At 44.1% G+C, this 230,686-nt stretch carries 210 protein-coding genes, 4 tRNA genes, 12 pseudogenes and 1 riboswitch (1 of these 227 cut by a window edge); of the genes and pseudogenes, 124 read left to right on the forward strand and 102 right to left on the reverse strand.

What is annotated here, in order from left to right:
• Positions 1-602: 602 nt before the first annotated feature.
• Entirely contained in the window at positions 603-1,118 is a 516-nt protein-coding gene (locus ACESQI_RS01295; RefSeq protein WP_002561137.1) for an outer membrane protein, read from the reverse strand.
• Positions 1,119-2,008: 890 nt separating this feature from the next.
• Between ACESQI_RS01295 and ACESQI_RS01300 the strand changes: the two genes are divergently transcribed.
• From ACESQI_RS01300 to ACESQI_RS01350, 11 genes are all read left to right on the forward strand, one after another.
• Entirely contained in the window at positions 2,009-2,986 is a 978-nt protein-coding gene (locus ACESQI_RS01300) for a T9SS type A sorting domain-containing protein (protein ID WP_002561138.1), read from the forward strand.
• 20 nt (positions 2,987-3,006) lie between these two features.
• A complete protein-coding gene (locus tag ACESQI_RS01305) occupies positions 3,007-5,619 on the forward strand; it encodes a LamG-like jellyroll fold domain-containing protein (protein WP_231373124.1) in 2,613 nt (870 codons plus the stop codon).
• A 24-nt stretch (positions 5,620-5,643) separates the two neighbouring features.
• Positions 5,644-8,844, forward strand: a complete 3,201-nt coding sequence (locus ACESQI_RS01310; protein WP_002561140.1) for a TonB-dependent receptor — start codon at positions 5,644-5,646, stop codon at positions 8,842-8,844.
• A gap of 9 nt (positions 8,845-8,853) precedes the next feature.
• Positions 8,854-10,560: a RagB/SusD family nutrient uptake outer membrane protein gene (locus ACESQI_RS01315; RefSeq protein ID WP_002561141.1), complete on the forward strand. Its 1,707-nt coding sequence runs from the start codon at positions 8,854-8,856 to the stop codon at positions 10,558-10,560.
• A 304-nt stretch (positions 10,561-10,864) separates the two neighbouring features.
• Complete coding sequence (locus ACESQI_RS01320; protein ID WP_002561142.1) at positions 10,865-12,445, forward strand: sulfatase; 1,581 nt, start codon at positions 10,865-10,867, stop codon at positions 12,443-12,445.
• Positions 12,446-12,464: 19 nt separating this feature from the next.
• Positions 12,465-14,789 (forward strand): family 20 glycosylhydrolase, encoded by a 2,325-nt coding sequence (locus ACESQI_RS01325; RefSeq protein ID WP_373125380.1) that lies wholly within the window; start codon positions 12,465-12,467, stop codon positions 14,787-14,789.
• A 133-nt stretch (positions 14,790-14,922) separates the two neighbouring features.
• On the forward strand, positions 14,923-17,985 hold the full coding sequence (locus tag ACESQI_RS01330; protein ID WP_373125381.1) for a glycoside hydrolase family 2 TIM barrel-domain containing protein: 3,063 nt from the start codon (positions 14,923-14,925) through the stop codon (positions 17,983-17,985).
• A 97-nt stretch (positions 17,986-18,082) separates the two neighbouring features.
• On the forward strand, positions 18,083-19,213 hold the full coding sequence (locus ACESQI_RS01335; protein ID WP_373125382.1) for an acyltransferase family protein: 1,131 nt from the start codon (positions 18,083-18,085) through the stop codon (positions 19,211-19,213).
• Positions 19,214-19,247: 34 nt separating this feature from the next.
• Positions 19,248-21,914: a glycoside hydrolase family 2 TIM barrel-domain containing protein gene (locus ACESQI_RS01340; RefSeq protein WP_373125383.1), complete on the forward strand. Its 2,667-nt coding sequence runs from the start codon at positions 19,248-19,250 to the stop codon at positions 21,912-21,914.
• Positions 21,915-22,029: 115 nt separating this feature from the next.
• On the forward strand, positions 22,030-23,844 hold the full coding sequence (locus ACESQI_RS01345) for an alpha-L-fucosidase (protein ID WP_373125384.1): 1,815 nt from the start codon (positions 22,030-22,032) through the stop codon (positions 23,842-23,844).
• Positions 23,845-23,898: 54 nt separating this feature from the next.
• Positions 23,899-25,428 (forward strand): sulfatase, encoded by a 1,530-nt coding sequence (locus ACESQI_RS01350; RefSeq protein ID WP_373125385.1) that lies wholly within the window; start codon positions 23,899-23,901, stop codon positions 25,426-25,428.
• A 7-nt stretch (positions 25,429-25,435) separates the two neighbouring features.
• Here the strand turns inward: ACESQI_RS01350 and ACESQI_RS01355 are convergent, their stop codons facing one another.
• From ACESQI_RS01355 to ACESQI_RS01365, 3 genes are all read right to left on the reverse strand, one after another.
• The gene (locus tag ACESQI_RS01355) at positions 25,436-26,488 is read right to left on the reverse strand and encodes an endonuclease/exonuclease/phosphatase family protein (protein WP_373125386.1); all 1,053 of its coding nucleotides are present in this window, start codon (positions 26,486-26,488) and stop codon (positions 25,436-25,438) included.
• On the reverse strand, positions 26,481-27,914 hold the full coding sequence (locus tag ACESQI_RS01360; protein ID WP_278511395.1) for a hypothetical protein: 1,434 nt from the start codon (positions 27,912-27,914) through the stop codon (positions 26,481-26,483). The genes ACESQI_RS01355 and ACESQI_RS01360 overlap by 8 nt, the downstream gene beginning before the upstream one ends.
• Positions 27,915-27,989: 75 nt before the next feature.
• Entirely contained in the window at positions 27,990-29,450 is a 1,461-nt protein-coding gene (locus ACESQI_RS01365) for an aminoacyl-histidine dipeptidase (RefSeq protein WP_195661372.1), read from the reverse strand.
• 161 nt (positions 29,451-29,611) lie between these two features.
• Between ACESQI_RS01365 and ACESQI_RS01370 the strand changes: the two genes are divergently transcribed.
• A complete protein-coding gene (locus ACESQI_RS01370; protein WP_195661373.1) occupies positions 29,612-29,842 on the forward strand; it encodes a hypothetical protein in 231 nt (76 codons plus the stop codon).
• Between the two features lie 27 nt (positions 29,843-29,869).
• The gene (locus tag ACESQI_RS01375) at positions 29,870-30,481 is read left to right on the forward strand and encodes an OmpH family outer membrane protein (protein ID WP_002561154.1); all 612 of its coding nucleotides are present in this window, start codon (positions 29,870-29,872) and stop codon (positions 30,479-30,481) included.
• A 355-nt stretch (positions 30,482-30,836) separates the two neighbouring features.
• Here ACESQI_RS01375 and ACESQI_RS01380 read toward each other — a convergent pair whose 3' ends face one another.
• Both ACESQI_RS01380 and ACESQI_RS01385 read right to left on the reverse strand, forming a co-directional pair.
• Complete coding sequence (locus ACESQI_RS01380; protein WP_195349302.1) at positions 30,837-31,178, reverse strand: hypothetical protein; 342 nt, start codon at positions 31,176-31,178, stop codon at positions 30,837-30,839.
• The gene (locus tag ACESQI_RS01385) at positions 31,178-31,477 is read right to left on the reverse strand and encodes a septum formation initiator family protein (protein ID WP_373125387.1); all 300 of its coding nucleotides are present in this window, start codon (positions 31,475-31,477) and stop codon (positions 31,178-31,180) included. The genes ACESQI_RS01380 and ACESQI_RS01385 overlap by 1 nt, the downstream gene beginning before the upstream one ends.
• 223 nt (positions 31,478-31,700) lie before the next feature.
• On the opposite strand from ACESQI_RS01385, the gene ACESQI_RS01390 reads away from it, so the two are divergent.
• A complete protein-coding gene (locus ACESQI_RS01390) occupies positions 31,701-33,542 on the forward strand; it encodes a DNA polymerase III subunit gamma/tau (protein WP_234130433.1) in 1,842 nt (613 codons plus the stop codon).
• Between the two features lie 150 nt (positions 33,543-33,692).
• Here the strand turns inward: ACESQI_RS01390 and ACESQI_RS01395 are convergent, their stop codons facing one another.
• Positions 33,693-35,927: an ankyrin repeat domain-containing protein gene (locus ACESQI_RS01395; protein WP_373125388.1), complete on the reverse strand. Its 2,235-nt coding sequence runs from the start codon at positions 35,925-35,927 to the stop codon at positions 33,693-33,695.
• Between the two features lie 77 nt (positions 35,928-36,004).
• Positions 36,005-36,075 (reverse strand) — tRNA-His (locus ACESQI_RS01400).
• A gap of 590 nt (positions 36,076-36,665) precedes the next feature.
• Between ACESQI_RS01400 and ACESQI_RS01405 the strand changes: the two are divergent.
• Both ACESQI_RS01405 and ACESQI_RS01410 read left to right on the forward strand, forming a co-directional pair.
• A pseudogene (locus ACESQI_RS01405) lies at positions 36,666-37,417 on the forward strand (tyrosine-type recombinase/integrase); the annotation flags it as partial.
• A 368-nt stretch (positions 37,418-37,785) separates the two neighbouring features.
• A pseudogene (locus ACESQI_RS01410) lies at positions 37,786-38,008 on the forward strand (Abi family protein).
• Between the two features lie 837 nt (positions 38,009-38,845).
• Here ACESQI_RS01410 and ACESQI_RS01415 read toward each other — a convergent pair.
• Positions 38,846-39,178, reverse strand: coding sequence for a TetR/AcrR family transcriptional regulator (locus tag ACESQI_RS01415; RefSeq protein ID WP_253280392.1), 333 nt, complete (start codon positions 39,176-39,178; stop codon positions 38,846-38,848).
• Positions 39,179-39,277: 99 nt separating this feature from the next.
• Between ACESQI_RS01415 and ACESQI_RS01420 the strand changes: the two genes are divergently transcribed.
• The 20 genes and pseudogenes from ACESQI_RS01420 (at position 39,278) to ACESQI_RS01515 (ending at position 61,417) form a co-directional block, all read left to right on the forward strand.
• Positions 39,278-39,649 (forward strand): hypothetical protein, encoded by a 372-nt coding sequence (locus ACESQI_RS01420; protein WP_373125389.1) that lies wholly within the window; start codon positions 39,278-39,280, stop codon positions 39,647-39,649.
• 115 nt (positions 39,650-39,764) lie between these two features.
• The gene (locus ACESQI_RS01425) at positions 39,765-41,135 is read left to right on the forward strand and encodes a hypothetical protein (protein WP_055171750.1); all 1,371 of its coding nucleotides are present in this window, start codon (positions 39,765-39,767) and stop codon (positions 41,133-41,135) included.
• A gap of 40 nt (positions 41,136-41,175) precedes the next feature.
• Positions 41,176-42,294, forward strand: coding sequence for an imelysin family protein (locus tag ACESQI_RS01430; protein ID WP_055171752.1), 1,119 nt, complete (start codon positions 41,176-41,178; stop codon positions 42,292-42,294).
• A 128-nt stretch (positions 42,295-42,422) separates the two neighbouring features.
• Positions 42,423-43,856, forward strand: a complete 1,434-nt coding sequence (locus ACESQI_RS01435; protein ID WP_055171753.1) for a di-heme oxidoredictase family protein — start codon at positions 42,423-42,425, stop codon at positions 43,854-43,856.
• Between the two features lie 45 nt (positions 43,857-43,901).
• Positions 43,902-45,113, forward strand: a complete 1,212-nt coding sequence (locus ACESQI_RS01440) for a porin (RefSeq protein WP_055171755.1) — start codon at positions 43,902-43,904, stop codon at positions 45,111-45,113.
• 19 nt (positions 45,114-45,132) lie between these two features.
• The gene (locus ACESQI_RS01445) at positions 45,133-45,867 is read left to right on the forward strand and encodes a hypothetical protein (protein ID WP_005680413.1); all 735 of its coding nucleotides are present in this window, start codon (positions 45,133-45,135) and stop codon (positions 45,865-45,867) included.
• 12 nt (positions 45,868-45,879) lie between these two features.
• The gene (locus ACESQI_RS01450; protein ID WP_055171758.1) at positions 45,880-47,034 is read left to right on the forward strand and encodes a Rid family hydrolase; all 1,155 of its coding nucleotides are present in this window, start codon (positions 45,880-45,882) and stop codon (positions 47,032-47,034) included.
• Positions 47,021-49,081, forward strand: a complete 2,061-nt coding sequence (ccsA, locus tag ACESQI_RS01455; protein ID WP_005680415.1) for a cytochrome c biogenesis protein CcsA — start codon at positions 47,021-47,023, stop codon at positions 49,079-49,081. Before ACESQI_RS01450 ends, ccsA begins: the two co-directional genes overlap by 14 nt.
• A gap of 44 nt (positions 49,082-49,125) precedes the next feature.
• Positions 49,126-50,560 (forward strand): annotated as a pseudogene (locus ACESQI_RS01460) (fimbrillin family protein); the annotation flags it as partial.
• A 427-nt stretch (positions 50,561-50,987) separates the two neighbouring features.
• A complete protein-coding gene (locus tag ACESQI_RS01465) occupies positions 50,988-53,315 on the forward strand; it encodes a hypothetical protein (RefSeq protein ID WP_055171761.1) in 2,328 nt (775 codons plus the stop codon).
• A 95-nt stretch (positions 53,316-53,410) separates the two neighbouring features.
• Positions 53,411-54,505 carry an OmpA family protein gene (locus ACESQI_RS01470; protein ID WP_055171763.1) on the forward strand — a complete coding sequence of 365 codons (1,095 nt, stop codon included), beginning with the start codon at positions 53,411-53,413 and terminating at the stop codon, positions 54,503-54,505.
• Positions 54,506-54,598: 93 nt separating this feature from the next.
• Positions 54,599-54,838, forward strand: a complete 240-nt coding sequence (locus ACESQI_RS01475) for a hypothetical protein (protein WP_157463334.1) — start codon at positions 54,599-54,601, stop codon at positions 54,836-54,838.
• A gap of 525 nt (positions 54,839-55,363) precedes the next feature.
• The gene (locus ACESQI_RS01480) at positions 55,364-55,516 is read left to right on the forward strand and encodes a hypothetical protein (protein WP_215714984.1); all 153 of its coding nucleotides are present in this window, start codon (positions 55,364-55,366) and stop codon (positions 55,514-55,516) included.
• Positions 55,517-55,695: 179 nt separating this feature from the next.
• The gene (locus ACESQI_RS01485) at positions 55,696-56,727 is read left to right on the forward strand and encodes a DUF3871 family protein (RefSeq protein ID WP_055171764.1); all 1,032 of its coding nucleotides are present in this window, start codon (positions 55,696-55,698) and stop codon (positions 56,725-56,727) included.
• 358 nt (positions 56,728-57,085) lie between these two features.
• Positions 57,086-57,307, forward strand: a complete 222-nt coding sequence (locus ACESQI_RS01490; protein WP_048694667.1) for a hypothetical protein — start codon at positions 57,086-57,088, stop codon at positions 57,305-57,307.
• A 23-nt stretch (positions 57,308-57,330) separates the two neighbouring features.
• Positions 57,331-57,606, forward strand: coding sequence for a hypothetical protein (locus ACESQI_RS01495; RefSeq protein ID WP_055172021.1), 276 nt, complete (start codon positions 57,331-57,333; stop codon positions 57,604-57,606).
• A gap of 100 nt (positions 57,607-57,706) precedes the next feature.
• Positions 57,707-59,263, forward strand: coding sequence for a hypothetical protein (locus ACESQI_RS01500; protein WP_055172024.1), 1,557 nt, complete (start codon positions 57,707-57,709; stop codon positions 59,261-59,263).
• A complete protein-coding gene (locus ACESQI_RS01505) occupies positions 59,256-60,236 on the forward strand; it encodes a hypothetical protein (protein WP_082431384.1) in 981 nt (326 codons plus the stop codon). Before ACESQI_RS01500 ends, ACESQI_RS01505 begins: the two co-directional genes overlap by 8 nt.
• A complete protein-coding gene (locus tag ACESQI_RS01510) occupies positions 60,217-60,567 on the forward strand; it encodes a hypothetical protein (RefSeq protein ID WP_055171769.1) in 351 nt (116 codons plus the stop codon). Before ACESQI_RS01505 ends, ACESQI_RS01510 begins: the two co-directional genes overlap by 20 nt.
• A gap of 175 nt (positions 60,568-60,742) precedes the next feature.
• A complete protein-coding gene (locus ACESQI_RS01515; protein WP_055171771.1) occupies positions 60,743-61,417 on the forward strand; it encodes a recombinase family protein in 675 nt (224 codons plus the stop codon).
• A gap of 429 nt (positions 61,418-61,846) precedes the next feature.
• On the opposite strand, the pseudogene ACESQI_RS01520 reads toward ACESQI_RS01515, so the two are convergent.
• A pseudogene (locus ACESQI_RS01520) lies at positions 61,847-61,954 on the reverse strand (helix-turn-helix domain-containing protein); the annotation flags it as partial.
• Between the two features lie 175 nt (positions 61,955-62,129).
• Between ACESQI_RS01520 and ACESQI_RS01525 the strand changes: the two are divergent.
• From ACESQI_RS01525 to ACESQI_RS01535, 3 genes and pseudogenes are all read left to right on the forward strand, one after another.
• Positions 62,130-62,294, forward strand: a pseudogene (locus ACESQI_RS01525) (hypothetical protein); the annotation flags it as partial.
• Positions 62,295-62,450: 156 nt separating this feature from the next.
• Complete coding sequence (locus ACESQI_RS01530) at positions 62,451-63,164, forward strand: hypothetical protein (RefSeq protein ID WP_055171774.1); 714 nt, start codon at positions 62,451-62,453, stop codon at positions 63,162-63,164.
• Positions 63,165-63,666: 502 nt separating this feature from the next.
• Positions 63,667-64,791, forward strand: coding sequence for an AAA family ATPase (locus tag ACESQI_RS01535; protein WP_157463335.1), 1,125 nt, complete (start codon positions 63,667-63,669; stop codon positions 64,789-64,791).
• Positions 64,792-65,494: 703 nt separating this feature from the next.
• On the opposite strand, the pseudogene ACESQI_RS01540 reads toward ACESQI_RS01535, so the two are convergent.
• Positions 65,495-65,656 (reverse strand): annotated as a pseudogene (locus ACESQI_RS01540) (transposase domain-containing protein); the annotation flags it as partial.
• A 208-nt stretch (positions 65,657-65,864) separates the two neighbouring features.
• Here ACESQI_RS01540 and ACESQI_RS01545 point away from each other — a divergent pair.
• Both ACESQI_RS01545 and ACESQI_RS01550 read left to right on the forward strand, forming a co-directional pair.
• Positions 65,865-67,130, forward strand: coding sequence for a hypothetical protein (locus tag ACESQI_RS01545; protein ID WP_055171778.1), 1,266 nt, complete (start codon positions 65,865-65,867; stop codon positions 67,128-67,130).
• 331 nt (positions 67,131-67,461) lie between these two features.
• Positions 67,462-68,862, forward strand: a complete 1,401-nt coding sequence (locus ACESQI_RS01550) for an AAA family ATPase (protein ID WP_055172030.1) — start codon at positions 67,462-67,464, stop codon at positions 68,860-68,862.
• A 1,079-nt stretch (positions 68,863-69,941) separates the two neighbouring features.
• On the opposite strand, the gene ACESQI_RS01555 is transcribed toward ACESQI_RS01550, so the two are convergent.
• The 3 genes and pseudogenes from ACESQI_RS01555 to ACESQI_RS01565 form a co-directional block, all read right to left on the reverse strand.
• A complete protein-coding gene (locus ACESQI_RS01555; RefSeq protein ID WP_055171781.1) occupies positions 69,942-70,460 on the reverse strand; it encodes a phospholipase D family protein in 519 nt (172 codons plus the stop codon).
• A complete protein-coding gene (locus ACESQI_RS01560; protein ID WP_055171783.1) occupies positions 70,457-71,869 on the reverse strand; it encodes a tetratricopeptide/SEL1-like repeat protein in 1,413 nt (470 codons plus the stop codon). Before ACESQI_RS01560 ends, ACESQI_RS01555 begins: the two co-directional genes overlap by 4 nt.
• Before the next feature lie 162 nt (positions 71,870-72,031).
• Positions 72,032-72,370: pseudogene (locus tag ACESQI_RS01565) on the reverse strand (DUF3332 domain-containing protein); the annotation flags it as partial.
• Between the two features lie 307 nt (positions 72,371-72,677).
• Here ACESQI_RS01565 and ACESQI_RS01570 point away from each other — a divergent pair.
• The 7 genes and pseudogenes from ACESQI_RS01570 to ACESQI_RS01600 all read left to right on the forward strand — a co-directional run bounded on the left by ACESQI_RS01570 (position 72,678) and on the right by ACESQI_RS01600 (position 80,172).
• Positions 72,678-73,835, forward strand: coding sequence for a phage/plasmid primase, P4 family (locus ACESQI_RS01570; protein ID WP_226812697.1), 1,158 nt, complete (start codon positions 72,678-72,680; stop codon positions 73,833-73,835).
• Positions 73,836-74,228: 393 nt separating this feature from the next.
• Positions 74,229-76,033, forward strand: a pseudogene (locus ACESQI_RS01575) (ATP-binding protein).
• Between the two features lie 371 nt (positions 76,034-76,404).
• Positions 76,405-76,761 (forward strand): hypothetical protein, encoded by a 357-nt coding sequence (locus ACESQI_RS01580; protein WP_373125390.1) that lies wholly within the window; start codon positions 76,405-76,407, stop codon positions 76,759-76,761.
• A 31-nt stretch (positions 76,762-76,792) separates the two neighbouring features.
• Positions 76,793-76,984 (forward strand): type II toxin-antitoxin system HicA family toxin, encoded by a 192-nt coding sequence (locus ACESQI_RS01585; protein WP_082431394.1) that lies wholly within the window; start codon positions 76,793-76,795, stop codon positions 76,982-76,984.
• Between the two features lie 12 nt (positions 76,985-76,996).
• The gene (locus tag ACESQI_RS01590; protein WP_055172033.1) at positions 76,997-77,335 is read left to right on the forward strand and encodes a type II toxin-antitoxin system HicB family antitoxin; all 339 of its coding nucleotides are present in this window, start codon (positions 76,997-76,999) and stop codon (positions 77,333-77,335) included.
• A 255-nt stretch (positions 77,336-77,590) separates the two neighbouring features.
• Complete coding sequence (locus ACESQI_RS01595; RefSeq protein ID WP_055171792.1) at positions 77,591-77,905, forward strand: hypothetical protein; 315 nt, start codon at positions 77,591-77,593, stop codon at positions 77,903-77,905.
• Between the two features lie 101 nt (positions 77,906-78,006).
• A complete protein-coding gene (locus ACESQI_RS01600; RefSeq protein WP_147400327.1) occupies positions 78,007-80,172 on the forward strand; it encodes a hypothetical protein in 2,166 nt (721 codons plus the stop codon).
• 636 nt (positions 80,173-80,808) lie between these two features.
• On the opposite strand, the gene ACESQI_RS01605 is transcribed toward ACESQI_RS01600, so the two are convergent.
• The 12 genes from ACESQI_RS01605 to ACESQI_RS01660 form a co-directional block, all read right to left on the reverse strand.
• Entirely contained in the window at positions 80,809-81,501 is a 693-nt protein-coding gene (locus tag ACESQI_RS01605) for a hypothetical protein (RefSeq protein ID WP_055171797.1), read from the reverse strand.
• 17 nt (positions 81,502-81,518) lie between these two features.
• The gene (locus tag ACESQI_RS01610; RefSeq protein ID WP_055172036.1) at positions 81,519-82,508 is read right to left on the reverse strand and encodes an HNH endonuclease signature motif containing protein; all 990 of its coding nucleotides are present in this window, start codon (positions 82,506-82,508) and stop codon (positions 81,519-81,521) included.
• A 13-nt stretch (positions 82,509-82,521) separates the two neighbouring features.
• Positions 82,522-83,148, reverse strand: coding sequence for a hypothetical protein (locus ACESQI_RS01615; protein WP_195350195.1), 627 nt, complete (start codon positions 83,146-83,148; stop codon positions 82,522-82,524).
• 410 nt (positions 83,149-83,558) lie between these two features.
• Entirely contained in the window at positions 83,559-83,999 is a 441-nt protein-coding gene (locus tag ACESQI_RS01620) for a hypothetical protein (RefSeq protein WP_055171801.1), read from the reverse strand.
• 1 nt (position 84,000) lies between these two features.
• Positions 84,001-84,585 (reverse strand): hypothetical protein, encoded by a 585-nt coding sequence (locus tag ACESQI_RS01625; protein ID WP_055171803.1) that lies wholly within the window; start codon positions 84,583-84,585, stop codon positions 84,001-84,003.
• Positions 84,566-84,916: a hypothetical protein gene (locus ACESQI_RS01630; protein WP_055171805.1), complete on the reverse strand. Its 351-nt coding sequence runs from the start codon at positions 84,914-84,916 to the stop codon at positions 84,566-84,568. Before ACESQI_RS01630 ends, ACESQI_RS01625 begins: the two co-directional genes overlap by 20 nt.
• 494 nt (positions 84,917-85,410) lie before the next feature.
• Entirely contained in the window at positions 85,411-85,650 is a 240-nt protein-coding gene (locus ACESQI_RS01635; protein WP_055171807.1) for a hypothetical protein, read from the reverse strand.
• A gap of 23 nt (positions 85,651-85,673) precedes the next feature.
• Entirely contained in the window at positions 85,674-85,964 is a 291-nt protein-coding gene (locus ACESQI_RS01640; RefSeq protein ID WP_055171810.1) for a hypothetical protein, read from the reverse strand.
• Entirely contained in the window at positions 85,961-86,770 is an 810-nt protein-coding gene (locus tag ACESQI_RS01645) for a hypothetical protein (protein WP_055171812.1), read from the reverse strand. Before ACESQI_RS01645 ends, ACESQI_RS01640 begins: the two co-directional genes overlap by 4 nt.
• A gap of 4 nt (positions 86,771-86,774) precedes the next feature.
• Positions 86,775-89,546 carry an ATP-binding protein gene (locus ACESQI_RS01650; protein ID WP_226812690.1) on the reverse strand — a complete coding sequence of 924 codons (2,772 nt, stop codon included), beginning with the start codon at positions 89,544-89,546 and terminating at the stop codon, positions 86,775-86,777.
• 16 nt (positions 89,547-89,562) lie between these two features.
• Positions 89,563-91,476 carry an Hsp70 family protein gene (locus ACESQI_RS01655; RefSeq protein ID WP_373125391.1) on the reverse strand — a complete coding sequence of 638 codons (1,914 nt, stop codon included), beginning with the start codon at positions 91,474-91,476 and terminating at the stop codon, positions 89,563-89,565.
• Between the two features lie 489 nt (positions 91,477-91,965).
• Positions 91,966-92,895 carry a hypothetical protein gene (locus ACESQI_RS01660; RefSeq protein ID WP_055171818.1) on the reverse strand — a complete coding sequence of 310 codons (930 nt, stop codon included), beginning with the start codon at positions 92,893-92,895 and terminating at the stop codon, positions 91,966-91,968.
• Positions 92,896-93,376: 481 nt separating this feature from the next.
• On the opposite strand from ACESQI_RS01660, the gene ACESQI_RS01665 reads away from it, so the two are divergent.
• Positions 93,377-94,792, forward strand: coding sequence for a hypothetical protein (locus ACESQI_RS01665; protein WP_055171820.1), 1,416 nt, complete (start codon positions 93,377-93,379; stop codon positions 94,790-94,792).
• A 124-nt stretch (positions 94,793-94,916) separates the two neighbouring features.
• Here ACESQI_RS01665 and ACESQI_RS01670 read toward each other — a convergent pair whose 3' ends face one another.
• From ACESQI_RS01670 to rho, 13 genes are all read right to left on the reverse strand, one after another.
• Positions 94,917-95,933, reverse strand: a complete 1,017-nt coding sequence (locus tag ACESQI_RS01670; protein ID WP_226812686.1) for a BT4734/BF3469 family protein — start codon at positions 95,931-95,933, stop codon at positions 94,917-94,919.
• A 671-nt stretch (positions 95,934-96,604) separates the two neighbouring features.
• Positions 96,605-98,314 (reverse strand): hypothetical protein, encoded by a 1,710-nt coding sequence (locus tag ACESQI_RS01675; protein WP_055171823.1) that lies wholly within the window; start codon positions 98,312-98,314, stop codon positions 96,605-96,607.
• The gene (locus tag ACESQI_RS01680) at positions 98,311-98,511 is read right to left on the reverse strand and encodes a hypothetical protein (protein WP_055171824.1); all 201 of its coding nucleotides are present in this window, start codon (positions 98,509-98,511) and stop codon (positions 98,311-98,313) included. The genes ACESQI_RS01675 and ACESQI_RS01680 overlap by 4 nt, the downstream gene beginning before the upstream one ends.
• 51 nt (positions 98,512-98,562) lie before the next feature.
• Positions 98,563-98,868, reverse strand: a complete 306-nt coding sequence (locus ACESQI_RS01685; protein WP_253280394.1) for a hypothetical protein — start codon at positions 98,866-98,868, stop codon at positions 98,563-98,565.
• A gap of 246 nt (positions 98,869-99,114) precedes the next feature.
• Positions 99,115-100,386: a phage integrase SAM-like domain-containing protein gene (locus ACESQI_RS01690; RefSeq protein ID WP_055171827.1), complete on the reverse strand. Its 1,272-nt coding sequence runs from the start codon at positions 100,384-100,386 to the stop codon at positions 99,115-99,117.
• Positions 100,387-100,526: 140 nt separating this feature from the next.
• A tRNA-His gene (locus tag ACESQI_RS01695) sits at positions 100,527-100,602 on the reverse strand.
• 73 nt (positions 100,603-100,675) lie between these two features.
• Positions 100,676-101,818, reverse strand: coding sequence for a CapA family protein (locus ACESQI_RS01700; RefSeq protein WP_025867931.1), 1,143 nt, complete (start codon positions 101,816-101,818; stop codon positions 100,676-100,678).
• Positions 101,815-102,696: a bifunctional methylenetetrahydrofolate dehydrogenase/methenyltetrahydrofolate cyclohydrolase FolD gene (gene folD / locus ACESQI_RS01705; RefSeq protein ID WP_007486456.1), complete on the reverse strand. Its 882-nt coding sequence runs from the start codon at positions 102,694-102,696 to the stop codon at positions 101,815-101,817. Before folD ends, ACESQI_RS01700 begins: the two co-directional genes overlap by 4 nt.
• A gap of 341 nt (positions 102,697-103,037) precedes the next feature.
• Positions 103,038-104,360, reverse strand: a complete 1,323-nt coding sequence (gene ffh / locus ACESQI_RS01710) for a signal recognition particle protein (RefSeq protein ID WP_007486457.1) — start codon at positions 104,358-104,360, stop codon at positions 103,038-103,040.
• Between the two features lie 219 nt (positions 104,361-104,579).
• Positions 104,580-105,902, reverse strand: a complete 1,323-nt coding sequence (locus ACESQI_RS01715) for an MATE family efflux transporter (protein ID WP_002561164.1) — start codon at positions 105,900-105,902, stop codon at positions 104,580-104,582.
• 40 nt (positions 105,903-105,942) lie between these two features.
• Positions 105,943-107,901 carry a histidine kinase dimerization/phospho-acceptor domain-containing protein gene (locus tag ACESQI_RS01720; protein WP_320907907.1) on the reverse strand — a complete coding sequence of 653 codons (1,959 nt, stop codon included), beginning with the start codon at positions 107,899-107,901 and terminating at the stop codon, positions 105,943-105,945.
• Positions 107,898-109,727, reverse strand: a complete 1,830-nt coding sequence (locus ACESQI_RS01725) for a HAMP domain-containing sensor histidine kinase (protein ID WP_234130460.1) — start codon at positions 109,725-109,727, stop codon at positions 107,898-107,900. The genes ACESQI_RS01720 and ACESQI_RS01725 overlap by 4 nt, the downstream gene beginning before the upstream one ends.
• Positions 109,728-110,015: 288 nt before the next feature.
• On the reverse strand, positions 110,016-112,052 hold the full coding sequence (rho, locus tag ACESQI_RS01730) for a transcription termination factor Rho (RefSeq protein ID WP_234130438.1): 2,037 nt from the start codon (positions 112,050-112,052) through the stop codon (positions 110,016-110,018).
• 270 nt (positions 112,053-112,322) lie between these two features.
• Here rho and ACESQI_RS01735 point away from each other — a divergent pair, with 270 nt between their 5' ends.
• Entirely contained in the window at positions 112,323-113,159 is an 837-nt protein-coding gene (locus ACESQI_RS01735) for a 4Fe-4S binding protein (protein WP_195349310.1), read from the forward strand.
• Between the two features lie 121 nt (positions 113,160-113,280).
• On the opposite strand, the gene tilS is transcribed toward ACESQI_RS01735, so the two are convergent.
• Positions 113,281-114,594: a tRNA lysidine(34) synthetase TilS gene (gene tilS / locus ACESQI_RS01740; RefSeq protein ID WP_373125392.1), complete on the reverse strand. Its 1,314-nt coding sequence runs from the start codon at positions 114,592-114,594 to the stop codon at positions 113,281-113,283.
• 166 nt (positions 114,595-114,760) lie between these two features.
• Between tilS and feoB the strand changes: the two genes are divergently transcribed.
• The 3 genes from feoB to ACESQI_RS01755 all read left to right on the forward strand — a co-directional run bounded on the left by feoB (position 114,761) and on the right by ACESQI_RS01755 (position 117,586).
• Positions 114,761-117,247 carry a ferrous iron transport protein B gene (feoB, locus tag ACESQI_RS01745; protein WP_002561170.1) on the forward strand — a complete coding sequence of 829 codons (2,487 nt, stop codon included), beginning with the start codon at positions 114,761-114,763 and terminating at the stop codon, positions 117,245-117,247.
• A complete protein-coding gene (locus tag ACESQI_RS01750; RefSeq protein ID WP_002561171.1) occupies positions 117,244-117,462 on the forward strand; it encodes a hypothetical protein in 219 nt (72 codons plus the stop codon). The genes feoB and ACESQI_RS01750 overlap by 4 nt, the downstream gene beginning before the upstream one ends.
• Before the next feature lie 52 nt (positions 117,463-117,514).
• A tRNA-Cys gene (locus ACESQI_RS01755) sits at positions 117,515-117,586 on the forward strand.
• Positions 117,587-118,009: 423 nt separating this feature from the next.
• Here the strand turns inward: ACESQI_RS01755 and ACESQI_RS01760 are convergent.
• From ACESQI_RS01760 to ACESQI_RS01770, 3 genes are all read right to left on the reverse strand, one after another.
• Complete coding sequence (locus ACESQI_RS01760) at positions 118,010-119,386, reverse strand: sulfatase (protein WP_234130440.1); 1,377 nt, start codon at positions 119,384-119,386, stop codon at positions 118,010-118,012.
• 320 nt (positions 119,387-119,706) lie between these two features.
• Positions 119,707-119,931 (reverse strand): winged helix-turn-helix domain-containing protein, encoded by a 225-nt coding sequence (locus ACESQI_RS01765; protein WP_002561336.1) that lies wholly within the window; start codon positions 119,929-119,931, stop codon positions 119,707-119,709.
• A 204-nt stretch (positions 119,932-120,135) separates the two neighbouring features.
• A tRNA-Thr gene (locus ACESQI_RS01770) sits at positions 120,136-120,209 on the reverse strand.
• A 143-nt stretch (positions 120,210-120,352) separates the two neighbouring features.
• Here ACESQI_RS01770 and ACESQI_RS01775 point away from each other — a divergent pair.
• Complete coding sequence (locus ACESQI_RS01775) at positions 120,353-120,958, forward strand: TlpA disulfide reductase family protein (RefSeq protein WP_320969455.1); 606 nt, start codon at positions 120,353-120,355, stop codon at positions 120,956-120,958.
• Between the two features lie 90 nt (positions 120,959-121,048).
• The gene (locus tag ACESQI_RS01780) at positions 121,049-122,908 is read left to right on the forward strand and encodes an SLC13 family permease (RefSeq protein ID WP_195348634.1); all 1,860 of its coding nucleotides are present in this window, start codon (positions 121,049-121,051) and stop codon (positions 122,906-122,908) included.
• Between the two features lie 90 nt (positions 122,909-122,998).
• On the opposite strand, the gene ACESQI_RS01785 is transcribed toward ACESQI_RS01780, so the two are convergent.
• Together ACESQI_RS01785 and ACESQI_RS01790 are read right to left on the reverse strand one after the other, a co-directional pair.
• Positions 122,999-123,730, reverse strand: coding sequence for a bifunctional 2-polyprenyl-6-hydroxyphenol methylase/3-demethylubiquinol 3-O-methyltransferase UbiG (locus ACESQI_RS01785; protein ID WP_025867176.1), 732 nt, complete (start codon positions 123,728-123,730; stop codon positions 122,999-123,001).
• 456 nt (positions 123,731-124,186) lie between these two features.
• On the reverse strand, positions 124,187-124,348 hold the full coding sequence (locus ACESQI_RS01790; protein ID WP_180949186.1) for a hypothetical protein: 162 nt from the start codon (positions 124,346-124,348) through the stop codon (positions 124,187-124,189).
• Positions 124,349-124,798: 450 nt separating this feature from the next.
• Here ACESQI_RS01790 and ACESQI_RS01795 point away from each other — a divergent pair, with 450 nt between their 5' ends.
• Genes ACESQI_RS01795 through ACESQI_RS01830 form a run of 8 tightly spaced genes read left to right on the forward strand, consistent with a single transcriptional unit; the run spans position 124,799 to position 128,223 of the window.
• Positions 124,799-125,134: a hypothetical protein gene (locus ACESQI_RS01795; RefSeq protein ID WP_005809162.1), complete on the forward strand. Its 336-nt coding sequence runs from the start codon at positions 124,799-124,801 to the stop codon at positions 125,132-125,134.
• 7 nt (positions 125,135-125,141) lie between these two features.
• On the forward strand, positions 125,142-125,357 hold the full coding sequence (locus ACESQI_RS01800) for a hypothetical protein (RefSeq protein WP_005809164.1): 216 nt from the start codon (positions 125,142-125,144) through the stop codon (positions 125,355-125,357).
• Between the two features lie 16 nt (positions 125,358-125,373).
• Complete coding sequence (locus ACESQI_RS01805; RefSeq protein WP_005809166.1) at positions 125,374-125,802, forward strand: PcfK-like family protein; 429 nt, start codon at positions 125,374-125,376, stop codon at positions 125,800-125,802.
• On the forward strand, positions 125,799-127,082 hold the full coding sequence (locus ACESQI_RS01810) for a PcfJ domain-containing protein (protein WP_005809169.1): 1,284 nt from the start codon (positions 125,799-125,801) through the stop codon (positions 127,080-127,082). The genes ACESQI_RS01805 and ACESQI_RS01810 overlap by 4 nt, the downstream gene beginning before the upstream one ends.
• 24 nt (positions 127,083-127,106) lie before the next feature.
• On the forward strand, positions 127,107-127,364 hold the full coding sequence (locus tag ACESQI_RS01815; protein ID WP_005809172.1) for a hypothetical protein: 258 nt from the start codon (positions 127,107-127,109) through the stop codon (positions 127,362-127,364).
• Between the two features lie 21 nt (positions 127,365-127,385).
• Complete coding sequence (locus tag ACESQI_RS01820) at positions 127,386-127,616, forward strand: DUF3873 domain-containing protein (protein WP_005809176.1); 231 nt, start codon at positions 127,386-127,388, stop codon at positions 127,614-127,616.
• A complete protein-coding gene (locus ACESQI_RS01825) occupies positions 127,556-127,861 on the forward strand; it encodes a hypothetical protein (protein WP_080594362.1) in 306 nt (101 codons plus the stop codon). Before ACESQI_RS01820 ends, ACESQI_RS01825 begins: the two co-directional genes overlap by 61 nt.
• A 53-nt stretch (positions 127,862-127,914) precedes the next feature.
• On the forward strand, positions 127,915-128,223 hold the full coding sequence (locus ACESQI_RS01830; protein WP_008645427.1) for a hypothetical protein: 309 nt from the start codon (positions 127,915-127,917) through the stop codon (positions 128,221-128,223).
• A gap of 102 nt (positions 128,224-128,325) precedes the next feature.
• Here the strand turns inward: ACESQI_RS01830 and metK are convergent, their stop codons facing one another.
• The 19 genes from metK to ACESQI_RS01925 form a co-directional block, all read right to left on the reverse strand.
• Positions 128,326-129,384: a methionine adenosyltransferase gene (gene metK / locus ACESQI_RS01835; RefSeq protein ID WP_005809183.1), complete on the reverse strand. Its 1,059-nt coding sequence runs from the start codon at positions 129,382-129,384 to the stop codon at positions 128,326-128,328.
• Complete coding sequence (locus ACESQI_RS01840; protein ID WP_005809185.1) at positions 129,371-130,162, reverse strand: hypothetical protein; 792 nt, start codon at positions 130,160-130,162, stop codon at positions 129,371-129,373. Before ACESQI_RS01840 ends, metK begins: the two co-directional genes overlap by 14 nt.
• Positions 130,163-130,322: 160 nt before the next feature.
• Positions 130,323-130,850: a glycoside hydrolase family protein gene (locus ACESQI_RS01845; protein ID WP_005809187.1), complete on the reverse strand. Its 528-nt coding sequence runs from the start codon at positions 130,848-130,850 to the stop codon at positions 130,323-130,325.
• On the reverse strand, positions 130,847-131,353 hold the full coding sequence (locus tag ACESQI_RS01850; RefSeq protein WP_005809189.1) for a DUF3872 domain-containing protein: 507 nt from the start codon (positions 131,351-131,353) through the stop codon (positions 130,847-130,849). The genes ACESQI_RS01845 and ACESQI_RS01850 overlap by 4 nt, the downstream gene beginning before the upstream one ends.
• 11 nt (positions 131,354-131,364) lie before the next feature.
• Positions 131,365-132,255 carry a toprim domain-containing protein gene (locus tag ACESQI_RS01855; RefSeq protein WP_005809191.1) on the reverse strand — a complete coding sequence of 297 codons (891 nt, stop codon included), beginning with the start codon at positions 132,253-132,255 and terminating at the stop codon, positions 131,365-131,367.
• Positions 132,256-132,263: 8 nt separating this feature from the next.
• Positions 132,264-132,839 carry a conjugal transfer protein TraO gene (locus ACESQI_RS01860; protein WP_005809192.1) on the reverse strand — a complete coding sequence of 192 codons (576 nt, stop codon included), beginning with the start codon at positions 132,837-132,839 and terminating at the stop codon, positions 132,264-132,266.
• A 2-nt stretch (positions 132,840-132,841) separates the two neighbouring features.
• A complete protein-coding gene (gene traN / locus ACESQI_RS01865) occupies positions 132,842-133,900 on the reverse strand; it encodes a conjugative transposon protein TraN (RefSeq protein WP_005809194.1) in 1,059 nt (352 codons plus the stop codon).
• 54 nt (positions 133,901-133,954) lie between these two features.
• The gene (traM, locus tag ACESQI_RS01870) at positions 133,955-135,373 is read right to left on the reverse strand and encodes a conjugative transposon protein TraM (RefSeq protein WP_005809196.1); all 1,419 of its coding nucleotides are present in this window, start codon (positions 135,371-135,373) and stop codon (positions 133,955-133,957) included.
• Entirely contained in the window at positions 135,354-135,662 is a 309-nt protein-coding gene (locus ACESQI_RS01875; protein ID WP_005809197.1) for a TraL conjugative transposon family protein, read from the reverse strand. The genes traM (ACESQI_RS01870) and ACESQI_RS01875 overlap by 20 nt, the downstream gene beginning before the upstream one ends.
• 6 nt (positions 135,663-135,668) lie before the next feature.
• The gene (gene traK / locus ACESQI_RS01880; protein ID WP_004308925.1) at positions 135,669-136,292 is read right to left on the reverse strand and encodes a conjugative transposon protein TraK; all 624 of its coding nucleotides are present in this window, start codon (positions 136,290-136,292) and stop codon (positions 135,669-135,671) included.
• A 31-nt stretch (positions 136,293-136,323) separates the two neighbouring features.
• Positions 136,324-137,328, reverse strand: a complete 1,005-nt coding sequence (gene traJ / locus ACESQI_RS01885; protein WP_005809199.1) for a conjugative transposon protein TraJ — start codon at positions 137,326-137,328, stop codon at positions 136,324-136,326.
• Positions 137,329-137,331: 3 nt separating this feature from the next.
• Positions 137,332-137,961 carry a DUF4141 domain-containing protein gene (locus tag ACESQI_RS01890; protein WP_005809201.1) on the reverse strand — a complete coding sequence of 210 codons (630 nt, stop codon included), beginning with the start codon at positions 137,959-137,961 and terminating at the stop codon, positions 137,332-137,334.
• 26 nt (positions 137,962-137,987) lie between these two features.
• A complete protein-coding gene (locus tag ACESQI_RS01895) occupies positions 137,988-138,371 on the reverse strand; it encodes a DUF3876 domain-containing protein (RefSeq protein ID WP_005809203.1) in 384 nt (127 codons plus the stop codon).
• 33 nt (positions 138,372-138,404) lie between these two features.
• Positions 138,405-140,906: a TraG family conjugative transposon ATPase gene (locus ACESQI_RS01900; protein ID WP_005809205.1), complete on the reverse strand. Its 2,502-nt coding sequence runs from the start codon at positions 140,904-140,906 to the stop codon at positions 138,405-138,407.
• Positions 140,903-141,235: a DUF4133 domain-containing protein gene (locus tag ACESQI_RS01905; RefSeq protein ID WP_005809208.1), complete on the reverse strand. Its 333-nt coding sequence runs from the start codon at positions 141,233-141,235 to the stop codon at positions 140,903-140,905. Before ACESQI_RS01905 ends, ACESQI_RS01900 begins: the two co-directional genes overlap by 4 nt.
• Before the next feature lie 10 nt (positions 141,236-141,245).
• Positions 141,246-141,557, reverse strand: coding sequence for a DUF4134 domain-containing protein (locus ACESQI_RS01910; RefSeq protein ID WP_005809211.1), 312 nt, complete (start codon positions 141,555-141,557; stop codon positions 141,246-141,248).
• A 200-nt stretch (positions 141,558-141,757) separates the two neighbouring features.
• Entirely contained in the window at positions 141,758-142,474 is a 717-nt protein-coding gene (locus ACESQI_RS01915) for a hypothetical protein (RefSeq protein WP_005809212.1), read from the reverse strand.
• Positions 142,471-142,752, reverse strand: coding sequence for a DUF3408 domain-containing protein (locus ACESQI_RS01920; protein ID WP_255419346.1), 282 nt, complete (start codon positions 142,750-142,752; stop codon positions 142,471-142,473). The genes ACESQI_RS01915 and ACESQI_RS01920 overlap by 4 nt, the downstream gene beginning before the upstream one ends.
• Positions 142,733-143,086 (reverse strand): DUF3408 domain-containing protein, encoded by a 354-nt coding sequence (locus ACESQI_RS01925; protein ID WP_005809216.1) that lies wholly within the window; start codon positions 143,084-143,086, stop codon positions 142,733-142,735. The genes ACESQI_RS01920 and ACESQI_RS01925 overlap by 20 nt, the downstream gene beginning before the upstream one ends.
• A gap of 216 nt (positions 143,087-143,302) precedes the next feature.
• On the opposite strand from ACESQI_RS01925, the pseudogene ACESQI_RS01930 reads away from it, so the two are divergent.
• Positions 143,303-143,410 (forward strand): annotated as a pseudogene (locus tag ACESQI_RS01930) (IS110 family transposase); the annotation flags it as partial.
• Positions 143,411-143,412: 2 nt separating this feature from the next.
• Here the strand turns inward: ACESQI_RS01930 and ACESQI_RS01935 are convergent.
• From ACESQI_RS01935 to ACESQI_RS01945, 3 genes are all read right to left on the reverse strand, one after another.
• Positions 143,413-143,853, reverse strand: a complete 441-nt coding sequence (locus ACESQI_RS01935; RefSeq protein WP_032538179.1) for a DUF3408 domain-containing protein — start codon at positions 143,851-143,853, stop codon at positions 143,413-143,415.
• A gap of 2 nt (positions 143,854-143,855) precedes the next feature.
• Positions 143,856-144,617: a ParA family protein gene (locus ACESQI_RS01940; protein ID WP_005809222.1), complete on the reverse strand. Its 762-nt coding sequence runs from the start codon at positions 144,615-144,617 to the stop codon at positions 143,856-143,858.
• 84 nt (positions 144,618-144,701) lie between these two features.
• The gene (locus ACESQI_RS01945) at positions 144,702-144,905 is read right to left on the reverse strand and encodes a hypothetical protein (protein ID WP_032538122.1); all 204 of its coding nucleotides are present in this window, start codon (positions 144,903-144,905) and stop codon (positions 144,702-144,704) included.
• Between the two features lie 421 nt (positions 144,906-145,326).
• Between ACESQI_RS01945 and mobA the strand changes: the two genes are divergently transcribed.
• The 3 genes from mobA to mobC are packed head-to-tail and all read left to right on the forward strand — an operon-like array spanning position 145,327 to position 149,026.
• Positions 145,327-145,755, forward strand: coding sequence for a conjugal transfer protein MobA (gene mobA / locus ACESQI_RS01950; protein WP_005809224.1), 429 nt, complete (start codon positions 145,327-145,329; stop codon positions 145,753-145,755).
• Entirely contained in the window at positions 145,734-146,984 is a 1,251-nt protein-coding gene (mobB, locus tag ACESQI_RS01955) for a conjugal transfer protein MobB (protein WP_005809226.1), read from the forward strand. The genes mobA and mobB overlap by 22 nt, the downstream gene beginning before the upstream one ends.
• A 32-nt stretch (positions 146,985-147,016) precedes the next feature.
• Positions 147,017-149,026 (forward strand): conjugal transfer protein MobC, encoded by a 2,010-nt coding sequence (mobC, locus tag ACESQI_RS01960; protein ID WP_005809229.1) that lies wholly within the window; start codon positions 147,017-147,019, stop codon positions 149,024-149,026.
• A gap of 81 nt (positions 149,027-149,107) precedes the next feature.
• On the opposite strand, the gene ACESQI_RS01965 is transcribed toward mobC, so the two are convergent.
• Positions 149,108-149,713 carry an RteC domain-containing protein gene (locus ACESQI_RS01965; protein WP_005809231.1) on the reverse strand — a complete coding sequence of 202 codons (606 nt, stop codon included), beginning with the start codon at positions 149,711-149,713 and terminating at the stop codon, positions 149,108-149,110.
• Between the two features lie 238 nt (positions 149,714-149,951).
• Positions 149,952-150,374, reverse strand: a complete 423-nt coding sequence (locus ACESQI_RS01970; protein ID WP_004291474.1) for a dihydrofolate reductase family protein — start codon at positions 150,372-150,374, stop codon at positions 149,952-149,954.
• Between the two features lie 379 nt (positions 150,375-150,753).
• Here ACESQI_RS01970 and ACESQI_RS01975 point away from each other — a divergent pair, with 379 nt between their 5' ends.
• The 24 genes from ACESQI_RS01975 (at position 150,754) to ACESQI_RS02090 (ending at position 173,429) form a co-directional block, all read left to right on the forward strand.
• On the forward strand, positions 150,754-151,899 hold the full coding sequence (locus tag ACESQI_RS01975; protein ID WP_004320429.1) for a site-specific integrase: 1,146 nt from the start codon (positions 150,754-150,756) through the stop codon (positions 151,897-151,899).
• Positions 151,900-152,098: 199 nt separating this feature from the next.
• Positions 152,099-152,803 carry a hypothetical protein gene (locus ACESQI_RS01980; RefSeq protein WP_005679961.1) on the forward strand — a complete coding sequence of 235 codons (705 nt, stop codon included), beginning with the start codon at positions 152,099-152,101 and terminating at the stop codon, positions 152,801-152,803.
• Positions 152,804-152,982: 179 nt separating this feature from the next.
• Positions 152,983-153,378 (forward strand): helix-turn-helix domain-containing protein, encoded by a 396-nt coding sequence (locus tag ACESQI_RS01985; RefSeq protein ID WP_004320431.1) that lies wholly within the window; start codon positions 152,983-152,985, stop codon positions 153,376-153,378.
• Positions 153,356-154,456 (forward strand): AAA family ATPase, encoded by a 1,101-nt coding sequence (locus tag ACESQI_RS01990; protein WP_007487638.1) that lies wholly within the window; start codon positions 153,356-153,358, stop codon positions 154,454-154,456. The genes ACESQI_RS01985 and ACESQI_RS01990 overlap by 23 nt, the downstream gene beginning before the upstream one ends.
• 102 nt (positions 154,457-154,558) lie before the next feature.
• Positions 154,559-155,446 carry a toprim domain-containing protein gene (locus ACESQI_RS01995; protein ID WP_004320436.1) on the forward strand — a complete coding sequence of 296 codons (888 nt, stop codon included), beginning with the start codon at positions 154,559-154,561 and terminating at the stop codon, positions 155,444-155,446.
• Positions 155,447-155,689: 243 nt separating this feature from the next.
• Positions 155,690-156,133: a hypothetical protein gene (locus ACESQI_RS02000; RefSeq protein ID WP_004320438.1), complete on the forward strand. Its 444-nt coding sequence runs from the start codon at positions 155,690-155,692 to the stop codon at positions 156,131-156,133.
• A gap of 1 nt (position 156,134) precedes the next feature.
• Positions 156,135-156,461: a DUF4134 domain-containing protein gene (locus tag ACESQI_RS02005; RefSeq protein WP_005679963.1), complete on the forward strand. Its 327-nt coding sequence runs from the start codon at positions 156,135-156,137 to the stop codon at positions 156,459-156,461.
• Between the two features lie 54 nt (positions 156,462-156,515).
• Entirely contained in the window at positions 156,516-156,893 is a 378-nt protein-coding gene (locus ACESQI_RS02010) for a DUF4134 domain-containing protein (protein ID WP_004320444.1), read from the forward strand.
• A 15-nt stretch (positions 156,894-156,908) separates the two neighbouring features.
• Positions 156,909-157,205, forward strand: a complete 297-nt coding sequence (locus tag ACESQI_RS02015; protein ID WP_004320446.1) for a DUF4133 domain-containing protein — start codon at positions 156,909-156,911, stop codon at positions 157,203-157,205.
• A 111-nt stretch (positions 157,206-157,316) separates the two neighbouring features.
• Positions 157,317-160,025, forward strand: coding sequence for a hypothetical protein (locus ACESQI_RS02020; protein WP_004320448.1), 2,709 nt, complete (start codon positions 157,317-157,319; stop codon positions 160,023-160,025).
• 11 nt (positions 160,026-160,036) lie between these two features.
• The gene (locus tag ACESQI_RS02025; RefSeq protein WP_004320450.1) at positions 160,037-162,583 is read left to right on the forward strand and encodes a hypothetical protein; all 2,547 of its coding nucleotides are present in this window, start codon (positions 160,037-160,039) and stop codon (positions 162,581-162,583) included.
• Positions 162,580-163,305, forward strand: coding sequence for a hypothetical protein (locus tag ACESQI_RS02030; RefSeq protein ID WP_065538531.1), 726 nt, complete (start codon positions 162,580-162,582; stop codon positions 163,303-163,305). The genes ACESQI_RS02025 and ACESQI_RS02030 overlap by 4 nt, the downstream gene beginning before the upstream one ends.
• Positions 163,306-163,323: 18 nt before the next feature.
• Complete coding sequence (locus tag ACESQI_RS02035; protein WP_004320453.1) at positions 163,324-164,091, forward strand: DUF5045 domain-containing protein; 768 nt, start codon at positions 163,324-163,326, stop codon at positions 164,089-164,091.
• A 12-nt stretch (positions 164,092-164,103) separates the two neighbouring features.
• Entirely contained in the window at positions 164,104-165,237 is a 1,134-nt protein-coding gene (locus ACESQI_RS02040) for a membrane protein (protein ID WP_008645383.1), read from the forward strand.
• A gap of 41 nt (positions 165,238-165,278) precedes the next feature.
• Complete coding sequence (locus tag ACESQI_RS02045) at positions 165,279-165,674, forward strand: hypothetical protein (protein WP_004320474.1); 396 nt, start codon at positions 165,279-165,281, stop codon at positions 165,672-165,674.
• A 3-nt stretch (positions 165,675-165,677) separates the two neighbouring features.
• Positions 165,678-166,292 carry a conjugative transposon protein TraK gene (gene traK / locus ACESQI_RS02050; RefSeq protein WP_004320476.1) on the forward strand — a complete coding sequence of 205 codons (615 nt, stop codon included), beginning with the start codon at positions 165,678-165,680 and terminating at the stop codon, positions 166,290-166,292.
• Positions 166,293-166,304: 12 nt separating this feature from the next.
• Positions 166,305-166,685 (forward strand): hypothetical protein, encoded by a 381-nt coding sequence (locus ACESQI_RS02055; RefSeq protein ID WP_004301338.1) that lies wholly within the window; start codon positions 166,305-166,307, stop codon positions 166,683-166,685.
• Positions 166,686-166,695: 10 nt separating this feature from the next.
• The gene (locus tag ACESQI_RS02060) at positions 166,696-167,178 is read left to right on the forward strand and encodes a DNA N-6-adenine-methyltransferase (RefSeq protein WP_004320479.1); all 483 of its coding nucleotides are present in this window, start codon (positions 166,696-166,698) and stop codon (positions 167,176-167,178) included.
• A 7-nt stretch (positions 167,179-167,185) separates the two neighbouring features.
• On the forward strand, positions 167,186-168,337 hold the full coding sequence (gene traM, locus ACESQI_RS02065) for a conjugative transposon protein TraM (RefSeq protein ID WP_005680011.1): 1,152 nt from the start codon (positions 167,186-167,188) through the stop codon (positions 168,335-168,337).
• An 11-nt stretch (positions 168,338-168,348) separates the two neighbouring features.
• On the forward strand, positions 168,349-169,134 hold the full coding sequence (locus ACESQI_RS02070) for a site-specific DNA-methyltransferase (RefSeq protein WP_004320483.1): 786 nt from the start codon (positions 168,349-168,351) through the stop codon (positions 169,132-169,134).
• A 37-nt stretch (positions 169,135-169,171) separates the two neighbouring features.
• A complete protein-coding gene (gene traN, locus ACESQI_RS02075) occupies positions 169,172-170,023 on the forward strand; it encodes a conjugative transposon protein TraN (protein WP_004320485.1) in 852 nt (283 codons plus the stop codon).
• Positions 170,020-170,532 (forward strand): hypothetical protein, encoded by a 513-nt coding sequence (locus ACESQI_RS02080; protein ID WP_004320486.1) that lies wholly within the window; start codon positions 170,020-170,022, stop codon positions 170,530-170,532. Before traN (ACESQI_RS02075) ends, ACESQI_RS02080 begins: the two co-directional genes overlap by 4 nt.
• Before the next feature lie 25 nt (positions 170,533-170,557).
• Positions 170,558-171,214, forward strand: coding sequence for a hypothetical protein (locus tag ACESQI_RS02085; RefSeq protein ID WP_004320488.1), 657 nt, complete (start codon positions 170,558-170,560; stop codon positions 171,212-171,214).
• Positions 171,215-171,242: 28 nt separating this feature from the next.
• Positions 171,243-173,429 carry a type IV secretory system conjugative DNA transfer family protein gene (locus tag ACESQI_RS02090; protein WP_007482742.1) on the forward strand — a complete coding sequence of 729 codons (2,187 nt, stop codon included), beginning with the start codon at positions 171,243-171,245 and terminating at the stop codon, positions 173,427-173,429.
• Positions 173,430-173,516: 87 nt separating this feature from the next.
• On the opposite strand, the gene ACESQI_RS02095 is transcribed toward ACESQI_RS02090, so the two are convergent.
• Positions 173,517-174,731, reverse strand: a complete 1,215-nt coding sequence (locus ACESQI_RS02095; protein WP_004320495.1) for a PDDEXK nuclease domain-containing protein — start codon at positions 174,729-174,731, stop codon at positions 173,517-173,519.
• A gap of 148 nt (positions 174,732-174,879) precedes the next feature.
• On the opposite strand from ACESQI_RS02095, the gene ACESQI_RS02100 reads away from it, so the two are divergent.
• Positions 174,880-175,062 (forward strand): hypothetical protein, encoded by a 183-nt coding sequence (locus ACESQI_RS02100; RefSeq protein WP_008782490.1) that lies wholly within the window; start codon positions 174,880-174,882, stop codon positions 175,060-175,062.
• Positions 175,063-175,151: 89 nt separating this feature from the next.
• The gene (locus ACESQI_RS02105) at positions 175,152-175,274 is read left to right on the forward strand and encodes a Fic family protein (RefSeq protein WP_004320497.1); all 123 of its coding nucleotides are present in this window, start codon (positions 175,152-175,154) and stop codon (positions 175,272-175,274) included.
• A gap of 102 nt (positions 175,275-175,376) precedes the next feature.
• Here ACESQI_RS02105 and ACESQI_RS02110 read toward each other — a convergent pair whose 3' ends face one another.
• The 8 genes from ACESQI_RS02110 to ACESQI_RS02145 form a co-directional block, all read right to left on the reverse strand.
• Positions 175,377-175,757 (reverse strand): hypothetical protein, encoded by a 381-nt coding sequence (locus ACESQI_RS02110; RefSeq protein WP_004320499.1) that lies wholly within the window; start codon positions 175,755-175,757, stop codon positions 175,377-175,379.
• Positions 175,758-175,790: 33 nt separating this feature from the next.
• Positions 175,791-176,063 carry a hypothetical protein gene (locus ACESQI_RS02115; RefSeq protein ID WP_004320500.1) on the reverse strand — a complete coding sequence of 91 codons (273 nt, stop codon included), beginning with the start codon at positions 176,061-176,063 and terminating at the stop codon, positions 175,791-175,793.
• Between the two features lie 7 nt (positions 176,064-176,070).
• Positions 176,071-176,346 (reverse strand): hypothetical protein, encoded by a 276-nt coding sequence (locus tag ACESQI_RS02120; RefSeq protein WP_004320502.1) that lies wholly within the window; start codon positions 176,344-176,346, stop codon positions 176,071-176,073.
• Positions 176,347-176,787: 441 nt separating this feature from the next.
• The gene (locus ACESQI_RS02125) at positions 176,788-178,515 is read right to left on the reverse strand and encodes a ParB/RepB/Spo0J family partition protein (protein ID WP_004320504.1); all 1,728 of its coding nucleotides are present in this window, start codon (positions 178,513-178,515) and stop codon (positions 176,788-176,790) included.
• 437 nt (positions 178,516-178,952) lie between these two features.
• A complete protein-coding gene (locus ACESQI_RS02130; protein ID WP_004320506.1) occupies positions 178,953-179,207 on the reverse strand; it encodes a hypothetical protein in 255 nt (84 codons plus the stop codon).
• Positions 179,208-179,214: 7 nt separating this feature from the next.
• A complete protein-coding gene (locus ACESQI_RS02135) occupies positions 179,215-179,970 on the reverse strand; it encodes a ParA family protein (protein WP_004320508.1) in 756 nt (251 codons plus the stop codon).
• Between the two features lie 280 nt (positions 179,971-180,250).
• Positions 180,251-180,613: a hypothetical protein gene (locus tag ACESQI_RS02140; protein WP_004320510.1), complete on the reverse strand. Its 363-nt coding sequence runs from the start codon at positions 180,611-180,613 to the stop codon at positions 180,251-180,253.
• Positions 180,614-180,623: 10 nt separating this feature from the next.
• The gene (locus ACESQI_RS02145; RefSeq protein ID WP_227201947.1) at positions 180,624-180,992 is read right to left on the reverse strand and encodes a hypothetical protein; all 369 of its coding nucleotides are present in this window, start codon (positions 180,990-180,992) and stop codon (positions 180,624-180,626) included.
• On the opposite strand from ACESQI_RS02145, the gene ACESQI_RS02150 reads away from it, so the two are divergent.
• The gene (locus tag ACESQI_RS02150) at positions 180,991-181,209 is read left to right on the forward strand and encodes a hypothetical protein (RefSeq protein WP_004320514.1); all 219 of its coding nucleotides are present in this window, start codon (positions 180,991-180,993) and stop codon (positions 181,207-181,209) included. The two genes, ACESQI_RS02145 and ACESQI_RS02150, sit on opposite strands and share 2 nt — an antisense overlap.
• Positions 181,210-181,565: 356 nt before the next feature.
• On the opposite strand, the gene ACESQI_RS02155 is transcribed toward ACESQI_RS02150, so the two are convergent.
• Positions 181,566-182,198, reverse strand: a complete 633-nt coding sequence (locus tag ACESQI_RS02155) for a hypothetical protein (protein ID WP_004320516.1) — start codon at positions 182,196-182,198, stop codon at positions 181,566-181,568.
• 47 nt (positions 182,199-182,245) lie between these two features.
• Positions 182,246-182,470: a hypothetical protein gene (locus ACESQI_RS02160; RefSeq protein ID WP_004320520.1), complete on the reverse strand. Its 225-nt coding sequence runs from the start codon at positions 182,468-182,470 to the stop codon at positions 182,246-182,248.
• Between the two features lie 284 nt (positions 182,471-182,754).
• On the opposite strand from ACESQI_RS02160, the gene ACESQI_RS02165 reads away from it, so the two are divergent.
• Complete coding sequence (locus ACESQI_RS02165; protein ID WP_004320523.1) at positions 182,755-184,029, forward strand: ATP-binding protein; 1,275 nt, start codon at positions 182,755-182,757, stop codon at positions 184,027-184,029.
• A 5-nt stretch (positions 184,030-184,034) separates the two neighbouring features.
• Here the strand turns inward: ACESQI_RS02165 and ACESQI_RS02170 are convergent, their stop codons facing one another.
• Entirely contained in the window at positions 184,035-184,688 is a 654-nt protein-coding gene (locus ACESQI_RS02170) for a M23 family metallopeptidase (protein ID WP_004320525.1), read from the reverse strand.
• Positions 184,689-184,907: 219 nt separating this feature from the next.
• On the opposite strand from ACESQI_RS02170, the gene ACESQI_RS02175 reads away from it, so the two are divergent.
• The 15 genes from ACESQI_RS02175 (at position 184,908) to ACESQI_RS02245 (ending at position 200,837) form a co-directional block, all read left to right on the forward strand.
• Positions 184,908-185,666, forward strand: coding sequence for a DUF4099 domain-containing protein (locus ACESQI_RS02175; RefSeq protein WP_004320528.1), 759 nt, complete (start codon positions 184,908-184,910; stop codon positions 185,664-185,666).
• A gap of 18 nt (positions 185,667-185,684) precedes the next feature.
• Complete coding sequence (locus tag ACESQI_RS02180) at positions 185,685-185,909, forward strand: hypothetical protein (protein WP_004320530.1); 225 nt, start codon at positions 185,685-185,687, stop codon at positions 185,907-185,909.
• Between the two features lie 16 nt (positions 185,910-185,925).
• On the forward strand, positions 185,926-187,503 hold the full coding sequence (locus tag ACESQI_RS02185; RefSeq protein ID WP_007482754.1) for a hypothetical protein: 1,578 nt from the start codon (positions 185,926-185,928) through the stop codon (positions 187,501-187,503).
• A gap of 3 nt (positions 187,504-187,506) precedes the next feature.
• Positions 187,507-188,895, forward strand: coding sequence for a toprim domain-containing protein (locus tag ACESQI_RS02190; protein ID WP_004320533.1), 1,389 nt, complete (start codon positions 187,507-187,509; stop codon positions 188,893-188,895).
• On the forward strand, positions 188,892-189,389 hold the full coding sequence (locus tag ACESQI_RS02195; protein WP_004320535.1) for a PH domain-containing protein: 498 nt from the start codon (positions 188,892-188,894) through the stop codon (positions 189,387-189,389). The genes ACESQI_RS02190 and ACESQI_RS02195 overlap by 4 nt, the downstream gene beginning before the upstream one ends.
• Complete coding sequence (locus ACESQI_RS02200; RefSeq protein WP_004320537.1) at positions 189,370-190,059, forward strand: hypothetical protein; 690 nt, start codon at positions 189,370-189,372, stop codon at positions 190,057-190,059. The genes ACESQI_RS02195 and ACESQI_RS02200 overlap by 20 nt, the downstream gene beginning before the upstream one ends.
• A gap of 13 nt (positions 190,060-190,072) precedes the next feature.
• A complete protein-coding gene (locus ACESQI_RS02205) occupies positions 190,073-190,756 on the forward strand; it encodes a hypothetical protein (protein WP_004320540.1) in 684 nt (227 codons plus the stop codon).
• 13 nt (positions 190,757-190,769) lie between these two features.
• Positions 190,770-191,435: a hypothetical protein gene (locus tag ACESQI_RS02210; RefSeq protein ID WP_004320541.1), complete on the forward strand. Its 666-nt coding sequence runs from the start codon at positions 190,770-190,772 to the stop codon at positions 191,433-191,435.
• 25 nt (positions 191,436-191,460) lie between these two features.
• On the forward strand, positions 191,461-192,291 hold the full coding sequence (locus ACESQI_RS02215) for a M23 family metallopeptidase (RefSeq protein WP_004320543.1): 831 nt from the start codon (positions 191,461-191,463) through the stop codon (positions 192,289-192,291).
• Between the two features lie 23 nt (positions 192,292-192,314).
• Positions 192,315-192,596, forward strand: a complete 282-nt coding sequence (locus ACESQI_RS02220) for a hypothetical protein (protein ID WP_004301295.1) — start codon at positions 192,315-192,317, stop codon at positions 192,594-192,596.
• An 8-nt stretch (positions 192,597-192,604) separates the two neighbouring features.
• Positions 192,605-194,404 (forward strand): hypothetical protein, encoded by a 1,800-nt coding sequence (locus ACESQI_RS02225; RefSeq protein ID WP_004320545.1) that lies wholly within the window; start codon positions 192,605-192,607, stop codon positions 194,402-194,404.
• A gap of 27 nt (positions 194,405-194,431) precedes the next feature.
• On the forward strand, positions 194,432-196,693 hold the full coding sequence (locus tag ACESQI_RS02230; RefSeq protein WP_004320548.1) for a zincin-like metallopeptidase domain-containing protein: 2,262 nt from the start codon (positions 194,432-194,434) through the stop codon (positions 196,691-196,693).
• Positions 196,694-196,705: 12 nt separating this feature from the next.
• On the forward strand, positions 196,706-198,262 hold the full coding sequence (locus ACESQI_RS02235; RefSeq protein ID WP_004320549.1) for a glucosaminidase domain-containing protein: 1,557 nt from the start codon (positions 196,706-196,708) through the stop codon (positions 198,260-198,262).
• A 272-nt stretch (positions 198,263-198,534) separates the two neighbouring features.
• Positions 198,535-199,143 (forward strand): hypothetical protein, encoded by a 609-nt coding sequence (locus tag ACESQI_RS02240; RefSeq protein WP_004320554.1) that lies wholly within the window; start codon positions 198,535-198,537, stop codon positions 199,141-199,143.
• Positions 199,144-199,148: 5 nt separating this feature from the next.
• A complete protein-coding gene (locus tag ACESQI_RS02245; RefSeq protein ID WP_005680013.1) occupies positions 199,149-200,837 on the forward strand; it encodes a zincin-like metallopeptidase domain-containing protein in 1,689 nt (562 codons plus the stop codon).
• 52 nt (positions 200,838-200,889) lie between these two features.
• Here the strand turns inward: ACESQI_RS02245 and ACESQI_RS02250 are convergent, their stop codons facing one another.
• The 4 genes and pseudogenes from ACESQI_RS02250 to ACESQI_RS02265 all read right to left on the reverse strand — a co-directional run bounded on the left by ACESQI_RS02250 (position 200,890) and on the right by ACESQI_RS02265 (position 202,905).
• The gene (locus ACESQI_RS02250) at positions 200,890-201,264 is read right to left on the reverse strand and encodes a hypothetical protein (RefSeq protein ID WP_004320558.1); all 375 of its coding nucleotides are present in this window, start codon (positions 201,262-201,264) and stop codon (positions 200,890-200,892) included.
• 14 nt (positions 201,265-201,278) lie between these two features.
• Positions 201,279-201,533 carry a hypothetical protein gene (locus tag ACESQI_RS02255; protein ID WP_004320560.1) on the reverse strand — a complete coding sequence of 85 codons (255 nt, stop codon included), beginning with the start codon at positions 201,531-201,533 and terminating at the stop codon, positions 201,279-201,281.
• Positions 201,530-201,997: a hypothetical protein gene (locus ACESQI_RS02260; protein ID WP_004320562.1), complete on the reverse strand. Its 468-nt coding sequence runs from the start codon at positions 201,995-201,997 to the stop codon at positions 201,530-201,532. The genes ACESQI_RS02255 and ACESQI_RS02260 overlap by 4 nt, the downstream gene beginning before the upstream one ends.
• Before the next feature lie 426 nt (positions 201,998-202,423).
• Positions 202,424-202,905, reverse strand: a pseudogene (locus ACESQI_RS02265) (hypothetical protein).
• A gap of 515 nt (positions 202,906-203,420) precedes the next feature.
• A riboswitch (cobalamin riboswitch) is annotated at positions 203,421-203,613 on the forward strand.
• Positions 203,614-203,769: 156 nt separating this feature from the next.
• On the opposite strand from ACESQI_RS02265, the gene ACESQI_RS02270 reads away from it, so the two are divergent.
• From ACESQI_RS02270 to ACESQI_RS02315, 10 genes are all read left to right on the forward strand, one after another.
• Positions 203,770-204,738 carry a DUF4465 domain-containing protein gene (locus tag ACESQI_RS02270; protein WP_004320565.1) on the forward strand — a complete coding sequence of 323 codons (969 nt, stop codon included), beginning with the start codon at positions 203,770-203,772 and terminating at the stop codon, positions 204,736-204,738.
• A 1-nt stretch (position 204,739) separates the two neighbouring features.
• A complete protein-coding gene (locus ACESQI_RS02275) occupies positions 204,740-206,641 on the forward strand; it encodes a PKD-like domain-containing protein (RefSeq protein ID WP_007482764.1) in 1,902 nt (633 codons plus the stop codon).
• 8 nt (positions 206,642-206,649) lie between these two features.
• A complete protein-coding gene (locus tag ACESQI_RS02280; protein WP_007482766.1) occupies positions 206,650-208,704 on the forward strand; it encodes a DUF4971 domain-containing protein in 2,055 nt (684 codons plus the stop codon).
• An 84-nt stretch (positions 208,705-208,788) separates the two neighbouring features.
• Positions 208,789-209,868, forward strand: a complete 1,080-nt coding sequence (locus tag ACESQI_RS02285) for a glutaminyl-peptide cyclotransferase (protein WP_004320571.1) — start codon at positions 208,789-208,791, stop codon at positions 209,866-209,868.
• Positions 209,865-210,365: a transposase gene (locus ACESQI_RS02290; RefSeq protein WP_004320573.1), complete on the forward strand. Its 501-nt coding sequence runs from the start codon at positions 209,865-209,867 to the stop codon at positions 210,363-210,365. The genes ACESQI_RS02285 and ACESQI_RS02290 overlap by 4 nt, the downstream gene beginning before the upstream one ends.
• On the forward strand, positions 210,362-212,440 hold the full coding sequence (locus ACESQI_RS02295; RefSeq protein ID WP_004320575.1) for a TonB-dependent receptor: 2,079 nt from the start codon (positions 210,362-210,364) through the stop codon (positions 212,438-212,440). The genes ACESQI_RS02290 and ACESQI_RS02295 overlap by 4 nt, the downstream gene beginning before the upstream one ends.
• Positions 212,441-212,444: 4 nt before the next feature.
• Positions 212,445-213,584, forward strand: a complete 1,140-nt coding sequence (locus ACESQI_RS02300) for an ABC transporter substrate-binding protein (RefSeq protein WP_004320576.1) — start codon at positions 212,445-212,447, stop codon at positions 213,582-213,584.
• On the forward strand, positions 213,585-214,565 hold the full coding sequence (locus ACESQI_RS02305) for an iron ABC transporter permease (RefSeq protein WP_004320577.1): 981 nt from the start codon (positions 213,585-213,587) through the stop codon (positions 214,563-214,565). It abuts the gene before it with no gap.
• Positions 214,562-215,320: an ABC transporter ATP-binding protein gene (locus tag ACESQI_RS02310; RefSeq protein WP_004320578.1), complete on the forward strand. Its 759-nt coding sequence runs from the start codon at positions 214,562-214,564 to the stop codon at positions 215,318-215,320. Before ACESQI_RS02305 ends, ACESQI_RS02310 begins: the two co-directional genes overlap by 4 nt.
• On the forward strand, positions 215,317-215,913 hold the full coding sequence (locus ACESQI_RS02315; protein ID WP_004320579.1) for a DUF2284 domain-containing protein: 597 nt from the start codon (positions 215,317-215,319) through the stop codon (positions 215,911-215,913). Before ACESQI_RS02310 ends, ACESQI_RS02315 begins: the two co-directional genes overlap by 4 nt.
• 80 nt (positions 215,914-215,993) lie before the next feature.
• Here ACESQI_RS02315 and ACESQI_RS02320 read toward each other — a convergent pair.
• The 7 genes and pseudogenes from ACESQI_RS02320 to ACESQI_RS02350 all read right to left on the reverse strand — a co-directional run bounded on the left by ACESQI_RS02320 (position 215,994) and on the right by ACESQI_RS02350 (position 222,461).
• Positions 215,994-217,394, reverse strand: a pseudogene (locus ACESQI_RS02320) (OmpA family protein).
• Between the two features lie 54 nt (positions 217,395-217,448).
• Positions 217,449-218,906: a MobV family relaxase gene (gene mobV / locus ACESQI_RS02325; RefSeq protein WP_007482776.1), complete on the reverse strand. Its 1,458-nt coding sequence runs from the start codon at positions 218,904-218,906 to the stop codon at positions 217,449-217,451.
• Between the two features lie 217 nt (positions 218,907-219,123).
• Entirely contained in the window at positions 219,124-219,969 is an 846-nt protein-coding gene (locus tag ACESQI_RS02330; protein WP_005680022.1) for a hypothetical protein, read from the reverse strand.
• Positions 219,959-220,549 (reverse strand): hypothetical protein, encoded by a 591-nt coding sequence (locus ACESQI_RS02335; RefSeq protein WP_005680023.1) that lies wholly within the window; start codon positions 220,547-220,549, stop codon positions 219,959-219,961. Before ACESQI_RS02335 ends, ACESQI_RS02330 begins: the two co-directional genes overlap by 11 nt.
• A complete protein-coding gene (locus tag ACESQI_RS02340) occupies positions 220,540-220,941 on the reverse strand; it encodes a hypothetical protein (RefSeq protein ID WP_005680024.1) in 402 nt (133 codons plus the stop codon). The genes ACESQI_RS02335 and ACESQI_RS02340 overlap by 10 nt, the downstream gene beginning before the upstream one ends.
• Positions 220,938-221,384, reverse strand: coding sequence for a hypothetical protein (locus ACESQI_RS02345; RefSeq protein ID WP_005680025.1), 447 nt, complete (start codon positions 221,382-221,384; stop codon positions 220,938-220,940). Before ACESQI_RS02345 ends, ACESQI_RS02340 begins: the two co-directional genes overlap by 4 nt.
• 27 nt (positions 221,385-221,411) lie before the next feature.
• Positions 221,412-222,461, reverse strand: a complete 1,050-nt coding sequence (locus ACESQI_RS02350) for a hypothetical protein (protein ID WP_005680026.1) — start codon at positions 222,459-222,461, stop codon at positions 221,412-221,414.
• A gap of 238 nt (positions 222,462-222,699) precedes the next feature.
• Here ACESQI_RS02350 and ACESQI_RS02355 point away from each other — a divergent pair, with 238 nt between their 5' ends.
• Positions 222,700-223,311: a recombinase family protein gene (locus ACESQI_RS02355; RefSeq protein WP_005680028.1), complete on the forward strand. Its 612-nt coding sequence runs from the start codon at positions 222,700-222,702 to the stop codon at positions 223,309-223,311.
• 263 nt (positions 223,312-223,574) lie between these two features.
• Positions 223,575-223,868: an HU family DNA-binding protein gene (locus ACESQI_RS02360; RefSeq protein ID WP_255204174.1), complete on the forward strand. Its 294-nt coding sequence runs from the start codon at positions 223,575-223,577 to the stop codon at positions 223,866-223,868.
• An 87-nt stretch (positions 223,869-223,955) separates the two neighbouring features.
• Here ACESQI_RS02360 and ACESQI_RS02365 read toward each other — a convergent pair whose 3' ends face one another.
• Entirely contained in the window at positions 223,956-224,336 is a 381-nt protein-coding gene (locus ACESQI_RS02365; protein WP_005680031.1) for a single-stranded DNA-binding protein, read from the reverse strand.
• 442 nt (positions 224,337-224,778) lie between these two features.
• Between ACESQI_RS02365 and ACESQI_RS02370 the strand changes: the two genes are divergently transcribed.
• On the forward strand, positions 224,779-225,036 hold the full coding sequence (locus ACESQI_RS02370; protein ID WP_008782444.1) for a hypothetical protein: 258 nt from the start codon (positions 224,779-224,781) through the stop codon (positions 225,034-225,036).
• Here ACESQI_RS02370 and ACESQI_RS02375 read toward each other — a convergent pair.
• The 4 genes from ACESQI_RS02375 to ACESQI_RS02390 are packed head-to-tail and all read right to left on the reverse strand — an operon-like array spanning position 225,020 to position 226,121.
• On the reverse strand, positions 225,020-225,277 hold the full coding sequence (locus tag ACESQI_RS02375; RefSeq protein ID WP_005680032.1) for a hypothetical protein: 258 nt from the start codon (positions 225,275-225,277) through the stop codon (positions 225,020-225,022). The genes ACESQI_RS02370 and ACESQI_RS02375 overlap by 17 nt on opposite strands.
• Positions 225,261-225,620 (reverse strand): hypothetical protein, encoded by a 360-nt coding sequence (locus ACESQI_RS02380; protein ID WP_005680034.1) that lies wholly within the window; start codon positions 225,618-225,620, stop codon positions 225,261-225,263. The genes ACESQI_RS02375 and ACESQI_RS02380 overlap by 17 nt, the downstream gene beginning before the upstream one ends.
• An 11-nt stretch (positions 225,621-225,631) precedes the next feature.
• Entirely contained in the window at positions 225,632-225,808 is a 177-nt protein-coding gene (locus ACESQI_RS02385) for a hypothetical protein (protein ID WP_005680036.1), read from the reverse strand.
• A 19-nt stretch (positions 225,809-225,827) separates the two neighbouring features.
• Entirely contained in the window at positions 225,828-226,121 is a 294-nt protein-coding gene (locus ACESQI_RS02390; RefSeq protein ID WP_005680037.1) for a hypothetical protein, read from the reverse strand.
• Positions 226,122-226,192: 71 nt separating this feature from the next.
• Between ACESQI_RS02390 and ACESQI_RS02395 the strand changes: the two genes are divergently transcribed.
• On the forward strand, positions 226,193-226,321 hold the full coding sequence (locus ACESQI_RS02395) for a hypothetical protein (RefSeq protein ID WP_004301204.1): 129 nt from the start codon (positions 226,193-226,195) through the stop codon (positions 226,319-226,321).
• Between the two features lie 748 nt (positions 226,322-227,069).
• On the opposite strand, the gene ACESQI_RS02400 is transcribed toward ACESQI_RS02395, so the two are convergent.
• The 5 genes and pseudogenes from ACESQI_RS02400 to ACESQI_RS02420 all read right to left on the reverse strand — a co-directional run.
• A complete protein-coding gene (locus ACESQI_RS02400; protein ID WP_005809234.1) occupies positions 227,070-227,321 on the reverse strand; it encodes an efflux RND transporter periplasmic adaptor subunit in 252 nt (83 codons plus the stop codon).
• Positions 227,321-228,364, reverse strand: a complete 1,044-nt coding sequence (locus tag ACESQI_RS02405) for an ABC transporter permease (protein WP_005809236.1) — start codon at positions 228,362-228,364, stop codon at positions 227,321-227,323. The genes ACESQI_RS02400 and ACESQI_RS02405 overlap by 1 nt, the downstream gene beginning before the upstream one ends.
• A gap of 2 nt (positions 228,365-228,366) precedes the next feature.
• Positions 228,367-228,594, reverse strand: a pseudogene (locus ACESQI_RS02410) (hypothetical protein); the annotation flags it as partial.
• Between the two features lie 121 nt (positions 228,595-228,715).
• Positions 228,716-230,074: an efflux transporter outer membrane subunit gene (locus ACESQI_RS02415; protein ID WP_005809240.1), complete on the reverse strand. Its 1,359-nt coding sequence runs from the start codon at positions 230,072-230,074 to the stop codon at positions 228,716-228,718.
• Positions 230,075-230,686 carry the 3' portion of an efflux RND transporter permease subunit gene (locus ACESQI_RS02420; protein ID WP_005809243.1) on the reverse strand. Its footprint extends 2,502 nt past the window's final position, so the window shows 612 of its 3,114 coding nt (coding positions 2,503-3,114); the start codon falls outside the window, past its right edge; it ends in the stop codon at positions 230,075-230,077.

The raw sequence follows: 230,686 nt of genomic DNA on the forward strand, positions 1-230,686 counted from the left end.
AAAGTAGAGTCAGTCATTAATTGTAATGAAAAAGAAAACATAGTGAAGAAAGGACATATCTTTCGTAGTTAACATTTATTAAAGCAATATTCTGCGGAAACATTTGGTTTTAATAGAGTATACGAGGAACGACCCGAAGCTCTACGAGGAACGACTCGAAACTCTACGGAGATCACCCCGATGCTCTACGGGAAAAGTTTATTTGTCCTCAAAAGAGGCTCTTTTTCGCTGGTTGCCCTCAGTATGTGTATAAGTAGAAAATAGCAAGATGGTTGATATGTAAATTGTTTGCAAATAAAATGTAATATAAATAGACGATATACATAGTATATTAACACGAAGTGAAATATGATACAAACTATCTGAATTATCTAACCGGGAAAATACGGGTATTTTTTACAGTACCCCATACTATGCCTTAAATATCTTATTTTACAGGATTAAGAATATCATTTTGACAGAATGCTAAAAGGATGTCCCCCTTTTCCCTTATGCGTTTCTCCATAGAAGCTTTACCACAGAAAAGAGGCTGTCTCCCGTAAGGAAATAGCCTCATAGTTATAAGTACAGAAAGCGATTGGTGTAGCTTTAGTTATCAGTATTTAGAATTTATATCCGTATCCCAACATGATAACGACATTGTCATCGTGGGCAAACATGAACTTCGCTTCCGCATTTAAGTAACTGTGTTCAGACAATGGCAGCGTTATACCACCACCAAGATTGAAGGCAAATTTACTTGTATTGTCTCTGCCTACTTTTACATGTTGCCCATCAATTTCAGTATCTTGTTTTCCATAAAAATTGTTTTGCATACCAAACCCGGCAAGGGGATAAACAGAAAATCCCTGCCCGTCTTTACTGAAATTAAAGACATAATGAAAATTGATATTTACATCTAATCCCGTAACTTTATCTTTAGGAAAGAAAAATGTAAGATCCGGGGCTATCCGAAGATTTTTTGCTATTACATAACGTCCTTGTACTCCCAATCCAAACCTTTCATAATTGGTCTGATAACCTACATTCCCAAGAAGAGAACCTTCACCTTTTAATGTTTGGGCATTTAATCCAGTAGCTGCTATCGCTATCATAAATGCTAAAAATAATTTTTTCATAATTGAAGCGTTTAGTTAATACTATTTTTTGATTGAAAACTTTTGCTTTCTCTGTCCAACCAACAATCCCTGATCGATTATTGTTTTCGGACAAAGGAGTAAATCTTGGTCATATTTATTTTATTAACAGAGTATGATAATGATTTATGTTTTGCCTATAAAATAATGATTAATTTATAATTTTAGAATATGAGTAGTTTGTAGTATGTAATGTTTTTGTGAAAAATGAAATAGAAAATCTGTTAACATTGTTAATGGGAAATTTTAATATACAACCTAAGCAATGTAAAACTACTATCTTTTAGGATACAAAGTAACGTTACTTTGTATCCTAAAAGATAGTAGTTAATACACTATTAAATACGTACTTTTTCATTCTAAATTATGTATTGTTTATAGTGTTGATTATAAGATGTAAAGCTACTTCTCTTAAAGGATTTCCAGATAAAATAGCTTTCATTGGGAAAAATAGAATAAGGTATAGTTGTTGAAAAAACAACTATTAGAGGGTTATTCGGTAAATTAATCCTTTCGCCCAGGATTGTTCATTACTTTCTGTTGTATTCGATTGTCTCATTATACTGTTTGCTATCATGATATAATCATTCCAGAAGGCTTTGATTACTCAACATAGTACATAAGGGGCAGGAGATTTTAGGATACATATTTGTGGAATCTCCACTATTTCTTATTTTCACTTCCAGGAATATCTAAAACTTGCTATTAATGGGTGATTTAGATGTTTTTGGAAGTATAAAAAGTTGTTTTTGAACATCGATTTGTGAATCAAGTCATATGTTTGCAAAGACAAAAGTCGTTATATATTTGATTAGTGAAAATCAGTAAAGAACGATTGGAGTCAAATTATTAACTTTTAATTTTCTATTATTATGAGAAGAAATGTACTCCTTTCAGCAGTCGCACTGATGATGGCTGCTAATGTTTTCGCACAAGAAGATGTAACTCCTGCATCATTTAAGTTTAAAGATCTTCCGGTAGGACCCGTCCAGATGTATTGGGGAACCGGGGCTAATCCCAGTGTTGCAGAATTGAATGTAGCAGGTTCTATTGTGGCAGGTGTTGCTCCTGCGAACATTACAACTGAAGAAGCCATATCCTCTGGCCTCTCTATTGTTGATAGTGAGTTTGGACATCTTTTATTATTAAAAGGTAAGGATGCTCCTACATCTGTAGCAGGTCCGGCTTCTACGGGAAATTTATCTATGGGTTGGTTTAACTTGGCATTTGTTGGACCGGCAAGTGCTGAGGGAGGAAACAATTATCGTGTCACTTTCCAGATGAAATTAGCTTCCAGTCTGGCTGTAGGTGCTAAAAAAATAAATTTAGAGTTAGTTTCCGGTGGTGGTAATAATAAACTGCTTGGATCAAAAAATGAAGTATTGTATACTGGAGATACCGGTTGGTGGCAATGTCAAGTTGGTGCAGTTACTGGCACTACAGATCCTTTCCGTGCTCGTGTTGGTTTTGAGGGGCAAATGATGGGACAGTCCGCTTTATATCTTTATGAAATTACTTTTGTGAAAAATCCGGAAGGAGATTTTGTAAATACAGAAGGTACTTCGAATGCAGATGGTTCTATGCATGGTATGGACAAACCGAATGGGGCAGAAGGTGGTGGTTCTGTAGGTATTGGCTCAATGGAAGATGCAAATGCTCCGTTTGTTGCTTGGGATCGTCATTCAATCTATGTAAATAATGCAAATAACGGCGAAGAGGTTTATATATATAATTTGGTTGGACAGTTAGTTTACAGTGCTGAAGCAACACCCGGATTTATGGAAATTCCAATGACTTCAGGAGCTTATATTGTAAAAGTAGGTACTAAATCAACTAAAGTAGTATTGTAATCAATTGAATATTATTTCAGGTGACAAAGAAAAAGAGTGCCGGTATAGTTCCGGCCTCTTTTAATTTCTATTTCTTTAAATTTAATATAACTATGGGACAGGTAGGGAAGATATTTTCATTGGTTGTGGGCTGTTGTTTCTGTTTCTCTTGGGTACAGGCACAAGTTGTTAATTATGCTTTAAGACTTTCAGGAAGTGATTATGTTACTTGTGGACAAGTATCTGAAGTGGATGGAAAAAATGAATATGCCGTTCAGTTTCTGATGTCTCCACAGGAGTGGAGTACGGGTGCTTATATTTTTAAGCGGGGTTCTGGGACCAGTGAATTTTCAGTTAGATTATCCTCTGTTCAGGGAAATATCATTTTCAAAGTAGCAGATCAGGAAATTACGGTAACAGGAATTTCTGTCAATGGATGGACACAGGTTTCGTTAGGAGTATTTGCAAATGGAGCAGATACATGGGTGAATGGAGTGAAGACGTGGAATGCTAATAATAAACTACAAATGCCTTCATCTAATGAAAATCTGGTGTTAGGTCAAGGTTTTAAAGGGCGTTTAGATGAATTTCGTTTGTGGAATACTGCAATGCCGAGTGATAGTAAGGAGCTTTTGATGTTTCAGAATACGGTTAATAAATTTCATCCGCAGTGGGAACATCTTGTTTTGTATTACAAGTTTGACCAGGAACAGTGCCCGGACATTGTGGACTACAAATTTACACATCATGGTACTTTAAGTAATGGTATTGCTCAACGTGAAAAAGTGACAGATAACGATTATTTCCGTTATCGTGTTGTGAGTGGATATTCTGATTTTAATCGTCATTCTGACCGTTTGCAGATAGATAAAGATATGCATTTACTGACAAATGATCTGATTTTTTTGAATGCTTCGGTAAATGGGAAAACCGGTGAAGTGACGATGACAGCTTTAGATGATGCTACTGTGACAGGAGGAGCTGCCTATCTGGCCATGGATGGAGAACGTTCGGGTATTTTAGTTTTAGATGGCACCGGTGAAGTGAATTTAGGTAAAGCGCTTCGTGAAGGGGCACCAGCAAGTGCAGCGGCAACTATTGAAGGCTGGTTTAATGTGAAAGAATGGGCAGAGAATGCTGTTTTATTTGAGCAAAAAGAGAGTGATACTAATTTATTTGGTATATATCTGGGAAAAGATGAAAATAAACAGTTGGTTATTAAAGCGGATGGATGGCAGATGGAGTGTAATGACGTTTTCAATGTAGGCCAATGGCAACATATTGCTGTGACAATGGATCCCAATTCATCCCGTAATCCGATTCGCCTTTATGTGAATAATAAAGTTACAAGTGGAACGATAACAAGACCTTCTAACGGAGTAATGTATACCCTCAAAGATATTAATGCCGATGCTATGGCAGGCTCCGGTTTTATAGGAAAGATGGATGATTTGATGGTTTGGAGAAATGCGCGTACTTCTTTTGCTTCAGATATGGATGGAACATTATCTGCTGCAAAATTTCCGGGTGGTGGAAGCGATGCCATATTCTTTGATGGTTATTGGAGATTCGACCGGGAAAATAATATTGGATATAATTCCAGAGGTTGGAAAGCAATGATCGAGCAGACCCGGAATTTATATGAGGGTTACAGAGGATTTAAAATAAGAATAGGCCTGATCAGTTCGGATAGTGACGCGAATGGAAATAAAAACTGGCCTAACTATATAGGTAATGAATCTTGGCGCACTAATATAGCTAAAGGAATTGAGGCGTTACTTCCTTATTGTGATGGTGTGGATATTGATTTGGAGTGGTTGGATAATAATCCGAATAATTCTAAATGGGCATCTTATGGAGCAATGGTAAAAGCTATACGTGCAGTAATGCCGGATAATAAAATTTTTAGTGTAAGTTTGCATCCGGTTTCATACACAATGCCTTTGGATGCTATTGAAGCAGTTGACTTTGTTACTTTCCAGAATTATGGACCACGAAAGAGTAGTTTGGTATGGGATGCTTATGCTTCATTTTATACTACTGCTGTGAATTATGGTTATCCTGCAGAAAAGATTCGCCTTTCTATGGCAACAACGGCTGTTATGAGTGATAACTCTGCAAAAAATGTAAAAGGATATAAGGACTTGGACTTTTCTACAGTGACACCAGAATCGAATACAGGTACTATTGGTGGTGTGAGTTATACATTCAATGGTGTGAAGGAGGTACAAAAGAAAATGCAGTTATTGGTTGATAACAATACTGGTGGATGTATGTATTTTGATATGGGAAATGATTTGAGTGTACAGAATGAGTTGAGTCTGGTTCGTGCTTTGAGTCTGACTATTCATTCCAATGTAGATACATTAGTAACAAAGGTGGATAAAGACCCTGTAGGCATAATAAAAGAAAAGTATCCGCATTCAGCTCAGATCAATGTATATCCCAATCCTTCTGATGGTAATTTTCAGGTAGACGTACCTTTTGAAGGCAAGGTTGTGTGTGATCTGTTTTCCATATCCGGTAATAAAGTATATAGTACAATAGGTGAAAAACAAATTCGATTTTCATTAGACTCCCTTTTGGAGGGATTATACGTGCTGAAGGTAAGTTCTTCTACGGGTGGAGCTACAGCGAAAGTACAGATAAAATAACAGTGAAACTTAATATAATAACGTATGAAAAACAAATGGCAATTTAGTTTATTGGCTTTTGCTCTGTTTATGATTATTCCTTTTCTATCGTTACATGCTGCTGTTGACGATGTGCAGCAGTCTAAGGTAGTGAAAGGACAGATCACAGACGAGTCAAATGAAGGAGTTATTGGTGCAAATGTTTTGGTAAAAGGGACTACAAATGGAGTTATTACAGATATTGACGGTAACTATTCAATTTCTGTATCTGGTAATAATGCTGTTTTGGTAATTTCATTTATCGGATATAAAACTCAGGAAATAAAAGTTGGTAATCAAACAACTATTAATGTCAAATTGGCTGAGGATTCAGAAGTGTTAGATGAGGTAGTAGTTGTAGGATATGGAACAGTTCGTAAGGGCGATGTTACCGGTGCTATTTCTTCTTTGAAACCTGATCAGAACGAAGCGGCAAAGGTTGTTTCCATTGATAATCTGTTGCAAGGTAAAATAGCCGGTGTAAATGTTGGAGCCACTGTAGCTACTCCAGGTGCAGCTTCTTCGGTGACAATTCGTGGTGCCAACTCTCTGCGTGGCGATAATCAGCCTTTGTATGTAATTGACAACATACCGCAGGCTTCAACCGGTGAGTTTGCCGCCAGTGCATTTGGTGATGGTGATTTTCAGACAGCTCAAAATCCATTGACCAGTTTGAATCCACAGGATATTGAAGATATCCAGATTCTGAAAGATGCATCGGCTACGGCTATTTATGGTTCGCGCGGTGCTAATGGAGTTATCCTTATCACGACGAAGAAAGGAAAGAGCGGGAAACCCAAAGTAAGTTTAAGTGCCAACTTTACAATAGCGAATGCTACGAAACTGAAAGATATGTTGAATCTGGAAGAGTATGGACGTTTTCGTAACGAGCAACTGGGAGAAAAGGCTGCACAATTCTTTTTTGAAAACAATGAAGTGCGTTATATTTATTCCGGTGGAGAGTATGATCCTGAAAATCCGGAATCTTACAATGTATTAACTTATCATAATTGGCAAAAAGAGATCTATCAGAGTGCTTTTTCCCAGAATTATTCAGCCACTATTAATGGTGGTAACGATAAAACTACTTATTATGTTTCTGCTTCTTTTAAAGATATCAATGGTATTGTTTATAATACAGGTTTAAAACAGGGTGACCTGCGTACAAATCTTTCGATGGATTTGTCTAAGAGCGTGAAACTTAATTTGGCACTGAATGGCTCTATCAAACAGAATGATATGATGTCGGGAGGAGATACCAGAGGGGGAGCAACCGGATCTGTTACTCGTACAGCTCTTGACTCGGCACCATATGTGGCTCCATCTGGTGAGCAAAATCTGTCGGCAGAACAAAAAACAACTGTATGGAGCTGGATTAATGATTATGATGATATTACGACAGAAAAAACATTCAGAGCTTCGGCAGATCTGACATGGAATATCGGTGCAGGTTTTTCATATAATGCACGTGTAGGAGGTGATATCTTTACACAAAATCGTGGACGCTGGTTTGGACTCCAATTATTTAAAGGAGAAAATGATAATGGTTCTCTTGGTCTGACAAATTTGGAAAAGAACCATTATACGGTTGAGAATATTGTAAATTACAATACGAAGATTAAAAACATTGTTGATATTGCAGCCACTGTAGGTGTCACTTATGATGACTATGGATATTTGAACAAAGTTACTTCGGCTCGTAATTTTGAAAATCATTCGTTCCGTACCAAAGGGTTACATATGGCAGGTACCATTAATGAAGAGCAACCCATTCAGAAAGACTATCAGTTACTCTCTTATCTGGGACGTTTAAATTTATCTTTTATTGAAGGACGTTATTTGTTAACGGCTACATTCCGTGCTGATGGTACAAGTAAGTTTGTGAAATCCAACCGCTGGGCATACTTTCCTTCTGCAGCTTTGGCATGGCGTATGGAACAAGAGGACTTTATCAGAGAAAATACTCCTTGGATTGATCAGTTGAAATTTCGTTTAGGATATGGACAGACAGGAAATCAGTCTATAGATCCATACAATAGTTTTTATAATTATAAAAAGACAATTGATTATGCAGATGCTAACGGTAATAAAGAGTTGGCTTTGGCTGTAAGTAATTTGCAAAATCCTGAATTGAAATGGGAGTCGACCACTTCCTATAATATTGGTCTTGATTTTGCTATATTCAATAATCGCCTGTCTGGTACATTAGACTGGTATTACAAACGTACAGATGACTTACTTATCGATCGTTCTGTTTCTTTCACTACAGGTTTTGCGAATATCCTGATGAATCAAGGTTCTTTGTCAAATAGAGGTTTTGAAATATCTTTGGATGCAGATGTTATCCGTTCTAAAGATTTCACCTGGAATGTATCGGGTAATATTGGCTTTAATAGTTCTAAGATCAGAAAATTAGGATTACCTCTTGCTTTTTATGGCAATAATCAATATTCTGCTTATTTAGGAAACTCAATAGGTGACCATTTTGGTGTTGCAAATATTTTTATAGAAGGAAAAGCTCCGGGGTTGTTTTGGGGATATAAAACAGATGGTATAATTCAGAAGGGAGATGATGTTCCTCAGAAAAGTGAAAACAAGAATACGATTGCAGGGAGTACGGATCCGGGTAATATTAAATTTGTCGATAGTAACGGTGATGGTATGATTACTGAAGATGATAAAGTGATTTTGGGAGATCCGAATCCAGATTTTACATATGGTTTCCAAACCAGATTGACTTATAAAGACATTTCTTTATCAGCTTCCTTTAATGGAGTTTACGGAAATGATTTATTAAATAGTAATCTGCGCTATGAAGCTATGCCTGCCAAGAATTCATCTAATAATATTCGTAAAGAGGTTTATGCTAATATATGGAGGGCTGATAATCCTACAAACCTTTATCCGGGAGTAAATAGTACAAATCCGTCTTCAGCTGTACTTGACAGATATATTGAAGATGGTAGCTTCCTGAGATGTTCGGATATAACATTGGGATATACTATGCCGAAAAGTATTGTCAGTAAAATAGGTTTCGAGAATATAAACATTTTTGCTTCTGTAAAAAATGCATTCATTATTACCAATTATTCTGGATATGATCCGGAGGTGAATACTTTTGCATTCGATGGTTTAAAAAGAGGCGTTGATATGAACTCATTTCCTCAGTCACGTTCTTATATCTTTGGTTTAAGTGTAACATTCTAATCAGGTATTATGAAAAAATTAAAATTAATATATTTCTTATTAGCTATTTGTACTTTTTCTTCCTGCCTGGATGAAGATCCGCAATATGCTTTGAATAGTGAATCTGTGTTTTTGGATGAGAATACAGCTCAGTTGGCACTGCTTTCCTGTTATGGACAGTTGACTACTTATGATGGTTTTGGGCAGGCTGCTCAGGAATTACTGGTGGGAGCATCCGGTTTGGGATGGGCACAGACAAATGCCAGTGATCAGGACCGTTACGTATCTCTGAATGTATCTTCTGGTTGTGTGATAACCAAGATGTTTTGGAGAAGTTTATATAAAACGGTCTCAGAGACAACATTTTTTATAGAGAATATGAAAGAGAGCCCATTGGACGAGGACTTTAAAACCGGATTAGTAGCACAAGCTAAATTTCTGAGGGGATTCTCATATTACCATTTGTTGACTACTTTTGGTGGAGTACCTTTGCGTAATACAATTCCATCTCTCAAGTCGCTTTCTATTCCGAGAGCTACTGAAGAAGAGATTGCAGCACAGATTGAAAGTGATTGGAAAGATGCTATTGGTGGATTGACTGAAACCGCAGATGCCGGAAAAGCTTCGGGACTTGCAGCGCATGCTTATTTAGCTAAACTATATTGGTATTTGGCATGTCAGGGAAAACAAGCTTCGGGTAATAAGACTTATTGGGAGTTAGCTTTGGAACAATGTGAATTTGTATATGGAAAATTTCAATTGGAACCAAACTATTCAAACTTGTTTGTACAACATTCAAACTCGAAAGAATCTATATTTCAACTCAATTTTTCAACAGAATCTTCTACTACCGGTAATCGTGGAAGTTGGATATTTGCTCCTCAAAACTCTACAGCCGGTATATCATGGGGACGTATTCGTATTTCAAAAGCTTTTCATGACTATCTGAAAGGTACCTATCCGGACGATCCGAGATATAGTGCAACTGTTCTTTCAACATGGGTAAATAAGAGTAATGGTGAAAATCAGTTTGCTTATCCGAAATTGAGTTATAAAGAGGGTCGGGTTACTCATAATGTAGAAATAAATTATAGTATATGTAACGATCCTACTAATCCTACAGTTGAAGAATTAGAGGCGGTTGATGATAAGTTGGTGAAACGTTTTGTACAACCTACCGGAGAACATTACGGATGGTCTTATTATAAGAAAGCGATGGATTTAAATTCTACTGCTCAAAATTCGCATATGAATCTTATTGTATATCGCTATGCTGATTTCTTATTGATGATGGCGGATGTACTGAATGAATCTGGTGAAACGGGAAAGGCTATTAGCCTGGTGAAAGAAGTATTACAGAGAGCGCGGCAATCAGGTACGTCGAATGCTGTTTATCCTAAGGACTGGGAAACTAATCTTACTAAAGATCAGGTAAGAGATAAAATATTCTGGGAACGCTTGGTAGAACTGGCTGGTGAACAAACGATGTATTGTGATGTACGCAGACGAGGTACTGAATATCTGAAAAAAGTATTGGAGATTCAGAATAATCATCATATTACAAGAGCTATTGTTGAGAACAAGGAATTAGGTGAACATAGATTTAAAGAACGCTTGTTCAATAATGGAGATTTAACAGAAAATTTCTTGAAGAAAAATTTGCGATTACCTATACCACAGGAAGAATTGAATACTAACGAATCAATATCTGCCAGCGATCAAAATTACGGATACTAATTTTATTATTCTGTTGATTTGTAATGAAGCAGCAGAAACATCCGAAAGAGTTTTGTTTTCTGTAACAAGGGTAGTAGCATAGTTTGCTACTACTCTATTTAAGAGCTATCGTTTATTGTTTTTGTTCTTTCTTTCAAATAAAATTCAAAAGAGGACACATTTGGGACATTTTTGGAATATATAAAATTATTTTCGAACATTGGATTAGTACCTGCTGTCGTAAATTTGTATTTAAAAGAAACATAGAACTACTAAATAATAAAGGGTAGAGAAATTATTGTATTTATATTAATCTTGTTTTACCATGAACCGACCAGACTTAAAAATAGTTTATCCCTTTGCCGGATTGGCGACATTGGCTACTGTAACTTCTTGTCAGCAACAAAAAAAGGAAGAAGCAAAACCATATAATATTGTATATATTATGACGGATGATCATACGGCTCAAATGATGAGTTGTTATGATACCCGTTATATGGAGACTCCTAATCTGGATCGTATAGCCAATGATGGTGTACGCTTTACCAATAGTTTTGTTGCTAATTCGTTGAGTGGTCCAAGCCGTGCCTGTATGATTACCGGTAAGCATAGTTGTGCCAATAAATTTTATGATAACACGACGTGTGTTTTTGATAGTGCACAACAAACTTTTCCGAAGCTGTTACAGAAAGTTGGTTATCAGACAGCTTTGGTAGGGAAGTGGCATTTAGAAAGTCTGCCTACAGGGTTCAATTACTGGGAGATAGTACCGGGACAGGGCGATTATTATAATCCGGATTTTATCACCCAGGATAATGATACGATTCAGAAACAAGGTTACGTCACAAATATTATCACGGATGAGGCTATTGACTGGATGGAGAACAAACGGGATAAGGATAAACCTTTCTGCCTGTTGATTCACCATAAGGCTATTCATCGCAACTGGATGGCGGATACCTGTAATCTGGCACTGTATGAAGATAAGACATTTTCTCTTCCCGGAAACTTCTTTGATGATTATGAAGGCCGTCCGGCTGCTGCTGCACAGGAAATGAGTATTGTGAAGGATATGGACATGATCTATGACCTGAAAATGCTTCGTCCGGAGAAGAACTCGCGACTGAAATCTTTGTATGAGAAATTCCTCGGACGTATGAATACGGAGCAACGGGCTGCCTGGGATAAGTTTTATGGTCCGGTGATTGATGATTTCTATAAGCAGAATCTAAAAGGAAAAGAATTGGCCAACTGGAAGTTTCAACGGTATATGCGTGACTATATGAAGACAGTGAAATCTCTGGATGATAATGTAGGGCGTGTACTTGACTATCTGAAAGAAAAGGGAATGTTGGACAATACGTTGGTGGTTTATACTTCCGATCAGGGATTTTATATGGGCGAACATGGCTGGTTTGATAAACGCTTTATGTATGAGGAATCTATGCGTACTCCGCTTATAATGCGTTTGCCTAAGGGATTCGACCGGAAAGGTGATATAACGGAAATGGTACAGAATATTGATTATGCACCTACTTTTCTTGAGTTGGCAGGTGCTCCTGTTCCTGATGATATCCAGGGGGTATCTTTGTTGCCTTTGCTGAGAGGAGAGCATCCCAAAGATTGGAGAAAAGCATTGTACTATCATTTTTATGAATATCCTGCCGAACACATGGTAAAACGCCATTATGGTGTTCGTACAGAACGATATAAGTTGATTCATTTTTATAATGATATAAACTGGTGGGAGTTGTATGATCTTCAGAAAGATCCTGCTGAGATGCATAACTTATATGGAAAAGCAGAGTATGAACCTGTAGTGGGAGAACTTAAAGAAGAAATGCTGAAGTTGCAGGAGCAATACAACGATCCGGTTCGTTTTTCACCGGAAAGAGATAAAGAGTAAAAAAGGAATATATTGATTTATGATGAAATACACCTTATCAATTATAATAGCGTTACTGTTTTCCCCTATCATAGCAGTACAGGCTGAAGATTTAACACAAACGATCTCTATAGTACCCACCCCTGTGCAAGTTGTGCCAGGGGAGGGGAGCTATCGTTTTTCGGAGAATACGGTATTTGCTGTAGAGAATGCAGGGCAAGCGGAAATCGCTCGTAATTTTATCGGTCTTTTTACTTGTGCTGGCGGATTCACTCCGTTGTTGAAAGAAGGAAGTAACACTGGGGATGTTTGTTTTATAACAGATCGTAGCTTGAAGAGTGAGGCTTACCGGTTGGATGTCACTTCGGATAAGATTGTGATTAATGCTTCGGATGTAAAAGGCTTCTTCTATGCCTTGCAGACGATCCGTATGTTGCTGCCGGCTTCTATAGAGAATGCAAGAAATGTAGGCGGAGATGTTGACTGGGCCATTCCTTCGGTAAAAATTAGTGATGAACCTCGCTTTGGCTATCGCGGGTTATTATTGGATGCTGCCCGTTTTTTTATACCCAAAAAGAATGTATTGCGCATCATAGATTGTATGGCAATGCTGAAAATAAATAAACTCCATTTTCATTTGTGTGATGATAACGGTTGGCGCCTGGAAATAAAGAAACATCCTTGTCTGACAGATATAGGTGCATGGCGGGTAGATCGTACCGACGTCCCTTTTCATTCCCGAAGGAATCCGATGTTGGGAGAATCTACTCCAATAGGTGGGTTTTATACTCAGGAAGACATGAAGGAGATAATAGCGTATGCTACCGATCGCCAGATAGAAGTGATTCCTGAAATAGAAATGCCGGCACATAGTAATGCCGCTCTGGCCTCTTATCCCGGATTGGCTTGTCCGGTAGTAAAGAATTTCATAGGTGTATTACCCGGGTTGGGAGGTGCGCATGCTGAGGTTATCTATTGTGCCGGGAATGACAGTGTATTTACATTTTTACAAGATGTGATTGATGAAGTGGTGGAGTTGTTTCCTTCTCGTTATATTCATTTGGGAGGTGATGAGGCCAGAAAGACGAACTGGGAAAAATGTCCGCTTTGCCAGGCACGAATGAAAAAAGAACATCTGGCCAATGAAGAAGATTTGCAGGGGTACTTTATGAAACGGATGTGCGAATATGTACAAAGTAAAGGCCGTGAAGTGATAGGCTGGGATGAATTGACGAATACGACTATACCGGACGGGACCATCATTTTAGGCTGGCAGGGATTGGGTACTGCTGCTTTGAAGGCTGCAGAACAGGGACACCGGTTTATAATGACTCCGGCGCGTATTATGTATCTGATACGCTATCAGGGACCTCAGTGGTTTGAACCTGTGACCTATTTTGGTAATATTACTTTGAGGGATGTATTTGATTATGAACCGATACAGGATGATTGGAAACCTGAATATAAGTCTCTTTTGATGGGGATACAGGGTTGTATGTGGACTGAGTTTTGCAATAAACCCGAAGATGTGGACTATCTGCTCTTTCCGCGTCTGGCAGCAGTGGCCGAAGGGGGCTGGGCTAAACCGGAATTGAAAGATTGGAACCGTTTTTTAAAAGGATTGGATGTATATAACTGCCATATTGCAGCTAAAGGAGTGAGGTATTCCCGTTCAATGTATAATATTCAGCATACAATAACACCTGAAAACGGAGCTTTAAAGGTTAATTTGGAATGTATACGTCCGGATGTAGAAATTCGTTATACGTTGGATGATAGTGAGCCTTCAGTAAAATCACTCCGTTATACCAAGGATTTGACTATTCGGGGCGTACAAACTTTAAAGTGTGCTACCTTTGTGGGTGAAAAGAAAATGGGAAAAACATTGATTTTACCTGTTATCTGGAATAAGGCTACCGGTAAACCTGTTTTTGGAGATAATAAAAACGTGGAAGTAGTAACCAACGGAATACGTGGAAGCCTGAAACAAACAGATTATGAATGGGCTTCCTGGGAAAAAAGTGATACGGTATCTTTCACAATTGATTTATTGAAAAAGGAAACACTCCATACGGTTACAGTAGGTTGTATTACAAATTATGGCATGGCAATACATAAACCGGCATCGATAGAAGTAGAAATATCAGATGATAACTGTAAATTCAGGAAGGTGGGTACATTAAGCTTTACTCCTCAGGAGATCTTCCGGGAGTGGAATTTTGTGGAAGATCTGTCTTTGAATATCAACGGGAAACAGGCACGCTATATCCGTGTGACCGCCAAAGGACCAGGGGCTTGCCCGGAAGATCATGTACGTCCGGGACAGGAATCCAGAGTGATGTTTGATGAAGTGATAGTGAAGTAATTTAGTAGTAAGTAGCCCAGTAGTAAGTATTTTAGTAGTTAAGTAGTCAAGTAGTTAAGTAGTAAGTATCAATACTATCGACTACTTACTACTTAACTACTTGACTACTTAACTACTACAAAAACATAAAACCATGAATAACTTATTAAAACAAATTTATCTGATGATGCTGGCAGTGCTGGTTATCATTCCCGCTGCGGCACAACAACGGCCCGAATGGCAGAGCCAGTATGCGGTAGGATTGAATAAGCTGAATCCCCATGCCTATGTCTGGCCGTATGCAACTGCTGCTGATGTACAGAAAGGAGCTTATGAAGAATCTCCTTATTATATGAGTCTGAATGGCAAATGGAAGTTCCATTGGGTGAAGAATCCCGATACCCGTCCGAAAGATTTTTATAAACCTTCGTTTTATACCGGAGGATGGGCCGATATCAATGTGCCGGGCAACTGGGAGCGTCAGGGATATGGTACGGCTATTTATGTAAACGAGACTTATGAATTTGATGATAAGATGTTCAACTTCAAGAAGAATCCGCCGTTGGTTCCATCTGAAGAGAATGAGGTGGGGTCTTATCGTCGTACTTTTACGATTCCTGCCGGTTGGGAAGGCCGTCGGGTGATACTTTGCTGTGAAGGGGTCATTTCATTTTATTATGCATGGGTGAATGGAGAGTTTTTAGGATACAATCAGGATTCTAAGACCCCTGCCGAATGGGATATTACCGACAAACTGAAAAAAGGTGAAAATACAATAGCCCTTGAAGTCTACCGCTGGAGTGCGGGTGCTTATCTTGAGTGTCAGGATATGTGGCGGTTAAGCGGTATTGAGCGGGATGTGTATCTCTACAGTACTCCCAAGCAATATATTGCCGATTATAAAGTGACCTCTATCCTTGAAAAGAATACTTATAAAGACGGCGTTTTCGAACTTGATGTGACTGTAGAAGGAGCGGCAGCCGGAATAGCTACCGTTGCCTATGAATTGCAGAATGAGGCCGGAAAGACAGTGTTGAATGGTAGTCAACCGGTTAAATCCCGTGGTTTGAGCAATCTGATTACTTTTGATGAGAAACGTATTCCGGATGTTGAAAAATGGAGTGCAGAACATCCGAACCTGTATACATTGATATTGGAATTGAAAGACGCTAATGGAAAAGTGACTGAGGTGACCGGGACGAAAGTCGGTTTCCGTACTTCTGAAATAAAGGACGGTCGTTTCTGTATCAATGGTGTGCCTGTATTGGTGAAAGGGGTAAACCGTCATGAGCATTCACAGTTGGGGCGTACAGTAAGTAAGGAACTGATGGAAGAGGATATCAAGCTGATGAAACAGCATAATATCAATACCGTCCGTAATTCCCATTATCCTGCTCATCCTTACTGGTATCAGCTTTGTGACCGGTATGGCCTTTATATGATTGATGAAGCAAATATCGAATCTCACGGTATGGGCTACGGACCTGCCTCTTTGGCAAAAGACAGTACGTGGCTTACGGCTCATATGGATCGTACGCATCGTATGTATGAGCGTTCAAAGAATCATCCTGCCATTGTGATCTGGTCATTAGGCAATGAAGCCGGTAATGGAATTAATTTTGAGCGTACGTATGACTGGCTGAAGTCGGTAGAAAAGAACCGTCCCGTACAATATGAACGTGCGGAAGAAAATTACAATACGGATATCTATTGCCGTATGTACCGCAGTGTGGATGTCATTAAAGAGTACGTAGCCCGTAAGGATATTTACCGTCCTTTTATTCTTTGCGAATATCTGCATGCCATGGGGAATAGTTGCGGTGGCATGAAGGAATATTGGGATGTTTTTGAAAATGAACCGATGGCTCAGGGTGGTTGCATCTGGGATTGGGTGGACCAGTCTTTCCGTGAGGTAGACCAGGATGGTAACTGGTATTGGACATACGGCGGCGATTACGGGCCTAAAGATGTGCCGAGTTTTGGTAACTTCTGTTGTAACGGTTTGGTGAATGCTGTTCGTGAGCCCCATCCGCATCTGTTGGAGGTAAAGAAGATCTATCAGAATATCAAGAGTACATTGGTTGATAAGAAGAACCTGACTATCCGTGTGAAGAATTGGTTCGATTTTTCGGATTTGAATGAGTATCTTCTTCATTGGAGTGTGACGGGAGATGACGGAACGATTGTTGCTGAGGGAAGTAAAGAGGTGACTTGTGCCCCGCATGCCGTGGTGGATATCACTTTGGGAGCTGTGAAACTTCCTAAAACGCTTCGCGAAGCTTATCTGAATCTGAGTTGGACACGGGTGAAGGCTACTCCGTTAGTAACATCCGATTGGGAAGTTGCCTATGATCAGTTTGTACTTCCTGTATCTAAAAACAGTTGGTCCGGCAAACCTGGCAAAGCGGGGAACACAACGTTTGTAGTTGATAAGTCTACCGGTGCATTGAAGTCTCTTTGTCTGGATGGAGAAGAATTATTGGCAAGTCCGATAACTTTGAGCCTGTTCCGTCCGGCTACGGATAATGATAATCGCGATCAGAATGGAGCCAAACTCTGGAAACAGGCTGGCTTGGGCCATTTGACACAAAAGGTGGTTTCTTTGAAGGAAGGTAAGAATAAGACGACTGTGAAAGCCGATATTCTGAATGCCGAAGGAAAGAAAATAGGAAATGCCGAGTTTATATATGCTTTGAACCGTGACGGTTCCATGAAAGTGCAGACTACTTTTGAACCGGATACTTCATTGGTAAAATCGATGGCTCGATTGGGAGTTACTTTTGAAATGAAGGATACCTACGAAAATGTAACTTATCTGGGCCGTGGGGAACATGAAACCTATACTGACCGGAATCAATCAGGTAAGATAGGTATTTATAAAACAACTCCTGAACGGATGTTCCATTATTATGTTGTTCCTCAGTCTACAGGTAACCGGACGGATGTCCGGTGGCTGCAACTGACTGACGAACATGGGAAAGGCTGCTGGATAGAGGCAAATTCTTTATTCCAGTTTAGCACTGTTCCTTTCTCAGATGTAATATTAGAGAAGGCACGTCATATTAATGAATTGAAACGGGACGGCAAAATAACAATACATCTGGATGCAGAACAAGCTGGAGTAGGTACTGCTACTTGTGGTCCGGGAGTTTTGCCTTCCTATCTGGTTCCATTGACAAAGCAAACCTTTGATTTCACTATTTATCCTGTGAAGTAAAAGAGAGAGAGTGATATATACTAATGAGGATATCTCTGGAAGGAGGTACCTCATTGGTTTTTCTGTTTTTCTTCCGGGGTTAAATCTATAAAACACCATGAACAAAATACCGGAAAATGATTTTACCCGATTAGCCTCATTGGATATACTTAGAGGTTTTGACTTATTTCTTCTTGTCTTTTTTCAGCCGGTGTTCGTTGCACTGGCACGACAGTTGAATCTGCCATTTCTCGATGAGGTTCTATATCAGTTGGACCATGAAGTCTGGGAAGGGTTTCGTTTCTGGGATCTTGTAATGCCGCTTTTTCTCTTTATGACAGGGGCTTCAATGCCTTTTTCCTTATCTAAATACAAGACTGCTTCTGTAGATTATTGGCCTGTTTACCGACGGATTCTTAAACGGGTTATTTTACTTTTTGTCTTCGGAATGATTGTCCAGGGAAATTTGCTTGGATTTGATAGCAAGCACATTTATTTCTATTCTAATACATTACAATCGATTGCTGTTGGTTATTTTATTGCAGCAGTTATCCAATTACATTTTTCATTCGGATGGCAGATAATAATAACGCTGTTATTGCTTCTTGTCTACTGGATTCCTATGACATTTCTGGGTGACTTTACCCCGGCAGGAAATTTTGCAGAGCAGGTAGATCGATGGGTTCTGGGACGTTTCCGGGATGGAGTTTTTTGGAATGAAGACGGAACCTGGAGCTTTTCATCTCAATACAATTATACATGGATATGGAGTAGCCTGACATTTGGGGTTACTGTGATGCTTGGAGCTTTTGCCGGAAAGATAATGAAAGAAGGCAAGACGAACCGGAAAAAGGTGGTACAAATATTACTGCTTATTGGTCTGTTATTGATCGGTCTGGCAGAATTGTGGAGTTTGCAAATGCCTGTCATTAAGCGTTTATGGACAGCCAGTATGACGTTACTGTCCGGTGGCTATTGCTTTTTGCTCATGGCATTGTTTTATTACTGGATTGATTATAAAGGGCATACACGGGGATTGAATTGGTTGAAAGTGTATGGCATGAATTCTATTACTGCCTACGTGCTCGGTGAGGTAGTGAATTTCCGTTGTATTGCAGCTTCGGTCAGTTACGGATTAGAGCAATATTTAGGAAATTATTATTTAGTATGGTTGACCTTTGCCAATTATCTTATTCTTTTTCTACTTTTGAGAGTAATGTATAAATGTAGGTTATTTTTGAAGGTTTGATTGTATAGATAGCATAACTAATTCCAAGAATAATATGAAAAAAGTTTTTTATTTATTATTTCTGTTTCTACTATGGGTCGTTCCGGGGAGAGCAGCTTATCAGCCTCAATATTCTGTGGCTGGCTTTTATCCGTTGGAGCACACAGGGCGTGAAGTGTATTCGATGAATCCGGCCTGGCGTTTTTATAAAGGAAGTGCTCCGGAGGCTTATCGGGTAGATTTTGATGATGATAACTGGGCGGTTGTCTCATTGCCGGACGGGATAGAATATTTACCGACTGAAGCCAGCGGATGTATAAATTATCAGGGTGAAGTATGGTATCGTAAGCATTTCACTCCTGACAATAGTCTTAAAAGTAAAAAGCTGTTTCTCCATTTCGAAGCTATTATGGGGAAGTCAAAGGTATGGATAAATGGTCAGTTGATTAATGAACATTTCGGAGGATTTCTGCCCGTAATTGCCGATATAACTCCTTATGTGACTTTTGAAAAAGAGAATGTAATAGCGGTATGGGCCGATAATAGCGATGATCCTTTTTATCCTCCCGGGAAGGCACAGGATGTATTGGACTTTACTTATTGCGGGGGCATTTACCGGGATTGCTGGTTGATAGCTCACAATGATGTTTATATAACTGATCCGAATTATGAGAATCAGGTAGCAGGAGGTGGTTTGTTTGTGGCTTTTGATAAAGTGTCAGAGCAGACAGCGGATATTTTACTGAATATACAGGTTAGAAATGACCGTAAACAGTCTTTTAACGGGAGGGTCGTCTATGAACTGTTGGATGCTAATGCTGAAAAGGTTGGTGAAGCTACTCACAAACTTTCTGTTGGAAAACAAAAGGCTGCGGTTGTTGCCAATAAGATCAGAATTTCTGACCCTCACCTTTGGTCGCCGGATTCTCCTTATTTGTATCAACTGCATGTATATGTACAGGATAACCACGGAAATACGATTGATGGATATAAACGTCGTATTGGTGTACGCAGTATCGAATTTAAAGGAAAAGACGGTTTCTGGCTCAATGGGAAACCTTATGATGCTCCATTGATTGGAGCCAATCGCCATCAGGATTTTGCTGTTGTAGGCAATGCACTTTCTAACAGTATGCACTGGCGGGATGCGAAGAAGTTGAGAGATGCAGGACTGAAAGTGATCAGGAACGCCCATTATCCACAAGACCCGGCTTTTATGGATGCTTGTGATGAACTTGGACTTTTCGTGATAGTCAATACTCCGGGATGGCAGTTCTGGAATGAGGCTCCCGAGTTTGCTCAGCGGGTATATTCGGATATCCGGAACATGGTGCGGCGAGATCGTAACCATCCTTCTGTATGGATGTGGGAACCTATTCTGAATGAGACCTGGTATCCAGCCGACTTTGCACAGAAAGTGAGAGATATTGTGATGGAAGAATATCCATACCCTTATTGCTATACAGGTTGTGATTCAGAGGCCAAAGGGCATGAATACTTCCCTGTGCTTTTCAAACATCCTCATTTGAGAGGAGTAGATAAAGAGGAAGCAGAACATCCGGAAATAACGTATTTCACTCGTGAATGGGGAGACAATGTGGATGATTGGAGTTCGCATAATTCTCCCAGTCGTGCCAGCCGTGCCTGGGGAGAAACACCTATGTTGATTCAGGCACAGGGATATGCTAATCCTTCTTATCCGTATACTTGTTATGAAACGTTGTTCCAAACAAGCCGTCAACATATCGGAGGCTGTTTGTGGCATTCATTCGATCATCAGCGGGGATATCATCCCGATCCGTTTTATGGAGGGATTATGGATGCTTTCCGCCAGCCCAAATATTCATATTATATGTTTAAGTCACAGCGTAGTCCGCAAAAGACAGATTTGATTGCCGAAACCGGGCCAATGGTATATATTGCGCATGCTATGACTCCTTTCTCACCAAAGGATGTGACGGTTTACTCCAATTGTGAAGAAGTTCGCCTGACGGTATTTAAGGATGGTAAACAGTATAATTATAAAAAAGAAAAAAGAGAGAAAGGGATGCCTTCGCCTGTGATAACATTTAAGGATGTATATGATTTTATGCAGGATAAGGCTTTGTCCCGTCAGAGAAAACAAGCAGATGTATATATGCTTGCAGAAGGACTTATGGATGGAAAAGTAGTGGCTACTCATAAGGTGTCACCGTCACGTCGTCCTTCAAGGCTTTTGTTATGGGTTGATAATGAGGGTATGAATATGGAGGCTAACGGTTCGGATATTGTGACGGTAATTGCAGCTGTTGCCGATGATAATGGAAATATTAAGCGTTTGAATAATTATTTTATTCGTTTTGAAATAGAGGGTGAAGGTGTAATTTTGGGTGGAGAGGATGTGATGGCCAATCCTCGTTCCGTACAGTGGGGTACGGCACCTGTGCTTGTGAAGTCCACTACCACTCCGGGGAAGATTAAAATTCGTGCTTCTGTATTGATAGAAGGTAAGCAGATGCCTGCCAGTGAAGCGATTGAGATAGAGACACATCCGGTCATTTATCCTTTAATTTTTGATGTAGCGGAAGAAAACGCAGCTGTTAAAATGGTTCGGGAGAAAAGTGCAGATAAAGTGAGAGATGAAGATTGTGCCCGTGAAGTAAAGAAATTGCAGATGGAATTGAATCAATATAAATTGAAAGAAGTGGAACAGCAACAAACTGATTTCGGAGAAAAAAGATAATATTCACCACAGAGTACCACAGAGTATTATTGTTGAAACTAAAATAAATAAAACTCTGTGTGACTCTGTGAAACTCTATGGTGAATATAGTGAACTAAACGTAAATATACAACCAATGAAAAAACTTTTATTATTAGTCATTCTGTTCGCTTCGATTTGTAGTGGACAGGCACAAAATGAGAAAGGGTATTATGTGAAGCATTTGGAGTTTCCACAGAATGCCACACTTCAGGAGAAAGTAGATATGGCGGCGAGGTTAGTGCCGACTCCACAGCAATTGGCCTGGCAACAGATGGAACTGACAGCATTCCTGCATTTCGGTATTAATACTTTTACCGGGCGTGAATGGGGAGACGGGACAGAAGATCCGGCTTTGTTTAATCCTTCACAGTTGGATGCAGAGCAGTGGGTACGTACACTGAAAGATGCTGGTTTTAAAATGGTCCTTTTAACGGCTAAACATCATGATGGTTTCTGTTTGTGGCCTACCAAAACTACAATCCATTCCGTAGCTTCTTCTTCCTGGAAGAATGGTAAAGGGGATGTTGTGAAAGAACTTCGTGATGCTTGTGATAAATATGGAATGAAGTTCGGTGTTTATCTCTCTCCATGGGACAGAAACGCTTCATGTTATGGCGATTCTCCGAAATATAATCAGTTTTTTATTCAACAATTGACGGAGTTGCTTACTAACTACGGAGAAGTACACGAGGTGTGGTTTGATGGTGCAAATGGTGAAGGTCCTAACGGGAAAAAACAGGTCTATGACTGGGATACGTTTTATAAAACGATTCAGAAGTTGCAGCCTAAGGCTGTGATGGCTATAATGGGAGATGATGTGCGTTGGGTTGGTAATGAAAAAGGAATTGGCCGTGAAACGGAATGGAATGCTACGGTACTTACTCCGGGAATCTATGCCCGTTCGGAGGAAAATAATAAACGGTTGGGGGTATTCAGTAAGGCTGAAGATTTAGGGAGTCGTGATATACTGAAGAATGCAACCGAACTCTTCTGGTACCCGTCTGAGGTGGATGTTTCTATTCGTCCGGGATGGTTCTATCATAAAGAAGAGGATAACAAGGTGAAAAGTCTGAAGCATTTGGCGGATATCTATTTCCAATCCGTTGGTTACAATTCTGTCTTGTTATTGAATATTCCGCCGGATCGTCGCGGATTGATTAATGAGGCGGATGTGACTCGTTTGAAAGAGTTTGCCGAATATCGTAAACAGGCTTTTGCAGATGACAGGGTGAAGGAGGGACAGAAATTATGGGAGGCTATTTCGAATGGAGAGCGTACCTATAAACTGAAATCCGGCTCGGAAATTAATGTAGTGATGTTGCAGGAAGATATCGCAAGAGGACAACGTGTAGAAGCTTTTTCTGTGGAGGCACAGACTGCTGATGGTTGGAAAGAGATAGCTCAGGGGACTACGGTTGGTTATAAACGTTTGTTACGTTTTCCTGATGTAAAAGCCAATCAGTTAAGAATTAAAATTAAAAGTTGTCGTCTGACTGCTAATATCAGCCGGGTAGCAGCTTTCTATGTGGCTCCTTTGCAAGAAGAAAGTGAAGGGGTGGATTGGAATAACTTGCCGCGTACTACCTGGAAACAGGTGTCTGATTCTCCATTTACCATTGATTTAGGTAAATCGGTAATATTAAGTGCTTTTACATATGCTCCTGCTAAGGCTGAGGCAAAACCGACCATGGCATTCAAGTATAAATTCTTTGTAAGTACTGATGGAAATAATTGGCAGGAAGTGCCTGTAAATGGTGAATTTAGTAACATCATGCACAACCCGCTTCCGCAAACAGTACCATTTAAGGAAAAAGTGAAGGCACGTTTTATCAGGTTGGTAGCTACTACGCCGACTGATACTCCTGCAAAGGTGGAAATGAATGAGATTGGCGTAACTACTGAAAAGTAAATTAAAGCAGTTGCCAAGTTGTAACAGAAAAAATCTATTAAACAAGAAAATACCATGAATGTAGATAAGCGTAAATTATGGACTGCTGCTTCTGTCTTGATTTTATCCGGACCGTTAACAGCCCAACAACAGCCTAATATCATCCTCTTTTTGGTGGATGATATGGGGTGGCAGGATACTTCGGTTCCTTTCTGGACGGAGACAACGGAACTAAACCAGATTTATCATACGCCCAATATGGAGCGACTTTCTCAAATGGGGGTTAAGTTTACTCATGCTTATGCCAACTCGATCAGTTCACCATCACGGGTGAGCCTTTTCACCGGAGCTAATGCAGCAAGGCACCGGGTGACTAACTGGACCTTGAAGAAAGATGTTTCGACAGACAGGAAGAACGATTTGCTGGCATTCGGTGATTGGAATTATAATGGCTTGTGCCCGCAGGAAGGTATACCTTACACTTTTTATGCTAAATGTCTGCCGGAATTGCTTCGTGAAAACGGATATACAACCATGATGGTAGGTAAGGCGCATTTTGGCTCTCTGGATACTCCGGCTGCTGATCCGTTGGCTATTGGTTTCGATTATAACATCGCCGGACATGCTGCCGGGGCTATGGGAAGTTATCTGGGAGAAGAAGGATATGGTGCGAACGGAAATCCGGAATGGGCAAAGATATGGGCAGTACCGGATCTGGAAAAATATCATGGTACGGATACTTTCCTGACTGAGGCTTTGACTTTGGAAGCCAAAGGGCTTATGGACAAAGCACTTGCCAAAGAAAAACCATTCTTTTTGTATATGAGCCATTATGCTGTTCATGCCCCTTTTGCCACTGACAAAAGGTTTTATGATAGATACGTAGCCAAAGGGCTTTCGCATAAAGAAGCGCAGTATGCCGGATTGGTGGAAGGCATGGATAAGAGTTTGGGAGATCTTATGGACTATCTGGAAGTAAAAGGTATTGCTCAAAACACAGTTATTATTTTTATGTCCGATAACGGGGGATATACCATTGGACGTACAAATAAAAATTATCCGTTGAGTGAAGGAAAGGGTTCGTTAAAAGAAGGTGGGATTCGTGAGCCAATGATTGTTTGTTGGCCGGGAGTCACACAACCTGCTACAGTGAATGTAACTCCTGTGATAATAGAAGATTTCTTTCCCAGTATACTGGAGTTAGCCGGTATGAAAGGGAGAATACATACTCCACAGATTATTGATGGTAGAAGTTTTGTTGCACAGTTAAAAGGGAAACAGGGAGATCAGAAGAGACCTTTGTATTTTCATTATCCTAATAACTGGGGAGAACGGCACGAAACGACCGGTGCTCCGCAAAGTGCTGTTATTGAAGGAGATTGGAAGTTGATTTACTACTATGAATCGCAGACATCGGCTCTGTTCAATCTGAAAGAAGATATCTCGGAACAACATAATCTTATCGGCGAAAAAGCATATCAGAAGATAGCTTTGAAACTGGCAAAGGATTTGACTCGCCATTTAAAGAAGACAAATGCTACCATGCCTGTAGTAAAAGTTACCGGAGATTTTGTGAAATACCCGGATGGGTCAGGAGTGGAATAATGGAACATTAGAAACTGTTTTGATTTTCTTTCAGCTCAAAATCGGTATATATAGGTAGATGGTCACTGTATCCGCCTAAATATTTCATACCATAATAAGTGCGGAAAGGTTGTTTTCCACCATATTTATCATCATCGGATAACAGAAAGGGCAGGCGGCTTACGTTTGCCCTTTCTTCATTGGTAAAAAAAGGTGCAGAAATATTCAGGAGAGTGCCGGAAACAATCATGTGATCCAATAGCCCCCATTCTCCCTGATATTTATAAGAGCCGAATGTATGTTTTCCGGCTTTGGCTTTTCCGGCTAATAAATGATATAGTTTTAATGCTTCGGGATAGGGAGGAGGCGCAATGGCTGTAAGGACTTCCGCAATGGATTTATTATCCGGATAGTCATTGAAGTCTCCCATGATGATCAGTTGTGGACGACGGCGGGAGGTTAGTATACTGTCTGCTTCCAAGCGGATTTTCTTTGCAACGGACAGGCGATAAGGTTCCGATTCTTTGGCTCCTCCTGAACGGGAAGGAAGATGAACAACCAATACGTCCAGGCTATCACCGGTAGATAAAAGTCCGCAAACATGTAGAATATCTCTTGTAGGGCGCTTGTGTAAATGGACGTTGTCTATTGGAACAGATCGATGGAATAATAATTTAAAACGGTCACGCTGATAAAGCAAGGCCACGTCGATGCCCCGTTCGTCGGGAGAGTGAGTCATAACATAACGATATCCATGTTCTTTTAAAGGGGAGTAATGTACAAGATCTCGCATGACACGGTCATTCTCTACTTCGCAAAGTCCTACTAATGCGGGAGGAGTCCATTCTCCAACCGCTGTAATAACACGTGCTATACTTACCAGTTTCTTTTTGTAACGGGTGTAATTCCAGTGACGAAGCGCATTGGGGAGAAATTCATAATCATTCTTTAGAGAGTCATGACGGATATCGAACAGGTTTTCCACATTCCAGCACATCACACGGAAATTCTTTTCTTTTTGCGCTGTGAGTAAGGAGGGGGATAAGAAAAGGAATAATAAGATAATTATCCCTTTATTCATTTTCTTCTGTTTTCTCTTTCCATTCGTAACATCCGGCATCCGGTGCTTCATCTTCAAGACGGGGCATTCCTTTTAAGTCCTGCGGATAGTTGCGGGCATCATCAGCCAGTCCTATATTGATGGCGGCCGATTTAGGAGTTAATTGGAAATCGTACAATTGTTCTCCCCGTTTGTCTATCAATTGGAAGTTATCATCTTTTTTCCATATAACATTCACTATCTTATCATTTTTTTCCTCTATTGAGTTTATAAGGCAATAGGAGAAATAATAATTAAAAGGTATAGAAGAGTCTTTTGAACGTCCGCCACTAATCTCATCACTGGACGAACCGGCTATGATACAATTACGGAACGCAGCTAATGTCAGTGGGTAAGCAATTTCTTTCTTCTCGTTACTGAGGGCAAGGGCGACCCCTTGCTTGATATCCCAACTATAATAATTGGCCAGTGTGCAGTGTACGAATTCATAATCACCTCCAAGCAGGCTGACACAGTGGCCACCGGCATTACTAATCTCACTGTTTCCTATGGTTGCCTGGCAGGAAGTCATTTCCAACCCGTTGCCCGATACCTGGCGGATAACAGAATTAGTAAGTGTGAGTTTCTTTCGGTCTACAGCAGCCGAATCGCAACGGATACCATATGTTCCTCCGTGAATATCGACAAAGTTCAGTGAGTTCTCATAGCTGGAGGTATGGAAGCGAATACCATCCCATTGACCCGGCAAACGGTCGTAGGGGAGGTTAGAAAACATTTTATCAGTACGGTCGCCCCGGAATACAACGGGAGCATTAAGTGTACCTTCTGCCACAAGTTGTCCATGTACCTGTATACTTGATTTACCATGGAAATAAAGGCGTGTTCCGGCAGCAAGAGTAAGCCGGGCACCTTCTTTTATGCTCAAACTATCATAAATAACGATAGGGCGGGATGAACTGATTAGTGTATCCTGGGTGATTTCTTTTTTACGTAAAGAAAGAAAGTCTTGTCCGTATGCTTGTAATTTAACATCCTGCCAGTTGCCATTCGTGATAAACACGATGGAGTCTTTTTTGAAAAAAGGAACATCACGGTCTTCGGGAGCTAACGTAGCTTCTACAAAAATAAGCAAGCTATCTTTACCCCGTAATTCAACGTCTGAAAAGTGGTTGCCTTTAGCTCCATCTACATTGATGCGGAAACCAGAGTTGGCTGCATCTGCCAGGGTGATGGATGAAATGACCAGCGATTCCTTATTGCGATTGTACACTTTTAACTGGTAAGTGGAAGTACCGATACCTGCCAGCACAGTATCCATACGCAGGGTGTCATAAGAGAAAGCCAGTTTGAGAGAAGAATCGGTAGAAAAGTTCTCATCGTCACAAGCCGAAAACAATGCCAGACCTGTAAACAGAAAGAGGAGAATATGTACCAGGGTTCTTTTCATACCTTATTTATATATAAAAATCAGGCACGGATATAGGAATCCGTGCCTAATATTAACGGCAAATGCGTTGGTTTATTATTTCTTTTCCGGGATATTTGCCAGTACGTCCAGCAGATGACGCCAGAATTTATCTACCGAAGGAATGTGCATACGCTCATCCGGTGAGTGGACCCCGGTCAATGTAGGACCAAAGGAAATCATGTCTAATGAGGGATATTTGTCGAGAAAAAGTCCGCATTCCAGACCGGCATGGATGGCTTTCACTTTAGCCTCTACACCAAACAAGCGTTTGTAGGAAGCAGCCGCCACTTCAAGGATGGCTGAGTGCGGGTTAGGCTTCCAGCCTGGGTAGCCTTCTCCGAAACTGACCTTTGCACCTGCCAGTTGGAAAGCTGCACGAACTGTATTTGCCATGTCGTTACGGGCAGAAAGGATAGAACTGCGTTGGCTGGTTTCAATGCGGATAACGTTATCCGGTTTCATCTTGACAGATGCCAGGTTAGTAGATGTTTCTACCAATCCGGGAATGTCCTGACTCATGGCATAGACTCCGTGAGGTACTGCATAGAGTGCTTTGAGTAAACGGGCGGTAGTATCCTGATCAATCGCTTTAGCACGGGGAGTTTCTGATTCTAATACAAATTTTAAATCAGGTTCTGTTACGGCAAGTTCGTTTTCTACCTCAGCTGTGAATACGTTGAGGTCTGCCCGTACGTCGTGTTTGGCATCTTCAGGAACAGCACAGATAGCATATGCTTCGCGAGGAATGGCATTGCGCAGGTTTCCTCCATTGATTTCGCACAGATATAAGTCGTACTTCGTACTCATCTGACTGAGGAAACGATTTAGTATTTTATTGGCATTGCCACGTCCCAAATGGATATCACCACCGGAGTGTCCACCTTTCAGGCCTTTCACTTCTACTTTAAAGAAGAAATATCCGGCTGGTACTTCTACCTCTTTATATGTGAATTCGGCAACAGAATCAATTCCTCCTGCACACCCGATAAACAGTTCTCCTTCGTCTTCTGAGTCGAGGTTTAACAGGATATCTCCGTTCATAAATCCTTCTTTCAGGGCAAATGCTCCGGTGAGTCCGGTTTCTTCGTCTACAGTGAATAAGCACTCCAATGGTCCGTGCTCAATAGTATCGTCGGCAAGGATAGCAAGTTCGGTAGCTACACCGATGCCGTTGTCTGCTCCCAATGTTGTACCTTTTGCTTTCAGCCATTCACCATCTATTTCTGTTTCGATAGGGTCGGTGAGGAAGTCATGCTCCACATTGTTATTCTTTTCGCATACCATGTCTACATGCGATTGTAATACTACGGTTTGCAGGTTTTCTTTGCCTGGAGTAGCGGGCTTCTTGATTAAAACGTTTCCGGCTTCATCTACTTTGGTTTCCAGATTATGTTTTTCTCCGAATGCTTTTAAATATGCAATAATTTTTTCTTCCTTCTTTGAAGGACGTGGCACCTGGCATATTTCTGCAAAATACTTGAATACGCCTGTTGGCTTTAGTTCTTGTTTTTCCATTCTTTTTCTTTTTATTTAAGTGAATGATTGAAATTTAACGTCATACTGCTAAATATGGTTAAAACTCTTGAGGTTTATGAGCACGTTTCTCTTTTTTTATAATAAAAAAGGCGGTTGAGTCCATACAAAAGTCTATATTTGCACCCACAAAATTAATAGAAATGCTTAATACAATACTGTTTACTCTGTTAATAGTTGCTATTTGTCTCGTATTATTAGGTCTCAAAGTCTTTTTTGTGAAGGGTGGAAAATTCCCTAACGGACATGTGAGTGGTAATAAATCACTGAGAGAAAAGGGAATTGGCTGTGCTCAGTCTCAGGACCGTGAAGCGCAACAAAAGCATCGTTCTATTGCTGATCTTGAAAAAGCCTTAAACGATAGTATGAACTAATTAATTAAAAACTATATTTTACAAGTTATGAAGAGAATAAATTGCCTCATTAACGGTTTTGCTGCTCTTGCGATTATCGTTTTATTTTCACAATGCGCAGGTAAGGCTGACACACAAACTACGACAACTGGCGGAGAAGCAGCGGCTGCTACTGTATCCGGTGATTTAAAAATCGCTTACGTTGAAGTAGATACATTGCTTTCCAAATATAATTTTTGCATTGACCTGAATGAGGCCATGATGAAAAAGGAAGAGAACATCCGTATGACGTTGAATCAGAAGGCTGCTGCTCTTGATAAGGAACAGAAAGAGTTCCAAAAGAAATATGAAAACAATGCATTCATATCTCCGGAAAGAGCTCAACAGGAGTATAACCGTTTGATGAAGATGCAGCAAGATCTGCAGGTGTTACAAAACAACCTGTCCAATCAGCTGGCTACAGAGAATCAGAAGAATAGTTTGCAGTTGCGTGACTCTATCAACGTTTTCTTGAAAGAGTATAACAAGACTAAAGGTTACAATCTGATTTTGAGTAATACAGGTTTTGATAATCTGCTTTATGCCGATAGTTCATTCAATATCACACAAGAGATTATCGACGGTTTGAATGCAAGATATACTTCTGCACCTAAGAAGTAATAGATAAAAAACTTAGAGTTAAAGGCAGTTTCGTGATAAACGGGATTGCCTTTTTTTATTAGTAATGAGTTCAAAGCTGACCGGAAATAAATCAGTTCACCACAGAGGACACGGAGGGCACAGAGATATTATTTTCTCTGATGAAACGCGGATGATCGTAGATGAACACAGATTAAAAAACGGTAGTTCTTTATTTTATTGTTATTTCCCTTTGCGAGAATTTGCGTTCATTTGCGTTTAGTAAAGATTTAAAACTCCGTGTTCTCTGCGTTCTCTGTGGTGAAATATTGATCAAAATCGCACTATTCTGCGTCAATAATAACCATTGCTGATGTATCTTCCGATGCCGGAAATATTATTGTTGTAGTTTGGCTTCTTCCTGTGGAATACGGAAAGCTGTGTAGAGTTCGAGAATGGCAGCAATAGTGAGACATGCGATCCAGTCATTGCCACGCGTGAAAAACATGAAGGCTCCAGTCAGTACAAGTGCAATTGCTCCGAATATCTGCTGAATGCGCAAGCGTTTCAGTGTTTTACTTTTACCGCGAACGGGAGTGTTGATTTGTGCCAGTGCTACAAAGCCTGCACCAATGGTATATATATAAGGTGCATAAATCCATCCGGTGATGAATACTGCTGCTCCAACAAGAGCCATGAGAGCGCCTACGGCGAAAAGTGCGGGTATGAGTTGCTTCATTATTTATCTTCAAATACGTAAATGTCTTCGTTCGGTTTCTTCATCAGGTACTTTTCACGTGCTATCTGCTCAATGGCATCCGGATTACTGCTTAGTTCGTTGAGCTTCTTTGTGTTTTCTTCGTAATCGGCACGATATTTATCAATTTCGCTTTGCAGGCGACTGATTTCACGTGTGTATCCAATGCGACGAATGGCACTGTTCTCATCCAGAAAACCAATGATGGCTGCAAAAATCAGAACGGTGATAAGGTATTTATGCTTACCGATGAACTCCCAGATTGTTAGTAAATTGCCCATGATTTCTCCTTTAATTCTGAATGCAAAGATAAAACTTATAACTTAAAAGTTGCCACTTCTTGCCTAAAACTTCTCACTCGTCACTTATTACTTCTTACTTTTTTTGCGTACATTTGCAGTGAAAGCAAAAATAGGTTGTACTTGACATAGCTCAGGCAACCCTGACTTTGTTCTCATTGCACTATTTTTGTAGAAACTCAAAAAAACAGAGAGATTCTGACGTATGGAAAACTATATTGTATCTGCCCGTAAGTATCGTCCGTCCACCTTTGAGTCGGTGGTAGGTCAGCGGGCATTGACTACGACACTGAAAAATGCCATTGCCACACAGAAATTGGCTCATGCCTATCTGTTTTGTGGTCCCCGTGGAGTAGGAAAAACAACTTGCGCCCGTATTTTTGCCAAGACTATCAACTGTATGTCACTTACTGCCGATGGGGAAGCGTGTAATGCTTGTGAGTCTTGTGTGGCTTTCAATGAGCAACGTTCGTATAATATACATGAACTTGATGCAGCTTCCAATAACTCGGTGGATGATATCCGTCAGTTGGTAGAGCAGGTGCGCATCCCGCCTCAGATAGGTAAGTATAAAGTGTATATCATTGATGAGGTGCATATGTTGTCTGCTTCTGCTTTCAATGCTTTCCTGAAAACGCTGGAAGAGCCTCCCCGTCATGCTATTTTTATTTTGGCTACAACGGAGAAGCATAAAATACTTCCTACTATTTTGTCGCGTTGCCAGATTTATGATTTCAATCGTATCAGTGTGGACGATACGGTACAGCACTTAACTTATGTTGCTTCCAAAGAGAATATAACAGCTGAACCCGAAGCGCTGAATGTCATAGCACTGAAAGCAGATGGTGGCATGCGCGATGCTCTTTCTATCTTTGATCAGGTAGTTAGTTTCACCGGTGGGCATATTACCTATAAGAGTGTTATTGAGAATCTCAATGTGTTGGATTATGAATATTATTTCAGATTGACCGATTGTTTTCTCGAAAATAAAGTAAGTGATGCGCTGCTGTTATTCAATGATGTATTGAATAAAGGCTTTGATGGTAGCCATTTCATAACAGGGCTTTCGTCGCATTTTCGTGATTTGCTTGTGAGTAAAGATCCCGCTACTTTAGCATTGCTTGAAGTAGGAGCCAGTATTCGTCAGCGCTATCAGGAGCAGGCGCAAAAGTGTCCGCTACCTTTTCTATATCGGGCTATGAAGCTCTGTAATGATTGTGATATGAATTACCGGGCCAGCAAAAACAAGCGTTTGCTGGTAGAACTGACTTTGATACAGGTTGCCCAGCTTACCATCGAGGGGGATGATGTGGGTGGTGGGCGTGGCCCTAAACAAGCTATAAAACCCATATTTACGCAATCTGTAGCTGCTCAGCAACCACAGAATGCTCCTGTTGCACCCCAAACTCAGCAACAAACTGCAAATGTCCATCCGGTTCAGGCTGCTCCGGCTCAATCTGCTCCGGCTCAATCTGTTTCTGCTACCGGAACTTCTACTTCGTCTCCTGCAGGTGTATCTGATGTTGTGGTGAAAGCCGCTGTGCAGGAAGAGAAGAAAATTCCTGTAATGAGTAAGTCCAGTCTTGGAGTGTCTATCAGGCATCCTCAAAAGGAAGCTGCTGCACAGAGTACAACAGCTGTCCAGACACCTGCTCACGCACAGGTTCAACCTGAAGAGGATTATATATTCAATGAAAAGGATTTGAATTATTACTGGCAGGAGTATGCCGGTCGTCTTCCTGTGGAGCATAAAGCACTTGCTATGCGTATGCAGAATATACGTTTGACATTGCTTAATGATGCTATAACTTTCGAGGTTGTGGTAGATAATGAGATTGTAGCAAAGGATTTCAATTCTATGATTCCGGATGTACAGAACTATCTTCGAAGCCGTTTAAAGAACCGGAAAGTGAGAATGACGGTCCGTGTCAGTGAGGCAGCAGAAAATGTACGGGCGTTTAGTCGTGTGGAGAAGTTCCAGATGATGGCAAAGAAAAACGAAGCGTTATTGCATTTGAAGGAGGAATTCGGGTTGGAATTATATTAGTGTACGTTGTAAAGATTAAGCCAATATATGTAATGCCCCGTTACAATATATGTTATCATGGATAATAATATATGTAACGGGGCATTATATTTAATGCTGCTTTGTAGAGTTGCATGCTTTTAGAAACATCCCTTTCAATTCATCAGATGCTTATATCTCATTTGTCGTAAACAGGTCATAAAGTTCCTTTTCGTTTTGTTTTTTTTCTAATTCTTCCAGCGTATCTGCTTCGAATGATCTGAAGATAAGATACTGGAGATAGCAAAACTCCTGACCGGGCAGTATATCTTTCATCCGGTTGTGTATCTTATACAGAATTTCTCCTTCTGTGAAGGTTACACCGTTATCTGCTTCCATATCATATACTTCCATGTGCCTTGTTTGCGGGTTGTAATAGCAAAGGGTGAAGGATGGTTGTTTAATCACGACAACATCCGGATTCCAGAAATGGTTTCCGTGTTCCGATTGAAATACGATTACTTCTCTTATAAAGGTGCGGTAATCCGTATATTCCGTTTCTGTAAACTTCCAGATGACATCTGCCAATATCACATCACTATCTTCCAAAGACGAGAAGAGTGATAAATCGCATTTCATTTCCTTTCCTGCTGTCCATCCTTTGAGAATCCATACATTCGCACTGTCAGGTTCTCCCAGGCTTTCCATATAAGGAGCGAGTTCATTCTGAAGTTTATATATCCATTCGTCCATAGAAATGTATTTTCCGTTATCGGGAAGGATTTCTATTTCAAAGTGAGGTGAGTTCTTTTCAATCATTCTATTGTATCGGATTAGGATACAGGGTGTCTCATATGTTTTATCAGAATAATCCTCCATGTCCCATTCTGCACGGCAATGTTCCAGTTCACTCTTGAACTGGTCGAATGTTTCGTACTTCTTATTTTTGAAGTGCCATGGGAAATAGATATAATCTTGATAGGGAGTATCATGTTTTGAATGCCGGGTACGAAATACTTTCTTTAATAGGAAGTTGAATTTACCATAGCACAACAGGAAGTTCAGCAGCAGGAGAATACCGGTAAGGAGTATCTGGTTCCAATTTCGAAGCGTGTATTTCTGCATATCGACAACCAGCTTCCTTGCTGTATCATCGTAACGAATGGGAATGCATGTCTCTGAGTCTACTCCGCCATCGAATGTGCATACTCCTTTTACTACAACAGCGATACTGTCTGCTGTGACAAAGTGGAAACCGGTGTAATCATACTTGGCGGCATATTCCTTTCCTGTATTCCTTACGATCAGTTCGTCAAAATCAGTATATAGGGAAGAAAACATAAAATAAAGTATGATACTTTGTATGACGACAAAGTATAGCATGAGAAAAAACATGCCTTCTTTTTTGCGGATAGAAGGGAATACTTTTTTGGACATCACCCAGACAAAGATGACTGCAACGAGTATTGAAAGTAGCACAAGCGTTGGCGTAGCACCTTCTCCAATATGATTGTGCAGGTAATCTACCCGGGGCGAAGCATGAATCCAGCTTCCCGTCCTGCTCGTCCCGTCTTCTTCTATGATAATGCGGATAGATGTATTTAGTTCCCACTTTTTATGATCATAGTTTCCGGTTTCCATCAGATTGCGCAAGCTATCCTGTTCGCGCAATTCTGCCAGTTTTCGTTCTTTTCTTTGTTGTTCTTTTTGTTGTTCTTGTTTGGCCTCTTCTATGAATTGCAGTTGAAGCATTCTGAACTTAAGGCTAAGTTCCGTAGCTTGTTCGGAAGAAATAGCATACATGCTCAGAAGTTTACTGTTTTTAATGTCCTGTGGGCTGACTGTTATTTTTTCACCCTGTTGCAACCAGAGTTTTAATGCCGGCGTGTAAACATCTGCTCTCATGTGGTTTTTTTCATTATGCTGGTAGGTCAGGTAACACAATAATTCTTTTATCTCCTTTTCATCCACTTTGGCTCCTTTTTCCAACAGATAACACGTCATAGTAAGGTTGTGGAAAAAACTGATTTCTGCAGTGATGGATAATCCTAATGGTCCTTTTTTGTTCAGGTCGGCACCAGCCTTCAGTAGCATATCAATGGTTTCTTTCTGGTTTTCACTGGCTGCATAATATAATGGAGTATACCCCTTATTGCTTTTTTGCTCCACATCGGCATCGGCTTCGAGTAAGAATTTTATTTGTGCTAAATCGCCTTTGGCAGCAGCTTTCATCAACAGTGTTTTTCCGTCTTCCTCTGCAACATCCACCGGGACTCCCTCATTCAATATCTGACGTAATGTCAAAGTATCACCCGTTTTTATGGAGGCATATTGAGCCGGGAGAAGAGTTCTTTTTGTGTCTTGTGCCTGAATTGATAGGGAAAGAAGGCAACATAGAAGCTTCAATAGTAGTTTGGTCTTTATCATATCTAATAATTGTTGTTGAATCTAATCTACGAAAGTATGAAAAAGTAGAAATACATCCGCAAATGTCTTCCACCCCCAAAGAAAGACCGGACTCGAACCGGCGACATTCAGAACCACAATCTGACGCTCTAACCAACTGAACTTCCTTGTTATCAACACATTAATTATCTCTTCGTAAGCTTAGAGGTCAACAATAGGTCAACATTGACTTACTCTGCAAAGTTAATCATTATTTCTTATATAGAGAAGTTAATCACAGTTTTAAATCATATTGACGAGTCAATGAAAGTTACAGATATTTTTATATAGAAAGAGATTTTGTGAGTGAAAGTAAGGCTAATTCTAAAGTTATAAATTTATGTGTTTGGTAAATGAGTTTAGTTATTATTTATATAAAACTAGAAAGTCATAATCAATAATGACCATTTGATAAAGGAGGTTATTTCTATTAGTAATTTTTTTTACGCGATAAGTAATTTAAAGATTCTTGAACAATGATCCCTCATTTTTATTTAGATTATTTATAGCTAGCAAACAAAATTTTCCAAGATTTCCGCTTTTCATAAATTCCTATCTCTACAACATCTATACTTCTGCTTTGTTATTAACCATAAGTATCTTTGGACATAGCAAACAAATTGGATAATTTCAAATAAATATAAATATATGTATCAGAAGATGCTCCATTGGTCCAAATCCTGTTATATTTATAACGTAATTTTTTAATAACAAGATAAGATGTTAAAAGTAGTAGCATTTATGAAGCAGGTAGCCGACGGGCTACAGATGGGGGAAACTTTGGTACTGCGCACGTTTATCGTAGCAGTCTCAATGCCATCATTGCTTATCGTGGGAAAGGGGATTTTACATTTAATGAGGTAACCCCAGAGTGGTTAAAAGGCTTCGAGATTCACCTTCGCAGCCGTGGTTGTAGTTGGAACACAGTTTCCACTTATTTGAGAACGTTTCGTGCCGTTTATAACCGGGCAGTCGACAGTCGTATGGTACCGTATGTACCGCATCTATTCCGTACGGTTTATACAGGTACACGTGCTGATCGCAAACGTTCACTGGAAATGGAAGACATGAAAAAAGTGTTCACTAAAATGCAAGCGCCCGCTGTAACTCCTGACATGCAACGGGCCAGGGAACTGTTTGTCCTAATGTTCTTATTACGGGGATTACCGTTTGTCGATTTGGCTTATCTACGTAAAAGCGACTTGCATGATAATGTAATCACCTATCGCAGGCGTAAGACGGGACGGCCTTTAGCAGTAACTTTAACACCGGAAGCAATGAGGATATTAAAAAGGTATATGAGCCGTGACAGTTCATCTCCCTATCTATTCCCAATACTAAGCAGCCGTGAAGGAACCAAGGAAGCCTATCGGGAATACCAGCTGGCTCTCCGCAATTTTAACAGACAACTGATGTTGCTTGGGGAAATACTAGGATTAGGTAACAGATTAAGTTCATATATCGGTAAACACAACCAATTCTCTATCTAACTGAAAATAAAATAGTTATCACTCTTTTTGTAGATAATAGGTAACACTTTAGAAACGAGCGAATTACAATATTCTGTTTTATTCTGCATCAACTCAAAGAAGCTTTTTTTCAGGACAAAAATACCAAAGACGCTGACAATTAGCAAATATCTCCGGTAAGATTTGCATGTTTTAACTCCGTTTTTCATCTTCAATTAAAAAGATCGAGGTTTTCCTGCATAGTGTCGTGGCGAAAGAGACCGGCAATATCTTCTGAATGACCGACAGATCCCTATTCTCCAACCCCAACAAGTTTAGTTGTACAATGGAACTAATAGAGAAGGAGGTCAATAACTCCAGAAGAGGATTTCATTCTGCATTTCAAGAACAAATACAGCAATACTTATCCTCTTGCATGGATGCTTGTGGACATGTTGTCAATGGGCATCGTAACTAGCATCCATGAAAATATAAAATCCAATCCATTGAAAAAAGATTACGGTGTGCTATGATCTATCCGTTCCCGTTTTCACTTCGTGGCTGACAGTCATAATCCTTATAAGAAATTCCTGCTGTCATCATACAAGGGTATAAAACAAGCAGTACGCCATCAATCCGATGGTAGTCCGGAGGATGCAATTCCCTTGGATAAACGATATGATATCACTACACAGGACATTTTATGAAATCTGCATCATTTAGTGGTTTATCAACATTATATCGCTGGACAACGATATGAAACAGCATTTCCAAAAGTTGCTGGGTTAATATCCGAAATATTGACGGCAAGTCAATGAACATTCCCCTGGATTGGCAGGATGAGCCTTTGCGGAGAATATAAAATCCACCTTTCATCTATATTTCTTTTGTAAAAAGAACAGATGTTGGAAGATGGTTGCTCCTGCTCTATACGGATAAGGCACAAGAAACTTAAAGTCAGACTTCCTTGAACCACAGATGTTGCAACCACCACAGTTATTACAATATTTTTAATTTCATTTATAAAAAGACTTCCTGCTTCTTGGCTTTATTGGAGTCTTAGATTCCTTCATTTATATCTTAAATAATTCAGCCTGCATATCCTCCCACTCCCAACAACGGTGTTGTTCGCAATCCTGCAATTTAATCTTAGATTCAAGAAGTTCTTTTTCTTCTTCATTTACTTTACAGGAGTGTTCCAACTTTCTTGATGACCTTATTGAGTGCTTATAACCATAATAAATACAATTTTAGTAATGTTACAGGATTATACGGTGGTCTCCCTTCTGATTGAAGTTTGACATGTTTAACCCCAAGTTTATCTATAGGCAAGATATCCACAAATAAATCGATAATCCTTGCCCAAGAATCTGGAGCAACCAATTGTTCAAGAGTTATCATTTGAATTTGATTTTCTGTTTCCTCCTACTATGTAGTTTATAGATATATTGTTTAGTTTCTTTCCATAAATATACGAAGAACCAATAATTCAATATAGCGTCTAAGGTTTTTGCACAGACTCTCGGTGGAATACATTTCCATGATATCTGCTCCATAACGACCGTGATGTTCGTGCAGCATTCTTTCGAATGCACTGATTACAGGCCGTACCACCGTACAGAAAATATCATCCTTACTTTTGAAGTAGTTATAGATATTGCTCAACCCTACCTGTGCTTCTTGCGCAATTTCACGCATATAAGCCTTCGGAAAGCCGTTTTCGAGGAATCCCTTTTCGGCAGCTTTCAGAATTTCTTTTTGTATGTCATCTTTAGGGTATTGCATAAGTTTTATTTCTCGACTGCTAAGTAGGGGAGAATCCGCGTTTTCTGAAATACCCATTAATGATGGTTTTTTGTTAGATTTTTATAAAAATCACAATTATTGGGTATTGCCAAGGTTACTGAAAGCATGCAACTTTGCGCGTATAATCTAACTATAAACTACTATATGGTGAAACTAACCAATCATAAAAAGGCAATTGACAGACCTTTAAGTTGTAAGAGATGGGGAATAATAGCTATTATTATTCTTTTCGCAGGTAGCTTATCTTTTTTACTGTACTCTTACTTTTCTCATGACGCTGATAATTCTCAGTGTAACTGTTTGCTATGTATGCTTAATCATGTTCCTGAAGAGGGAGAGTACATTTATAACCGCTATTTGATATTTATTAGTTTTATCTGGATTGCTGTGATTTTTGCGGCTGTCTTTTTAGTGCATTACTGCTTTGTAAAAAAGAACAAAAAGAAATAGTGTTCGTTTAAGTACCTACTTGTTATTATTTTTTAATAACACAATACTCATATTTGGGTATTGCCCGCCTTTTTAACTTCCTCTACCTTTGCGCCAACAAAATTTAAGATAAAAAATGAGAAAATTAACTTGCTTATTCGCCTTAGGTTTCTTGCTTTTTAACAATACTTTACGGGCTAATGAACCTGAAAAAGTAACCTCAACAGAAGAGGTATCTGAAACTACGGCAAAGAAAGAGAGAATAAAACAGGTAACAAAAGATGACGACTACGAAAAATTCCGTTTCGGTGGATACGGAGAGATGGTAGCAAAGTTTATGAATTACGGAACGAATCGTTTCTATGGTGGGGTCGATAACAGTGATCACCGCAATACCATTGCGATTCCTCGTTTTGTGTTGTCTTTTGACTACAAGTTTAATTCCAAGTGGATACTGGGTGCTGAGATAGAGTTTGAAGCAGGAGGTGTAGGTCTTGAAACTGAACTTGAGAATTCAGAAAACGGTGAGTATGAAACAGAAATGGAAAAGGGGGGAGAAGTCGCTCTTGAGCAGTTTCACATTACCCGTCTGATACATTCGGCTTTCAATGTTCGTGCCGGTCATTTGATTGTACCTATGGGATTGACCAATGCACACCATGAGCCTATCAACTTCTTTGGAACATCTCGTCCTGAGGGTGAAACCACAATTATTCCTTCTACCTGGCATGAGACAGGATTGGAATTCTTCGGCTCTTTTGGTAAAGGATATGCGCGCTTTGATTATCAGGCAATGATTGTTGCCGGCTTGAATGCTGATGGATTTGGTCGCGATAACTGGGTTGCCGGTGGTAAGCAGGGACTCTTTGAACAAGATAACTTTACTTCGCCTGCTTATGTAGCACGTCTGGACTATAAAGGAGTACCGGGACTGCGTGCAGGTGCTGCTTTTTACTATTGTAATGACGTGACGGCCAATGCAGATAAGAATTATAAGTATAGTAGCGTAGGCCGCTCATCAGTGAAAATCTACTCTGCCGATGCACAGTATAAAAATAAATATGTTACCGCTCGTGGTAATATCATTTATGGTGATTTAGAGAATTCTTCCAAGATCAGCAAGGTTACTCTTTCCAATAACTCCAATTATTATCATGGTGCTATGCGTAATGTAGCTAAGAATGCCCTGTGCTATGGCTTGGAGGCTGGTCTCAACCTGAGTGCTTTCTTCTCGCAGAAGAAATGTCCGGTTGTTTATCCTTATGCCCGTTATGAATACTACAACCCGCAGGAAGAGGCAGAAGGTTCAGCTACAATGGAGAAACGCTGTCAGGTAAGCAAATGGACGGCAGGAGTTAACTGGTTTGCATTGCCGAATCTGGTTGTGAAGGCCGATTATACTACCCGTCATATTGGTACGAACAAGGTATTTGGATCGACTAAATATAACAATGAAAATGAATTTGCTATCGGTATAGCTTATGTCGGTTGGTTTACCAAGAGATAGTTCAAATAGGTATTTATAATTAATTTAATGTTTAAGTAATATGAAAAAGTTTTTTTATTTGTCGGCTCTTTCATTGGGCATGATGTGTTCCATTACGGCTTGTAGTGATGATGACACTACGACTATAGACGCTAAAAATCTTGACTATACGGCAGAGAATGCAAGTAGTTGGGGAAATTACATGCGAGTAGTTGCACAATTGTTGGTGAATGATGCTACTGCTCTTTATGATGACTGGGCAGTTAAATACAATGAAGGTGGAAGTTATGCAGATTTCTTTAAGAATCAAGATGCTTTGACGAGTGTTGAGCAGTTGATTGACGGCTGTGTAGACATTGCCAATGAAGTAGGTACTGCCAAAATTGGTGACCCTTACGATCTTTTCATACATAATAATGAAGAAAAGGCTTTGTATGCTGTAGAGTCATGGTATAGCTGGCATTCTCGTGAAGACTATCGTAACAATATCTATTCTATTCGCAATGCTTATTACGGAACACGTACAGGAGCTATTAGCGAGTCATCCCTCTCAAAAGCAGTAGCTGCAGTAAATGCTAATCTTGATACTGAAGTAAAAAAGGCGATTGATGATGCAGCAGCAGCAATTTGGGCTATCCCGAGTCCTTTCCGCAACAATATCAATAGTCCGGAAGCAGTAAGTGCTATGGAAGCATGTGCCACTTTAGAGGGAGTACTCAAGGGTAGTTTGAAGAGTTGTATCGAAGGTATTGATAAAACAGTGTTGGCTGAAGTCGTAGAAAATTATGTGGATGTAGTTGTATTACCTACTTACTCTGATTTGAAAGCGGGAAATCAGGCTCTTTTCGATGCTGTTGAGACATTCCGTACTTCTCCCAGCAATGCTAACTTCAAGGCTTGCGCCACAGCATGGCTTGCTGCTCGTACACCATGGGAAACCAGTGAGGCATTCCTTTTTGGTCCGGTTGCCGACAAAGGTCTTGACCCCAATATGGATAGCTGGCCACTCGATCAGGATGGTATCGTACAGATCCTGACTTCCGGTAACTATTCAGACTTGAACTGGGATGGTGACTATGATGAAGAAGATGATAAAATTGCCGGTGCACAAGCTTTGCGTGGTTACCACACTTTGGAATATTTGATCTTCAAAGATGGCGAAGCCCGTACCATTCAGTAAGATTTTTACTTGTTAGAAATCAGATTTTGCGGAAACAGCGGGATAATGAATATTCTGTTGTTTCCGCAACATCTGCGTTAAAAAGATAAATGTTAGTTACGTATTTTGCAATAATAATTCAATAACGAATGAATGGCTTATTAAAATACTCATTTCCAATCTGTTTTTCGCTTCTGGCATTGTTTGCTTGCGAAAATGATGGAATTGATGTGGATAATATAGAAGTACCTGCCGGCTTTGCCCTCTCTGCCGGTACTGCTACCAACTTCCTGACTTCTTCTTATGCTTATGACAGGTCGGCTGACTGGATAACAGGGGCATACGATAAACGTTTCACCCGTGGTGACAAATTGTATGATGATATCCGCACCAGTAGTAATGGAATAGGTGGAGGACTGGGACCGGTTTATGCCGGTTATTCTTGTGGTAGCTGTCACCGAAATGCCGGACGTACGCAACCTACTTTGTGGAGCGAAGGTGGTTCCGGTAGCTCCGGCTTTTCGTCTATGTTGGTTTATATTAGTCGTAAGAATGGAGCTTTCTTTCAGGATTATGGACGTGTGCTTCATGATCAGGCTATTTATGGTGTGAAGCCCGAGGGAAAACTGAAAGTGGAATATACCTATGAGACTTTCCAGTTCCCTGATGGTGAGACGTATGAACTCTGCAAACCCAATTATTCTATTTATGAATGGTATGCGGACAGCATCAAACCCGAAGACCTGTTCTGTACGGTGCGTATTCCTCTGCGCCACGTAGGTATGGGACAAATGATGGCGCTCGATCCCACTGAAATTGAAGCTTTGGCTGCTAAAAGCAATTATCCGGAATATGGTATCAGTGGCCGTTGCAACTATATCTCCGAGAGAGGGGTGAGAAGTTTAGGCTTGTCCGGTAATAAAGCACAGCATGCCGACCTGACAGTGGAACTTGGTTTCTCCAGCGATATGGGAGTTACGAACAGCCGCTATCCCGAAGAAATCTGTGAAGGACAGGCACAAGTAAATCAAGGCAGTATGATGGGACTTTCTTATGCCCAGTTGGATGTATCTACGGAAGAAATGGAGAATGTAGATCTCTACATGCAGAGCCTTAGTGTTCCGGCACGTCGCAATGTGAATAATGAACAAGTGATCAAGGGTGAGCAGAATTTTTATAAGGCGAAGTGCCATCTCTGCCATGTAACCACCTTGCACACAAAACCACGTGGCTCTGTACTATTGAACGGAACCCGCCTTCCCTGGCTGGGTAGTCAGACAATTCATCCATATTCGGACTTCCTGCTTCATGACATGGGTTCTGAAATTATGGGCGTAGGACTGAATGATAACTATGTAAGCGGTTTGGCCCGCGGTAACGAATGGCGTACGACTCCGCTTTGGGGTATCGGATTGCAGGAAACTGTGAATGGCCATACTTACTTCCTACACGATGGACGTGCTCGCAACTATGTTGAGGCTATCATGTGGCACGGTGGTGAAGGTGAAGCATCGAAGAATCTCTTCAAAAAGATGAGTAAAGAAGATCGTAATGCTTTGGTCGCATTTCTGAAATCATTATAAAACAAATAACGAACAATAAAACCAATAAGTATTATACAAGCAATTATGAAGAAATTAATTTTAATGGTTGTAATGGCTGCCCTTTCGTTGGCTGCTATGGCACAGCATGAAGAAGATACAGAAAACGGTGTAGTGTCACTTGCCGGAAGAGAGGGATTTACGATAGAAACCAAGAAGGGAGACTTTGTATTCAAGCCCTATCTGTTGGTACAGACTTGTGCAAATTTCAATTGGTATGATGATGAAGGCCTGGATAAGGCATACAATCAGGATAATGTAGCTAATTCCGGTTTCTCAATTCCCTATGCTGTATTGGGCTTCACTGGTAAAGCTTTTGGTAAAGTAGCCTTTAATCTTTCTATCAATGCGGCTGCCAGTGGGGGAGCATTGCTTCAACAAGCATGGTTCGATGTACAACTTAAAAAACAGTTTGCCGTGCGTGTCGGTAAATTCAAAACACCTTTCTCACATGCTTATCTGACGACGTTGGGCGAAACATTGTTGCCGCAGTTGCCAGTATCATTGACTTCCGCCGTCATTCTGCCTTATTCCTTGAATGCGGTAACGCCTAACATCGGTACCGGTTTTGACCTCGGTGTTGAAATTCACGGATTGTTAGCTGATAAATTTGGCTATGAAGTAGGTTTATTCAATGGTACCGGTTCTTCTGTAAATACAGCTACAAAAACTCTGAGTGATGATTGGCATATTCCTTCTTTACTGTATGCGGGACGCTTTACTTATATGCCTAAAGGTGTGATGCCGTCCACCCAAGGTAATCCTAACCGTTTGAATGAAGATAAGATCATGTTCGGTGTATCGGCTTCAATCAATGTGGAAAGTGAGAATGAAAGTACCAATGATACCCGTGTGGGAGTGGAATTTGCCATGTTAAAGAATAAACTGTATCTGGGCGCCGAAGCATACTATATGAATGTGGGCTTCACCGATCGTCAGAAAATAAATGAGACATACAATTACCTGGGTGGTTATGTACAGGGCGGCTACTTTGTAGCTCCCCGTTTGCAGGCTGCCTTGCGTTATGACTTCTTTAACCGTAACGGTACCAGCGATGACGGATTTCTGAATATGCCGGCTGTGGGTGTGAATTATTTCTTTAAGGGTTGTAACCTGAAACTCCAGGCTATGTACCAGTATATTGCCCGTACGGGGCACGATACACAGCTCGACCGAGATAATGATAATTTAGGTCTGGCCACTCATTCTGCAACAGTAATGCTGCAATATACTTTCTAAAAAAACAAAGAGAGTAGTTATGAAGAAATGTATATTATTCTTTGCTGCTATCTGGATGACACTCTGCTTCTGTTCATGTGATGATGGAAGAATCTATGAGAAGGAGATAGAGGTGCAGCGTGGTGGCCGAGTCCTAAAGTTGACAGGTCGTTTCAGTGGTATCAGCAATTGGACGGATGATTATAGTGTCGTTGTGGCAGGCTTCAATGATAAAAGTGAATACGCTGTTATAACGAAATCACTGCCAGTCAATGTAACCGACGGAACAGATATCGTTATGACACTGGGAGGTATCAGTGATGAAGTGAAATCACTCAAATTGTGTGTTATCAGTCGTCTGCGCGAATGTATTGTCGAATTTAAGACGATGGAAGATGAAGAACTCGCAGCTATTACAGATACTATATTAATGGATGTGGGAACACTGGACGTGGGTATGTTCAGTTCCATTCAGTCACAGGTTTTCGATAAAAGATGTGTAGCGTGCCATGGGCAGACCGGTTCTGCATCGGGTAATTTATTTCTGACGGAGGGTAAGAGCTATCATGCGTTGGTCAACCAGCCGGCGCATAAGAATAGTGATATACTATTGGTGAAGCCCGGCAGTGCAGAAGAGAGTTTTCTACATCTGGTCTTGAACAGGGCTGGTGATACGAGTATGAACCATACCGATATGCTGTCAGAAGATGAGCAACCCTTATTGAAACTGATAGATAATTGGATAAACGAAGGTATTTTTTTGAATAACGAGTAAACGATATTGGAAATGAACAACAAAAAACAACCAACCAATCAATCAGAGAATACATTAACCGAGATTTTTAAATATGAAGTAAAAGAAGGCGTTTCAGAGTTTCATGTAATGATTCACTCTACCCAGCCGGAAGACACTTATGAAGAACAATTAAATGCAGTAGCCAATGCCTACAATGATTTGCTTGCAGGTGAATTGAAAGGTGCCATGGCTGTGTTTAAACGTTATTTTCTGAGTGATACCGCCAATCAGGCTGACCTCCTGCTGGCTATCACTACCGAAAGTTCCGACTGTGCTCTTTCCGTGGTAGAGCAACCCCCTTTGGATGGGACGAAAATAGCTTTGTGGGCTTATTTACAGACCAATGTGCAGACACAAGTGCTGCACAACGGATTGTTTGAAGTAAAGCACAATGCGTACCGCCACCTGTGGGGAGGCAGTGTTTTCAATCGTGCCGCAAATTCTGAGTACCAGACCCGTTTGTTGCTGAATGACTACGCGATGCAACTTATGGAACAAGGATGTAAATTGGCGGATAACTGTATCCGTACCTGGTTCTTCGTACAGAATGTGGATGTGAATTATGCCGGTGTGGTAAAGGCGCGTAATGAGGTTTTCGTCACTCAGAACCTGACGGAAAAAACACACTATATTGCCAGTACAGGTATCGGCGGACGTCATGCTGATCCTAAAGTATTGGTGCAAATGGATACCTATGCTGTGGCAGGCTTAAAGCCGGAACAGATACACTTCCTTTATGCTCCTACGCATCTGAATCCTACTTATGAGTATGGTGTCAGCTTTGAACGCGGAACGTATGTCGATTACGGTGACCGGCGTCAAGTGTTTATTTCAGGTACGGCAAGTATCAACAATAAAGGGGAAGTAGTATACCCCGGCGACATCCGTAGGCAGACGGAACGGATGTGGGAAAATGTAGAAGCCTTGCTGAAAGAGGCGGAGTGCACATTTGATGATTTGGGGCATATGATTGTTTACTTGCGTGACATTGCAGACTATGCAGTTGTGAAGAGTATGTATGACAAGTGTTTCCCAGATACTCCTAAAGTATTTGTACATGCGCCTGTATGCCGTCCCGGATGGTTGATCGAAATGGAATGTATGGGAGTTAAGGCTTTGAAGAATAAGGAATATGCACCTTTTTAATTTGAAGAAAAGTCTCGTCTCCTTATATATCTGTCTGGTGGCTTTACTTGCTGTGGTGACCTTTGTGGAGCATGTACGCGGAACAGAGTTTGTAGAAAAGTATGTTTATCATACAGTTTGGTTTTGTTGTTTGTGGGGAGTACTTGCTGCATTGGCAGTTGTCGTGTTGGTTAAGCGGCAGTTGTGGCGGCATCTCCCGGCATTGTTGTTGCATGGCTCCTTCCTTTTTATCTTGGTGGGAGCCATGATTACATTTTCATGCAGCAAGAAAGGATATATGCATCTCACAGTAGGCACTGAGGTGGGAACTTTCATAGACCAAGACAGTAAGCGGGTGATCGAATTACCATTCACATTGTGTCTGGACAGTTTCCGGGTGGAGTATTATCCGGGGACGGAGGCTCCGGCAGATTATGTCAGCTATATCCGGGATGCGGAACCAGTTTCCATGAATCGTATCCTCTCTCGTCAGGGGTATCGCTTTTACCAGTCTTCTTTTGATGATGATAAGGAGGGGAGTTGGTTGTCAGTGAATTATGATCCGTGGGGAATAGGGGTTACGTATGCAGGATATATTTTGCTGGGTATCTCCATGTTGTGGATGCTTGTCGGTCGCAGTGGAGAATTCCGTAGATTACTCAGGCATCCATTGCTTCGGAAAGGGGGAATGTTTGTGTGGTTGCTCATGGCTGTGGTAACGGTGGTGCAAGCAGAAAACAGAAGCCTTCCGGCACTTGCACTCAGGCAGGCGGATAGTCTGGCATTCAAACAAGTGATTTATCATGATCGCGTAGTACCTTTTAATACTCTTGCACGAGACTTTGTATTGAAACTGACCGGAAAACCTTCTTATGGTGGTATGACACCCGAACAGGTTGTCGGAGGTTGGCTACTTCGTCCGGAGGTTTGGCAGAATGAACCGATGATTTATATAAAGAGTGCGGAACTTCGTCATTTACTCCGGTTATCGTCTTCTTATGCCCGTCTTACTGATTTGTTTGATGGACAAAACTATCGCTTGCAGGAATTTTGGAAGGGTGGACAAAAGCCACATATGAAAATGACTTCGTTGGAAAAGGCTATCATGGAAACGGACGAAAAGGTAGGATTGATACTGATGCTACGGAGTGGAACACTTATCCATCCTTTACCGGAAGATGGGAGTATAAAACCACTATCTGACGTAAAAGTGCAGGCTGAAATATTGTACAATCGTATTCCATTCAGCAAACTGTTGTTCATGTTCAATCTGACTGTAGGGATGCTGGCATTTTTCTATTTACTTTATTGCAGCATGCATCGTTCGGCAGGTAAGGCATGGAGCGTTTTTACAGTTGCACTTTATGCGGCATTCCTTTTTCAACTCTTTGGCTACTGTTTGCGGTGGTATGTTGGCGGACGTATTCCGTTGAGCAATGGATATGAAACCATGCAATTTATGGCACTGTGTACACTTCTGCTTGCATGCATATTCCGGTGTCGCTTCTCTTTTACGTTGTCTTTTGGATTGCTCATTTCGGGTTTTGCCTTGTTGGTAGCTTATCTTGGGCAGAACAATCCTCAGATCACTCCTCTGATGCCTGTGTTGCTATCTCCCTGGTTAAGTATTCATGTTTCTCTGATTATGGTATCTTATGCATTGTTTGCCTTTATGATGCTAAATGGATTACTGGCATTCTGCATAGGAGGTTGGCGAAAAAAGGCAATCGATTCGGAGATTCAGGAACAGCGTAAGGTCCGTGTGGAGCAATTGATGCTTTTCAGTCGGTTGATGCTCTATCCGGCAGTATTTTGTCTGGGGGCGGGAATTTTTATTGGTGCTGTGTGGGCAAATGTTTCATGGGGGCGTTATTGGGCCTGGGACCCGAAAGAAGTCTGGGCTTTGATCTCCTTTTTAATCTATGGTGCGGCATTCCACGGACCATCGCTTGCCGTCTTCCGGCAACCCCGGTTCTTCCATGCTTATATGGTGTTGGCTTTCCTTACGGTGCTGATGACTTACTTCGGAGTAAATTATCTACTGGGCGGTATGCATAGCTATGCCTGATTATCTTTCTATTTTCGGATGATATAATAAAAATGCCTGCGGAATTCGCCTATGCACCCAAAGAGAACGCCCGGTACGTGTTTTCCGGGTAGGGGCAGGCCGGCTCCCCCCCCCGTATCAGCGTGACCGTGCCGGAAGAGGTGAGCCAACAGGAGGACCTGCTGGTAGCCCGGTCATCTGAGCTCGGGGGAAACAGTAACACGGCTGTTGCACTGACCTTCAACCATGCACTGACCGCCGTCAGATTCGTGTGCGGGAATGATATGCGGGAAGGTACGGTCAAGCAGGTCCGTTTGAAAAACGTTTATTCCAGAGGAACTTACAATATGGGGACACAAACCTGGAGCGGTTTGGATACTCCCGCCTCCTTCTCACAGGCATTGGATAAAGTGACGACAGGAACAGCTGACGAGGCGCTCACGAGTGAGGCGCAGACCTTTATGATGCTGCCCCAGCGGCTTCCTGAGGGCGCGCAGATAGAAGTCTTATTCACAGACGACACCCATACAGGCCACACTTTAATAGCCGATATAAAAGGAAGTGAGTGGCCGATGGGCAAGACTGTGACCTACAAAATATCCAGTAGTTCTCTCAACTGGACTTACACGCTTGATGTCACTGCCCTGGCCGATTTTACATATACCGGTGGTACACAGCAATATTGTGTTACCAGTTACAGGCAAAACGCCCAAGGGGAAAAAGAAGCTGCCGAATGGACCGCACAATATGCAGAAGACGGAACCACGTAGACAGACACCAAGCCGGTATGGCTTACCGCATTCACGGCATCTGGTACCGGCAGTGAATTTGCGCAACCTTGTGATGCGACGGTCGAGGCGCAGACCGGAATATCAAATGATTTACATGAGAATGCTTTGAAGGCGGCCACAGCCAAGGGATCGGAAACCACACCGTATAACCTTTCCAACAACACCGGGGGGAATACTGTTGAGAACACTGCCAACTGTTACGTGGTCAACGCTCCCGGTTACTATTCTTTGCCGCTGGTATATGGCAATGCGATCAAGAACTCAGCCACGAACGCTTCCGCGTATACCTCCACGGTGACAGGAACCAATATCCTGAATCCTTTCATCAACCATGCCGGGAACGGGATCACGGATCCATACATCAGCGGTAATGGATGTACGCCGGCCAAGGCCGAACTGGTCTGGCAGGATGCGATGAACCTGGTTACGGATATAAAATACAATGCCGATTCCAATGGCGGCAATATCTCTTTCAAAGTGGACCGTTCTTCCATCCGGCAAGGCAATGCCGTCATTGCGATCAAGGATGTGAGTGATGCCATCCTCTGGTCCTGGCATGTCTGGGTTACAGACGAAGACATTAACAATGTGATTGAGATAACCAATCATCAAAACGTAAAATATAATTTTATGCCCGTTAATCTGGGACAATGCGACGGTAATACCATCACCTATGAAGAACGGAGTTGCAAGGTAAAATCCATAGCCGCCCAGGGAAGTACTGGTGATGATGGAAAAGACGGACATTCCCCTTATATTAATACGAGCAATAATAACTGGATGGTATGGGATGCTACCTTAAAGGATGGTGAAGGTGACTTTAAAGATTCAGGCATCTGTGCTAAAGGTGACAATGGAACAGATATATGGTATGAACCGAATAGTGACACAAAAACCTGGTGGAAACATGAAGGTGCTAACGCTACAGATACTGGGAACTCTTATTTAGCAGAGGGAACTATTACCGCCATCAAAAATGAAGATGGTAAAATCATGCTATATGGCATACCTGGATATGAAGACGGATATACGTTGGTTAACAGCAGAACCCTGAACAGCGTGACTCTAATTCCAAGATTATTCATTGATGGAATTCCTGCGCCATAGACTTCCGTACATTGAAATATACTCCCAAAATGTTAAATGCTAGTAAGGAGTTGGTGGACAAAACAGGTGCGTCAGCGATGACTGTAGATAATGGTGCTACTACTGTTTATTATCAGCTAAGCCCGGCCCACCTTACTAAAGATGATATTGCTATGCCTCATTTCATATCAAATAAAAATGTTGAGACTAGAGCAGATATGGGCGATGTAGATGATTTAATCACAGCTAAAAGTTACGATGTAGAAGCAAAAGGACGTTTGAAGGTAACTGTTAACAAAGTAGCTGGAGGATCATTAGAACTCACCAATGGAAAAATAAACATGGTAGCTGCACAAGTAGCTTCTTCACAGGCTGTACTAGATGCTACCGGCAAGGAAGAAAATATAATCACTTCTGAATACACTCGTCTGGCTGAAACTTCATTCACTCCATCCATTGCTGCTCTGACAAAACAAACTAATGGATGGGATGATTGGAAGACTGCAAAATATGGCTGCACAAAGGACAACCATCAACATTATGCTAATTATGCTACTGCTTATGCATATCAAATCGGACAAGGTATAGCATCCGAACTTAACTATTTATCCGAAGAACCGCTTGACCTGCGTTTATTAGTAACAGGTTGCTATATGTCTGGTACAGGTGATGATGAGAAAGCTGAAGAAATTACTACAGAAGAATTAAAAGCGTACGGTTTGGCATTCCGTTTTGAAATTCCTCAAGATCCATATATTTTAGGTGCAGTCGGAACGGATCAACAAAAATTCGCTAAATTACTGGAGGATGGTTATCAGTTAACTTCACAACTTCCAGCAGGTAATACAGACAAGAAGGCTGCTTGTGACAAAGAACCTATTATCTGTGTTATGTTAAGGGATACAGTAAACGATAATTTGGTAGACCAAAAATATTTCAAAGTAAAATTCGCAGAAAAAGCAGCGGTTGTAAATCCTATCGACTGTGGAGAAATTCAAACTTTCACAGAAGCCTTAAGTTGTGGCGAATATACAATGTCTGTTAAGTGGGAAACTATTACAAACGAAGTTTACGGACATGATGACATTAATATGTCTAAGGAAGAATTTACTTCTATATACACTCAACTTGAAAAGGTAACAGGTACAGGTACTGCTGAATTGGTTGCTGCAGCTGACCCGGAACAAGGAACAACTGTTTTAAAATGGACTATTCAGAATAACGATGTAACAATCGCTCCAGAATTGTCTAAAGAGTTCACAATCAACTTGAAGTACGTTGATCCAACAGGCAAGAATGGTGATGTGCTATTCTCTTTGAAAACTACTATTTCTATTGACAATAAACCAGCCTTAATAGGTATTGTCAAGAACTACTGGCTGGACAACACTGCCGAAACCCCGGTATATTATCCAGTTTATCCGGTTCATTATGATGTAGATGGTGCTGATGATCAAGTATGTGAGTATGCTAACCCATTGATTAATGCATTTAACAAGGATGATAAAGGCAGATTTGTTAAGAACATCGGTTTGGATTGCGCTGGATGGGATATCCAGTTCGCATTGAATGACCAACCTAATGGTTATACTCCAGATTATACAGGCAATGTACCAGCTTTATCCAATGGTTGGAAATTAACCAAAGGTGGCAATAATCTGGTATGGTTAAGTTGGGAAGGAAACCAGTGGAAGGCTAGCGAACCTGTTATTCACCTGAAACGTGCGGGTCAAGACTTGTTAACAGACCTTGAAACAGTACAAGCCAAAGAAACTGCTAAATATAAAAATGTAAAAGCTACTGTATGGGGCAAAGCTAATGACAATAACTATTACAATGTAAAAGAATTCAATTTTGTATTTGTCAATCCATTGGCTATTAAAGCTGAAATTAAAGGAGCGTTTGAGGATGGTATCTATTCCGGTTCTAGGGTAGCTATTGCAGATGCATTTACAATGGTTGATTTCCGTGGTTATACCGTAGCAGAAAATGCTATTGAAGGAGCTACAGCAGAGAAAGAAAAATATGCTGATAAACTTTACAAATACTATGGTGTAGAAAAGCCTGAATGGGATCTAAACATGGGTAATGTAAAAGTTAGCATGAAGAAAGACGCTCAGGGTAATACTATTGTGGATAATCAATTAACACCAGATAATCCTGCATGTTTGACATTAGAAGAGGTATGTGGAGCTGACGCTTCCCTGACATTTGATTCAAACACTAATGAATTGGTATTCAAGAATGCTAAGGGCTCTGACACTCAAGAAGAATATACGATGTTTGTAAAGGCATCTATCAAGCATTTCTGGGGTGTTGCAGAAAGAATAGCTGCCATCAAGGTATATCCTAATGGTCAAAAACCGGCGGATAAATAATCCCCTATTAAAAATTAGAAAAAAAGGGAAGGGTATCTTTTTTAGAAAGGATACCCTTTCACTGATAATGCAATATCGTATAAAAAAAGATAAGCATGAATACAAAGAAACTGTGGATGGCTGTATTTGTAGTATTAGTTAACAGTACGGTAATCTTTGCACAAGAAAAACAAATCAAAGAAGAAGGTAAAATTACATTTAAGCCTCATTGGTTCATTCAAGCGCAGATAGGAGCGGCCCATACCGTTGGTGAAGCCCAATTCACTGACCTTATTTCTCCGGCTGCCGCCCTTAATGTTGGTTATAAGTTTGCTCCTGCATTCGGTGCACGTGTTGGTGTAAGTGGCTGGCAGGCAAAAGGTGGATGGGTTAATCCGCAGCAGAACTATAAGTATAAATATCTGCAAGGCAATGTGGATATTATGGCTGATCTCAGTACTTTGTTCTGTGGTTTCAATCCGAGGCGGGTGTTCAATGGTTACATATTTGCCGGTGCGGGACTGAATCGTGGTTTTGATAACGATGAAGCCAATGCGCTTGATACAAGAACTTATGAGTTGGAGTATCTTTGGCAAGAAGGTAAGATTCTTCCGACGGGTCGCTTCGGGCTTGGTTGTGATCTTCGTCTGAATGATCGTTTGTCCATTAATATCGAAGGAAATGCGAACGTATTGTCTGATAAGTTCAACTCCAAGAAAGCTGGTAACTGTGACTGGCAACTGAATGCCCTTGTAGGTGTAAGCATTAAACTGGGTAAAAGCTATACAAAAACTGCTCCTGTTTATTATGAGCCAGAGCCTGTGGTAGTGGAACAACCTAAACCTGCTCCTGTAGTAGAACAACCACAGCCTAAAAAAGAAGTGGTAGTAGAACCTATGAAACAGAATATCTTCTTTGCCATCAACTCTGCCAAGATCCTGGATGACCAACAGGTCAAGATTGTTTCTTTGGTAGAATACATGAAGAAACATCCTGCTGTCAAAGTTAATGTGACCGGATACGCGGACGTTAATACTGGTAATGCGAAAATCAATAGCAAATTATCAGAGAAACGTGCAAATAATGTCGCTGAAGCCCTGAAAGCAAAAGGTATCGCAGCGAACAGGATTACAATAGATTATAAAGGTGATACTGTTCAGCCATACAATACACCTGAAGAAAACCGGGTAAGTATCTGTATAGCTGAATAAAAACGGATGAATGTCCAGAAATTTAAATATTCCCTTATTTCTCACAGGAGAGTTTTTCCCCACCTTTGATACTTTATATAAAGTGCTCTCTCTGTGAGATACCCCAAGAAGTCCGTACTTGTGAAAGCCCGTACTTCTGCAATAACCCTTTCTTCACTTAAATGTGAAGAGTACACATGGGAAACAGAGGAAAAGGTGATGCTTGTGAAAGTGCACTTTTTTACAGAGCTGTTTCTTATCAGAGGATACCTCCCACTATTTCCCACGGGTATCCTCTATTATACCAAAGCGGGACTGTCTCAGAAACTGGGTACAGTCCCGCTTTTATTATGATATACCACATTGAGTATCAAAATCATAGCCAGTGATGAAATAAAGGAAAACGACGAATTAATTTTACAGTAATAGATTTATTTTTTTACTTAACCAGTTTTTTCTTACCAGCGACATATATATTTCATGACTGTTTTTCCTCCCCCTCCCATCACCCGAAATCCTTATAGATGAGAATAAATTGAAGCATGGAGATTGCACCGGTACTAAATGGTGCACACCGCTTCAAACAAGATTAAACAATTTCCGGGTTGACCCCAATACTTAGAAGATCATTGGGCGATTCAATTCGAAGGATAGCAGCGGTACCAGTAATTATCACAGCTACAGTCTGGGTAATGAAAGTATGACAGCCTATCAAAGAGCCAAGTCAGGACGAAGAGTCTTGATAACGGCTCTTTATTTTTTTCTTCTCCTTCCCTCTTCACCTTAAACCCTTATATATGACAGAAATAAATAAAAATAAGAGAAAAGAGAACATATTATTAACCAACAACAAAAACCAAGAGAAAAATGAAACATTTAATGAAAGGAATCAGAATCGCAGCATACATTGCTGAGATCATTGTGGCAGGTTCAACTATTGTGGAACTTGTAGAAAAGTATAGTGGCAGGAGCAAACGTAAATCCGCCACAAGTAAAGTTGATACAGGCAATGTAGCAACTGAAAACCCATAGAACGTCTAGTGAATGGATTATGATAAGGCACAGGACGTAATAATAACCATCCTTGAGGTAACCACATCCATACTCAAGGGAATCAAGAAGCTAAGAGGAATATTTGTAAAAGCAAAGAAATGAACCTCTTGGCTTTTTCTTTTATCGGATTTTATTAACCAATTAAAAACTATAAAAATATGGAAACAACCAATTTATTATTACCATCCACAAGGAGGACAAGAATGGGCATGATCACCCCAACCTTTATCGAAGATGCAGTAATCGTATCAGAAAAGGAACAGGAGAAGGAACATCCCAATTTTATTGAATCAAACACTTCAGGCATTACACTTGAAGAACTGGAAACGAACTGTATTGTACCCAGCTTTGGAGACAATCAGCTTACAATCAGCCACCAGACTTTTATACATCGTATCGAGGAGGCGGCAAGCATGTTTTTTGCAGGAGAAACTTTCGGTAATACGGAAATCAGAGTCTCACACAAGATTTTAGGCAGACATCCTTCCGCACTGACAAAGAGGAAGGAAGAACTCAAACCTGAAGACGAAACCATCTATTATCAGAGAATGGCATTCTGTTTTCATATCCGAACCATATGTCGGGAAATGAACGGTGAGGAAGTGCATCTTTGTATCGGCGGCGTAAGAAGCCTGAACGAAGAGAACCTGTACGGAAAAAAATCCCCTGAAAAATTTAAAATCTTTATCGGATGGAGAGTCAGGGTATGCAGCAATCTTATGCTGACATGTGACGGCTTGACAGGACGTCTGGAAGTGATGGGCGATACGGATATCTATATAGCCGCACTAAAACTGTTCCGGGAATTCAACCCCGAACAAAATCTGAGGCTTCTTGAGAATCTGGGAAGAACAATGATATCCCAGGAACAGTTCTGCCAAATAATCGGACGTTTACGACTTTACCAGGTATTACCGGCATCACAAATGAAAGAATTACCGAAAGTTATCTTAGGTGATTCAAACATCAATGCAGCCACCAAAGGCTATATTGACAACCCTAACTTCGGCTTACGCGGAAGAGCAAAAATTTCATGCTGGGACCTGATGCAGCTTCTTAACGAGGCGGCCAAACAGTCCTATATTGACAAATTCCTCGAAAGGAATCAGAACGCCACAGACTTTGCAGTGGGCATTCAGAAAGCCTTGAGAGGGGAAGACACTGAAAATTACGGATGGTTTCTGAGATAAACCGGAACATCTAAAAATCCTATGAAGGGAGAAAGATCTAAAAATAACAAACAAGGTCTTTCTTCCTTCTTTTGTTGAATTAAAATCAGAAAGGAGAAAATATATGAGCGTAACATGTATACAGGACATATACCATTGTGACACCTGTAAATCAGCACTAGACGAGCACGGAAGGAATTGCAGGCACGGGATGTTATTTCCCCTGCTTCTTTTAATGGGAAACTTTAAAAAGTGCATGAATTATGAATTTGATACGGAGAAGGTGGAACTTCAGTTGCTAAGAAAAGAAAATGAACGGACAGAGCACACCGGTGAGTAAAACGGGAATGGTTCTGAATAAAATGGAAAGGAATAAAGTATGGCACATTACACCTTCGATATAATCAAATATACCTTAATTACCGAAGAGGGGGAAACGTACAAGGACTTCATAGAAATGATGCCCTCGCTGACAGTACAAGCAACAAATTATATTGCAGCTACTTTAAAAGCCGAAAAGGCATATCCGTCAGATAAATATGTACACCAGCTCATTGATACTGACGCAGAAAAATGGCCGGTCAATGCAACTATATTTTAACTAAAAACGAATCAGAAAGAAAAATGGAAAGATTTGAAATTGAAAACAGCAGAGAGTTCAAGGCGGCACAGGAATTGGCAAGGGCCTTGAATGATTACGGGTGGAATGAAAAACGATTCGCACTTGCAACGACAACATTTCACCAAACCCTACAACAGACATTATTCAGGACTATTGTAGAGATATTGAAAGTGTATGCAGATCCTCAAAGAAGGACGGACCTAAGAAATGAAGCATCAAAAGAAGGTGCAAAAAAGTTAATGGAAGTGCTGGAAGAACTACATATTCCATTCATTTGAGAGACGGTTGAAACATACCGGAATTATATCTGAGGAGGATATCACAATCAACGTGGTGTCCTCCTTTTTTATTTACCAACATTTTAAAACAAGAAAGATTATGTTATACTACAAATTTAAAAATTATGAAGAATTCAAGGACATGTTTGGAATTATCAAGCATGGAAACGGGGTATGCAGCAGAAAAAACAAGATACTGCTGGCATATATCAGGAACAAGAGATTACTGCATGAAGCAATAGAGACAAACAATTATACGCTGCTTCATATTTCCTCAATGGCGGAATTGAAGAAGACCATTACCCGGACAATAATTATAAGCGGGCACTCAGATATGTCATTACGTTATGTCTTGGAGCTGGACGGAGACTTCTTTTACTCCAGGAACTTTGAAACGGACGAACTGAAAGGGCTGTGTAAAGACGGGGATACCAGATCAATCCGCTACATTAACCATGAAAACGGAGGAAAGGTGTTTAAAATGAAAGCGGGAAAACTCTACCGCTCGCTCATACTGGAAACAGAATTCGGCAGAACCCTCCCTGAACAGATAGTGACTTATCTGTGCGAGGAATTCTCGGCGGACTGGCAAGGGTATACTCACGGCAGGTTACCGAAGAATAAACTGCATGTTGACAAAGACTTTGAGAGAATCTATTCATCAGACTGCTGTAAAGGAGATTTTCATTCCTGCATGGTAGACAGGAAACTGCATTATTTCTATACGAATTCAGTCGATGCAAGCGCGGCATACCTGATCAATGAAGAAGGAAAGGTGACAGCAAGGTGTGTCATCTACAACAGGGTTACAGACCAGAATGGAAAAATATGGAGACTGGCGGAAAGACAATACGCTACCGATGAGAACAACACCCTCAAACGTGCTTTAATAGATGCTCTGATAAAGGGAGGACACATTGACGGTTACAAGAAAGTTGGTGCCGGATGTGGTGATTCAAGAGCTTTTGTTGACCTGGAGGAGAATTCATTGTCAGACAGGAAATTCAGGATAGAATGTGACCTGGACTATGACGATACCCTAAGCTATCAGGATTCATTCAAATGGTACAATCAATCCGGGAGGACAGCGGACAATTACGGAAGTGGCGACATCGCACTTGATATTACTGACGGTTCTTTGAATGGTGAGGGGGAATACGATGATTTCCATGAATACAATTGTCGTGAAACCACCACCGTATATTATCATGGGCAGGAATATTATTGTGATGTAGAGAATCTGGGAGAATTTACATGGATAGAAAAACTGGAAGAATACCACCATGACTCCGACGTACTATCATGCTCCGAATGTGAAGAGGATTTTCTGAAAGAGGATAAATACTATTCAGAAATAACGGAAGAGGACTATTGCTGTGAAGAATGCCGGAAGAAAGCGGAACAGGAGTACAAAAAGGAAAACTGGCATTATTCCGACTATGATGAGGAATACTATGAGCATACAGAAGACATAATCATATACCGGGTATGGAACAATATCCTTTGTGAATATGAAAGAAAGACAATATCCGTAGAGTCAGCACAAAGACTGCTGGAAGCGGAAGAACTTCATAAATTGAACGGCAAACTTTATGACGGGATAGATGAAGAAACAGGACTGCCTTATGCATACGAGATGAATGAAATAAATGTTTAACCCACAAAAAATAAGAATTATGGAATTGCTTAAGAAATTATACAAGGTTTATAGCCCGAGCGAAAAAGAACGGGCAATGATAAAGTTTATATGGAATTATACCAAGAGAATTACCGATACCAAAATCGAAGCGGACATCACCGGGAACTTGTACATAACAAAGGGAGAGGCGGAATCATACCCTTGTATCGTAGCACATCTTGACCAGGTGCAGAGGTTACATTCAAAAGACTTCACGACTGTCGAAACAGGGGAAATCATATTCGGTTACAGCTCCCGCAACAAAAGACAGGAAGGACTCGGAGCCGATGACAAGAACGGAATCTGGATAGCGCTCAAATGTCTGAAAAAGTATGATACCTTAAAACTGGCATTCTTTGTCAGTGAAGAGGTGGGATGTGTCGGTTCAGGGAAAGCGGTGATGGATTTTTTCAATGACTGCCGATTTGTTATACAGCCTGACAGACGGGGATATCAGGATATTATTAATGAAATAGGCTGGATCTCACTATGTTCTCCCGAGTTCCTTCAAGCTGCCGGATATAAAAAGTTCGGATACAGGGAAACACATGGAATGATGACGGATGTGCAGGAACTAAAGGAACGGGGGCTTCAAATCAGTTGTATCAATCTCAGCTGTGGATATTACGAACCGCATACAGACCATGAATTTACAATAAAGAAAGACCTTGTGAACTGCCTGTCACTGGTAGAACATATTATTGAGAATTGTACTGACACTTATCCACACCAGGCTGAAATACCGGGAAGACGAAGAGGTATCTATGATGAATTCGATGAAGCGACGGATGAAATATTTGCCCTACTCGATCAGGGGGAGTTATGGAGTGCGGAAGACCTCTATTATATGTATCACTCCGTTTTCCCACAACTGGACATGGAAGACTATCAGAGAATATATACAGAATATTACAACTTAAATAAAATCGAATATGGAAAACAAAAATTATGATCTGAAACTGGCAGGGTATATATGGTCAATCCTAAAGACACAACCCGTTATAGTAATGTCATGGGGAGTAGATATGGATACGATAAAACCGGTCAAAGGCGGACTGGAATTTCATGTGCAGGGATTCAAGCATACGGGAATGGTACGAATCATTCTCGATGAAGGAAAGGATCTCTTTAAAGTACATCTTATCCCTGACTCTGAAGGAGAAAGAAAAATAATAGAAGACGTTTACTTTGATATGCTCATTTCTGTGATAGACGAGAATGTAGAGAAAACGGACGACTATGAGAAGAGGATTTCTGATACATACGATATTATAGGGTATTAGGGAATCTCTGAGAAATTCAGAATCTAAAAATACGGCTTTCTGTGAAAGAACAGGGTTTATAGGAACTCAAAATCTCACGGAAAGTCTTTTTTATGTAATAATATGAATAGTTCCATAGATTAGACGACCATCTAGTCAGCGGAACCACTGTTAAAACTATTAAAATTTAAAATCAATGAACAATCAATATATTGCTTATCTTCGGGTAAGCACACAGAAACAAGGATATTCAGGACTGGGACTTGAAGCACAAAGGGAGATTATACAGAAATATCTTCGTGACAAAACTCCAATTGCTGAATATGTCGAAATTGAATCGGGCCGAAAAAAGGAAAGGCCCAAACTTAAAGAGGCATTAAGCCTTTGCAGAAAAACAGAAGCGACACTGATCGTTGCCAAACTGGACCGGTTGGCAAGAAATGTTTCCTTCCTGTCAAATCTTCTGGAGAATGATGTGGAGATCGTGTTTTGTGATTTCCCACAAGCCAATAAAATAGTGCTACATATCCTGTCGGCAATCTCACAATACGAAGCGGAACTGATAGCGGTAAGAACAAAATCCGCCCTACAGGCAAAGAAGGCAAGAGGATTCAGGCTGGGTAATCCGGAACACTTAATGGATAAACATGAACAGGCAATTCAGAACAGTATCAGAACCTGCAGGGAGAAAGCGGATAACAATCCCAATAACAGGAGAGCTGTCGCCATGTTGCGTACATTAGTAAAAGAGGCACATACCCTGCAGGAGATAGCGGATATTCTTAATAAAGAAGGATTCGTAACTTCTAAAGGAGGCAGGTTTTACAAATCAACCGTTTATAAATTAATTAGAAGGTATAATATGAAATGAGAAAGTTTATGATCTGTTATTATATGATAATCAATGGGGACATGAGTTTTGGGTAATAGAAAATCTTTATAAAGAGAGAGGCTAAGGAATGACTTAGCTTCTTTTTTTCTTCATCGGGTAAGTCAGAGACAGAGAGTATACGATAGTAGAGAGTGTGTAATACATAACCGGTAGGATAATGTAGATGTTATAAAATATACTACAAAAAATGTACTTCTATTATAAAGTGTACACGATTTGCAAACTTTTTTATAACACTTTTATCTCCTTCCAGGAGTTATGTATGTCATTACTCACTCCGTTCACTTACTCTTCGCCTTCGGCTAACCCCAAGAAATAAAAATGCCGTCAATATTATGTATGTAGATGTCGGAAATTTCGGAACTATCGGGATTATACTCCTAATACGATACTGGCATCAATATTCAATTACCAACTGCTCTCACGGGCTACTTTTAAGGTAGGTTCGCATTTACCGGAAATATAGTCACTGAAGCGTGAAGGACTTACACCGATCAGTTTGGCCAGGGATTTTTTTTATACTTTCCATTTTGTATGGAGTTGCTGGAGAATGCTTGTCCGGAATGAGGTCACGAAAGGATATGCAGACAGTGAGCCTGATGTGTATAGGCGACACGGCAGTTCAATGTACACAGGCTTATTATGAAGACAGTCTTTAATGTGTATGGTAAGTGGATGTCGTCCGAGACAGTACCGCTTGATAGTGTTTCCTAAAACCATGTATCAGACTGTGAGGAATGACAATATCATCATCCCGAAGAAGAAGTTTTGTGGGTTAGGCTTACAGGTAGAATTTTGTTATCCGGGCGGTTGGCATGTTGGGGTAGGAATAAGCTGTAATTTGATTATGTGGTAATGAAAAAGGAAATATAATACGCTAGTATTTGTAGATTACTTCTCTATTATTTTTTACAGCTAAATTATTTTTGGATATTTCACATATTATTTATAGTTTCGTATTTATATTTTAATCTCATCTTATGATGTAACTTATCTAAATTATATTGAAGGTATGAAATATATATGTTTATTTCTTTTTGTGTGTATTTCAATAATATCCAAAGCACAAACTTTAATTCTATCAGAAAATGATTCTACGGTTATGACAGAATATAATGATGGAAATCTTTGGGCATATAGAAATGTGAATGGCTTTATTGTTGGCCTTACGACTTATGAAACGAAGGATGATTATGGAAAATATTATCGGGTTGATATTTTCATCAAGAATCAGTGTGATTCGTCGGTCATATTTACGCCGGACGATGTTACTTCTCATTTGCTGACTAATAAAGGAGATAATTATCAATTAATGGTATACACAAATGAAGCATTTCAGAAAAAGATAAGAAAGTCTCAAAACTGGGCTATGGCCTTATATGGCTTTTCTTCTGGGCTTAGTGCAGGAAGTGCCGGATATTCTACATCTTATTCCACATCGTATTCGTCAAATGGTACCGCTTATACAACAGTGACCAACCATTATGATGCAAATGCGGCTTTTCAAGCTAATATGGCATCATCTTATCAACTACAAACATTGGGTAAAATGATGGATAATGATAGGGAAATAAAAAGGCAAGGATATCTGAAGAAAACAACAGTACATCCCAATGAGGGTATAATAGGATATATGAACATTAAAAGAAAAAAGGGAAAGATTCTAACTATAAATATACCTATCAATGGTTATGTCTATTCTTTTGATTGGGATGTAAGTAAATAATTGGATTGAAGGTAAATGAAAGGTAGCTTATTAGGCTGCCTTTTTTGTAATCCTTCCTATCAACAACACACGAATCAACAAATTCTCAAGAAGGGTTACATAAGATATATTACATGGGAGTTGTAACCTATTTCCGAGAAGTATTATTCTATGATATAACAATTATACCTAGAAGCAGATTCCTTGGAGACAATGGGAAACAATCTATTCTCCCTAACGGTAAAACGATAAAAAGATGTATAATTCGCAGAAGCCCCTATTGAGATAATGCACAAATTTTACGAGAGATTGTAACAAAAGCATACGGGGCTAGTGTAAAATATGTTAATGACTGCATTTTTCTTCATATATACAGTCTGATTCAAAATAAAGTAGTATATTCGCGCCCTATTTTTTAAGCCCCTACATTTTTTATGCACATAGGAACTGAATTTAACTTAAAAATGAAGACTTATGAAAAATAATACAATAAAAAAAATAACAGATATTGTTGCTTTTGGTAATGGCATGCCTAAAATTAATCAGAGAGGGTATAAAATTCTTTAATATTATCAAGACCCGTTTCCCAAAGAAAGAAAAGGAGGTTCAGCCTTCCCAGCAACCCTCTAGAAACGTCAAATCCATAACACTGAATGATATTTTCAGACGTAACAAGGGACAAAGCGCAGCGTCCCACCAACGAGGTCTTTTCGCTCCGGGAGAACTCCATGTAATCTGTGCGCAGACAGGTATGGGAAAATCCATTTTCTCTGTAGAAATGGGGCTGGCGATGGCTGGGGGTAAAGAATCCGCGCCCTATGCGATAGTTAAGAGCATATTGGGTGATAAGTGGGACGCCACGAAGCAGAGGGTGGAGTACCTTGACGGAGAAAACGGTGAGGACGAACTGTATGAACGTTATGGTAGAGGAGACGTCAACTATCCCGACACTTTTACCGTGGTTCCTTCCGGAGAGATATCATCCATTGATGACTTGGAAAAGTACATCCGTCAGCGTGCGGAAGAAAGTAAATACAGGGAAGATCGCACGATCATCATTGACCATCCCGGATGTTATAACGGAAGCGACAACCCCCATCGTATGCAGAAGTTTTATAAATCCCTGAAAAGTATTATAGTAAACTATCGGCAGGGAGGTCATTGCCTGACTGTCTTTGTTCTGAGCTTCGTTAAGACAGACAAACCATGGAAACCTGTATACTCGGAGGATATTATAGGTACGAAGGAACTCAAGAATATAGCCCATACGATCGTAGCCTTGTGCCCGTGTCGGAAGGGAGGAGAATACCGTTTCCTTAAGGTTGTCAAATCAAGGAGCGGGGAGAAAAATGAAGAGGTGCCTGTTCTTAAGATCAGCAAAGAGGGTGGGCTGTTTCTTCACTTTGTCGGTAGGATGAATGAAAAGGATGCTTTACCCTTACCTGTGAAATCCCAGAAAATTCCCGTTACTTCTCCCGATCTCAAGCAAGATATCTTTGAAGTCACCGGAACCTCTATTGCTTCAAGTGAGTCGGTTCTCCAGGATGAGAAGCCTGAAACGGTGGAGGAGGTAACTGGTTCTGCTGTGAAACCGAACAAACGCAGAAAGGTAACATCTGGGATATTACAGCGTATGAAGCAACTGTAGAAAGAAGGGCTAAAACAGGGGGAAATAGCCAAAGCCTTGGGTTTGTGCAGAAAAACTGTCAATAAGTACCTGCAATGTATCAACCAGGAAGAGCCTCAGTGTAACCTGTCACCATTGCTCTGCTGATACCCATTCCTACAGGAAGCGTCCTTCTTTCTCTTGTAACCTATTTATGTTTTTGTAAATGGGTTACAATATTGACAAGGATAAGCTACCAGTATTATCTTTTCCTTCAATGTTCATTCCGGATCGGATATGCTGAATTTTCACAGAATTTCCGGGATGCATGTTGTTATTGTATCATGTGATAAAGCTGATCTGTGTAGATTTTGTGTTTGAAATGGCTAAAGGCAAATACTATATTAGGCAAGATATCAAAGCTTGCTTCTCTTTATATTCTTTGGGATTATTGTCGTGTAACCTGTTATGTGAAGCATATGGAAGGCATACTCTAATAGAGTGCAATCTATACAATTTGGGAATAAATAATAGGTTACAGTTGCATGTAATGCTTTAATAATCAAAGGAAAATGTCTTGTAAGTTACAGTTTATGTTTATGTTACAGCTAGAGCCATTATATAAAAGATAAGTACTCAGGCTTATTTCGTGAGCAACTGCTCAACTACATCTTGTGTATTTGATTTTTTAGTGGCAGTCTCGTTTTTTCCCGTTTTTTCCTGCATTTTCCCGGAACTGTCCCGATTATTTTCTCCATACATCCGGCAGCAGCTCCTTCAGGTCTCTGTCTGATTTGGGAGCTGGATAATAAGGGAGTCTGCCGATCACATCATTCAGCCACTCTCTGGGGGTAACATTACGTTCCTTACATGAGCCAAGCAAGGAGCTGATTATAGCCGTATTCTCAACCACTTACTATATAATTTGCATATTTACATTCTTCCTTGAAGTCAGTTATGCTTTGTATGCATTTTGAGGGAAATGGATTTTTTCTGTTATTAAAAAAACAATATGTTTTTTGTAATATTCTTCGTACATTTTATCCTCTGAAATGTGGCAAATATTTTTTTTCTGTCGTATCTTTGCAGTGTAAATATCTATAACATAGATACCAATGGATCAATTTCGACACAAGATCATAGAAGAATCATGGTCTAAAAAAAGGCTTCGTGATTATCTGCTTGTTCTCCGGAAGGAGGACCACCCGGCTTCTGAGCAATACGTCCTGTCTTTCTTTGAAAAGTTGTTTGCCCTTCTGGTCACCTCTTATATGAGCCAGGATTCAGAGAAAGGTGACAATTATTTGCGGCTGGCTGCTGATGGATTGGGTAATGAAACTTTATGGAAAACCGCAGCGAAGATGTCCATGCATGTTCCGGGTGCTTTAGGCAAGGGCGTAACTTTTGTTTCCGTCTATCTGGCCTTGGGCTCCGCCTTGTTGGGCGTGAAGAAATGGCAGTCTTTAAGGCACGGTGAGCGTCATGCCCTGCAATCCCATATAAGCGGTTTTCTGATCGTCAGTAAGAGACTGCCCCTGAAGTCTTCCTCCAATTATGTCCGTTGGCGTGATTACAGTCTAACGCATAAAACGCTTCTTCCTTTATCCGCGTTATTCCCGGAGTTTATCCGTTGTATTATCAGTTTTCCTGTTTATGACAAATATCTTGATTTCATCTCCCTGATCTATTCTGCGCATTATTACCTTTATGATGATGAGTCTCCCCAATTCTCTGATTTTGTGTTTGATATGCTCCGTTCCCTGGATTGTAAGATGAATGACAGGTTATATGATGATTTGTGCCATTCGTCTTTTCTCTATGAGATACAGACCGAATACCGTGATTATTGTGCCAGAAAAAATATAAAGGAGCAGTCTCTCTTTTCAATGGATCCGCCTTCTCCGCAGGAGCCTGTCTCTCCGTCCGGCCCACAACCGGATCCTGCAGCCCCCTCTTCCCGTAGTACTTCAATCAGTAAGAAAGACTATTTCCCCAACCTGTCATTGGATGAGAGGAAGATCCGTCTCCTTTATAATGCATTGATAAGGGACGGCTTTATTTCACTTGATACCGATTATTCCGTTTTCCATTTTCGTCTTTCCGGTAAGGACAAGCCTGCGGAGACATCGCCCGTATGCTGGGAGAAGAAAAAGAAGGAGCTTGCTTATCTGATAAAACGTTTGACCCGTAAGGATATTCATGATCCGGATTGTAAAGATGCCACCAGCAACGATGTCTACTCCAAAACTAAAAAGTTCTTTATAGTCAAAGGAGAGGGCTGGCGTCCTTCCGATAATCTTAGTGACATGGCTTCCAAATTGAATTTTGCGGACAAAAAAACGGTTGATGGCCTGTTGGATGAACTGTTTGAATGCAGCTGATTGTTTTTTGATCCCCCTTTTATTTCTGCCGGTTGCTGAAAGGAATGGCCGTTCCTCTTTTTTATAGGGGAGCGTTTATCCTGATGCCTGCGGATCCTGTCCGTCGGTTCTCCATTTCCCTCCCTGATGCCATACCCTTTATCCCGGTATGCACAGTTTTGGGTATATCCTGTCCTATTCACTTTCTATCGTTCGGAATATTGTTTCTATCATCTTGATAAATGCTTCTATCATGTGCCCAAATGCTTCTATCGTTTCTATCAGGTGGTATATCGAGGCCTGTAAATGCTTATTTTTGCACACACTAACCAAAAACATAATATATATGCATATGATGAAAATATTAGATCCGGTCAGGATTATTGAAACCATTGGAAAGCTGGGTGCCGGAAAGAGCATCAAATATGCCTTCATAGGATCAGGTTGCATACTGGCTGTTGTAGTTCCTGTTTGTTATGCTGTTACGTCCGTCAAATCTCACGGTAAGGGTAAGGAGCGGAATAATGCGTCTGAGAACAGACAGGGGGAAATCAAGTGTACTTCTGAATGTAAGATGCAGGAGGAGGATCGGGAGCACGCCCATCGTATGGAGGAAAATGAACAAGTTCACGAACATCATATGAAAGAGATTGAAATCAAGAAAAATGCTGACATTGAGATACTGGAAAAGCGTACGGAACTTCGCAAGGAGAGGGATGCGGCAAAAGCCAGTCAGCCCCTTGTCGATCTCCATATGGACGGCATGCCTGAAAGTTACCACGAAGCTTTGAAGAACGGTACCGTTCATGTCAGCGGGGAAAGGAACCTTGGATTCTCCTGGCTGCGTGAAGGTTATGATACCGGCCTTGTCGGTCCGACCGACTGTGGCAAATCAGTATTCGTCATGCAGGTTGCTATGGCTCTGGCGCGAGGCCGTTGTGACGTGAACCTGTCTTCAGAATGGCATGACATCCCCCCGATGCCGGTTGTCATGTTCTCTCTTGAGCAGAGTAACCATGAGATAAGGGAATATTATGGCTCCGTTATTGACAATCTGTCCACCCTCAAATTATATGCCGGCAGCCGGATCACTCCTGCCCATATTATCACTGTCATTAAGAAAGAGATGGAAAAGGCCGGTGGTTCGGGAGTGGTTGCCATCATTGATAACTATACCAAGCTTGAAGAACGTGCGGGTGTTAAAGCCATGAGGCAGTTCTGTGCGGATTTGGACTGTCTCCGCCAGCAAGGCCTGGAAAAGGGTAGCCCTCTGACACCTCTTAAGGTTTATCATGCCAGGTCAGACTGGAAACTGAGCAGTCCTTTGACACCGGCAAGTGTAAGAGGGGACAAGAAGAATGTTTGTTTTACGAACAATTTTCTGTATCTTACATATTGCAAACAGGGTTCTGACAAGCGTGTACTCGGCTTCATGAAACTGAAGCATGGCAACAAGGAAGCCGTTTCCATATTGGAGTTTGCCGGTACAAAAATAGATCAATTCCGCTACGTTGGAAAAGGCGGCAGTAACGATCTCGGTGAACCGACAGAACCGTCTGAAGAGAGCGGTGACAATAAAGTTGGTCCGGGTCGGAAATCTAAATATAGTCTTGAGGAGATCATGGGCTTCTACAATAAGGTCCAAGCAAAGGAATGTACCTACAAAGATATTGAGAGGAATTATGGCATTTCGAGAAGTGCGATCAGGAAAAGGGTCTATCGTGCCCGTATAGCACATGACGTACATGGGTGATAAAAGATTACAGTAACACTCACAGATAGTGATATTATTTCATGTGTCCTGTTGTCAGTGAAGGTGGGGACAAATTCAAAGGGGACAAATATTACGGATTGCGTAAGTTGCATATAATCAGAAAGATATAAAAAATAAAGAGGTGTGTATAATTTGTCCCCCCCTTTCGTGTGACGCTCTCCGAATATATGTCAATTTTTCACTGATATGTTTATAGTACATGATCACTAACACTACTTCGAATGTACAGGTCTCTGCTTTCATTTGCCCGGCATCGTCTGCTTGAAAACACCTAAGATAACTATCGAAACTAATTTCTCTCGATACTCACTGAGGTTCCATTTTCATCTACTCCCTTTTGTTTTATGAGCAACCGGACTCTGCAATATTTCTCTGCATTCAAACTACCCTTTAACCAGTCAACAGGATGTAATATTTTTTTACTCTAAAACATATCCTATTTAAGTAATATTGCTGATTTTATGAAAAAAAAATGCATTAAAATATTGTATTCGTTAGTTGTAGGCAAACGCCGTGTGAGTGATTATTATAATAATAGTTGTAGTATATTTATTATATATCCTGCCTTCGGTTAACCTGTAAGTTATCATTCCTAAGGGTTGAATCATTGTAATTCATGGGCAATATTCTCCTAAATACCTTCCTGATGCGGGATATACTTGCAATCGGGAAGCGTCTATGGTAGATAAGTCTGTCCATTACTTCCCTTTAGCAAAACTGAATCCTTTATCATTATATACGAAATTATCTGTGTAATATATGATATTAGATGTTAGCGCATGGAAATAATTATTCCCATTTTTATGATAGCAGGCTATTATATACCTGTGAGAGTCATTTCTTTCTTCGGAATAATTACTTTCCGATGAATAACTGTTGATACGCGATTACTATCCCTGCTGACTGTCTCACCTTAAGCTTTGATAATTTTATACCTGTCAAGAAGAAAAAAAGAGGGCAGTATCGCCCTGTTATGAACTGAACGTACTGCTTCTATCCTTAGATTTCCCGGATTTCTATAAAATTCTGTATTCATTTTTATAATACTTTTTTGAGAGTTAATATAGTCGTATCCTATCTTTACAGACATTCTTTCTACCACAGTCTTTGCAGTACTTGCCAATCCAGACTTTATCAAATTGTGCTATAGCATTTTCTACCAATTCCGGTTCATCCGTAAATATGCCAGCTTCAAAATTTCGATTCTTTTTACTTTTCATACCTAATGCTGCTCCTGTAAGATTGGCAGAACCGATGTAAACGGTATGTAAATCAAATATCAGTATTTTGAAATGGATACGAGGACATAAGGAACGCTCCAACCCTTCCCATAGCAAAGGATACTTGTCAAAATCGTTCTTGAAGTTTTCTCCTGGTTCTTTAGCATGTAAAAGTCTTATTGAAACTCCTTGCTTGATTTCCTGTTCTAACAATGAGAGAAAAGGCATAGAGGATTTTCCTTGCTTGATATATAAATCTTTCAAATCGGCAGTTCCCATCCATAAGGTGTGCTTTACCTTGGAAATTTCATTCATTAGCAGCGTATTATGCTGTTCGTCCCTGATATAACGTATCATTTTAAAACAAAATTTTTCAAATTCGGTCTCCACGTAGCTTCATGAGCAGACTTCCAATACCATTTTTGGGCTTCCTCTTTATTGATTTCCGTTCCATATCCATGCTCATACATAAAGCCCAAATTACACTGGGAGATAGCATCCTTTTGTAATGCTGCCAAGTAGAACCATTCACGGGCTATACGATAATTCTGAGTAACCGCAGTACCTGTAAAATAACAATGTCCTACTATTAATTGGGCTTCCACATCACCGCTTTCAGCTATTTCGTACCAGTCATCAAAGGCGTATTCTCGCTCATCCTGTTCTTCATCATAATTTTCTTCTTCATCCTCATTATAAATTTTCGGTGGAGTAAAAAAAACATCTATTGCTTTCTTTACAAAAGGAGAAAAAGCTATATTTCCTTGACAAGTTTCAGTGAAAACACTAACGTATGCATTATCTAATTCAGTAAAATCCTCATCTTCCATTGAGGTGCCATAATACGTAAGGATAAGAGGCTTTAATATATCTGCATCCGAACCATCAATATCCAAAGCCTTTTTAAAACAGGAATCCGCCTTTTCCATATCATTCATGCCGATATATGTCCGTCCTAATAGCGTATAAATCATCAATGGATTAATAAAAAACTCCTCATAAGGCAAAGCTGAACAAAGTCCAATAGCTTCCATGAAATATTTTTCTGCTAAAACGAAACGTTGTGTCCGTTTGTAATAGATACCTTTCAGACATGATATGATTAAAGCGTAAATCGGTTGTTCCTCTTCTTCCTCGACATATTGCAACACGTCGTGTTTCAATATATTTTCTACCAACTCGTAATGTTCTCTTTGCCAAAAACCATAATATTCACGTTCTATCCAAACACCATCAGTCGTTATAAATCCCAAGATGTACATACATATATCAAGCTGTGCCTGGGGACTATCTTGAAATTTATCCAAGAGGTTCATTATATTTTCCGAATCAAAAGAAAATTCGGGGTCGGTAAAATACATTAATGCCTGTTCATAATGCAATCGGGCTTTATGTTCATTGCCCATTCTTTCATACAAGTCTGACACGGCACGATGATAAGCTTCCAAATTCTTTCTTTGTATCTCTACAGGCAGCATACGCAAGTATTTGACAGTTTTAATAGCATATGGCTTCCAACTATCGTCACTCCAGTCTTCCTGTAAATCACCTAAGAGAAGGTAGAACATATTCAGTTCTCTAAAGAAACTCATAGGAGTGTCTTCCCGATATGAATATACAATACTCGAATGATCTTTTACTGTAACCTGAATCCCACATTTTTCTCTCCGGTCCGGATGCCAAATGAGTTCAAGCTGTTTTTCTTCGACCAACTTTAGATAATAGGTCTCGGTTCTTTCTGCTTTTATAATACATTTCTTTTTCATCTTATTGTGTAAATTATATATTTAACGTGAAGTGTTTGTTACTGGCAAGATAAACAGGTGAATAAGAATATAGACAGTATCTATATGGGCAATTTACTCATCGCATTAAATTTATACAGCTAGAAATGGATATCATAGTTGGCAATGATGGTGACAAAAGGAGATAAGACAAAGTCGGGTCTCATTTCCTTTATGTATATTTTTTGGGGGGTGCTCCAATGTTTTTACCATATAGTTACCGTTTTCTCCTTTTACTTTCTTTATATCTCCTACATTAGCCATGGGATTGGAACCACTCCAGAATTCAATAGAGTTGATTACTAAAACGTCGGCAAAGTAAGCTACCCCATAAACTGGAACAATGTTAAAAGCTAAAAGCACAAGTTCATTTACGAATTTGTTTCCAATAGACTGGTTCCATGTGTTTAAACGATTAAATAAGCCGAATGAACCTATACAGGAGTTAAATAATAGGCTGCAGCCAAGTATTGTTGCAACCAAAAAAGTTTTGCTTTTTTCATGTCGGAAAAATTTATACTACTTATTTTGTGTATCTGCAAATATAGAAGATTTTTATTTAAATTATGATCCTTGTTTTATCGTTTTATTTTCGATGTGCCATATTTAATTAAAAGGGTCAGAGAATTGGCTGAATAGGGAGTTCCTGAAACAGTAGCTTATGTGAACCTCTCAAAATATATAGCTCCAGATTTCCCTGAACCTGAACTTAGGCGTGAGATAAGGAAAGCCTATAAGTGGGCTGATGACAGAGGTAAAATCGGTAGTAAATATAGAAAACTTTAAGATTATGGACTACAGAAAACTATTGGGGGATATACTCAATGCCATTCCCCAATCAATTACTCCAACCAATAAGAAGGGGGCGAATGCTGAAATCTGTTACAAGATACAGCAGACAGCAATCAGTATTGGTCATCCTTTCCAAACTTTCAGGGACCAGTGTGTTTATTGTTACACCGGAAACCATTGGGTTAGTATTGATGACTTTGATTTGAAAATATTTCTCAGGGAAGCTTTGGGAATGATGACAAATAATATGGTAGAGGCATCGCAAAGGGAAGTGGTGGAAGGGTTGTTCAAGCAGTTTCCATACACGGTTATGGGATTGACGGTAGAACAGAACAAGGAGAAAATTAACTTTCTGAACGGTACGCTTGATCTTAAAAACGGAAGTCTGGGGCAACATTCTTCTCTGGATTATTTCAGGTATGTTCTTCCTTATCCCTACGACCCAAATGCGACGTGCCCGATGTTCATGAAGTATCTGGACAGAGTATTACCGGACAAGGACGCTCAAAAGGTGTTGGCTGAATATATCGGTTGGATCTTTACTCCATTGAAACTGGAGAAGTGCCTGTTCCTCTATGGCTCCGGGAAAAATGGGAAATCGGTGTTTGTGGATATTGTCGAGGCTCTTTTAGGCAAGGAGAATATCTCCCATGAATCTTTGTCGGACATGTGTGGTGAGAATGGGGACAGAAGCAGGGCTAACTTATCAGGAAAATTGCTGAATACCTGTTCTGATGTTGCTCCGAATGCTTTCTCTGGAGATATATTCAAACGTATCTCCAGTGGAGAACCTATCAGCACAAGACAGTTGTACAAGGATGTGGCGACACTGACTGATTATGCCAAGATGCTTTTCTGCCTGAACGAGCTTCCAAGGACCAACGACAAATCTAACGGATATTTCAGGAGGTTTCAGATTATACCTTTCAAAGTCCAGATACCCAAGTCGGAAGTGGATCCGAAACTGGCCGAGAAGATTGTTTCTACAGAGTTACCCGGAATTATGAACTGGGTGCTTGAAGGAAGGAAACGGTTAATCACTCAATCGGGCTTTACTGAGTCTTCCCTATGCCAGAAACAATTGGAGGAATATCGGTATGGCAGTGGAATACGGAAGAAAATAGAACTCATTCTGCCTGAAGGATTCAAATTATAGAAGAAAAAAAGGAGACTGAACTTAATTGCTTAGTTTCCTTATTTCTTTTTATATACCTATATCCGATAGGTGGGCGTGGCTATTGTTTTGTTTTCATTGACAAATCAGAAAAGATATTTTTGTATTCCTCCCTTTAATTTGTTCTCTAAATTCTGACATTTTTTCTGTTTCTGAACCACTCTATACTTTTTACAACATTTTTCCTCCCAGAACGAATAGTTTATCGTGTTGAAGACAAAAGCCCTGCTAATTGAAGACAAATGATAAAATTTAGCATCTAAACAGGTCTTTCAAATTAAGAAAGTCTATAAAATTGTTTGAAACTTCCAGAAATAGAGTTACTTTCGCTATGTCATTTTCTAATACAGAAACACTAATCAACAGAATAATATCATGATTCTAAAAAAACTATACCTTGAGAACTTTCGTGGATACGAAAAAATAACGATTCCATTTAACAATAATCTAAATGTTATTATTGGGAAAAATGATGTTGGTAAATCAACGATATTAGAAGCACTTGAAATTTTTTTCAATAATGAAACAGTGAAAATCGAAATGGAAGATTTAAGGGTTGGGGCAGCTCCGCAAATTGTTATTGGTGTAGCATTTCAAATTGATAAGAGTAAAGAATATCTTATAGATCCAGAAAGAAAAACATCATTGGAAGCAGAATATTTATTGAATGAAGATGGTTTACTCGAAATAAGAAAAATATGGGATTGCTCGAAATCATTAACTGCAAAAAGTTTAACGAGTTATATTGTTGCCAATTATTTAAAAGAATTTTCAGAAGAACCTCTTGTTGCATTGAAAATAACAGATTTAAAGAAAATATGTACAGCAAAGGGGCTTGATGCAAATGTTCCAGATAAAAGAGTTCTATCAGATTTCAGAAAAGCGATATATAACTCTATTCAGAATAAAGAAAAACAATTAACCCTTATTCCAATAGATAAAGAAGATATAAAAAGAATATATGATAGCATAAGCTCTGAATTTCCTTATTTTGCCATATTTCAATCAGATAGGCAAAATAAAGATTCAGATAAAGAAGTTCAAGATCCCTTAAAAGTTATAACCAAACAAGCTATTGCAGAGGTTGAAGTTCAATTAAAATCCGTAGTTGAAGAAATAGAACGGAGAGCCATTGAAAAAGGAAAGCGAACAATAGAAAAACTGTCTGAAATGGATCCCGAAATAGCCAAACGCTCTATCCTAACGTTAAAAACAAAAATTGGGATACTCTTTTTAGCTTTTCATTTACTGGTGATGAAGGGATTCCAATGAACAAAAGAGGAAGTGGCGTTAGGAGATTAATACTACTCAATTATTTTAGAGCAGAGGCAGAAGAAAGAGCTGGAAGTTCAAAAGGGGTCATATATGCTCTTGAAGAGCCTGAAACCTCTCAGCATCCAGAATATCAGAAAATATTAATAGATTCGCTAATTAAACTTGCTAATGATGAAAACCGACAAGTGATTATTACTACTCACAGCCCAGAGATTGCAAAAATAGCAAAAAATGAGAGTCTTATTCTCATCAAAAAAGATTCATTTGGGAAACCTAATATTGTTTCTGAAGAAAATAATAAATTGTCAGATATACGTGAAACGTTAGGAATAATGCCATACTTAACAAAACTTGTTATATGCGTAGAGGGAGAGTATGATATCAGATTCTTGAAGAATATTAATCAAAATATTCCTGAATTAAAGTCTATTATTGATTTAGAAGAAAAACAGATAAGTATTATTCCCATGATAGGAGGCAATCTGAAAAATTGGGTAGAAAGATATTATCTAAAAGATTCAAATGTCATAGAGTTTCATATCTATGATAGAGATTCAAGCTCAGGGAGGAACACTGAACAATATAAAGAACAAGCTGAGAAGATTAATAGCCGTCCAGATAAATCTTTTGCCGTATTAACAAAAAAAAGAGAACTTGAGAACTACATTCCAAAAGAAATCTACAATGAATATTTCAAAACAGTAGATTGTAATTCCATTTCAGATTGGGATAACGAAGACCTGCCTACATTCTTTGCTTCCAAAACAGGATTAAAACAAGGAGAAGTTAAGTCTATTGTAAATGGATGTTTAGCAAAACAATTAACAAAAGAAATGCTGGTGCAACTAAATGCTTTTGAAGAAATAAAAGGCTGGTTTGAAAAAATAAGTGAGCTATATGAATAAGGGTGATTACGACGCATGATGAAAAATTGGATAAAATCTTATATGGTTTATTATCTCGTATCTTTACCAAGATCAGAAATAATGGAGAAGATGACAAAAGACTAACAATGGACTTAATTTGCAAAGCTTTGTTTAAAGGAGGAGGACATGAAAATTGGGAAACCGAATTTCTACAAAGAAGGTTATAATCAGATGAACTAATCAAATTTAAAAGGAAGATTTAGATTTGCCAGAAATAACAGATTTGGAAATAAAGTATATCCAAAATGGAGGTTACACAAAAGAACATTCAAACAAGAAAATAGAAGAGGACTTGAAAATACATACTCTCAAGAACGTGTTGGATTGCCATTGTAACTTCAGTAATATCATTGATACTTACAGCAATAAATATTGGGATTGCGTATATCAAGAATAAATGGTATCTGAGCCCCTATTCTTTGAATTTAGAGAGTTTAGGTGAAGGCAACTTTATCTTTGTAGGCAGCAGTACGGATGAATGGGCAGCTAATGTCCCGGCAGAGTGGATTGAGCAGGTACTGGACTATTGTGACGGTTTTGATAACTGGTATCTCTTCCAATCCAAGAATCCCGCCCGTTTTCTGGAATATCTGGATCATCCAGTCATGAGGAAGTCCGTCCTTTGCACCACCATTGAGACGAACCGTTTTTATCCGGATATAATGAGGAACGCTCCGGTACCTCAGGAACTAATAGAGCGTTTTTAGCTCATTGCCTACGGATTTTACCTTTGATGAAATGGAGAAGCTGCTTGGTTGTTTCGGCTATGAAAGATCCAATAAGGGTAAAACTTCCGGATCAAGGGTAATATTCAAAAATCAATTGGGGCGTCCCATTATGATACATAAACCACATCCGGGAAATATCATCAAAGGTTACGCAATGAAACAAGTGTATAATGATCTGAAAGAAGCTGGATTTATTAAATAAAGGAGGATGATTATGAATACATTAACTTACAAAGGCTATATGGGGTCAGTCAATTTTAGCGAAAAGGATAGTGTTTTCTTTGGAAAGATAGAGGGAATTGACGGACTAGTTAATTTTGAAGGAGAAAGTGTTAAGGAATTAACTTCGGCTTTCCATGAAGCGGTAGATGATTATTTGGAATATTGCAAGGCAGAGGGTATTGAACCACATAAAAGCTATTCCGGATCGCTTAATATCCGTATTACACCGGAGATTCATAGTCGTATTGCTACATTAGCTAAACAGACGGGTGTTTCCATTAATGCTTTTATTAAGAAGGCTTTGGAAAATCAGATTGCTACAATGTTATAATAGCTAATAAAAGGGAATTGTGTCCCTGCAATATATAATTCAATATAAATTATTCGCGTTATAAATGAATACAAAAAGGAGGCTTAAAGATGTTTACTCGTGAAGATTATACATCGATTGTAAAAAAAATATAACAGGGACGGAATGAGATGATGAAAGTTTAGTTGAAAAAAAAGTTTTCGTATATCTCAATTTCAAGGAACGATTTTTGCAAACGATTATCAGTGCTTTAAAGTAGAGCGAGATAAAGATATTATGGTTGCAAAGATTATTAATAGAACAGAATACTTAATTTTAGAACTATTAAAAAAGGACGGTTTTCCTGTTCCCAATCCTATTTTATACCTTATTAATAATGCTGAACCTCGCAAAATTTTCTTATTTGAACAATATTTGTGTGGAAATGAATTAAGGTCAGATAGTTTTAAGGAAGCATGGCAAGAAACCGCTAATCAATTAGCAAAGTTGCATTTGAAGTATTGGGGAGCTGACAGAAATATAAAATTTTTTAATGCAATAACAAGCAATGAACAAGATTTCTTAAATGAAGCCGTGGAATATCTTAAATAATTTCTTGCAAAATAAAAATTATTTTGATAACTTGGCACGGTTTTCAATTTTGTCATGTTGATTATTCAGATGTAGTTTATTTGATTTTAATCGATATTTATATGAAAAAAGTATACTATACATTATTAATTATATTGTTTATAGCGTGTAGTGAAGAGGATAATTTGCCTGATAATATGTCACTACCTTCAGAAGAAGAGTATGAAACAGAATTGGTAAATCCTGATTATGTTAATATTGATCAGGAAACAACCCGACTTGTAGAGTGTGATCCCGATAAGGGAAGGTATACATTCACCTCAAATATGTCTACAGAAAAAATACGCCCGGGAAGTATTCTGACTGTTGATGCGGATACTATCGGATACATAGTTATAGTTCAAAGTGTAGAAAAAAAGGGAGAAAACATTTCTATAACAGCTACTCCTGGAAGCATGTGTGATATATTTGCTAATACAGATTTTGTATTGACCACATCTGACCATGGAAAGAGCAGGGCATACCCCTCAAACAATGTATATACTCCGGTTAAAATAGTATATCGTGACGAAAATGGAAAGGCACAAACACGCACAGTCTCACGTGAGGGAAGTCATATAACTGGCGATTTATGGGATTGGGAAAAAGATTTTGACGGAATGACATTTTATAAAGACGAAAATTCAAAAGTATATATGCAGAAAGCAAATTATGGTATTAATATAGATTTGACAATGTATTTGAGTTTTGGTGGACGGACTGTCAATGAAGTAATAAATAATGCTTATAAACAATATAAAAGTAAAGCTCTTGAAGTCAGTGCAATGGTAGAAGGAAATGTTTATTCTAATTTTATACTTCGCGCAGATATTGCTGGTAAGATCCAATATCAAGAAAATGAAGATGAATTATGTAAGCATAATGTGTTTCGCCCGATTCTTGTATGGTTCAATGTCAATGGTGTACCGATTTGTGTAACTCTTAGTGCGGATTTATACAGAGGGGCTTCTATTGAAGCCAATGGGGAAATATCAGCTTATATGGGAGTACAAAATACAGGCACTGCAAATGTAGGCATTAAATGGTCACAGAACGATGGGATTTCACCTGTTAAAGAGATAACATCCGATGAAAAAGCCATTTATCCAACTATTGAAGGAAAAGGAAGTATTACGGCAAAGGCATGGCTTTATCCGAGAATTCACGTTACCTTATATGATTTGCTTGGTCCTTCATTCGACATAAAACCTTACATTGGAAGTCAATTGAAAGGAGGTTTCAGAAAGACACTGCTTGATCCTTCAAACGATTATTGTGCATGGGCATTGAGAAATTTTACGGGAATGGATATTGAATCCGGGCTTAGTTTAATGTTTATGAATTATGAAGTGGAACATTTAACGACCGGTTCTCTTAATGTTTTTGAGAAAGACCTGTTTTGTTCTCCTACTGATATTCATATATATAAAGCCAGTTCTAATGAAATTGTGAAAGACTGTCCCATTACTGTTTCGTTTGAAGTATATGATACTGATTATTTGTTAGGTAAGTCTTCTCCAACGATATTGCCGCAGTTTGTGACTTTTGAGTCAGAAGGTAGGTTATCATCAAAATACGGGATAGCAGAGAACGGAATAGTAACAGTAACATGGACACCGTCGATGGATAATGATATGTTGAAAGCTGTTTTATATAATGAGGCAGGTAAAGTTATCAAAGAGGCTGTTTGGGGCGGTAATGATGCTGTGGATTTAGGATTAAGTGTGAAGTGGGCACCACAGAATTTAGGAGCATCAGTTCCGGAAGAAATAGGTGACTTTTTTGCATGGGCAGAAACAGCTCCACGTAATCCCGAACATTATGATATATTTGATTATATATATGACAATAATCTTCCACTTCAACATATAAGTGGAACGTCTTATGATGCTGCTACTGTGAGAAAAGGAGGGCATTGGCGCATGCCAACAGATGCTGAAGTAAGTGAATTGGAGCATAAATGTACCCGAAAGGAAATTATAAAAAATGGTGTTTATGGTATGCTGTTTACCGGGGCTAATGGTAACAGTATCTTTTTGCCTTATACAGAATCCAGTCATTATTGTGCGCTAAATAATAAGGTAATATATATTGAAGAACCGATAGGATTTTATTGGACTGGAGATATTTCTGACAAAGGTAGCAACATGGCTATATGGTTTAGTTTTGCTAATGATTATTGTTCATTTGCCCATTGTCATGGAGGTGCTTATTCATTAAACCCTATTCGTCCTGTGTGGAGTGACTAATTATTCGTGTAAACCATTAAATATGTGATTTTTTCTTTATGCAACTTTTTATTCGATAATAGTTTTTCTACAATAAATATGAGGATTTCTACCTGAAAATATAATTCTTTTGTTATTGGATAATTTTAGATACTGATTAAACTGCAACTCAATATAATCCATCGGTATCAATCTATCGGTATTCATATTGTTATATTGTATTGTCTGTTGAATAGTACTGTTATTATTCTCATTATTGAAAACTACATATAGTACTGCCTACAAAGATAAAAAAAGAAAGATCGCTTTTAAACTATCCTCCTTTCTTCATTCACTTAAAATACCAACCCCAATATGATTTTATCTGGCATTATTCCAACTTCTGCAAATTTCAACCTGCTTCCTCCAAGTTTAATCGCTGACTTCTTGTAGCAATTAATAAATTCCTCCTTTGGCATAAAGAATGGATAGCCATTACGGAACTCCTCCCTAATAGACGGGAACTTTAAAACCATCGAATCCATGCCCAGTTATGATGTTAGTATCAATAAATAATCCTCTATCACTAAGCAGAGGAATTTTATGCACGTATTCTATTAAAGTCCAGTTACTTATAGAATTACCTACTGCAACTATCTCCTTCCAACCATAGTGATTTCATTTATCAATTGGAGATATTGTATACTTTATTCCTTTGCTACTGTAATCTATCTGAATATTATCACATAGTTTTTTTAAGTCATAGAAAAATGTCTTTTGTTTTTCAGATAGCATCTCTTCCGAAATAATAGTCTTTATAATAGAGACATTTCCATGCTTCTCTCCAAAACAGTAACCTCCTGCCGTTACTGATACAAAATCAATCACTTCATCATTGTAATGTCCTTCAAAACATTGGTAGGTTGTTTCCAAATTCTCATCAATCTCAACACTGGTTAATCCCCAACAGTTTCTGAAGTATTCTTTGATAATTTCAAGCATTGGTAAATTATAATCTTTAAGGATACGCTCTTGGTATCTTCTGAAGAAATGGGGGGCATATATTGTTATTTTATGTGTTATAGGTTGATAAACAGCTGCGTATTTCCCTTCCTTACGTTCATATATACAGTACATACTTATGTTGGGATTATCATGCTGTCCTCTTTTATCAGCGGTAAAAGTTACGACAAAAAGATTTTTTCTTTTGACACTCTTACAGTCATACGAAGTTTTTATTGGAAACTTATAAGACTTCAAAACTTTAGATCTGAAATTCTTACGAAATCGTTCCATTGGTTTATCTAAGTCTGCTAAATCTTTCAATAGTTCTTCACGGATTTCTTGCTCCGTCATTGATGGTACAATCATAATGTATACAATAAATATTAATAATAATCGTCAATTCCGTCCGGTCCATCCCACTCCAAGCCTTTGGCTATTGTGAGAGCCTTTTGTGCTCCACGTTCTTCAAAATATGTACGCCCTTCATGGATATATTTACCATCCTCAAAAGTTATAGAAACAGAGGTGTATTTCTTTATATCCTCTGACAGGCTATGACATATTACCATTATTAGATTTTCATTACATAGAGCAAAATCATCTATAATTTGAGTAGTATATTGATTTCTCGTTATAACTTTCCCAACACAAAGGTTATCAATATATGAAGTAAGTGGAGTCTCACTGATTTGGATAGGGCAAAGTGGGAATTCAGTGGGTATTTCCCATTTACGTTGCAAGGCTGTATCAGGTGAAAGAGCGGGGAACAGAACTTGCCTATATGTATCTTGAATTATCGGAGAATCAGGTTGGGCAAATATCCATTCTCCCATATTACCTGCACTGGAATACGGCTTGCTCGGTTTTTCAGCCCATTTCATAACCCGTTCATAAGCTGCTTTGGCCTCTTCCTGTGTAACCGTTCTCATCCACATTACATCTTGATTTGTACCTGTAAGATCTCTCAAGCAACTTGGATTATCGATGAATTTTTGAATATCACCGTCACATAGGTATTCTATTTTTTTTCGTGTAGCGGGGTTGTTCAATGCATTCTCTAACCTTGTGAGCCATCTCAAATTTTCTGGTCGGTTGTTACATCTGTTAGTATCAATATGGTCTACTATGTCTCTTTTTGAATCATGACTACCATGGAACGCTGTTGCAACAATTATGTGGACTCGATGCCCTCCTATAGTCATATATCCTGTTTTTTCATTCTTAGTACCAAAGAGCCATTGTTCATCCAGTTTTCTTGGCTTGTGTCCATCTTTGGCGTGACGAAAGACTGCTCCATTATCACGAACAGAATAGTGTTCATCTTTATAGGTACAATCTTTGACCTCTGTGTATATATCAATATCTACTTTCATAACGGTTCTAACTTTATTTTCTAAATGAATTATAGACTTCAAGAGCGAATTTTAAAGTATCATACCATTCATCTTCTGATTTATAGTCTAACTTTATATTTATGATACGGGAGTCATGCAGATGATTTGTCGAGATCTCAATTGCAATGCCTTCTTTGTTTTGGAAACTTTCAATAGAGATAAGTCTTGGATGATAGAAATCTTTTGCACGTTCTTGAAAGGTCTCTCCAATTGTAAAAGAGATAGCATAATCGGGAAGCATAAAGTCTGGGACGGGACATCCTTCGTATTTTCCATTCTCACTGACACTAAATACAATGATGGGGGAGGCATTCAATTTTCGTAATGCTCTTGGGGCTACTTCCATAAACTGAGAGACGGCTTTTCTGTTTTGAATATCTTCTTCTGACTCATCCGTCTCATTGGCAAGCTCTAAGTCTTCAGCTAATTCTTTGAAAAAATTACGTCCTAATACTTTGGATATTAATGCAAGTTGTTGAATATCCATATTATTACGAGTGAACAAATTATACACGTTATTCCTTTTACAGCAAATTCTATCTGCAAATTCAACAATTGAAAGTTGTTGCTTGCGAACCTCTTTTTCGATAAGTTTTCCAATAGTTCTTTTTTCTGTCATATTTACGTTCCTTATTATGTTGCAAAGTTATACCTACATGGATAAAGTTCATAAAAACGATGTATCCTGTTATTGTGCATTTTTCCATAACACTATATACTAGTATACATAATATTTACAGTCTATACAAAATTAATAAATATATTGAAGTTAAGAAAGAGTTGTAATACTCATTTCTGCTAGTTTATTGTTTAAGTTTCTATTTTGAAATATTTCATTTGCAATAAAGAGAATTTAAGGTTGATTTAATTTATTTCTAGTCATAAACTGTTATGAAAGCTGCCGCTATGACTTTTAAGGGTTTGCTATTTGCCACGGTATATTTGTTGATAATTTTGCATTTCTTAGTACCTTTATAAAAACAAAAAATAAAGAGAGAAGACAGCTTCTAACTATCTTCTCTCTTTCTCTTAAAACATCAACTTTATAATCACCTTCTCCGGTTGTGCTGTGATCTTAACTTTCTTTACCTGATCCGCCCCAAGTAGTATAGCCGAATTTCTATAGCACTTTATAAATTCTCTCTTCGGCATGGAAAACGTATATCCGAAAGGAACGCCTCCCCAGTAATCCGGTATCCTGAAACCATTAAAACTATGCCCTGTGATTATGTTAGCATCAATATTATAGATCAGCTTTGGATCATAATTCAGCCAGTCTATTTCCCTCTCCCTGTATTTACGGAGAAATGTCAGTTCCAATGTTTTCCCAGATACTTCTCTCATTTGGAATCTGACTCCACCAGCATTAAAGACCTTATCCAGATCCGCCTGAACTTCATTTTCAACCTCATTGACTCCCAGTGTACCCAAATCATACACCTTGCCCGTTATAAATACTTTCTTCTTCATATTACTCCAGGTCTCTTTCAATTAATATTTTAACTTTCCCCGTTTCCCCAGTTTGTATATAGATGACACTCGATACCCCCAAAGTAGCCAGAGCATCATTATACCAGTCCCCAATCCATCGGACCGGTACAAACAGGTTCTTGTCTTCGTCCGAATACAACTTATTATCCCTTCTTGCCTCTTCTATGATATCCTCCTCCTCTACATTCAATATGTCGGCTGCAATAAGAATGGACAGATATTTGGGATCGTCTGCTTGTGGTATCTCCTCTGAATAGGTATAAAGCAGATACAATGCATCCTCAAAACTGCTGACTTTGTGTCTGCTCAAGTTTCTGGCCTGTATCCTTGTATCAAGCATCAGTTCTACAACGGAATATGAAAAGTACTCCTCATTGCCCGTATAGTATTTCTTCAGTTCGTTCTCACTGGTGAAATTTAGGATAGCGAGATCCCGTAACGGCATCTGTGTTAATTTCGGCAGGACCGTTTTTCCGTTCGGGGTTATATAGTTCTCACTGTCTATGTCTTTCACACGGTTATAGTCATTCTCTTCTATCGTACCTTTATAAATTATCTTTTTCATGGTCGTTTGGTTTAGTTTTTTGTGAATAAATGGTTAGTGTAATTCCGAACTCTTCTTGCAGATACCTGGTCAGCCCATAATATGCGTCAACCCTTTTTCGGTTACGTGGCATCATCCCCAGTGCTTCCTTTAGTGTAATCTTGATACAGAGTCCGGTTATAAAAGAGTTTCCGAACCTCTCCTTGAGTGCTGTAATATCCTGTTCGTACTTCTCATTGTGCCTGCTTCCTGTTTTTTCGCTAACATCAGGACCAGAAGCCTTTTCTCCAACCTGACGCTTCAGTGATTCCTCAGGAGGACCACCAAAGAATAAATTCATAATACTCCACATAGCAGATATGCTGTTTTTTCATCATTAGTTAGAAATTGGCGGGATCCTAAGAGAGTTTTGTCATTTTTTAAGGTGAGAAGAAAAAATAAAAAGTACCTTCCGCCATTGTATTCCCTTTACTTCTTGATATATGGTAATTCAAGTAGCAGGATACTTTTGGTTTCAGGTACTCTTTTTGTGTGAGTATTATTGCTTTTTTTGTTTATGGCTTATGAATATCTTAAGAATGTGTATCTAATTCTTTTTTTTCATGTCTTCCCAGAGCTTTTCATAAACAGAAATGAATATGGTATGCAAAACCGGCAAAGTTCTTATTCCACCACAACGTTTACAAGGCTGAGGACAAGAATAGATGGTTGCATGATACTCAATATCTGTTGCTACGAAAATTTTACCACATTGAGTACACCTAAAAATTGTTTTTCCTCTGAACATGATATTCGCAGAAACTGGAGTGATTACTTTGGTAGTTTATTCTCAATGGACAGGGGGTGTCATAGCATTTTGATATTCCAAGTTCCTTTGCTATATATTCCGGTGTCACTACTTGGTACGTCTATCCCATTCATACGGAATTGTTGTATGAGGGCGTCCCTACATCTGCTATTGTTGAATAAATTATATGGAGTTATTCCCATCATATTAATGTTGATCGTGTATTGTTGTCCCCTGTCAATATGTAACCCTCCCAATCTGTCAATATCATGTCGGGCTGTTAAAACAAAAGTCGCCATAGTTACTTCAATTTTATTGTTAATTATCTGATTTTACGTTTTAGACTTTTGAGAGCTATTTCCGGTTCATTCATCAGCCATTCCATTGTCAATAAGGCCGCCGGATAAGTCATTTGACGTTCCATTTGTAGTTGCAAAATAGAATAGCCATTGGTCGCAAAATCTTTTCTACACGATTCATTACCAAGCCAGTATGCCAGATAATCACTAAGTGGCTTGTGCAATTTTAACAATTCTTCGGCAACCAAACGGGCTGTATAAGTATTATACCCTCTTTCCAACAATACATTATATATATAATCCTTTTCCATCATTCTATTTGTTTTTGTTCAAACTTGTCCAATACGTCCATAGCGAAGTTACGTGCATCTATTTCAATAGATTGCTGTTCATACAAACGTTGTCCGAGTACAGTACTTGTATCACCATGATACCCCCATTTACCACCTTCCATTGTCTCTGTCCAACTTGCAACTTCGCTATGGCGAGGATGTATTTCGCAAACATTTACATTATAATCTTGATAAGCGTGCCGTCCTTCATGGACTAATGTGTCCAATACTTCCCTGAACATATTATGGTCATAACCAGATTGTTCGATGTAAGATTTATTTATATCAATAGTTTTGGATTCTGGATTAAATCCTCCAAACAAATGTGAAGGCATTTCTTGTACTCTAATTGGGCATGGTTGCCTATGTTCTATTTCTGCAATCTTTGCTTCCAACTGATTAAGCACATCTGCTTTTTCTGATAATTCCAGATTTTGCCAATTCCCGTATTTAAGTTCTTCACATTCGGAAAACATATCGGAGATTTGTTCAATCTGTATATAATCTTGCGGTGCTTCCAACTGTTTATAGGTTTCCATTATTCCCGAAGAATATATTTCAGAGAAAATCGCTTCTCTGTTAACGTTTTTAGAAGTGTCAATCTCATTAAAACGCTCCAAGATAAAACCTAATTGTTGGGATTGTGCTTCTTTTGACATGTCATTCCAAACATCTGAAGGAATATTCAACTCCTTCAGATATTCAGTTTGCAACTTATTCAGCCCTTCAGAAATTTCCATTCTTTCCGAGCTGGATATTTCTCTTATTTCACTAAATTCTTCTATCATGTTCTTACTTGACTTTTTTGACTTTAATCCAATGTTCATCTGGGGATAAAGATGTAGAAACAATACATTGTCCTACCATTAGCTTGGGAATAATCATACGTTGTTCTTTATTAATACCCATGGATTCCCCAATAGCCTTACAGTCATCCTCAGCAACCAAGCGATGTGTTATTTTTATATTGGTATTCTTAATTGCATCAGGAATCAGACGTGTAGGAACTTGATCTACCAATAACAGTCCTTCTCCATAAGCCCTAATTTCGGATAACATATTGCTGAACATCATGGCTGACTTATATTGCGGCAATTCCGGGTTTTCCCATTTCATCATAACCCGATGGGCTTCTTCCACTACCGTCAGATGTTTACAACCATTATCATTAAAATCAACCAGTCCTATCTCTGCTTTCGCCGTACAATATTCATAAAGGAATTGCAGTATCAACGCCATAAAGAAAGACTTGTCCACATCATCCCCTACATAAGAAAGGTTAATGATACAAGGTTTTTCAAACAACTCATGCCAAGACGTGGAATGGACAGTATTCAACATTTCACCTTTCCAACCACGTTTCAAGCTGTCTATACGAGTATTCAGACAGGCTTTCATATTCCGTTCCACTCGCTCCTCGTATTGGCGGTTTCCTATTACTGAATCTACAGCCAAACTCATACTATTCAATGTAGGAGAAAGTGTCTGGTTATAAACCGGAGTTTCATTAAGCCAATCCGTAGTCTTGTTCTGATACACAGTGTATATCAAATCTTCCATTAATACAGGTAGTATATCATACATAGGGAATGCCGCAGCAAATGTTGATTTTAACCTGTCTATATGCGTCAGGACATTAGGCTCTTGCTCCTTATTCAGCCAAACTATTTCAAAAGGATTAATTTTTAATTGTTTTAGTAGTATTTCTTCTCGGCTTCTCTTATCTTTATAAGACTTACATCCGGGGATAAAAATAGAAATAGGATTATCAGGATGTTGTTTATTATATTCAACAGCCCAATCCACATACTCGGTTTTTGCAGGTTCTATAACTAAAAAAGGAACATTGTCAGACAGGTTGTTCAATATGGCTTGCACTGTGTTTGTTTTTCCAGTCCCATTAATGCCTGATAGCAAGATGTGTTTGGAGAGAAGATTTATTGGCAATTTATAAGAAATTTCAGTTTCAGAACCACCATACAACAGTTTCCCAAAATCAATTGTTCTTTCATCAGGATTGATTTCAGGCTGATTCAAACTAAACTCCGGTGAACTGTCTATCACGCTAATCCCTGGAACAGAGCGAAGTGGAAAATTTATTAAATAAGAAAGTTCTTTTGTTGTAAGCACAGTCTTTAATTCCTTATAGTGCTCACCTAAAGGATGGTCGAAACGTTTCCCTTTTCGGGTATTAATCATCAAAGTAGGTGCATTCAGATGGGCTAAACTCATTTCACGTAAAGTCTTTCCATTATTTCTGTCCTCTTCATCCAAAATACCGGAAATGTCATGTACACGAATTGGTTCAAAAATAGATTCCTGTCCGCTTAATATTGAACGTAATTGTAAAGCAGCTCCTTGAATATCCGATCTCTTTTCTGCCATAAGATACGTTCCGACTTTCCACAAACCGATAGCTTTTCCTGTTTCCAATCGTTTTGAATGATAGAACAAATGTTCTGATACAGCCTCAATGTGCTTGTTTACAATATTTCTACTTAAACTTTGAGATTGACTTTCATTCGTTCCGTAAGTATCTGTAGTTCCTTTTGTAGTTGATTCGGATGTGCTTGTTGACCTTGTTGGTGCTGTACCTGTTAATATATTGCCTATTCCTGCTAAACCTACAGTTGCTCCCAGCATATTTGCAGCTGTAGGTAACAATGCTCCGGTTGCATCGGACAATCCGTCGAGTAAAGATCCTGCTGCCGGAAACACGGATGCGGCCAGGCCTAATCCTGTAGCTTTCAATGCCAGTTTGCCAAGTTTTGAGAAATCCCGCTTCTGAACACTTTCGCTTGTTCCATGTGTATAACTGTTGGAAGTCGAATGGGAATCGGATGTCCCTCTGGATAAACTTTCTGTCACATTCATGGATTTTAATGATTCCGCTTGACCATTCATCTCTCTGCATTGATAAAGCATGAAATCGGCATCGTTTGACTCAATAGGGTCTGCAACAACCAGATACGCATAATGTTTACTTTTACTCATTCCAGCCATGAGTTTGTCTATCGTAGCCGGGTACAGGTTTTTATATTGACCTTCCATAGATGGAATTCCGGTCAAGGCATAAATATTTTCGAAAATATCATTTGATACATCTTTCTTAAACCTTGCCAGGTTTGCATCTGCTTCTGATATAATTAAAGTCTGCAATCCCGGCCATGTACCTTTTATAAACTCATTCAAGTATTTGACTATGCTTTTGGAATGTATATTCTCTCCTGTGGCACGTAGTCCCAGATATAATTTAGTTTCGACTCCATTACCCACAATCAAAAATAATAATTGTGTCTCTTTGGGTAAAAAGCATGAGTACAGAATCTTTTGTATGGCAGTAAAACAACTTTCAGCCGACTCTTCCAGTGGTTTGCCTATTTGTCTGATTTCAATCCAAGCTGCTTCTTCCCTCAATGTACTAGGAATCGCTTCCAATGAAAAGATGTCATTCAAACTTTTGTCTCCAATCTTCTCCAAATATTTACGCTCTGTACAAAAAGATAGTGATTGGGACAATGCTGTGGCAGCTAATACTTTAGCAGCCGGTTCTAATGTTTGCATTTGATTTTCCATATTCCTAATCAATTAAGATTCGTGCCTTTTTTAAACTTTCTTTATAGCCTTGTAATAGTTGAAAAGTAGTCTGACTGACAGATTGCTTTATTGCTTTGTTTCGTGAAATGGATTTATAAATTGACTGGCGGATATTTTCTTGAATATTCTCCCATTCTTCACTAATTGAATTGTAAACATTAAGCCTGTCCTTCTGTCCCAGCTTCTTTTGCATGGCTGCCTGTTTCTTCTCTTCGTCGGATTTGCCAAAAAATATCTCTCCGAGGAATGTCGCTCCGCCCACAAGCCATGCCAGAGGTCCGCCCAACAAGATGGCAATGGCTCCACCAATAGCTGCTCCGGTAATAGCACCCGCCCAATTGGTACTTTCAGAAGCTATTTTTTCTGAAATAGAATTTAAAATATCATTTAAGTTAATATTACCGGCATCAAATGTTCTGATATTCAGATTTGGTCTGGGAATATTTATTCCCTGATTCGAGTAATGAGCAATGATATTTTCCACTTTTCGTTGTATCTCGCCTGTATTTTCCAATATTGTTTCTTGCATAAACGAAATGATATTAGGAGTTACTTCCTTTATTCCCTGTTGAACGTTGTCAGTTATAGAAGTTTGTAAATCATAAAGTGAATAGTCTTCTTCCGAGTCTTTAAATGCGGTAGCTGTAGCACCTATTTCATCTGTTATACGGTTCCAAAGGGCATAAGCAAATTTTTCCATGAAAGAATCATAAATAATATCACTGTTTTGAAGCCTGTCTATCGTTTCTTCCAACCCATCGTCTATTCCTTCTGTCCGTAAATCCATACGGGCAACTTCGGCTACCCCCTGGGAAATTGTCAAAGAAGGATCCTGGTCTTTATATATTTGCGATTCCGGTATGTTCCAACACCTGCTCACAAGCGGTTTGATAAAGTCCATTCGTGATGCTCCTCCGGTTAAAAAAACGCCATGAATGGGAGCGTTATTGATATGGTTAGTAACAAAATCATAAGCTGCGTTCTCTATATCTTTTATATAGCCTGTTTGTTCCAGGAGGGAATTGAGTTCTCCCGGTTGAAACATGATCTTGAAACGGTCGTCTTCAAAGGCTTCGTCATCAATGAAATCCTCAAAATTTATCGTCTTTTTAACTCTCAAAGACGAGTCAAAATAGACCTGCTCCTTAACCTTTCGCGCCTCGAAGAGAAGAAATGGTACTAAACGGGGGTAACTGTCTTCGAAGCGGTGGATAACAGGATATTTATCTTCGCATTCCTTAAAAATCGTTTTTTCGATGAATGATGCTCCGCAATCATAGCCGTGGTCTATTATGTTCCCGTCCGCCCCCATATAGGTGAAATCTAAGGTACTTGATCCCATATCAAATACAACCACTCCTTTTTCTACACTTTTTCCTATTCCGGATGTTACATCATGATGGGCCCGGACAAATGCGGCCCTGGATTCTTTAGTCAGTCCGTCAATAGGTAACCCTGCCCGTTTGGCCATTTGCAGGTATAAATCCTGTGTGGTTTTATCCCAGCCGGAAGGAGTTGCAATATAGATCAGATGATTATTGTCAGTCAACATGGCGGAATTGTTTTCACGAATACGGCGATATACTTCTTGCATATAGCGTATCATCAACTTTTCTGCTTTTCCATTTATATCCTTGGGAGCTTTTTTAAAACAAACATTGACATTTGCCTGTTTTAGAATTTCGGGATTAAAAGCCGAGTCTCCGATATAGGCTGCTCCGCTATCCAAAACCGTAATGGCAGAAGGGATTACTTTTTTATTTCCACCCATCTCAAGGTCTTTGGCTGGATCTAATTGTTCAACAGGTGTATCCCATTGTAGTGGGCAAATAGCTGCAGAAGTTTCACCATGTCCCAAGTCAATACCGACTATATATTCAATTTGTCTTTTATCCATATTTATGTTGTTGTCCGTAGTGGAAGTGGAAAAAGAACTGGCTGGTTCAGAAAAATCACATGATTGTGAATAAGAACAACTGGTTTCATCAGAAATTTGATATGTTCTACCATTAATTATGCCAACAGGCATTTTCCTAATTATTATATTTATTACTTGGCTAATAGGGGTTGAAGATAAAAATTCCACTTTATCCAATCCGCAGTGGGAATGAAAAGTCTCGTATAATAATTCTTTGAGTTCATCCTGATTCAATCCAGCATATCCCACACTATTACTTTCTTCTAAATTTGAAAAAGAAGAACATTGTTTTATCATTTGCAGGATGTGCGTTCTTATATTTTGATTTGAAGTATTCATTATTATATCTCCTGATCTTTTTTATTTGATTTTATTAATAAATCTCCGATACAGATATCGTTCTGATTAACATCAAGTAGTAGTCCACAATTGTCATTAAATAAGGGCATTGTACATAAGTTTCCATATTTATTTTAAAATTTCCGGTATAAAAATTCTTCCTTTCAATACAACATTATTCTCTTTTACAATAGCAGGCAATACTTGGGTAAGTTTTGTTGTATTAGGATTTTCTATTAGATCAAACCAGTTTTTATGTTCTTCTGTATACTCCTCAACAGTCAAATTATAATTATCCAGTACCTCTGCTATATCTTCAATGCGTTCTTGAATTTTTCGCAAGAATTTTTCATCTTCGTTATGGGCACGTTTATACCCGATCAAGGATTGCACGCTTTCCAGTAAAAAACGGTATTCTTTTTCCAATGTCGGTTTCTCCTGGTTTTCATATTTATATACCACTTTATTAATTTGTGCTCTGAATGTATCAATCAAAGAGTCAACGCTCTCACAAATGCTTTTTATAATGGAGAGAAACAAGTCAACATTCAGTTGAGACTGTACTACTTTAGTTTTTTCAAGGGTCTCAGGAAGCATCTTAGAAATAGATTGCGATCCAGAAGAGGCATAATATAATACAATCGCCGTACCTGCTATTGCTCCGAATACTGCTCCCCATGTACCCAGTAATATACCGCCAATTCCGCCACCTATGGCAGTACCAGTCAAGGTCACGGGATATTGTTCTTTCTTCAAGCCTGTTTGAATTATTGGTGATTGTGTTTTAGGCTTAGGTTCTTGAAGAATAATATCCGGAGTTATTTCTTTTGTAATAGACTGCTGAGCATTTAACAAAGAAAGGGCAGCTTGTAGTATATAATCTTCTGACTGTGTAAGCCCCTGTCTAAAATCTCCCTCATTGTTAAACATTTCATTCAGATAATCATTGATAATACCCTGAATGCGTGAAGAATCAGAAGGTAATTTTAATCCTTGTAACTTTGTTCCTAACACCGACTGATTGCTTTTAAAGATAGAGGTAAGTGATTGTAAAGCCATAATATATCAACTATTATACGCTTATAAGTCCCCGGAATTCAGCATTAGATTCGTATAAAAGCAAAGGCGTGAGGACTTGTCTGCTATTCATCGAAAAACAGGCATCGCCAAACGCCTAATCAGAAATGAATAAAAACAATACTCTCACGCCGTTCTGGTATGAAGATATAGCACAAGCTAAACAACATATACAAAACAGATGAGCGTCATGTCCGTAATCCTTCTGATTTTGAAATTGGCGATTTCGTTTTTCAGGATGTGTGGCAAAAACGCTTTCACTACACCGGTCATTTCTCTAACCAGATGTTGCAAATATACATTTTTGTTTTGAACATGACGCTCTTATTTGAGTATTTTTTTACCTTTACCAATTGTTTGATGCAAACATAAAGTTATATGTTTTCTTATAAAAGGATTTTGAGAACGTTTTTTATGGAGAAGATAAGAAAGTCTCAAAATCACCCTAAAATGATACTGTTTTATGAATGACGAACTTGAAATACTACAATGTTTGATAGAGAATAGAATATTTGCTCCGTCTCCTTCTGCTCTGGCAAAAAGACTTGCATACAAAGGGAAAATGACCATTTATCGTGTCATGGAAGGAAAGGTTTCTTTTAGGGTGGTACATGATGTCTGGAGAAAACTGTTAAAAGAGTTCCATATCACAGATGATATACCTTATTTTATTGGACGGGTTTGCTATATCACTAAACTTTTCCATAATGCCATCCTCCCCGAAATGAATACCAAACATCCGGAGTGGATAGAAAATGTGCTTATATCTTTGATAGATGATATATATGTCTATAATTCCGATAAGTTTAACAAGGAATTTGTGCCAATACTTAAAGATTTTAGAAGGGACGAACCGGATGTTTATTGGGGGATGGCAGTATTGTTTTATATAAAAGCGAAGGGCTATGATCCATATGGGAGGGCTACGGAACAAATACTATATAAGTTTCTGGATCGTTTGGACAGTTTCTTGTATACGCTATATCCTGAGAATAATATGGCACATCAAGCAGCTTGTAATCTAAAATCATTAGCGGAGCGAAATAAAGATAATAAAAACATATGGTGGTTGTTATATAATGGGACCTTGATATTGCGTTATTATACAGATCCAAAATTTATCAATACTGCCATAAAATGCTTTCAACTTTTAAATTGGCCCGCCAGAAGCTACTGGATAATCCCTAAGACAAGCTATCAAGAAGGAGTCCAGGCATGGTTGATGGTTGAAAACAACTTTAATACTGCTACCAATGGATATTACATATTACTTCAACTTGAAACAGGAAAAGATACAAACACGTTTAAAGCCCAAGATATGTGTGTCTTTCAGTTTTGGACAATAGATACAGAGGAAGATTACCCAATTTTACAGACTAGCAAAATGGTTAATAAAAAAAAGGAATTTTGCCATTATCTTTATGACTACGACTCTGATGACCGAATATTAAAAATTACTCCCAATCCGGATACAGGAAATCTTCATAAACTTCCATTATCAATGTATCAAGTAAACTTGTCCGAGCCTAAGGGAATAAACGAAAAAATCTGGAGTCGTATATTTACTAAGTTTGACAAAGGTATAGGGGAAACCATTTATAAAAATGCTTTAGAGAATTTTTTAGGTATTAGTAATCGTAATAATGAATATACAATAAAAGATGTTATTATAACCAGGTCAGATTTCCTGCTTATTCTAACAGAGGCTGGAGTGGATAAAACATATCAATTGCCTATTAGCGCCTATTCTTTTTTATCAGATATCAATCCATCTTGTAGTATTATGATCACTGAACATAAAGATGATTCTGAGATATATGTTGAGTGGGATTCTTTGGGGTATGCTATAAAATTATCTGAGTTTACGTTGAAGAGTTGACACATATGAAGGTATATGGAGCATTGATAATTTAAAGGGAATAGGTCTGCAGGTATACGCTTCCGCGATAGCGTATTGAGAGCCCAGTTGTAGTTTACTTCTTTTCTTAGTTTCTTTTTTGCTGTTATCCGTTTCCTTTCAGCTTTTGATTCCTATAATTCCTGCCCTCTTCTTTTTTCTGGTACAACCTCATTCTGTCCTTTCCGAAGTCTCCTCTGTTGGCATTATAATTATTGATAACCATAGCTTCTATATCAGCTTTATCAATCCCATGCAAGCCAAATGTTCCGGTGAGATATGCCAATGCATTTTCATAGAGCACACCATACTTGCATAACCATTTAGCTCTTGACAGGATAGACTGATGCCTGTGACCGTCCTCGTAGGATTCAGGATATTCCAGGCGCCACTTCTTATCTATGTAATTGATCAGTGTCTTGTCTTTCCATTGTATCTGAAAACAATTATTCTGGATTATTTCTGCCAAGGTATGAGTAAAACTATTGCTTATGTAGCCCTGATTATAGCTTTTTATAGGAGTTGCCCTCACTGACGGGGAATGCTCAAAATGATAAGGGGTAAGAGAATCCCGCTGCGGATTGATATAGATCTCCGGATCCGAACTTAGGAAAAATGTCCGGCTAAGATTACCGCATTTATCATCAAACTGTGCTACTCCTGGGTAGAGTTGTTCTCTAATACATCTGAAGAGCTCATTATGATACATAGGGTTTGTGTTATCATGAATCATTGCCACTTTTACTCCTAATCCACTCGGTGAAAACCAAAGTGCATAGATATAAAGACGGTCTGCATTATCAATTAGGTTTCTCTTGAATTCTCCGGCATCAAGGTGGCTTTGGAAATGGTCAAAATCCAGAACCAACACATTGGAATATTCCCTGAGATTTTCCGGATCATCATTCCGGTAATCAAATACGCCAGAGGGAGCAATCATTGGTAACAACTTCTTCGCCTGCTTGTATTCTTCTTCTGTCGGCATAGATCTGAGTCTTACCGTTTGCTGGAACAGTTCTTGATTATCCCTGATCATACCCAGGACATAATCAAGGTTATAACGGATTTTACTTTTTGAATCATCCGCATTATTGTAGTAACTGACTGTTTTGTTAATCATCATATTTGGGATTTTTATTATTGTCATTCTCTCTACACATAACCACTCTTTTTCATTGGAGGTGCTATGTTCAGTATTTATGGTAATAGACTGGAATAAAAGTAATATAAATAAATAATCAAATAAACAAGAGAGAGACCACTTCGTGCTCTTTCCTAAGTGATGAGAGAAGGAGAGATAAAATGTTTAAAGTTTTTTTCTGTATCACTTTGAGAGACAGCGTAGCGGTCTATTTAATCTATAAAACTTGTATATCTATGATTTATCATATTTATTGCTTCTATCTATCAATTCTATAATTATTTATCTACCTCCTTTTTTTTACTTCTTATATAATTTAACTAGTTTATCGAAAAAAAGCGGGTAACTTATAATGTTATTTATTCTTATCTACCAATTCTATTTACTAACTGTCTACTTACTTTTTTTTGATCCTTATATAATTTAACTAGCCCATTGAAAAAGAGCGGGTAACTTATAATTATTATTCATATTTATCTACTATTTCTATTTTCAATTTTATTTATCAATTCTATTTATTATTTATATCTACCCGCTTTTTTTTACTCCTTATATAATTTAACTAGCCCATTGAAAAAAAGCGGGTAAGGTATTATAGTATGGTTTTAGAGAAGGAAGGGCAGGCTGGAACACTATACCCAATCCTTCTTTACCTACTCGATAAGTAAGGTTATTTTGATTTTCTCTAACACCCTTATCAGTTTATTGTATCTACGTCTTTCCCTTGCACTTCTCTTTATCCCCAAATTCTCCAGATAATCAAAGCTGACCTCTTTGGTGTATTCCCAGTCCATACCGATAGCATTTCTCATATCCTCATCAGCCATAGCCAGTTGTATAATTTCGTTCTTTAGGTTACTCCGGATATTCATTCTATCCAACCTGTTTTTCCAGTCAGATGATTCCCGGCTATGTGACGAACTGATTACCCTGTTCTCATTGAAGTACGCATACATTCTACCTATGAAATCATACTTGAAGTCATCCGTATAATATACCGTATAAGTACCACCGTCGTGTTTTCTTATGCCTATTCTTGTGATTAACTGACTGAAGAACCAGTCTTTCTGATTCTGTGTATCGGTAGTGGTTCCATAAGCCCGACGTATTCTGGCTGATTCTATATTCGGCAAGGTCCAGTCACCGCACATTACAATCTGGTCTATATCCCGGTAATTATTGGTACTCTTGTTATCTGAAGAACCATAATAAGTAACAGTGAACAGTTCCTTGGGGACACCCTTTAGTAGTAAAGCCTCACTGAGTTGTTCTGCATATTCTGATTTACCCGGACCGTCGTCACCCCCGTTGATATCCTTCCAGCATACGACCAGGGTAGGTTTGTTTATAAGCATGGCTATACGGTTGGTAAACTCGTCAAAACGTCGGGGATTGAGATTTCTTCTGAACAGTCCGAAGTCTATTTTCCGGAATTCAGTCACACAGTTATATTTCCGGTCCACATCAAGAAGCCTGAAGTTTCTGGAGTCCTTGAACAAAAGATCCCCTGCACCTTCGAAGATCAGTACATGCGTATTTATGTAGACTCCCAAAGGACACAGGTCAACGGGATAGAATGTGATGCCTGCCTTGTCACTCTCCGAGAGCATCCATGAATCATAATACTGCGGAATCAGGTTTAATGCCACATCACGCTTAATACGGTTAATCCGGTAAGACTGGTTAAAAAGATCATTCTTGGTATTCCTGATGAAATGGTCGTAATAAATCCCGATTTCTTCCGGTGACATACAAATGATATTGCCCGTATCATCGGTTTTACTGAATACTCCCAGTATCGTCCGGTCGAATTCCACGAAAGGTCTGATAAATGTGGGAGTCTCGTCAAACAGGATATACCGTCTAAGATCCGGTCGTACCATTAGTTTCCTGAAATCCCCGTCAAATGAATCTACGGGTACTTGGGGACGGTAAATGAGGAAATAATTGATCAGGTCAGTCCAGAAACGTACATGTGTGATCAGGATAATCTTTTTCTCCATAAGGATCTCGGGATTGTCCCTGTATTGATTCAGAAAGGATGAACGCTCCTTGTCACTGGATATGATCATAACGTCACTTTCTCTCAATATATCACCATACCCCAATTCCCTGTTCACCAGGTTAGCCAGAATCCAGTCATACATCTTGCCCAGTTCGTCACGGGTATCGACACAATACAGAATCCCCGAGTTATATTTCTGTCGGATCAGACTCTTGATTGACTCTGTTTTACCGCTACCACAACCTGAGGAAATGATATAGCCTCCGTTATCATCCGGGACATCGATTACTCCCGTACTGAGTTGCATCCTGAATCCGTCACCAGTCGAATTGGGGATTATATTGAAAAGCTCTTTCATACATCACCTCCTTCCTGTGTGTCATCTATGACAATCCATTCGGCATGATGTCTTTCTATCAGGAAATTCAGATAAGACTGTACGTCCTCTTCGTCAAAATAGCCTTCGTCGATATCCGGTGACATTTCTTCCCAAAGTTTAAAATCCTCTCTGATCTGTTCTATGAGTTCCGATTTCTTAATTACTATTGTATCCATCTGTGTATCTATTGTTTTTGTGTTATTGCTGTATTTTTATCCAAGCCACTCTTAGTCTTTTGTGAGTTGATATTCAGGGTTACTCCGAAAGTACGTAAGCAGATATTTCCTTAATCCCAAGTATGCTTCGATCTTTGGATAATCCCTTTCACATATGCCCTTGAAATCTTTGAGAGACACATTAATGACCAAGCCTTCATGCAGATCGTATCTCTCCTGTAATCTCTTGATATCTTCCCGATATCTTCTGGGTATTTTCTGTGGAATTGTTTTTTCGCTGACATCAGGACAATCCCTTACCTGACGGTCTGATATAGAACTATCTTTCTTACCAGATAATATAATATTTGTTTTCATGCATATATCAAGCTTTCGAGGGATTTGAACGGCGAAACAGACTTTTTTGATAAGAGAGAAGAGAATGGTACTATTATAGTGCTATTATCAAAATGGTAACTTTATGGTAGCGTAAGATGGAAAAGAAAGTAAATTAATTACTACCGGAAGGAGAGTAAAAGAATGCATGGCTTGTTACATAAAATATATAATGCTGTCCTATTATATATATACAACAGAACAGCATTACAAATTGCAGAACGATAATTACATCCTTCCAAATACATATTTTATAACCTTGGCATTAGCTTGGTTTTCATTAATAAAGTCTCTTTCAATATAGATATCAGTTACTTTCATTGCCTCATCAACATGATTTAATGCCGAGTGTACTGTGTACTTATCAATGCCAACTTTATTGAGAGCAATGGTGGCCCAAGAGTGGCGGGCTGCATAGAATTCTAAGTCATCTACTTTTAACAATTTGCCTATTTCTTTCAAACCTGCATTAATGGCCCTGTTAAAGTTGTTGGCTGTATTGTACATTTGATAGAATCTGAATACTTTTTTATCTGTGTAATCTTTGTACTTCTTTATGAGAGAAGATAGGATAGGGAGAATGCTAACTTTCATCTTTGCTTTATCAAGCCTTCTTCCTGTGGTTTTACTTCTATAATAAGTGATTACGTTTTCTTCAATTTCATCACAACTATGTAAATCAACAGAGTTCATTCCCATTAAACAGAAGGAAAGAATGAAACAGTCTTTAGCTAGATTAAATGGGCAGTTTCTTTCCTTACCATTGGCATTGCAGATATAGGGTAACATTAATATTTGATTAATTACTTCTGCAGTTAATGCTCGTTTACGTGTAGCTTCCTGTTTGGGGACTTCAATGTGTTCGAATGGAGAGTGAGGTATCAGAATGATGTTCTTATCATAATCGTTGTATTTCTTTTTGGCTTCATTGAAGAGATGTCTTATGCTTCCCAAATAGAGTGAAACTATCCTATTGGAAGGTATTCGTTTACCCTGCTTCTGTAATTGAAGCACCTGTTTTTCTCTTTTGAGATTGAGGTGAGCTTTGAAGCCATTTAGAAGTTGAGAGGTCACTTCATCCGTCTTTAAATGCTCCTTGCCTAAATAGCTTATGAAGGAATTGAGGGCAGACTGATAATTCTTCTTTCCTTTGATGGCTGTCGTCTCTAGCCATTCCTTACAAAACAGAATGAAGTCTATTGGCTGTGTTTGTTCTCGGTCTGATTTGAGGAAGGCTAAAATATCATCTAAGGTGTAGTGATTTACCTCTAACTGGAGTTTGGCACATTTCTCTTGGTAGGTATTGATTAGCTTATCTACCTCTTTTTTTACAGTAGTTCCTTCCTTGAAATTGAAGGACTTGGTTAAATCTTTAGAGGTTACAAACAGACTGCTTGATAGTCTTTTAACCTTTCTGTCTTGGGTAAATCTCACTTTGACGTTGTAAGTTCCGTCACTTCTTTGTTTGTCTCGTTGGACTTCTGCCTTGATTGTTAGCATTTTAATCTATTAATTTGGGGTCAACAATAGGTCAACAACAAGGAATATTAGGTAGAATTTAGCCTGATTTCAGTCTCCAAATAACCGCTACCAACAAAAAGAAAACCCTCATAAGTATTTAACTTACAAGGGTTTTTGTTGGGTGGAAGACCGGACTCGAACCGGCGACATTCAGAACCACAATCTGACGCTCTAACCAACTGAACTACATCCACCATGTTTGCGTTTCTCTAACGCGGTGCAAAGATAGATATAAACTTTTAATCTGCAAATATTCCATGAGATTTTTTTAATAAAAAGTGTACTCTTTTATTCCTTTGTTATGCTTCCTAAATAGTGATTGAGCATCATTTATGAAGATTTTCAGGTGGTTACGCTCTGTAACAGAAAGTGAGTCTGCCGGATAATTAATGGGATATAATATATGATTTTTTTTTCGGGAGAGAACGGGACGTGATGTCCACACTAAGCTATAACCGCAATTGGCTACACGAGTGACACTATCTTTTTCGAGTTCTAACTTAAATAGTAAACCACCATCAGTACGCCGGGCAGACATATTAGAGATGAAATTTCCGAGAGAATAGACTACCACATGCTGATTTCCGGTTATACTGTCCGTACGGAGCTCCATGGGTTGCACTACGTGTGGATGCGAGCCGATAATGTGGGTAACTCCCTGCTGTAATAACCAGTCTGTGAGATTCTTTTGTTCTTTATTGGGAAGTGACTGATATTCATCACCCCAATGCATGCAGGCAATGAGGGCGTCGGGATGTTGTGCCCTGGCAGCTTCAATATCTTGTGCCATTACTGCCTTATCGATATAGTTTACCACATTGGGAGAGATTACTTTGATACCGTTTGTACCATAAGTATAATTTAAAAGGGCAATGCGAAAGCCGTTTTTTTCCAGCAATAAAGGGTATTGCTGTTCTCGTGATTCAGTATTGACATAAGTTCCTGCATGTGGAATTTGTAATGAATCGAGCATTAGCAAGGTCCTCTCTAATCCTTTTTTACCTTTATCAAGACAATGGTTATTGGCCGTTATCAAAACATCGAAACCTGCATCGCGAATGGCGAAAAGATATTCATCCGGTGCACTAAAGGCTGGGTAGCCGCGATAGGGTTTTCCACCCAATGTTACTTCAAGGTTTGCAATTGCGATATCTGCCCGGTTTATTTCTTCCTTAACGAATTTAAAACAATCTGAATAATCGTATCCTGTAGAGGTACGGGCGGCATTAATCTGCGCTTGGTGCTGCATAAGGTCTCCCGCAAAGAGGAGGGTGAGCCGTGAGGTGATAATGCTATCTTTTTGACAGGAAATAGAATCCGAAGTATTAATAACAGAATCTCTCCTTTCCTGCGACATGGATGTGCAGGAGTAGGAGAGAAAGAAGAGGATTACCAAAGAGATATTTCTCATTTATAGATGGCTTTTTTACCCGCCAACAATGTATTCTTCATTAAAGAAACAATAGTCATCGGACCTACACCTCCCGGCACAGGAGTGATGTATGAGCACTTTGGTGCTACTTCGTCGAATTTAACGTCGCCTGTCAGCTTAAAACCGGATTTTTTGGTAGCATCGGGTACACGTGTGGTACCTACGTCGATGATTACTGCACCTTCTTTTACCATATTTTCTTTTACGAAATTCGGTTGTCCTAAAGCGGCAATGATGATATCGGCTTCCTGACATTCTTTTACCAAATCGTGGGATCGACTGTGGCAGACAGTCACTGTTGCATCGCCCGGATAGGCTTTTTGCATCATGAGGGCAGCCATGGGCTTACCGACAATGTTACTGCGTCCCAGTACTACGCACTTCTTCCCTGAAGTTTCTATCTTATAGCGTTTTAGCAGTTCAAGAATACCGTTCGGGGTGGCAGACACGTAACAAGGCAATCCGATGGACATACGTCCCACGTTGATGGGATGAAAGCCATCTACATCCTTCCGATAATCGATGGTTTCGATTACTTTTTGTTCGGAGATGTGTTTGGGTAAGGGTAATTGTACGATAAAGCCGTCTACGTCCGCATCTTCATTGAGTTCGCGTACTTTGGCCAACAGCTCCTCTTCTGTCACATCACTTTCATAACGGATGAGGGAAGATTTGAAGCCACAAACTTCACAGGCTTTTACTTTGGCAGCTACATACGTTTCGCTCCCTCCATCGTGGCCAACAAGGATAGCAGCCAGATGAGGACGTTTGCCACCGTGGGCTACAATTTCTGCCACTTCAGCTGCAATCTCTTGCTTTACTTGCTCGGAAATGGCTTTTCCATCTATAAGGGTCATGTTCAATAGTATTTTGGTGATGGGCAAAAGTAAAATAAATAACTGAATCAGCCAAAAGGAATTCATTTTTTGTCAATAGCCGATTTATAGATTATTAATGGAGCGAAAAGCTTGGGGAAGAGGAACGGGTATTTCATCAAAATAACGGTTATATGTGAAACTCACTCACTTTTTATTTGAAATCGGTTTGATTGGAACTTTTTTGTGAATTAATGGTACGAAAAAAGGAGAAAGCCATAGCTCTCTCCTTATATACTGGTTTTGTTTCAATCTGCTTTATGATTAACGAACCAAGGTCACAAAATAAAAACACCAAAGTCAAACGTTTACTCCTTAGGAGATTAGCGTTTCATTTTTGGCATCATTTTACCCATCTTGCTGCCAGTTACCATTTTCATCATTTTACGGGTCTGATCAAATTGTTTCAGCAGGCGGTTTACTTCCTGAATAGTTGTACCACTACCTTTAGCGATGCGGGTACGGCGTGAACCATTCAGTATTTCCGGATTGGAACGTTCTGCAGGAGTCATAGAATGAATGATGGCTTCAATGCTCTTGAAAGCGTTGTCGTCAATATCAATATCTTTGATGGCCTTTCCTACACCAGGGATCATAGATGCAAGCTCTTTGAGGTTACCCATCTTCTTGATCTGAGCTATTTGGCTAAGGAAATCATTGAAGTCGAACTGATTCTTGGCAATTTTCTTTTGCAGACGTTTTGCTTCTTCTTCGTCGTACTGTTCTTGTGCACGTTCTACCAGTGAAACGATATCACCCATACCTAAGATACGGTCTGCCATACGTGCGGGATGGAACTGATCAATAGCATCCAGCTTTTCACCTGTACCTACAAACTTAATGGGCTTGTTGACAACCGAACGGATAGAGAGTGCTGCACCACCACGGGTGTCACCGTCAAGCTTAGTCAATACTACACCGTTGAAGTCGAGGCGATCATTAAATTCTTTTGCAGTATTAACAGCATCTTGTCCGGTCATGGAGTCTACCACGAAAAGGATCTCATTCGGGTTGATGGCTTTCTTAATAGCAGCAATTTCGTTCATCATCTCTTCGTCTACAGCCAAACGCCCGGCTGTATCGACGATTACAAGATCGTATCCTTTGGCTTTAGCTTCTTTAATTGCATTTTGTGCAATTTCTACCGGATTCTTACTATCTGGTTCAGAGTACATCGGCACTTCAATCTGTTCAGCCAGTACACGAAGCTGTTCGATAGCAGCAGGACGATACACGTCACAGGCTACGAGCAACGGTTTGCGATTCTTTTTAGTTTTGAGCATCCGGGCCAGCTTTCCGGAGAAGGTAGTCTTACCCGAACCTTGCAGACCGGACATCAGGATAACAGCCGGATGACCATCTGTATCAATCTCAACGGTTTCTCCACCCATCAACTGAGTAAGTTCGTCGTGAACGATTTTCACCATCAACTGGCTTGGTTTCACAGCAGTAAGTACGTTTTGTCCCAACGCTTTTTCTTTTACTGTATCGGTAAAAGTTTTCGCTACCTTGTAGTTAACGTCGGCATCCAACAGGGCTTTACGCACATCTTTCAGTGTTTCTGCTACATTGATCTCAGTGATTTTACCTTCACCTTTTAAAATCTTAAACGACCTCTCCAGTCTCTCGCTTAAATTATCGAACATATTTTATACTAATTACTGATTACTAAACTTATAGATCAGTTTGCCACAGAGGATACAAAATTTTAGGGGAGTAGTGAATAGCGATAAGTAATTTAGTATCATGCAGCATGATAGTGCAGCCTGTTAATCACTAATCACTTATCGCTACTCACTAAAAAACTGTCCCCTCTGTATCTTCTGTGGTAAACCGGGATGCAAATGTACAAAAATCTCTTGTATTTATATCTTTTTATTCTGCCATTTTGCTTTTTTGAAGTAAATATAGCTTGTGGTGAGTAACAATGTATAGTACACAATCTCAATGGTAAAGCACCATGCAATGGGAGCTTTCAGCCACATTCCGATGAAGATTATATACGAACCGTAGATGACGATAGTTATAACTTCAAGTAACAAGGCGGCTTGTGTGTTACCAGTACCGGATATTCCGTTAAATACGATATTGGCTACGGAGGCTATCAACATGGCAACGCAGATAACATAGACAGATGGAACTGATTCGGCTATCAGGGCAGCCTCATTTGTATAGATGGAGAGCATGGCTTGCGGGAATGTTGCGGTGATAGCGACTAATGCCAGCATAACAAAGAATGAAAAACGGGCTATTTTATTGATAAGTGTCATCACATATTGTATGCCTCCTGCACCAATGGCATTACTGACCAAGCTGTTAGTGGTGGTGGCCAGTGCGTTTACCGGAATGAGCATTACGATGTATATGCTTCGCACAATGTTGGCAATGGCAAGTTCACGTTGTCCCAACCTTTCTACAGCTACGAAGAATATGAACCAGGTAGCCATTGACAAGAAGTACTGCAACATAGTGAAGCAGGAGATACTAAGTATACGCATCAGTAACTGAGGATCGAAAGAACGTAATTTATTCAGGCCATACTTTTTCAGGTCGACGGTGATATACGTATAAATGAGGAAGAACAGAATGGAACTGGCTTCTGCTACTACAGAGGCAATGGCAGCGCCTTTGATACCCATTTCCGGGAAGCCGAAATGTCCGAATATCATTGCATAGTCCAGTACTACGTTTGTCAGTGCCATGACGACGGCATTGATGGTAAGTACCTTTGTACGCGTAATGCCGATATAAAGTGCCCGGAACATTACGTTGATAAACGAGAAGAAGAATCCGTAGATACGCCAGTCCAGAAATTCCATTGTGGCATCGTATATGGATTCGGAAGAAACCAGCATCCGCATAATATTGCCCCCAAAAGCTTTTGTAAAGCTGAATAATAGCAATGCCATCAGTAACATGAACATAACACCTTGTATCATTACCGGTCCTACGTCAGAATAGCGACCTTCGCCATTGCGGCGGGCAATCACAATTTGCGAACCGGTGCTAAAACCGAAAGCAATAGTAAAAACGCAGATATAAAAAAGTCCACCCATAGCCGAAGCTCCGAGTGCTACTTCGCCAACACGTCCGAGAAAGGCGGTGTCAGTGACATTAATAACATTTTGTGCCAGTAAACTAAGAAGTATCGGGTAACTGACACTCCAAATTTGCTTATTAGTGTACATAAATGAGCGTTTAGGTTTACAATTTGCAAAGATAACGCTTTTATCCGGATATACTGTCGGGGGGGAGAGTAAAATCAATGACCTGTCCGCCCTGTTTGTCGGTGGTGACGGCATAGCTACCTCCGAAGTGCTTTAATAACAAGTCATTTATTTCATGGCGGATACTTACTTGTTGTGAGTGGTATTTCGGATCAGCCAGTGGGCTGTTGATAATTTGGAAATGAATGATCTTTGACGTATCATCCCGGTTGACCGTAAAGATTATTTTTCTTTTCTCTTTACTTTTGTCCGGATAGACCAATGTGCTGAGCAGGGTTTGCGTTATTCGTCCGGTATCTGTTGTGATGTTCTGTGCGTCAATATTAGTGCTGAACAGAATTGATATAACTCCCTCATTGTGCATCTGTGCCATATAAATGGCATCGTTACAAAGAGCTATTACATCATAAGTCTGTATCTGAAATTTCATCATATTGGCTTCCAGGCGAGACAGATCGAGTACATCATTTACCAATTGTATCAACTCTTCGGAGTTTTTTTGGATGATGGCTGAATATTCTTGTCGTGTACTTTCGTCCATATTGGGTTCTGAGGCTATGAGTTGTGAAAAACCTACAACTCCGTTGAGAGGGATACGGATATTGTAACTCATATTAGAGAGAAAATGATTCTTGGTCTCATTGGCCTTCTCAATCATCAGGGTGGCTTTACGAGTTTCACTTTCTGCCGTCTTTAAGGCTTTTCGTACCTGATAGGCACGCATTGTGAAGAAGATTAATACGAGCAGAGCAATAGCGATAATACAGAATACGAGCAGTTGAATTTTGCTTTTCAACTGTTCTTCTTCAAGTTTCATTTTATCTACATGGTAGTTGTCTTGTATCAGATTCATTTGTTTGTCAGACAGTTCGGTGACCAGCGAATCTTTCATCTGTATAACCTTTTCATAGATTGGTATTGCTTCCAGGCTACGTCCGGCTTCGGTCAGAATATCAGCTTTGATAGACAGTTGGTTGACGTAATCGCTGCTAAAAGCGTCTTTTAACAGTACAACAGTAGAATCCAGTTGACTGATAGCGCGATTGTATTCTTTGCAAAGGCGGTAATATGAGGCGTATGCATCATGATAAAGCACCCGATACATAAAATAAGTATTGGGGGTGAGATACTCGTTTCCTTTTTTAAGATGTTGGAGAGCCAGCTGAGGCTGCTTCATTTCTACATAATAATAGGTATAGTAGATGTCATTGAAAATCATCGGATCCTGAAAAGCTTCTTTCATCGTTGGATTTTCTGCGATATAGTCAGAAAGAATCTTCTTTTGTTCATCCAGATACTTTTTCTGATCCTGAAGTTCTTTGTTGGCTTTACTGAGTGAGATAAGTTGGCAAAGTACGGAATTTCTTACAATTACATTGTTCATTTGAGGAAGAAGCTTATGAGCTTCTTCCAAAGCCTGTTTACCTTCTTTCCAACGGCCAGTACCCATATAAGCATTGGCCAGACACTGCTTGGCACCTATCAGACCACGTATGTTGTTGGCTTCTTGCGCTTTCTTATACATCTCAAGTGATTTATTGATAGCAAGCTCTATCTGTTCTCTATAGGAGTAGAGATCTATCTGGCATCTTTGTGAATCGAAGTAATAATCCCACAAACCGGCTTTTCGGGCGTAGGGCTCCAGGTCTGCTATTTTTTGGATTACACTATCCAGTTCATTTTGATTATAGTAATAAATAACCTGGAAGTAGAGTGCTATTCCGGCGTACTTGGGGTTGTCTTGCGCAACAGCCTCCTTTAACAGCATATTTGAATAATAGATGCATTTGGGGGTTGTCTGCTCCATCCGCGTGATACTTTGTATGGTTTGTAGGCGTAGGGAATCATGCGGCATAGCAGACAACAATCTTTCCAAACTATCAGTTCGGACTCCTGATGGAGCTGCCAGACTTATCAAGAAATGGCAGCATAAGGCGAGTATGAAGATCAGTTGTTTCATTGTAACTTTTCATTTTTGGCTGCTGCCGCATCCGGTTTGATAGGATGAGTGAACACGAAGCGGGCGCCTGCTGTATATTCCGGATCAATCCATATTCTTCCTCCGATCTGTTCAACAATAAGCTGGCAGATAGAAAGTCCCAACCCTGTACCCTGTGCACCTTCATTTAGTTTCTCAAAACGGTTGAATATCCGGCCTTGATTTTCCGGAGGAATACCACAACCGGTGTCAGTGACAGAGAAGACGGCGGTGTCGTCCGACTCTTTTCGTATCTCAAGTGTGATGGAGCCTTCCGTAGTGAACTTCGTGGCATTAATAAGCAGATTGATAAGCAACTGTTGCAAGCGTGAATCATCTGTTAATAGCGGTAGCGATTCAAGAGTTGTGACAAAATGAACATCGGCTTGTGTTTGCTTTACTTTTCTTACAGTATCAATAACATTACGGCATATAACTACTGCATCGCACTTTTTAAAATTAAATACCAGTTTACTCATATCCAGGCTGGAAAGGTCTATTACATCATTGATCAGGTTTAATAATAATTCAGAGTTTTGTTGTATGATGTCATTGCACTGTCGCCGTGTTTCATTGTCAATTGAATCATCCGTGAGGATTGCAGAGAAACCTGAAAGCGCATTCAATGGGGTACGGATCTCATGACTCATATTTGAAAGAAACAGACTTTTGGTTTTAATGGAGTTTCTTGCACGCTTTTGTGCTTTTTCCTGTTCTTCTTTTGAATGGCGCAAACGTTTATTCTCTGATCGTATATGGAAAATGAGTATGGTGATAAGGATTGATAAAGAAAATACTGTTAGAATACCCCATAAGATAGTCTGGTTACGTTCCTGCTGGTTCTGGATTTCCATTTGATCGATTTGATAGATGGTTCGCAGTTCGTTGATCTGACGTACATAGCTAAGATTGTCCAGAGAATCTTGCAGCACATTTGCCGTTTGATAAATGAGACATGCTTGGTCTGTTTGTCCTAATTTAGACAGAAGTTGGGCTTGCTGAAGATTGAGCTGTATATGCTGGTTAGGAGAGTAGGCCGGATTTATCTCTTTAATAAGGTTACCATATTTTTCCAAAGCCCGATCATATTGTTTATTTTGTTTATAGTAACTGGCATGCAAATAATCCAAAACAAAACGCATATAAGGATAATCATGTTCTGAATTGGCTTTTGTGGCCTCTGTGATATATATAAGTGCCTTGTCTGGCTGATTGGTTACTACATAATAGTAGGCACGGCATATCGAAACATAAAAGAGAGTGGAAGTCGTTGGATATTTATCGAAAAGAACTTCAAGTTGTTTTAAGTATACAAGTGCTTTGTCGGTTTCTCTTATCTTTAACAATGTGAGGATCAGATTCGGAGAGATATGTATTTTCAGATGATCTGCACCTTCTAAAGTATTTAGAACATTAAATGCTTCTATATAAAAATCGATGGCTTGTTGCCTCATGTTTGCACCCAGGTAGGCATCACCGATAGCACGAAGAGAAAGGGCTATTCCTTTATCATAGTCCATTTCTTTGGCTTTCTCATACATGATGTGGGCTTTATCTACAGCTATTGTAATATCACCACGAATTGCATATGCACCGGATACGAGTTGTTTCAAATGGAAAAGAGTGCTGTATTGCTTGTCTTTTTCCAATTGTGGTTCAAGCTCTTTTTCCCATAAAATGATACTGTCTGCTGTTATATTTTGGGTATAAGGTAAATTGTTGTCTATGAGAATTTGTAAATTGGTAAGATGTTCTGAAGTCGTAGTCGCAGAATAGACTGGGACAGAATATAGAAAACCGGCCAGCATTCCTAATATGTAATAGATATAAATTCTCACTGTTTAACGTTCTGTTCGCATTGTTTGCTGCAAAAATAAGTAAAAAGAGTGAAGATAACATGTAATCTCCACTCTTTTTACTTATTTATTTTCTGTTTATAATATCCCGTGCTCCAGGACCTCCATGATTGGGATGACCGGGAGTATGGTTACGCCAACATTTACTACTCCTGTATAATGATACGAACTTTTGTGTAAAGCCTATCACATTTCAATCGTAAATTGTAAATCGTCTAATTGTAAATTGAATAAATATTTTTAGCTATTCATGCTCATCAGGAATTCGTCATTGTCTTTTGTTTTTTCAAGACGGTCTTTTACAAAGTCCATTGCTTCTATTGGATTCATGTCTGCAAGGTATTTGCGCAGGATCCACATACGGTCAAGTGTTGTCTTGTCAAGCAACAAATCATCACGACGCGTACTTGAAGCCACAATGTTGACAGCCGGGAAGATACGTTTGTTGGATAAGTTACGGTCAAGCTGCAATTCCATATTACCTGTACCTTTGAATTCTTCGAAGATAACTTCATCCATTTTTGAACCGGTATCGATCAATGCTGTCGCGATAATGGTTAGTGAACCGCCATTTTCGATATTACGTGCAGCACCAAAGAACCGTTTGGGTTTATGCAATGCATTTGCATCCACGCCACCGGACAATACTTTACCCGATGCCGGAGAAACTGTATTGTAAGCACGTGCCAAACGTGTGATAGAGTCCAGGAAGATAACTACGTCGTGTCCGCATTCTACCAGTCTTTTTGCTTTTTCGAGTACGATACCTGCGATCTTCACGTGGCGTTCTGCCGGTTCGTCAAAAGTAGAGGCGATAACTTCTGCATTTACACTACGTGCCATATCGGTTACCTCTTCCGGACGTTCGTCAATCAACAGCATTATCATGTATACTTCCGGGTGATTGGCTGCGATGGCATTAGCGATATCTTTCATTAACAGGGTTTTACCTGTTTTAGGTTGAGCCACGATCAAGGCACGTTGTCCCTTACCAATCGGTGAAAAGAGGTCTACTACACGTGCAGACATCGAATCAGAGTATCCGCCTTTGCAAAGTCTGAATTTCTCATCTGGAAAGAGAGGGGTCAGGTGGTCAAAAGGTACGCGGTCACGTACGAATGCGGCATCACGACCATCAATTTTAGATACTTTTACCAATGGGAAGTATTTCTCTCCTTCTTTGGGAGGGCGAATGATACCTTCTACCACATCACCGGTTTTCAGACCGAATAATTTGATTTGCGATTGAGATACATAGATATCGTCCGGAGATGAAAGGTAGTTATAGTCTGAAGAGCGAAGGAAACCGTAACCATCCTGCATAATTTCCAGAACTCCTGTACCGGTGAGAATATCATCGAATTCGTAGGGTTTTTCACGCTCAATCACTTTGCGTTCCGGAGCCGGAGCATTTTCTCCCGTATTTTGCTGTTGTACAGGTCTCTGCATCGGCAGTCGGGGATTATTGTTCCTTGGTGCGTTATTATTGCTGTTAGGATTATTGTTGTTATCGCGGGGACGGATAACGCGGGGACGCTGTTGGTTCTGTGTCTGTTCAGGAACAGGCGTAACTACAGGCTCTGTTTTTGTTGATTCGAATTTACCGAAAAGTTCTGTTGGTAATTCTACTTTCTCAGAAGGGAGATCTTCAATTGGGATAAAATCGTCATCGGCACTCTCGGATAAGATATTGCTTTCTTCATCGATAACTGCTGGTGCTTTAGGTTTAATAATGGGTTTTGAAATAGGTTTTGTCTCTATTTTCTTTACCTCTACCTTTTTTACCTCTGCCTTTTTCACTTCAACCGTTTTTTCAGTTTCGGCTGCTGCAACTGGAGCTACTTGCTCTTCTTTGGGTTTGTTTTCTACGGCATTTTTGCGAGGACGACCTACTTTCTTTTTTGGGGGTGCTACTGCTTTTTCTGTGGCAGGAACAACTTCTGCTTTTACTGGCTCAGCTTCTTTAGGTTGTGCTTTAGCTGCCGGAACGGGAACGGCTGTTTCAGTTTTGGTTATCTCACCATTTTTAGTAGCGGAGAATACTTTATTTTCTTTCTTCATTGCTACCCGTGAACGTTTCTTCTTGTCTTCATTACGCTCCTCTTTCAATTTATCTGCAGCAACCTTCTTAGTAGCGCCTGCGATAGCTTGTTCGTCAAGGATTTTGTAAACAAGTTCTTCTTTCTTTAGTGAGTCTGTCTTTTTTATACCCAGTTCGCGGGCAATAGTTTGTAGTTCCGACAAATCTTTGTCGTTTAATTGGATAATGTTATACATACAGTATAGTAAGTTATTAATATTTTTTTGTTCAGCTGGGATACGGACGTCACAACACAACTTCACCAGTCATTGGTTATGCGAACATATGCTTTAATTTATTATGAATCAGGGATGTTTCTGTTGAACTGGATATTTACCTGTTTCTCTCCTATGAGAGGTGGCAAAGTATTTCAACGGCGCAAAGATAATAAATAATTTTGGTTTCATAAATAAATCATCATTTTTTTCATTTATAAAGTGTATCTTTGTTACTCAAATTATAACATTATGATAATTACTGAAGCTCATCTTATTTATTTTTCGCCTACCCATACTTCTAAACAAGTGGGAGAGGCAATTGTTCATGGAACGGGGGCAACAAATGTGTTAACGACGGATTTGACCTTAAAGCCGGTTGAAGAAATGGAACTTCCTACCTCGGCATTGGCTATTGTTGTTGTTCCTGTATATGGTGGACATGTGGCTCCTTTAGCTATGGAGCGTCTGGAGAATATTCGTGGTACGGATACTCCGGTAGCTTTGGTAGTAGTTTACGGGAATCGTGCTTACGAAAATGCGCTTACGGAGTTGGATGCTTTTGTTTTACTGAATGGTTTTAAAGTAATAGCCGGAGCTACTTTTATTGGAGAGCATTCTTATAGCAGTACTAAATATCCCATTGCAGCAGGCCGTCCTGATACTCATGATTTAGAGCTTGCCAGAGAATTTGGTAAGAAGTTGAGGATAAAAGTTGAGGCAGCCTCTTGCCTGGAGACTCTGTATCCGGTTAATCTTCGTTCTATTCCTCGTCCGCAACAACCTTTTTTCCCCTTATTCCGTTTTTTACGTAGAGTAATAAAACTACGTAAGAGCGGGGTACCCTTGCCACGTACTCCGTGGTTGGATGATGAAAGTCTTTGTACGCATTGTGGTGCATGCGTACGTCATTGTCCTGTTGGCGCTATTGTAAAAGGAGATGAAGTGCATACAGATGCTGAAAAATGTATTAAGTGTTGTGCCTGTGTCAAATCATGTACACAACAAGCGAGGGTTTATGATACTCCGTTTGCTGTATTGCTTTCTCAATGTTTTACCCGTCAGAAAGAGCCAAAAACAATCTTGTAATAAGGGTTACAAAAAGGCTTGAATAATAGATATTGTAAGAGTGTACATTTATGTCATATAAGAGTGTACACCTTTGTGGTGCAAGGTTGTACATTCTTGTTATACAAAAATGTACAACCTTTTAAGCGTTGATTATTAGTGGATTATCTATTGCTTTCTCACTCATCTTGAATACTGTTACTTTCTTTGTTTTTTCGTCTATCCGGAAGCGATTGTCAGTCCGTTCTCCTACAATCCAGATTATTTTGTCTCCACAACATAGTACCCATTGGTTTTCTTTCTGGATAATTGAAAACTTCCTGTCTGTCAGATAATCACTGACTTTCTTTTTGCCTTTCATACCGAAGGGAATAAATATATCCCCCGTTTGCCATTTTCTTAAGTTAATTTCTCCGATTAGTTTGTCGGTGTCGAAACAGGCAATATGTTTCTCACGGGGAATAATAAAATCTTTTGTGTATTCTTTCTCTTCTTTAATCAGGCAAAAAGGAGGGTTTTCTTGCTTTTCTTTCTTGTCGATTAATAATAACTCTCTGTTTTTGACTACTCTCCAGCCGTCTTTACTGATAAACTGTTTTCCGGTTTGTCCTTCCAGCATAGTCAGAATATTTTTTGTTTGTGCTGCATTGAATCCAAGTGGATAGAGTATCTCGAATAATAAAGCTTCTGGTGAAGGTTCTTTTAAAAGAGGGATGATACGGATGTTTCCTTTCTCTATAACCCGTTGCTTTCCTTCTTCTATACCTTTATTATATATCCGATTTACATCATTCAGATAATTGCTTGTATCAATAATATGCTCTTTGACTAAAGGGTTGATTTCCTGCATCAGTGGCAGTAGGTTTAGGCGTATCTTATTGCGTGTATACTCGTCCTGTAGATTTGTACTGTCCGTCATGTATTCTTGTCCGGCATTTTGCAGGTAGTCTGTAATTTCTTTGCGACTGATACATAGGAGCGGACGTACAATATCTCCGTTTTTAGGGCGTATTCCTAATAATCCGTTGATACCCGTTCCTCGTATGAGGTTGAGTAATACAGTTTCTACACTATCGTCCTGATGGTGGGCTACAGCGATCACATCCGCCTTGGTTTTCTCTTTTATTTCCGCAAACCATTGATAACGTAGTTCGCGTGCTGCCATTTCTATCGATATTTTCTTTTCAATAGCATATTGTTCTGTTGCAAAATCAATGGTGTGCAATGGAGTTCTCATTGTTTTACATAACTTTCGGACAAACATTTCGTCCCTGTCTGATTCTGTTCCCCGCAAATGAAAATTACAGTGAGCGGCTTCACAGTCATATCCTAATGTGTGAAGTATACGTAATAGTGCTACCGAATCAGCGCCACCACTCAATGCTACTATTATCCGGGCATTTATGGGAAATAACCTCTCATTATCAATATATTGTGCGATCTTTTTTTCTATCATATTGCAAAGATAAACAATGTAGTTAAATTAAAAATTAATAATTAAATATTCTTTTCTATCGCCCGGTGTACTTCCCTGTACGGGAGACACTATTTAAAAACATTCTAAATAATTTGTCTCCTCGGAACTAATCTGTTATCTTTGCCGAAAATTAAGAGAACAAAGTATGCGTTTGTCCGAATTAAGAACAGGAGAGAAGGGGGTTATCGTCAAAGTGCTCGGCCATGGAGGTTTTCGTAAACGTATTGTCGAGATGGGCTTTATTAAAGGTAAGACCGTAGAAGTTTTACTCAATGCCCCTTTGAAAGATCCTATTAAATATAAAGTATTAGGTTATGAAATTTCGCTTCGTCGGCAAGAAGCTGAGATGATCGAAATTATAAGTGAACAAGAAGCGGCAGAACAGGCACAGGGACAGGAAAGTTATCACCAGAGTATCAGTGAAAATATTTATCCGGGGGAAGAGGAATTGAAACGTCTGGCCCTTGGTAAGCGAAGAACAATCAATGTAGCACTTGTTGGCAATCCGAACTGTGGAAAGACTTCTTTATTTAATCTTGCGTCCGGTGCCCATGAGCATGTTGGCAACTATAGTGGGGTGACTGTCGATGCAAAAGAAGGTTATTTTAACTTTGAAGGTTATCATTTTAAAATAGTCGATCTTCCCGGTACTTATTCACTTTCGGCATACACACCGGAGGAAATCTATGTACGTCGTCATATTATTGACGAAACTCCCGATGTAATTATTAACGTTGTAGATTCTTCCAATCTGGAACGTAATCTTTATCTTACGACTCAGCTTATCGATATGAATGTCCGTATGGTAATTGCTCTTAATATGTATGACGAGCTTGAAGCCAGTGGCAATACCCTCGATTATCGTCTGTTGAGTAAACTATTCGGTGTACCTATGGTTCCTACTGTTTGTAAGAGGAATTTAGGTATTGATCATCTGTTTCATGTGATTATTAATCTTTATGAAGGGGGTGATTTCTTTGATAAAAATGGTAATATTAATCCTGAGGTAGTTAAAGAATTGCAGGATTGGCATCGTACGCATGTCGATGAAACTCATCATGAGGAACATCTTGAAGATTATATTCATCCTCATAAATCGGGTGAACGTGTTTTCCGCCATATACATATCAATCATGGGCCCGATCTGGAAAAGGCCATTGATGCGGTAAAAGAGGAGATTTCAAAAAATGAAGCCATCCGGTCTAAATATTCTACCCGTTTTCTTGCAATCAAACTTTTAGAGAATGATCCGGATGTTGAACGGATTATCCGAACCTTGCCCAATGCAGAAGAGATTATCCGTATACGCGAAAAAGCGGCGAAACGTGTGATGACTGCATTGAATGAGGATAGTGAATCTGCTATAACCGATGCCAAGTATGGTTTTATCAGTGGTGCACTGAAAGAAACCTTCACAGACAACCATCAGGAAAAAGCACAGATGACGAAAGTGCTTGATTCTATTGTGACTCATCGTATATGGGGGTATCCAATCTTTTTCCTTTTCATGTATATCATGTTTGAGGGTACGTTTGTACTTGGAGAGTATCCGATGATGGGGATTGAGTGGTTGGTAGAGGCATTAGGAAATCTTATAAATAATAACATGTCCGAAGGTCCGTTGAAAGACATGTTGGTCGATGGTATTGTAGGTGGAGTAGGAGGAGTTATTGTTTTCCTGCCTAATATTCTTATTCTCTATTTCTTTATCTCTCTGATGGAAGATTCCGGATATATGGCTCGTGCAGCTTTTATTATGGATAAGATAATGCATAAGATGGGACTTCATGGTAAATCGTTTATTCCTCTGATTATGGGATTCGGGTGTAATGTGCCTGCTATTATGGCTTCTCGTACCATTGAGAACCGGAAGAGCCGTCTTGTTACCATGCTTGTTAACCCATTGATGTCATGTAGCGCTCGTCTCCCTATTTATCTCTTGTTGGTAGGTGCATTCTTTCCGAACAATGCGGGACTGGTATTGTTTTCTATCTACTGTATTGGCATATTGTTGGCAGTGTTATTGGCACGTCTGTTCAGTAAGTTTCTGGTTAAAGGAGATGATACTCCGTTTGTGATGGAATTACCGCCGTATCGTATGCCAACTATGAAGTCTATTTTCCGGCATACCTGGGATAAAGGCGAACAATATCTTCGTAAAATGGGAGGAATTATTATGATTGCATCCGTTGTTATCTGGTTCCTGGGATATTATCCCAATCACGATGCCTATGAAACCGTAGCCGAACAACAGGAAAATTCTTATATCGGGCGGATTGGAAAAGCCATTGAACCTGTTATCGAACCTATGGGTTTTGATTGGAAATTAGGTATTGGACTGATTTCCGGAGTTGGTGCAAAGGAGTTGGTTGTTAGTACGCTTGGTGTACTTTATACAAATGATGCTAATGTGGATGATACCACTTTGGGCGAACGAATCCCTATTACGCCATTTGTAGCTTTCTGCTATATGTTGTTTGTACTGATATATTTCCCATGTATTGCTACATTTGCAGCTATTAAGCAAGAGTCTGGAAGTTGGAAATGGGCATTTTTTACAGCCGGATATACTACTGTGTTAGCATGGGTGTTAACTTTTGCTGTTTATCAGATAGGAGGATTATTTTTATGACTTTGAACTGGCAGGAATGCGTTGTTGCTGTATTATTAGTTCTTTGTGTGATTCGCATTGTGTATGGAATTTATAATTTTTTTCGTCGCACGAAAAATAATGAGAATCCTTGTGCAAACTGTGCAAGTGGCTGTGAATTAAAGCGTCAGCTTGACAAAAAGCAGCAGGAGTGCAAAGAAACCAAAAGCCATTCTAAGAAAAATTGCTGCGGATAGTTTGGTGATTTGAAAATTAGTATTACCTTTGCAACCGCAAACGAGGAAATAAGGTTCCTTGGATGAGTGGCTTAGTCAGCGGTCTGCAAAACCGTGTACGGCGGTTCGAATCCGCCAGGAACCTCAATTATTACTCTAAATCCCTTGAAAGTACTTAACTTTCAAGGGATTTTTCTTTGTGGGGACTATTTGGGATCATGCTTTAACAGCTGAAGATGTAAAAGTATCAATAATCAGGGGGATTAGCTTTCAAATTAGTATCTTTAACAGCACTAACTTAGGTCAGTGCTGTTTTTAAGTAGTTTACGAGCCTTGTATATAGATCTTTTTGAGTGGAGATAGTTGCTTATCCTTTATTATAAATAAAAAAGTGGTTCGAATTGTAGAGTTCCAAAGCTATAAAATAGGGGGATGAGGTCAATAACTAATTGCTTACTTTTTTTATTTGTTTATGAAACGGTGGCCAAATACTAAATATTAAAAGCTGAACACAAAAACATTGTGCTCAGCTTTTAGCCTGAATGTAAGAGATTGTATGATATTGGCTTTATTTTTTAAGTTTCTTTCCGGGGACATCATGTAATTTCGGACGAGTTGGGCGGATATTATAGGTATTCATCCAATTTTCAAGAATATCACGGTGTTTTTGTAACTCATTATTATAAGTATTTTCCATTGTCAGGTTTCTTGTTTCACCTCTGTCTTCCTGCATATCAAATAGTTGTTCACGATGATTCCCTTTATCGTAAAGGACATATTTATAACGTTTGCTACGTACCATCCAACCTCTGGTTTTGCTACCGTCAAATTGTGTTTCGGTGATGATATAGTCCTGATGCGGACTTTGTGGGTTTCCTTCTTCCACAATTTTACGAAATGATTTTCCGGTTGCATTCTTCGGTATTTCAGCACCTGCCCAATCACAGATAGAAGCAAAGAAATCTACGCCATTGCTGATGAGCTGAGGCAGTACTCTACCTGCATGCTTCTTACCAGGTAATGTGATGATGAGAGGAATATTGACCACTTCTTCATATAAGGCAGATTTCTGATTCCAGTGGTGAGCACCTATACCATCTCCATGATCGCTGGAGAAGATAACGACTGTATTCTTCCAAAGGTTGTTTTTATCGATAGCATCAATAATTTTTCCGATTTCCTTGTCTACCTTTTCTACCAGACGGTAGTAGTTATACCGGTACATGCGCCAGTCTTCGGGGGTATAGTTGGCTGTAGGATATACATTATAGTTATTTGCTCTTTCGTTTTCTATGATATCAGCATCATAAGGACTTTTTGCAAAATTGGCAGGCAGCCCCGGACAATCCCGAATGTCGGGGGTGTCTATATTGCCATAAGGTAAATTCTGACTTCGTGCATATTCACAAATGTTGTGCGGGTTATCGTACGAAGCGACCAAAAAGAATGGCTTCTTGTGTTCGCGTGAAAGGTATTCGGCACAAGCTTCCGCCAATCCGTCATCGCTATGTTTATATATATTGTCGAAGCCATATTCTTTATCGGGTATATCAAGCAAAGGGATATGCCATTTGCCACCATAAGCACAATCGTATCCGGCATTTTTTATCAGTGTACCCAATGTCTGGTTCTTGAGTGAATCGGGCATTGGTGAGCCGTTTACGGATAATCCTACTGCACCGGGATAGTGGCCCGTAAACATTGCACCACGTGAAGGACCACTAAGGGGAGAGGTACAATAAGCATTGTTGAACATCACACCGGCAGCAGCCAACCTGTCAAGATTAGGAGTATGTAAATCCGGATTTCCGGCACAACTCATGGCGTTGGCTGTTTGTTGGTCAGTGAAGATGTAGATAATGTTGGGGTGTTCGGCAGCAAAAGCCACAGAGGGGCATAACAAAGAGAGTGATGCCAGATACTTCATTGAATTTGGTTTTACCATATTATTTAGTTTTGATAAATAAATCATCTTTGATGAGGATTATTTTCCTGATTGCTAAGTTACTCTTTTTTGTTTGTTTGGATTGATGTTTATGTCCTTTTTGTTCAATGGAATGTTTATTAGGCTATCAATTTTGTGTGAATTACCTGTAATTTTGTGCAAATACTATTTCAGTGTTATGTGATAACTACTTTGAATGTGATTGATATATGTAGTTGGACGGAATGTATATTCAAAAAGAAAGTGGCCTGTTACAGTAATATGTAACAGAATACACTTTCTTTTTACTGGGATTGTAGCGGATTTTTTTCTTCGTGTTCTTATCCGAAGCAGAAGTAATATTCCGAACCGTTACTGATGTAGATGGTATCTTCTCTTTTTTCAATAAAGATACAGTTTTCCCTTGCTAACCATCCGATAGCTAACATTACATCTTCAATAGCCAGATTGGTTATTGTACATAGTTCGTGAACGGAGATTTTCTTCATCTCGTTAAGTACCCGCCATACTTTGCTTGAATTTTCTCCAATTCTTGCTTTTTCCATAATGCAGATATGTTTATTGTTTCCCTGATTATATAACAAAACAGAGGGGTGAAAAAGTCGGGGGAAATGCTTCTGAATGAACACTATAAATGAAATAGCGGTTCTGATTTTGTAACTTTGAAACGAAATAGATACGAAAAGTGGAAAAGTTTCGATAAATGAAAAACGTTTTCCGATATTCGAAAAACGTTTAAAAGATAAGTGAGCCTCTTGTCGGATTCGAACCAACGACCCCGAGATTACAAATCACGTGCTCTGGCCAACTGAGCTAAAGAGGCGTTTTCTGTTTTGCGGGTGCAAAGGTAATCATTTACTCCAAATTTCCAAATAAGGAAATGAAAAAAAATAGGGTGAGAATGCTATTTGATAAGTCATATGATTTGTTTACTTTTGCAAATCAATTAATTAGGTATAAGAGAAAATGAAAAAGATTTTTTTTAATGTGTCTTGTCTGGTCTTATTGGCTACAGGTGTTTTAGCTTGTTCCGGACAAGGAAAAAAGGATAAAGAGAGTGCTGCTACAGATAGCGTATCGGTTGTTATAGGAAATAATAGTGCTATACAGGCTGATAGTACGGGATACATTGTTAAGGTAGGAGAGATGGCTCCTGATTTTACGGTGACGTTGACCGATGGAAAACAGGTGAATCTTTCCACACTTCGTGGGAAGGTGGTAATGTTGCAGTTCACTGCCAGCTGGTGTGGAGTATGTCGTAAGGAGATGCCTTTTATAGAGAAAGATATCTGGTTGAAGCATAAGGATAATCCCAATTTTGCTTTGATCGGTATTGATCGTGATGAACCGTTGGATAAAGTACTTGCTTTTGCAAAAGCTACCGGAGTTACTTATCCGTTGGGACTTGATCCGGGAGCGGATATCTTTGCTAAATATGCACTTCGCGATTCGGGAATTACAAGAAATGTATTGATTGACCGTGATGGAAAGATTGTGAAGCTCACACGCTTGTATAATGAAGAAGAATTTACTTCTTTGGTGCAAAAAATTGATGAAATGCTAAAGAAGTAGTTTCAAAAAGACAAAAGCCGGTGTTGACTGGCTTTTGTCTTTTTGAAACGAACAGAATACTTAAACTTTATTAATCCCTAAACTCATTTTATGGTTATAACTCTCATTATTTTAGTACTATCTGCAGCTTTTTTTATGAGTGGTAAGGTGCGTTCTGACCTCGTTGCTCTTTGTGCATTGATTTCTTTACTTATTTTCCAGATACTTACCCCTGAAGAGGCTCTTTCGGGGTTCTCCAATTCGGTAGTTATTATGATGGTAGGACTGTTTGTGGTTGGTGGAGCTATCTTTCAGACAGGGTTGGCAAAAATGATTAGCAGTAAGATTTTGAAGCTGGCAGGGAAAAGTGAATTGCGATTATTTTTATTGGTGATGTTGGTTACTTCTGCTATCGGGGCTTTTGTTAGTAACACAGGTACTGTAGCGCTGATGCTCCCCATTGTAGTGAGTCTGGCTGTCAGTGCGGGTATGAATCCCAGCCGCTTGTTGATGCCATTGGCTTTTGCAAGTAGTATGGGAGGTATGATGACTCTGATTGGTACACCACCAAATCTTGTGATTCAAAATACATTGACAAGTGCCGGATTTGAACCTTTGTCTTTTTTCTCTTTTTTACCTGTGGGGATCATTTGCGTAGTAGTAGGTACACTCGTGTTGTTGCCTCTTACCAAGTGGTTTCTTTCGAAGAAAGGAAAAAAACAGGAGAGACTCTCTTCCGGAAAGTCATTGAACCAGCTAGTGGCAGAGTATGGATTATCCAGCAATTTATTCCGATTGCGTGCTGTTTCTACATCTGCATTGGTAGGAAAAACAATCATTGATCTGGATGTACGGCGTAAATATGGATTGAATATTCTGGAGGTACGTCGTGGCGATGCTTCTCAGAATCGTTTTCTGAAAACGATTACACAAAAACTAGCCTCCCCTGATACTGTGATGCAGGCTGAAGATGTGCTTTATATTACAGGTGAGGTTGAAAATGTGGATCGGTTTGCTCAGGATTATCTGTTGGAAATGCTCGACGGGCATACAACAGAAGAAGCTGCAAAGGCTGATAAATCACTTGATTTTTATGATATTGGTATTGCTGAGATCGTATTGATGCCTTCTTCCAATCTATCGAACCGTACTGTGAAAGAGGCTGGTTTCCGCGATAAGTTTAATCTGAATGTGTTGGGTATCCGTCGTAAAAAAGAGTATATCCTGCAAGAACTGGGTAATGAGAAGATGCACAGTGGAGATGTACTTTTGGTGCAGGGTACTTGGCTGGATATAGCACGATTGAGTAAGGAAGATGCCGATTGGGTAGTGTTGGGTCAACCTTTGGATGAGGCAGCTAAAGTAACATTGGATTATAAAGCTCCTGTGGCAGCTGCTATCATGCTCCTGATGGTAGTGATGATGGTATTCGATTTTATCCCGGTGGCTCCTGTTACTGCGGTGATGATTGCGGGAGTATTAATGGTACTTACAGGTTGTTTCCGTAATGTAGAGGCGGCTTATAAAACAATAAACTGGGAGACAATCGTATTGTTTGCAGGTATGCTTCCCATGTCTTTGGCATTGGAAAAAACGGGAGCGTCAGAATACATATCCAATAGCCTTGTCAGTGGATTGGGAAGCTATGGACCGATTGTTTTGATGGCAGGCATTTATTTCACTACCTCACTGATGACAATGTTTATCAGTAATACTGTGACGGCAGTATTGATGGCGCCTATTGCCTTACAGAGTGCTTTGCAGGTAGGGGTTAGCCCCGTGCCCTTCTTGTTTGCTGTCACTGTAGCTGCCAGTATGTGTTTTGCATCTCCGTTCTCAACACCTCCCAATGCTTTGGTGATGCCGGCAGGGCAATATACGTTTATGGATTATATAAAAGTAGGATTACCGCTTCAAATAATAATGGGCGTGGTGATGGTATTTGCATTGCCACTACTGTTTCCGTTTTGATAATATGCCAATATGTCAATATGCCAATGTGCCGATTGCTGTGCAGGGTAATAGCGCAGCCAATTGGCACATTGGCATATTAGTAGCCCATTAGCCCATTATTAATTTAGCCAGATAATCGTAATGTTTTCCTTCTTTGACAAGCTCGGCTTTGAAACCATATTCAGCAGCATAGAGGCTGAGGGTCTGGAAATCGATATATAGCCAGTCGAATGAGTCTCCTTTAATATCTTTATATTGCATTTGAAAATCAATCTCACCATAGTAATCTCCGGCAAGGTCTATTTCAAAACTACCATCCTCGTCTTCAAAAAGATAGCGTAAATCACTTGAGTCCATTAATATACAGCCACCCGGGCGAAGTAACATTTTCATTCTCCGGAAAAAAGCAGGCATATTTTCCAGTCGTCCGATGATACCGGATCCATTCATCAACATTAGGATTGTATCGAATGTGTCAACAAACTGTTCATCGAACAAATTAATGAGTCGGGCGTTAGTAACACCACGTTGTTTCATTACCTCTACAGACAACGGAGAAATGTCGATAGCACATACTTCTTTCCCCATTTCCTGAAGAGCGATGGCATGGCAACCACTTCCGGCACCAACGTCGAGAATACTTCCGTTTGCCAGTTGCAGAGCAGTGCGTTCAAGCAATGGCATTGTTTTGGCATTACGGAAAAGCTGTCTTACGGGGATTTCGTCTTCATCAAACTGTGAAGAGAATACTTGTAAGCGGTTGGCCTTATGATGATTGAAATAGTCGGCTATGGCAGCTCCCATAGGATCTTTGTCTGTTGTGAGTAAGGTTGTTTCCATTACGTCGTTATTGGTTGTTAAGGAAGCAAAGATAGATAATTCGGAGAAAAGGATTATCTTTGTACATTGAAGTTACGAAAATAGTGTATTTTATTGGAAATGAGCATATGTTAATCGCTCATGATAGTAATAGGTTACGATTTAGTTAGTTATCTGCTGCATTATTCTTCTGCGCGTTGCGTAACCTTCAAAGAACTCTTCGTATGCAAAAGTAACAATAAAACGGGAGATTTTGATATGAATCTCCCTGATTTTTTTCTATCTCATACAAGTTTTTCCGTAAAAGCGGCTTTATTCGTCGGCACACCATCGCCCAAAAGGATTTTGAACGAACGTGTGCCGACTACTGCATAAGCGGAGAAAAGAGCTTTGCCTCACGCCTAAACGACAGTTTAGACTGATGAGGCAAGGCCCATTTCTTTTGTGCTTATGCCGAAGAGGTGCTTTTACGGTTTTTCAGATGATTTTTCTTTTTCGCTGTTCTTTTGAGCCGGAAGCGGAAAGCCGTGTATGACCGTTTGCCCATAAATGGAACAAGCCGTCACCCACAGCTGGCAAACCGGGAAGAATGATTTTATCTGCCCGCCCCGACACGTCCGGCCAGACAGATAAAACCATACTTCCTTGCAGGTGGTTTGCCCGGTTTCACGCTACCGACTATGTCCTTTTTTGGGGGGACTTCCTTTTTTCACGGATTTCTCTTTTGAAGTTTTCTGTCTAATCTGCCTCTACTTCCGTTTACCTCCATTTTCGCGCCTTTCAGTGAGTCGCATCAGGCAGTCATTTCCGTTCTGGGCGCAAAGGTAACTCCGGGATTTGACGGGAAAGCAAGGTCAAGCCTCCTGTTTTCGGGAAAAATCTCCAGCCCTTCGGGTAGTATTTTTCCCGAAAAAACTTGCATTCCCTAATCCCTACCTTTTTAAGCACCCGAAACGAAAACGACCGATGCGACAGAAAGACGCATAAAAAAAATGTCGGATAAACGAGAGGCAGATAAGATAGTTTGAAACTCAACTCCCTCAGCTCTTGAATCCGCATTAAAAACAAAAAATCAAAAACAGAACGGATATGGGAACAACAATGGCAACAAAATTCGTGGCTTGGGAAGTGCCAACATTGGAAGCACTAAAAGGCAGTAAGGTTTACATTCTTCGTGAGAAACTGAACAACGGAGGACAGATGAACCGAGAGGAAAAGGATTGGCTTACACGCAACGTGAACAGCAACACCTATTTCAAGAGCGCAATACTCCTGCAAGGCTGGAGGTTTGACTTCTCCGATGTACTCCGCACGTTTATCGTGTGCCAATACGGACATTGGACGGAATACAAGGCAACAGACAAGACCGGACTTCGCAGATACCTATACGGCAGGATAGACAACATTGTAGAACTTGAAAAATAGCGAGGATATGACAGCAACGGCAGACTTCAAACAAGTGGCGCAATACATAGGGCTTGCGATATGCACCCTAATCATGCGCATCGTCCTTTGGGTATCCGGCATCCTTTGGGGCATCGTCAGAGAGATAGTAAACGGAGTGTTCCGAGTGGCGATAGGCATAATCGTGGCTATCCTCTCCACAATCGCCTTATTCGGCTTCATCCTTTGGTTATTCACCCTTTAATCTTACCGACAGCGATATGAAAACGACAGACCATTTCAAGAGAACGATACAGATGTATTTGGAGCAACGTGCAGCGGAAGATGCGCTCTTTGCGAAGAACTACCGCAACCCTGCCAAGAACATAGATGACTGCGTGACCTACATTCTGAACTATGTGCAGAAAAGCGGTTGCAACGGCTTCACGGACGGGGAGATATACGGACAAGCCGTACACTACTATGACGAGAACGAGATAGAGGTGGGCAAGCCTATCCAGTGTCAGATAGCCGTGAACCACGTGGTGGAACTCACCACAGAGGAAAAGGCGGAGGCACGTCAGAAGGCTCTCCGACAATATCAAGAGGAGGAAGTCCGCAAGTTGCAGAACCGCAACAAGCCGAGAACCGCCACCAAAGCGACCACCCAAGAAGTACAACAACCCTCATTATTTGATTTAGGCTTATGAAACCGAGAACACAGATACAGCAGGAAGTCGCACGGCTGAGCAAGCGACTACCGAGAATGACCGCCACGCAAAAGGCATACGCTTTCCGCCATTGCTTCAAGCATTACGCAATCAAGAGAGCGGACGGCACGAACATCTGCACTGAGTGCGGACATTCGTGGAAGAGCGACCACGACCTTGCGGACACCCTTTGCGGATGTACCTGCCCCCATTGCGGTATGTCATTGGAAGCGTTGCGCACCCGAAAGAGCGTTTTCAGCGAAAACGAATACTTCTCCATCGTCACCACCAGCAAGCAATACCAAGTGATACGCTTCTTCTTCGTCAAGTCCCGATACAAGGCAGGGCAGGCAGCCGAGTATTCCATTTATGAAGTGGTGCAGAGGTGGATTTCGCCCGATGGAAAGACAACGACCGTTGCCCGACTGCGTGGAATGTCAATGTTGTATTATGACCAATGGTCTGAATACAGCGACATGGAGGTACGCAAGAACAACAGGCTTCACGCATACGATATAGCACCTATGTGTACCTATCCCCGACAGCGTTTCATCCCCGAACTGAAACGCAACGGCTTCAATGGGGACTATCACAACACACTGCCGTATGACCTTTTCACGGCTATCCTTTCCGACAGCCGAGCCGAAACACTCTTGAAAGCAGGGCAATATGCCATGTTGCGGCATTATATCCGTAGTTCCTTTGATATGGGACGGTATTGGGCATCCGTCAAGATTTGCATCCGCAACGGTTACACCATTTCGGACGGCTCCGTATGGTGCGACACCATTGACCTCCTGCGTCATTTTGGCAAGGACACGAACAGCCCGAAATACGTCTGCCCTGCCGACCTCAAAGCGGAACACGATAAGTTGGTGAGAAAACGCAACCTGCAAAGGGAGCGTGAGCGGACGGAACAGCAACGGCAAAAGGCGATTGAAGACGAGAAGAACTATCTGAAAGCCAAAGGCATCTTCTTCGGACTTGTGTTCTCTGACAGCCTTATCTGCATCAAGGTCATAGAGAGCGTTGAGGAAATGGTAGAGGAAGGACGGATGATGCACCATTGTGTGGGCGGTTATCATAACAAGGCAAACTCCCTTATCCTATCCGCCACCATTGACGGCAAACGGATTGAAACGATAGAAGTGTCACTGAAAACGCTGAAAGTGGTACAGAGCAGAGGGGTATGCAATTCCAATACCGAGTACCATGACCGCATCATCCGGCTTGTGGAGGACAATACCGAACTTATCCGTCAGCGGATGAACGCAGCATAACATTAACCTATAATACAGAACAATATGGAAGTAAGATTTGAAAGTATGGTTTGCTTGTGGGACGATAAAATTCCCACGATGTTCCTTGAGTTTATGAACCTCCTCACTTTTTGTCAAAGTGAGGAGCAGTTAAGGGCAAGTGTCAAGGACTTTGCCGAGAAGCACGAACTTGACAAGTTCTTCCTTTACGGCTTCGGCTCACACCATTTCTACATGCACCAACGCTACACAAGCAATCCCGAAATGGTGATGCAGAACAGAGTTTTGTCAGTACATTTCTAACCATCTAAAAAAACAACGATTATGAGTACACGGATGACCATCAACGGAGTAAGCACCTGCACGAAAGCAGGGACAGAGAAATACGAGAAGTTCCAAACAGGCATCGGCAGACGCAAGCGGACACTTGTGCAATACGACTACCGCCACACGGACGGGGAATTGTTCTCTTGTGTGAAACCCACGTTGGACGAGTGCCGAGCCACACGGGACAAGTGGCTGACGGCAAAAAGAGGAAAGGAGGACAAGCAATGAACGAAGCAGGCTACCAAACGCTGATAGTCAAGTTCGGCAAGCCTATCACGGAATTGGACGGCATCTTTGACGATGCCGAAGCGTGGGGAGTGGAAACCCTTAAAGGGTGGATAGAGGACTATGAGAGCAGTCGGTTTACCGCCATTGACAGCCACACGGCAGTCATAACGAGCGAGTACAATATGGAGTGTGTGAAAACATGGTTGGAACGGAACACACCAATAGCCGAGAAAACAGAATTTTGAGCGTTTAGGCGGTGTCCGCACCGCCCGAACATAACACCCAAAGAAGAATGAATATGATAGCAAAGACGATTTTGGAGCAGATAGGTGGCAGACGCTTTGCCGCCATGACGGGAAGCAAAGACTTCATAGACATGGGCAACGGCTTACGCATGAGCCTTGCGAGGAACAAGACGAGTGCCAACCGCCTTGACATCATCTATGATGCAGGGGCAGACCTCTACAATATGCGCTTCTACCGCAGGACGTTCAGTAAAAAGACATTCGAGTGTAAGACGAAGGACATTGAAACGCACGAGGGGATATATTGCGATATGCTGGAGGAAATGTTCACGATGGTGACGGGGCTTTACACCCGTTTTTGAGAGGTGGGCGGCGAAAGCCGCCCTACTTTCTTTCAGTGAGCATGATGGCGGACAAAGAAAGTAGCAAAGAAACCTCTGTGCCAATCTTCGATAAAACCAGTCTTATAAAGATATGATTTGTTCCCAATTGTAATTAGGATTAGAGAAATGTCCGTATATAGAAGTTGGTTGATATATAGGATTCTTTAATTTTAACAACTCAATTATTGCATTAGGTCTAAAATCGAATTTTGATAGAATAAATTGTTTCAATTTTGTAGAATTGGATTCTTTGTCTGTGGAAACATTTAGCATGGTAGGCTGTTCTTCTCCAAACAAATAAGCCACTGCTATTTTGCATTCTTTTTCTAATCCGTTTGCGACTATGTTTTTTGCAACAAATCGAGCCATGTAAGCAGCACTTCTATCTATTTTGCTCGGATCCTTTCCAGAAAAAGCACCTCCGCCATGTGTTACCAAACCGCCATAAGTGTCTATCATTATTTTACGACCAGTTAATCCTGTATCGTTAACAAACCCACCTTTATAAAATTTTGATTTCCTATTTATCTGAATATCTACATTTATACAATCAATCAGTTGAGTTAAAACCTTCTGTTTTATTTCATTTTCAATGAAATCTGGATGAATATTCTCCTTATGCTGTACATTGATTATCAATTGTTCAAGATTATTTTCGCTAATTGTGACTTGTACTTTCCCATCAGGGAGGAGATAATCTACGCTCTTTCTATACGTATCAATCTCTTTGGCTATTAAATTAGATAAATATACACCATACGGAAGATAATTATATTGATTGTTTATAGCATAACCATACACAATACCTTGGTCGCCAGCTCCACCGTTCATAACAGCATCATTTAGTTGTCTTGATTGTGAAGTCAAAAAGTTCAGTATGTTTAATTTTTCACAATAGCCTATGGATTGATATACATCATTGACAATTTTCTCAATATCAACCCTTTTATTTTGAGTACTAATTTCTCCAGCAACAATTAAATTATTACCACTTCCCAAGCATTCTATTGCTGTATGGGCATTACAATCTTGCATCAAGAAAGCATCCAAAAGAGCATCACTTATTTGGTCGCATATTTTATCGGGATGTCCTTGTAATACACTTTCTGTTGTATATTTGTCTAAATTATCGAATATCATAATTCTGTTTTATACAGCTCCATTCTTCTGTTAATTTATTGTTTAGTTTTTTGTACACAGAATTACTATTCGGAGATTTATTATATGCCAATGTCGTTTCATATTCAAGTACCATATATATAGCATCCTGAATAGTTTTATTTTTAGTTGATTTAGGTGTGCTAAAAATTTGTTTGAATTTATCACACAAATTCTTTAATCTAAAAAAGAATGCTATGTGGTATATCAGTTCTATTAAGAACAATGACGATAAAAATAGTTGCAAGAATGGTATGGCAACGACGTTATCTTTTATTCCGTAGTATGCAAATATCAAAAGCAAACCAAATAGTATTGTGTTCTTTATTGCCATTTTAGGCAACATCACTTTAATGATATTATATGTAAAAAAACAATTCTCATAACAATTAACCAACATTTTATATGGTCCTTTCTCAATAGAATCATTATCGTAATAATTCAAAACTGGCTTTTCCAGCAATTTCGTGCCTAATGAATTGTCGATAAATCCTTTCCGTCTTTCATTAGCAGCCATAGGTTGCATTATAATTTCTACGATTATATATAATATACCATACCCTATAATAGAAATATAATTCAAAACATTAAACAAATTAGCAATCCATTTTATAGAATCTAATGAATGGCTTATACAATTTATTTGGAACGTTTGGAGTAATATTGAACATATGAATGTACTCCAGAGGAATCCATTTTCGATATTGCGCCAAAAAGCAATCGTCTTGTAGCTTATCTCATACGGTAATTGTCTATCCATATCCTTTATTTTTTGCAAAGTTACATGAAAAAAGCGAAACTACTTGAATGAGTCACTTGTAAAATCAAGTACTGACCATCAATTAAAATATTGATATAACATAAACTCCGATAAAGCATCCCCAACTTCATCGGAGTTTATGTTGTCGGACACTTACTTTTTATGGTACATACAGTAGCGCAAACTCCGCCTTTCTCCGTTTGAGCAGCATGGCATGACGTTTACCCTTGTAGTTGCAGAAAGCGATATACTCCCGATAGATGTTCCTATCGCCTGCCTCCAACTTTCGGATCAGCGTGCTTTTGGGTATCTTTCCGCTTCCCAACAGACGGTACGGACCGACATTGTAGGCGAGCGTGGCAAGCAAGAGCGAATCCTTCCCGAACTGCCGGAACATCGCGCAGAACTTCCGCAGGTCTTTCCGCAGAAGCGCGTCCGCCTGCCGCTTCGTCATGGTGCGTGCCGAATACCTTTCGCCCGGCTGCAACCGATGTCCATATCCTACATACGGGTGATGTTTTTCCGAATGCCAGCCCTCAAAATACTTCGTGCATCGTACTGCCCTCTCGAATGGTGGCAGCCGGTAGATAGCCGCCTGCCCGTCCGTTCCCTCATGGCGGCTGTCCCGTGCGGACACGGAACAGACCGTCAGAAGCGAACAGAGGATAGCCATGAATACACGCATCATCGTGTAAGGGGCTTGAAGTTCCCGATGGGGACAACAGTGATAACCCCGTCATCCTTCACGTTTCGGTTGTTGAAGTCAAATTCCAACTCATAGGAGTTGCCGAAATTGTCCTCCACTACCACGATGAAGTTGTGCGCCTCCTCACCATCCGCCGTGTAGTACAGCCGGAACTTCTCGTTTTCGAGCAGGTAGCGGTCATTGGGCAGGAACGTGATACCGTTGTCCATTTTCAGCGTTCCTTCTCCCTCGAACTGGAAATACCGGATAGTATAGAGGGTATTGGCGAAGTCGCCCGTCTTTTTCAGCTCACAGCGTATTTCAACCGTCTGTCCCTTCGTCACTTTGTTCGGCACAGGCATAGTTTCCACCGTGAAAGGATAGGATTGCTGGATGTCCATATCGTCGTCACACGAAATAAGCGTGAGCGACACGGCGGCGAACAGGCAGAGTGCCAACGCCTTGAAGATTGATATTCTCTTGTTCTTGTTGTTCAGTATGTTCATTGTCTTTTGATTTATAAGTTATTGTTCATTTCTTTTTTCGTTGTCAGTTGCAGATACTCGTTCAAGTCCTTGCAACCGTCATAGAGGGCGGAACGGTCACAGACACGTTCCCCATAGTGTCCTTTCAGCATTTCCAACGTCCGCCGTCCGGCTTCGTCACGGTCGAGGTAACAGTCTATGCGCCCGTAACCGTCCAGATACCTCATAGCCTTTTCCACATTGGCGACGGAGTTCAGCACAAGGCAGTCGCCCGTTTCCAATCCGAGCGTGACGGCGGAAAGAAAGTCCATGAAGCCCTCGAACACGCTGCACACATCAGCCTGAGAACTTTCCATTTTGACCAGCGACACATCCTTCGGAGGCACGCTGCCTTTGAAAAAACGGCTGCGGATTTCAAAGCCGCCCGCTACGTTCGGAAAACCGACGGCGAAATACCGCTTGCCACGCACTCTATAATTCAGTCGGCAACAATACCGGGATGCAATGCCGTAAGGGATGCCACGTTCCGCCAGATAGTCCGTCAGTGGAGAATGAAGCAGTGGGGCGGTTTCCATACCCTCAAAGGCAGGTTCTGACCGTTTAGGCAGGAAAGTCGGTTTACTCACTTCGGGAACAGGCATAGGCATATTGGCGGTTTCCGCTATGAACTTCACTTGTTCCATGAAGTCGTTGCTTCCGATAAACTCCCCGGCAAGCGTGAAGATGTCACCGCCCTTGCCCGTTCCGAAGTCGTACCAAAGCTGTTTTGCCACGTTCACACGGAAAGAGGGCGTGCGCTCATTGCGGTATGGCGCACGATACCACAACTCGTTGCCGCTTCTTCGGACAGGCTCATGTCCTAACCGTGCGAGGAAGTCCGCAAGGGGTATCTGCCTCATGGCGTCGATTTCCGTCCGTTCCATGCAGTGCGTTAGTTAATGATAAACTTGATGCCCACGCCCCACTGCGTATGAAACTTCCTCGTGTCGCCACCCCACAGGCAACGCTCCCGGAGATTGGCAAGCAGAGCAATACGGTCAGCCACGTAAAGCTCCATATCGAGCGTCAGCGCACCACCGTAGATGAAGGCGTCCCGGTCATGGAGCGTGGAGCCGTCATGCAGCACCTTCTCGCCCCAGTTCACTGATTCATATCCGGCAAGAGCCGAAGCCCCTGCATAGACGAACACGATTTTTCGGGCATCGGAAAGTATTTTGAAGTAGTATCCGCCCTCCGCCGTGAACTGCGCCACGGGTATTTTCCCGTCCTTGTAAGGGTTGTTCTTCAACAGGTATTCGCCACCGAACACCCATTTGTTCCCCTTTTTCGTGTAGGTGGAAAGAGCCGCCCCGAAACTGTATCCGCCGTCGTTGCCGCCGGGATTGAAGCCGTCCGCCATATTCGCCCTGACCTCGATGCCCTGCATCTTCGGCAGGCATCGCTGGGCGTGCGCTTGCCCCGTACACAGGGCAAGCGACGCGATGATTATTGCGATGTACTTTCTCATGGTCAGCGCACTTGAAGTTCGTTGATGGTATTGGCACGTACCAAGTCCTCGTTTTCAATCACGAAAGACTGGTGGCGACCTCCGTTCTTCTCGTTGAGTTCCACCACGATGCATTTGTCATCGGGGATGGTGAACTTCGCCATCGTGAATACCGTGCGCTCGCTCTTCTTGCCCGGCACGAGCGTGGCGTAATTCTGCGCACGGAGCGGCAAGATGATCTGCTCCTGCACGGCGGTACGCTTCGCCACCTTCTTGTCCACGATTTTCCATGTGACGTAGTCCACATCGAAAGGCACGTTGCTCTGGTTCTTTATCTCCGTATGGAAATAGAGCAAACCGTTATGCGTGTAGATACCTTTAAGCAGGTACTGGATGCCGAATCGCTTGCAGCCGATGTGCTTCACCTCGCGCTTGTTCTGCTTGTGGATGGACTTCATGATAAGGCGCACCAGCATCGGGCTTTCGCTACCCAGTTCCTTCAGATAGATTTCCTGCGCGTTGTTCGGGCGGTTTACCTTCTCGCCGTCATGGATGAAGTCGCACATCTCCACGTTGAGCAGCAGCGGTTCGGCTGCATATTTCACGTTGAAGGTATAGAAACTACCGTCCTCCGTTATAACGGACATATTGGTTTCGTTCGGGAAGTTCCTCACGGTAGCTTTCACGCGGATGACGTTCTCCGCTCCGTCGGCTTTGCCCGCAATCAGGTCGGGCGAGCCTAAATCGACATAACGCACTTCCGAGGGGAAAATGACGTGGACGGTCTTGTCGTAGGTCACTTCCAAACCGTGCGGGGGAACCATGCGGTCGAAGGTCAGCTTCTTTGTCAGCCCGTGATACAGGTCGCCGTCCGCCTCCTTCTGCGGATAGACCTCCTTTGTCAAGGTCGGTTGTTGGCTTTGCCTTCCTCCTCCTTGCAAGGCATAGTCAAGCGAGCTTGCCTCTGCTCTCGCTTCGTTCGTCGGTTCACTTCCATTGTCCGTTCCAACGGTTACGTTCTCCTGCGCGTTGGCAGTTACGATGCCCATAGCGAGGGCAAACATGATGATTACTTTTCTCATTACTTTGGATTTTAGTGGTAAATAAAAATTGGATTGTTGTTGCTTTTTCTGTTTTCAATTTCTGTCCTGATAGAGCATGACCTTGTACCCGGCTTTCAGATGCACTTTGACGGTACGCATCTTCTTGGCGATATACTGGCTCGTGCCTTGTATCAGCCCCTTGCCCAAGTCGGAGGCGAGCTGTGCCCCTGCGTTGGTGGATATATTGATGCTGCTGCCCAGCGATCCGCCCATGTTGGCGGCAACCTCCCTAACGGCATTCATTTCCATAGAGTTCGGAATGAAGATACCGGGCTGCCCGTCCGTGTCATACACCTCCAGCTCTACCGGGATAATCGTACCAGCATATTCCAGCGACGTGATTTCAATATCAAGCCGTTCGCCCTGAATCTTTGCCGTGCCTACCACCACCGCATTACGGGGGATGATTTTGTCCGCTACCGCCATCGGCTCCAACAGACGGAGCTTGACAGCCTGCCCGTCCGTCACACTCTGCGCCCCATAAACGCACGCCGATATGGTGTTTTTGTCCGATACGGTCGTGACGCCCACCGCCGTATTGAAACTGCGGTTACGCTCTTGCGAGAAGGAGGCGACAAACTCGGCGTTGCTCATCGGCTGTGAGAGCGAGGATACAACCTGATGCGCCACCAGCCTGACAGGTGCAGCCGTGTTCTTTCCGGTTTTCTGCACGGGGCAAGGCTCTGCCGCCTGTCCGACAGGTGGCTGTGTGCCGTTCTGTCCGCCCATGTACTTTGCCGCCAGTTCATAGGACTTCTCCATGAGTGCCACTTGGTCATCCATAGCGGACACCTTGCCTTTCTCGCTTTCCAATTCCGATTCCAGCGAGGCGATACGCTCCAACAGTTCATCCATTTCCGCATTGTCGTTCTTCGGTTGCTCATAGAAGTTGCCGAGCGTGGCATTGAGGTCGCGGTAGGCGGCTGCGGAGGATTGGATGGTCTTCGGTGCGGACTTCACGTTCTCTTCCGTTCCTCCGGGATTGGCAAGGTCGAAGTCCCTGCCGCTGTCCGTTTCCGCCACCTCGCGGTCGAACATATCGCCCAGTTCCTGCATGGCGCGGCTGCGGTTCTCCTGCCGTTCCTCCATCGCCCCCTGTTCGTATGCTTTCGCCTTGTCGCCGATAATCTGACGGTTCGCCTTGTCTGCGTCGGGCATTTCGATGTTGTAACCTCCCGTCCCCGGTTGCTGCTCCTTGTCGGAAGATGGGGCGAATATCAGCCACATCGCCCCGATGAATACCAGCACCATAGCGGGCAGCACTATCATTTTCTGACGTTTCAGCCTTTGGGCTTCGGTCAGCGGCTTGCGCTCCTTGGCTTTGCCTTCCTCCTTCGCGCCTTGGCCATTCAAGCAGGCTTGATGGCTCTCGGCTTGGCGTCGGTTCTTCGGTTTCCCGTTGTCGGGAGCCGCCTTGTTCTCGTTTTTAGGTTCATTCTTCGTCTGTTCCATATAAATAAAGTATTACATTATGATTGTTGTCCGGCTTTACGGACAGTTCCACCTGTCCGGCATGGTCTGTTGCTATCCGGCTGCCGTCATTCCTGCCGATGTCATAGACGGCTTTGCCGAAGGTGTAGAGGGCAAGCACCGCGAAAGCGGCGAGCATCGCCAGCACGATGCGTTTGCGTGTCTTCGGGGGCAAACCGTCCAGATAGCCTTTGAGCCTTGCCACCAGCATTTTCTTTTTGTCGTGGATCCTCCAGTACGCACGCCAAAATGATTTTCTGATTTTCTTCATATCCGTTTACCTTTTGATGGTTTGTAAATCCTTGTTCTCGATGATGGTGAATCCCTCGATGGTGAAACCGTTGGGATTGTCGTCCGAACGGGACGAGTTCAAGAGGCGGCACGTGGTCACGAGGCTGCGCTCGGTGACGTTGCTTTGCCGGATGATCTTCTGTGTGGCGTAGGTCACGGCACGGTAGGGATAGCCGTTGAAGTCGCATACCACGCTGTCCACCTTCAGCACCTGATTGATGTTTCCGGCGATGATGCGGTTGTAGTATCCCTTCTCGGCGAAGTCCGAATAGTAGTTGTACACGCTTTTGTCTGCCAGCAGCAGGGCGCGTTTCACGTTATGCTCTATCGCGCTCTTTTCGGGTGAGAGTGTGAAGAAAAGCTCGTGGAAGCGGCGCACGTGTTCCCTTGCCTCCGCCGGACGATTCTGCGACAAGTCCTGCGAGAGAGCCAGCATCAGCGACTTGCCGTTGTCCAGCACGTAAATCTTTTCCCGTTGCCGTTCCGCAAAGCGGTAGGAACTCCACACGCTCCATACCGTTATCACGGCGCACAGCGAGAGGAAGACGATACCGAACAGGCGTATCTGCCTGAACGATGATTCGATGTTTTTAAGTGACTTAAATTCCATTGTTATTTATTCGTTTTTAATTGTCAGTTGATTATTTCAGCAGTTTCCCGGCACGTCCGACCACGTTTCCTGCGGTTGCACCCGCCACGCTGCCCGCCATGCTTCCGGCTCGTCCTGCCGTCTGGTTCACGTTGCGACCGTAGCTTCCCATGCCTCCGGCTTGGATAATCCAGCCTGCTACCGTGGGGATGGTGAAATAGCCGATGATTCCTATGATCATGAAGACGATATACACACCGTCGCTCGAATCCAGCGAGAAGTTCGGGTCAGCCTGCATGCGCTCGATGTCGCTTTGCAGCATCAGCACCTGAATCTTCGCCAGTATGGTGCTGAACATATCCGACACGGGCAGCCACAGATAAACCTGTATGTAGCGGCATATCCACTGTGTGAGTGTACTTTGAAAGCCGTCCCATACCGATATGGCGAAGGCTATCGGACCGAGTATCGCCAGCACCACGAGAAAAAAGGTGCGGATGGTGTCTATCACGAGGGCGGCGGCTTGGAACATCAGTTCCAGTATCTCGCGGAAGAAATCGCGGATGCCTTTCTTCATGTTGTACATCCCACGTTCGATATACATTCCCGCCATCGTTACCATGTCGCCGGGCGACCAGCCCAGTTCCTCCAGCTGTTTGTCAAACTCCTCGTTTGACACAAGGTAGGCGGTTTCGGGGTTGCGCATCATCGCCTCGTATTCCAGTTTGTCTTTCTGCTCACGGTACTGGTTCATGTCCAGCGTTTCCGCCTCCAGCATCTTTGCCGTGCCCTGCACAACGGGCGACATGATACTGTTTATCGTGCCTAATACCACCGTCGGGAAGAACATGATGCACAAGCCTATCGCAAAGGGGCGGAGCATGGGGAACACGTCTATCGGTTCGGCTCTCGCCAGCGACTGCCACACCCGGTAGGCGACGTAGAACAGCGCACCCAGCCCGGCGATGCCTTTCGCCACGCCCGCCATGTCCCCGCATAGCGGCATCATCTGCTCGTAGAGCGAGCGCAGAATCTGGTGAAGGTTGTCGAAATTCATAGGCTACCAGTATCTTTCGTTCATGTTCCCGTACAGCCCCATGATGCGGTCGAGGTCGTTCTTCTTCTTCGCCCGCAGGTAGCTCACGCTGATGTTCTTGTTGGTGTAGTAGCTCACGAGGTTGCGGTAATGCTTCATCTTGGAGTAGCAGCGTTCCACCACATCCATGCGCTCCTTGTCCGTCATGGAGAGCGTGGTGATGTTCACCACGTTCCTCAGCTCCGTCAGCACGTCGTTGGATTCCTCCAACAGCTTGGTGTAGCCAAAGGCGATGGCTCCCAGTTCCTCCACCGTGAAGTTGTCGTCACGCATCATCCTCTGGAAGCTGGTCACATAGGTGTCGGTGATGTCACCCACCATCAGGATGGTCTGCTGCACCTTCCGGGCGTCCTTTACCAGATTGTTCACGGATTTGAGTGCGTCGTAATACTTCTTGCCCTGCTCGTAAATCTTCACCGTCTCTTGAAAATTTTTTATCATATTCTGGGCGGTCGTGGAAGTGTGTACCACGTTCTTGGAAGTGTTCACGATGCTCTGCGCGATGTTGGACGGGTCTATCACCGCCCACTGTGCGCTTGCCCTGCCGACTGCAAACAGGCACAGGCAGATAATAAATGTTATTCTTGTTCTCATGTTACTTTGGATTTTAGTGGTTATCGTTATTGCTCGCTTATCGGATGGTCCGGTTTCGGATTCACACGCACGTAGTCCCCGTTCGGCGAGAAGGTCAGGATGTCCGTCGCTTCGTTGTAGGACACGTCGATACGGAAGCCGGTGTTCATGAACAGGTTGCCGTTCTCCTCCTGCAAGAGATAGGTTTCCGGCTTTAGTTTGCGGCGGATGCCGCTCCGCTTGAATACCGTCACCTTATAGGCTTCGCCCTCCTTGTAGATAAGCACGTCGGGCTTGCCTTCCACACTTTCCCAGTTCCCGCAAAGCAGATCACGGCGATTGTCCGCTACATCGCAGGATTGCAGCATCATGACCGCCAGCCCGATTAAACACTTGCTGACTTGCAGCATTTTCGTTCTTGATATACTCATACGCATTTTCTTTTTTAGTTGATGAATCTGTTTTTACTTATTCCTTCGTCTTTCGGCAAGCTGCCGGATGGCGGCTTCGATGTCGCCGCCCAGCTGCTCCGCCAGACGGTAAACCTCCACCTTCTCCGTTTCTTCAGTGGTGTACGCCAGATACTCTTCAGCACTAACTTCGGTGGCATAGACCGCCGACTGCGTGCCGCCCAGTCCGATCCAGACTTCCTTGTAGAGCCTTGACGGGTTGTTCGCCATGTTGATGGAGAGTATCTGCGACTTCTCCTTCTCCGTCAGCCCCAACAGGGACTGTATGGCATCAAACTTGTTCATGTACTTCCGCTGGTCGAGGAGTATCTTGCAGTCGGAATTATTGATGATGCTCTCCTTGACGACGGGCGAGGAAATGATGTCGTCCACCTCCTGCGTCACCACGATTGCCTCCCCGTAATACTTGCGCACGGTCTTGTACATATAGCGCAGGTACTCAGCCATGTTCGCCGAAGAGAGAGCCTTCCAAGCCTCTTCCACTATCAGCTGTTTGCGCACGCCTTTCAGACGGCGCATCTTGTTGATGAAGGCTTCCATGATGATGATTGTTACCACAGGGAAAAGTTCGCGATTTTCCTTAATACTGTCAATTTCGAAGACAATGAACCGCTTGCCGAGCAGGTCGATGTTCTCCGTGGAGTTGAGCAGGAAGTCGTAGCGTCCTCCCCGGTAATACTGCCGCATGGTGGTGAGCATATTGTCGATGTTGAAATCGGACTTCTCCACCTTTATCTCACGTTCTGCCAGTTCGCGGCGGTAGTCGTCACGCATATACTCGTAGAAGGTGTTGAACGAGGGGATGATGCTCCTGTCAGCCCTGATACACTCGATATAGGCGTTCACCGCACTGCCCAGTTCGCCGCTCTCCGTCTTCGTCACTTTGTCGTCCTCCGACTTCCAGAGCGTCAGCAGCAATGTCTTGATACTGTCCTTCTTCTCCACGTCGAACACGTAATCATCGGTGTAGAACGGGTTGAACGAAATCGGTTTCTCCTCCGTGTAGGTGAAGTACACGCCGTCCGCCCCGTTTGTTTTGCGCCGGATCATCTCGCACAAGCCCTGATAGGAGTTTCCCGTGTCCACCAGCACTACGTGCGTACCCTGCTCGTAGTATTGCCTCACGAGGTGGTTCATAAAGAAGGATTTGCCGCTGCCCGAAGGACCTAATACGAACTTGTTGCGGTTGGTGGTGATGCCCCGCTTCATCGGCAGGTCAGAGATGTCGAGGTGCAGCGGCTTTCCCGTTAGCCTGTCCACCATCTTGATACCGAAGGGCGATAGCGAACTGCGGTAGTTAGTTTCCTCCGTAAAGAGGCACACAGCCTGCTCGATGAAGGTGTGGAAACTCTCTTCCGCCGGGAAGTCCGCCGCGTTGCCGGGCATCGCCGCCCAGTAGAGCGTCGGGCAGTCGATGGTGTTGTGGCGCGGCACGCACTCCATGCTCGCCAGCTGGCTGCCCACGTCGTTCTTGATATGTTTCAGTTCCTCCGTGTCATCGCTCCACGCCATGACGTTGAAGTGCGCCCGTACCGATGTCAGCCCGTAGGAATGGGCTTCGTTCAGGTACTGGTCTATCCACTCGCGGTTGATGCTGTTGCTCCGGCTGTATCGGGATAGCGACTGCATATTCCTCGCGGACTTCTCGAACTTCTGTAAATTTTCCTCGCTGTTGTCGATAATCACATACTGGTTGTAGATGTGGTTGCAGGAGAGCAGCAGCCCCACGGGTGAGGCGAAGGAGAGACGGCAGTCCGAGCGGTCGGTGGAGAGTTTCTCGTAGCGGATGTCGGTAGCCACCTTTCCGGGCATATCCTCCGCGTCGGAGAGGGTGTGCAGGCACAGGCGGTTGTCGCCGATGCGCATTTCCTTTGCCGAGAGGTCGATGTCCTGCAAGGTCGTGTCGCCTTCAGGCATGAGCGAGAAGTAACGCTCTATCAGCCCGGCGGACTTCTCCGTCCCGACAATCTCATCGATGGAGAGGCGGCGGAGTCTCACGAAGCCGCTGTCGTTCATGATGCGCTCGAACTGTTCAGCGGCCTCCATGAACTTCCCGGCGGTTTCCTTGTCCAGCTCCTTCGGGATGATATGCCCACGGCACAGCGTGCTGAAATTGCTCTGCATCCGGTTACGCTCCTTTGTCGTCTTGGTCAGGTAGAGGTAGCAGGAGTGTTTCAGGTACGGACGCTCGTTGAAGTGTCGTTCAAATGAACGGCTCAAGAAACTCATGTCGTCTTTCTGTAACTCCGGCTTGTAGCGTTCCTTGATGAACCAGTCCTGCTTATGCACGACGCAGAAGTCCGGCAGTACCTTGATAGCCTTGCACCAGCAGCCGTGTATCGCCTCGTACTCCGCGCCCGTCACGGTATAAAGCTCCGGCAGTTCCACCTCAAAAGCCACCGTGATGTCGGCGTCTTTGGAAATGATGCAGCCATGTTCCACAGCCAGCAGGGGGAACTTGTTTTCCAGTGTTGTCATTTTGGATGTATTTCTCATGTCGTTTCTTCCTTTCGTTGCCGTTTGAATAATCGGGTGATCCGCCGCCGGTTGATAAGGTATCGGGGATGGCTCCTTATAGCTCCTAATTTCATAAGCCCGTGTTCGCCGTACCGGGCGTTCAGCGCGAAGGTCTGCCATACGAGGACGGAAGACGATGCCGCGCCGAAGCCGATACATATCCACTGGTCGATGCCGACCATATAGAGGATGACGAACAGGATGAAGAGTGCCAGCAGGCCTCCGCAGAAGATGAAGAGGTACTGAGCCTTTAGACCCTTGAACTCGACCGGACGACCGATACCCTTGTTTATCGGGTATTCAGCCATACATTGTTTATTAAAGGAAGAATGAGCGCAGGATAGTCGCAGCTACAATTAAAAAAATACATGCGCCGAACCACGAGGCTGCGGTTTTCGAGGTATCCGGGTCGCCGGATGAAAACTTGCCATAGACTTTTACGCCTCCGATAAGACCGACCACCGCGCCGATGGCATAGATAAGTTTCGTGCCGGGGTCAAAATACGAACTCACCATAGAGGTGGCTTCGTTGATGCCTGCGATGCCGTTTCCCTGCGCAAATGCGGAGGCGGTTGCGGCAATCATAAGTGCCGCAGAGATGATGAACTTTTGTCTGATGTTCTTATTCATAAACTGTTCTTTTTGTGCCGTCCAAAGGGTGGATAGTCCTTTTTCGGGCGGTTGATACTTGATTACTTTACTTTGGTTTAGTGGTTGCCCGTTTGTTTCCACGGACTTGGGTGTGTCCGTTGCGGGTTGGCTGTACCTTGTACTGCCGTGCGCATGGTGTGATGCCGTCTTACGTTTTCATTTCCACTCTTTTTTAGCCGTTATACATAGTCCCGGATATTGAACTCGTCAATGTTGTCGGGTACGGTAAATTCCTTTTTCGGCTTCTTCAGCCGGACTTCGATAAGCCCCTTGATACGGATGCTCAGTTCCGTCGAGCCGGACATCAGTTTCTCGTACAGTTCCGTTCCTTCCATATCGGAGAAGACCTTTGCCGCACGTTCCCGTTCTGCCGTTGTCGCTTCCGGGTTCTTGGCTGCCCTGACCGCATCGTCTATCTCGTCAAAACTGCTTCCCGTAGCTCTCGGTGTGTCGGGCGTTCCGTCCTCCGGTTCATCCTCCCCGAACTCCAGTTCCGAAGGCGGGATGCTCGTGAAGGTTTCATCGAGTTTTTCCTCCGGGACTTGTGCCGGGTGGGACACGGTTTCCGTGTTTCCATCGTCAAAAGTAGCCTCTTCCTCCGACAGCTCAATGCCTTTTTTCGAAGTGGCGGCTTCTTGCGTCAGTATGGCAGCGGTTGTCCGGGTTGATGCCATCTTGAAATGGCTCCTGCCGATGATGTCCGATGTTTCTCCGGGAGGTGTTTCCCGTGCCGTTTCCTGCTTCACCTCCGTGCCGCCCAATGACCGCCAAAACCCGGCAATGCCTTTAAGGAAGCGGACGAATCTCGTTTCCATGATGCGGTCGTAGAGCAGCAGGAACAGGAACCACAGGTTGCAGCCGACCGATACGGTCAGGAGAATGTCAGTCATGTTCATAATTCTACTCTGGGGACTGCGTTTAACATACGGTTCAGTTCGTCACGGTGTGTACGGAGAAACTCGCTTACCACGTTCTCAGTGAAGTCGGCCATTGTGACTTCACCATCACCCAGCCAGCGGACAATCATGGCAACCTTGTCATGGGTCTCTTTGCTGATGGACACTTGTTTCCCTTCCCTTGCCTTGAAACCTGATTTTTTCAGGAAGGCACGATAATCATTCTTTTTTCTTCTCATTTCTTTTTCTTTTTGATGATTAAAATACTGCGTCGTAATTCCGGGCGTAAAGGCTCTTTATCGCCTCTTCGCACTGGTTGAAGTGGTGTGTAAGCACATGGTCGATGTAGGCGGACAGCGAAAGCCTGTCATGCCCGATTACACGGGTTATGCGCATGATGCGGTCGTGATACTCCGGGCGCACGTATGCCATCTTCCCCTCGCGTGCCTTTACTTCGGGTTCACGGATGAAAAGCCGTTCATAGTCCTTTTCTCTGCATTTGCCGCCTACCGGCACGGGCGACAGGATTTCCACACTCGCCTGCACTTGGGCAAGCAAACCTCCGCCGTCATGGTGCGGACTTCTGTTTTTCTGATTCTTTTCCTGATTCATATCCATTGTATATTATTTACTCTTTATACTTTTGCATAAACATTCAACATCAAAGTGTGGAATAAGACCGAGTATCCATTAGTCAAAAAGACCGTAGAATATGTTCTGCCCCCACACTTTTACATCAGAAACCGGATAGTTCAATGGGCTTTTGACCCCGCATTCGCAATGGTGGTTCAAGATGTATAGATGTTGTCTCAATAAATTGTTAAGACTATGACCTACGTTGGAATTGATGTCAGTAAGGCTACTTTCGTCGTGGCTTATTCTTCTGCCAAGAACAGTAAGACCAAGACTTTCAAGAACACGACCAAAGGTGTTCATATTCAAATTAAGTCTTCACGTTGTTTCTTGTACAGTTCGTTTATTTTCTCCTTGTGCTGTTCCAGATGTTGGCGCAGCACGGTGTCCACGTAGCCGCCTACCGAGATTTCCCGTCCGGCGATGTCATTCACGATTTTAAGAATCTTGCTGTGTACGTCCCGGCTGATATAGACGCACTGGCGTGTCTTTATCTCGTTGCGGCGGAGGAACAGACCGGAATAGTCGTCCTCTTGCCGTTTGCGGCGGGCGATGTCTTTCTGCACCTTCTCCCTTGACGGGGATGCCGTGGGCGGTGGTTCCGTTTCCGGGACGCTCTCTTCTTCGGGGGCAGGCACGGGCGGCTCCTGTGCGCGGTACAGAGTCCCGTCCTGCTTGCGCCTGCCGATGGAGGCTATCAACAGTTCCTCGTCAATGCCTTCGGTGTTCACTTTCCTGCTGCCCATGCTCATTGAGGTTTGATGATACGGCTGATTTCTTCCGAGAACTCACGGATACCGCTCCCTTTCAGAAGGGACACATCCATCGGGAAGATGGTAGAGCGGAATACGCTCTTGCGCTCTTCCGAGAGGTCACGCCGGAACTTCTTGCTGTCGGGCAGGCGGGTGGACAACACCGACAACCCCATTTCGGCAATCACATCTTCATACAGGTCGTACAGCCCGTTCTTCTCCCTGCCGTCCACCATCGTCCAGAACAGGTACAGCCCTTTTGTTTTCGCCTGCCCCGTCGTCATGAGGTTGTCACGGAACATCACGGCGAATTGCAGGGTGCTTTCCACGACAAAGCGGTCGGCACTCATGGGCGCGAAGATGTAATCCATCTGTGAGAGGGTCTTTACCACACCGTTGCTTTTCAGCGTTCCCGGCATATCGAAGAACACGATGTCCGGTTTCGCATCTTCTTCGGCAAGCATCCTTTCGGCATCGTCAAGGGCGTTGAGGGCGTCGCTTGCAATGACCGGATAGGCGTTCTTTTTTATTTTGCGGAAGTGGTCACACGCGAGTGCCTTGAAATAGAGGCTCTCGTCGATAAGTTTCGTTTCACGTTCACGCAGTCCGTGGATGCTGTGTTGCGGGGCGTCGCAATCTATGACGGCGACATTGTGACCTTGCACGTTGTGGAGGTAGCTGGCGGCAAGAGCCGTGACGGTCGATTTTCCAATACCTCCCTTTTGTGTTGCGAATGCAACGAAGATTTCATTACTCATGGTTCTATTGCTTTTAATGGTTGATAAATTGTTTTCCTGTTCCTGTACGGAAGCGGTGACATACATATCCGCGTCCGTGAATCATTATCCGGGCGGTCCGTCACGTATCCGCTTCAATGGCGAAGCCGGGATTCGGATAACCGGTGAATGACGGCATTGCGTCATGAAGTCATTGAATCCGTGAATCACCACGTCACTGGAAAACCGGGTATCCGACGGTTCGGATATTCGGTTTGGCAAATATCCGCCGAAGCGGTTTGCCGGGTATCTGAAAGTTCCTTTTTCCATATCTTCAAATCGTTCGTTTCTTGAATCATGCTGCAAATAAACAAGGATATTTTTGAATCTGTATCACTTCTCCGGCAAGTGGCAGCACGTTGCGCCGGTTGGCACTGATTGTCCGGGTCAAGCCTCTGTCCGATACCGCGTTAAGGGCGTAACTTTGCACCCGAACGGCAGGGTTCGCCGCAGGTGGCGCAGCCCGGGGTTTGAAAGGCATTCCCCCAATCCGTCCCCGACGGATTTTTATGTTCACCTGAACATAGCAAGGTATGTTTTCAGCCGCTCAAAATATTTTGAGCAGCCACGAAAACGCCTTGCCCTTGCAGGGGGGCGGGCTTACCCTCCGAAGTCGGGAAGCCTCTCAAACCTGCGGTGCTGTGCCTCGAAGCGGCGGCTTATGCCGTCAAACCGCTAAATCCAAAGTAATATGAGTGAAAAAAGAAGAAACAAAGGCGGGAGAAATCCCAAACTCGATCCGGCGGTGTTCCGCTACACCGTCCGTTTCAGCGAGGAGGAACACAACCGTTTCCTCTCCATGTTCGAGAAGTCGGGCGTTTACGCCAAGTCGGTCTTCCTGAAAGCGCACTTCTTCGGGCAGCCGTTCAAAGTGCTGAAAGTGGACAAGACGCTGGTGGATTACTACACCAAACTGTCCGATTTTCATGCGCAGTTCCGCGCGATAGGCACGAACTACAACCAAGTCGTGAAGGAACTGAGGCTGCATTTTTCCGAGAAAAAGGCGATGGCGTTGCTCTACAAGCTGGAGCAACAGACCGTCGAACTCGTGAAACTGAGCCGCCGGATTGTGGAACTTTCAAGAGAGATGCAGGAAAAATGGTCGCAAAAATCAGTGTAGGAAACTCGTTGTACGGCGCACTTGCCTACAACGGGGAAAAGATCAACGAGGCGAAAGGGCGGCTTCTGACAACCAACCGCATCTACAATGACGGTTCGGGGACGGTGGATATCCACCGGGCTATGGAGGACTTTCTCGCTCTGATGCCCGTGCGGTCGAAGGTGAAGAAACCGGTGGTGCATATCTCGCTCAATCCGCATCCCGACGATATTTTGACGGACACAGAACTTCAGGACATCGCACGGGAGTATCTGGAGAAGATGGGGTTCGGCAACCAGCCGTATCTCGTTTTCAAGCATGAGGACATCGACCGCCACCATCTGCATATTGTGACGGTCAGGGTGGACGAGGAAGGCAGGAGCATAGACACCCGGAATAACTTTTACCGGAGCAAGCAGATAACACGCGAACTGGAACGGAAATACGGGCTGCACGACGCGGAACGCAAGAACCGCCGTCTTGATACGCCGCTGCGCAAAGTGGACGCTTCTGCGGGCGACGTGAAGAAGCAGGCGGGGAATCTGATTAGAGAACTGAACCGCAGATACAAGTTTCAGACGATGGGCGAATACCGCGCCCTTCTTTCCTTATATAATATGACGGTGGAGGAAGCGCATGGCAATGTGCGCGGACGTGAGTATCACGGGCTGGTCTATTCCGTCACGGACGATAAGGGTAACAAGGTCGGTAATCCTTTCAAGTCCTCACTGTTCGGGAAGTCCGTCGGCTATGAAGCCGTACAGAAGAAGTTTGCCCGTTCCAAGCAGGAGATTAAGGACAGGAAACTTGCTGACATGACGAAACGCACCGTCTTTTCCGTGCTGGAAGGCACGTATGACAAGGAGAAGTTTGTTGCCACGCTCAAAAGGAAGGGCATCGACACCGTGCTACGCTACACGGAGGAAGGGCGCATCTATGGAGCCACGTTCATCGACCACCGCACGGGCTGCGTGTTAAACGGCTCACGCATGGGCAAGGAACTTTCTGCCAACGCCTTGCAGGAACACTTCACGCTGCCTTATGCCGGACAGCCGCCGATTCCGCTCTCCGTTCCGGTGGAGGAACTGGAGAACAGGCAAGGATATTCCGGAGGGGAATACGAAAGCCATTCCAGCGGCATGAACCTGTTTGCCCCCGAAGGTCCGGCAGTGGACGCTGAAGAGGAAGCCTTCATCCGGGCGATGCAGCGCAAGAAGAAAAAGAAGAAGCGCAAGGGCTTGGGAATGTAATCAAGAGTATCAACAGTCAAAAAAATCAATGTATGTCACAACAAGAAGACGATTTGAGGGCATTGGCGAAAATCATGGATTTTCTGCGTGCCGTGAGTATTATTTTAGTGGTCATGAACGTGTACTGGTTCTGCTACGAAGCAATCCGGCTTTGGGGGGTGGACATCGGTGTGGTGGACAGAATACTGATGAACTTCAACCGCACGGCGGGGCTGTTCCGTTCCATCCTGTACACGAAACTGTTTGCCGTTCTCCTGCTTGCCCTGTCCTGTCTGGGGACAAAGGGCGTGAAGGGTGAGAAAATCACTTGGGAACGAATCTGGACAGCCCTTGCCGTTGGCTTTGTGTTGTTCTTCCTCAACTGGTGGATACTGGCTTTGCCGCTCCCGATAGAGGCGGTGACGGGACTGTATATTCTGACCATCGGCGCAGGTTATGTCTGCCTGCTGATGGGCGGTCTGTGGATGAGCCGCCTGTTGAAGCACAACCTCATGGACGATGTATTCAACAACGAGAACGAGAGTTTCATGCAGGAAACACGGCTCATAGAAAGTGAGTATTCGGTCAATCTTCCGACACGGTTTTACTACAAAAAGCGTTGGAACAACGGCTGGATCAATGTCGTGAATCCCTTTAGGGCTTCTATCGTGTTGGGTACGCCGGGCAGTGGAAAATCATACGCTGTGGTAAATAATTTCATCAAGCAGCAGATTGAAAAGGGCTTCTCGATGTATGTGTACGACTTCAAATTCAGCGACTTGTCCACGATAGCCTACAATCATCTGCTGAACCACCCGGAGGGCTACAAGGTGAAACCGAAGTTTTATGTGATAAACTTCGATGACCCGCGACGCTCACACCGTTGCAATCCTATCCACCCGGACTTCATGGAGGATATTACAGACGCTTACGAGAGTGCGTACACGATTATGCTCAATCTCAATAAAACGTGGGTGCAGAAGCAGGGTGACTTCTTCGTGGAATCACCTATTATCTTGTTTGCCAGTATTATATGGTATCTCAAAATCTATAAGGGTGGTAAGTATTGCACGTTTCCCCATGCCATTGAGTTCCTGAACCGCCGTTACGAGGATATTTTCCCGATTCTTTCTTCATATCCCGAACTTGAAAACTACCTCTCACCATTCATGGATGCTTGGCTCGGTGGGGCGGCTGAGCAGCTTCAAGGGCAGATAGCATCGGCGAAAATTCCGCTCTCGCGCATGATTTCCCCGCAACTCTATTGGGTAATGTCGGACAGCGAGTTTACGCTGGATATCAACAATCCCGAAGAGCCGAAAATCCTGTGCGTGGGTAACAATCCCGACCGTCAGAATATTTATGGTGCGGCTCTCGGTCTGTATAACTCCCGTATCGTAAAGCTCATCAACAAGAAGGGGATGCTGAAGTCGTCGGTCATTATAGATGAACTACCGACGATATATTTCAAGGGGCTGGACAACCTTATTGCCACCGCACGAAGCAACAAGGTTGCCGTGTGTCTGGGCTTTCAGGATTTCAGCCAGTTGGTGCGCGACTATGGCGATAAGGAAGCTAAAGTCGTGATGAACACCGTCGGTAATATCTTCTCCGGGCAGGTGGTGGGTGAAACCGCCAAGACGCTATCCGAACGCTTCGGAAAGGTCTTGCAGAAACGGCAGTCCATTTCCATCAACCGGCAGGACGTTTCCACCTCTATCAATACGCAGATGGACGCGCTTATCCCGCCCAGCAAGATTTCCGGCTTGACGCAGGGAATGTTTGTCGGTTCTGTGTCCGATAACTTCAACGAGCGCATTGAACAGAAGATTTTTCACTGCGAGATTGTCGTGGATGCAGAGAAGGTGAAACGCGAGGAAAAAGCCTACAAGAAGATACCCGTCATTACCGACTTCACGGACGAGGATGGCAACGACCACATGAAGGAAACGGTGCAGGCGAATTACAGGCGCATCAAGGAGGAAGTCAAGCAGATTGTTCAGGAGGAACTGGAGCGGATTGCCAACGACGACAATCTGAAACACCTGTTACAGCAGAAATAACCGGGCTGACGTGAGGCAATGAAAGCGGGCGGAACAAAGTATCAAACTTGCTCCGCCCGTTATTCTTTAGGGATTCTTAGTCTATCTTCTCATACGCTCCATCTCTTCGTCACGGAGCATCTTCTCGTTCAGTTTTTCCTGCATTTTGTCAAGGAAGTAGGTGCGGCTCTCGTTCTTCCGGCGTTTGATGTCGATGTAGAAACGGTAGCAGTCCTTTGATTCCACGCCGAATATTTTGTACAAGAGCGGGGCGAGCTGTTTGAGCGGCATATTGCCGTTGTTGATGCAGCCCATCACGTCTATGCCGTAGATAAGTTCCACGAGGTCGATGGCATTGCCCGTCCATTGAAGAAGGCTGGCGGTGGTTTCTGTTGCGTTGTTGGCGGATATTAGTGGTGGCACTTGGGGCGTGGCAAGGAATTTCTGCATCTTTCTTACGAAAGACAGAGCCTTGCTGACGTAGGCGGCAATCTCTCTTTTTTCTTCTGACAGATTACGTACGGGATGGTGCTGCAACTCGATTTCGATGTAGGCAAGCGCGATGACGGTAAGGTTCATGTCCATGCCGCCGTTGCACAGTTCGATCACTTGGGTGGCGAAAGCCGTGTATGCCGTTTCCATATTGCAGTCGCCGGCTTCGTTTATCAGGCGGAAAAAGTCGGTTTCCGCCAGCAAGAAATAATTCATGGTTCTGTCAATTTTGAAAATTACACTTTGTTTTCTGCGTGCGCACATGAATATAATTGGCAAAAAACGCGGCAGAAAATAAAAAATCCAACACTCAATTTTACAAAGTGCTGGATTTCAGAGGTATAAAATTCAGTATTTTTTCACAAGGACAAATTATCTCCGACTTAAATTGTTTGTAATCGGAACATTTATTCTATTCCTGAAAATAGAAATGTATGCTTGCCGCACATTTTGGCTATCTTGCTTTTTTATCAAGGATATAGATAATGCGACATACACCGTTGGGATAGCTTTTCAAAGAGGAAAGCGTCCAGTGTTGCTCTGGCAGAGCCGACTTAAAAAAATGTCGTCCGCTTCCGGATATGAAAGGAACGGTGTATAGTATGATTTCATCCACAGCGTGCATCCGCAGCAGTCCGTTTATATAGTCTGCCGTGTCCGGTGTGGCTTCCGCGAGGTAACGGATGTTTGTGCAGTCTTTTCTCCATTCGTGCAGCATTGAAATGGAATAGTCCGGTGTCACACGGTAAAAGGCTTTCTTCCTGATTTCATCAAGACCGCAACGGTCAAGGCACAAATCCTGATGTGCTTTATCATATAACTCTGAAGAAAGACATCCGTCCATCGTCAGTACGGCGAGAATCTGAACTTTACCCATAATCGTTTCCTTTCGTTAGGCAAGGGTAAAAAAGTAGCGTGCAATTCACACTACCTTCAAGCGATGGCTCTGGTAAAGCCTTTACGGAGAGTACGTGAATGCACGCTATGCGTAAGCATAGCATAAGCATCACGCAATCGTCTCCGTAGTTCCAATTTACCAGATTTACGCATTATATGTATAGAATGAAAACAACATCCAATAAATTGATAACAAATATCCTGTAAATCAAAGTTTTATAATCTTATTTTTATTTTCGGTTGTTTTCAGTACTTTCAGTAGATTGGCTCTTGTTTGGTGCAATTTTGTTTCTCATTTGTTTCTCAAATTCGATACTTATTCGTATATTTGCAGTAGAAAAAATGAGAAAGGAATCCCTATGGCACGAGTTAAGAATCATACAAAAGTCAAAGAGCCAATTCGTCTTCGGATGAAGTCGCTGAGCAATGGCAGCAAGAGCCTGTATCTGGATATATACCGCGACGGAAAGCGGACATATGAATACCTCAAGATGTATATTATCCCGGAAACGGATAGCAACTCCCGCAGGCAGAATCAGACGACAATGGACGCCGCCAATGCCATCAAGTCGAAGCGTATTATCGAACTGACCAGTAATGAGGCCGGGATTGTATTCCGTAAGGACAAGACTTTCCTGCTGGATTGGATGCAGGTTTATATGGAGGCTCAAGAGAGTGCCGGTAAGAAAGATGGCAGTCAAATCAAGATTGCCATGCGCATACTGAAAGACTATGCCGGAGAAATGGTCACACTGGATCAGATTGACGGGGACTTTTGTCGTGGCTACATCACTTATCTGCTGACGGAATATCATCCGAAAGGCAAGGACATATCGAACTACACGCTTCACAATTATTACCGTGCGTTGAACGGTGCGTTGAACTCTGCCGTCAGGAAGAAAAAGATGAAGGCCAACCCTTTCAACGAACTTGAGAAGTCGGAGAAAATCCGCAAGCCGGAGAGTATGCGGTCGTACATGACCATCGAAGAGGTACAGGCGTTGATTGACACTCCTATGCCCCACGAGGAATACGAGATTGTAAAATGCGCATATCTGTTCTCCTGCTTTTGCGGATTACGCATCAGCGATATAATCAAGCTGAAATGGAATGACGTGTTCGTTGACAGGGGACAGTACCGTTTGGCCGTGTCCATGAAAAAGACCAAAGAGCCTATTTACCTGCCCCTCTCTCCTGAAGCGTTGAAGTGGATGCCGGAACGTGGGGGCAAATCATCAGAAGATAATGTGTTCGACCTGCCGTCCGCCAATACAATCAGAATGCAGCTCAAACCTTGGGCGAAAGCAGCCGGAATCTCCAAGCGGTTCTCCTACCACACCAGTCGCCATACGTTTGCCACCATGATGCTGACGCTCGGAGCGGACTTATATACTGTCTCGAAGCTGCTCGGCCATGCCGATGTGAAAATGACACAGGTGTATGCCAAGATTATCAATAAGAAAAAGGACGAGGCTGTGAATCTTGTAAACGGTTTGTTTCACTAATTGAAGGCATTCTGTGGTCCATGTCTAATTTACAAACATATATTTACGGCATTTCTCCGGTTGTAAATGCAACCGAAGTTAATGCTTCCATCACATATTATAAACTCAAAAAGGTAAATCGACATGAAAAGACCTGAAGACGGCCTTCTCTCTTTTTGGAGGGAGCCAACACCTGCAGCACTTCGCTGCGGACAAGGATGTGGCGAATGAACTTTTCGCCCTGCTTACCGAAGCAAAAACAGTTTATCTCCACGATGTTGTGTTGGGTGGTAAACAGTACCACCGCTATGTGGACGATTTCGTAAACGGACACCGGTACATAGACTGTGACCATGCGGCCTGCCGGAACTGCCACGAAATGAACATCCACATTGTCAAGGGGCTGCTGACCGAGTGCGCCAGTTCCGTCCAGCCCTGCTTTGCCGCACCGGATTTCACGTTTAATGAGTGCATGAAGTTGAAACGGATGTATGACACCTCGGAATCGTTGTCTCCGCTTGGTCCGCCCCGTATCAACCGACCTGCGGCTCTCTCTCTTTCTTTTGGTTGTAATTTTACCCCGGAACAGATGAAAAGTATAGTGGCTTGCGCCAATACTTATCATCTGTTCTGTGTTTCTGTACGCATTGAAGACATGGAGGCTCTCTTCGCCTGCAAGAAGGGCTTTTCCATCCGCGTGAACAATATCCGCCGTGTGGTAATCCTGTTCGATGCGCTTCTTGAAAACTCGTTCATCCAATCTCGGTGGCAGAATGTTCTCGGCAAGGGCGCATTCCTGCAGTCCAAGGACGGGACACGCTCCGTTTCGGTGTCAACCCTGTCTTCCGCGCTGTCATCCATCAAGAACAACATGACATCGGTCGCATACAGCATCCGAAAGGTCATTGATCGGCTGAAAGAATGACAGAAAGTGACAAGAAGCGAAGTATGTGAAAGGTAAAAGCATGAGAGTTACAATGACACGTGCATAGTATCATTCCCCAAATCACGGCATCTTCGTTTACAGGACATACCTTTGACCTCCGTTAGCGCGCTGCATAACGGAGGTTTCATCTCCATTGTCAAAAATCAAACTGTGTTATTATGCCGAATAGAATGACATTCATGGAGCGGATGAGCGGACGGCTCGCCGCCATCGAATCGGTACTGAAGAAATTGGAACCGGTCGAAAGTCTCTTGGAGCGTATTACGCTGCTGGAAAATACCATCTTCACGACCAAGAGAGTTTTCACATTTCAGGAAGCCTGCATGTATATCGGGGTTTCTGAAAGTATGCTGTACAAGCTCACATCGAGCAAGGAGATACCGCACTACAAACCGCGCGGTAAAATGGTTTATTTCGCCAAGGAGGAATTGGACGAATGGCTGTTGCAGAATTATGAACCTACCATGAACGAGGCAGTGCGCAGGGTGACGGAAGCCGCCGCCACAGAACCGTTCCTTAACAAGAGACGCTATGGAAAACGAAAGAAGGATTGACCGCACAACCAGCATGGGGATGGATGAACACCGCCTGTCGGACATCCTCCATGCCTCGCAAATCAAGGCGACGGACATTTATGAGACCCCTCCGCAAATCATCTGGATAGATAACTCAACGATTGCCACGCTCGGCAATTTCAGTGCATCGACTGGCAAGGCGAAATCGAAAAAGACGTTCAACGTCTCTGCGCTTGTCGCCGCATCATTGGCGGGGAAACAAGTATTGAACTACCGTGCACATCTGCCCGAAGGCAAACAGCGTATTCTGTACGTCGATACGGAACAGAGCCGTTTCCATTGCCGCTCGGTATTGGAGCGTATATTGCGGCTGGCCGGGTTGCCCACGACGACCGATCCGGAGAATCTCGATTTTTTCTGCCTGCGTGAATATTCGCCGTCGGTGCGTATCGAGGTCATCGACTATGCGCTGCGCCAACAGAAAGGCTACGGACTGGTCATCATCGACGGCATTCGCGACCTGATGCTCGACATCAATAATGCCGGTGAATCGGTGGAAGTCATCAACCGGATGATGGAATGGTCTTCGAGATACGACCTGCACATCCACTGTGTGCTTCATTTGAACAAAGGGGACAACAACGTGCGCGGACATATCGGAACGGAGATGAGCAACAAGGCGGAGACCGTGCTGGTCATCAGCAAGAGTAACGAGAATCCCGGCATCAGCGAAGTCCATGCGCTCCATATCCGGGAAAAAGAGTTCAAGCCGTTTGCATTTACCATCAATGAAACAGGACTGCCCGTCATTGCGGAAGTACACTCGTTTGGCGAGCCCCCGAAGCCCAAGGCAAGAACGGGGTTTACGGAACTGAGCATCGAACAGCACCGCGAAGCTCTCTCTGCCGCATTCGGGGAAAAGCCCATCCGGGGATTCGACAACCTGCTGCAGAGCCTGATGGTCTCCTACGAGGCAATCGGGTTCAAACGCGGCCGGAGTGTCATGATAAAACTGATGCAATACCTGATAGACAACCTCAAGCTCATCATCAAACGGGACAAGTTGTTCTATTACGACATGACGCCTACCGAGGCCATGCTTTTTGATGAAGAATGAAGTCGTGCGCGGGCTTATATCATTTAGTTTACTTTAGTATTTATATATATAGGGGAAAAACTAAACTAAACCTTTTTTTGAAATCAAGTGAAAGAAAAATAGATGACCATAGCAGAAGCAAAACAAGTACGCATCGTGGATTTTCTGGCACAGCTCGGCCACCATGCACAGCATATAAAATCGGAACAATACTGGTACTTCTCACCGTTACGGAACGAGCGTACCCCGTCGTTCAAGGTGAATGACCGAATCAATGAATGGTACGATTTCGGCGAGGCGACCGGCGGCGACCTGGTGGAACTGGCAAAATACATTTGCCGGACGGACTGCGTGAGCGAGGCACTGGCGTATATCGAGAGGCTTGTGAATGGCGCATCACTACCGAGAACCCGTATGCCGACCGCTCCACCCCGACCGGTGGAGGCTGAAATGAAAGACGTGATCGTGATTCCACTCCGCCATCACGCCCTGTTCTCTTACCTCCAATCTCGGCTTATCGACGCGGACATCGGCCGTATGTATTGCAAGGAGGTGCATTATGAACTGCGAGGCCGTCATTATTTCGCTCTCGCATTCGGCAATACCTCCGGTGGTTACGAGGTGCGCAACGCCTATTACAAGGGATGCCTGAACAACAAGGACATCTCATTGATAAGACATCTGACAGAAGAGACACAGGAAAATGTCTGTGTTTTCGAGGGCTTCATGGATTTCCTTTCCTATATGACACTGAAACTGGCAGGCGACCGAACGGTCTGTCTTGCCATGCCATGCGACTACCTCGTGATGAACTCGGTAAACAACTTGAAAAAGACGCTGGCACGTTTACAGGAATATTCGGTCATCCACTGTTATCTCGACAATGACCTTGCCGGGCAGAGAACCACAGAGACCATTGCCGGGATGTATGATGGACGTGTCAGCGATGAATCCTGCCACTATGCGGAATACAAAGACCTGAACGATTACCTGCGCGGAAAGAAACGCTGATATTCAGTGTTCTCCTTTGCCACCTAAAGCTCTCCACCACGAGAGCTTTTTTTATGCCCCGATTTCTCCATTTCCCTCCATAGAGACTGCAATATAGTACGATTTAATAGTTCGATTTTTGGAAATTACATAAATCTCATTAACGAAATAGATGTTTAATGCTCAATTATTTTATGGTTTTATATTTCGTGCGTTTCTTTGCAAAATCATACTAATACAAATTTTAATATTCATACTAAATACATGAACTCATATTTCATTTTTGCCATCGTCCTGACGGTTGCCTACATCATTTACTACGCCGTCATCATAGCGCATGACATCTACGGGAAAAAGGGGACGGACAAACCGAACGAGGAAGTTTTCGACCTCGGCGCACCGGAAGAGGAAGAGAGTGTGGCTGTCACGGAAAGCGAGACCGGCTTCAGTATCGGTAGCGAGAACTACGAGACGGAAAGTACGGCTACCTCTTCCGAAACATCCCTTGAGGATGTCAAGGACAAACCGGGAACGGCGCAGGAGAAACTGGAACGGCTGAAGGCCGAGGCGGAGGAACAGATGGAAGAGACCACGCCTTACCTGTCGGACGCACGCACGTCGGAGGAGATGTACAAGGCTATGATTTCCAAGGGACGGTTAGACAACCGACCGGAAATAAAGTGGAACCCAATTCAAGACCGGTTGTGAGATGTCGAAAGCTAAAAAGATTCTATGTGCGCTGTGCCTCCCGTTCCCCTACACGACTTTTGCCAAAAGCGGCAGCGTGAACTATAGCTGGGGAGCGGATGCGTTGGCCACGATGCACGACTTCGTGGTGACGATGATGCTCTATGTCCAGTATATCTGTTGCGCTATCGCCGGAGTTTACGTCATCGTGTCCGTCTGTCAGATATACATCAAGATGAACACGGGCGAGGACGGCATCACCAAGTCGATAATGACGCTTGTAGGTGCGTGCCTGTTCCTGATCGGGGCATTCTATGTTTTCCCGGTTTTCTTCGGCTACCGCATATAACCTTACTTGTATCAGGTCGCAGACAAATAAAGTATTCACTAAAAAAGTAAACGTATGTTTCAGAAAACCAAACAACTGTGCCGCAAGGCATTCGGATTCGTCAACGGAATCCCTACCAAAGTAATGATGTTCTCCTTCATGCTGCTGTCCGGCATGGTGGCGAAAGCGCAGAACTCCGCAGGCGACTATTCCGCCGGTACGAGCGCATTATCCACTGTCGCGGAGGAGATTGCCAAGTATGTGCCTATTATGGTGAAATTGTGCTACGCCATTGCCGGCGTTGTGGCCATCGTGGGTGCAATCTCGGTATATATCGCCATGAACAACGAGGAGCAGGACGTCAAGAAGAAGATCATGATGGTCGTGGGAGCCTGTATCTTCCTCATTGCGGCGGCCAAGGCGTTGCCTCTGTTCTTCGGTATTGCCGCTTAAACATCAAGGATAAGTATGAAAGGCAAGGACGAACGCTATCCGGACTACCCGCTGTTCAAGGGACTGCAACGGCCTCTTGAGTTTTTGGGCATCCAAGGCCGGTATATATATTGGGCGGCGGTGACGACGTGCGGAGCCATTGTCGGCTTTGTCGCCGCCTACTGCCTGCTCGGTTTCATTGCCGGGCTTGTCGTGCTGGCAGCCGTCGTATCGGCCGGTATCGTGCTCATCCTCCTCAAACAGCGGAAAGGACTGCATAGCAAGAAGGTCGTTCCGGGTGTGTATGTGTATGCCCACTCGCGCAAGATCTGACGAAAGAAAAACCATCACGGCAATGTGCATGGCTTTATTGATTGTTGAACGCGGGCGGGTTTGTCTTGAAGCAAGGCGAACCTGCCCCTATTTAATTACACGTATATCGAAATGACCCTATACATCATTTTATGTTTTGTCGCTTTGTGCGCGGGTATGGCCTTGTCGGTCTATGCGTTCGGTACGGGCGGCAAGCGCAAGCGAATCTTTCAGGACATCTATTTCTCGGCGGAGGAAACGGACGGTGTGGGTGTGCTGTACACCAAGACCGGCGAATATTCCGCCGTACTTAAGATAGAGAATCCGGTACAGAAATATTCGGCGGACATTGACAGTTACTACGACTTCACACACTTGTTCACCGCCCTTGCGCAGACGTTGGGCGAAGGGTACGCCATCCACAAGCAGGACATCTTCGTCAGGAAACAGTTTGCGAGCGAACCGACTGACGGTCAGGAGTTCCTGTCTTCATCCTATTTTCGTTATTTCAAGGGACGTCCTTACACGGACAGCCTTTGCTACCTGACCATCACGCAAGAGGCGAAGAAAAGCCGTCTGTTCTCGTTCGATAGCAAAAAGTGGCGCGACTTCCTTGTGAAAATCCGTAAAGTACACGACCAGTTACGTGACGGCGGCGTACAGGCCAGATTCCTGAACAAAGCCGAAGCGAGCGAGTACGTCGATCGTTACTTCGCCATGAACTTCAAAGACCGCACCGTGTCGATGACGAACTTCAAGGCGGACGATGAAACCGTGTCGATGGGCGACAAACGCTGCAAGGTGTACAGCCTTGTGGACGTGGACTGTGCCGCACTGCCCTCACAGATACGTCCGTACACGAATATCGAGGTCAACAACACGGAAATGCCCGTCGATTTGGTGTCGGTGGTGGACAGCATCCCGAACGCCGAGACGGTGGTCTATAACCAAATCATCTTCCTGCCCAACCAGAAGCGTGAGCTGTCGCTGCTCGACAAAAAGAAGAACCGCCACGCGAGCATTCCCAATCCGAACAACCAGATGGCGGTCGAGGACATCAAGCGTGTGCAGGAAGTCATCGCCCGTGAGAGCAAGCAACTGGTATATACACACTTCAACATGGTGGTGGCCGTGTCTGCCGGTGCAGACCTGCAAAAGTGTACGAACCACTTGGAAAACGCTTTCGGGCGTATGGGTATCCATATCAGCAAGCGGGCATACAACCAACTGGAACTGTTCGTCGGTTCGTTTCCGGGCAACTGCTACACGCTCAATGAGGAATACGACCGTTTCCTGACCCTTTCCGATGCGGCGATGTGCCTGATGTACAAGGAGCGTGTGCTGCACAGCGAGGAAACGCCGCTGAAGATTTACTACACCGACCGTCAGGGCGTGCCGGTGGCTATCGACATCACGGGAAAAGAGGGAAAGAATAAACTGACTGATAATTCCAATTTTTTCTGTTTGGGGCCTTCGGGCAGCGGCAAGAGTTTTCATATGAACTCGGTCGTGCGCCAGCTCCATGAGCAGGGAACGGATGTGGTGATGGTCGATACGGGGAACTCATACGAGGGACTGTGCGAGTATCTGGGCGGCAAGTATATCTCCTATACCGAGGAACGGCCTATTACGATGAATCCGTTTCGCATCAACCGGGAGGAATACAATATCGAGAAGATAGACTTCCTCAAGAACCTTATCCTGATGATTTGGAAAGGGTCGGACAGCCAGATTCCCGAAATCGAGTTCCGCATTGTCGAGCAGATAATCATAGACTACTATGATGCCTATTTCAACGGATTTACAAGATACACCGACGAGCAACGGGAGGTACTGCTGAAAAACCTGTTTGCGGCGGCCAGCCGAAAGAACCCAAACAAACCACCCAGAGAGGTGGATGAGATGGTGCGCAAACAGATAGAGGTGCTTGAGGCACGGCGGGCGGCTCTCAAAGTGTCGGAACTGAACTTCAACTCATTCTTTGACTACTCATTCGACCGTCTGGAGCAGATCTGCACCGAAAATGACATCACGACAATCAGCTACTCGACCTATTCGACCATGCTGCAGCCGTTCTACAAGGGAGGCGCATATGAGAAGATTCTCAATGAGAATGTGGATTCGGCACTGTTTGACGAGACATTCATCGTCTTTGAAGTGGATGCAATCAAGGAAAACAAGAAACTGTTTCCCATTGTCACACTGATTATCATGGACGTGTTCCTGCAGAAAATGCGCATCAAGAAGACCCGTAAAGTCCTTGTCATCGAAGAGGCGTGGAAGGCCATTGCCAGCCCGCTCATGGCGGAATACATCAAGTTCATGTACAAGACCGCCCGTAAGTTTTGGGCTTCTGTCGGCGTGGTGACGCAGGAGATACAGGACATCATCGGCAGCGAAATCGTGAAGGAGGCCATCATCAACAACTCGGACGTGGTGATGCTGCTTGACCAGAGCAAGTTCAAGGAACGCTTTGACGAAATCCGAAAGATTCTTGGTCTGACCGAGGTGGATTGCAAGAAGATATTTACCATCAACCGCTTGGAGAACAAGGATGGGCGCAGCTTCTTCCGCGAAGTGTTTATCCGTCGGGGGACGACCAGCGGCGTGTACGGCGTGGAAGAGCCGCACGAGTGCTACATGACCTACACGACCGAACGGGCGGAAAAGGAGGCACTGAAGCTTTACAAGAAGGAACTTCGGTGCAGCCATCAGGAAGCTATCGAGGCATATTGCCGGGACTGGGATGCCAGCGGTATCGGGAAGGCCCTGCCTTTTGCACAAAAAGTAAACGAGACGGGGCGTGTGCTCAACCTCCGTCCCGTGCATGAATCCAAATAAACATTGCAGCCATGAAACGACTACTCCTTATCCTGACCATCGCCTCGGTCACACTCTGCCAGACGGTTCACGCCCAGTATTACAGCGTGAACTACGACACCCGTACCGTTGCGGCGATGGTGGCTGCCTTCGGTACGGAAGCGGTCGCCGAAGGGTACTACCGGGAGCAGGTCGATGACGTCCTCAAGCACTACACGGCAGCGGAGGTCGCTACCGCCGGGATATTCGCGGCCAAGTTCTTGGAGCATAAAGCCCTGAGCGACCTCGGCATCTGGAACAGCCGTACGGAAAACTACTACTACCGGCGCATCTACCGGATGGTGGCGGAGAAAATCATGCCCAAGATATGGGTGGTGGCGAAGCAGATGCTCCATTCGCCGCAAACGGCTATCTATTGGGGCAGTTACCTGATGAAAGTCTGCGATGATACCAAAAGTCTGTGTATGCAGTTCGAGAGCGTGGTGACCAACAGCACGCTGACCTTTTCGGACATCGCCTTTCTCGAAATCAATCCGGAAATTGCCCCCTTGCTGAAACTCTCCGAAACGGGAAACATCGACTGGCAGCGGATGATGGACAACTTCGCCCGCATACCGGGCAACTTCACCCACGAGAACCTGAAAAGCGACCTCGACAACCTTTATAACACGGGGGTCGGCCTTGCAACGGCAGGCATTGCCAATCTTGGTGACGCCCTGTTGCAAAGCAGCTCGTTCCATGACCTGCTGGGTGGAAAGGTTGAAGAAATCGGCAACCTGTATGAACACTACGGGAGTCTATTCGAGCAGGCGGAACATGACATCAGCGGCTTGCTGATTGACATGGTGGGTGGTCCGGACAACGTGGCCGGTCTGTTCAACTTCAGCAACTACAACCTCACGGCATGGATGACCGACTACCTGGACGAAGCGATGGGGAACTATTACACGCAGCGGTGGTACATTGCCCGGCGTGACCAAGGGAGCGTATCGCTGTGCGACTACTATCCTCCGACGGACGACAACAGCATCCTGAACGGGGGCGCATGGGTGCGGTTCAACACGAGCGACCCGAATTTCTATCCTGATGCCTCGCAACGGGAACAGGTACTTGCCAACTCGGAAGGATATGCCGGTTGGTCAAGAAACCGCGTGCAGCAGTTGAACAACCAGAACGACGGGTTCAGCTACAGCATCAACTATTGGATGAGTGCCTATATCATCAGCAAGAAAAACAAGCAGACCAAAAAGGCATACGCATACGAAATCCATGTGAGCAAAAACTGGAACAAAGAAGAGGTCGTCTATGAGGAAGTCTTCGATTCCTACTCGATGGACTTGAACACGTTTCGGGCGCAACTGAATGTCCGGCTTGCGGAGTTCAACGAGAACGAGGACGGCTACACCTATTATATATCTTCCGGTGCGCGGAACTATTACCAAGCAACGGACGCAGCCAAATTGAAGGGATGCGAGAGCGTGACCATCAGCGTGACCTGTTCCGACGGGGTTACGCTCGGACAAGGCTCGACACAGTACAAGTGCCGCAAGTGCGGCAGCTCGTTGAATGCCCACACCAAGGAGTGCGCCATGCAGACCTCGGTGACGGAAAACGACCTCGACCTTTCGGAACTGGACGCGCTATTGAACGAGGCGAACAGCCAAGCGGCCAATATTGAAGCGCAAATCGGGGCATTGGAAAACGAGAACGCTGTCCTGCTGAAGAAAATCAGTACGGCGAGCATTGAGGATGCGGCGAATTACCGGCAGCAGTACAACGCGAACAAGACACGGATAGACCGTCTGAAAGGAGAACTCGCGGAATGGAAGAAGAAACAGTCCGACTATGCCCAAGCAAAGTCGGATGCCGCAGACGACAACAGCGTGGCGACGGATGACTATTACCGCATCCCTGCCATCATGCAGGACTGCAAGGCGGCATACGGTCTTACTTGGCAGGACGGCGGAGCATGGAACGGCTACTCGTATGTACGCAAGGCGACCATGCCGAATATCAACGGTATCATCACATTCAGGGCTACGGTCTCCATTGCCCGCAAGCCGAAATATTTTCTCGGCATAAAAATACACCGTACCATTATCCAAATCAAGTGGGAACTCACTTCGGAATATACGGACACACACGTCGCTGACGTGCTGACCCTTGATCCGGGACTTTCGGATGCGGAAAAGGCTAAACTGGTAAACGACCGGATAGCCGAAATCGCCCGTGAACATCCGTCCTGTAAAATCACGACGGAATACGCCCGCAGCGCACCGACGGAAGAAACGCCATCAGGCGACGTGTACCATCTGCTGTGGTCAAGCGACCGCCTTGAGATAGCGCGAGAGGTGGACAGCAGAATCACCAAGATATATGCCGACTTGGTATCGCTGGAAAAGATGATGCACTACAAGCGGAGCATCCTTGACGTGATGAAGGATGTGCAGCCCGGACTGGACACGGACGAAGGCCGTAGGCTGACACTCGTGGAGGAATGCCATGACCGCTGGGTGGAGAATGCACGGACGCTTCGGAGCGGCAACAGCAGGAATAGCAGAAAGGAGGTACGGCCATGAAACGTACCATACAGATTGCCGTCGTGCTGTTCGCCCTGCTGCCCGGTATCGCCAAGGCGCAGTGGACTTTCGATATAGTCTCCGTCGAAGCCTACATCAACGACCACAAGAAGCAGCGCAGCCTGCTGTTGGCTCGTAGCACCTTGGAGCACAGCAACAAGCTGTTGCACGAGTACAGCTGTAAAGAAATTGGGGACTATAAAGAGTTGAATATTGACCTTGACAAATACACCCGTGCGTTCGATGCCATCGACGTCATGTACCAGTCGTTGCGCACGGTGTTGAACGTCAAGAATACCTATACATCGGTCAGCGACCGTATCGGCGACTATAAATCGTTGTTGGAGGATTTCAATGCGAAGATCTTGAAACGTGGACGCATCGAATCCGCAGATACCCTGATTATCTCCATCAATGCGAGGGGGCTGAGGGCGATTGCCCGTGAGGGGGAACAGCTCTACAAGTCCGTGAGCGACCTCGTGCTGTATGCCACCGGAGCGGCAGCCTGCTCGACCTCCGACCTGCTGATGGTGTTGGAGGCCATCAACCGCTCATTGGACAACATCGAGCGGCATCTGAACCGGGCCTATTTCGAGACATGGCGGTACATTCAAGTGCGCATCGGCTATTGGAAAGCAAAGGTATATCGCTCCCGCACCATGCGGGAGATTCTCGATGACGCCTTCGGGCGTTGGCGCGGAGCCGGAAGACTGGATTATTAACGACAAAAAGAGAAGAATATGAACAGAAAACTATTACTCATGGCAGTGGCGGTCACCGTAACGACAGCCGTACACGCACAGTATGTAACGTACAACCATGATTCGCCGAAGCAGAATCAGGTAACGGTCATGGAAACCGGTACGGGCGCACTCTCGCCCGACCTCTATTATTCCGTGCTGCACAACAAATACAAGAAGTCGGCGGCGGCCAAAAACAAGCTCTCGTTCCGCACACTTGCCGGTATCAATCTCTACAACCAGGTGGACGAAGCGGAAGCCATTGATTCGGCTTTGGTCAAGCGGGCGAAGGTCGAGGCGTTGAACGTTGCCGACCGGCAGGCGGACATCGCGTGGCTTGCCGAGGGCGATAAGGTCAGCAGACAGATGGACCGGTTCCGGCGCAACATCGACCGTATTCTCCTGTCCGGCGGTACTCCGGCCGACAAGGAACGGTGGACGGAATACTACCACGTCTATCAGTGCGCCATCAACGCCACGAAAGACGCCTATATGCCAAACGCCCAGCGAAAGAAGGAGTATCTGCGCATCTACGAGGATGTGGCACGGCAGAACGAGATTTTAGTGAGCTACCTCGCCAAGCGTCAGAACGCAACGGCAACAAGCACACTGCTGAACGCAACGGACAACCGTACCCTGCATAAGGGCGGCATTGTCCGCAATGCCATGAGCCGGTGGCAGGAATCACGCCTTGCGGTGCGTGGCTCGCAATCGGGCGGCAACGGAAACGGCGAAGATGACAACGAGAGTGTAAACAGAGGGAAATAAAAAGACAGGGCTATGGCAAACGGAGATATACTTTCGGATTTCGGCATCAACCTGTTGGAGGAGGAAATAGATGATGTCATCTTTCAGACCAACGAGTTTCTGACGGACGCGACTTTTACCGGTGCGCAGGGTCCTTTTTGGTGGATATTGCAGATGTGCATGGCACTCGCGGCACTGTTCTCCATCGTCATGGCGGCAGGTATCGCCTACAAGATGATGGTAAAGCACGAGCCGTTGGACGTTATGAAGCTGTTTAGGCCGCTTGCCGTGTCGATTATCATCTGCTGGTGGTATCCGCCTGCGGACACGGGTATGGCGGGGAGCCGGAACAACTGGTGTTTTCTGGACTTTCTGTCCTACATCCCGAATTGCATCGGGTCGTACACCCATGACCTGTACGAAGCTGAAGCTTCACAGATATCGGACAGGTTCGAGGAAGTTCAACAGCTCATCCATGTGCGTGACACGATGTACACGAACCTGCAGGCGCAGGCGGATGTCGCCCACACGGGCACATCCGATCCCAACCTGATAGAGGCGACAATGGAGCAGACCGGCGTGGACGAAGTGACGAGCATGGAAAAGGATGCGGCGAAGTTGTGGTTCACGTCTTTGACGGCAGGAGTCATCGTGGGGATAGACAAAATCATCATGTTGATTGCTCTCGTGGTGTTCCGAATCGGTTGGTGGGCAACGATTTACTGCCAACAAATCCTGTTGGGAATGCTGACGATTTTCGGACCGATACAGTGGGCGTTCAGCATCCTGCCGAAATGGGAAGGTGCTTGGGCGAAGTGGCTGACACGCTATCTGACGGTGCATTTCTACGGGGCGATGCTCTACTTCGTGGGCTTCTATGTGCTGCTGCTCTTTGACATTGTATTGTGCATCCAAATCGAGAACCTGACGGCGATAACCGCCAGCGAGCAGACGATGGCTGCCTACCTGCAAAACTCGTTCTTCTCGGCAGGCTACCTGATGGCGGCTTCGATTGTAGCCCTCAAGTGCCTGAACCTTGTTCCGGACTTGGCGGCATGGATGATACCGGAGGGCGACACGGCATTCTCTACCCGAAACTTCGGCGAGGGCGTGGCACAGCAGGCGAAGATGACGGCAACCGGAGGGTTGGGCGGCATCATGAGATAATCCGCAAAAGATAATATAAACCCAATAAAAATCATAACAACATGAAATTGCAAGAGAAAATCAAAAGTTGGTGCAAGGATGAGAAATTCATGTCCTTTGCACAGGAACGAGCGAGAAAAGAGGTTTGCGAGGTGACGGAAAACCACCGCATCGACCCGCAGTATGAAGAACTGGACGAAGCCTTCGAGTACGACGACCGGTACATCGCCCCCTTGGTGACGTACCTGACGTACAAGCTGCGTCTTGCCCTGCTGCAGCGGAACGCAGGTAAGCGCAAAAGAGGAATCTGGTGGGTGCTTGTCCACGTGGAGATGCAGGGCTATTACGTGGAGATATTCTCGGCGGAGTTCGAGAATCTTTTGACGGAACTTCGGGATGCGGTCATACCCATGCTGCACACGGAATATGTACAGATGTTGAACGGTAAAAGGGAATAACCGATGGTCATCAAGAATTTGGAAAACAAAATAAGACTGGTGGGCATCATCTGTACCGCTTTTCTCGTGGGATGTGTCATCATCAGCTTGTCAAGTATCTGGACAGCCCGGACGATGGTCTCGGATGCGCAGAAGAAGGTGTATGTGCTGGACGGCAACGTGCCTATCCTCGTGAACCGCACGACAATGGACGAAACGCTTGACATGGAAGCTAAAAGCCATGTGGAAATGTTCCACCATTATTTTTTCACGTTACCGCCAGATGACAAATACATCCGCTATACGATGGAAAAAGCGATGTATCTGGTGGATGAGACGGGGTTGGCACAATACAACACGCTCAAGGAAAAGGGTTTCTACTCCAACATTTTGGGTACGAGTTCGGTGTTCTCCATCTATTGTGACAGCGTGGCTTTCAACAAGGAGAAGATGGAGTTCACTTACTACGGACGGCAACGCATTGAGCGGCGGAGCAACATCCTCATGCGGGAACTGGTCACGGCGGGGCAACTTAAGCGTGTGCCCCGAACAGAAAACAACCCGCACGGATTGCTTATCGTGAACTGGCGAACCCTGCTGAACAAGGACATCGAACAGAAAACGAAGATCAACTACTAAACAACGGAGTTTATGAATATCAAGGGATTCAGGCGGATGCTCTTCGGTGAAAAGATGCCGGACAAGAACGATCCGAAATACAAAGACCGTTACGAGCGGGAGGTGTCCGCCGGACGAAAGTTCGCCCAAGCGACACGCATTGACAAGGCTGCCGCCAAGGTGCAGGGATTCGCCAACGCACACCGGATACTTTTTCTGGTCATCGTCTTTGGTTTCGCTATCGGAGGGTTCACTTGGAACATCTATCGCATTACAATGGCATACCGCAACAGCCGGCCGACACGCACGGCGACGGAAATGCAGGATTCGGTGCTACGGGAAAGACACAAGAGGCTGCAAGGGGGTGAAATAAGGGAAAATCGGAACGAGAACAAGAAATATGAACCGCAATAAAGGAGTGCTTATGAATACACGATTTGAAAAATCAGTCCGCTCGTCGGACGAATGGTACACCCCGAAGGAGGTGTTGAAAGCGTTAGGCAGGTTCGACCTTGACCCTTGCGCCCCTATCCGTCCGTTGTGGCCGACCGCCGAAGTCATGTATGACCGGAACATGGACGGATTGTCCCTGAAATGGGAAGGGCGTGTATGGCTCAATCCTCCGTACTCGCGTCCCCTTATCGAACAGTTTGTCCGAAAGCTGGCGGAACACGGCAACGGCATCGCGCTGTTGTTCAACCGTTGCGATTCCAAAATGTTTCAGGACGTCATTTTCGAGAAAGCGACGGGCATGAAATTCCTGCGCCACCGCATCCGGTTTTACCGCCCGGACGGAACACGCGGCGATTCTCCCGGTTGCGGCAGCATCCTGATCGCATTCGGAGTGGAAAACGCAGAAGTGCTGAAAAACTGCAGCATTGAAGGCAAGTATGTACAACTCAATTAAAAGATGTATGATGAAGATATTTGATAAAATCAATTTCAGGGAGCCGAAGTATATGCTTCCGGCTGTCCTGTATATCCCGCTTCTGGTTGCATCGTACTTCATCTTCGACCTGTTTCATACCGAAACGGCGGAGATTCCGGACAAGACGCTGCAGACAACGGAGTTTTTGAACCCCGATTTGCCGGATGCCCGGCTTAAAGGCGGTGACGGCATAGGCAGCAAGTACGAGAACATGGCCAAATCATGGGGTAAGATACAGGATTACTCCGCAGTGGATAACATAGAACGAGATGAACCCGATGACAACAAGGAAGAATATGAATCGCAATACACGGTGGACGACATCGCCTTGCTCGATGAGCAACAGCAGGAAAAGGCTGCGGCAGCGCAAATTGCCGATGCCAAGACACGCGAGCAAGAAGCTCTCGCGGAACTGGAGAAAGCCCTTGCCGAAGCAAGGTTGAGAGGACGCAATGAGGTATTACCGGCGACCGATACGGACAGTACCGCATCGGCGCAACCCCCGACGGCAACCATAGAGGTCAAGGGAAAAATAGAGGAAGAGAGCCGTTCGGTAAAAGCCCCGTCAGAGAACGAACCGCCCAGCGAAGTGGTACGCAAGGTAAAGACGGCTTCGGATTACTTCAATACGCTTGCGGTCAATGCCCGTGAACCGAAACTGATAAAGGCCATTATCGACGAGGACATCAAGGCGGTGGACGGCTCGCGTGTGCGGTTGCGTCTGCTCGACGACGTGGAGATCAACGAGTGCGTGGTCAAACGAGGGTCGTATCTGTATGCCACCATGAGCGGCTTCTCGTCGGGGCGTGTGAAGGGGAACATCACCAGCATTCTCATCGAGGACGAACTGGTGAAGGTCAGCCTGTCCCTTTACGACACGGACGGCATGGAAGGGCTTTATGTACCGAACAGCCAGTTCCGGGAAACGAGCAAGGATGTGGCAAGCGGTGCGGTGTCGGGGAATCTGAACATGAATACCGGCAGTTACGGCAACAGTCTCTCGCAATGGGGAATGCAAGCCGCTACGAATGCCTACCAGAAAACGAGCAATGCCATCGGCAAAGCTATCAAAAAAAATAAGGTAAAGCTGAAATACGGCACTTTCGTCTATCTGGTGAACGGACGTGAGAAACAGTAAAAACGGAAGCCATGATAGAGATTGACAACATATATAATATGGACTGTATCGAGGGTATGAAGCTCATGGCGAACGGCAGTGTCGATGCCGTGATAGCGGATTTGCCTTACGGCGTGTTGAACCGTAGCAACAAGGCGGCACACTGGGACAGGCAGATACCGCTCGAAGCGTTGTGGAAACAGTACCGCAGGATCACCAAGCCGGGAAGCCCCGTTATCCTCTTTGCGCAGGGCATTTTCTCGGCGCAACTCATGCTCTCGCAACCCCGGATGTGGCGGTATAACCTCGTGTGGCGGAAAGACCGGGTAACGGGTCACCTGAATGCCAACCGGATGCCGCTACGCCAGCATGAGGACATCATCGTGTTCTACGACCGTCAGCCGGTATATCATCCTCAAATGACGCCGTGTCCACCGGAACGGAGGAATCATGGACGCCGCAAGACGGACGGTTTCACGAACCGCTGTTACGGTGAAATGAAACTGGCTCCGGTGCGTGTTGCCGAAGACAAGTACCCGACCTCTGTCATTTCCATACCCAAGGAACACAAGACAGGAGCATTCTATCATCCGACACAGAAGCCGGTAGCCTTGATAGAGTACCTGATACGTACCTATACCAACGAGGGCGATGTGGTGCTGGACAACTGCATCGGTTCGGGTACGACCGCCATTGCCGCCATCCGCACGGGGCGGCATTACATCGGATTCGAGATTGAACCGACGTATTGCGAAATTGTCGGACGACGGATTCGGGAGGAACTGGAACGTGGTCATGGATTAAAGAAAGCGAAATAAGGGAAATAAAGAAATAAACAATATCAACAGAAACGATATGAACAAGAAAATAATTGTAACTGCATTTCTTCTGGCGGCAGGACTTTTTGCCACACGGAACGCACAGGCTCAGCGTACATACGAAGAGATGGAACGGCTGACTGTCAATGAACAGGTAACGACCGTCATCACAGCCACGGAACCGGTCCGCTTCGTGGATATTTCCACAGACAAGGTGGCGGGCGACCAACCCATTGAGAACATCATCCGGTTGAAGCCCAAAGAGACGGGACACGAGGACGGTGAAGTGCTGGCCATCGTCACCATCGTAACGGAACGCTATCGCACGCAGTATGCACTCATCTACACCACGCGGATAAGCGAGGCGGTGGCAGACAAGGAAATTCAGCTACAGGAACGGGATGCCTACAACAATCCTACGGTCTCGATGTCCACAGCCGACATGGTGCGTTTTGCAAGACGGGTGTGGAACTCGCCCGCGAAAATCCGCAACGTGGCGACCAAGGCGCACCGAATGGTAATGCGCCTGAACAATATTTACTCGGTGGGCGACTATTTCTTCATCGACTTTTCCATCGAGAACAAAACGAACATCCGTTTCGACATCGACGAGATACGGGTGAAACTGTCGGACAAGAAACTTTCGAAGGCAACCAACGCGCAGACCATCGAGCTGACGCCTGCCCTGGTATTGGAACACGGCAAGACGTTCAAGCACGGCTACCGGAACGTGATTGTCGTGAAAAAGATGACCTTTCCGAACGACAAGCTGCTGACCATCGAAATGACGGAACAACAAATCAGCGGGCGCAATATCAGCCTGAACATTGACTACGAGGATGTGCTGTCGGCCGATTCATTTAACACCGCTTTATTGGAGGAGGAATGACGATGAAAAAGACGATAATACTGATGCTTGCCTGCATGTGCGTCTTCATGAATGCAAGTGCGCAGCGTAACAGCGGCCGCCTCTCGCTTGGAGTGGGATTGCTGTATGAGAACGGCATGGACGTAACGCTTGCTTACGAACATGAAATGAACTACCGCCATGCGTGGGAGTTTTTCGCCAACGGCTATCTGAAATGGACGGAATGTAAATCTTGCGGTCATATTTGTCCGGAATCCTTCTGGCGCAACTATCGCACTTACGGTTTCGGTGTGGCGTACAAACCTTGTGTGGTGCGTGGACGCAACCATTACGGCAACTTGCGTATCGGAGCTTCGGCAGGGAGCGACACGAACAAGTTTCTTGCCGGAATCCATGTGGGTTACGAGCACAATTATGTGCTGCGGTCGGGATGCACACTGTTCTGGCAGGTAAAGAGTGACATGATGATAAAAGGGGCGGATTTGCTGCGGACAGGTATCGTGCTGGGGGTGAAACTGCCGATAAAATAAAGGAAAAACAAAAAACGAAAATAACATGATACGAAAGATTCAATGGTTTGCAATGGCAGTGACGGCGGTATTGTGCGCTGCCTGTGACGCCCATATCGACGTACCTGATACGGCGGTACGTCCGGGACATATTCTCTGCGAGGACGGTACGGCTTTATCCTACGTACAGTATGAACAGTCGGGAAAACGGGCAATAGCGGTTGTCTTCGATACCGAACACCGTGAAGGTACGGAAGGGAACGGCTATGCGGTTTACCTGTGGGACATTGCTCCGGCAGCTTTTGCCGACAGCCTCGGTGTCGCACAAGGGACGTCGGCCGACATCGAGGCTTTGGACGGGAACATGAACACCTTTGCGCTGTACGACACACGGGAGACGGCTTCGCCTATGGCGGAAGCGGTCTTTGACCTGTGGCGGTACGGACAGAGTGCCTATATCCCGTCGGTGGCACAGATGCGGCTGCTGTATGCCGTCCGGGAAACCGTCAATCCTGTCATCGAACGGTGTGGCGGCCATCCGCTGCCGTTGGATGAAAACGACTGCTGGTACTGGACATCGACGGAGGTAACCGGACAGGAAACGGCGAAAGCGTGGCTTTACTCGACAGGAAGCGGTGCGATGCAGGAGACCCCGAAGACACAGGCGCACAAGGTGCGGCCGATTATCACACTGAACAGGTAGGAACGAAAAGAGGGAAAGGACAAAGACAATGGAAGAAAGCAAGGAACTACAAGGATTTTACAAAATATTCCGTGCGGTCATCTATATCTCCGTGCTGATGGAGTTCTTCGAGTATGCCATAGACCCTGCCATGCTCGACCACTGGGGCGGCATATTGATTGATATACACGGGCGCATCAAGCGATGGATGATCTATAACGACGGCAACCTCGTGTATAGTAAGATAGCGACCTTCCTACTCATCTGCATCACTTGTATCGGCACACGCAACAAAAAACACTTGGAGTTTGACGCACGCAGGCAAGTGTTATATCCACTTATCTGCGGATTGTTCTTGATTGTGTTCTCCGTGTGGCTGTACCATCATACGATGGAAACGAGGCTCTACACCCTGCCGCTGAACATCATCTTCTATATGGCGGCTACGCTGGTCGGTGTGATATTGGTGCATATCGCATTGGATAACATCTCGAAGTTCATCAAGGAGGGACTGGGTAAAGACCGGTTTAACTTCGAGAATGAAAGTTTCGAGCAGAGCGAAGAGAAGGATGAGAACCAGTATAGCGTGAATATACCGATGCGGTACTATTACAAAGGTAAATTTCGCAAGGGATGGGTGTCGATAAGCAACTGTTTCAGAGGAACATGGGTGGTTGGAACTCCAGGCAGCGGTAAGACGTTCAGTATCATAGAACCGTTCATCCGCCAACATAGTGCCAAGGGCTTCGCGATGGTGGTCTATGACTACAAATTTCCGACACTTGCCACTAAACTTTACTATCATTACAAGAAAAACCAGAAGCTCGGCAAAGTGCCAAAAGGATGCAAGTTCAACATCATCAACTTCGTGGATGTGGAGTACAGCAAACGGGTGAACCCCATTCAGGCAAAGTACATCAATAATCTTGCGGCGGCGAGCGAAACGGCGGAAACCCTGTTGGAATCCCTGCAGAAAGGCAAGAAAGAGGGAGGCGGAGGCAGTGACCAGTTCTTTCAGACTTCTGCCGTGAACTTTCTTGCCGCCTGTATCTACTTTTTCGTGAACTACGAGCGGGAACCCTACGATGCAAACGGAAAGAAACTGTATGCGGAGAAACGGCAAGATCCGCAGACGAAGTTCTGGAAGCCGACGGGTGTCGTTCGTGACCGTGAGGGTGGCAGCATCGTGGAACCTGCCTATTGGCTTGGAAAATACTCGGATATGCCGCATATCCTTTCATTTCTCAATGAGAGCTACCAGACTATTTTTGAGGTACTTGAGACGGACAACGAGGTCGCGCCGTTGCTCGGCCCGTTCCAAACGGCCTTCAAAAACAAGGCGATGGAACAGTTGGAAGGTATGATAGGTACGCTGCGTGTCTATACCAGCCGTTTGGCTACAAAGGAATCTTACTGGATATTCCACAAGGATGGGGACGATTTCGACCTGAAAGTTAGTGACCCCAAGTCACCCAGTTATCTGCTGATAGCCAACGATCCGGAAATGGAAAGTATCATCGGAGCGTTGAACGCTCTGATATTGAACCGTCTCGTTACCCGTGTGAACACCGGGCAGGGGAAAAATATTCCGGTCAGCATCATCGTGGATGAGCTACCGACACTGTATTTCCACAAGATAGACCGACTGATAGGTACGGCGAGAAGCAACAAGGTAAGCGTAACGCTGGGTTTTCAGGAGTTGCCGCAGTTGGAGGCTGACTACGGAAAAGTGGGAATGCAAAAAATCATCACGACAGTGGGCAACGTGGTAAGCGGTTCAGCTCGCGCAAAAGAGACACTGGAATGGTTGTCGAATGACATTTTCGGCAAGGTGGTACAGGTCAAAAAGGGCGTGACGATCGACCGGGACAAAACGAGTATCAATCTCAATGAGAACATGGACAGTCTTGTACCCGCCTCGAAAATTTCGGATATGGCGACGGGATGGATTTGCGGACAGACGGCACGTGATTTCGTGAAGACGAAAACCGGTACGGGAGGCTCGATGAACATTCAGGAGTCGGAAGAGTTCAAGACTACAAAGTTCTTCTGCAAGACGGATTTCGATATGAGGGAGATAAAAGCGGAGGAAGCGGCCTATGTACCGCTACCGAAGTTCTACACTTTCAAGTCGAGGGAGGAACGGGAACGCATCTTGTATAAAAATTTCATACAAGTCGGACAGGATGTAAAAGACATGATAGCGGATGTACTGAACAAGCGTGGGGCGAAATAAATCAAAATCCCTGCAATAATTTACGTGGTTATTGCAGGGATTTTTGTATTCCATTCAGCTACCCGAAATCTTGCGGACATAAATGAATCATCTGACAGTTTCCGATTTGGAATCGTTTTCCGACAGCAGATTTTGTAATTTGTCGATGTCCGGTAGAGTCTTGCGCAAATTTTCCGGCATTTCTTGGGCTGTGCGGTATGTCGCCACGCCCATAGGCTTATCATAGTCGCGCACCATGATTTCGACAAATTGGCGGTTGGCATCCTGACATAGGACAATACCGATTGAAGGGTTCTCGTGCGGTTTCTTGTCGGTCATATCATATACAGTCAGATAACCGCTAAGCTGTCCGAGATAATTCGGGCGGAACTTGCCCCGTTTCAATTCCACGATTACGCTGGCATTCAGTTCTCTGTTGAAGAATACAAGGTCAGCAAACATTTCCTCTCCGGCAACTATCAGGCGATGCTGACTGTCGATAAAAGTGAAGTCGTTTCCAAAACGGAGAATGAACTGCTTGATATTGGTTACGATTTGGTTTTCGATGACCTTTTCGTTCCAGTCCTGTTCGCGTTCTCCCACATTCTCCAGATTAACCATTTCGAGCATATACTCATCCTTGAACGCCAATGTCGCTTTTACGGCATAAATGGCTTCGGGCAGCACTTGAAGGAAGTTGCTCGGCAAAGATCCGCGATTTGAATAGATGTCTTCTTTCAAGTAATTTTTGAGAGAGGATAGCGACCACGCATTTTGAGCGGCACAATGGATATAGAACAATCGTTCTGCGATGTCTTTTGAACGAGTCAGGATTTCAATATGATGTGAAAAGCTAATCTTGACAAAATCGTCCCAGGTAAATTCGGTATTGACCGGTTGCCCGATAAGTTGCAGCAGTAGATGCTCGTCAATATCCAATTCGCCCAACGCTGTTGGATGAATTAAAGCCGTACCCTTTTCCGACGAATGGTTTTCCAATTCGCCCAACACTGTTGGACGAATTAAAAACGTCCTCCATTCCTCATAGAATGAGCGCATCCGTTTCAACCCCGATTCAGAAAAGCCGTGCAGACCGGGCAACTCCCGTTGAAGGAGCTTTGATATGGTAGGCAATGCTTTAGTACCCCAACAGCCGATGCGGGAATTTTCAGACACGAATTTCCCCACTCCAAAATACAACGAGAGAGTTTCTTTGTTGACCGCAGCCGCACTTCTATACCGGCAGCGTTCGATGGCATGTTTGATTATCTCTACTGCCTCTGCATATTGTGTATAATCCGATGGGATAACCTGTTGTTCCATATACATACGTTTTTGTGCCGCAAAGGTACGAAAAATACGGGATATACAGGGCAGAATGCCAACATATTATAGTGCCGTGTGGGTCTTATTCGGTATTTTTAGCGTTCCGGTTTCCTGCACTCGCTTTGCTGCCAATCTACTCACTTAGATGTTCATGTGTCTGGGGCGTGCCGAGAAAGCCGGTAGCGGTGTGGATAAGATTGTGAGCGGTTGGCAGTCTTTGGGTTGGCCGCTTCCTACTGTAGCCGAGGAAACACGTCCGGACTATGTTGTGCTGACCTTGCAGTTAGGGATGAAAACCCGACAAGAAAACCTCGCAAGCAGGATTTGAGAAAAGAGCAAATCTTGGAGTTCTGTGTTGAGCCGCAATCCCTATCTGATATTTTGCAACATTTAGGATTGAAAGATAGGGAAAATCTTATGGAGGTCTATATCAATCCGATGATTGGTGCAGGGGTATTGGAAATGACGGAGCCGGACAATCCCACAAGCCGTAACCAGATGTATGTAACGGTAAAAGTGGAACAAGAATTTCAAAAGTAAGTTTATAATAGGATATTGCGGCTTGGACGCATCCAACCTCATACAAATAACACTGCCCGCGTGAAAATGGGGGCAGTGTTATTTATATGGTAGTTCGCTTATTTAAGCTCGTGTACCGCTTAAAAGTTCGGCAAGTTGCCGGTCGCAGAATTTATCGTATTCCTCCTTGTCTGTACCGCTTTCGATAGCCCGGTCGATAACATCGCCCAGTTCGTCGAAGCAGACTTCTTCATTGACACACTTTGCATTGCTATCATCTTCTTTCAGTAGATAGACCTCGTAGTAATCAGAGCCGTTGAGAGCGATAACGACATATCCGGCGTGTAACCGTCCGTTTACTTTCAGCCGCAGTGCCGGTAATTCTTGGAATACCGTAGCGACAAATTCGCTGACTCCCCACGACATAAAGACGGGTATGGGGGTAAATGACAGTAATTGTTCTTTGATGGTCTGTGCGATGTGCATTACATACTCTTTATCCATAACTTTGATTTTTAATATGATTATTGATTTATGTTAGTTGAACCATTCGGGGTTATCCTCTTTTAATTCCGTGATGAGTTCATCGTCCGGTAATTTGAGGGTCTTCGCATCGGCGAAAAAGAAAACCTCGTCATATATTTGTTCGGCTTCCTTACTTGCAAAACCTTCGCTCTCGTCCTCGAAACTGCCCGGATGAAGTGCATCGAGCAGAGCGGTAGAGCCGATAAGTAGTTCTTCACCTTCGTTGGATTTCACGATACGGCAGATGTAGATATTGCCGTCAAATTGTAGTTCTTTCGTTTTCATACGCCTGTTATCTTAATGGGATATGTCTCCCGTTTGCCTTGAGGTATTCCATGATACACTTCGCTTCTTCGTGCGATGCACGGTTGCGGTCATCGTAATTGCGTGTCTCGTCTGCCATGACCACGATACACTCCTTTACCAACCTGTAAAGGCTTTGCTGCAGCGTGGGGTGCATTTCGGGGATAGCGGCTGCAAACCGTTTGGGATTGAAGCCGTAATCGTTCACTGCTCTTTCCCAGTCTTTGGCGAGCTGGTACTCCTTGCTTTCCTTGATGTTGTCCATAATCTTGAATTTTAATGATTTGTTTTTTATTCCCTCCGTTCGATTCCTTTCTGTCGGAACCGCTTTGGGATTTTATAGATGCGGTAAACGGTTGTCGGTACAGCTTCATACGGGAGGCTTTTCCTGCCAATTACTCTTTCTGAGGGAAGGAAGAATTTGCAGGAAATACATTTCAAGCCGCCGGATCAAGCGCGACGGCCGACCTTTGCATCTGATAAAACCAAACCGGGGCTGACAGGGAATGAAGCTGGGGAAACGCTATAAAAGGGAAGTTGAAAATGGTAAAAAAGAGAGGAAACGAAAGCTATGAATGGAGGAAGGGTGGGTGGTGACGGGTTCGTCAGAAAGTTAAAAGAGGTACTTGGGTCCTTTGTCCGGAGCATACAAAAATGAATAGAGGGCGGATTTCCCCCCCCCTATTCGTTATGACAACAACATTTGTCAGGCAGCTATTTCTTCCGTTTGCGGTTCGGTCTGTGCTTCCGCTTCGGGTTGCGGTTCATCGGGTTGTTCCGCTTCCTGCGTGGCTTGTTCCTGCAAAGCGGCTTTTTTTTCCTTAATGCGTTGGTGCCGCTTTTCGTACACTTCATTATATCCGTCTTGGATATTGGCAAGTTCTTCGGGCATATGCTTTTGGGCGAAGCCAAGCAACAGGGAGGCTGTGGCGTTGTTACCGAATGCGTCCTTGAAATTGGCAATCAGATAATCCCTGCGGATAACGGCTTTCTGCTTGGCGGTAAGGTTCTCGATGATGCGCATTTTGTCCTCGCTCGTAAGGTAGTAATAAGAACCTTTATCTTCAATTCCCACCTCATTGAAATGCTCTTTGCGGAGTGAGGAGAGCAGGAAGAAATACACCATTTTCTCCTCGTCCTGTCCAAATTTGCGCTCTGACATATCGACCTCTAAAATCCGCTTTTTGGTGTCTTCAACGGTCTTTTCGAGGGCAATCTCCTTGTTGCGTTTGTCCTGCTTTTCCAACTTCTCGATAGGTGAAAGCGGCATTTCGGTTGCTGTACCGTTTACGGTGGTAGCGGTATTTGCAACATAGCACAGTGTAATGTCGTTGCTCTCAATACGGAGATAGAGGGAGATTTCTCCTGCTTCGCTTCGGGTGCGGATTGCTTCGCATTTTTCGGTGTAACCGTTCAATTCCTGCCCGTAATCCTTTTCTGCATCCTCGTATTCCTCGGTGGTATCATAATCCTCTTTTTGAGGTGCTTGGGGGCTTTCGGGGTATTTCGTTGCATAGGTTTTAAGGCTTTCCACTTCGTAGCCCATAGCGGTAAGTCGGTCGATGACAGCTTCATTGTAATTGTAGCTTTCGTGGCAGAGGGGAACGGCAGGGTGCTGTTCCATGAGCCGCATAGCCTTTTCGGTAAGGTGCGATGTGTTCATTTCCACCAAGCAAGCGCGGTTGGCGCAATTTCCGCAACCACCCTCACAGAACAACATCATATTATTGGTATTGTGAGGGCATGAAAGACAAAGGGTTTTGTCGAATGAATAGCGATTGAGGTCTGCGGTGTATTGCCGTTCGATGCTTTGTGCCACCTCGGAAGCTTTCATGCCTCGCCAACTATTGTACTGCACCCCCTCTTTCAGATGTTGGTCGTACACCTCACGCTGTATCTCTTCCCCATAACGGCAGATTTCACTTGCCACGCTGATTGTGATTTCGTCCTGCTCCAACAGCAAAGCGATTTCGGGTATCAAGGAAACGAATTTAAGTCGTGTACGGATATATGCCTCCGTCTTGCCGAACTGCACGGTCAAGGACTGTACATCGTGGCGACCGCTGTCTATGAGCTTTTGGTAGGCGTTGGCTTCCTCAATCGGGGTCACATCCTTACGCTGCAGGTTCTCGGTAATCGCCATTTCCTCGGCTGTCTCGTCTGAAATTTCCATGACGATAGCCGGAATTTCCGCCAATTCAGCCATGAGGGAAGCACGGTATCTGCGTTCTCCGAATACAATCTCGAAACGGTTGTCCGCAATAGGGCGCACACCGATAGGCTGAAGCACTCCCTGCTGACGGATGCTCTCGGCAAGTTCCGCAAGGCTTGTCTCGTCAAAGTTCTTACGTGGGTTGTAGTTACTCGGCTGAATGTCTGCCAATGCTACCGATGTGATGTTCTTCTCTACTGCTTGAACTGCTGTTGTTGCCATAATCATAAAATTTAATTGGTTGATATTTGATTTTTTTATTTTCCCTTTTTTCGGTTCTTTTCTCTGCCTGAACCGCTTGGGATTTACAGATGCTTCAAGGGACTGACGAACAAGCTATTTTCAACGCTTTTTCCGGAAAATTACTCTTTCGCAGGAAGGAAGAATTTTACGAGAAATGCACTTCAAAGCGGTGAAATCAAGCGCGGCAGTCCAAATTTGCGTCTGGAAAACCAACCGGCGATGGCAGGAACGAGGCCGGACAAGCGGCAAGTGGAATAAATAAAAAAGTAATACAACCATGCGGTTATAAGAGGTAATAGAACAGGAGAACACCCAGGAGGGTATAAACAGGAAAAACGCTACCTTGTGGACGTGCCCATAAGATAGCGGTATGCTATAAAAGGTATATCGGATGGGGACTACAACCGCCGTACCGGTTATTTCTCGTGCTTTTCCAAATACTCTTTCATCGCCTCGTTCACGATGTCCCGTAGAGACATATTCTTTTCGATGGCGAGGTACTTCATCCGGGTATGAATACTTTTGTTTATGACAAAGTTGCAATGTACAGCAGGCTCTTTTTCCGTTTTGACCGGTGCAGGTTCTTTCTTTTGCGTGGACTTCCCGGTGGATGACAGCAAGCCGTCCAGTCCGCTTCTCATGCCGTTTTTCAATGAATCACTTTTGCCCATATCGTTTTTATTTTAATTTCAACACTTCTTTTGCTAACTCCATGTAGTCCTTTGCCCCGTTGCTGTTCTTGTTATACTCAAAGATATTCATGCCTTTTATCGGAGCTTCGGCCAATGATACATTGTCCCGGATGACGGTCTTGAATACCTTGTCGCAGAACGATTCGCTGATTAGTTCCGCCACACTTTTGTTGAGCGTCTTGCGCTTGTCAAACTGGGTGATGACAATGCCGCCGATATTTAGGTTTGGGTTCAAACGTTCCTTGACAATCCCGACCACATTTGTAATCTTTGCCATTCCGCGCATGGCGAGGAACTGCGCCTGTACCGGGATAATCAGGAAATCCGCCGATGTGAGGGCGTTCAGTGTCAGCAAACCCAGCGAGGGCGGACAGTCAATCAGGATATAGTCGAATTTACGGGTTTCAAGCAATTTTGCAATCAGCCCTTTTAGTATTAATTCCCGCCCCGGCTCGTTGATAAGCTCGGATTCTGTCGCCGACAAATCGAGGCAGGACGGTACAACGGAAAGACCGTTTTCCAACTCGAATACCGGTAAGGTATATTCGCCTTTCATCGCTCCGTACACCGTCCGTTCCTCTTCGATGGAGAGACCGCAGGATTCCGTGAGGTTTGCCTGACCGTCCATGTCGATGAGCAGTACACGCTTTTTCTTCTGCTGCAATGCGGCAGCAAGATTGATGGTGGTAGTTGTCTTTCCGACACCGCCCTTGTGGTTCAAAACTGCGATTATTTTTGTCATAATTTCGTGTCTTTATATCTGATACAAAGATAATACTATTTTTAGTATTTACTATTATTAGTGTATACTATTTTACTACTTTTGTATATTTTAGTATTATAGCATCTACTACTATACTAAAATACTGATTGACTAAATGTAGTGCATTCTATCATTTCTGATGGGATATTTCCTAATATCCTACTTTACTAACCTTAGTATATACTACATTTAGTATTTGTTGTATAACAGCAAAATAAGCTCATTTTGGAATTAGTCTTATAAATCATCATCATGCGCATTAGATAAATTCTGTCTCAAGTGCTTCCAACAAGTCGTGTATTTGTTTTTCCGCTTCCTCCATATCCGATACAATGTCCTTGATGTGGTAAGGTGCGCCATTTTTACCGTGCCCATCATTTCCAATCCATAGATAGGCTTCGTAATCCGGGTCAAAACCCTCGAAATATTGTTCCATGTCAGCAATGAGGGTATCAATGTCCTCACATTTCATTTCGGCACTGAAATTAAAATCCTGCCCATAGTTGGTATAGCGTTGGAAGTCGAACTGAATATTTGATTTATTTTTGTCATCCACACTTATACTCCAGCCTTTGCTTTGGGATATTTCCGTTACTTTTTGTATCTTTTCTTGAGCGGTCATAGTTTTGAGTTTATAGTGGGGAGACTTCACACCGTCCTACCGATTGCTTTAATCCGTTATTTGAAAGTAATACTCCTGCAGCTCGTCTGGCCATTCGGCGGTCATAGAGCGTGGCTTTCTGGTTGTCCCGCTCGTGCCATTGCCAAATTTTGTGATTAAGTACAAGGCACAGCTCTGTCCAATGCTTGTAGTTATCTTTCCATTCTGCCTTAACCTTTCTGTATGTGTCAGCTATGGCTTCATTCCCGAACTTGTCTGCCATAGAGAAGTCCTGCCAAAAGGTTGTCATCGGGTCATAGCCAGTAATTTCCGCTATATTCCACTTGGGAATTACTATTTTTAATATTTCCATACTTATTATTGTTTTTGTAATACTCATGAATCAAGATTACTATTTCCCTTTGTTCGGTCTGTTTGCGACCGCCGGGAAGATTTTTCTGCTTTCAGAAGGTGGCGGGGAACAATCGGACAAGGCTGATCCGGAAAAATACGCTCGACAGCGGAGAGGAAGATTTTTACGTGTCATTTGCGGCAGTATGCCGGCATTGGCAGGATTGGAGCCGCCGGTTACCTTTGCGGAAAATTCTGTTCCGTAGGTCGCACGGCAGCGGACTTGGGTTTAATGGGAATCCGTTAGAAAAGGAAAGATTTATGAATAAAAGAGTGAGGCGGCCAGCCGGGACGGACTTTCCGATGGACTGTCTTGGGACTACAGAGGGCAGGATTTATCCCGCCCCCTGTAATGCCAAGTCTGTCCGTGTCCGTCCTTTTGCAAAAAGGGGCTTCACGCACTTTATGTAACGTGTTACACAAAATGCGTGAGGCTGCTTGAAGCAAACTGGCCGCAGGATGTAAGGCTATATGAGGGAGAAAGGAATTTTATAAAAGGCCGTTGGTCGATCGGAACAACAAACCGTACCGAGACTTTGCCCGATACGGTCTTGCATATAACTCAGTCTATGTCATAGCCTATCATGTATTCATCGTTGATAAGCAGATAATAGTAGCCGTTGCCACAATTCCTGTATTCTTTGCTGAATCCAGCCGCCATATCTCCATTTTCGCGTGGCTCACACCATAACGTACCGTCATAGCCACAAAAGTCGAAGCGTCCGGTGGAAAACTTTTCGCCTTGCTTCAGTGCCGTTCTGAAACGAGCCATATCCCAACTGCTGCAATACTTCTCGATGGTGGCAAGTCCGATACACTTGCCGTCGATGCGTGTGCCGGTCGTGATGCGGTTCTCGTAGAGGGATTTATCCAAATCGGCATTAGCGATTTTGCGAAGCCAATCATTCGTATGCGTGGCAAGTCGGGCAAGTTTCTGGTATTTCAAGACCTGTTTCTTTCCTATGTCCGCTGCATCTTCGGGAGAGGATGACGGATAGTATATCTTCTCAATGCTTGCCCAATCCGTGAAGATGTACCCGCTTTTTCGTTTTCTTGGCGCAATAATGCCGATGACGTTTTCATTGCGGTTGATGAATAATCGCCTACGTTGTCCTGCAATCCTTACATATAAAGAGGTGGAATTCTGCTCGTTTCGGAGATAGGCTTCTGCCGGATGAATAGTTGTTGTTTCCATATTTGTATAAATTTTGATTTTTGCTGTTCCTATTTTGGTTTACCTGTTCAAAGTTCCGGGATTGTGCCGTTCTTATATAGAACACCGTCCCGATAATGGGACACGATGCCCGGCTTAAGTCCCATTTCCTCAAAGGCTATATGCCTGATATAGTCCTTGTATTCTTTGCCAATGAAATTCTTTCCACAAAGGTTGTTGAAAATCATAGGGACGGAAAAACCGTCTTCGCTCGATAATATCACTTTGTCGTCTTGTCTAATTTCTTCTACCATACTTGTTTACTTTTAATTGGTTGAACTATCATGCTGATTTTTCTTTTTCCCTGCTTTCGTTTGCCGTGCAGGTTTGTTTTCAGCTTTTTGAGGCAGCCAGAGGATGAAGCTGTGGCATCATAAGCCAAACCCGGATAGAAAACCGACCGTGTAACAGTCTGTTTTCGTCATCCGAATGCAATGCGGCTTGGCGATTATGCGCTTCGTCCTACATTCGCCGACGAAAAGAGTAAAGAATGACCTGCCGGTAAAAGCAAGGATTTTGTAAAAAAGAAGAGTCGTATATGATAGAAAAAACGGCTTGGGATGTGAGAAAATACCCTGAAAAATTTGCGGTGTATCGTATTTTATGTAATTTTGCAGTTGTATTTCAAAATTGCATAAACAGTATGGAGGCAAAATATATCCACAGGGAGCTATCCGCCGTGATAGAAGAGGCTTACCGCTATTTTTCAGTCATTACGGTAACAGGACCGCGCCAGTCCGGAAAGACGACGCTGCTCCGCAACTTGTTCTCATACCTGCCGTATTACTCGTTGGAAAATCTTGATGTCCGGAGTTTCGCCGAAAACGACCCGGTCGCTTTTCTGAACCAGCACACGGAGGGCATGATTCTTGACGAGGTACACAACGCTCCGAACCTGCTGTCGTATATTCAGGGTATGGTGGACAATGATGCCGACCGGCGGTTTATCCTTTCGGGCAGTTCGCAGTTTGCCATGCTGAAAAAGGTTACACAGTCTTTGGCAGGACGTACCGCCGTTTTCGAGTTGCTCCCCCTGTCATACTCCGAAATACGGGAGCAGATCACCGATACGCCTCTTGACAACCTGCTGTTTAACGGGTTTTACCCTGCCATTTATTCGGGCCGTAACATACCCAAATTTCTTTATCCGGCGTACATGAAAACCTATCTGGACAAGGACGTGCGCGACCTGCTACAAATCAAGGACATGATGCAGTTCCACACATTCATCAGGCTTTGCGCCGGACGTATCGGATCGCTGTTCAAAGCCTCTGAACTGGCCAACGAAATCGGTGTCAGTTCACATACCGTTACGGCATGGCTGTCCGTCTTACAGGCATCTTATATTGTTTTCCTGCTACCTCCCTATTTCGAGAACACACGCAAACGGCTGACTAAAACTCCCAAGCTCTATTTTACGGATACAGGGCTTGCCTGTCACCTGCTCGGCATCGAATCGCCGGAACAGCTTGCACGGGACAAGATGCGTGGGGCGTTGTTCGAGAACTTCATCGTAACGGAAGCCTTGAAGCGGCGGTATAACCAAGGCAAGGAAAGCAACCTCTATTTTTACAGGGATTCGAACCAGAACGAGGTCGATTTGCTGTTGAAAAAACATTCGGGGCTATACGGTATTGAAATCAAGTCGGCGATGACCTACCATGCGGACTTCGAGAAGGCGTTGAAACAGATGGACGGCTGGGTCAAAGAAACCATACTGGGTAAGGCGGTGGCCTATGCGGGTACACTCGAAAATACTGCTGGAGAAATCAAACTTCTGAATTACAGTCACCTGGATGAGGTGTTGGCTTAACAGCCCTATAACAGTCCAGCTAATGCCGACACACACTCCTGCTGCATGGATTTGATGTAATCGAAGAGAACCGAGGGATTGATATTCTTGCCATTTAGCTTGCAGGTGACGTGCAAGTGCTCGCCTGTACTTCGTCCGGTCGAGCCGGTAATACCGACGGCATCGCGGGGACGGACTACCGTACCCTTGGCGGCCAGCACCCGTGAAAGGTGGCAATAGCTGACGGTGTAATTTCCGTGCCGCAGTGTCACATACTTGCCGGACGTCTTGTCTTGTCCCACTTTGACGACCACCCCCTCCATCATGGCCAATACCTGCTCGCCCCGTGCGTGCAGGTCGATACCCCCGTGAAACTTCCTCTTCCCGGTAAACGGGTCTTTCCGGTAGCCGTATGGCGATGTAATTCTGATGCGCTGCAATGGATAAGACACACTGAGATAACGGTCAATCCACAACTTCTTACTTTCATCGGCAGGTTTTGTCGAAGTCTCCTGTGCAGGAGCCATGCTTTCGGGTGTCGGCTCCGGCTTTTTCATACCCTCCTGCAAGGCTTCTACCTTGTATCTTTCTGGTGTCTTGGCAATCGTGTTGAACTGCGCCTGAACGGGCATCGTGCAGAATGAAATACCCGATATTGCTATCAGTAGAATTTTTCTCATTCGGCAAAGTTATAACGGGAATTTTCATGTCGGAAACAAACTACCGTCATTTCTTGTATTGGTTTGATATTTTGCGTCTATTAGTACGATTTTGATTAGATAATTGTACTAATGAAGATAAAAACAGCATATTACAACCATTTATATAGCTGTATTTTTGTCCGTCATAATAAGATGTCTCTATCTTTGTATAGTACAATTTTATAATATGAATATAGTATGAAAAAAGTTCAGATTGAATTTGATGAATTACCCTTTTCGACACTGGAACGATTCGGTCTTACAAGGGAAATGATCGAGGACTTGCCGATGCGTGTGTTGGAAGACATCTGCAACGGCCGGCATTCTCCCGTGCTTCCCGTGCGTGTCACTGACGAGCATGGCGGGCAAATCGAGAGCCGCAGCCGCTTTGCCTTTATCCGCATGGACGACGGTCAGGTGGATGTGGTGTTCTATCCGGCACTGAAATCCTCTCCACTGGAGCGGTATGACGAAGCACAGCAGAAACAGTTGCTCGACGGCAAGGCGATTGTCGCCGATGTGGAAATGTCGGACGGACGGAGCAGCAAGGCTTTCGTACAGATTGACGCCGAGACGAAACAGGTGATGTATGTCCCCACGCCCATCATCGCACGCAACCTGAAAGTGCTGGCCGAGGTCATGCGCCTCGGTACGGTGGAGGTAAACGGGATGCAGCACGGCGAGCCGCTGACGGTAGTCGTGGGCGGCGAGCCTGCCACAGTGGGCATCGACCTTCATGCCAAGACCGGCATCCGCATCTGTTCGGGCGACGCGCAGCAATGGCGCAACCAACCCAAGCGAGAGTGGGACAAATACACCTTCGGGTGCTACGGCTGCTGGGTCATGGACGATGACGGTAACCTTGACTACGTTTCGGAGGAAGACTACACCGAAGAGCTGTGGAACGAACAGAAGAAGAGCGGCGAGCGCAATCGTGCGACAGCTCTCCATAAGTAAAACATCAATCCGTACATTATGGCACAGAACGAATATTATCCCGAAGACGTACTTGTCGGGAAGATGCAGAGCGGCGAATACGGCTGGCTCGATTACGTCAATCATTTCTCCGCCGACTGGCAGGAGGAATACGCCCGTTACTGCGAGGAAAAAGGGCTTGCAGTCGGCAACGAATCCGCCGCCGAGTTCGTCCGCTTCAAGGACGAACAGTTGGAGGCAGCAATGGAAAGCGGAGACGCATAACGAAAACAATCAGACTATGGCGATACGAACGAATACCAATCCCCGGCAGATGGACTTGCAGCCCGAAATGCGCGATATGCTGATGCGCAACGGGCTTCAAGCCCATGTTGCACTTGACGATGCAGGGTATCGGCTGATCGTGCAGGGACATGACTCGCCCCTGCTGGTCTATCCGATCACCGAACGTCAGATGTTGGCACTCACGGACTGGGGAACGAACACTGCCAACAAGAAGGCCTACAACGTGCTGACGAGCATCGTGGGCAAGGACTTCTATATGCCCAAGAACTTCGTCCATGCCCGCAATGCCAACGATCGTGTGGCTATGGGGCTGCACGGCTACCGCATCGTCATCGGCGAGTACGGGCGCATGGGGCGTATGGGAATGCCCCCGCCGTTCCTTGGCTGGACACCTCGCAACCAGTTGGGCTTCCACCTTCGCAGGGTCGGCGGCCAACTGTTCTTTCCGGGGCCGTCCATCGTACCCGAACGCCCCGACGGGCGCATGAAGCCCGGCGAACTGCAATCAGGCGGTTACGGCTTCTATTACAAGGGGCATCAACAGGAGCAGCCCGTACAGCAACGGGATGTGCTGCAGGACTTGCAGGCGGCTATCACGCCGATGGTCAGCCGTCCACGCAGCAAGGAACCGGCACGGCCGTACAAGGAGCTTATAGCCTCTCCGGTCTATTTCTCCAACGAGAAATGGGCGGAGTGCCTTGCCTCGCACGGTCTTGTCGTGGATGCGGAAAAGCAGACGCTGACCGTGCAGTCGGAAAGCGTCCAAGCCGATATGGTCTATGACCTGACGGAAGAGGAAGTGAGGACACTGGTTGCCGCACCCATCGAGGAGCAGCCCGTAGAGAAACGTCTGGAACTGCTGAACGGCATTATCGGGGCTGACTTTTCCGACAAAGTGACGATGGAGGCTCTCAACAGCGATCAACGCATCGCTATCGGTCTGCATCCCGAAGTACAGCAGGATTTGAAACAACGCCAACGGCAGGAGCAAGAGGCTTTTATGCCAGTGAAAACCTCGCTGCAACAGCAAGAGGAATCCGTACAGGGAAATATCGGTGCGGTAGTGGACGGGCGTGACCTCCAGTTTTTGAATGAAAACAAGGGATGGTATCGGGAAGAGAAACACGGGCGGGAAGTCGAAGTGAGCCAGATAGCCGTTCAACCGGCACAGACCGAGGGGAAATACAGGATGACCGCCGTTATCGACGGTCAGGCTATCAGCCATGAGATAACCCAACGGGACTACGACAAGTTCCTTGCTGTGGATGACTATCACCGGATGAAGCTCTTTTCCAAGATTTTCAGCGAAGTGGACATGAAAACACGCCCGGAAGCACAGCGGGGTCTCGGCACGAAAATCTTTGCCGCCCTCACCGCAGGTACGGTAGTCGCGGCGGGTGTCGCACACGGCATCCACCATCACTGCCATGCCCCGGAGTTCTACGGCGAGTGTTTCGGCGGTCCGCCACGCCCGTACTTCAAGCCGGGTGTCGATACGCCGAGGGATGTGGCCATCCGTTGTTTCGAGGCAGAGATGAACCGTGAAATCAATGATATGAGAATGGGGAGGTAAACCATGAGAGAGGGCGAACTGACTTATGACGATTTTCTGCGCAGGCTGAACATTCAGGACGTGCTTATCGACGCGGGCTATCACCTGAACCGGCGTGACGGCCTGCGCTATCCCTCGTATGTCCGGTTGGACAGCGAGGGGCGGCGCATCCGCAACGACAAATTCATTGTCACGCAGCAAGGGAAATGTTGTTTCAAACCGCAACAGCAGAAGTCGTATAACATCATTTCCTTTATCAAGGAGCATCCGCATTTTTTCGCGGAATACCATGCCGGTGTGTCTCCCGACCGACTGGTAAACCTTGTCTGCAACCGGTTGCTGAACCATCCCGTCGCTGACCGGGATACCCGGATTATCCAGCCTAAACGGGATGTGAAGCCGTTTGACATGGCGGATTACGACATTCACCAGTTCAATCCGCAGGATCGGGCGACACAAAAGAAGTTCTATCCGTTCTTCAAGCATCGGGGCATCGACCTTTACACGCAATACGCCTTCCACCGGAACTTTTGTCTGGCGACGAAACACCGTGAGGACGGCATGAAATACACCAACCTCGCCTTTCCGCTGACCGTTCCGAAAGATACGGGACAGGTTGTCGGTCTGGAAGAGCGAGGGCGCCCTCGCATGGATGGCAGCGGCAGTTATAAAGGGAAGGCGGAAGGGAGCAATTCGAGCCAAGGGCTATGGATTGCCAGCCCAGCCAAAACTACGCTTACCGAAGCCAAGCATATCTACTGGTTCGAGAGTGCATACGACGCGATGGCCTATTACCAGCTTCATCAGGCCAACGACAAGGATTTGCGGAAAGCGGTCTTCATATCTACCGGCGGTAACCCGACGGTGGAACAGATGCGGGGTGTCCTCACGCTCTCGCTTCCTGCCAAGCAACACATCTGTTTCGATACCGACCTTGCGGGAATCGAGTTTGCCAAGAACCTGCAACAGGAGATGTACCGGGCTGTCCGTTCCACCATCGAGGAGACACCGGAGCGGAAGCCTTATCTGGATTCCGTCGCTGACGGCAAGAACCTCGATGAAGGAGACATAGACCTGCTGCCCGACGCTTTGCGGTCGAGCTACGGGAAATATGAATCCGCATGGGAAGAAGCCATGTCGATGCGTTCGAGCGGCCTGTGCCATCCGGACGACATACGGGAACAGACGGATATCATGAACGGAAATTACAAGGAGTTCCGTGAAGGATTGCGGGAGTTCCTCGGTCTGGACAAGGCGAATGACGCCTCTTTTGTCCGTGAACAGCCTACCTATCCCAACAAGGACTGGAACGAACAGCTTTTGGCCGGGCAGAAACAGGAAGAGACGGTCGATGAGACACAGGCGAGAGAACAGTCACCGGAAGAGGAACAACAAACACACTTTCGCCGATGATGACCGATGCACCCACAGGACATTTCCAAAGCATCGTGCTGCAACCGCACGCCGGACAGTTCGTCATCGACGAGCTGCCCGCAATCGTATTGTGCTGTGCAGCATGGGTGTACGGTGGCATGGAGGGACTGCCTCTGACAGCTCTTGCCGTATCGGTTGCCGCATTGCTTTCTTTGGCATTGCTGTACCGTTTCATCTATCTGCGCCGGACACGCTACCACATCGGTAGCGAGCAGCTTATCAGCAGGCATGGGGTGCTGTCCCGGAAGACGGACTACATGGAACAATATCGTATCGTGGACTTTGTGGAACACCAAAGCCTCATGCAGCAGCTTTGCGGCCTAAAGACGGTACGCATCTTCTCGATGGACAGGAATACACCCCGGCTTGATTTGGTAGGCATCAGACACAACTTCGATGTGGTAACGCTTATCCGGGAACGGGTCGAGTATAACAAACGAAAAAAGGGAATATATGAAATCACGAATCATTAGTCTGGTCATTTTTGCCCTCTGCCTGATGCCACACTGGGCAAAAGCCCAAATCACGGCGTCCAATCCGTTGGAATGGATGGCGTTGGCCGAGGGCAACGAGGTTATCAATGACCAAATAGAGAAACAGATAAATGGTCAGACGAAGACAGCTATGCTGCAGAACAGCATCGCCGCCGAGTTTAACCGCATCCACAAATGGGAGAAGCAGTACAACAGTTATCTCAAGACGGTAAGCGGCTACGCTTCATCGCTGAAAGCCTGCACCCATCTCTACAACGACGGCGTGAGAATCTTTCTCACGTTAGGGAAATTGGGCAACGCCATCCGAAACAACCCGCAGGGCATCATCGCCTCCATGAGCATGAACAATCTGTATATCGAGACGGCAACGGAACTGGTATCGGTCTTCACGCTCCTGAATGACGCAGTGGCCAAGGGCGGCAAAGAGAATATGCTCACGGGTGCGGAACGCAGCAAGACCTTGTGGGCGTTGAACGACAAACTTTCGGTTTTCAGCCGGAAGCTGCACCTGCTCTACCTGAGCATACGGTACTATACCCTCAATGACGTGTGGAACAACGTGACGGCCGGGATGCTCGACCGCAACAACGGAGAGGCGGCACGGATGGCCATGTCCCGTTGGCGCAGGGCTGCCGTCCTTGCACGATAAAATCAGGTGAATGATGAAACGGACGATTTGGATAGGCATCTTATTGCTGTGCATCGGTATCGGCAAGGTTCGGGCACAGAACGACCCCGTGCTTGCCGGGATGATCCTGCTCTATACCGACAAGGCGGAAAAGGAGCTGAAGAACCAGGAGAAGGTCATGCTGATACAGACCACCGGACACCTGTGGACGAAAGAGGAAGTGAAAGCCACGACCGACCTGCAACGGGAGTTCAACAACTATTTGGACTCTTTCCGGTCGATAATCTGCTACGCAGCGCAGATATACGGTTTTTACCACGAAATATCAAGGCTGACGGACAATATGGGAGACTTTACCAGACAGGTAAGCCGCAATAGTCCCAACGCGCTGGCCGTTGCTCTCTCCACGCAACGGAACCGCATTTACCGGGAACTGATTATGAACAGCGTGGAGATTGTGAATGACATCCGCATGGCGTGCCTGTCAGACAACAAAATGACGGAGAAGGAGCGCATGGAAATCGTATTTGGCATCCGTCCGAAGCTCAAGATGATGAACAAGAAACTGCAACGGCTGACCAAGGCGGTGAAATACACGACGATGGGCGACATCTGGCGTGAAATCGACGAGGGGGCACGCCCGGCAGCCGACAAACGGGATATCGTGGAAGCCGCCAAAAGACGCTGGCGGCAGATAGGAAGAAATGTAAGACCTTAAAAACAGACAACGTATGGGCGTTTGGAGTACACTATTGAAATATGGCGGCAAGGCCATGAAAGGTGTCGGTACGGCTACAGCGACTACCGGCAAAAGTATGGGTAAGGCAGTGCTGCACCCTTCGCAGACCTTGCGTGGCGCGGGTCAGGCCGTCAAGACGGCGACCATCGGCGGTGCGGTCGGTTATGTGGGCTGGGAGAAGCTGACCACCGACAAAAGCGTGGTGCGTATCGTGAGCGATGCGGTCATCGGCGAACCGGCAACGAATACCCTCGCGGAGACGGCGGACGGAGTGCGTGAACTGACGGGCAAGGCCGGGGAAGCCGTCAGTTCGGTCAGCGGTGCGGTAACCGGCATCGACAACAAGCTGAACGGTGTGTCGAACTTTTTGCGCCAAGCCTCCGGTGGCGGAGGCCTTGATATGTTCGGCAACTTTTTCCGTAACCTCGGCAGCGGCAACGTGTCGGGGCTGAGTATTGCCGGGCTGGTTGCGGCGGCGTTCCTCATATTCGGACGCTTCGGCTGGCTGGGCAAGATTGCCGGCGCATTCCTCGGCATGATGCTCATCGGCAACAATGCGGGTGTCTTCCGAACGCCGGAGACAGAAAACGTGCAGCGCACCCGGACGCCCGAACTTCCGGCAGAGGAACAGACGCATGGCGGAGGGATGAGAAGATAGGGATATGAATCAATAGGTAAACAGCATGAAATATACAGAAGAAATGATCCTGCAATCCGATAGCGGTTATTGTATGCCTTTCGAGGAACAGCAGGGCAAAGACGTGGAGCTGTCGCTCGGCTACGGCGAACAGACCGACCCGGCGACGGGCGAGAAATTCTTTCATCACGGCATTGACTTCAACGTGCGGTGCTATATGCTTTCTGCCCTCGCCAGCGGCATTGTGTCGGGCGTGGGCAACGATTCCGGACACGGCATCTGCCAGACCATCCGCTACGGGGAGTATGAGGTGACATACGGAAATCTGTCCAATGTCTTCGCTCAATTCGGACAGCGTGTAAAGGCCGGACAGACGGTAGCTTTGAGCGGTGACAAACTGCACATGACCGTCCGCTTCAAGGGCGAGGAACTGAACCCGCTGGAGTTCCTGACGATGCTGTACGGGAACATACAGGCAATGCGTCAGGCCGGCGGACACGAGACAGACTATTTATCCGGCTTGGAGATGGAACTGAAAACCGATTATGAACGGGACAAAAGGGAGATAGAGGAACTGATGCTGCACTTCCTGCCGCACTATATGGAGGATTTGCGGCATGGAGCATACACCTTGCCCCGGAATACGGAGCAGTCGCTACGCCACATCTTCACGGTGGGCGCGATGAAGGAGTATTTCTACGAGAATATGCCGAGCATGGCCAATCCGCTCGGACTGGGACACAAGGCCATGCCGCTGGCCTGCAAGGTGCAGAACCTCCTTATTGCGGATTTCCTGCATTACCTCGCCCTGCGGCATGATGTGTACCTCTCCACTGCGAGCAGCGACATAAAAAAAAACTCCATGACGAAGCCCTGACCTATGGCGGCATCATAGACCCGTTGGCGGAACTGGACATCGACATACAGAGCTTCGACATACCGAGGCTTGTCACGGTCTATCCCGACCGGGCGGGTGTGCGCTGGTGGACCAAGGCATGGTTCAACAATCGGGAAGAGGGCGAGACATCCGTCGAAATCGAACGGGAGCAGGCGATACGGTTCATGCAGGACAACATCGAAAAGGACGCATGGCTGGAAGAGTTCTTTCCCCGGCAGATGGAGGTTTACCACAACGCCATCGAGCAGACGAAAGAACAGCTATTGAAACAGATAAATATATAATACACAACATGGATGGAATCAGACATAGCCGGCAATTCGCGGAAATAGAACGTCTTGTGAGCGATTATTTCCATTGCCATCTCGCTCCCGTCATGTCGAAAACGCAGGCTTTCCTCACGAAGAAGCAGGGCGAGGAAATGAGGGAGTATTCCACCTCATTGGGCGGCATACTCAGCGCAATGGCGTCTGCGGCACAGCCGATGGGCGACCCGTACCAGGTACTCAAGGTTACGGGCGAATGGAACTCGAAGACGACGGAGGACTACATCGGAATGTGCAAGGCGGAGATTACCGGCTCCAAGGAGATACAGCAAGACCTCGCATACATGGCCGGGCAATGGCGCGATACCGTCGTGCGGGAAATCGGGCGTGAACGGTACAACGAACTGTCGGAACAATTGGGCGGTGACCTTGCCTACGCCTATATGGACTACCGGGTAGAGGAACTGATGATCGACCGGCTGGTCAAGGAGCGAATGCCGAAATCGTCAGCCGACTACATCATCCGCAAAGCCGCAGAATCAAGCTTGCTCGGACTTTCGCAGACCTTGAACCGCTCGCCGCTTGCTGAGGAAATCGAGGCACGGGGCGAAGCGGCCTACCGTCCGAAAGGATGGGAAAAAGGTGCGGGTCGGGTATTGGGCGCAACGGCGGATGCCGTCATGATGGGTGGCGCAGGTTCGTGGGCGACATTGGCAAAGTTTGTCGGGGCGGACGTGGCTATCTCGGCAGTCGCCTCACGCTTCGAGCCTGAAAAGTCGCCCAAGCTCTCTGTGGAGCAATGTATCAGCAAAGGTGTGTTCGGTAGCGAACGGAACGTGTTTACGGACTTCCGTAAGGAGGCTGCAACAGTACAGACGGGTGATAGTGCGCTTATTGTGGCGGCCAACGAGCAGTTGAAGAAAAAAATACCTGTGATGAACTTTAATTTTTTGGAGTGGATGCAGACACCAAAGTTTACCCCTTTCCAAATGTCCGAAAAGCCCGGACACCCTGAAAAGAAAAATGAACGTGCCGAACGGTACAAGGATGTGCCGCTCATCGTCGCTCCCGGACAGGAAGAAGCCTATTTGAAGCATTTGGAGAAATATAAGAATGCAACGGCTGTAAAATCCACAAAGGAATCAACACAGCCGGAAATGGAACAGAGGGAAAAAGTGGAGAAAGAGGAACGGCAGGTGGTTATTCCACATGAGGAAGAAAAGCAAGAGAGAGAGGCTGTGCAGACCAACACGAACGGATGGAGCGGATTGCTCGGTACATTGGGATTAGAGGGATTGGGCGATATCACGGGCAACCTCGGATATGTCATGGCCATGCTGCCCGACATCCTGCTGGGAGCTTTTACCGGCAAGACGCAATCGTTGCGCTTTGGGGACAACCTGTTGCCGATAGCGAGTATTGTGGCCGGTCTGTTCGTGCGTAACCCGCTGCTGAAGATGCTCCTTGTCGGTCTGGGCGGCGCGAACTTGCTGAACAAGGCTGGACACGAGGCGTTGGGGCGTCCCATGCCGTCCGCCGACGTGCATACGGAAAACCAGTACCGCCGTTATCCCGACGAACCGCTCAATTCCCGTATCGTAAACCCTGTACTGCAAGGCAGCACGCTCATCGCCACGATAGACCGTGTGCCTTGTACCATCCAGCTCACGCCGACCGTCGCGGAGGCTTACCGTGCAGGGGCATTGCCGCTGAACACGCTGGCGAACGCCGTGCTTGCCAAGAGCGACCAGTTGCGCCATATTGCCTCGCAGAATTACGACGACGGACAGCGGGAGACGATTGTGCGCACACGGGGCATCCAATAAATCCATGAACAATAAAAGCATGATGATATGAAAGAAAAGTCGCAAATCGAAAAAAAAGCCGAAGAAAAGCAGACGGAACTGCTGTCTGCCGCACTGGGCGGGGCATCGAACGCCGGCGGCCATTGGCTCAACGTATCGGGCAAGGGATTTCCCCGGCTCTATCCGCAAGGGGTCTCGGCCAGCCCGTTCAATGCCCTCTTTATGGCCTTGCATTCGGACAATAACGGATGCAAGACCAACCTGTTCACGCTTTACAGTGAAACCAAGGCACGGGGGGCTGCGGTACGGGAGCATGAGCAGGGCGTACCGTTCCTGTTCTATAACTGGAACAAGTATGTCAACCGGAACAATCCGAATGAAACCATCGACCGTACCGCCTATCTCCAATTGGACGAAGAGCAGAAGGCACAGTTCAAGGGTGTCCACAACCGAGAAATCCGCACGCTTTTCAATATCGACCAGACGACGTTGCCCTACGTGGACAAGCCGGCTTACGAGGATGCGGTAAAGCAGGACGGCAGTGTTCAGGAAAGAGGATATGCCGAGGCGGACAACCGCAGGTTGCGCACTCGGTTCAACGACTTTCTATTGAAGATGCGGGACAACCTCGTTCCCGTGCGCTCGGACGGTAGCGGAGTTCCTCATTACGAGACGGACAAAGATGCGGTCTATATGCCGCGCCAAAAGGATTTTGAGCATTACCACGATTATGTGCAGGAAGCCTTGCGGCAGATCGTGAGTGCCACAGGACATCAACAACGACTTGCCCGTGAAGGCATGGTCATGAAGAATGGTGTGGCTCCGTCAGAGGATGCGGTAAAATATGAAAGGTTGGTTGTGGAACTGGCTTCGGGTATCAAGATGTTGGAACTGGGACTGCCCGCGCGTTTGTCCGATGCAAGCCTGAAGACGGTGGATTACTGGTGTCGGGAGTTCAAGGAAAACCCGTGTATAATGGACGCTCTCGAAAGCGACGTGAACAATGCGCTTGATGTTATCCGAAAAGCGGAACGGGGCGAGAAAATTGAGTACGCCACCCTGCGAAACAGACGGCAGACCACGACCATGCAGGAACAGATGCCCAAGCATTACTTTGTGGCGAATGAAATCCGCCAGCACCCGGACAAGGCGGCGAAAAGCATCGTCCTCGTCATCGACCGGGAGGCGAAATCGGCGGATGTCATTTTGCCGGCAGGAGCTTCGACCGAGGCGAACAACGAGATTCCCGGCATGAACAAGGGGCGTATCGAACGGGCATTGCAGAAAGAGGGTATCGAGCAGGTGCGTTTCTATAATACTGACGGTGCATTGGGTTACAGACCCGATGACAGCTATTTCAATGAAAAAATGGTGACACTGGCCCGGTTAAGGAACTACACGTTGGAAAAGCTCTCCACGCTGGACGTGTCGGAAGCTGTCAGACGGGCGAATGAGGTCGGGTTCGATGCCGTGCAGATGATTCAGGATGACAAGAACCGTTGGGCACTCTATATCAAGCCGGAAAACAAGGAGGGGTACAGCGTCTATCCCGACAAGGAGGATGTGAACCGTTTTTTCTCCACGCTCAAGCAGGCGATGGACAACATCGACAAGGTACGGATGGAGCTGGCGCACAAGTATTATGCACTGGCGGAGGTCAAACCCGACCTGAAAGTGGATTTGTTCGGCAGCGATACGCCGGAGATTGACCTGAACCGTATTCAGCGTGTTGCCATCTTCAAGACCAGGCAGGATGGAATCCAGTGTGTGGCAACCATCGACGGACAAAAGCTGCAGCCCCGCAGCGTCACTCCACAGCAGTGGCAACGGATGTGGGTGGCGGAAGACCGTGACGGCTACAAGCGGCATTTGGCGGCTACGCTGTTTGCCGATGTGCTGCAAAAGGGACAATCCGTCGGGGAACAGAAAGCGGAAGAGCAGGTACGGCAACAGAATGAGGTGGTGGCGGAAAATCGGTCGGAAGAGACGAATGATGAAAATATGTCTCCGAAACGGCAGTTTTGGGACAACCTCAAGGAAAAGCATCCCGACGCCCTGTATCTGATTCGTGCAGGAGAAGTCTATCGGCTTTATAATGAGGATGCGGCAAAGGGAGCTGATATATTGGGGATTACGATGAAGAAATATCCGGAACGTGGATTTTCGGCTTTCGCAGAGTTCCCAAGGACGCAACTGGACAGCTATCTGCCCAAACTTGTCCGTGCTGGTGAGCGTGTCGCCATCAGTGAGATAGAGCTACAGGATAAACGGCAGGACGAGCAGGAAACACATAGGGGTATTCATAGATAAGGAGTGACGATTATGACCAAGAATCAGGAATATGCACTGCAATACGCAGATTATGCGATGGCACAGATGCGAAGGTATGGCATCCCGGCTTCCGTCACATTGGCGCAAGGCATACTGGAAAGCAGCAACGGACAGAGCCGTCTGGCAAGGAACGAGAACAACCATTTCGGCATCAAGGCAACTTCCTCGTGGATTGCCGAAGGCGGCAAATACGGAATCTACACCGATGATAAGCCGAATGAAAAGTTCTGCAGCTATGACAGCGTGGGTGATTCATACGAGCATCATTCCCGCTTTTTGAAGGAGAACAGCCGCTATGCCGGTTGCTTCAAACTCTCCCCGGACGATTACAAGGGCTGGGCACAAAGCATTGAGAAAGCCGGTTACGCCACAGGCGGCAAGTATGCCGAGAACCTGCAGAAAATCATTGAGCAGAACGGCTTGCAGAAGTATGACAGACAGGTGATGCAGGAGATGACGGCACAAGGCCGGCAGTTCGGGGTGGAACACAATCCGCTCCAGACTTCCGAGAGTGCGGAACATGGAACGGGGTATTCGTTCCCGGTGGAACGGGAGGAATTTCTGTTCATTACCTCTCCGTTCGGAACACGGCAAGACCCGTTGGACAGCACAAAGCAACAGATGCACAAGGGCGTGGATATCCGTTGCAAAGCCGACGCGGTACTGGCTACGGAGAGCGGCGGCAAGGTCGTGGCGGTAAACCAGAACAAGAATACACCCGGCGGCAAGTCGCTGACGGTGGAATATGCTCGGACGGACGGCAGCAAGGTACAATGTACCTATATGCACCTCAAGGAGATTTCCGTCAAGGTCGGCGATACGGTACAGGCAGGCGGACGGCTTGGCACATCGGGCAATACGGGGACACGGACGACCGGGGAACATCTGCATTTCGGTGTGAAGAATATCTATGCCGACGGGACGAAACGGGATATAGACCCTGCGGCGTATCTGGCTGAAATCGCACAGAAAGGACATATCAAATTGCAAATGCTGCACAACGGAAATGACCTGCTCGTCAAATACAAGGCGGCGGAAGATACCGTGCCTGAAAAGAACCTTTCGCCAGACGGATGGATGAAAAAACTCCTTTCGTCGGAGGATAGCGGTGTGGGAATATCGGGATGCAACGACCCGATTGTGGAGATGGCGATGACCGCTTTCGCCTCCCTGATGCTTTTAGCCACACAGATTGATAACCGGGAGGAAGAGGAACAGAAGACGGCGATATCCGCCGCGATGGATCTTCGTACCATCGACCTGAAGCCGTTGTTGCCGAATATGAAGAACTGCGACCTGACTATCGGCGAGAACGGCAAGGCCATTCTGAAAGCGGACAACGGGGAACTGCATGTCTCGCGGGAGCTGACCGCTTCCGAGCTGAACCGGTTGTCTGCCACGTTGAACAACGGTACACTCACGGAAGAGGCCAAACAGATGCGTGTAACCGGTATGCTGAATACGGTTATCCTGTCGGAAGCGGCCTCACAGAATTTTGAGCAGGGGATGACCCGGCAACAGGGACAAACGGAAAACCTGCGAAGATAAAGGCATGGCGATATGATAAAATGCGTGATGATACAGCTATGCAAGTGTCTGGCGGGAGTTTCCCTCCTTGCGTTGCACCTCCGGTTCTGCTACCTGCTGTTGGGATGGATCGGGACGCTCGTTGTCGTGGGCGTGCAATTAGCCATCGCCGGATGGATGGTCTGGGCGATGATACGCGCACCCGACTGACCGCACTCTACAACAGTTCAACATCAATCAACCCATGTATCACTTGTCCGGATGATCCATGTATCATTAAAGACAAAAAACAGATGATTAAATGTAATGTTACGGTATGCGGCGTTATCGGCCGCGATGCGTCGGTTCGCAAGAATAAAGAAGAGAAAGAATTTCTGGTGTTTCCGCTCCGGGTACAGATTCCGGCGACGGGTGGCGGGCACACTATCGAGGTGGATGTCCGCAAGGAGGGCTGTCAGGAGGAAGCCGCCGGTTATCGGAACGGCTCCCGTGTAGAAGTGAGGGGTACGATGTATCTCAAACGCCGGGGCGACAAGCTATATTTCAACCTGTTCGCCGATGAAATCTGCAATGCCGCTACGGATGATGCGGATTGCGTCAAGGGCGAGCTGGTGTTTCGTGGTAAGGTCGGCCAGAACATCGAGGAAAAAAGGGATAAGAAAGACCAGCCTTATACGGTGTTCTCGGCGTTTAGCGCAGAGAAGGTCGATGACGGCTTCGAGTACCAGTGGGTGCGCTTCTTCTGTTTCGGTAAGGAGCGCGAAGCGTGGTTGCAGCCGGGTGTAAAGGTGGATGCCAAAGGTGAAATGAACCTGTCGGCACACAACGGGAAAATCAACCTTTCCTGCAAGATGGAGGAACTGACGCAATATGTGGCGGATTCGTCTAACTATAATCAATAAGGGTTATGGCCGGTTACAGAAAGAAGAATGCCGACGGACCGAACAGCGAGGACAAGGCTCTTGACCTGTTCGCCGAAATGATGATCGAGAAAATCGAGGGCATTCAAAAGGACTGGAAAAAGCCTTGGTTTACGGAGGGTACGCTACAGTGGCCCCGCAACCTTCACGGGCGCGAGTACAACGGGATGAATGCTTTTATGCTGCTTTTGCACTGCGAGAAAGAAGGGTACAAGATTCCCCGTTTCTGCACGTTCGATTGTGTTCAGAAGCTCAATAAGCCCGGAAAGGATGGAGAGGAACTGCCGCGTGTCTCCGTGCTTCGTGGTGAAAAATCCTTTCCGGTCATGCTCACCACGTTCACTTGTATCCATAAGGAGACTAAGGAGAAAATCAAGTATGACGATTACAAGAAACTCTCCGATGACGAAAAGGAACAATACAATGTCTATCCGAAGATGCAGGTGTTCCGGGTCTTCAATGTCGCGCAAACTAACTTGCAGGAAGCGAGACCGGAGCTGTGGCAAAAACTGGAGCGAGAAAATTCGCGTCCGGCAATCGAGGAGGGCGAGCATTTCAGTTTTGCCCCAGTCGATACGATGATAAGGGATAACCTGTGGATTTGTCCGATTACGCCGAAATATCAGAATGACGCCTACTATTCCATCACGAAGAACGAAATCATCGTACCCGAAAAGGAGCAGTTCAAATCGGGAGAATCGTTCTACGGGACACTGTTCCACGAGATGACGCACTCCACCGGAGCGGAAAACGTACTTGACAGGTTCAAGCCGACTACTTTCGGTTCTCCTGAATATGCCCGTGAGGAACTGGTGGCAGAGTTAGGCAGCGCACTGGTCGCACAGCGTTACGGCATGACCAAGCATATCAAGGAGGACAGTTGCGCGTATCTTAAAGGTTGGCTTGATGAGCTGAAGGAATCGCCACAGTTCATCAAGACAACGCTTCTGGACGTGAAAAGGGCAACCTCGATGATTACCCAGAAGGTGGATAAGATAGCGCAAGAACTGGAACAAAATGTCGGCGAGAAGCAGGAAAACGGAGCGGCAGCAAAGGAGAATACATTTTATTCTTCTGTTGCGTATCTCCAATTTTCGGATGACACGAGGCAGCTTGACGAACTTCGGGAGAAAGGCGATTACGAGGGATTGCTGACGCTTGCCAAGGAGTATTACGACGGCAATGGCATCAACGAACAGCATACTTATTTATCGGCCACGAACAACAAGGGTGACAGCCTTATTGCCGAGGATGAGAATTTCGCTGTCGTGTACAACGGGAGTGTCGGGGGAACCTACGAGGTGATGTTGAAATTCACGGAGCAGGAAATCCGAGACCATATCCGGCGTTACGGTGTCGATATCGCCGGAGATACAATAAAAGGGGTTGCCAGGGAGATGGCGGCGGAACAGTTCTCCGCTTTGGCGTATCAAAAGATTCCGGCCTTCGAGATGCCGAACGGTGAAGTGCTATATGTCGAATATAACAAGGAATCCGATACGCTTGATGTCGGGCAACCCACCAATGCCGGGCTGGTCGCGCAGCATCGTTTCCCTTACGACCACAATGTCGGGCTGGATGCCAATCTGCAAGCCGTGAACGAGAAGCTGAACGAGCTGGAAGAGTATCGGGCAGAACTACAAGAGGCAGAATACGGCAGCGGTATGCGCCGGTAAGGATGGAAAGAAAAAGATGCGGAACTGGTTGGCTCCGCATCTTTTTTGCAGTTTATTTCCCCAACAAACCGTCTATCATAGACTGTAAATTTGCTATGTCGCAATACTGGTTACATCCCCCTCGGTAGTCCTTTCCATTTTGAGCTGTCCGTATCAGAAACGAATCGAGTTCAATTCTTACGCCGCTGCCCATTCGTGACAGACCGGAAGAGTGGCTGATGTAAACGAACTTGCCGTTGCGCTCAATGAAGCAGGAGGTGTCATAATGCCCTTTTGAATTGGAAGCCACCTTTGCACCAACGGCTGCGGCATATTTGGAAATCTCACGCACCAATGCTGTCTGGAAACTGCGGTACTCTTTTGAAACATAGTCTCCTGCATCTGCAAGTATAGCGTCCTGCCATTTGGTATAAAAATTCTGTGCCATATTGATATTTATTATTATTCGTTCCGCAAATAACTTTTCCATTTCTCGCCGTCAATGGTCAGTTTGCCCATTTCCCAATCGTATTCCACTTCCGGTATATTGGTATAAGGGAAATGAACGGTGTAGCCTATCTGTCCGTAAGAGCAATGCAGAGGGGTAACGCAAATCTCCCAACCGAAGTAAGATTGCGGCGTGCAGTATTTTCGCCAGTTGAAACGACCTGCGGCAATATTGCCGCAAAGTCGTTTGAGTATGTCGTTTGTTGTCATTCTGTACCTCCTTTGCTGAGTATGGTGAGTTGTTCGGGACGGTCTGGAAACCAATAAGCATCACTGTCGATATATACGCATCTATAGCCATTCCAAGGTTTTCTGAAAGCTAATACTTCTTTGGGACCAAATACCACCCCGTAGTCGTTTGTAAACGCCACCATATCGCCTACAGCCAAATCACTGTCTGTTTCCATGACTTCGGACAACCGGCTGAAAAACTCCATGCCCTCGGCTTCACGCTCTTTCTTCCAGCGCATAAACTCCTCTTTGTGGCTTCTTGATGAGCCAATAGGTAATAACTCCGATGCCAAAACCTCTGTCTCGGAAGAGCTTGTTGAGATTAAGATGATGCTGTCACTATCCACTTTTTCGGGAGTTGAGATAATTCGACATTCTATATCATTATCGGCAGTGTGCCAAAAAAGGAGGTTGCCTTGCTTGATGAAATCGTACTTGCTCATTGTCTTTTGATTTATTGTTTTTTTTATTTCCCTTTTCTTGAAGCCTTTTGACTTCGCCCAAAGGGGTTGTTTTCATGTGCGTCACAAACGGGGGGATGCAAGAACGATGAGCAAGGAACCTGCAATGAAATTTTATGAAATACCGTCATCTCCGATTACGGAAAGTTGTCGTCAAATTTTATTTCAGGTAGCGATAGCGGTACTTGGGCAATGTTCGTCCACCGTACCTTTGCACACGAAAACAGACCTGCGGCGTATGTCGGGGCTGTGAAGGGATTATACCCTTAAAACAGGAATATACCGGCTGTGAAACCGGTGGCGGAAGCTCTGCAGAGCATATTTATAAAAGTAACCGGGGAGCCTGTGCAAAAAAGAGAGCAACCACCCACTTTTGAGGCGGGTGGTTGCCAATGTTTCGGACAAACATCAGAAGTGGTAATCAACAACTCCTCCGATGTAGAGTATCGTTCCCGGTTCAAGCCTACAAACAAACTCCATAAACGTAAAGGACTGTTCGGCAAAAGACTGCAGCCATCGCCATCCAAATAGAAATGATAGGCGACATCCAACGGATTTTCCACTGCCTGTTTGAGATAATAGGTCGAACCCCATTCCAACATATTATCTGCCGTAAGAGCATTCGCTCTTTTTTTGATATTGGCGACATACTCCTCTTTCCATTGCTCTATTCCACCATTATAGCGCATGGTGTCATCGGATATAAGCTCGAACATTCCTTTGGGCAAGGCATGATTGACCAAATTGGCAATATCCTCTTTACGGTCTTCCTCGTCTATTTCTGAACAATAGTCATAGAAGCTCCCGTCTCCTTGCTGGAGTGTGTCCTCATTCAGATAGTTTTCTTTGTCTATCGGCTCCGTTGAAATTTGAAAAATCCTGCTGTGCATAATTGTAAATTTTAGATTGTCAAATATTTTCTTTTTTTCCTTTTCTTGAAACTCTTTTGGCTTCTCGTCGGGGAATGATTTTTATGCAGGACTGACAGCGGGAAAAGGACGGATAAGGCAAGTAAACAGTGTACGGGATGAAACGGAATACCCAACCGCCCAATGTAAGAGCACAGTCAGGCTCGTCCGACTATGCCCTGCAACGAGGTGGGGAGTGAAAGTCAATCTTCGATTTGTGGAAGGCTGCCGTGAAGAATATCCGGGAACCGTTAGTGAAAGCGATACTTGACGACCAGACGCACGCTGTACCTTTGCATATAAAATCTCTCCGAAGAGAATTGCCGACGTGAGATGAAAAGAGACCATAATTGAGAAACGCTATTATTCATAAGGGGAAAAGACTATTCGTGGTTGTTATAAATGCTTGATTAACATGAAAATACAATTCGCGCCATAAAATAATCCTTTCTTGAAATAAAAATCACAGAAAAAGAAACAAGATTAAAAAATAACCATTAACTTTGCACCAGTCAAGTTTCCAATCGAAGCGTCGAACGGAATTAAAAGGGAATCCCGGTGAAAATCCGGAGCTGTACTCGCAGCTGTAAGTCCTATTAAAGTTTATCGCACTCTTTGCCACTGGTGAAAGCTGGGAAGGCGCGATAAGCGGGATGAGCCAGAAGACCTGCTTGATGAGATAGATTTAGTGACCACGGGATAATTGGCATTAGATTAAAATGAACAGAGGCTCGTCCACAGGCACCTATATTCTTTTTGATAACCGATTTCTCATTCGTTGCAAATCTGTCGCAATAAAAACGAATGTGTGTTTAAACTTTTTGTTTAACTTTTAATAATTAAGTTATGAAAAAGAATTTTAGATTCTTGGCAATGGCTGTTGTAGCAATGGCCGCCGCAGTGTTCACGGGATGTTCATCCGACGATGACTTCCTTGCTCCGTATGAGGAGAGTGCGATTCAAACCCGCGCGATAAGTTCTACCAATGCGCTTATCGATTTTGATAACGTACCTTCCAGCGTAATGGCTTCTGACCAGTATGGAAACAATCTCTATTCTGCCACGGCCAACGGCAAGCAGGTAACGACCGGCTACATCACTCAAATCGGGCAAACCGGTACGTACATTCAGTTCCCGATTAACTATTTGGAACAAGAATGGGTAAGCGGACAGCCTTGGGAATATGAATTTTGGAATGGTGGTTTTGCCATCTCTAATTTCCATAATCTGACACAGGGGGATTATCAAAACCAATGTAGCGTGTACTGGCCCAACGGCGGTCATAGCGGTAAAAATTTTGCTGTAGCTTTCGGTTATAGCGATTCATACAATGATTCACAAGCAACCTATGACAAATGTGCGAAGATTTACCTGACCGATGCAACCGGCTACAGAGTCGTTACCACAAACACTCCTGTCAAGGGTACACCGAAATATGGTAAATTCAACAGCGTATGGGTTTGTAATACGACTTATACCTACTTAGTCATGAAGGATGGCAACTCGTTTACACAAGGCTCTTTGTCGGCACAAAAAGGATGGTTTAAGGTGGTATTTGTTGCGTTGGATGCGACGGGTAAACCTACAGGTAAGGAAGTAGAATACTATTTGGCAAACTTCGATTCCAGTAAAGATGCAGAATCAGGTTTGACCAATAAAATCCGTACCGGATGGAATCAAGTGGATTTAAGCGGTTTAGGTGACAGCGTATGTACTGTAGCTATCAATTTCGAAGGAAGCGATTCAAGCGCATACGGATTGAACACTCCTGCTTACGTTGCTATAGACGATATTGATGTAACCGTAAACGAATAACATGAATTTGGGGCAAATGCTTTTTAACGGCAAGTGCAAAGTATTTGCCCCTTTTTATTATATCCCAATGGAGATTGGAATCAAATACTTTCTTCAAGGGAATTTCAGCATTAAAATTATAAATATAATGAAGAAGAATTTGCTTTTATTCTCCTTGACGATATTTCTATTTGCATGCAACAAAGACGAAGAAATATCGCAGGACGTGATATTGCCTCCTGTCATTGAGTTGGATAGCGAGGACGGAATCTACGTTGTAAAGATAGGAAAAGAGGTCGTTATTGAGCCGACCTATCAGAATGTCGATTACGCCGTTTATTCATGGAAATGCAACGGTCGTATCATTTCCGACGAGCCTCAATTGAAATACATTTTCAACGAATGCGGTTCGTATTACGTTACCCTGCGTGTGGATACGAGGGATGCCAGCACAGAGGAAGAAATTCGTGTGGATGTCAATGAATTGGCTCCGCCCGTTATTTCATTGGTAACCCCCTCTATAGGGCTTAAAGTTGTCGCAGGACGTGAGTATATCCTTACACCCGACATTCAAAATGCAGAAGGAGCTACTTATTTGTGGACTCTTAACGGAAACGAAGTCGGAACGGAAAATACTTATACATTCAAGCAAGATGAGTTGGGAACTTATGAACTGACCTTAACCGTAACAAATGAAGACGGACAATCAAAGAAGACAGTTTCTATTGAGGTTGTCGATAAACTTCCGATTGAAATCGTAGTTCCGTCATCTTTATATTTTACCGAGAATAATACCAAATACGTAGAATTAGGACGTACTTTGTTTGTCCGCCCCTTTGTATCAATAAGTGCCGAGCCTTCTTATCAATGGAGTTTGGACGGGCAACCGATTGAGGGAGCCAATTCTTTGGTTTACGGTTTCAAACCCGCTAAAACCGGAGAACACACGCTTACCTTTACTGTGAAATACGACAATCAAGATACAAAAGCAGTGCTCACCCGTAATATTTCGGTCTCCGGTGTCGATGAAGTCAGTGTCAATATTCCGGTGAAATGTTGTGAAGCGGCCGGAAAAAGACCTTTTGCTGCCGGAAATTCCATTTACAGCAATAAAGTATATGAATTTGTTCCGGCTCCGGGACAATTTGTAAACGAAACGAATACAGCAGGTTTCAATGGGGAAAACACGCACGAAGCAGCCTGTGCTTACGCACAAAAACGTCTTGATAATGAACAATATGTTTCTCTCGGAGGTTGGGGAGGATATATTGTAGTAGGATTCGACCACAGTATCGAAAACAAAGGCGGTTATGATTTTTCCATCAAAGGAAATGCCTTTGATTCGTCAAATGAACCGGGCATTGTATGGGTAATGCAAGATGTCAATGGAGACGGCTTGCCCAACGATGAATGGTATGAACTGAAGGGTTCTGAATATGGAAAACCCGAAACCATTCAGGACTATGCCGTAACTTATTTCCGTCCCGGTCCCAACATGGACACCCAATGGCAAGACAACAAGGGAAATAAAGGGGCGATTGACCGTCTCGGCAACTATCACCCGCAAGAGTTTTATTATCCTTTGTGGATTGAAGAGGATTCCTATACGTTATACGGCACATGCCTGAAAGCACGTACCGAACAAAGCCCGTCGACAGGCATGTGGTCCAATAATCCGTTCGGGTGGGGATATGCCGATAATATTGGTGATGATATGCCCAATAAAGACAATCCTAACGCGGGAGCACTTGGAAACTATTTTAAGATTTCCGATGCGCTCAATATCGACGGCACGTCTGCAAACCTTTCCCATATCGACTTTATCAAGGTGCAGACCGGAGTCAATGTAAAAGCCGGATGGTTAGGGGAAAATTCCACGGAAGTTTTCAAGTTCTGTGATGAAAACAACAATAACGACAAATAAAATTCATTATGAACAAAATATATCATTTCATCCTATTCTGTTTCGCTACGCTCTGCCTTGCTGCATGTAGTGATGACGACCCTGAAGTAAGCGGAATAGACGGCAAGGATCACTTCATCTCCGAGTTTGCTCTAACTGTAGATGGCATTACCTATCAAGCCATGATAGTCGGGGACAAGATTACAGTTGAGATACCTTATAATACCAGTCTGAAAGGGGCTACCGTAGAGTATGCCCTTTGCGAGGGAGCCTCTATTAACCCGAATCCATCGACCATAGAGGATTGGGAGAATGAATGGAAATTCGTAGTTACCTCCAAAATGCAGGATAGCAAAGTATATTCCTATACTTATCAATATACAGACATCGAACAGAGCGGCAGCGTAGTACTTGCCACGCAAGCCGAGGTTGATAATTTTGCAAAGACAGGAATAAACAAAATCGAAGGCAGCCTGACCATCGGAACGGCAGACGGAGAAGAAATCACCAATCTGGACGGACTTGCCAACCTGAAACAAATCAGTAACTCCCTTGTCATCAATCCGTCTTACAAAGGAACGGATTTGACCGGGTTGGATAATCTGGAACAACTCGGAAGTTTCAAATTAGGTTCGACAACTTCTGCCAGTAAAAACATAATGCTCAAAACGGTTAATCTGCCCTCTTTGCTTGGAGTGACCGGTGATTTTGTCGTTAACAGTTCTGTCATTGAAAAAATATCTATACCCAAAGTCGAGTTCATTGGTGAGGATATGTATATAACTTCCGATGCTTTACTTGATTTGGATGCAAATGCCGTTGAATCTGTCGGAGCTTCCTTAATTGTCAAAGGTTCGGTAGCGCAAAAAGAATCAGCGACAACCGAAGCCATTGTTTTCTCAGCACTAAAACAGATCGGGAATGAACTTACAATCCAATATTTTCCCAAACTGCAAGGAATTTATCTACCGGCATTGGAAAGCGTGGTCGGTACTGCTTCATTCTCCGATATGTCCTCCATCGGAAGTCTTGCAATGACCGAATTACATTCGGTTGGAGGACTGACTATAAAAAATTGCAAAGAGATTTCCATTGTTGAACTTCCCGGTCTTATTTCCTGCGGAGAGACCAGTGTGGATGCGAATAAAGTCAATAAACTCAATATAGCTTCTTTGAAAGATGTACTCGGTGATATGACATTAAGTAATCTGCTCATAGAAGAGCTGGATTTGTCCCAGATAAATTTTAACGGAAATACACTTACCCTACAATGTGCCCGACTAAATAAAATAGTAGGACCGGAAACATTTAACGGTAGCCTTCTTCTACTTCCTAAATCCTGTCGATTGACAGAATTTACGTTGGAAGGAATCTCAAATATACAGGGTGACTTCCAATGCAAAGATTATTCTTATGTAAAAGAATTTGTCATGCCATTTATTCGTGTGGCAGGAGATATGACTATTGCATTGAATTCGGGAAGTGTTAATACGGCGGCGGAAATCGAATTTCCTAAATTGCAGGAAATTGGAGGGACCTTAACCTTAGAAAGTAATTCAAATGCCAATAATATTGCATTCCCGTCATTGAAAAAGATTCTCGGTTCATGTTCAGTTACGACTACTGATCTTAAGAATGATATTGAGTTTACCAATCTGGAAAGCATTGGAACGGATGGAGCTGATGAACAAATTAAGTTTGAGATTGAGGCTACTAATATTCTATGTCCCAAATTAAAAACGATAAATGGGAAGTTTGATATTGCAACATCTTCTTTTATGTTTGGTATGGAAGTAGATAAAGTATCTTATCCTAACGTAGAATCAATATCCGAAAATCTTTCAATAACATGCCCGTATTCTGATTTTGGTTCTAATGGTATTTTGTCCATTGATTTTTCAGGTCTCAAATCAGTAAAAGGGATTAGTATAAGCGGGCAAGGAGATGTTACTGATTTCAGTTCTTTCAAATACCTGTTTGAAAACAATGTTCTAACAGGAGAATCTCAATGGTCTGTCAAAGAATGTGGTTACAACCCCACTTTCCAAGAGATGAAAGACGGGAAGTACAAGCTTGCCGAATAGATAACGAAACAATAAATTTTCTGCCAATCCTCGGTATGCTTACCGTAAGGTAAGCTGCCGGGGATTAACTATAAAAATAACGGTATGACCTATCACCAATTGAAATATCTGCTATGGAGCGTAGTTGTCGGAGTGACACTATCCTTGACATCCTGCATGAAGTGGGACTACGGCGATGCCGTGGAAGATTTCAACGCCACGGGAGCCGGACTGTTCATCACCAACGAGGGCAACTTCCAGTACGGCAATGCTACCTTGTCCTATTACGACCCGGCAACCAAACAGGTGCAGAACGAAATCTTCTTCCGTGCCAACGGCATGAAACTCGGCGACGTGGCACAGTCGATGACCATCTACGACAACAAGGGCTGGGTCGTGGTGAACAACTCCCACGTGATTTTCGCCATCGACCTGAACACCTTCAAGGAGGTAGGACGCATCGAGAACCTGACCTCACCGCGCTACATTCATTTCCTAAGCGACGAAAAAGCATACGTCACCCAATTGTGGGACAACCGCATCTTCATCATCAACCCGAAGAAATACGAAATTACCGGCTATATTCAAGTGCCGGACATGACGATGGAAAGCGGCTCGACGGAGCAAATGGTGCAGTACGGCAAATACGTCTATTGCAACTGCTGGAGTTACCAGAACCGCATCATCAAAATCGACACCGAAACCGATCAAGTAGTCGATGAACTGAAGGTCGGCATACAACCGACATCGCTGGTCATGGACAAGTACAACAAAATGTGGACGGTGACCGACGGCGGTTATGAGGGCAGCCCCTACGGTTACGAAGCCCCGTCGCTCTACCGCATCGATGCCGAGACCTTCACCGTGGAGAAGCAGTTCAAGTTCAAGTTGGGCGACTGGCCCTCGGAGGTGCAGCTCAATGGCGACAGGGACAAACTCTACTGGATCAACAAGGCCATTTGGAGCATGGACGTGACAGCCAGCCATGTGCCGGTACGTCCGTTCCTCGAATACAGCGGCACGATTTATTACGGACTGACGGTAAACCCCGCCAACGGAGAAGTGTACATCGCCGATGCCATCGATTACCAGCAGCAGGGCATGATATACCGCTACTCGCCCGAAGGGAAATTGATAGATGAATTTTATGTCGGGATTATCCCCGGTGCATTTTGTTGGAAATGAAGAATAAATTGCGGCATATATACCATATTATTTTCATCACGAAAAGACAGGAGATGACGATTCCAATGACAACCAAAGGAATGATTCTCGATCAGATGGTACAAATTTTCACAAGGAAAGGCTGTCATGTCTATGCCTGCAATGCTTTTCTCAATCATGTTCATATACTTGTAGAGATACCATCTCCCACGGACTTCGCAAAGATTATCAATAAAGTAAAAAGTTCTACAGGCGTTGTCTATCGAAAATATCCGGAATATGCGGATTTTTCAGGATGGGCAGCCGGATTTGATTCGTTTAGCGTGTCATTCAATGATCTGAATCGGGTAAAACACCACATTGAGAAACAAGAGACGGTTCATCAGGAACTTTCATTCGAGGACGAATACGACCAACTGCTTGAAGAAAACGGATTCAATGCCTATCAAGATTTTATGCGGGCATCATTCTCTGCATATGCTGCGGTAAATAACCATATTAAAAACAAAAGGAAATGACATATACAAAATATTTACTTTTCTCAATATTGGTTGTCTGTCCATCCGTGCTGTCTGCGCAGGGAATCACCCGGCGTATTCACCAGATAGACGAGGTGACCGTATGGGGCAAACGGCCGATGAAGGAAATCGGCGTGCAGAAGACGAAGTTCGATTCACTCGCACTGAAAGAAAATATCGCCCTCTCGATGGCGGACATCCTGACGTTCAACTCGTCCGTGTTTGTCAAGAGCTACGGCCGCGCCACGCTCTCGACCGTCGCCTTCCGAGGCACGTCGCCCAGCCATACGCAGGTGACGTGGAACGGGATGCGCATCAACAACCCCATGCTCGGCATGACCGACTTCTCCACCATTCCGTCCTACTTCATCGACCAGGCATCGCTGCTGCACGGTACTTCATCGGTGAACGAAACGGGCGGTGGACTGGGCGGTCTGGTCAAACTCGGCACGGCTCCTGAAGTCGCTGAAGGGTTCAACGCCCAGTACGTGCAGGGCATCGGCTCGTTCAAGACCTTCGATGAGTTCGCCCGCTTCACCTACGGAAGTGAGCGGTGGCACGTCTCCACCCGTGCGGTCTATTCTTCCTCGCCTAACGATTACAAGTACACCAACCACGACAAAAAGATAAACATCTACGACGAGGATAAGAACATCGTCGGACAGTATCACCCGAAAGAGCGCAACCGCTCCGGGGCGTTCAAGGACCTGCATTTGCTTCAGGAAGTGTATTACAATACCGGGAAAGGCGACCGTTTCGGGCTGAACGCCTGGTATATCAACTCCAACCGGGAACTTCCGATGTTGACGACCGACTATGGAGATGCAACCGACTTCGAGAACCGCCAGCGAGAACAGACGTTCCGCAGCGTCTTGTCCTGGGATCACATGAAAAGCAACTGGAAACTCGGCGTGAAAGGCGGTTACATACACACATGGATGGCCTACGACTACAAGCGTGAGGTCGCACCTGACAACTGGGCGTCGATGACCCGCTCCCGCAGCAAGGTAAACACGTTTTACGGTCAGGCGGAGGGAGAGTATTCTTTGGATAAAAAATGGTTTTTCACCGCCAATGTATCGGCACACCAGCATTTGGTACGGAGCGAGGACAAGAACATCATCTTGCAGGACGGTGGCAAGGCCATCGTGGGCTATGACAAGGGGCGCGTGGAACTCTCCGGCTCCGTATCCGCCAAGTGGCAGCCGATAGACCGCTTGGGTATGTCGGTGGTACTGCGGGAAGAGATGTATGGTTCCGATTGGATTCCACTCATTCCGGCTTTCTTCATTGACGGTATCATTTCCCCGAAAGGAAATGTGATGCTGAAAGCATCCATATCGCGTAACTACCGTTTCCCAACTCTGAACGACCTATACTTTTTGCCGGGAGGTAATCCCAACCTGAAAAACGAACAAGGTTTCAGTTATGATGCCGGGGTGAGTTTCGATGTCGGCAAGAAAGGCATTTACAAGTTGAGCGGCGGTGCGAACTGGTTCGACTCCTACATCGACGACTGGATTATCTGGCTGCCCACCACCAAGGGCTTCTTCTCGCCCCGCAACGTAAAGAAGGTCCACGCCTACGGCGTCGAGGTCAAAGCGAACTTCGCCGTGCAGCCGGCGAAAGATTGGCTCATCGACTTGAACGGGTCCTATTCGTGGACACCCTCCATCAATGAAGGTGAGAAGATGTCGCCTGCTGACCAGTCAGTGGGCAAGCAGTTACCCTACGTGCCGAAGCACTCCGCATCGCTGACCGGACGGTTGTCGTGGCGGACTTGGGCGTTCCTTTACAAATGGGCGTTCTACTCGGAACGTTACACCATGTCGAGCAACGACTATACGCTGACAGGACACCTGCCCGAATATTTCATGAGCAATGTCTCGTTGGAGAAAAACCTGTTTTTCAAACCGGTGGACATCCAGTTAAAATTCGCCGTCAACAACCTCTTCAACGAGGACTACCTTTCGGTACTCTCGCGCCCCATGCCCGGCATCAACTTCGAGTTCTTCATCGGCATTACCCCGAAGTTCGGGAAAAACAAGAAAAAGTCCGAAAATACAAATATGTAACGATATGAAAGCATTAAAGAATTTAAGCCTGCTGTTGCTACTTGTATTGGCATTCACAGGCTGCCACAATAAAAGTTCAAAACTCGCCGATTTCAACCGAACGGTCTATACACCTGAATACGCTTCGGGGTTTGACATAAAAGGTGCAGACGGCAAAAAGAGCGTATTGGTTACCGTCACGAACCCTTGGCAGGGCGCCGACAGCATCACTACGAACCTGTTCATTGCCCGTGATGACGAAGAGGTTCCGGCGGATTTCACCGGTCAGATGCTCAAGGGGGATGCCGAGCGCATCGTCTGCATGTCCTCGACCCATATCGCCATGCTCGACGCAATCGGCGAAACGGGACGCGTAGTCGGCGTGTCAGGCATCGACTACATCTCCAATCCCGACATTCAGGCACGGCGGGACAGCGTTGGAGATGTGGGCTACGAAGGGAACATCAATTACGAACTGCTGCTCTCGCTTGACCCCGACCTCGTGTTGCTTTACGGCGTGAACGGGGCAAGCTCGATGGAGGGTAAGCTCAAAGAGTTGGATATCCCGTTCATGTATGTCGGCGATTACCTCGAAGAGTCTCCGCTGGGCAAAGCCGAATGGCTGGTGGCACTTTCGGAGGTTATCGGAAAACGGGCGGAGGGCGAAAAAGTATTCGCGGAAATCCCCGTCAGATACAATGTCCTGAAAAAGAAAGTAGCGGACAATATCCTCGACGCTCCGTCAGTCATGCTCAACACGCCTTACGGCGACAGCTGGTTCATGCCCTCGACCGAAAGCTATGTCGCCCGGTTAATCAAAGATGCCGGAGGCGATTACATCTACAAGAAGAACACAGGAAACGCTTCCGCGCCCATCGACCTCGAAGAGGCGTATCTGCTGGCCTCGCAAGCCGATATGTGGCTGCATGTGGGGATGGCGAACACGCTTGATGAACTGAAAGCCGCATGCCCGAAGTTCATCGACACCCGCTGTTTCCGTGGTGGACAGGTCTATAACAACAACGCCCGCACCAATGCTGCTGGCGGCAACGACTACTATGAGTCGGCGGTCGTAAATCCCGACCTCGTGCTGCGAGACCTCGTGAAGATATTCCACCCCGAACTGGTCGAGGAAGATTTCGTCTATTACAAGCAACTGAAATAGATGCGCTCCCGTTCCGCCATATTGTTTGCCATGCTGGCCGCCCTCACCCTTTTCCTGTTTCTGCTGGATTTGGCGGTGGGGGCAGTCGCCGTACCGCTCGGCGATGTATGGGCGGCTTTGACGGGCGGCGACTGCCCGCGGGCGACGGCGAAAATTATACTGAATATCCGACTGATTAAGGCGGTGGTCGCGTTGCTGGCCGGAGCAGCTCTGTCGGTCAGCGGTCTTCAGATGCAAACCCTCTTCCGCAATCCTCTTGCCGGCCCCTACGTGCTCGGCATCAGTTCGGGCGCGAGCCTCGGCGTGGCACTCGTCGTGCTTGCAGGCTTCGGTTCGTCGATAGGCATTGCCGGGGCGGCTTGGCTCGGAGCGGCGCTCGTGCTGGTCGTCATCGCCGCCGTCGGCCACCGCATCAAGGACATCATGGTGATTCTGATTCTCGGCATGATGTTCTCGTCGGGAGTCGGCGCGATTGTACAGATATTGCAATATCTCAGCAAGGAAGAATCCCTGAAAGCCTTTGTCATTTGGACGATGGGGTCGCTCGGCGACGTGACCTTCGACCAGCTTGCGGTACTCGTCCCGTCGATTATCGCCGGACTGTTGTTGGCGGTGGTGACGATCAAGCCGCTCAACTTACTGCTGTTCGGCGAGGAGTATGCCGTGACGATGGGGCTGAACATCCGACGCTCGCGCGGGCTGCTGTTCCTCTCCACGACGCTGCTTGCTGGTACGGTGACCGCCTTTTGCGGTCCGATAGGCTTCATCGGACTGGCCATGCCCCACGTCACGAGAATGCTGTTCCGCAACAGCGACCATCGGGTACTCGTACCGGGAACCGTTCTTTCGGGTGCGGCGGTGCTGCTTCTTTGCGACCTCGTTTCTAAAATGTTCACCCTGCCGATCAACGCCATCACCGCATTGCTGGGAATCCCCATCGTGGTGTGGGTGGTCTTGCGCAATAAATCCGTCACCGCATGATAAAGTTACACGATTTTTCCATAGGCTACGGCGAGCGCACCTTGCTCTGCGAGGTGGAAACCACCATAGAAAAGGGCAGGCTGACTGCCCTTATCGGGCGCAACGGCACGGGCAAATCGACACTGCTTCGAGCCATCGCCGGACTGAACCGCCGTTATACCGGCCGAATCCTGCTCGACGGGCATAACGCCGCCGATATGCGAGCAGCAGAAATGGCCAGAACGCTGGCATTCGTCACGACCGAGCGCACACGCATCGCCAATCTCAAATGCAAGGATGTCGTGGCTATCGGCCGCGCACCCTATACCAACTGGATTGGAAAGATGCAGGAGGTCGACAAGGAGATCGTCATGCGGTCGCTCGCCTCGGTGGGCATGGAGGCTTATGCGGAGCGCACGATGGACAAGATGTCGGACGGCGAGTGCCAGCGCATCATGATCGCACGGGCGTTGGCGCAGGATACGCCGATTATCCTGCTCGACGAACCCACCTCGTTTCTCGATATGCCCAACCGCTACGAATTGTGTACACTGCTGGCACGGCTGGCGCATGAAGAAAACAAGTGCATCCTTTTTTCCACGCACGAGCTGGATATCGCCCTCTCGCTTGCCGATGCGATAGCCCTTATCGACCCACCCCAGTTGTCGTATATGCCGACCGAAGAGATGCGCCGGAGCGGCTGCATCGAGCGGCTGTTCCGAAATAATTGTGTGACGTTCGATGCCACGACAGGATTCATAAAAGTGGGACAATGACTAAGGAATATATCATAGAGAATTTCACAGCAAATATCAGCGTGGACGAATATATTTCACGCTTCCGGGACGAAAAACGTTTTGTCGAATTTTGCAAACAATGCCCCAACTACGGTAATAGTTGGGGATGCCCGCCGTTCGATTTCGATACCGGAGAATTTCTGCGCCAATATGAATATGCCCACCTGATGGCCACGAAAATAATTCCGGTCGAGAAAAATATTCCGATAGACAGAACGCAGGAATTGATTAAACCGGAACGGCTCAGGATAGAAAGGGAATTGCTGGAAATGGAGCACAGATACGGAGGTCGGGCATTCGCCTATGTAGGAAAATGCCTATACTGTCCCGATTCCGAATGCGCCCGCAAATGCAACCGTCCTTGCCTGCATCCGGACAAAGTACGTCCCTCGCTTGAAGCATTCGGGTTCGATATGACACGAACACTCTCGGAACTTTTCGGGATAGAGCTGCTTTGGGGAAAGGATGGTATTCTACCGGAATATCTTGTGATTGTAAGCGGATTATTTCATAATTCGGCAGAAAATATTATCAGTCATACGAAGCGTAATCAGGATTCAGGAAACCTATAATCTTATTACCCTCATTGATAACAAAAGTCCCTGCAATCCGAATTATAGATTGAGGGACTCGATGAAAGTGAATGTAAAAACTAAAAGAACAACTCTACTTTCGTATGCCTGTTGACTTCGACCGGTACATGGTCGGCTATGCCGCCTCTGCTTACCTTGACGATGCGTTCGATCGGTATGCCACGCTTTTTCAATTCTGCAACGATATAATCCGCTCTCGATGTACTTAATGAACCATTAAGCACAGGAGTTCCAGTCGAACTGTCGGCCGCACCGGTTACTCTCAAGGATAATCCGTATTTCTTGGCCACGCGAGCCAGTTCATCAAGGTTAAGCATTTGGGAAGCATCCGTCAGGTGCGCCGTATTGAGGTTAAAAAAGAAATAGACAGGCGACCCGATGCAATTCCCGGCTTGTATGAGTTCCGTCCTTTCAGAGACGATTATGCCCGGTTTCTCGGCATCATCTCCGTTGTTGCCATATCCAATACTTGCAGAATCAAGCGGCGAGATTCCATCCCAATGCCGGTTTTTCAATCTTGCCCGTAGTGAGTTCAATCCGCTGTAATTATTTCTGGGATAACCTTGACGGCGGTCGGTCTCATCGTCATTAACCAGATGACCGTACTTGTCAAGCAATCCTTCTATTTCCAGAATTTTCTTCAATTCTGCGACCGTCCGTCGGTTGCGGTCGTACCAGTCTTTATAACGCTTGTTTTCTCCGGATAAGATATTGGCATGATCCACGAGTCACTCATTCTGACGAATGTAAGATGTCGCATCAACCGCGCGTTTCCAACCGACCTTTCCGAGATGAAACGTGAAACCGGCGGTCAGCGATACCATGTGGTCGCCGAGGCGGTTCGGGCGTCCGTAACCATCGAAGTCCTGAAAGGTGGTCGTGCCGGAGAGTTCCAACATGGCACTTACTCGTTTGGAAATCCGATATTCTCCCTGTACGCCATACGAAACAGTAAAGGGATTATTCCCGTTAGAGGCATTGTGCAACAAGCCGACACCGGCAAAGGGAGCAAGATTCCAGCGTACCTGTTCTTGCCGGGCATATCTGCAGCCAAGGACATTCCACAGCAGATCCGCATGGATATGGTGGTAGTCCTGATTGGACAATGTTCCATCTTTGAACTGCACACCGCTGTAATTGATACGTGCGCCGACGGACGGAGTGAACCATTTTCCGACTGCGAAACTGTACGAGGGTTTCAAGCGTCCGAAGAGGTCTTCGCAGCCGAGAGGTGTGCCGAGAAAGGCGGACGTACCCCCGGCAATACTGACAAACCAGTTGCCAGTCAGGGATGCCGGAAGTACCACTCCGTCAAGATAGACGGGCTGTATCGGTTGCAGTTCCTCCGAGACATTATAGTACGGTGTATGTTGTACAGTATCCACCTGTACGGGTTGTATACTTGCCTGTGCCTGCAACGTGCAAAGCACGGCCAATATAAAAAAGATTTGTTTCGTCATATTCCAATGATATTATTCGTTATACTTTTTGATTTGTCATGAGACGTATGCCACTTACCGTTTGGGTTTCTTGCCAATGGCCGGACGCATCATGCGGCTCGCCATCCTCATGCTGCGGAGTGCCCATGCACGGTTGTCCTCGTCCTCATCGCGCCCCCATTTCAGGTCGCTGCCGCCACCTCCGCCGCCACGAGTTTCGGCAAAAGTGGTGGCATCATCGACCATACCGAGAAACAGCATCGTCGCGCAGTGCATCACGTCTGTACCTTGTTCCGCTATGGACTGGACGAGCGAGCCGTCGAACAGTTGCCGTTCCGCCACGTCCATCTGTGCCGATACGTTCCTATACTCGCCGACCACATTTTCCAGCAGGACATCCTTGAGCAACGTGTCCACTTTGGAATGTATATCATGGGAGTATTTGTAGGCTTCCTCCTTGAGTTCCCCGGTACGTTCCTCAATGGCATCCATGTTCTCTTTCAGCTCGGCAAGCTGCCGGTCAGCCGTCTGTAACTTCTCCTGCTTGTCTGCCAGTTGCCTGTTGATGCCTGCCAGCTCTTTCTCCAGACTTTTAACTTGTGCGGCTAATTGTTCCGCATCGCCCTTGTTCGCTTTCAAATCCTGTTCGGCTGCCGATAGCAGAGCCTCTTTTTCGGCTTTCGACTTCTCAAGGTTATCGACCATTGTCGTAAGCCCCTTGACCCTGCGCTCTGCCAGACGGATGTCCGATTGAAGGGTTGCCAGCACCTTTTGGTGGCGGTCTATATTTTCCTCGATGGTCGTACATTCTTCCGATAGCATACGGCGGTATTCTTCGGTAGTCCTGTGCCGTGCGCCTGTTTCGGATATGCTTGTTCCTCTCGACATTCCCCACCTTGTATTGACTTCGGCGAAAAAGTCGGTATGAAGCTGTTTCATCCTTGCGCTGTATTCAAACTTGTCCTTTCCGGCGAATATTTCCTTGTACGCAAAGCGGCCGTCTTTGATTGGCAACAAAGTACAATGCACATGAGGGTTCAATTCGTCAAGGTGTACGATGAATGCGGCGATGTTCTGCTCGCCATATTTGCCACTCACGAATGAATAGACGTCTTTCGCCCAGCGTTCAATATCGCTCATTCTTTTGATACGGGTATTGTTCGCACCTTCATCAAAATCCACGTTCTGCGTGCCGAACGCGAGTTCGTGCATCCGCTTACGGGAACCGCCGAAAATGAAGTTCACCACCGTGCGGTACTTCGGTTCTGCCAGTCCTTCGTTGGGGTCTTTGATTCCACGCCTCTCCAATATGTCCGCCATCCGTTCGGGAATGTTGCGGCTCGTGTCAATGGGACGTACCTTGCCTCCGGGCGCAATCTCGAAGTTCAGGTGTTTGCGTGTGGGGTCGTAATTCCCCTTATTCATAGCGTACTTTTCCGCCCTTTCACTGCGGTCACGCAAATGTTCGTTGCTTTGGGCTGCGGTGATGCCTTTCGACACCTGCATATCAAGTACCTGTTTTTGATCTGCCATACTCTTTTCGTGTTGTTTGGACAATCCGTCCTGTCCCAGCTTGCTGCTTGCCCGGACAGCCTACCGACGGTCGGAGACCTATCGGGGTATTAGGCTCCCCCTTCCCTTTGTTTCGTGGCAGACGGGCAAGCCCGTGTGCCTCCTATAACCGGCAGGATAACCGTTAAGGGATGGAGGTGGATTGTTCGCGTTATACAATCTGTTTTCGACTCCCGGTTCAATCCACCATCGCCTGTGCCTTTGCCAGAAGCGATAAAAAAGGTTTGCGAAGCGATTTGAGGCGTTCTTGGTCTTCGTCCATGTCGAAGTCCGTCACTGATGCCTCGGTGTCGAGAATCAGCCCGGCGAGGTCTTTGGCGGACTCGATGAAAGCAGCCCATTCTTCACCGAGGTCAAACCGGAAGAAATCCACAAGCGGCGAACTGTCATCGAATCTCGACTTGTGCAGGATTTTTTGCAGGGCGGCGTGGGCGATGCAGCACAAGGCTGTTTCACGATGTTCCGTGACCAAAGTGCCGGAATGTGCGGAGGTCGTGTTGGAATGGGTGTCCAAACAGAGTCCGGTGTCACGGTCGGCAATTTCAGTCTTTGCCAGACTTACGAGTTGTCCACATATTACGCCAGTTTCGGCAGCGGTCGTTTTGCCGATTACCCAATCGGACAATACCTCACGGAGCTGTCTGGCAAAGTCCGGCTGCTCCTGTGCATTGCGGGGCTGTGCTGCCTGACCGGATTGTACGGTCATGGTAATGACCACGCTTTTGGGAAGCTGGATGCGGGTCAGCAAACCGAATGCCTCCATTGCACTCAAAAAAGAACGGACGGTAGCCCTGTGCCAATGCCACTCCGATGCGAGGTCGGAAACGGTCAGGTGGCACTGGTTGGGTTGCAGCACGTAGGCCTTCTTTCTTAAAAACGGAGAAACGAAACCTGCCAGTGATTTGTCCAACAGGTCACAGTACGCTTCGGTGCGTGTTTTGCGTTCATCCCCTTTCTCCTTGAGATATTCGAATACCTCCCTGTCTGCCAATATGGAAACAGGTATCTTTTGGTTATTTTTCATTTTCATTCGGTTTTAATGATTCATATTGTGCGGATATATCAGTGTTGCCGCTGTCCGCTTCATGCGGCAGATTTGCGTGATGATTCTCGTGATAGGATTCTGACAACATTCCGGGATGCTTTGCCCATCCGGAAAGTGTGTCCGTATCCTTGCATTCGGACATGACCCGAACGGAGGGATAGAACAGGGCTGCCAGAAGAAGATAGGCAATGGTTATCGCCAAGGTGTACAGATGCGGCACAAAGCCGATGACCAGTGCGCCCGATGCGAGTGTGACAAATGCACGGGGGCGGTCAAGCAACCTGCGTAACCAGTTGTCCGTCCGTCGGAACGAAAACATTGCGGCACAGACACCGGTAGAGAGTAGGATTCCAAACTCACCCATATGTCCACAGGCATATACATAATGGAAAAGAAGCAGGCATATCAGCCATACTTGCACATACAGTTTACGGGCGTTGCCGCTTCGTGCCATTGCCATGTAAAAGGGTGTCATGAACCGCTTGTTGTTCTTGTACAATGACATTGATACCCCGAAAGGTATCGCGCAGAAAATGAGTAGCAGGATATTCAGTAACATAAGTAATAGGGCTTTTCGGGTATGGGAGTGGGACGCACAATGAGTTCCAACTGGACAATACCGTATGTCGCCAGCCGGATAAGGGTTTCGGCATCCTTGGGCGAAAAGTACATGGCCGCTTTCTTGATGCGCTGCTTGAATGTAATGTCTTGCTTTCGGTAGATGGCCAAAGCCTTGTCCAGTTCGTGTTCGGGAATAGTCCATGTCGTACCCTCGGCGTGTATGCCGTTCGTCTTGAAGGCACGCAGTACCAATGTACGGGAAACGAGGTAGTCGGTGCGGTCGGTTCTTGAGATGATATGCTCCTTGTAGAGATTGTCATCGGCAACCTCTATCCACGTCCGGTAGGCATTGATGCAATAGACCATCTGTCGGTATAAGGTGTTTCTCATATAAAATTCATCAGCACGTCGGACTTGTCTTTCTTGTATTTCAGGAACCCGCTTTTGGAGTGTAGTTCCAAGTCGAGGCATAAGTCCCCGTACATCTGCTCCAAAGAATCATAGATGGTGACAAGGATGCTGTTTACATTGCCCTCCGTATCCGTCTTGGCGTTCATCTTGAACATCTGTCCGAAAGCGGGATTCGAGTATGCACAAGTGCTGTGACCGAATTTTTCCGTCCGCATCGGAATATGGTGGTAGAGCGTGATCAACTCCATGTCGTCCTCGAACATATCCATTACTTCGTCCAGTTCGTAAGGGGTGCGCAACGGAAACGTAAGCAGCACATAGTCGCCGTAGAACTGCGGTTCTTCCATCGTCGTCACATCGAGCAACTGCGGAAGTTGCAGGGGGACGAATGCCATGAAGTCATTATAAAAATGTCGTAACATATTCATATCTTTTTCTGTTGTTATATTTTACAGCGTGTGTATGAATGCCTCCATCAGCATTCCGGGCAGCTCGTCCAAGCGGTTGTCTCCGGGGTGCAGCATCCTGCCCAACTCCCTGAAAGCGTCGGGTGTCTGCGAGGCAAGCATATCGAGTTGCTCTCTTTCTTCGGCTGAAAGCAACGCCAGGCAGAAACCGTCCAACGACGAATAAGGCTGGAGAAGCATCCAGATGTAGGCTTGTGCCTGTGCCGGTGTCTTGACTTTTTTATTGCAGATGTCGTCGATACAGGTTCGGATATTCTGAATCAGCCTGCGGTTGGTGCGCATGGCCAGATAAATCATGGCATTGCGATAGGTGATGTCGTTCCGTTCGGCGGCAAGGAATATCTGTGCACAGCATCGTTCCGTGTCATGAGTGATGTCGGAAAGATTCTCGCCGTCGAAATCAGGCAGACGTGAAAGGAATGCCCGGTACACGGCATCCTCCTTTTCGATAAAGGTCGTCAGGTCTGCCATACAATGAATACCGTAATCAATCGTTTCAGCAAGGGTAGTTCGATAAGTGGCAAGAATGTGTTGTCGGTTTCTCTGACTGACGGGCCGGTTATCCAATGAGGCAAAGAACGGTCGGATTGTTTCAGCCGCACGATGCAACTCTTTGTCTTCAAGATGCGGTGAGATTTGTTCTTTTACCCACAGTATATCCTTATAAGTGCGTGTTTGAGACAGCACCATCCGTGAAAATTCCATGCGGATGGAATCATGTATCTGTTCACACTCTTCTCTTACAGTGGAATGAAGCCGGCCAAGCGTATCACATTCGAGATGCAGGAATACGGAATCCCTCAATGTTTGCCATTGCTTGAGGTGTCCGGCCAATTCTTTAATGGAGAGTTTTTTCTGCCTGCGTATGTCGGACAGGTATTCCCTGTATGTTCCGGCAGGGTCATTCTTGGCTTTCGCCAATCGTTTGCCATTGCCGTTGTCGCATGACGCGCATAGGAATATGGCAATCGAAACGGCAATTATTTTGGCAAAGATTATCGGTTGTTTTAAGTTCGATTTTAATGTTTTCATACTATATCATTTCGTACTATTTAGTGCAAAACTATATATTATTTTTGATACTTCGCATCCGAAAAACCGTATTTTGTGCATTTTTTAATATCGTACTTAATAGTATGATTACCAATGAAAACAAGTGAAGATAAAACACGTGGAAATGTACGATTTTCGTTTTTTAATATAGTATGATTCATATACTCGAATAAAACTTGTATATTTGCACTTGTTATCATGAATATTGTATATTGATATGGCAAAAGTCGGTTATATATTCGAGGCTAATTCCTACGATGCGTTTGATGCGGATAAGGAATGGATGCGCCAATATGGGTGTGTACAGGTGGTTGAAGAATCGGTCGGACACGAGACGCTTAGGCCGAGATGGAAACAACTGATGTCGAATCTTGAAAGAGGAGACGAATTGGTGATGTCAAAATTCAGCAATGCCGTTCGTGGTTTACGGGAACTATCGGCATTGATTGAGCTATGCCGCATCAAGGTCGTGCGTATTATCTCCATTCACGATAAAATTGACACCGACAACAAATTGTTTCCGGACACGACACCGGCGGAAGTATTGGCCATGTTCGGGGCATTACCGGAGGAAGTGGCTGTTTTGCGGAAGTCGTCGGATAAAATTATACGCCTGCAGCAGAGTATCAGTATTCCGATTTCCAAAAAAAGTATGAGTAAAACTGAACGGGACAAAAAAATCGTGGATATGTATAACAATGGGTATTCAATCCGTGATATTTGGAAAGAAAGCGGTGTCCAAAGTAAAAGCACCGTGTACAGCATTCTCAATAAATACAAGGTTCAGCTTAACCGAACACCGGGACGAGTGCCGGGCATCCGGAAATAGAACTTATAAATCAATATGGATATTGAAAATCAATAGATTGCTTGCGTAATTCATCGTTTTTTCGTATCTTTAAGTTGGATATAACTATATAAAAACAAGACCTATGGGAGATATTATAATTTTATTGCTGGTGTTCTTGGTAGTGGGCAGGCTTTTGAGGGGCGTGTTCGGAGGATTCAGCAAAAGCAGTTTTCGGGATGACAAATAACTCCGGATTGTTGTAACTGGCAGATATTTGTTAATTTTGCACCGTATTCATAAAAATCAAGAACAATATGACAAAAGCGGAAATTGTCGCTCAGATCTCACGGCAGAGCGGAATAGAGAAAACGGTGGTGATGACTGTGATAGAATCATTCATGGAAAATGTAAAAGAGTCGATGGTTGCGGGAAACGAGGTGTTCTTGCGCGGGTTCGGTAGCTTTATCATCAAACGGAGAGCTGAAAAGACGGCCCGGAACATTTCGAAGAATACGACAATTAAAATTCCCGCTCACAATATCCCTGCATTCAAACCTGCCAAAGCATTTCTGAATGCGGTAAAAGAGAACAAGTAGAGTATAAAAGTACAGATGGTGCAACAACACCGTAATGAGTAAAACAAAAGCGACCCGAAGGCCGCTTTTGTCGTGATAAGGCAAGGATTATTTCTTGCCTTTTTTCGCTGGTTTGGCCGGCTTTTCAGGAGTTTCCTCCTTCTCGACGGGCGGATAGAACTTGACGGCGACCATCACGATACGGTTGTGTTTCACACCGCTTTGGTCGCTCCATTCTTCGGGCTTGAAATACCCCTCGACGGTCAGCATCGTACCCTTGGTCAGTTGGTCGAACGACCCGGTGTTCTCGTTTTTACGCCACGCCTCAAAATTCATAAAGGCGGAAACGCGTTTGGATTCCTCGCCATTATTCTCCAATCGGCTTACTGCCAGAGGGAAACGTGCTACACTTGCGTTGGTGAACTGACGGATTTCTGCATCCTTTCCTACGAAACCGGTTACTACGAAATTGTTTTCAATCTTTTTCATAATGAATTGTTTTTAGAAGTTATTAAATCAATTTTACGCTGCCTCAAAAAGTAGGTGCAGTTAAGGGGATGCACCAAGGCCGGACGCATCAATACTCTTTATTTTTGTCCGTAGGCAAAACCGGAAGGCTCGATAAAGGAAGATTGTACGGCTGCGCCATTGGTCAAGACTTCCAAAGTCGTTCCCGTCTGCATACTATCTTTGCATCGGAAAATGATGATGACTTCGGCGGAAAACTATTCTGAAAATGAGCGGAAAACCGTAGTTGCAGGGGAAGTGAAAGTGCAATCCGTCCACCGGCACAATGGTGCGCGTTTCGGCTGTAAGTCCGCAGAATCGGCAGGTATTTTCGTGTAATTCGGTCGGACTGAATTGAGGTGGCTACAAACAGAACACTGAACTGACAACAGGTTGCGGTACCGCAGAAGGGAATATCAACGAAGTGGCGACAAAAGGCGGAACGGGATATCGGGGTACTGCCATGTTCCCGTCCGGCAGAAAGAAAAGGGGACAAAAGGGAAAAAGGAAAGAACCCTGCTTTTCGGAAAAGCGGACGGAGCTTTTCACGAATGGCTGTTTTTTACAAAAGGATATGGCGCAGCCAAAAGAGAGAGATAGATGTAAAAAAGGGAATGCGGCGTGGCAGGAATGGAAGATTATCCCGTTCCTGCCTGCCTGTATCATCAAAATTCTGCCATGATTACCCGATGCTCGAAAATCTTTTTTTGATTACTGGGACGTCTTTGGCAAACCCATAGGTGATGCTTGCCATAGCCGAAGACGAAATAATCATCAAGGCGTGTTTTTTCTTGTAGGCGTTCCATGCCGGTACGCAGTTCCGCTTCATCGGTTGAGAAAAGAATCGTGTTGATGATACGGAAGTAGAGTTCTGTTACCTCGTCACAATAAGGACAAAAGCTATGCTCAATCGTTGCTTTCATGTTTCTTTGATTTTAATTCTACTTCTACTATGTCTTCTATTCGACCATACAGGACAGAGCGCAACGCTGTTTTGTCAATGGCGTAATACTCGGCGATATGTCCGTGCTGTTTTACGAAATATCGTTTGAGAACATCGGAGAAATCAAAGAAGTAGCCCATCAATGCGATACCTCTTTTGAAATGGATGCACTCTTTCACGTTTCGGGTAATCCAGTTCTTGTCTTCACGGCTCAATTTGTCTCCGTTATCAAGTTGTTCCCGTAACTGGTAAACCCTGCTGTCTTTCAGCTTCTCTAATTCGGGTACGTCCCATTGGACGAATTTCATTGCTATCTGCTGCATCGCTCTTGTATTTAATCGTAAATAATCACTTCATCACGATACTCGACCACCTCTTTGCCACTACTAAGACGCACCACTATTTTATTGCCGAAGTCGCCGACAACTGTTCCCTCAGAGTAGCCTTTATAGGGGGTAAGCAAGGTGCAGTGCGCACCTATAATTTCGCTATTTTCTTCGTATTCGTACATAAGTCATGTCATTTTACGGTTACAACTTGATATCCCATTTCCCCTGTGAGAAGATTCTGAAGCTCACGTATTCGTCTGTAAATTCGTAGGACAGAATTTTGATATAAGTTTTGTCTTTGGCTTCCAACGAAGCTATCAGTCTGTCGATTTCTTCTTCCGGATAAACCCAACGAGAGGTAAACTCCGCATCCACGCTATCGCTGTGTCTATTGACAAAGCCGTCGAAAGTGTCATCCAAGAATGCCTCTATCTTGTCGAGGTCTGCTTTGTTTTCCGTCCTTGCGTAGAAAATGTTTGTTGCATAGTTTGCCATAATCCTAAGTTTTAAGTTTTTTATTTTCCCTCTTTTAGCATTTCAGCTACTTTCGGGCTTGATTGAAAATTATGTCGCCTCAAAAGGTGTTATGGCTCTTTATGCAGGGTTTCACGACCAAATACGACCTCTGCAAAGCGGAGCGTGGAGATTTTGTCGGGAACCGTCAGGCTGTGACCTTGAATACAAGAAAGACATGACAAGTACCTTTGCGACACAATTCTCATCAGGCAGACCGAAAGTTGGGATGCGAGGATAGAATGCCTATGGCAGAAGTTACGATAAAAGGAACTTCCGTAAAATTGGGATGCAGCGAAAAAAGAAAATATCGGTGCGATTATCTTCTCTTTTGACTGTGAATATAAAAGTAAGGGGGAGAACTTCGGTAAAGGTTTAGTTTAGTCTATTAGCTTATATATATGCTAAACTAAAGTAAACTAAATATAGGCAGATATATTGGACTGCCTGTATAGGTGTTTTGAGGGAAATGGTTACCTTTGCAAAAAACAATGTTCCTTGAAAGAAACAGAGATTTGTCCTTTTTTCTTTTGGCTGTAGTTATTCATCCATAGATGACTGCAACAATCACTCTTGGCGAGAGGATGAAAATCGTGTGAAAAGACTTGGAAAAATACTCAAAGTACGAACAAGTGAAGAGAAAGAAAGGTAGTGCAAACAAAAAAACAAGAAAATAAGATAATTCGTGTTTCTGTTCCTAATTTGTTTCTTGATAAAAACACATCACAATATAAACTATTAATTTACAAGATATTATGATGTGAAATTTTGAGATATAACTAAATTTACCAGATTTTCGCTTGAAACGCCTTGCGGTCTTATCCTATATGTTGGCGGCGAAAAGCTCCTGCCAATCGCCGTTTTTCTCAAATGTTATGCAAAGATAGCCAAATTCAGTGAATTACGGGCTATGATTGCTTGAATTTATATTTAATCTCCTATGCGCACTTTATCTCCTATCGAAACATTAATCTTGTCCAGGACTCCCGATATCTGCGATTTTATTTCGATCTCCTTCATCGGAAAAACATTGCCGGATATGTTTATTTCCTCTTTGATCTCGCGATATTGTGGTTGTGTAGTTTCGTAAATTGCCTTTGTACCTCTTAGCGAAGAACGAAAAGCAACAAATGCCAGTGTGGCGGAAAAGATGCAAATTAATATAATCTTAAATGTCTTCATTATCCTATATTTTCGTTTCTAATGGCGTCAATGGGTTGTATAACAGATGCTTTCATAGCCGGAAATGCTCCGGCAATGACACCGGACAAAATCAAGATAACCAAAGCGAGAACAGCTACATTTATATCTATTTCTGCATGCTTTATCATTGTCGCGTGACGGGCGCTTTCGAGCAACCAATTTATAATCTCAAGAATAGCTGCACCTGATATCAATCCGATGATACCGGAGATTACAGTTATGATGACAGATTCCGTCAGCATTAACACAAGAATGGATTTAGGAGTTGCTCCTACAGCCTTACGGATGCCTATTTCGCTACTCCTTTCTTTGATCACGACAAACATGATGTTGCTTACTCCAACAATACCACTTATCAGAAAACAAATTCCTACGATCCAGATAAACATTTTCAATCCATCAAAGAGTCCCTCAAAAGCAGATGTTTGTGTCTCAAAATTGATTATCTGTAAGGCTTGCTTATCAGAATAAGCAAATTGGTATTTATTAGCGATGAAGGCTCTCAGCTCATTCTCAAATCGCTTGGAATCAACTTCTTTGTTCAGATATAAACAGAAAGCGCGCAATGGAGTCTTATTGTCAATACAGTTTATGTAACTTGAGAAGGGCACATATACCGAATTGATTTCCGAAGCGCTGAAAATATCATCATTCTTTAGTACGCCTATCACCTTAAAATCAATACCGGCAATGTTGATCGACTTACCCAACGCTTTTTGATTATTAAATAAGGTCGTACTGACATTTTCGCCGATAATGGTAACATTACGGGTATTCTCGTCATCTCCTTTATTAAAATATCGTCCATCTTCGTTGATTTTAAGTATCTTAATTCCCATATAGTTTTCATTGATTCCTATAATCTTAAAAAGTCCGCTTTTAGCTTTATTCATCACTTGCGAATAAGGTCCTGTTATTTCAGGCGAAATAGCTTTTATCCCCGGGAACTGTTTCTTTATGCGGTTAAGAAAATGCAAATCGAAATGCAATTGTTCCCCTTCTCTGATATTCTTATACTTCACCCAGAATCCTCATCATTCCATACCATGACGGATTCACCATAAGTTACTAACGTGGTCACATAGCGGTGTGTGGTATTGATATTGTGCTGGGTTTGAAAAATAGCGATTGATTCATTCTCTATTTTCTGTACACGACTACGCTCGTGCAGAACAATAGCGACCATGCTGCCAATGATCGCCATTAAAAGAAAGTATCCTATAAATATTTTATGCTGCAAAAGTATTTTCATTGGCTTGATATTTTACAATCCAAATATTGCTTTCGTACAATATCTACATGCGGCAGAATCACGAAAAATATCCGAGATGAATAACACTAATAATAATTTCAAATTTTTCTATTTATTGCAGTTACATTCCTCCTCCCAACACATGATAAAGTTTGATTACACTTTGTATGCGTTCAAAACGAGTTTGTAGCTGTTGCACTTCCGCTTCGAGAAGAGACTGTTGGGCGGTCAACACTTCCAGATAGGTGGCATTGGAATGACGCATAAGCGATTCTGTCTTTCGCACAGCATCGCATAATGTTTCAACCTGTCGAGCATTGATTTCAATTTGCGATTTTGCCGTCTGCCATGCAGTCAGAGCATCGTTCACTTCTTTTCCAGCGTTCAGCAATGATTGCCGGAACAACAGTTTGGCTTCTTCCTGACGGCTTTTGGCTATCTTCAAGTTGGCGATGTTTGTGCCCCGGTTGAATAAGGGCTGTGTCAGGGAACCGATGGCATTGAGCAACCATTGTCCGGGATTTACGATTACGCCACCGCCGTTATTAGTCCATCCAAGAGTCCCCGAGAGGGTAATATTGGGATAGAAGGCGGCACGAGCCGCATTGGTGGCGTAGAACGCCTGCGCCAGTTCCATTTCAGCCTGACGCACGTCGGGACGGTTGGAAAGCAGTTGCAAAGGGACTCCAATCGAGACAGTATCGGGGAAAGCAGCCTCGGCCAGATTACTTCGTCCAATCGAGTGTGACGGCATGGCAAGTATCGCAGACAGGGCATTTTCTGTTTCGGAAATACTCTTGCGTATGGATAACAGGGATGCTTCGAGTCGCATCACGTTCGCCTTTGCCTGCAATACGCCGGCTTCGTTTGATTTCCCCACTTTTTTCAACGCTTCAAGAGTACGTACGGTAGTCCGCCAGTTCTCCAAAGTCCGGTTACTTATTGCCATTTGTGCGTCAAGCATGGCAAGGGTGTAGTAACTGTCTGCAATAGTGGCGACAAGCTGTGTCTGTACGGCCTGCCGGTAGGCACGGCTTCCTTGTAACGCGGCGGCTGCACCACGCTTTGCCGCCGTAAGTTTGCCGAAGATGTCCAGTTCCCAGCTTGCCGACGCTCCCACATTATATGTCTTTGCCGTTGCTCCGTCATGTTTATTGGCATTACCTTCGGCAGTCAGTCCCAGTGATGGAAGATATGATAGTCTGGCAGTCATCAGGACGGCTTCTGTCGCTTCCACGCGTAACCGTGCCACATTGAGGTCTGTGTTCCGTTCAAGTCCGGTTTCAATCAAGGACTGGAGTTTCGGGTCGGTAAACATTTCCCGCCACGACAGGGACGCGATGGTCGTTGTATCAATGTCCGCCGGTACGTCCCGATACAGATTCTCCGTTGAGAGGTCAGGACGATGATACCGGCTGTATGTGCCACAACCGGCAAACATCCATCCTGACAATATGATATATATTACTGTCTTCTTCATTTAATTATGCTTAACACGTTCTTGAATATATTGGAATACAATAAACAATGACGGCACAAGGAACAACAGAGCCAAAGTACCGACAATCATTCCACCGATTACACCTGTGGCAAGCGAACGGCTGCCGTTGGCACCCACTCCGTGCGCCATCATCAGCGGGACAAGACCGAACACCATGGACAGCACAGTCATCAATATAGGGCGCAGGCGGACTTTTGCCGCACTGTATGCTGCCTGTGCCAGCGTCATGCCTTCCGACCGCCGCTTGCCGGCGTATTCGGTAAGCAGGATGGCGGTCTTGGCAAGCAGGCCGATAATCATGATTAATCCGGTCTGCATGTAGATGTTGTTCTCCAGACCGAAGAGCCACGCAAACAGGAAACTGCCCATTAGTCCGCAAGGCACCGACAACAGAACCGCGAAGGGTATGAACACGCTCTCATACAAGGCGCACAGAATCAGATAGACCAGAACCATGCAGAGCAGGAATATAAGCGTGGCATTGTTGGTCGTCTTGCTTTCCTCACGCGAAATGCCGCCAAACTCGTATGTGTAATTTGACGGAAGCACTTCACGTGCCGTCTCGCCGATGGCTTCGAGCACCTGCCCTGA

Source organism: Bacteroides sp. HPS0048, from assembly GCF_964240755.1.
Lineage (GTDB): Bacteria > Bacteroidota > Bacteroidia > Bacteroidales > Bacteroidaceae > Bacteroides > Bacteroides nordii.

Coding starts and splice junctions, on each gene's coding strand:
- ACESQI_RS02350 (WP_005680026.1), bottom strand. CDS start 222,461: ATGAAAACATTAAAATCGAACTTAAAACAACCGATAATCTTTGCCAAA.
- ACESQI_RS01785 (WP_025867176.1), bottom strand. CDS start 123,730: ATGGAAACAACCTTACTCACAACAGACAAAGATCCTATGGGAGCTGCC.
- ACESQI_RS01365 (WP_195661372.1), bottom strand. CDS start 29,450: ATGGAAAAACAAGAACTAAAGCCAACAGGCGTATTCAAGTATTTTGCA.
- ACESQI_RS02255 (WP_004320560.1), bottom strand. CDS start 201,533: ATGACAACAAACGACATACTCAAACGACTTTGCGGCAATATTGCCGCA.
- ACESQI_RS02375 (WP_005680032.1), bottom strand. CDS start 225,277: ATGAAAGCAACGATTGAGCATAGCTTTTGTCCTTATTGTGACGAGGTA.
- ACESQI_RS02010 (WP_004320444.1), top strand. CDS start 156,516: ATGTTTCAGAAAACCAAACAACTGTGCCGCAAGGCATTCGGATTCGTC.
- rho (WP_234130438.1), bottom strand. CDS start 112,052: ATGTATAACATTATCCAATTAAACGACAAAGATTTGTCGGAACTACAA.
- ACESQI_RS01875 (WP_005809197.1), bottom strand. CDS start 135,662: ATGAAGAAAATCAGAAAATCATTTTGGCGTGCGTACTGGAGGATCCAC.
- ACESQI_RS01915 (WP_005809212.1), bottom strand. CDS start 142,474: ATGAACATGACTGACATTCTCCTGACCGTATCGGTCGGCTGCAACCTG.
- ACESQI_RS01625 (WP_055171803.1), bottom strand. CDS start 84,585: ATGAAAAAGATAATTTATAAAGGTACGATAGAAGAGAATGACTATAAC.
- ACESQI_RS02225 (WP_004320545.1), top strand. CDS start 192,605: ATGGATGGAATCAGACATAGCCGGCAATTCGCGGAAATAGAACGTCTT.
- ACESQI_RS01890 (WP_005809201.1), bottom strand. CDS start 137,961: ATGAGAACAAGAATAACATTTATTATCTGCCTGTGCCTGTTTGCAGTC.
- ACESQI_RS02115 (WP_004320500.1), bottom strand. CDS start 176,063: ATGAAAACGAAAGAACTACAATTTGACGGCAATATCTACATCTGCCGT.
- ACESQI_RS01830 (WP_008645427.1), top strand. CDS start 127,915: ATGATAGCAAAGACGATTTTGGAGCAGATAGGTGGCAGACGCTTTGCC.
- ACESQI_RS01735 (WP_195349310.1), top strand. CDS start 112,323: ATGATAATTACTGAAGCTCATCTTATTTATTTTTCGCCTACCCATACT.
- ACESQI_RS01630 (WP_055171805.1), bottom strand. CDS start 84,916: ATGTGGAGTATTATGAATTTATTCTTTGGTGGTCCTCCTGAGGAATCA.
- traM (WP_005680011.1), top strand. CDS start 167,186: ATGATGAAGATATTTGATAAAATCAATTTCAGGGAGCCGAAGTATATG.
- ACESQI_RS01330 (WP_373125381.1), top strand. CDS start 14,923: ATGAATAACTTATTAAAACAAATTTATCTGATGATGCTGGCAGTGCTG.
- ACESQI_RS01685 (WP_253280394.1), bottom strand. CDS start 98,868: ATGAAAACAAATATTATATTATCTGGTAAGAAAGATAGTTCTATATCA.
- ACESQI_RS02260 (WP_004320562.1), bottom strand. CDS start 201,997: ATGAGCAAGTACGATTTCATCAAGCAAGGCAACCTCCTTTTTTGGCAC.
- ACESQI_RS01325 (WP_373125380.1), top strand. CDS start 12,465: ATGATGAAATACACCTTATCAATTATAATAGCGTTACTGTTTTCCCCT.
- traJ (WP_005809199.1), bottom strand. CDS start 137,328: ATGAATTTCGACAACCTTCACCAGATTCTGCGCTCGCTCTACGAGCAG.
- ACESQI_RS01315 (WP_002561141.1), top strand. CDS start 8,854: ATGAAAAAATTAAAATTAATATATTTCTTATTAGCTATTTGTACTTTT.
- ACESQI_RS01940 (WP_005809222.1), bottom strand. CDS start 144,617: ATGAGTAATGAAATCTTCGTTGCATTCGCAACACAAAAGGGAGGTATT.
- ACESQI_RS01610 (WP_055172036.1), bottom strand. CDS start 82,508: ATGAAAGTAGATATTGATATATACACAGAGGTCAAAGATTGTACCTAT.
- ACESQI_RS02230 (WP_004320548.1), top strand. CDS start 194,432: ATGAAAGAAAAGTCGCAAATCGAAAAAAAAGCCGAAGAAAAGCAGACG.
- ACESQI_RS02150 (WP_004320514.1), top strand. CDS start 180,991: ATGAATCAAGATTACTATTTCCCTTTGTTCGGTCTGTTTGCGACCGCC.
- ACESQI_RS01775 (WP_320969455.1), top strand. CDS start 120,353: ATGAAAAAGATTTTTTTTAATGTGTCTTGTCTGGTCTTATTGGCTACA.
- ACESQI_RS02070 (WP_004320483.1), top strand. CDS start 168,349: ATGATAGAGATTGACAACATATATAATATGGACTGTATCGAGGGTATG.
- ACESQI_RS01300 (WP_002561138.1), top strand. CDS start 2,009: ATGAGAAGAAATGTACTCCTTTCAGCAGTCGCACTGATGATGGCTGCT.
- ACESQI_RS02005 (WP_005679963.1), top strand. CDS start 156,135: ATGTCGAAAGCTAAAAAGATTCTATGTGCGCTGTGCCTCCCGTTCCCC.
- ACESQI_RS02340 (WP_005680024.1), bottom strand. CDS start 220,941: ATGAGAAACACCTTATACCGACAGATGGTCTATTGCATCAATGCCTAC.
- ACESQI_RS01780 (WP_195348634.1), top strand. CDS start 121,049: ATGGTTATAACTCTCATTATTTTAGTACTATCTGCAGCTTTTTTTATG.
- ACESQI_RS01645 (WP_055171812.1), bottom strand. CDS start 86,770: ATGATAGAAGAATTTAGTGAAATAAGAGAAATATCCAGCTCGGAAAGA.
- ACESQI_RS02400 (WP_005809234.1), bottom strand. CDS start 227,321: ATGAAGACATTTAAGATTATATTAATTTGCATCTTTTCCGCCACACTG.
- ACESQI_RS02110 (WP_004320499.1), bottom strand. CDS start 175,757: ATGGATAAAGAGTATGTAATGCACATCGCACAGACCATCAAAGAACAA.
- ACESQI_RS02120 (WP_004320502.1), bottom strand. CDS start 176,346: ATGGACAACATCAAGGAAAGCAAGGAGTACCAGCTCGCCAAAGACTGG.
- ACESQI_RS01425 (WP_055171750.1), top strand. CDS start 39,765: ATGAGAAAATTAACTTGCTTATTCGCCTTAGGTTTCTTGCTTTTTAAC.
- ccsA (WP_005680415.1), top strand. CDS start 47,021: ATGCACCTTTTTAATTTGAAGAAAAGTCTCGTCTCCTTATATATCTGT.
- ACESQI_RS01855 (WP_005809191.1), bottom strand. CDS start 132,255: ATGGAACGGACGGAAATCGACGCCATGAGGCAGATACCCCTTGCGGAC.
- ACESQI_RS01900 (WP_005809205.1), bottom strand. CDS start 140,906: ATGAGAAATACATCCAAAATGACAACACTGGAAAACAAGTTCCCCCTG.
- ACESQI_RS02160 (WP_004320520.1), bottom strand. CDS start 182,470: ATGGTAGAAGAAATTAGACAAGACGACAAAGTGATATTATCGAGCGAA.
- ACESQI_RS01380 (WP_195349302.1), bottom strand. CDS start 31,178: ATGAAGCAACTCATACCCGCACTTTTCGCCGTAGGCGCTCTCATGGCT.
- ACESQI_RS02140 (WP_004320510.1), bottom strand. CDS start 180,613: ATGACCGCTCAAGAAAAGATACAAAAAGTAACGGAAATATCCCAAAGC.
- ACESQI_RS01440 (WP_055171755.1), top strand. CDS start 43,902: ATGAAGAAATTAATTTTAATGGTTGTAATGGCTGCCCTTTCGTTGGCT.
- ACESQI_RS02210 (WP_004320541.1), top strand. CDS start 190,770: ATGGGCGTTTGGAGTACACTATTGAAATATGGCGGCAAGGCCATGAAA.
- ACESQI_RS02275 (WP_007482764.1), top strand. CDS start 204,740: ATGAATTTGGGGCAAATGCTTTTTAACGGCAAGTGCAAAGTATTTGCC.
- ACESQI_RS01605 (WP_055171797.1), bottom strand. CDS start 81,501: ATGATTGTACCATCAATGACGGAGCAAGAAATCCGTGAAGAACTATTG.
- ACESQI_RS01850 (WP_005809189.1), bottom strand. CDS start 131,353: ATGAACATACTGAACAACAAGAACAAGAGAATATCAATCTTCAAGGCG.
- traN (WP_005809194.1), bottom strand. CDS start 133,900: ATGAGAAAAGTAATCATCATGTTTGCCCTCGCTATGGGCATCGTAACT.
- traN (WP_004320485.1), top strand. CDS start 169,172: ATGAACAAGAAAATAATTGTAACTGCATTTCTTCTGGCGGCAGGACTT.
- ACESQI_RS02295 (WP_004320575.1), top strand. CDS start 210,362: ATGACATATACAAAATATTTACTTTTCTCAATATTGGTTGTCTGTCCA.
- ACESQI_RS02145 (WP_227201947.1), bottom strand. CDS start 180,992: ATGAGTATTACAAAAACAATAATAAGTATGGAAATATTAAAAATAGTA.
- traM (WP_005809196.1), bottom strand. CDS start 135,373: ATGGAACAGACGAAGAATGAACCTAAAAACGAGAACAAGGCGGCTCCC.
- ACESQI_RS01970 (WP_004291474.1), bottom strand. CDS start 150,374: ATGGGTAAAGTTCAGATTCTCGCCGTACTGACGATGGACGGATGTCTT.
- ACESQI_RS01335 (WP_373125382.1), top strand. CDS start 18,083: ATGAACAAAATACCGGAAAATGATTTTACCCGATTAGCCTCATTGGAT.
- ACESQI_RS01720 (WP_320907907.1), bottom strand. CDS start 107,901: ATGAAACAACTGATCTTCATACTCGCCTTATGCTGCCATTTCTTGATA.
- ACESQI_RS01530 (WP_055171774.1), top strand. CDS start 62,451: ATGAAATATATATGTTTATTTCTTTTTGTGTGTATTTCAATAATATCC.
- ACESQI_RS01840 (WP_005809185.1), bottom strand. CDS start 130,162: ATGGATAGACAATTACCGTATGAGATAAGCTACAAGACGATTGCTTTT.
- ACESQI_RS01495 (WP_055172021.1), top strand. CDS start 57,331: ATGGAAAGATTTGAAATTGAAAACAGCAGAGAGTTCAAGGCGGCACAG.
- ACESQI_RS02335 (WP_005680023.1), bottom strand. CDS start 220,549: ATGTTACTGAATATCCTGCTACTCATTTTCTGCGCGATACCTTTCGGG.
- ACESQI_RS02060 (WP_004320479.1), top strand. CDS start 166,696: ATGAATACACGATTTGAAAAATCAGTCCGCTCGTCGGACGAATGGTAC.
- ACESQI_RS01500 (WP_055172024.1), top strand. CDS start 57,707: ATGTTATACTACAAATTTAAAAATTATGAAGAATTCAAGGACATGTTT.
- ACESQI_RS01990 (WP_007487638.1), top strand. CDS start 153,356: ATGGAAAACGAAAGAAGGATTGACCGCACAACCAGCATGGGGATGGAT.
- ACESQI_RS01895 (WP_005809203.1), bottom strand. CDS start 138,371: ATGAGTATATCAAGAACGAAAATGCTGCAAGTCAGCAAGTGTTTAATC.
- ACESQI_RS02090 (WP_007482742.1), top strand. CDS start 171,243: ATGGAAGAAAGCAAGGAACTACAAGGATTTTACAAAATATTCCGTGCG.
- ACESQI_RS01925 (WP_005809216.1), bottom strand. CDS start 143,086: ATGAATCAGGAAAAGAATCAGAAAAACAGAAGTCCGCACCATGACGGC.
- ACESQI_RS02380 (WP_005680034.1), bottom strand. CDS start 225,620: ATGCAGCAGATAGCAATGAAATTCGTCCAATGGGACGTACCCGAATTA.
- ACESQI_RS01750 (WP_002561171.1), top strand. CDS start 117,244: ATGACTTTGAACTGGCAGGAATGCGTTGTTGCTGTATTATTAGTTCTT.
- ACESQI_RS02235 (WP_004320549.1), top strand. CDS start 196,706: ATGACCAAGAATCAGGAATATGCACTGCAATACGCAGATTATGCGATG.
- ACESQI_RS02180 (WP_004320530.1), top strand. CDS start 185,685: ATGGCACAGAACGAATATTATCCCGAAGACGTACTTGTCGGGAAGATG.
- mobC (WP_005809229.1), top strand. CDS start 147,017: ATGTCACAACAAGAAGACGATTTGAGGGCATTGGCGAAAATCATGGAT.
- ACESQI_RS02025 (WP_004320450.1), top strand. CDS start 160,037: ATGAAACGACTACTCCTTATCCTGACCATCGCCTCGGTCACACTCTGC.
- ACESQI_RS02055 (WP_004301338.1), top strand. CDS start 166,305: ATGAATATCAAGGGATTCAGGCGGATGCTCTTCGGTGAAAAGATGCCG.
- ACESQI_RS01485 (WP_055171764.1), top strand. CDS start 55,696: ATGGAAACAACCAATTTATTATTACCATCCACAAGGAGGACAAGAATG.
- traK (WP_004308925.1), bottom strand. CDS start 136,292: ATGGAATTTAAGTCACTTAAAAACATCGAATCATCGTTCAGGCAGATA.
- ACESQI_RS02245 (WP_005680013.1), top strand. CDS start 199,149: ATGGCCGGTTACAGAAAGAAGAATGCCGACGGACCGAACAGCGAGGAC.
- ACESQI_RS02365 (WP_005680031.1), bottom strand. CDS start 224,336: ATGAAAAAGATTGAAAACAATTTCGTAGTAACCGGTTTCGTAGGAAAG.
- ACESQI_RS02285 (WP_004320571.1), top strand. CDS start 208,789: ATGACCTATCACCAATTGAAATATCTGCTATGGAGCGTAGTTGTCGGA.
- ACESQI_RS01555 (WP_055171781.1), bottom strand. CDS start 70,460: ATGATACGTTATATCAGGGACGAACAGCATAATACGCTGCTAATGAAT.
- ACESQI_RS02395 (WP_004301204.1), top strand. CDS start 226,193: ATGTCGCCTCAAAAGGTGTTATGGCTCTTTATGCAGGGTTTCACGACC.
- ACESQI_RS01385 (WP_373125387.1), bottom strand. CDS start 31,477: ATGGGCAATTTACTAACAATCTGGGAGTTCATCGGTAAGCATAAATAC.
- ACESQI_RS01550 (WP_055172030.1), top strand. CDS start 67,462: ATGATGAAAATATTAGATCCGGTCAGGATTATTGAAACCATTGGAAAG.
- ACESQI_RS02105 (WP_004320497.1), top strand. CDS start 175,152: ATGGAGGTCTATATCAATCCGATGATTGGTGCAGGGGTATTGGAAATG.
- ACESQI_RS01790 (WP_180949186.1), bottom strand. CDS start 124,348: ATGGTTTTATCTGTCTGGCCGGACGTGTCGGGGCGGGCAGATAAAATC.
- ffh (WP_007486457.1), bottom strand. CDS start 104,360: ATGTTCGATAATTTAAGCGAGAGACTGGAGAGGTCGTTTAAGATTTTA.
- ACESQI_RS02250 (WP_004320558.1), bottom strand. CDS start 201,264: ATGGCACAGAATTTTTATACCAAATGGCAGGACGCTATACTTGCAGAT.
- ACESQI_RS02035 (WP_004320453.1), top strand. CDS start 163,324: ATGAACAGAAAACTATTACTCATGGCAGTGGCGGTCACCGTAACGACA.
- ACESQI_RS01480 (WP_215714984.1), top strand. CDS start 55,364: ATGAAAGGAATCAGAATCGCAGCATACATTGCTGAGATCATTGTGGCA.
- folD (WP_007486456.1), bottom strand. CDS start 102,696: ATGACCCTTATAGATGGAAAAGCCATTTCCGAGCAAGTAAAGCAAGAG.
- ACESQI_RS02415 (WP_005809240.1), bottom strand. CDS start 230,074: ATGAAGAAGACAGTAATATATATCATATTGTCAGGATGGATGTTTGCC.
- metK (WP_005809183.1), bottom strand. CDS start 129,384: ATGATATTCGATAATTTAGACAAATATACAACAGAAAGTGTATTACAA.
- ACESQI_RS01665 (WP_055171820.1), top strand. CDS start 93,377: ATGAATGACGAACTTGAAATACTACAATGTTTGATAGAGAATAGAATA.
- ACESQI_RS02165 (WP_004320523.1), top strand. CDS start 182,755: ATGATAGAAAAAACGGCTTGGGATGTGAGAAAATACCCTGAAAAATTT.
- ACESQI_RS02195 (WP_004320535.1), top strand. CDS start 188,892: ATGATGACCGATGCACCCACAGGACATTTCCAAAGCATCGTGCTGCAA.
- ACESQI_RS02130 (WP_004320506.1), bottom strand. CDS start 179,207: ATGGGCAAAAGTGATTCATTGAAAAACGGCATGAGAAGCGGACTGGAC.
- ACESQI_RS01350 (WP_373125385.1), top strand. CDS start 23,899: ATGAATGTAGATAAGCGTAAATTATGGACTGCTGCTTCTGTCTTGATT.
- ACESQI_RS01560 (WP_055171783.1), bottom strand. CDS start 71,869: ATGAAAAAGAAATGTATTATAAAAGCAGAAAGAACCGAGACCTATTAT.
- ACESQI_RS02020 (WP_004320448.1), top strand. CDS start 157,317: ATGACCCTATACATCATTTTATGTTTTGTCGCTTTGTGCGCGGGTATG.
- ACESQI_RS02085 (WP_004320488.1), top strand. CDS start 170,558: ATGATACGAAAGATTCAATGGTTTGCAATGGCAGTGACGGCGGTATTG.
- ACESQI_RS01395 (WP_373125388.1), bottom strand. CDS start 35,927: ATGATAAAGACCAAACTACTATTGAAGCTTCTATGTTGCCTTCTTTCC.
- ACESQI_RS01370 (WP_195661373.1), top strand. CDS start 29,612: ATGCTTAATACAATACTGTTTACTCTGTTAATAGTTGCTATTTGTCTC.
- ACESQI_RS01570 (WP_226812697.1), top strand. CDS start 72,678: ATGGACTACAGAAAACTATTGGGGGATATACTCAATGCCATTCCCCAA.
- ACESQI_RS01505 (WP_082431384.1), top strand. CDS start 59,256: ATGTTTAACCCACAAAAAATAAGAATTATGGAATTGCTTAAGAAATTA.
- ACESQI_RS01765 (WP_002561336.1), bottom strand. CDS start 119,931: ATGGAAAAAGCAAGAATTGGAGAAAATTCAAGCAAAGTATGGCGGGTA.
- ACESQI_RS01810 (WP_005809169.1), top strand. CDS start 125,799: ATGAAACCGAGAACACAGATACAGCAGGAAGTCGCACGGCTGAGCAAG.
- ACESQI_RS02270 (WP_004320565.1), top strand. CDS start 203,770: ATGAAAAAGAATTTTAGATTCTTGGCAATGGCTGTTGTAGCAATGGCC.
- ACESQI_RS02385 (WP_005680036.1), bottom strand. CDS start 225,808: ATGTACGAATACGAAGAAAATAGCGAAATTATAGGTGCGCACTGCACC.
- ACESQI_RS01600 (WP_147400327.1), top strand. CDS start 78,007: ATGAAAAAAGTATACTATACATTATTAATTATATTGTTTATAGCGTGT.
- ACESQI_RS01805 (WP_005809166.1), top strand. CDS start 125,374: ATGAAAACGACAGACCATTTCAAGAGAACGATACAGATGTATTTGGAG.
- ACESQI_RS01680 (WP_055171824.1), bottom strand. CDS start 98,511: ATGGATACAATAGTAATTAAGAAATCGGAACTCATAGAACAGATCAGA.
- ACESQI_RS01660 (WP_055171818.1), bottom strand. CDS start 92,895: ATGGCTTTACAATCACTTACCTCTATCTTTAAAAGCAATCAGTCGGTG.
- ACESQI_RS02015 (WP_004320446.1), top strand. CDS start 156,909: ATGAAAGGCAAGGACGAACGCTATCCGGACTACCCGCTGTTCAAGGGA.
- ACESQI_RS02045 (WP_004320474.1), top strand. CDS start 165,279: ATGAAATTGCAAGAGAAAATCAAAAGTTGGTGCAAGGATGAGAAATTC.
- ACESQI_RS02135 (WP_004320508.1), bottom strand. CDS start 179,970: ATGACAAAAATAATCGCAGTTTTGAACCACAAGGGCGGTGTCGGAAAG.
- ACESQI_RS01545 (WP_055171778.1), top strand. CDS start 65,865: ATGGATCAATTTCGACACAAGATCATAGAAGAATCATGGTCTAAAAAA.
- ACESQI_RS01935 (WP_032538179.1), bottom strand. CDS start 143,853: ATGGGCAGCAGGAAAGTGAACACCGAAGGCATTGACGAGGAACTGTTG.
- ACESQI_RS01430 (WP_055171752.1), top strand. CDS start 41,176: ATGAAAAAGTTTTTTTATTTGTCGGCTCTTTCATTGGGCATGATGTGT.
- mobA (WP_005809224.1), top strand. CDS start 145,327: ATGAGTGAAAAAAGAAGAAACAAAGGCGGGAGAAATCCCAAACTCGAT.
- ACESQI_RS02345 (WP_005680025.1), bottom strand. CDS start 221,384: ATGTTACGACATTTTTATAATGACTTCATGGCATTCGTCCCCCTGCAA.
- ACESQI_RS02125 (WP_004320504.1), bottom strand. CDS start 178,515: ATGGCAACAACAGCAGTTCAAGCAGTAGAGAAGAACATCACATCGGTA.
- ACESQI_RS01905 (WP_005809208.1), bottom strand. CDS start 141,235: ATGGCTGAATACCCGATAAACAAGGGTATCGGTCGTCCGGTCGAGTTC.
- ACESQI_RS02040 (WP_008645383.1), top strand. CDS start 164,104: ATGGCAAACGGAGATATACTTTCGGATTTCGGCATCAACCTGTTGGAG.
- ACESQI_RS01975 (WP_004320429.1), top strand. CDS start 150,754: ATGGCACGAGTTAAGAATCATACAAAAGTCAAAGAGCCAATTCGTCTT.
- ACESQI_RS01535 (WP_157463335.1), top strand. CDS start 63,667: ATGGCATGCCTAAAATTAATCAGAGAGGGTATAAAATTCTTTAATATT.
- ACESQI_RS02315 (WP_004320579.1), top strand. CDS start 215,317: ATGACTAAGGAATATATCATAGAGAATTTCACAGCAAATATCAGCGTG.
- ACESQI_RS02310 (WP_004320578.1), top strand. CDS start 214,562: ATGATAAAGTTACACGATTTTTCCATAGGCTACGGCGAGCGCACCTTG.
- tilS (WP_373125392.1), bottom strand. CDS start 114,594: ATGATAGAAAAAAAGATCGCACAATATATTGATAATGAGAGGTTATTT.
- ACESQI_RS01690 (WP_055171827.1), bottom strand. CDS start 100,386: ATGCTAACAATCAAGGCAGAAGTCCAACGAGACAAACAAAGAAGTGAC.
- ACESQI_RS01820 (WP_005809176.1), top strand. CDS start 127,386: ATGAGTACACGGATGACCATCAACGGAGTAAGCACCTGCACGAAAGCA.
- ACESQI_RS01675 (WP_055171823.1), bottom strand. CDS start 98,314: ATGAAAGAGCTTTTCAATATAATCCCCAATTCGACTGGTGACGGATTC.
- ACESQI_RS02300 (WP_004320576.1), top strand. CDS start 212,445: ATGAAAGCATTAAAGAATTTAAGCCTGCTGTTGCTACTTGTATTGGCA.
- ACESQI_RS01355 (WP_373125386.1), bottom strand. CDS start 26,488: ATGAATAAAGGGATAATTATCTTATTATTCCTTTTCTTATCCCCCTCC.
- ACESQI_RS01345 (WP_373125384.1), top strand. CDS start 22,030: ATGAAAAAACTTTTATTATTAGTCATTCTGTTCGCTTCGATTTGTAGT.
- ACESQI_RS01585 (WP_082431394.1), top strand. CDS start 76,793: ATGGAGAAGCTGCTTGGTTGTTTCGGCTATGAAAGATCCAATAAGGGT.
- ACESQI_RS01650 (WP_226812690.1), bottom strand. CDS start 89,546: ATGCAAACATTAGAACCGGCTGCTAAAGTATTAGCTGCCACAGCATTG.
- ACESQI_RS02155 (WP_004320516.1), bottom strand. CDS start 182,198: ATGGAAACAACAACTATTCATCCGGCAGAAGCCTATCTCCGAAACGAG.
- ACESQI_RS02205 (WP_004320540.1), top strand. CDS start 190,073: ATGAAACGGACGATTTGGATAGGCATCTTATTGCTGTGCATCGGTATC.
- ACESQI_RS01375 (WP_002561154.1), top strand. CDS start 29,870: ATGAAGAGAATAAATTGCCTCATTAACGGTTTTGCTGCTCTTGCGATT.
- ACESQI_RS01360 (WP_278511395.1), bottom strand. CDS start 27,914: ATGAAAAGAACCCTGGTACATATTCTCCTCTTTCTGTTTACAGGTCTG.
- ACESQI_RS01615 (WP_195350195.1), bottom strand. CDS start 83,148: ATGACAGAAAAAAGAACTATTGGAAAACTTATCGAAAAAGAGGTTCGC.
- ACESQI_RS02355 (WP_005680028.1), top strand. CDS start 222,700: ATGGCAAAAGTCGGTTATATATTCGAGGCTAATTCCTACGATGCGTTT.
- ACESQI_RS01320 (WP_002561142.1), top strand. CDS start 10,865: ATGAACCGACCAGACTTAAAAATAGTTTATCCCTTTGCCGGATTGGCG.
- ACESQI_RS01910 (WP_005809211.1), bottom strand. CDS start 141,557: ATGAATAAGAACATCAGACAAAAGTTCATCATCTCTGCGGCACTTATG.
- ACESQI_RS01390 (WP_234130433.1), top strand. CDS start 31,701: ATGGAAAACTATATTGTATCTGCCCGTAAGTATCGTCCGTCCACCTTT.
- ACESQI_RS01435 (WP_055171753.1), top strand. CDS start 42,423: ATGAATGGCTTATTAAAATACTCATTTCCAATCTGTTTTTCGCTTCTG.
- ACESQI_RS02290 (WP_004320573.1), top strand. CDS start 209,865: ATGAAGAATAAATTGCGGCATATATACCATATTATTTTCATCACGAAA.
- ACESQI_RS01985 (WP_004320431.1), top strand. CDS start 152,983: ATGCCGAATAGAATGACATTCATGGAGCGGATGAGCGGACGGCTCGCC.
- ACESQI_RS01800 (WP_005809164.1), top strand. CDS start 125,142: ATGACAGCAACGGCAGACTTCAAACAAGTGGCGCAATACATAGGGCTT.
- ACESQI_RS01340 (WP_373125383.1), top strand. CDS start 19,248: ATGAAAAAAGTTTTTTATTTATTATTTCTGTTTCTACTATGGGTCGTT.
- ACESQI_RS01295 (WP_002561137.1), bottom strand. CDS start 1,118: ATGAAAAAATTATTTTTAGCATTTATGATAGCGATAGCAGCTACTGGA.
- ACESQI_RS01760 (WP_234130440.1), bottom strand. CDS start 119,386: ATGGTAAAACCAAATTCAATGAAGTATCTGGCATCACTCTCTTTGTTA.
- ACESQI_RS01725 (WP_234130460.1), bottom strand. CDS start 109,727: ATGCTGGCCGGTTTTCTATATTCTGTCCCAGTCTATTCTGCGACTACG.
- ACESQI_RS02080 (WP_004320486.1), top strand. CDS start 170,020: ATGACGATGAAAAAGACGATAATACTGATGCTTGCCTGCATGTGCGTC.
- ACESQI_RS01620 (WP_055171801.1), bottom strand. CDS start 83,999: ATGAAGAAGAAAGTATTTATAACGGGCAAGGTGTATGATTTGGGTACA.
- ACESQI_RS02095 (WP_004320495.1), bottom strand. CDS start 174,731: ATGGAACAACAGGTTATCCCATCGGATTATACACAATATGCAGAGGCA.
- ACESQI_RS01965 (WP_005809231.1), bottom strand. CDS start 149,713: ATGAATTATTTCTTGCTGGCGGAAACCGACTTTTTCCGCCTGATAAAC.
- ACESQI_RS01415 (WP_253280392.1), bottom strand. CDS start 39,178: ATGCAATACCCTAAAGATGACATACAAAAAGAAATTCTGAAAGCTGCC.
- ACESQI_RS02190 (WP_004320533.1), top strand. CDS start 187,507: ATGAGAGAGGGCGAACTGACTTATGACGATTTTCTGCGCAGGCTGAAC.
- ACESQI_RS01595 (WP_055171792.1), top strand. CDS start 77,591: ATGGTTGCAAAGATTATTAATAGAACAGAATACTTAATTTTAGAACTA.
- ACESQI_RS01445 (WP_005680413.1), top strand. CDS start 45,133: ATGAAGAAATGTATATTATTCTTTGCTGCTATCTGGATGACACTCTGC.
- ACESQI_RS01465 (WP_055171761.1), top strand. CDS start 50,988: ATGTTAAATGCTAGTAAGGAGTTGGTGGACAAAACAGGTGCGTCAGCG.
- ACESQI_RS02280 (WP_007482766.1), top strand. CDS start 206,650: ATGAACAAAATATATCATTTCATCCTATTCTGTTTCGCTACGCTCTGC.
- ACESQI_RS01490 (WP_048694667.1), top strand. CDS start 57,086: ATGGCACATTACACCTTCGATATAATCAAATATACCTTAATTACCGAA.
- ACESQI_RS02330 (WP_005680022.1), bottom strand. CDS start 219,969: ATGAAAAATAACCAAAAGATACCTGTTTCCATATTGGCAGACAGGGAG.
- mobV (WP_007482776.1), bottom strand. CDS start 218,906: ATGGCAGATCAAAAACAGGTACTTGATATGCAGGTGTCGAAAGGCATC.
- ACESQI_RS01515 (WP_055171771.1), top strand. CDS start 60,743: ATGAACAATCAATATATTGCTTATCTTCGGGTAAGCACACAGAAACAA.
- ACESQI_RS02000 (WP_004320438.1), top strand. CDS start 155,690: ATGAACTCATATTTCATTTTTGCCATCGTCCTGACGGTTGCCTACATC.
- ACESQI_RS02305 (WP_004320577.1), top strand. CDS start 213,585: ATGCGCTCCCGTTCCGCCATATTGTTTGCCATGCTGGCCGCCCTCACC.
- traK (WP_004320476.1), top strand. CDS start 165,678: ATGGTCATCAAGAATTTGGAAAACAAAATAAGACTGGTGGGCATCATC.
- ACESQI_RS01860 (WP_005809192.1), bottom strand. CDS start 132,839: ATGAGAAAGTACATCGCAATAATCATCGCGTCGCTTGCCCTGTGTACG.
- ACESQI_RS02240 (WP_004320554.1), top strand. CDS start 198,535: ATGATTAAATGTAATGTTACGGTATGCGGCGTTATCGGCCGCGATGCG.
- ACESQI_RS02215 (WP_004320543.1), top strand. CDS start 191,461: ATGAAATATACAGAAGAAATGATCCTGCAATCCGATAGCGGTTATTGT.
- ACESQI_RS01450 (WP_055171758.1), top strand. CDS start 45,880: ATGAACAACAAAAAACAACCAACCAATCAATCAGAGAATACATTAACC.
- ACESQI_RS01700 (WP_025867931.1), bottom strand. CDS start 101,818: ATGAGAAATATCTCTTTGGTAATCCTCTTCTTTCTCTCCTACTCCTGC.
- mobB (WP_005809226.1), top strand. CDS start 145,734: ATGGTCGCAAAAATCAGTGTAGGAAACTCGTTGTACGGCGCACTTGCC.
- ACESQI_RS01715 (WP_002561164.1), bottom strand. CDS start 105,902: ATGTACACTAATAAGCAAATTTGGAGTGTCAGTTACCCGATACTTCTT.
- ACESQI_RS02170 (WP_004320525.1), bottom strand. CDS start 184,688: ATGAGAAAAATTCTACTGATAGCAATATCGGGTATTTCATTCTGCACG.
- ACESQI_RS01470 (WP_055171763.1), top strand. CDS start 53,411: ATGAATACAAAGAAACTGTGGATGGCTGTATTTGTAGTATTAGTTAAC.
- ACESQI_RS01655 (WP_373125391.1), bottom strand. CDS start 91,476: ATGGATAAAAGACAAATTGAATATATAGTCGGTATTGACTTGGGACAT.
- feoB (WP_002561170.1), top strand. CDS start 114,761: ATGCGTTTGTCCGAATTAAGAACAGGAGAGAAGGGGGTTATCGTCAAA.
- ACESQI_RS01945 (WP_032538122.1), bottom strand. CDS start 144,905: ATGGAAAAAGGAACTTTCAGATACCCGGCAAACCGCTTCGGCGGATAT.
- ACESQI_RS01510 (WP_055171769.1), top strand. CDS start 60,217: ATGGAAAACAAAAATTATGATCTGAAACTGGCAGGGTATATATGGTCA.
- ACESQI_RS01310 (WP_002561140.1), top strand. CDS start 5,644: ATGAAAAACAAATGGCAATTTAGTTTATTGGCTTTTGCTCTGTTTATG.
- ACESQI_RS01670 (WP_226812686.1), bottom strand. CDS start 95,933: ATGATGATTAACAAAACAGTCAGTTACTACAATAATGCGGATGATTCA.
- ACESQI_RS02175 (WP_004320528.1), top strand. CDS start 184,908: ATGAAAAAAGTTCAGATTGAATTTGATGAATTACCCTTTTCGACACTG.
- ACESQI_RS01640 (WP_055171810.1), bottom strand. CDS start 85,964: ATGATGGAAAAGGATTATATATATAATGTATTGTTGGAAAGAGGGTAT.
- ACESQI_RS01795 (WP_005809162.1), top strand. CDS start 124,799: ATGGGAACAACAATGGCAACAAAATTCGTGGCTTGGGAAGTGCCAACA.
- ACESQI_RS01590 (WP_055172033.1), top strand. CDS start 76,997: ATGAATACATTAACTTACAAAGGCTATATGGGGTCAGTCAATTTTAGC.
- ACESQI_RS02030 (WP_065538531.1), top strand. CDS start 162,580: ATGAAACGTACCATACAGATTGCCGTCGTGCTGTTCGCCCTGCTGCCC.
- ACESQI_RS02185 (WP_007482754.1), top strand. CDS start 185,926: ATGGCGATACGAACGAATACCAATCCCCGGCAGATGGACTTGCAGCCC.
- ACESQI_RS01845 (WP_005809187.1), bottom strand. CDS start 130,850: ATGATGCGTGTATTCATGGCTATCCTCTGTTCGCTTCTGACGGTCTGT.
- ACESQI_RS02390 (WP_005680037.1), bottom strand. CDS start 226,121: ATGGCAAACTATGCAACAAACATTTTCTACGCAAGGACGGAAAACAAA.
- ACESQI_RS01995 (WP_004320436.1), top strand. CDS start 154,559: ATGACCATAGCAGAAGCAAAACAAGTACGCATCGTGGATTTTCTGGCA.
- ACESQI_RS01815 (WP_005809172.1), top strand. CDS start 127,107: ATGGAAGTAAGATTTGAAAGTATGGTTTGCTTGTGGGACGATAAAATT.
- ACESQI_RS02100 (WP_008782490.1), top strand. CDS start 174,880: ATGTTCATGTGTCTGGGGCGTGCCGAGAAAGCCGGTAGCGGTGTGGAT.
- ACESQI_RS01635 (WP_055171807.1), bottom strand. CDS start 85,650: ATGGCGACTTTTGTTTTAACAGCCCGACATGATATTGACAGATTGGGA.
- ACESQI_RS02200 (WP_004320537.1), top strand. CDS start 189,370: ATGAAATCACGAATCATTAGTCTGGTCATTTTTGCCCTCTGCCTGATG.